Raw genomic sequence first — 226,269 nt, 5'->3', positions numbered from 1 at the left:
GAAAAAGGACGCAAACGAATCGTCCGCATTCCCCGAGTCGCCGAGCTTGGCGAAGCCGGGCGCGAGCGGCAGCGCGGCCCAGAGAGCCGCAGCCGCCAAAAGCAGCGCGACGCCCAGCCGGCCCATGCCGCCCGACGCGGAGAACGCATATCGTTGCGTCATGAGCGGAATCAGCCCGCTTCGAACGAAAGACGCGAAAAGCGCGCCCGCCGCTCGAGGTCGATCAGACGGATCGCGCCTCTCTTGTTGTTTCGCCATGCGGCTGTCCCGGGGATGATCGCGGCGAGCGTCGCCATCTCCGCCTCGCGGCTTTCGCGCGTCTTCAATTCCTCGAGAGCCTTGCTCGCGACGATGTTCTCCCGGCCGTTGGGCCGTCGCCTGTGGTTCATGAATCTTCTCCTGATCCGCCGTCTGACGCGGCGTTGCAATCGCCACGTCGCTCCCCCGCGGTTCGGGACGCGGTCAGGGACGACGCAGCAGCTCGATGTTGCGATGATCAGGAGAGGGAGGGCGGCGCGCGGGCCTGTCGGGAATGTTCGTGATGAGGCGTCGGCAGTGCGCCGTCTGCCAATGTCCAGTCGAGCGCGGTCCATTGGACCGGCGCCATGCCGGAAGACAGGAGTCGCGCTGCAAGCGGAGCCGAGCCGTCACAGAAGGCCTGACATAGCGCGCAGGCGTCCCGATGACTGTGGAGCTGGCCGGGGGTCTGCTGGCGATCGTCAGCGGAGCCCGCGGCCTTCAGGCACAGATCGATCGATTCGCTGGCTTCCCCGAACGCCTTCGCAACGGCGACATTGCCCGCGGCCGGCGCAAAGACCTGCACGGTCAGAGCCAGCGCGACAAGCAGAATGGTCAGCCAATTGCGGCGCATGAAAGGAAACCTGCGAACTGCGCGCGCAGCGCGCGCGAGAGCAATACAAGCAAAAACCGAGCGCCTCGGCAAGCGGCTCTGCTCGCCGAGGCGCATCAAAGCGTCAGAACTTGAACTTCACGCCGCCCTGGAAGAGACGCGGATTGCCGGCGTAGATCGAGCCGGTGCCGAATTGCGCCAGCTGGAAATAGCCGTTCTGGACAACCAGACCGTTAACCAGCGCGACCGTGTTCGAGATGTTGTTGGCCGACGCGACCCAGTTGTTGTCGAAGATGTTCCGCACCTCGAAATAGGCGGTGAAGTGCTTGAGCGGCCAGGAGTTGTCGATCTCCCGGTCGAAATGGACATTGGCGTTGACGAGGCCGTAGCCCGGGATCGTCAGCACGTTGCCATTGTCGATGAAATAGGAGCTCTGGTAGTTGTATTCGACGAAGGCGCCCAAGCCCTTGAAGTCGCCATGAGGGTGATCATAGGCGAGACGCGCCGTGGCGTTATGCGGCGCAACGCCCGGGATCTTGTAACCAGCGCGGTTGAAGTAGCCGGTTTGGGTCGCGGTGCCAAGCGTTTCCGTGAAATCCGTGAAGATCTGGTTGTTGTAAGTGTAATTCGCCAACACCCGCCAGCCGTCGAGCGGACGCCAGTCCGCCTGCGTCTCGACGCCGCGATGCACGGAGCCCGGGGCGTTGAAGGTATAGTTCAGCAGGCCTGCGCCCGGCGACTGGGTCAGTTGCTCGTCCTGATACCACTCGTGGAAGCCCGTAAGGCTGAAGGTCAGGGTTTCGTCCGGATTCCAGTCGAATCCGATGTCGATGCCCGTATTGCGCTGCGTCTTCAGATCGACGTTAGCCCCCGGACGCCCTTGCGAAGTCACGAACAACTGACCCGGATTGGGCGTGCCATAACCGCTCGAAGCGCGGAAACGCGTCCTCAACTCCGGCGTGGCCTGCCAGGTGACGGAGGCTTCCGGGCCGAAGTTCCAATAGGTCTTGTTCACCGGAATGCCGCGCCAGGTCGCGATCTGCCCCAGGGCCGGGCCGTTCGTCACATAGGTGAACTGGTCCTGCAGGGCAGCGATCTTCGTCATTTCTGCGGAGAGGCCGAGGACCATCGTCAGGTCCTTGGAAAGCGCGACCTCCTCGCGACCGCGCGCGCCGAGGTTTTGCATCATCGCATTCTGCTTCGACTGCAGGGCGCCCGTGGCGCCGTTGCCGACCGGCAGGGTGTTGTTGGTGTAGCTCGTATAGCGCGTGCGGTTGAAGTAGAGGCCGGCGAAATGCCGCGCCTCGTAGCCGCCGAGCGTTCCGATCTGCGTGATGTCCGTGCTGGCGTTTACAGCCGGCTCATCCTGCAGCGCGGCCGTGGCGCCGGTCGGCTGTATGATGTTCTTGTCGTCATAGATGACCTGCGTCCGCCATTTGGTGTTGGCGTCGAAATCATGCTCCCAGCGCAGGCCGAGCACGTCGCGGCGGTCGTTTCGGTTGAAGCCCGCGAGATAGGCGGTGGTCTGATAGCCTGCCCCGCCCGACCCGTTCAATCCATTGAGCGGGACGAACGCGCCGCCGCAATAGGAACGGGCCAGATAGCCGCCCGGCGTGGACGAGCCGAGCGGCGGAATGACGTAACAGCCGACCTGGAAGGGATTGTTGTAGTACTGGTTGAGCGACAGTCGGGACGAGAGGTCGCCATAGAGCTGGTTGTGGATGAATTTGAAGGTCAGAAGATCGTTCGGCGTCACCTGCCAGCGCGCCGTCGCATTGACGGTCTGCGTGTCGTAGCGGTTGTGGAGCGTCCAGCCGTCGCCGCGCACGTCGCTCGCGAAAATCGCGATGTCGACATTTTCGGTCTTCTTGCCGATCGCGGTGAAGTTGTTGAGATAACCGAAGGACCCGAATTCGCTGCCGATCTCGACGCCGTCGATTTCGGCGCCCGTGCGGGTGCGGAAGTTGATCGCGCCGCCATTGGCGAAGTTGCCGAACAGGGCCGACGAGGGGCCGCGATAGACGTCCACGCCGGCATAGGCGTGCGGATCGGTCAGGTCGGTGCGCGACAGGCCGTCCGGCTGCGTGACGGAGAAGCCGTCCTCGAGCATCACGATGTTGCGAACGCCGAAGCCGTTGCGCGCCGAAGAACCGCGAATCGAGATGACGACGTCACGAGGACCGTTGCCCATCTTGAAGGAGACGCCAGGGCTGTATTGCAACAACTCGCGAACGGTCACGAGCGGCTGATTGACGAAATTCTTGCCACTGACGGTCGTGAACGTTTGGCCGGTCGGGTCGCGGTAAACGGGAAGCTCCAGCTTGCGGGGGCTGAAGCCGGGAGGGGCCGACGGCGCCGAAACAGGCGCGGGGGCCGGGGTCGAGGCGGCGACGCGGGCCGGGCCCACCGGGCGAGGCGCAGACGGGCCCTGCCGCGCCGGGCCGCGGGCGCCGCCGACGTCGATGGTCGGCAAGGATTGTTGCGCGAGCGCCGACGAGGCGAGAAGCAGGCCGAGCGTGTTGGCGGACGCGGCGGCGAGTAAATGTAAACGACGGGTCATATGGGCGTTTCCTTGAGCACAGACGGCTCGCAACCCGAGCGGCGCCCGCCCCGACAAGGGCGAACGAGCCGACTCCACGGGCGGCGGAGCTGATATTTGGGACTGCGCGAGCATCGAGGCGGCGCTATACTGTCACGCTTGGGGAACAGGGTCGCGTCCGCGCCGGTCAGGGCGCATGAACAGACGCGAATACGTCACGCGGCCGCAGGGGGCGCCCGCGCCCGGCTGGTTTGCGCAGCGCGCGAAACGAGCCGCAGGATCTCCGACGAAGTGAATCCGATGACGGCGCAGCTGCGGCGCTCGAGGACAATGTCCGTGCGTTGATCGATTGATACCGTCGGCGGTCCGGCGCAGAGCAGGCATGACAGACACATGATGTGCCGTCCGTCATGGCTCCCCGCCTTCCCGGCGGGCTCGCCGTGATGCGGCCCGCGCATGAAATCGCAATGCCCGGAGACCGCTTGCGGCGACGCGCCCGTCGCGGCGTGCGCGACGCTCACGCCGCCGGCGATGGTCTGAAAGACCATTGCCAGCGCGAGCAGCAATGCGCGGAGAGCCGAAGGACGCATTCTCGATCCCGTTGAAAACGACTTGGTAATTATCCTTCAAGGCCAGGCGCAAACCAAGCCGGCGAGGGCCCCGCAGGCTTCAAATCCTTGCGTTGTGTCAAATTTGTCACTACCGCGACCTTGGCTATGTACATAAACGCGCCAGCGGGCGCCTGCACAAAGAGATTCCCCTTTGTAGAAAGCCGTTCTAAGTTTGCTGGATCATGTATATCGCCATCACCCGAGACATTCAGGTCACGGCCCTGCCCGACTTTCTGCCGGATCGCTCGGATCCTGCGGAGAACCGCTATTTCTGGTCCTACACGATCGAAATCGCCAATCTGGGGCGCGTGCGCGTGCGGCTCATTTCCCGCCACTGGATCATCATCGACGCGAATGGGCGCCGCGAAGAAGTGCGCGGTCCGGGCGTCGTCGGCGAGCAGCCGGTGCTGGAGCCCGGCGAGACCTTCCGCTACGCCTCGGGCTGTCCGCTCGCGACGCCGTCCGGCCTGATGCAGGGCGCCTACCGGATGGTCACCGATTCGGGCGAAGCCTTCGACGTCGAAATTCCCGCCTTCTCCCTCGACAGCCCGCTCTCGCGTCCGACGTTGAACTGATGGACGACCTCGAACGCGCAATCGAGATGACCGGCCGCCTGGTCGCCTTCGACACCGAGAGTTCGAAGTCGAATCTGCCGCTGATCGATTTCGTCGAATCCTATCTGCGTCAGCAGGGCGTCCCCTTCGTCCGCGCGCCGAACGCGAAGGGCGACAAGGCGGCGATCTTCGCCACCATCGGCCCCGACGAGCCGGGCGGCGTTCTGCTGTCGGGCCATACGGACGTCGTGCCGGTCGAGGGGCAGGACTGGAGCAGCGATCCCTTCACCATGCGGCGCGAGGCGGGCCGCCTCTACGGTCGTGGAACCGTGGACATGAAGGGCTTCGGCGCCGTCGCGCTCGCGATGATCCCGGTTTTCAGAAAGGCGGCGCTGGCGCGGCCGATCCATATTCTTCTGAGCTATGACGAGGAAACGACCTGCCTCGGTCCGCTCGACATGATCGCGCGGCTCGGCGTCGATCTTCCGAAGCCGGCCGCGGTGATCGTCGGCGAGCCGACGTCGATGCAGGTCGCCGACGCGCACAAGAGCGTCACGACGCATGGCACCCATGTGACCGGCTTCGAGATCCACTCCGCCAATCTGCATCGCGGCGTCAGCGCCGTCCACGTCGCCTGCCGGCTCGTGGTTGAGCTCGAGCGCATCGCCGCGGAGCTGCGCGCAGCCGGGGATCCCACCGGGCGCTTCGATCCGCCTTATTCCACAATTCACGTGGGCGTCATCCACGGCGGCACGGCGCGCAACATCGTCGCGAAGGACTGCACGTTCCAATGGGAATTCCGCGGGCTGCCGGGCGCGAGGCCGACGCTCGCGCTCGACCGTCTCGAAACCTATATCGACGGGCTGCGCGAGACGATCTTCGCCGGTTTTCCGCAGGCGGGCGTTGAAACCATCACGGAAAACGAGATTCCCGGCCTTGCGCCCCAGCCGGGGTCGGCCGCCGAGACGCTGGCGCTGCGGCTTGCGCGGCGCAACAGCACCATCGCCGTGCCCTACGCCACAGAGGCGGGGCATTTTCAGGAGGCGGGCGTTCCCACTGTCGTCTGCGGCCCCGGGCGCATCGACCAGGCGCACCAGCCCAACGAATATATCGACATCGCTGAACTGGCGGCCTGTGTCGATTTCATGCGCCGGCTGGCCAGCGAACTGGGGAATTGACGCCAACCGGCTCCTTCAGTTGGCGCCGCCGAGCGATCGAGCAATCGAGCTTCGGGCCTCCAGAGCGCGGCGGCGCTGAAATCCGTCAATAATGGTCGTAGCAGGAGCGGATGCCGCCCCGGATCGAGCAGCAGCGCTGGAAGGGCTCCCTGAAGCGGTTGGTCCAATTACGGCACCCGGTCCACCCCTCGCTGGCGGCGTAGGACGCCGGAGCTTGAGTAATTCGACCTGAACCGGGCCTGGGCACTTCCCAGTCCCGCAAGGGACGGCTGGGCCCTGTCCCGCCGCGGACGTAGGAATTGTGATAGCCGCCGCCATTGTAGCCGCCGCCATATGCGCCGTAACCACCGTGGTTGCGGTGGCCATATCCGCCCCCGCGGTAGCCGTCGCCACGGTAGCCATATTCTCCACCGCCCCGGTAGCCGTCGCCCCTGTGGCCGTCATGATGGCGATGACCGCCGCCGCCATTCAGTAGCGCCGCCCCGACAGCGAGTGCGCCGAGGCCAAGACCCACACCGGTGGCGACGTCATTGGCTGTGCTGTTCGACGTGTTGCCGGACCCGACCGGGCGGCCGCCGCCGCGATTACCTCGTTGCCAGTTCTGAGCGAAAGACTCGACTGGGGCCGCCGCGCATAATGCGAGCGCCATTCCGATACACAATACGCTTTTCATTATTCTACCCCCCTGCTGCCCGCCCTTTAAGGGCTTCGAACTCGCCGGGGCCGCGACATTGTCCCTGCGCCCGCTCGAGCGCATTGACTGTCAACGAATTGTCAACGAATGGTCAAGCTTAAACTTCGAAAAATTCATAAAATTTTAAATATTTATTCATCAGATCCTCTGTCAAATACATGCTTAAGAAAAATTACTGATGGGAAATAATAGTAAAAATTGCCAGCCCCAGCGATTAACTAAAATCGCTGGGGAGGGGAATACTCACTTCACGAAGACGAAGTGGCGAACCCTTTTGTGTAATCAGCAAACCCAAACCCACTGACCATACCACCAGCGCCAGCAGCCGCCGCGGTATCCGCCATAGGTCCCGCCCCAGCCCCAGCCGCCGCCGCGCCAGCCGGGGCGGCCCCAGCCCCAGCCGCCATGATGCCCCCAACCGCCGCCGTGCCAGCCGCCGTGACCACCGTGCCAACCACCGCCCCCATGCCAGCCGCCGCCATGCCAGCCGCCGGCGAACGCCGGCCCTGACGACATCAGGGCGCCGGCCACGAGAGCCGCGCAAGAAACCTTCTTAAGCAACATGTTACTCCTCCAGAAACTTGCTCACACGCACATCCGTGAGCACGCCACATCTACTCGGCCCGCACGCCCCTCCGCTGTGAGCGGGCGCACGCCCCGATCACGATTTGCGGCCAAAACGCTTCCGCCACGGCAACATGACAACTCTCCGCACGCGCTGGCGTTCCCCAAATACAAGCTAAAGCATTACCTTTCTTTTCCGTAACGATTAATTCTCATGCGCATCCATCCGCGACCGCGCCGCGCGCCATTCGCGGAACAGCGCCATCCGGCATTGCTTTCGGCAAGTGAGCGGCTATAGTCCGCGCCCGTTCCGACGCCTGCCCGACGCCCGCCGCGCGCGTCGCGCTCCGACCAAAAGAGACGCTGCGATGAAATTGATACCGGACGCCATGGCGCAAGCCGAACAGCCCGCCCCGACCGCCCCCGCCGCGCCGACGCCGCCGACGTCTCCGACCGCGAACACCCAAACTGGAACAGCGGTCCCGGGCCAGCCCGACCCGAACCAGCCGCCCTCGCTGCCCGACCTCATGGCTCAGCTCATCCCGATCTTCGTCGTGATGGGCATCGTCTACATCCTCGTCATCCGCCCCCGCGCGCGCCGCGAGAAAGAGCAGCTGGCCGCGCTGCGCAACGTCCGCCGCGGCGACACGATCGTCACGACCGGCGGCGTCGTCTGCAAGGTGACTCGCGCGATCGACGACGCCGAAGTCGAGGTCGAAATCGCTCCCAACGTCCGCGTCCGCCTCCTCCGCACGGCGATCGCCGAAGTGCGCGCCAAGGGCGAGCCCGTGAAGGAGGCTCCGGCGCCGGCGCCCAAGCCCGCCGCGGAGGCCAAGCCCGCGTCCGGCAAGGCCGCGAGGTCGTCGGACACGAAAGCCAAATCCTGATTTTTCGGGAAAATCCCGATCACTCTGACAGAATAGCGACACGATGCTGCGATTCTCGACCTGGAAATTCATTGCCATCGTGGCGATGACGCTCGCCGCCGTCCTCGTGGTGGCGCCGAGCATGCTGTCGCCATCGAATTACGAGGCCTTGAAGTCGCGGCTGCCGTCCTGGCTGGAGCCGCCGAAGATCGTCCTCGGCCTAGATTTGCAGGGCGGGTCGCATGTGATGCTCGAGGTCGACAGGCCGGACGTCATGAGCACGCTGGTCAGGAACCTGCGCGACGACGTCCGGCGCATTCTTCGCGAGGAGAAGGTGGCGATCACCGGCGGCATCGGCGCGACGGCGCGCGGCGTGCAGGTGCGCATCGCGGACGCCGCCGACCGCGAGAAGGTTCTTCCCAAATTCCGGCAGCTGAGGAACAGCTTCAGCTCGCGTCTCGTCGGCGGCCCGTCGCCGCTCGACGTTGAGGAATCGGCGGACGGCCTGATTCGCATCGCCGTCACCGACGTCGGCGTGACCGACAAGCTGCGCCGCGCGGTCGATCAGTCGATCGAGGTCATTCGCCGCCGCGTCGACGCGCTCGGCACGCGCGAGGCGTCGATCCAGCGCCAGGGCGACGACCGCATCCTCGTCCAGGTGCCCGGTCTTCAGGACCCCGAGCAGCTGAAGACGATCCTCGGCCAGACCGCGAAACTCGAATTCCGCCTCGTCGCCGAACCGGGGCAGAACCCGGCGGAGACCGAGGAGCTCGAGCAGACCGATCAGGAAGGCAAGATCGCGATCGAGAAGCAGGTCATGGTCCAGGGCGAGGACCTCACCGACGCCCAGCCGGGCTTCGACCAGCAACGTAGCGGCGAGCCGGTCGTGAATTTCCGCTTCAACATCCGCGGCGCGCAGAAGTTCGGCGAGGTCACTTCGAAGAACGTCGGCCGCCTCTTCGCCATCGTTCTCGACAACAAGGTGATTTCGGCGCCGCGCATCCTGACGCCGATCACCGGCGGCTCGGGCCAGATTTCCGGCCATTTCACGGTCGAACAGGCCAATAATCTCTCGATCCTGCTGCGCGCCGGCGCCCTGCCCGCGAAGCTCAACATCGTCGAGGAGCGCACGGTCGGCCCCGGCCTCGGCCAGGACTCGATCGACGCCGGCAAGCGCGCCGCCTATGTGGGCGCCGGCCTCGTGGTGGTCTACATGCTGATCACCTACGGCGTCTTCGGCGTCTTCGCCAATCTCGCGCTTTTCGTGCACATCGCCTTCATCTTCGCCGGCCTCGTGCTGCTCGGCTCGACGCTGACGCTGCCCGGCATCGCCGGCATCGTGCTCACGATCGGCATGGCGGTGGACTCGAACGTGCTGATCTACGAACGCATCCGCGAAGAGAATCACGCCGGGCGCTCGATCCTCGCCTCGCTCGACGCAGGCTTCAACCGGGCCTTCGCGACCATCGTGGACTCGAACGTCACCATGTTCGTCGCCGCGGCGATCCTCTACTTCCTAGGCTCCGGCCCGGTGCGCGGCTTCGCCGTGTCGCTTGCGCTCGGCATCCTCACCACCATCGTCACCGCCGTGACCATGACGCGCATGATGATCGCCGTCTGGTATCACTACGCGCGTCCGACCAAGCTGCCGATTTAAAAGGGCGAAACCACGATGAAACTCCTGCGCCTCGCCCCGGAGAACACCAAATTCCCCTTCATGCGCTTCCGGCGCGTGAGCTATCCCTTCTCGGCGGTGCTGTCGCTGATCGCCGTCGCGCTCTTCGTGTTCAAGGGCATGAACTTCGGCATCGACTTCGCCGGCGGCACGGTCATCGAGCTGCGCGCCAAGTCGGGCGCTGCGGAAGTCGGCACGTTGCGCACGCTCGGCGAGAGCCTGAAACTCGGAGACATCGAGGTGCAGGCCTTCGGCAACCCCGCCGACGCCACCCTGCGCTTCGGCCTGCAGGGACAGGGCGAACCCGCCAAACAGCAGGAAGCGGTGGAGCGCGTGCGCGCCGCCGTCGGCGCCGATTACGACCTGCGCCGCGTCGAGGTCGTTGGCCCGCGCGTCTCGAACGAACTCGTGCAGTCCGGCACGCTCGGCGTCGTCCTGTCGATCATCGCGGTGCTGACCTATCTCTGGTTCCGCTTCGAGTGGCAGTTCGCCATCGGCGCGGTCATCGCGACGATGCACGACCTGCTGCTGACGGTCGGCTTCTTCTCGATCACGCAACTCGAATTCAACACGACCTCGATCGCCGCGATTCTCACAATTGTCGGCTATTCGCTGAACGAGACCGTCGTCGTTCTCGACCGTATTCGCGAGAACATGCGCAAATACAAGAAGATGGCGACGGCGCAGATGATCGACATGTCGATCAACGCCGTTCTGCCGCGCACGATCATGACCGCGACGACAGTTATGCTCGCCCTTCTGTCGCTCGTCATCTTCGGCGGACAGGTGATCCGATCCTTCTCGCTCGCGATGATCTGGGGCATTTTCGTCGCGACCTATTCCTCGATCTTCATCTGCTCGCCGATGCTGATCTATCTCGGCCTGCGCAACGAGGACGCTGACAGGAAGCAGAAGCCGGAAGCCGAGCCGGAGCAGGAGATCGAGCTTCAGCCGGAATCCTTCGTGTCAATGTATGACGACGTCGGCGACGCGCCCGTCCCAGCCGCGCCGGCGCCCAGGCGCGCCGCGCCGAAATCCGCCGCGTCGAAGGGTGGATCGAAGTCCGGGCCGCGGCGCAACCGGCCGAAGCAGGGCTGATCGCCGCGAGACGCGCCATGACAGCCGCTCAGGGCTATGTCCCTGGCCGACACAGGATCGAGGATTACGGCAACGGCGGCTTTCGCTTCGCCGATATGTCGCATCGCGGCTCGATCCTCGCGCTGCCCACCGGCATAAGGGCGATTGCGGCGACGGACTGGAAAGACATAGACGCCGCGACGATCGACTTCGCCCTGTCCGATTCGGGGGGGCTCGACATTTTCATCGTCGGCACGGGCAAGGATCTGGCGCCGCTCGCCTCCGCACTCCGGGCCAGATTGCGCGACGCGGGCGTCGGCTGCGAGTCCATGGCGACAGGAGCGGCGGTCCGCACCTACAACATGCTGCTCGACGAAGGCCGCCGGGTCGGCGCGCTGCTGATCGCCGTCTGATGGCCGCCGCGCAGGAGCATTACGCCCAGTGTGAAGCGCTGCTGCGGGAGCGCGACAGGGATCTCTGGCTCGCCTGCCTTTTCGCGCCGCAGCCCGCGCGCCAGTATATTCACGCCATTTACGCCTTCGCGATCGAGGCGCGAGACGTGCGCGCCAAGGTCACACAGCCGCTGCTCGGCGAGATGCGGCTGCGCTGGTGGACGGACGCGCTGACGACCGAAGCGGCGACCGGCGAAGGCGCGCGCGCCCATCCGATCGCCGACGCGCTGCTCGACACGATTGCGCAATTCGCCCTGCCCCGCGAAGAATTCGTTGCGCTGGCCGACGCGCATGCTTTCGATCTCTACGACGACCCGATGCCCACGCTCGAGGCGCTCGAAGACTATTGTCGCGCGACGGTCGCCGGGCCGATGCGCTGGGCGGCGCGGATTCTCGGCGCGCCGGCGTCCCGCGCATTCGAGGAGGCAGGCGTCGCGCTCGGCCTTACGCGCGTTCTGCGCGCGCCGGCGGGCGCTTTTGTCCCTCTGGACGTTCTTGCGCGTCATCACGCCGATGTTCACGCCGATTCGCCCGGCCTGCGGGCTGCGCTCGCCGAGCTGCGGTCGACGGCGCGCGCGCATTACGACGAGGCGCGCCGCGAAGCCGCCACCCTCTCCGCTGGCCGCGAGGCCCTGCTGCCGGCCGCGACGGTTCCGCTTTTTCTGGAGCGGATGGCGCGAAAGGATTACGATCCGATGCGCACAGCGGCGGAGCCCTCGCCGTTGCGCCGGCAATGGCGGCTCTGGCGCGCCGCCCGCGGCGTCGGGCTTTGATGAGGCGCCTCGACTGACAGGATAAATGCGATGGCCCCCGCCCGTGACGCCTATGACGACGATGCGCGCCGCTTGCGCCTCGATACGCTGATATTCCTTCGCTGGATCGCGATCACCGGCCAGACCATTGCGCTCGTCACCGTCTATTACTTCCTGGGCTTCGATTTTCCGGTCGGTCTCTGCTTCGTCTTCATCGTCGCCTCGGCGACACTGAACTTCGGCCTGCGCTACGGCACGTCGCGCAGCTTTCGTCTGGGAGACCTCGAAGCGGCGGTGCTGCTGGGCTACGACATCATCCAGCTCGGCTTTCTGCTTTATCTGACCGGCGGCCTCACCAACGGCTTCGCGATGCTGTTCCTTGCGCCGGTGACGATTTCGGCCGTGTCTCTGCCGCGCAATCTGACGCTTCTCCTCGGCATCTCGATGCTCGCCGTCGCGACCTTTCTGACCGTCGAATACATGCCGCTGCCCTGGTACGAGAACGAGAAGCTGTCCTTCCCGATCCTTTATCGCGCGAGCATCTGGGCGGCGCTCGCGCTCAGCGCGGCGTTCATCGCCATCTATGCGCAGCGCGTCTCGGACGAATCGCGCCTGCTCGCCACCGCCCTCGCCGCCACCGAACTCGTGCTCGAGCGCGAGCAGCATCTCTCGCAGCTCGACGGGCTGGCGGCGGCGGCGGCGCATGAGCTCGGTACGCCGCTCGCCACCATCACGCTGATCGTCAAGGAGCTGCAAAAGAGCGCGACCGGCGCCGCGCCGGAATTGCGCGACGATCTCGCGCTGCTGGCCCAGGAAACCGCGCGTTGCCGCGAAATCCTCTCCAAACTGGCCTCTCTGGGCGCCGAGGACCAGGGCAGCATGATGAACGTGCAGTCGATCGATACGCTCATCGAGGAAGTGATTGAGCCGCAGCGCGAATTTGGCGTCAAGGTGGAGGTGTCGAAACGAGGCTCCTCGAGCCCTCCGGCCATCGCGCGAAATCCCGGAATCATCTACGGACTCGGAAATCTCGTCGAAAACGCCATCGACTTCGCGGACTCGCGCGTGCGGGTGGACGCCGCCTGGACGAAGGATCTGGTCGTCATAACGATCGAGGACGACGGACCCGGATTCTCGCCAGCGATCCTAGACCGGCTGGGCGACCCCTATCTGCGCGGACGGCCGACCGAACGGCGGACGAAGAATGAGGCGGAGTCTGGCCTTGGTCTTGGCCTCTTCATCGCCAAGACGCTGCTGGAGCGCTCCGGCGCGACGGTGGAGACCACAAATGTTTCACCGCCGCGAACGGGCGCCGTCGTCAGGGTCGTGTGGCCCCGGTCCGCGCTCGAAATCATTCCGGCCAAGGCAAAGTCAGGATCCGGTCAATCCAACGAAACCGCTATGATCGACACAGCGAAGCCGGTAAAGTAGATTTGATAATTATCAGGTTGGGAAAAATGTCAGAGACAGCCCGGGAAGACATGAGCGACCTCGACCACGACACGACGGATAATTCCGTCACCTCGGAAGAGCTGGCGACGCCGGCGTTGCCGGACGACCGCTCGCTGCTGATCCTCGACGACGACAAGCCGTTCCTGACGCGCCTGACACGCGCAATGGAGTCGCGCGGTTTTGTCGTGACGCCATGCGAAACGGTCGCCGAAGGGCTTGCGGCGCTCGAATCCTCGCCGCCCGCCTTCGCCATCATCGACATGCGCCTCGCCGACGGCAACGGCCTCGACGTGATTTCCAAACTGAAGGCGTCGCGTCCGGAGGCGCGCGGCATCATTCTGACAGGCTACGGCAACATCGCCACGGCCGTGACGGCCGTGAAGCTCGGCGCTTTCGACTATCTCGCGAAACCCGCCGACGCCGACGAAATCTATCATGCGCTGATGGCGACGCAGATCGACAAGCCGGACGCGCAGGAAAATCCGATGTCGGCGGATCGCGTGCGCTGGGAACACATCCAGCGCGTATTCGAGTCCTGCGACCGCAACGTCTCGGAGACGGCGCGTCGGCTCAACATGCATCGCCGCACGCTCCAGCGCATTCTGGCCAAGCGCGCGCCACGCTGACGCGAACCCGGATTTGCCGGGTTCGCATTCTTGCATGTGTTGTCGCGAGTGCGGACGGAATGCCGCGCGCGCTTTTCCTGATCGCGCTCCAGTCGATCAGAACTGTTCATCCCGAAAGGCGAGCGCGCAATAGCGCTCGGCTGCGTGCGCGCCGAAACGAACCAGCATGGCGCGACGACTCGCGGGCGCGAGCCGCAGGACCGGCGCCTCGCGCTCAAGCATTCCGCCATGCGCGTCGGCGACGATGAGGCCGGCGTCGGCCGGGAAAATCCCTGCGTCCAGCTCCATCGGAATCGCGAAATAGAATCGGTCGCAATAATCGCGGTAGCGGGTCCATTTCGAGTCGGCGCGAAAGTCGGCGTAGCTCGACTTGACCTCGACAATTCGCAACCCGCCATCCGGGGAAAGGGCGACGAGATCGGCGCGATGCCCGTTCGGCAGGGGCAATTCGGCGATCACCGCAAAGCCGCATGCGCGAAGATAGCGCCGCGCGCCGCGCGTGACGCAGCGCGTCATCTCGGGGCGTGAATTGAGGAGCTCGGAAGACTCCATCCCTTTCTCTCCATCTGCGAAGCGGTGAACGGCCAGCATGGCGCGTCGCCAAATCGCCGGCAAGCGTGGTAATCTTCGCCGGTTATCTCGCGGCGACCAGCCGCATTCCCGCAACTGGCCCGCCGCATGAAGAAACTGCTCGCCGTCCTGGTGTTCTCAATCGCTGGCGTCGCTATCCCCGCCTCCGGCGCGGAGCGCGTCGTCAATATTTTCAACTGGAGCGACTACATCGACCCGGGCGTGCTAGAGGATTTCACCCGGGAAACCGGCGTCAAGGTCATCTATGACACTTATGACTCCAACGAGATGCTCGAGGCTCGGCTCCTTGCCGGCGATACGGGCTATGACATCGTCGTGCCCTCGGCGACATTCCTGCAGCGCCAGATAAAGGCCGGCGTGTTGCAGCCGATCGATCGCAGGCGTCTGGCCAACGCAGCAAATATTTGGCCGGAGATCGACGGCAAGCTTTCGCGCTACGATCCGGGCAGCGCGCACGCCATCAACTACATGTGGTACACGACCGGCATTGCCTACAATGTCGCGAAAATTCAGCAGCGCATCGGCAAGCCGATCACGAGCTGGGAGCAGGTGCTGCGTCCTGAGGCGCTGAAAAAATTCGCCGACTGCGGCGTCTATGTGCTCGACAGTCCCGAGGACATGTTCTCGATCGCGCTCAACATGCTGAAGCTCGATCCGAACTCCAAAAATCCCGACGATCTGCGCCGCGCCGCGGATTTCCTCGCGCCATTGCGCAGATATGTGAAGAAATTTCACTCATCCGAATATATCAATGCGCTGGCGAATGGGGACATCTGTCTTGCCATCGGCTGGGCGGGCGACAGCCTGCAGGCGCGCAACCGCGCGCGCGAAGCCGGCGCCGACGTGGACATCGCCTATGTCGTGCCCGCCGAAGGCACGCTGATGTCGCTCGACAATCTCGCGATCCCGAAAGACGCGCCGCATCTCAACGAAGCCTATCTATTCATCGACTATCTGCTGCGTCCCGATGTCGCCGCGCGCAACACCAATGCGACGAATTTCGCCAATGGCGTCGGGCCATCGCGCGCGCTGATCGACAAATCGATCGCCGACGATCCGTCGATCTATCCCAATGAAGCGACGATGCGCCGTCTGTTCACCGTCACCGCCGCCGATCAGCCTGCACAGAAGCTGATGACGCGGCTATGGACAATGGTGAAGACGGGCAAGTAGCGAGCAGTTTACACCTGCTCGCTGAGGATCCGCTTGAGCAGCTCGATGACTTCGGCAAGGCTCTTGTCCTTGGACACAAGCTCCTCGATCTTTCTCACCGCATGCAGCACGGTCGTGTGATCGCGTCCGCCGAAGCGACGGCCGATCTCGGGCAGCGAACGCAAAGTCATCACCTTCGACAGATACATTGCGATCTGACGCGGACGCACGACATTGGCTGTCCGGCGCGACGACAAAATATCCGCGCGCGAGATATTGTAATGACTCGCGACGAGCTTCTGGATGTCGTCGATCTTGACCCGCCTGGGATCCTGCGAACGCACGAGATCGCGGATCGCCGTCTCGGCTGTTTCGATCGTCAGCGGCGCGCCGTTCAGGGTCACATGCGCAAGCAGTCGATTGACGGCGCCCTCGAGGTCGCGGCCGTTTGTGACGATCGTGCGCGCGACATAGGCGACAACCTCCGGCGGCACGTGAAATCCCGGCTGCGACTCCTGCGCGGCGGCGATGCGCGCGTTCAGCATTTTCATCCGCAGCGACTCGTCGAGCGGACCGATGTCCACGCACAGCCCGCCTTTGAATCGCGACAGCACGCGTTCGTCGAGCGTCTCGAGTTCGGACGGCGGACGATCAGCGGCGACGACAACCTGGCGGCCCGCGTCGATCAGCGCGTTGAGCGTGTGGCAAAACTCCTGCTGAATCGACTTGCCCTGCAAGAACTGCACATCGTCGATGATCAGCATGTCGATCGCCCGCAGACGCTCCTTGAATGCAATCGACGTCTGCGCGTTGAGCGAAGACACGAAGCCGCTCATGAAGCGCTCGGCGGTGAGATAGATCGCGCGACGACGATTGTCGTTCGACGCATGCGCGAGGGCCTGCAGAAGATGCGTCTTGCCGAGGCCGACCGCCGCATGGGCATAGAGAGGATTGAAGATCGGCGCATCGCCGGGACGCGCCTCCGCCACGCGACAGGCGGCGGCGTAAGCAAGCTGGTTCGACGGACCGACGAGGAATGTCGAGAATGACAGACGACGATCGAGCGGCGAACCGATGAAGGTTTCATTGTCCGTTCGCGGCGCAGAACGCGCAGCGCGTCGAACGGACGCGGCCCCGTCGATAGATTCCTGTGATGGCGCCGGCGACGCCTTGTCTGCGAAAAGCGACGCAGGCGCGTTGTTTTCGTGCTCCGCGGCGCCTTCGCGCACTTTCGCTTTGCGCGCTGACGAGCGCACGTCGATGACGACGCGCTCCACCGCCGCGAATTCATTCGCCACGCGCGCCTTGATGCGCGGCGCGTAATGCGACTGCACCCAGCTCTTGAGAAATTTCGTCGGCACGGTGAGATGCATCGACTTGTCGTCGACGCGCTCCAGTTCGAGCCGCGTGAACCAGGAGTTGTATACCGCGTCGCCGAGTTCTGCGCGCAGCCTTTGTCTCACGCGCTCCCAACGGGACTGGTCTTCGACCGAAATTCCGCCGCCAACCGAAACTTCGCGATGATCCGACATATGTGGCCTTCTCATGAAAAATTGCGACACGGAACGCGCGACGCACAACGCCCCTCGCACGTTCGTTCGAAGTTTTTGTTTCTCAGATGACGCCCTTACGGGCGTTTAACGCCGTCTTATTTTTGCGGCGGACCTAGTGGAAAACCGCCGGAATCGGCCGAAGCCATTCCGCTCGAGCAATTCAATTCCGAAGTCGGCGCGGTTGCATGCCCCACAGAGTTTGTACGCGATTCCAACGCTTCGCCCACGATCTTGGCTAGCAGTCGATCAGTCATGACAAACCCCCAGTTTCCGAAACCGTGAAGGTTCCGGAGCTCTGCGCTTCGCCAGGTTACGCACGCTTACTTACGCCCTTGCGAACAGATCACTTGAATTCAGATCGAACGGGTAGGAATGCGATTAGGCGTCAAGACCGAGAAATTTCGAAGCTGGATATCGACAAGTCGTCGCTCCATTTGCGCTCCGTCCCAGGTTTGTGTTTCGACGCCGACCGCTTTCGTTCGACGGATATGAAACTACACTCGCGACCCCATTCGCGCAACGACGCTCATCGACGATGCGACATTCTTTCATCGCGCTTCCGCTGACCGAAATTCAGATTTTTGCATCATTCGCATTGTAAGCTGATGATTCATCGCTCATTAAAAAATGCGCCTCGCGCGCATCTGAAATTGTATACGGCCAAGCTTCTGGATCAAGGACCAATGCTGACAAATCCTGTCAAGTGGGGCGAGGCGGACCGGTCCCGGCGGCTTGGTTACAAGAGCTTGAATCGGGGGCTTTTCGAGTGCGCGCGATTTCTGCGCGAAAAAAAATTAATCGCTGTGTCATCGATGTGCATCGCTTCAAATCGAGTGAACAGCGAATGCAAAAAGGCCCGGCGAAGCCGGGCCTTTTGAATATTACGAAGGTGACGCCGTTACGAGCGCCAAGATCATGACCCGCTTATGCAGGCGCTGATCTATGCCTTTGCGGACAGCGCCTTCACGCGGGCTGTCAGACGCGACACTTTGCGCGAGGCGGTGTTCTTGTGAATGACGCCCTTTTGAGCGGCGCGCATCATTTCCGGCACGGCGTTCTGCAGCGCGTCGGAGGCGAGCGTCGCGTCGCCGGCGGCGAGCGCCTCCTCCACCTTGCGCACGAAGGTGCGCATGCGGCTGCGACGAGCGCGGTTGACCGCCGTGCGGCGCTCGATCTTGCGAACGGCTTTTTTGGCCGAACTGGTATTGGCCATGTTCTATCTATCCTCGAGGGTGCGGGGGCGACCGATGGGCGCCGAAAACCGTTGCGGCCGCGAATTCGCGGCCAAGTCGGGCGGGTTATAAGCGTGGGTCAGGGCTCTCGTCAATGGCGTTCCCTAGCGGTTCTTGAACGCAGGCTTCCGCTTCTCCACGAAGGCGGCCATGCCTTCCTTCTGATCTTCTGTCGCGAAAAGCCCGTAGAACAGGCGGCGCTCGAATTTCACGCCCTCCGCGAGCGTCGTCTCGAAGGCCTTATTCACGGCTTCCTTGGCCGCAATCACGGCCGGAAGGGGCATGCCGGCGATCGCCGCGCCCGCCTTCAGCGCCTCGGCGACGAGGTCGGCGGCCGGCACGATTCGGGCGACGAGCCCCGCCCGCTCCGCTTCCTCGGCGCCCATCATCCGGCCGGTCAGCACCAGGTCCATCGCCTTGGCCTTGCCGATCGCCCGGGTGAGGCGCTGGGTGCCGCCGGCGCCGGGAATCACCCCGAGCTTGATCTCCGGCTGGCCGAAGGTCGCCGTGTCCGCCGCCAATATAAAGTCGCACATCATCGCCAGCTCGCAGCCGCCGCCCAGCGCAAATCCCGAGACGGCGGCGATGATCGGCTTGCGGGCCCGCGCGACGGCGTCCCAGCGGCCGATGAAGTCGCCGAGGAAAGCGTCGACGAAGGACTTGTCCTTCATCTCCTTGATGTCGGCGCCGGCGGCGAAGGCTTTCTCGGAGCCGGTCAGCACCACGCAGCCAATTCCGTCATCGGCGTCGAAGGCCATCAGCGCGGCGTCGAGCTCGGCGATGAGCTGCGCATTGAGCGCGTTGAGCGCCTGCGGGCGGTTGAGCCGCACCAGGGCGACGCGTCCATGCGTCTCGGTTTCTATTGTCTCGTAGCTCACGCCGGCCTCCTTGTTCACGAGCGCTTCGGGGCGCTTCATATATCGAAATCGCCGCGCGCGTCCCGCCTTTCGCCGAACCCCTGCGCAATGGCGCGCGCGTACAAATCCTCGAGCGTGATCTCGTCGAGTCGCGCCAGCGCGCTTTCCTCGGCCTGAGCGATCACAGGCTCCAGCACTGCGGCGAGCAGGGCCGGCGACTGGGTCTCATCCTCTTCCTCCGCGCGCAGGGCGACGCGCACGATTTCGCCGACGCAAAGTCGGCGCCGCTCGCGCGCCAGCTCATAACCGCCGGCCGGGCCGCGCACGCTCTTTAATATTCCGGCGCGAACGAGCGCCTGCAGCAGCGTCTCCAGCCGGCGCGGCGGCAGGTCGTGCCGCGCCGCAAGCTCTTTGGACGGGACCGGGCGTCCGCGCGCGTGCAGGGCGACGTCGAGCGCCGCCATCAGCGCGAAACGCGCGGGACGCGGCAGAAGCCTCATTCTTCGCCGGCTCCGCCGAATCCCGTGGAGCCGAAGCCGCCGGCGCCGCGCGCCGTCTCGTCGAGTTCCTCGGTCGTCTCGATGAGCGTGGCATGCGAGACGGGCGCGATGACGAGTTGCGCGATGCGCATGCCGCGCGTGATCTCGAATGGCTGACCGCCGTGATTGATCAGCAGCGCCTTGATCTCTCCGCGATAGTCGCTGTCGATCGTGCCCGGCGAATTGAGCACCGTGACGCCGAATTCGACGGCAAGCCCGGAGCGCGGGCGCAATTGCGCCTCATGGGCCGGCGGCAGGGCGATGGAGATCCCGGTCGGGATCAGATCGCGCGCGCCGGGCTCCAGCACCAGCTTCTGCCCCGCCGGAAGCGCGGCGTAGAGATCGAGCCCCGCGGCGCCGGCGCTGGCGTAGGCGGGCGTCGGCAGGCCTTCGCCATGGGTGAGCCGACGGATCGTTACTTTCATGACTTCGCCTCGCTTTGCGAAAGAATGTCGGCAAGGCGCGCGACGAGACGTTCCGCCACCGCCTCCTTGCCCATGCGCGGCCAGCTTTCGACGCCCTCGCGCGTCACGAGATGCGCTTCATTGGTCTCGCCGCCGAATGTGCCCGTCCCTTCGCCGACGTCATTGGCGACGATGAGATCGCAGCCCTTTCGCGCAAGCTTGTCGCGCGCATGGACGATCACGTCGCGCGTCTCGGCCGCAAACCCCACGACGAGGCGCGGACGGCTTTCCCCGCGCGCGACGCTTGCAAGAATGTCGGGATTTTCGACGAGCGTGAAAACCGGCGCCGCCGCCCCCTGCTCTTTCTTGATCTTATGCGCCGCCGCCTCCACGCGCCAGTCCGCGACCGCGGCCGCGCCGATGAAGACATCCGCCGGCATGGCCCTCCGCACGGCCTCGAACATTTCGCGCGCGCTCTCGACGTGAATGGTCTCGCAGCCCTGTGGATCCGGGATACGCACCGGACCGGAGACAAGCGTCACGCGCGCGCCCGCGGTCGCAGCCGCGGCGGCAATGGCGTGGCCCTGCTTGCCGGAGGAGCGATTGGCGATATAGCGCACGGGGTCTATCGCCTCATGCGTGGGGCCCGACGTGACGATCACATGGCGGCCCGCAAGCGGACCTTCCGCGCCGCGCCGGGTCACGCCCTCGGGCAAAGGCAGGCGCGTTTCCTGCGCCAAGGCCGCTTCAATCGCCGCGACGATTTCCAACGGCTCGCTCATGCGGCCGGGACCATATTCGCCGCAGGCCATCTCGCCCGCATTCGGCCCGACGAACCAGGCGCCGTCGGCGTGCAGCGCCGCGACGTTTCGCTGCGTCGCCGGATGCAGCCACATGCGCACATTCATCGCCGGCGCATAAAGCGCGCGCTTGTCGGTGGCGAGCAGCAGCGTCGTTGCGAGGTCGTCGCACAGGCCCCGCGCGGCGCGCGCGATGAGATGCGCGGTCGCAGGCGCGACGACGATCAGATCGGCCTCGCGCGAAAGCTGGATATGGCCCATCTCCTGCTCGTCGGTGGACGAAAAGAGATTGTCGTAAACCTTTTCGTTCGTGAGGCTGACGAAAGCGAGCGGCGTGACGAATTCTTTCGCGGCGGCGGTCATCACCACGCGGACGCGCGCGCCGCGCTCGCGCAGCCGCCGCACGAGATCGAGCGACTTGTACGCCGCGATCCCGCCGCCGACGATGAGCAAAATGCGCTTGCCGACAAGCCTATGTGTTGCACCGGAATCCGCCACGCGCCGCTCCCCCGCTCGCTGCGCGCGGGAGAATACAGATTTTACCGGCAAGGCCAAAGCGTCGCGCCGGTCCTATAGAACGGCAGCGCCAGCGTTCGGCCGCGCCATCTGGAGGATCGCGCGTCGCTCCGCCACGAGGTCGCGGGCGGCGTCCTCCGGCAGACCGACGCCGACGAGGACGGTCTCGCCGAGCTGAAGCGCCCCCTCCCGAGCCTCCAGGATCACCTCTTTCGCGCCGGCGTCGAGAAACGCATTCGCATGAACGGCGTCGCGCACGCGCGCATAGATCGGCAATTTGGGCCAATCTCGATGCGCCGAGATCACGGTCTGGAGCGCGGTCTTGGGATCGTCCATGGTGACGACCAGCGCGGCGGCGCTGCGCACGCCGAGGCGCTCCAGAATTTCATATTGTCGCGCGTCGCCGTGATAGATCGCCAGCCCCGCCTCGCGCAGCGCCGCGACCCGGAGCGCGTCCAGGTCGATAGCGACATGCGGGATCCTCTGGCTGTCGAGCAGCTGACCGATCTCCTGCCCCACGCGTCCATAGCCGACGACGATGACATGGCCGGAAATCTGGTCCGGGTAATCGGCGAATGTTTCTGTCGCCACTCCGGACGCGCCGAAATAGGCGGCGAGCCGCCGCGCGGCCATGGCCAGCAAGGGAGCCATCGCCATGGTGATGCTGACGATGATCAGCATGAACTGCGCCGTGTCCTCGTAGAAGACGCCGGTCGTCAAGGACATGTCGGCGACGACGAAAGCGAATTCGCCGCCCGGTCCGAGGAGCATCGCGATCTCCAGAGCGACGCCGGACTCTTTTCCCGCGAAGCGGGCGAGCGCATAAACGATGAGCGCCTTCACGAAGATCAGGCCGAAGGCCGCCGTCAATATCCGCGCCGGCTCCGCGACGATCTCCGCGAGGTCGATGCTCAGGCCGACGGAGACGAAGAACACGCCGAGCAGGAGTCCCTTGAACGGCTCGATGTCGATTGCGATGCGGTGGTGGTATTCGGTGTCCGCGAGAAGCAGCCCCGCCAGAAAAGCGCCGAGCGCCGCCGACAGCCCCGCGGCCTCCGTCGCCACCGCGGCGCCGATTATCGTGAGAAGGACGACGGCCAGAAAAAGCTCGCGGCTTCCCGTGCTCGCGACAGTCCTGAACAGGGGCCGCGCGACGAGTCGGCCGAGCCCGAGGATCAGGCAGATAACGAGGACAGCCTTGCCGACGGCGGAGACCATCTCGGCGACGACCGCGCCAGTGTCGAGAGCGAAGGCCCCCACCACGAACAGGATCGGCACCACGGCGAGATCCTGAAACAGCAGGATGCCGAAACTGGTCTGCCCGACGGATGTTCCCAGCCGGCCGCTTTCGGTCAGAAGATGCATGATGATGGCGGTCGAGGAAAGCGACAGGGCGCATCCGAAAACGACCGCGATGTCGAAGCGGAAACCGAAAAAGACCGCGATTGTCGCGATGACGACAGCCGAGATCAGCACCTGCGCGCCGCCGAGGAGAAAGACGAGGCGCCACATCGACCGCAACCGTTCGAGCGACAGTTCGAGACCGATCATGAACAGAAGAAAGACCACGCCAAAATCGGCGGCGAAGTGAACCGCCTTCTGGTCCTCGATCACCAGCGCCTCCAGCCAGGGATGCGTCTCCGCGAGGCGCCCCAGGCCATAGGGGCTGACGAGCAGCCCGATCAGGAGAAAGCCGAGTGGAGGGCTGACGTTCAAACGGTTGATCGCCGGCACCACCAGGCCCGCGGCGCCTAGGAAAACCACGGCTTCCCGAAATTCCGCGGTGGCGAACGACATTTCGTTTAGACCTTTCGCAACAAGGTGATAATGTTTGCGGGGTCGCCGTCCGGCGTCCATACGCCTTAGTTCAAAACAGACGGTGCGCGCAATGTCGGCGAGCCTATGGCTGCGAATTCTCGCGCTCGGCCTTGTCGCCGTCGCGCTCCCTGCGCCCGGCCCCGCGCAGGCGCGTCAGCCGGCGCCCCAGCCCGTCATCGTCAGTCCCGACGCCACGGCTCCCGCGCCGGCGCAGAAAATGGCCAGTCGCGGGCGCACCTTCGTGCCGCTGCACTCGACGCTCATCGGCCAGGGGGGCGTCACGCGCCTCAACTTCTCGGGGGCGTTGTCGATCCACAACACCTCGGCCACGAATGTCCTCGCGGTCGAGAAGATCGAATACCGCAACGGCTCGGGCGAACTGATCGAAAACTACCTGTCCGATCCGATCTATCTGAAGCCTTATGGCTCGCTACAGGTGGTCATCGCTCAGGACGACGTGCGCGGCGGAACGGGCGCAAGCTTCACCATCGACTGGTCCACGCCCGACGGCGCGGACGATCCCGTCATCGAGGCGGTCATGGCGTCCTTCGTCGGCACGCACAGTTTCAGCTTCCTCTCCGCCGGACGGAAGGTTTCGCGCCCCCAATGATCCGCTGGCCCCGGCCGGCCGGTCGTGGCAAAGCGGACGCAATGACCCGCGCCGCTCCCCCCGCGCCGCTCGTGCGGCGGCTGACGCTTTCCGACTTTCGCTCCTATGCGCAGGCGCGCTGCGACATCGAGGCGCGGCTGGTCGCGCTCTCGGGCGAGAACGGCGCCGGCAAGACCAATGTGCTCGAAGCGCTGTCGATGTTCTCTCCCGGCCGCGGCCTTCGCCGCGCCGAACTCGCCGAATGCGCGCGTCGGGACGGCGCAGGCGGTTTTGCGGTCTCGATCGAGATCGAAACGGGCGGCGTCACGACGCAGCTCGGCCATGGGCTGACGGAAGACGGCGAGAGACGTTTTCGCATCGACCGGGCGCCGATCGGCTCCGCGCGCGCCTTTGCGGACCATATCCGCGTGCTATGGCTCACGCCCGCGATGGACGGTCTTTTCGCCGGACCGGCGGGGGAACGGCGGCGCTTTCTCGACCGTCTCGCGCTCGGCGTCGACGCCGATCACGGCGCACGTGTCAACAGGCTCGAACGCGCGCTTCGCAACCGCAACCGGCTGCTGGAGGAAGGCGTCTCCGACCGCCGCTGGCTGGACGCCGCGGAACAGGAAATCGCCTCAATCGGCGTGGCGGCGGCGGCCGCGCGGCGCGAGACCGTCTCGCGACTCTCTGCTCTCATCGCGAGCGGGGGCGAAAGTCCCTTCCCATGGGCGGAAATCGCCATAGAGGGCGAGATAGAGACCATGCTGGCGGAAGCGCCCGCGCTCGCCGTCGAGGATCGCTTTCGTGAAATGCTGGCCGCGACGCGCCGTCGCGACGCCGCCGCCGGCCGCACGCTCACCGGCCCGCAGACCAGCGACCTCGCCGTGCGCCACGGCCCCAAGAACGAGGCGGCGCGCGACTGCTCCACCGGCGAACAGAAAGCACTGCTGATGGGCCTCACGCTCGCTCACGCCCGCCTCGTCACGGCCATGACGGGAAAGGCCCCGCTTCTGCTGCTCGACGAGGTCGCCGCGCATTTCGACGTGAAGCGGCGCGAGGCGCTGTTCGACGAGCTCGAATCGCTCGGCGGCCAGGTGTGGATGACGGGCGCGGACCCGCTGCTGTTTGCGTCGCTGCAAGGGCGCGCGGAGATGTTGCAGGTGACGCCGGGCCGAATCGAGCGGGTCTGATCACGGATTACGCAATAGCGGTTGCGTCATGATCGACGCGGTTCTGCGCGATATGATATGCGACCGGCAAAATCGGGGGCGTCGATGGGCTGGCACTGGATCGCGATTATCATTGGAATCATGGCCCCTTGGGTCATCCTTGGAAAATCCCTGCGCAACACCTTCAAGGAGGGCGGCGCCGTCACCGGATTTTCCGTCTGGGCGGGAATGGCCGTCTTCACGACGTCGATGGCGCTCCTCGCGGGCTGGATTATTCACAGGCTGCTTGGCTAGACGCCGGCCGCGCATTCGCCCTGGCGCCGCCGCCCATGCTATCGAGCGCCATGCCCTCCCTTCCCCCGCAGGCGCGCGCGCTGCTGAAATCCGTCTTCGGTTACGATGACTTCCGTCCCGGACAGGCCGAGATCATCGCCGCCGTGCTCGATGGCGGCCCCGTGCTCGCGATCATGCCGACGGGCAGCGGCAAGTCGATGTGCTATCAGCTTCCCGCGATCATCGAGCAGGGCCTGACCGTCGTGGTCTCACCGCTCATCGCGCTCATGCGCGATCAGGTGCGGCAGATGCGGGGGCTCGGCGTTTCGGCCGCGACGCTCAATTCCACGAACACAACGGAAGAAAACGACGAGGCGCGCCGCGCGATGCGCGAGGGCGATCTGCGGCTTTTGTTCGTCTCCCCCGAACGTCTGCTGATGGACGGGCTCATCGCCGAGCTTCGCCGCGCGGCGCCGCGCCGACTCGCCATCGACGAAGCGCATTGCGTCTCCGAATGGGGCCATGATTTCCGTCCCGAATATCGCGAGATCGGCCGCGCCGCGGAGGCGCTGGGAAATGTGCAGGTGATCGGCCTCACCGCCACCGCCGACGCCGCGACGCGCGACGATATCGCGCAGCGTCTGTTTCAGGCGAAGCCGCAGATATTTCTGCACAGCTTCGATCGGCCGAACATTGCTTTGAACTTCGCGCTGAAGGATCAGCCGCGACGGCAATTGTCGCGCTTTCTCGAGAGTCACAAGGGCGAGAGCGGCATCGTCTATTGCTCTTCGCGCCAGCGCACGGAGGACCTCGCCGCCTATTTCATCGATCAGGGGCACGACGCGCTCGCCTATCATGCGGGGCTCGATCAGGAGACGCGCAATCGCAATCAGGATCGCTTTCTGCAGGAAGACGGAATCATTGCGGTGGCGACGATCGCCTTCGGCATGGGCGTCAACAAGCCGGACGTCCGCTTCGTGGCGCACGCCGACATGCCGTCGTCAGTTGAATCCTACTATCAGGAAATCGGCCGCGCCGGCCGCGACGGACTGCCCGCCGATACGTTGACGCTCTACAGCCTCGACGACATGGCGTTTCGGCGCCGGCGCATCGACGAGAAGGAAATCGGCGAGGAGCGCCGCCGCATCGAGCACAACCGCTTTTCCGCGCTCGCCATGCTTTGCGAAACGCCGACATGCCGGCGCCAGACTCTCCTCGCCTATTTCGCGGAGGAAGCCGCACCTTGCGGACGCTGTGACGTGTGCCTCGGGAAAATCGCCGTTTTCGACGGCGTGATCCCCGCGCAAAAGGCGCTCTCCGCCGTCTATCGCACCGGACAGCGCTTCGGCGCCGGACATCTCGCGGATGTTCTGACGGGCGAAGCGACGGAAGCCGTGCGGCGTCACGGACATGATGCGATCAAGACCTTCGGCGTCGGCAAGGAACATTCGAAACAGGCGTGGGCCTCGATCCTGCGTCAGCTCTTCGCCGCCGGCGCCTTGCGCGCGGCGAGCGCGGAACATGGCGGCTTCGCGCTGACAGAAAAAGGCGAAGACATTCTTCTCGGTCGCGAGAAGATCATGCTGCGCAGCGATCCTCTCTCGCCGCGCGGACGCATGCGCAAGGAGGCCCCGCGCCTCGACGAGTCGAGCGACAAAATATTGGCCGCGCTGAAGCGCAAGCGGATGGAGCTCGCGCACGAGGAAGGCGTGCCCGCCTATGTCATCTTCGCAGACCGCACGCTGATCGACATGGCGGAGAAGCGCCCCGCGACGCTCGACGATCTGTTGTCGGTGCATGGCGTGGGCGAGCGCAAGCTTGCGCGCTATGGCGACGCTTTCCTCGAAGCGCTGGAGGAAGCGTTACGTTGAACGCCCTGGCGCCCCGGTTGCAACAGGCCCGCAACCGAAAGGCGCCGCAAATGAAATTCTACATGACGCCGGGCTCCTGCTCGACCGGCATCCATATCCTGCTCGAGGAGATCGGCCTCGTTTTCGAGGCCCATGTGCTCAATCTGCCGCGCGGCGATCATTTGACGCCGGAATATCTCGCGATCAATCCGAATGGAACCATTCCGACGCTGGTTTGCGACGACGGGCTGGTTCTGACCGATTTCGTCAGCATCGCGACATGGCTGGCGAAAAACCATCCGCGCCGCAAACTGCTCCCCGAAGATCCCTCGCTCGCGCAGGAAGCGCGGGCGATGCTGGAATTCTGCACGCGACATATCCACGGCGAAGGATTTCGCCGCGTCTTCACGCCCGAGCGCTATGGCGCCGCGCGCGAGGAAATCATCACGGAAGGGCGCGCGATAGCCGAGAGCGCATTCGAGGCCGTCAACGCCGAACTCGCGGGGCGCGCCTATGTCGCGGGCGACTTCTCCATCGCCGACGCGGCGCTTTTCTATGTCGAATTCTGGGCGGACAAGATCGGCATGACGTTGCAGCCCAATTGTCGCGCCCATTACCAGCGCATGAAAACGCGCCCCGCCGTAAGGCAGGTGCTCGCGGAGGAAGGCTATCGTTAGCGAAAATCAGGTCTTGCTTGCCAAAAGGGAAGAAAAGTCGCAACTTTTTCAGGGGCAGGTTCGTTAATTCGATTTTCTTCGCGGGGCTGAGATCATGAGAAAATCCACAGGCTATCGCGCATTGGCTTTTACCTGCGCTTCCTGTTTCGCCCTTCTGTTCGCCGCCGGTTCCCGCGCTGAAGTCGTCCCCCTGTGCGAGTCTTCGGCGCAATTCGGATCGCTCCTCGACTCCACCGAGTTCAATAAGGCCGTGCAGGCGCTGCCGCCGGCGGCTTTGCTCGATCCTCCGCTCGCGCCGATCCTTCCCGAGAAATCATTTCTCCGAAATCTGCCGGCCGTCGCCCAGCAGGGAACGCTGACGCAGCCCGGATCGCCCGGCAGCTGCGAGGCGCAATCATTCGGCTATGGCCTCGGCTCCTATACGGCGGCTCGCAACGCGAACGGCTCGCTGAAATGGGATCCGAAGTTCCCGCAGAATTCCGTCAGCGCGGCCTTTCTTTATGCGCTGGCGCACAAGCAGGAAGGCAGGAGCTGTCCCCAAGGCTCTCTGGCGCTCGGTTATCTCGCTCAGCTGGTTTCCAATGGCGCGCCCACGCGGCAGGGCGTGCCTTACAGGCCCTATTGCTCCTATCTGGACGCAATCCAGTATCAGGCGGATTTTCCGAATAGCTATCCCGACATGCGGCGCTTCCGAATTGGCAGCTACGCGACGATCAAGATAAAGGGCGACGCAAACGCGATAGAGCGGATCAAACAATATGTCGCGAACAGGCAAGCCGTTGCTTTTTCGGGCAGGGTCCTTTGCGGCTACGGCAAAAAGGTGAAGTTCAGGAACGGCGTGATCTACGAAACAAATATCGTGCCGAACTCCGGCCATGGGCAATTGGTCGTCGGCTATGACGACAAGGTCGGCGTCCCCGGTCGGACGGGAGCCCTCCTGATACAGAACAGTTTCGGCACGAGCTGGCCGCCGGCGTCGGCCGGCTCGATTGCGCCTCCGGGCATGGCGTATTGGTCATACAAGAGCTTCGCCACCACCCAGTCTCTCGCGGCGGTCGCCTATCCGCGCTCGGATATCCAGACAGGCGACAGGCTCCTCATCAAGAACAGCTATTTCGCGCCCCAGGGCGCCATACGGCGCGCCTATCAATGGGCGCCCGCCGCCGGCCAGGCGGATTATCTGATCCTCAGCCATGTTTTCAGCGACCCGATAATGCTCTCCAGCGTCGAGCTGACAGAGCCGGGAACCGGCCGAGTGACGGTCGCCGCAAATTACGGCCAATACATAAGCTCCGGCTACAGCTATTTGAAACGCGCCGACGGCAGCGCCTTTCTCGAAGGAACCTACCTCGTCACCCTGAGGGGCGCGACTCTGGGCGGACATGCGGTGGCGTATACCGGCGCGGTCGAGATTGGCCCGTCGCGCCCGGCCAGGCTGCCGGGGAGATCGATGACGGGAGCAATTGTGACCGGCTCGACCGGAACGCCGGCTATCATTTCCCTGTCGCATTGAGCGATCCGGAAAACAGCGTTCATCCGCTTTTCGCCCCCTGCGCCTGCGCGCGACGCTGACGGGCGCGGACGTTGCGCTGTCCCGGGACGGCGCGCGTGGGTGAAACCATCGTGACTCCGCCCCTCGCACGAGAGGGAGAACATTGTTCTTTCCGTGCAATCGCCGGGTGATCCGGGCTAGAATGGCCTTTACGAATCATGGGGCCGACGGCTCCCGGAAAACCGAGCGAAATGAGCGAGAACGAGAAGAACGTCGACCCCGCCGAATATGGCGCCGAATCCATCAAGGTGCTGCGGGGCCTCGACGCCGTCCGCAAGCGTCCGGGCATGTATATCGGCGACACCGATGACGGCACCGGCCTGCATCACATGGTCTATGAGGTCGTCGACAACGCCATCGACGAGGCGCTCGCCGGCCACGCCACGCGCGTCACGGTCACGCTCAACGCCGACGGCTCCTGCACCGTAACCGACAATGGCCGCGGCATTCCAACCGACATCCACCCCGAGGAGGGCGTGTCGGCGGCCGAAGTCATCATGACGCAGCTCCACGCCGGCGGTAAGTTCGACCAGAATTCCTACAAGGTTTCCGGCGGTCTGCACGGCGTCGGCGTCTCGGTCGTCAATGCGCTCTCCGTGTGGCTGAAGCTGCGCATCTGGCGCAACGGCAAAGAGCACGCGATGGAATTCGCCAATGGCGACGCCGTCACGAAGCTCGCCATCGTCGGCGACGCGCCGATCGAGGACGGGAAGCCCAAGCGCGGCACGGAAGTGACCTTCCTGCCCTCCACCGCGACCTTCACCATGGTCGAATTCGACTATGCGACGATCGAGCACCGTCTGCGCGAACTCGCCTTCCTCAATTCCGGCGTGCGCATCGTCCTCACCGACGCGCGCCACGCCGAAGTCAAGCGGGAGGAACTATTCTACGAAGGCGGTCTGGAAGCTTTCGTGCGCTGGCTCGACCGCGCCAAGTCGCCGCTGATTTCGGCGCCGATCCTCGTCAACGGCAAACGCGACCACATCAGCGTCGAAGTCGCGCTGTGGTGGAACGACAGCTACCACGAGAATGTGCTGGCCTTCACGAACAACATTCCGCAGCGGGACGGCGGCACCCATCTCGCGGGCTTCCGCGCCGCGCTGACGCGCCAGATTACGGGCTACGCCGACTCGTCGGGCCTGACCAAGCGCGAGAAGGTCGATCTCTCGGGCGACGACTGCCGCGAGGGCCTGACCTGCGTGCTGTCCGTGAAAGTGCCGGACCCGAAGTTCTCGTCGCAGACGAAGGACAAGCTCGTCTCGTCGGAGGTGCGTCCGGCCGTCGAGAATGTCATGAATGAAATTCTCGGCCAATGGCTCGAGGAGCATCCGGCCGAGGCGAAGAACATCGTCTCCAAGGTCGTCGAGGCGGCGGCCGCGCGCGAGGCGGCGCGCAAGGCGCGCGAACTCACGCGGCGCAAGGGCGCGCTCGACGTCGCGAACCTGCCCGGCAAGCTCGCCGACTGCCAGGAGCGCGATCCGGCGAAGTCCGAACTCTTCATCGTCGAGGGCGACTCGGCCGGCGGCACCGCGAAGCAGGGCCGCGACCGCGCCTTCCAGGCCGTGCTGCCCCTGCGCGGCAAGATCCTGAACGTCGAGCGCGCGCGTTTCGACAAGATGCTCTCGTCGGAGCAGATCGGCACGCTGATCACGGCGCTCGGCACGGGCGTCGGGCGCGACGAATTCAACGCCGACAAGCTGCGTTATCACAAGATCATCATCATGACCGACGCCGACGTCGACGGCGCCCATATCCGCACGCTGATCCTGACCTTCTTCTACCGGCAGATGCCGGAGCTGATCGAGCGCGGCCATGTGTTCATCGCGCAGGCGCCGCTCTACAAGGTCACCAAGGGCAAGTCGACGCAATATCTCAAGGACGAGCGCGCGCTGGAGGATTATCTCATCGACAGCCTGCTCGACGGCGCGGTGTTGCGCACAGGATCGGAAGATCGCGCCGGCGCCGATCTGCGCAAGGTGCTGGAGGACGCGCGCGCCTTCCGCACCGTGATGGCGAGCCTGCATTCGCGCTACGATCGCCATGTCGTGGAGCAGGCGGCGATGGCCGGCGCGCTGGCGCCGCATGGCGAGAACGGCGAGGCTGATCGCCTCGCTCAGGAAGTCGCGCGTCGGCTCGACGCCATCGCAGAGGAGACCGAGCGCGGCTGGACGGGCGAACCGCGCGAGGGCGGCTACGTCTTCAAGCGCACGCTGCGCGGCGTGACGCAGGCGGTGATCCTCGACGCGGCGATGCTGAATTCGAGCGAAGCGCGCAAGCTGCACGAACGCGCCGAAAGCCTGCGTGACGTTTTCTCCGCGCCCGCGACGCTGATCCGCCGCGGCGACGAGGCGCCGCTCTCGGGCCCCATCGCGCTTTACGAGGCGATGAACCAGATCGGCCGCAAGGGCCTCACCATCCAGCGTTACAAGGGTCTGGGCGAAATGAACGCCGAGCAGCTCTGGGAGACGACCCTCGACCGCGAGGCGCGCTCGCTGTTGCAGGTGAAGGTGAAGGAGGCCGCCGAGGCCGACGACATTTTCGTGAAGCTGATGGGCGACGTCGTGGAGCCACGCCGCGAGTTCATTCAGGAGAATGCGCTGAGCGTGGCGAATCTGGATGTGTGAGCGGCCAGCGACAGGGTATGATCGCCGCGGGTCTGGCGAGGAACGAAATATGACACACGCTCTCGGAGAACTCGAAGAAGCCGTCGAACGTTTGATCGCCTCGGGCCGTTACGCCTCGAAAGACGAAATCCTTCGCGAGGGCGTGCGTCTGCTCGAAGAGCGCGAGCGAAAGCTCGAGGGGCTCGACGCCGCAATTGAAAGGGGCTTGGCCGACACCGAAGCGGGGCGCGTTTCGCCGGCGTCCGACGTGTTCGACCGGCTCGAACGTAAGTATCGGACAACGAGCGTAGTGTGAAAGTCGTTTTCGCGCGGGAAGCCGAGACGGATCTGGAAGCGATCGGAGATTTCATTGCATCCGAATGTCCGGCGCAGGCGTTGGCCTTCGTCCAAGCTTTGCGGAGGCGGTGTGAACGGCTTGCCGACATGCCGAGGCGCTTCCCCCCTCGCGCCGAGCTATGAAGCGACGGGTGTGCGCCGGATGGTCCATGGCAATTTCCTCGTCTTCGATCGCGTGACTGCAAATACGGTCGAAATCCTCCAGATCCTGCATGGCGCGCGGGATTATGAAGCCCTTCTGTTTCCAACGGAATGAGTCCGGGGCCACAATCCGTCCGCCTCCTCGTCTGCGTCGGCCCCAACTGCGACGCGAAAGGTCGAGGGCGCGCCTTGCTGGCTGACGTGCAAGAAGCCGCTCGCGCCGCGTTCCCCGACGCGCTCGCAGAAGGCCGGCTGAAAATATCGACGCGCGAATGTCTGCGTCTCTGCACGCGCGATCCGGTCGTGCGCGTCGAGCCCTCGGGCGACGCCTTTTCCGGGCCGGACGTCGACGACCTGATGGAGACCATACGCGACACGCTGAGGTCCGCCCCGGGAAACGGGCTCGAGCCGGGCGGCGCATGATCCCCACGCTCCCGCGCGACTCCTGCGTTTTCCGCCATTTCATGCGATAAGGGAACATGGCGACGATTCGGAATGCTTTCGACCCTGGCTTCGGCGTTTACGTGCACTGGCCGTTCTGCCTGTCGAAATGCCCCTATTGCGATTTCAACAGCCACGTCCGCCGTGGCGACGTCGACGAAGACCGCTTCGTCGAAGCCTTCGCCGTGGAGCTCGCCCATCGCGCGAGTCTCGCGCCGGGGCGCGAGGTGCGCTCCGTGTTTTTCGGCGGCGGCACGCCCTCGCTGATGTCGCCCTCGACCGTCGAGGCGATTCTCTCGCAGATCGCCAGCCACTGGACCATGGCGAGAGACGTAGAGATCACGCTCGAAGCCAATCCGACCAGCGTGGAGGCGTCGCGTTTCAAGGGCTTCAAGGCGGCGGGAATCAATCGCGTCTCGCTGGGGATTCAGGCGCTCAACGACATCGACCTCAAGGGCCTCGGGCGCCAACATTCGGTCGCCGAGGCGTTGATGGCGCTCGACATCGCCAATTCGGTCTTCGACCGCACCTCCTTCGACCTCATATACGGCCGGACGGGCCAGACGCCCGCCGCCTGGCGCAAGGAGCTCGACCTTGCGCTCGCCCGCGCGCCGGAACATGTGTCGCTCTACCAGCTCACCATCGAGCCCGACACCCTGTTCGAACGCATGGTCAACACGGGCAAGATGACGGTCCCCGACGTCGACACACAGCGCGCTCTGTGGGACGTGACGCAGGAAGTCACCGCCCGCCATGGCCTGCCGTCCTATGAAGTGTCGAACCACGCGCGCCCCGGGGCGGAGTGCCGGCACAATCTCGTCTACTGGCGCTATGGCGAATACGCCGGCGTCGGCCCCGGCGCGCATGGGCGGATCGTGACCACGCGCGGCCGCCGCGCGCAGGCGACGGAGCGGCATCCCGAGATGTGGCTCACCTGCGTGGAGACGGAAGGCCACGGCCTCGTCGAGGACGAGTTGCTGAACGCCGAGCAGGAAGGCGACGAGTTCCTGCTGATGGGCCTGCGTCTGCGCGAAGGCATCGACCCGCAGCGCTATTTCCTGCTCACCGGTAAGAAACTCTCGCAGTCGCGCATCAGCGAACTGATCGGCGACGGGCTCGTGGAAGTTACGCGCGAGAACCGGCTGCGCGTGAGTTCGGAAGGCTTTCCGGTGCTCGACGCCGTGGTGGCGGATCTGGCCGCCTGACGGCCGGCGTTTGGCGGAGCCGCGATTTCAAGGCGATTCGCTGCGTATAACACGATAAATGTATAGATCGGCGGGAACCAAGTCGTAGCCAGAGCGCTTATCCAGATGCGGCCCCGGCCGCGCTTTCATATGGCTGCGCCAGCGCAGCAATTTTCTGGAGCGTTCAATATGTCCCTTCTGACGGATATTCTTGTTCAGGCGGTCGCCGGCGCAATGGGCGGCAAGGCTGCCGGCAAGCTGACGAAAACCGACGAGACCAATGCGCTCGGCAATCTGATCAGCGGCGCGCTTGGCGGCGGACTCGGCGGCCAGTTGTTGAGCGCCATCATTCCGTCGCTCGCGAGCGCGGCGTCCGGCGGCGGAGGTTTCGACATCGGCGTCATGCTCGGCCAGGCGGTCGGCGGCGGCGTCACCGGCGCCATCGTCACCCTGCTTTACAACGTCATCAAGAAGCGCTTCGTCGGATAGAGCCGACCGGCGACGATCTGCCGGGCCGGGAAATAAACAGGCGTGGAGGCGCCTCCCGGCTGAACGAGAAAAACAGCGCCCCCGCGCTTTGCGCGGCGGATGCAAATCCATTCCCCTCGCGCATGCGCGAGGGGAGCGATTCAGGCGTTCGCCTTCCGGCCGGACAGCGGCGAACGGGAATTGCCGCGTTTCATACCGTCGGCGTCGGAGGCGAGGTAGAGACCGGCGCTCTTGACGCTTCCGCCCTTGGCGAAGCGCACGGCTTCGTTCAGCCGGTCGATCGAGGAGCCAGAGGGTCTCGCGACCGGCGCCGGCGGCTCGAGGCTACGCTCGGGAGCCGCGATCTTCGCTGACGGGGCCTTGGCGACGGCGCGATAATCGTCGGTCGCCGAAAGGTCGCCGGTGACGACGGCGCCCTTCTCCAGCTCGATTTCGCCATACATGACGCGGCCCTCGACCCGGCCGGTCGCGCGAACGATCAGATGTTGCTTGATCTCGACATGGTCGGTGACCCAGCCGCTGATGTCAGCCTCGGTGGCGCTGATATTGCCCCGAACGACGCCGGACTGGCCGACGCAGACGACGCGGGCGGTAATGTCGCCCTCGACAGTGCCATCAATAACAATAAGATCAGGCACAGAGATTTCGCCCTTGAGCGTAACTCCGGCGCCAATATAGGCGACATTTTCCTGATCCGGCCTGAATCCGGAATTTGTGTTAATCGTCATTAGACGCCCCTATTCCCGTTACATAACGGATACAACCAGTTTAAAGACTATACTAGCATATTCATGGCAGCAATTAAAAAAATCAAAGGCCACGCTCAAGGTAAATTACGTAGACATTCCAGTGTATTAGACGGTGGAAAAAGCGGTGGAGGACGGAATACTCCCGCTATGCTTGTGTACTAAAATGAGCGCGCGCATCATGCCGGCATGAATGTATTTTTTTCAATTACTTAACCATATAGAGAGCGCGGATGGCGCGTGACGTCGCAGACGTTTGCCCGACCGGCTAACACGTTGGATTCAATTTTATACTTTGATAGTTCACCTAATGCTTGCACAGAGTCGACAAACACTTTCGACTCAAGATTCGTCGCCCGAATCTGACAGCGGGTGCAGGTCGCGCACCATCGCGCGCATGCGCTCATCGAGCACATGCGTGTAAATCTGGGTCGTCGAAATGTCGGCGTGGCCCAGAAGCTCCTGCACGACGCGCAGATCCGCCCCGTTTTGCAGGAGATGGCTCGCAAAGGCGTGACGCAGCGCATGGGGATGGACCTGCGCCGCCGAAAGACCGGCGGCGACGCCGAGCGTCTTCAGATCGCGCGCGAAGGCCTGACGGGTCAGATGGCCGCTGTCACTGTCGGCAGGGAAGAGGAAAGGTCCCTCCGCCAGCCCCGGCGCGATCGCCTCCAGCAATTTGCGATAGCCGGCGAGCGCGCCTTTGGCGCGGTCGGTCAGCGGCGCAAGTCGCTCGCGCCCGCCCTTTCCGCGAATCGTGATGAACGGATCGCGCGCCCGCGCGGCGCTTTTCGGGAGCGACACGAGTTCTGAAACGCGCAGCCCCGTCGCATAAAGCGTTTCGAGCAAAGCATAGAGCCGCGCCGCGCGCAGCCGCTCCCGCAGCGGGCGCTTCTCGTCGTCGAGCCCCTCGCGCGCGACGGAAAGCAGGCGGTCGACTTCCGCAACCGACATCACGCCCGGCGCGCCGCGGACACGGCGCGGGCCTTCCAGCGCGGCGGCGGGGTCGTCGCCGCGATGCCGGTCGACATAAAGGAATTTGTGAAACTGCCGGATCGCCGAAATCCGCCGCGCTACGGTCGCCGCCGACATGCCGCGCGGCTCCAGCGAGGCGAGATAGGCGCGCACGCCATCGCTGGTCACATCGCCGGGGTTGGTCCCCTGCCCGCGCAGGAAGTCGATGTAATCGGCAAGGTCGCGGCGATAGGCGTCCTGCGTGTTTTGCGCGGCGCCGCGCTCGGCAGCGAGCATGTCAAGAAAGGCGTCGAGCTGGCGCGCCGCGCGTCCGCTCATCGCCCTTCTCTCACTTGTTCAGGCGCTGCGCGGGTATCGTGTAGGTCATCTCACGCGGCTGCGGCGTCACGTAGGAAACGATCGCGACCATGGCGCCGTAAACGATCGCGACGATCGCGCCGACAATGACAAGAAAGCGGATGAGACTCGGCAATTCGACTCGCCCCGGTAAATCCAGTTCAAGCTATCGCCCGAAGCGGCGTCGATTGCAACCGCGAGCCCTACCGCACCACCACCCGCGTTCCGACGCCGACCCGGTTGTAGAGATCCACGACGTCGTCGTTCATCATGCGGATACAGCCCGACGACACGTTCTGGCCAATCGTGTGCGGCTCATTGGTGCCGTGGATGCGATAGAGCGAGGAGCCCAAATACAGCGCGCGGGCGCCGAGCGGATTGGCCGGACCGCCGTCCATGTGGCGCGGCAGATCGGGCCGGCGCGCCAGCATTTCGGCGGGCGGCGTCCAGTCCGGCCACTCGGCCTTGCGGCTGATCGTCTTGACGCCCGACCACTCGAAGCCCGGCCGGCCCACGCCAATCCCGTAGCGGATGGCGCGGCCGCGACCCTGCACGAGATAGAGATGCTTGCGCGGCGTGTCGACGACGATGGTGCCGGGCGATTCGGGGCCCTGGTAATCGACTTCGGCGCGCAGATAGTCGGGATCCATTTCACGCTGCATGTCCATCGGCTGCGGCGCATAGGCGGCGACGCGCGTCTGCGTGGCGTAAGGATGGGCGGCCGGCGGCGCGGCATAGCGCACATGCGGCCCGGAAGCCTCGCCGACCAGGGCCTCGATCAGCCCCCCGCCGAGCGCGCTTTGCGACTGCGGCGCATAATAATTCGACGGATAGGGCGGCGCGGCGGACAGGGCGTAGGGATTGGCCTGCGCCGCGGAGGAGAGCGCGAGCGACAGGGCCGTCGCGGAGAAGGCCGGAACGAGACGCAATAATATCGATTTGCGGGACATGACGCGAAACCGTTGAACGCGCGCCGGAAGCATGGAGCCCTCCGGCGCAAGGGACGATGGTTTACATGATAATTGATCGATTTTTACCGTAAATGCTAAGCATAAGCTGTGGTTATTGCTTCGCTAAAGCCTGCTTTTCCTGGTTATCGCCAGCCAAATATTCGTGGTCAACAAATCGTACGCGCGCCGCGAATGACCCGGCGGCGCAAGGCGCCGTCAGCGATACGCCATTGCGGCCAGCATGACGATCGACCAGACGCCCCAGGCGAAGATCGCAAAGGCCGCCGCCAGCGCGCCGACGGCGGATATGTCGCAAATCTCCGCAACGCCGAACCACGCTTTCTTTTGCGCCGCTTCCCGCCGGTACATGTTGCGCGCCGCGCGGTCGCATCCGCAGGAGAGCATGGCGATCACGACGCCGACGAGAAAGCAAAGAATGAGATTCGAGAGTGACGCGATCTGCTCGATATTGTTTTCGCGCCGCGTCACCGTCACGATCACCGTCACCGCCGCCGCCCATATGGCGGCGTTGATGTTGAGGATCAGCGCGACTTTGGGCCCCAGCGGAATGCGATAGCCTTCCTCCGGGGCGTCGTGTTCATCGTCCTGGTGGTGAGTATGGCTCGAAAAGAAAGTGTCGGACATCGGCCCCGCCCTGAATTCGCGCGCAGCTCCGCGCATCAACGAAATTCAGGCTACGTGATGAATAAATATAGTAAATTGTATACAACACGGCATAGTTGAAGCTTCACTAACTCGCGACGCTCTCGCTCTCCCCGGTCAGAAATGCGTCTCCGTATCCTCTTCCTCCGCGGGAATCTCGTGGCGCATGATGAGCGGCGCCTGCGCGATCGCGAACAGGATCGTGAGGGGCAGAATGCCGAAGACCTTGAAGTTCACCCAGTCGTCGGTCGACACCACGCGGCGCACGACTTCGTTGAGGCCGGCAAGAAAGAAGAAGAACAGGCCCCAGCGCCAGGTGAGCTTGCGCCAGCCCGCGTCGTCAATATGGATCGCAAGATCGAAGACGATCGGCAAGAGGAGTTTTCCGAAGTAAAGCGCGCCGATGAGGCCAGCGCCGAACAGCGAATAGAGGATCGTCACCTTCAGCTTGATGAAGGTTTCGTCGTGCAGGAAATAGGTCAGCGAGCCGAAGACCAGCACGAGAATCGCCGTCACCACCGGCATCGCCGGCAGATGCTTTGTCACCGCCCAGGACACGACGAGCGTGAGGACGACGCCGGCCATCAGCACGCCCGTCGCGGCGAAAATGCCGTATTTGCTGTTCGCGACGAAGAACAGCACGAGCGGCCCGAGCTCGAGCAGGAGCTTGGCCCATGGGCTCAAACGCTTCTTGGGGCCCGTGGACAGATCCGTCTTGGGCTTGGTCGCAGTGTCCTGAGTCATGTCGTTCAGCTTTCCGAAGCCGCCTCTGGCGTTTCGCTTTCCTCGAGGCCGGCGATGGCGCGCGCGAAATCGCGGGCCGTGAAGGGTTCGAGATCGTCCTGTCCCTCGCCTACGCCGATGAAGTGGATCGGGAGGCCATAAGCCTCCGCGATGGCGACGAGAATGCCGCCGCGCGCCGTGCCGTCGAGCTTGGTCATCACGAGGCCGGTGACGCCCGCCATGCGCTGAAAGACCTCGACCTGCTGCATCGCATTCTGGCCGACGGTGGCGTCGAGCACCAGCAGCACCGCATGGGGCGCCTCGGGCTCGGCCTTTTTCATCACCCGCACGATTTTTTCCAGCTCGGCCATCAGCTCGGCGCGGTTCTGAAGGCGCCCGGCGGTGTCCATCAGCATGATGTCGGCGCCGCTTTCACCCGCGCGCTTGATGGCGTCGAAGGCGAGTCCGGCGGCGTCCGCGCCTTCATTGCCCGCGACGACCTCCGCATCGAGCCGCGCGCCCCAGATCCGCAGCTGCTCGACGGCGGCGGCGCGGAAAGTGTCGCCGGCCGCGAGCACGACCTTCTTGCCCTCACCCGTCCACTTGGAGGCGAGCTTGGCGATGGTGGTGGTCTTGCCGGAACCATTGACGCCGACGACCAGCACGATGAAAGGCTTCTTGCTCTCGTCGATCTCGAAGGGAACAGCCACCGGCTCCAGCACGGCCTCGACCTCGCGGGCGAGGATGGCGCGCACCTCGTCGGGCTCGATGTCCTTTTCGTAGCGCGCCTTGCCGACGGCCTTGGTGATGCGCGTCGCCGCGCCGACGCCAAGGTCGGCGCGCAAAAGCACGTCCTCCAGCTCTTCGAGCGTCAGCGCGTCGAGCTTGCGCTTGGTGAAAATGTCGGCGACACCCTGGGAAATCGCCTGCGACGTGCGCGCCAGACCGCCCGTCAGTCGCGACCACCAGGAGCGCTTGGGCTCCTCCGGCGCCTCGGTAATTTGCGGCTCCGCCTGCGTCTTTTCGTTTTTTCCGAACAGGCGCGAGAACATGCCGCGCTTTTTCGACCCGTCTGCGTCCGTGCTCATGCGTCCCTCAATTGGCGGCAATGCCTACACTAATCATGGCCGAAGGGCCAGTGAAGTTGGAGAAAGTCAAATCATTCCGTCAGTCTTGAAAATGATTAGGAGTCCTACAAATATGCCGGTATGAGCACCGGACGCCCTCCCGCAGCCATCACGAAGCGACTGATCGACGGTCTCGAGCGCGTCTCGACGGCGCTGCGCGCCGATCGCTGGCGCGCGCTGGAGACCGCGGCGGTCAATCCGACGCAGGCGCAGATACTCGGCTATCTCGCCGGTCACGACGGCGCTCGCGTCGGCGCCATCGCCGCCCATCTCGGCGCAAGCCAGCCGACAGCGACGGACTCCATCGCCGCGTTGGAGAAGAAGGGGCTCGTTGAGCGCCGCCCGGATGCGCAGGACCGTCGCGCGACCACCGTAGCCGCGACCGAGCGCGGGCTGGCGCTGAGCGGAGCGATCGAGGCGCGCGCCGGCGCGACCGAGCGCGCATTGCAGGCGCTGGGCGCGCAGGAGCAATCGCAACTGCTCGGCCTCGTCATTCGGCTCATCCGTAATCTGCAAATAGAGGGCGCGATCCCGCCGCAACGCATGTGCGTCAGCTGCAAGTATTTTCGCCCCTACGCGCATGACGACGCGGAAGCCCCGCATCACTGCGCTCTCGTCGACGCCGCCTTCGGCGCGCCGGCGCTCAGGCTCGATTGCGCCGACCACGAAGCGGCGCCGGATCAGGAGGAGGTCTGGAACAAGTTTCTCGGCGTCGCCGAACGCGACGCCGCGAGACCGGCGGCGCCCTGAGCGCCCCGGAAAAAAGCGGCGGTTCGCCGGGTTGCAGCCGACGAACCGCCTTTCATCCCACTTCGCATCACGAAGAAGGAAACGCACTATGTCTCAAAAAGCCGTCTTCTACCACGCCGGATGCCCGGTCTGCGTCGACGCCGAACGTCAGCTGGCGGAAAGCCTCGATCCCAAGAAGTTCGAGGTAGAGATCGTGCATCTCGGGCAGGACAAGAGCCGGATCGGCGAGGCCGAGAAGGCCGGCGTGAAATCGGTGCCGGCGCTTGTGCTGGGCGGCAAGCCCTACCACATAAATTTTGGCGCGGACCTCGCCGCGCTGAAGTAACGCGCCACCTTACCAGTAAGCGGGAACCGTTCAGCACCGCGCAATGATCTGACGGTTCCTGTCGGGCGGGCCTCCCCCCGGGGTCCGCCCCTTCTTTTCCTGACGCTCCCCGCAAAAGTCCTTCGCCCGTGCGCTGACGCACGCCGCACTCAGCCGCTCCCGTGCCATTCCCTTCGCCCACGGAACGCAACCTGCGTTCGATGATCCGGAGAGGAAAACATGAGCGAAGATCGCATCGCCAATATCGTCATCGTCGTCGGCCCGGCGATCTGGTGCCTGAGCCTGATGATCGTGGGCTGGAGCTGGATGTTTCCGGCGACGACGAACTGATTTAGCAATCGCCGCCGAGCGATGCCGCCCGCGCCTCAGCCGCCGTCACCATCGCAGGACGGCGCCGCCCCACGTCATGCCGGCGCCGATGGCCATCATCGCGATCACGTCGCCCTTCTTCAGCCTTCCGGCGCGATTGGCCTCGTCGAGCGTGATGGGCATGGAGGCGCTCGACGTGTTTCCATAGCGGTCGATGTTGATCCAGCACTTCTCGACCGGCACGCCGAGATTGTCGAGCGCGGACTCGATGATGCGCTGATTGGCCTGATGGGCGATTACATGGGTGACGTCGCTGGCGGACAGTCCGGCCTTGGCGAGCGTGTCGGCGACGACCTCCGGCAGAAGCCGCGTCGCAACCTTGTAGACCTCGCGGCCGCGCATCTTGATCTTGTTGCCATTGTCGGCGAGCAGCTCCTCGGACAATGGGCGACGGCTGCCGCCGCCGAAAATGCCGAGAATGTCGGTCATCGAGCCGTCCGTGCGCAGAGTCGCGGCGAGAAGGCCGTGACCCTCCTCCTCCGTCGCGCCGAGCAGGATGGCCCCGGCGGCGTCGCCGAAAAGCACGCAGGTCTCGCGATTGGTCCAGTCGACGAACCGGCTCAGCGTCTCGGCGCCGATGACGAGCGCGCGCTTCACCATGCCGGAGCGAATGAACTGGTCGGCGATTGTGAGGCCGTAAAGCGACCCTGCGCAGGCTGCCGCCACGTCGAAACAGAACGCGTTCCTCGCGCCGAGCCTGGCCTGCACGAACGCGGCGCAGGAGGGCGTGGGCGTATCGCCCGTCACCGTGCCGACGACGATCATGTCGACATCCGCGGGATCGACGCCCGCAAAGGCCAGCGCCTCGCGCGCGGCGGCGGCGGCAAGATCGGAGGTCGCCTCACTGTCCGCGGCGACGCGCCGCTCCCTGATGCCCGTGCGGCTGACGATCCAGTCGCCGTTGGTGGCGACCATCTTCTCGAGATCGGCGTTGGTGACGACGCGACTAGGCGCGTAGGATCCGGTTCCGAGAACGATCGAATTCGGCAAGGGTCAAGTCTTCCTTTAGGACGGCGGCGCTGATGGAAATTAACGCGCATGGCGACTTAGCCCACGCGGGCGACTACGGCGCGGCTATTCATAGAGGCGTGGACGGCGAGCGCAAAACTGTTTTTGCGGCGCATCGCAAATTAATGAAAAAATTGAATTATGTCTCCCTCCCGCGCTCTTCCCCGCGCCAATTCCGCCACATTCCGGCAATCCGGATTCGCGTTGCGGAAACGGTTTGTTAAGAGGCGCAATCTATTAACGTGTTAGTCGTCGCCTCGTAACCGGCGGTCGACGCCGCTCTCAAAAAGTCCAATCGCTTTAGGCGCGCGCTCCGGCGCGCAAAGTGGAGTTTGCGTTCATGATTCACGCCCTCGTTCTTGCCGCCGTCGCTCTTTACGCCCTCGTCGGCGCCATGCTCGCCTGAGCCGCCGCCCCGCCGCGATTGCCATTCCCGCCGCGGCGTGGCAATCCGGCCTGATGCAGGAAGACTTGAAGCCTAATTCCGCCGCCCCGCGCGTTTCTTTTGTTTCGCTGGGTTGCCCCAAGGCGCTCGTGGACAGCGAGCGCATCGTCACCCGACTTCGCGCCGAGGGTTATGAACTCGCGCGGCGCCACGAGGGCGCCGATGTCGTCGTCGTCAACACCTGCGGCTTTCTCGACAGCGCCAAGGCGGAGTCGCTGGAGGCGATCGGCGCCGCGCTCAACGAAAACGGCAAGGTCATCGTCACCGGCTGCATGGGCGCCGAACCCGAGGCGATCGCCGAGCGTTTCCCCGAGGTGCTCGCGATCACGGGCCCCCAGCAATATGAGAGCGTCGTCGAGGCCGTCCATCGCGCCGTCGCGCCCGCGCATGATCCTTTCGTCGATCTCGTGCCCGAACAGGGCGTGAAGCTCACGCCGCGCCATTACGCCTATCTGAAGATTTCGGAAGGCTGCGACAACAGCTGCTCCTTCTGCATCATTCCGCACCTGCGCGGCCCTCTGGTCTCGCGCCCGGCGGCGGAGGTGCTCCGCGAAGCGGAGAAGCTCGCCCGCGCGGGCGTCAAGGAATTGCTGGTCATTTCGCAGGACACCAGCGCCTATGGCCGCGACCTTCGCTACGCGGAGAGCATGCTGGGCGATCGCGCGGTGCGCGCCCGCTTCCTCGATCTCGCCCGCGAGCTGGGCGAACTCGGCCTGTGGACGCGGCTCCATTACGTTTACCCCTATCCGCATGTCGACGAGGTGATCGGGCTGATGACGGAGGGGAAGATCCTTCCCTATCTCGACATTCCCTTCCAGCACGCCGCGCCCAATGTGCTGAAGGCGATGAAACGCCCGGCCAATGAGGAAAAGACGCTGGCGCGCATCAAGGCCTGGCGCGCGGCCTGTCCCGACCTCGCCCTTCGCTCGACCTTCATCGTCGGCTTCCCCGGCGAGACGGAGGAGGATTTCCAGCTGCTTCTCGACTGGCTGGACGAAGCCGAGATCGACCGCGCCGGCGCCTTCAAATATGAGCCGGTCTCCGGCGCGCCCGCAAATGAGCTGGGATTGGCGCCCGTGCCCGAGGAAGTGAAGGAGGCGCGCTGGAAGCGTTTCATGGAAAAGCAGCAGGCCGTCAGCGCCCGGCTGATGAAGCGCAAGGTCGGCAAGCGCCTGCAGGTCATCATCGACGAAGCGGGCGGCGGGCCGTCTGGCGCGCTCGCCAAAGGCCGCACCAAGGCCGACGCGCCGCAGATCGACGGCGCCGCCTTCGTCGAGTCGCGCCGGCCGCTGCGCCCGGGCGACATCGTGACCGTCAAGGTCGACCGCGCCGACGCCTATGACGTTTACGGCGCGGCGGTCTGACCCTGCGGATGCGTGGTCTCGCTGAAGACGTAGCGCGAGGCCGTCGCTGATATTGGCGGGCCCGCGTCGGCGGTCCCGCCGACGCCGTCACGCACCGCCGCCATGAAGCGCGGCAGGAGCGTGCGCGAGGCGTCGACATGGATGAAAAGCGTCACGGCGAGCAGCAGGGCCGTCGTCGCCGTCTGGCCCCTGCTCATCGGCGCGAGTTCATCATGCCCGTTAGCGCCGGCAAGGAGCGCGGAAGCCGCGGCGACGGCGACGAAAGCGATCGCCGCGCCAAAGTCATTCGCGCTCCCCGTCCCCGCGATGGCGTACGCCAGCGCCGCAAAAACGCCCGCCGTGAGAAGCGCGCGCGAAAGGCGCCCCCGCGCCAGCGCCGAGACGACCCTGCCCCCGTCGAGCGCGCCAATGGGCGTGAGGTTGTAGAGGTTGATGGGTATGGACATCGCAAGAAAGGCGACGACGCAAAGGCCCGCCCATGTCGCGGGCGCGCCGGGAGCCGTCCAGCTCAGCGCCTCGGGGTCCGTCCCCGCCTCGAAAAACCTCAGCCCCCAGGGCGCGAAAGGCGTGAGCGCCAGCACGATCACGCCCGAAAAGGCCGGCCCCATCAGCGCGATCATCGCCTCCTCGAAACGCGAGCGCGGCCGCCGTGTGTTCAGCGCGGCGCCGCCGAGAAAGGGAAGCATGAGGAGCGTCGCGTCGCGCTGGCCGAACCAGCGCATGGCGATCAGATGGCCGTATTCGTGCGTCCAGAGCGCCAGCTGAAGGAAAATCGCTATGAAGGCGACTATTTCCCAGATTTCCGGATTGGCGGCGCAAAAGAGCGCAACGACGGCGCCGAAAGCGAGGATAGCAAGCAGAAAACTCGCCGAACGGCTCACGATCGGCGCGGCGTTCATCGCCTCCAGCCCCTCGCAATGCGCGCGCAAATGGTCGAAACATCGGCGATTGGCCCGGGGCACATAGAGAAAGCCGAAGACGCCTCGCACGTGTCGCCTCGTCTCCTGTTCGACCAACGCCTCCCCGCCCCGCGGCGTGAGCCGAAGGCGCATGACGGCGGCTTCACGGGCGCCGACCGCCTTTCCGCCGATCGTTTCCTGTTCGGCTTCATACAGGGTGAAAGGCTCGAGCCTCAGGATGCGCCAGACCGTATCCCGGAAAGGGCCCATCCCGCCATGCCGCACGACGACCCTGTGTCGCGACGGCGGTTCTCCACGAAACTCCTGCCCCGAAATTTCAAGCGCGCCGCCCCAGCCGCCGGGCGGCGACGGCTCGAGCAGAAAGGCGGACCAGATCCTCTCGACCGGCGCCTTGATCGCAACGCTGGCCCTGAACGTCCGTCGACCGAATGGAGCCTGGAACATCATCCACCATGCGGCGAAGCCGATGGCGCACCAGATGAGCGAGACGAAGACGCCGTCGAGGAATTGCAGAAGGGAGAAATTCTCGCTGCCGGTCACGGCGCCGCTCCATATAAATGTATGCGCCAAAGTCGCGCGGGAGCGGTTCACGGACCGTTTAAGCTCGAACGGGACCGGATGTACGGTTATTATTTGCTTTGTACGCTATTTGGCGAAAAAGACGCCCTGCCCCCGGCTGTGGCAGGAGCTACGTTGCTAAAGGATTCAAATTCCGGTCCGCCCCCGCCGTCAGCGTTGCCGATGATAGTTGTGGCGGACCCGAGCGGCGCCGCCCATATTAGCGGTCGGATGGAAACACTTGCAGGAGAGCACCCATGTCCGAAGATCAGAAAAACTCGCCGGAAGAACAGAAGCCGCCGCAAAACGCCCGGCCAGTGATCCTCGTGCCCAAGAGCTTCTATTACATTGTGGGAGCGATCGTCGTCGGCTCCTTCGCGCTGACGCTGTTCGTGCGCAACCCCTACACACAGGCGGTGACGGAAGGCGGCGGCTATTACGAGCGCGGCGGCATGGATAGCTCCATGATGATGTGGCTTGCGATCTTCGTCGGCATCCCAGCGAGCTTCTGGGCCTACAAGCGCTGGATCATTCCGCTGTTCGACCGGAAATAGGACCGGTCAGGATAGCCTTGCGCCTCGGCGCAGCTCGGTCGACGAGACCGCGCTGCGCGGCCCGTGCAGATAAACGAAGGCGGGTGGAGCAGCGAACGCTATCCGCGCGGCCTCGCGCTCCGGAAGGCGAGACTGGGGAAAGCGCAGCGCCGCCTTTGCGTTCGCCGCTCGCAGCGTCGCGCCGGGCCTGTCGATCACGGCGACCGGCGCAAGGCGCATGATGTCTTCCCATCGTCGCCAGCGATCGAGTTGTAGCAGATTGTCCCCGCCGATGATCCAGACGAAGCGAACGCCCGGGCAACGGGCGCGCAGATAGCGCAGCGTATCGATCGTAAAGCGCGCGCCGACCTCCGCCTCCAGACCCGTGACCACGATCCGCGGATCGCGCGCAATGCGCCGCGCCGCCGCCATGCGCGCGGCCAGCGAGGGCAGTTCGCGCGTGTCCTTCAATGGATTGCCGGGTGAAACCAGCCACCAGAGCCTGTCGAGCCGCAGCCGCCGCAGCGCGATACGGGAGACCAGCAGATGCCCCTCATGCGGCGGATTGAAAGAGCCGCCGAAAAGCCCGATGCGCATGCCGGGCGCGTGAGGGGGGAGGCGGACGAAACCGCGCCTCACGCCCGACGATGGCGGTTCGAGCGACTGGAAATCCACGCGCCGCCCGTCACCCCCGCACCTGCCCGGCCCCATGCACCCGATATTTGAACGAGGTGAGTTGCTCCACGCCTACAGGCCCGCGCGCATGCATGCGGCCCGTGGCGATGCCGATCTCGGCCCCGAAGCCGAATTCGCCGCCGTCGGCGAACTGCGTCGAGGCGTTGTGCAGCACGATGGCGGAATCCACTTCATTCATGAATCGCTGCGCCGCCGCCTCGTCACGCGTGATGATGCAGTCGGTGTGATGCGAGCCATATTTCTCGATGTGGTCGATTGCGGCGTCGAGTCCGTCCACCACTTTCGCGGCGATGATCGCGTCGAGATATTCCGCGCTCCAGTCCTCCTCTGCGGCCGGCTTCACGCGCGCGTCGGCGGCCTGCGTCGCCGCGTCCCCGCGCACTTCACAGCCCGAGTCGATGAGCATGGAGACAAGCGGCGTGAGATGCGTCGACGCGCAGGCCGTGTCGACGAGCAATGTCTCCGCCGCGCCGCAAATGCCGGTGCGCCGCATCTTGGCGTTGAGCAGCACGCGCTTCGCCATGTCGAGATCGGCGTCCTTGTGCACGAAGACATGCACGATCCCTTCGAGATGCGCGAAGACCGGCACGCGCGCCTCATGCTGCACGCGCGCGACGAGGCTCTTGCCGCCGCGCGGCACGATGACGTCGATATTGCCGTCGAGCCCGGCAAGCATGGCGCCAACCGCCGCGCGGTCCGCGGTCTGCACAAGCGAGATCGCCGCCTTCGGCAATCCGGCCGCCTCGAGCCCCGCCACGAGGCAGGCGTGAATGGCGCCCGAGGAACGCAGGCTTTCCGAGCCGCCGCGCAAAATCACGGCGTTGCCGGCCTTGAGGCACAAGGCGCCGGCGTCGGCCGTCACATTGGGGCGACTCTCATAGATGACGCCGATGACGCCGAGCGGCGTCGACACGCGCTCGATGACAAGCCCGTTGGGCCGCTCGAATCGCGCGAGCACGCGACCGACCGGATCAGGCAGATCGGCGATCTCCTCGACGCCGCGCGCGATGGCCTCGACGCGCGAGGGATCGAGCGTTAGCCGGTCGATGAAGGAGCCCGCCGTGCCGCGCGCCCTGGCGTCGGAGACGTCGAGAGCGTTCGCGGCGAGGATCGCGCCGCTCCGCCGACGGATTTCTTCCGCCGCCATGCGCAACGCCCTGTTCTTGGCTTCTGCGCTCGCCAGCGCCACGGCGCGCGCAGCCTGCCGGGCGGCGCAGCCCAGTTCGGAAAGCGCGGCGGCGAGACCCGCAGCGTCGGCGTCGGGCGTTTCGTTTCTCAGGGGCTGCGTCATGTCGATGATCCGGTAAAGAACCCTGTTCCGCTATCACGATGCACAGAAGCGGAAAAGTCGGCGTCGAGCCTCTTGCCGAGCGGGAACGGGCAGTCTATAGAACGGCCTCCCCGCTCCCTTCGTCTAGCGGTCTAGGACGTCGCCCTCTCACGGCGAAAACAGGGGTTCGAGTCCCCTAGGGAGCGCCAGGAAAATCAAATATATCTTAATTGCGGCCGCCGTTCGGCGGGCGGAAATCGGAAGCTCACCCGCATGGGTGGAGCGAGCGCGACGACGCATCGACCTCCGTGTTCGCCAGCCAATCCCCTGACCGAGCCGCCTCAAGGCGACAGCTCCGCTTGGACGCTTCGAGGTTTCAGTAAGACGAGGGCGAGACTCGCCAACGAGCGCAGAATCTGCTCGCCTGGTCCGTGGAGCAGATTAGCGCGATCCGCCGGACGCGGCTTCAGGCGCTGGCGGTTGTCGCCGAGGCGGCGCTAACCGTCTTTTGTTGCCCGAGTATTTCTCCCCGACGCGTCCCGCTTGTTCATGCGGAAGACCGCGCCACCTGACTCGCATCACACGCGCCACCAAGGGAGCGTATGATGCGCATGCAAAGGGAATTGCTCCGACTGGCGGAAATCGCTGCGATAGCGCTGATGCTGATATCGGTGGATGTCGGCCTCTTCGAAGCCCTTTATCGAATGTTTCGATAAAGCCCGCGCCGATATGAAGGGCCGCCGCTACGCTGGGCCGCGCCGCGAGAAAACAGCTGCGCGGCTGTCGATACGCTCACCTGCTTCCCGCATCGCGCCGCGTCGCGAGCCATATGACATGCCGGGAGCCGGCGCGCGCCCGGTTGGCGCGCACCTTGACCTCTTCCATATCGAAGCCGGCCTTGCCGAGGCGCCGCGAAAAATTCTGATCCGGCCCCGATGACCAGACCGCCAGCACGCCGCCGGGGCGAAGCGCATCGCGGGCGGCGGTCAATCCCGCGATGCTGTAGAGACTGTCATTGGCCTCGCGGGTGAGCCCTTCGGGACCATTGTCGACATCGAGCAAAATCGCATCGAAAGCCGAACGACCGGAACGGATCACGCGCCCGACATCCGCTTCCTCGATGCGCACGCGCGGATCCGTCAGACTGTCGCCGAAGACCTCGGCCATTGGACCGCGCGCCCAGGCCACAACCGCCGGAACGAGTTCGGCGACGACGATCCGCGCCTGCGCGTCCAGGACGGAGAGGGCCGCGCGCAGCGTGAATCCCATCCCCAGCCCGCCGATGAGAATTCGCGGCTGCGGGCGGGCGCGAATTCTCTCGCAGGAAAGCGTGGCGAGCGCTTCCTCGGAGCCGCTGAGGCGGCTGTTCATCAATTCGTTGTTGCCCAACATGATCGAGAATTCGGCGCCGCGACGCATGAGCCGCAGCTCGCCCTCGCCGCCGGGAATCTGCGCCGTGTCGAGCAATATACGCGGAATCATCTGCGGCTTTCGGGTTCAGCGGGCGGCGTTTCGCGCATCGACATGCATTGGTTCAAAATCATGCGCTTGTCACCAGAAAACGGGTTCAAGGCGAGAGATCGGCCCGGCTCGACATATGCCCCCCGCGTCGGCCCGGACATGCGGGCTCATACGGACGCAGTCGCATTGCCGGCCCCCAGATGTCCAAGGTCGCGCCCGTCCGCCTCGCCTCCGTAGCCGCCAGTGGAGGCCTCGCCCGCTCCGGTCGATCACCGGGCAAGAAGCCTGTCGATCCTGCGTAAATCCGCGTGGTGCAGCAGCAGAACCTGATTGGAGGCCGCCAGCCTCTCGGCCGCCGGCGTGTAATCGCTGGTGGCGACGACGACGCCTCGCTGAGCGTCCTCGTGGGCGATCGCTGCGACAATTTCCTGAACCGCGCGATTGCCGACCGGCTTCGAATACTTCTTGCACTGGATTACGATGCGCATGCCGCGCTTGTCGGCCACGATGTCCACGCCCTGGTCGCCGCTGGCGCGAGTGACGCGGGCGTTCCATTTCATCTCCCGCAACACGGCGGCGCAATAGTGCTCGAACTCTTCCGGACTCATGTCCTCCTGAAACCTAGCCTGCGTGATCTCTTCATGAGCGAGAACCGCCAGATGGAGCAGGCCGAGAAATGCGAGACCCATGAAGACGACGCCAGCGGCGCGCGGCCAGAAGAGTCCGGCAAGGACGGTGAATACGACAATCCAGATCACGCAATTTGCCGTGCCGCGACTTTTCTCCTGGCAGCGCACGATCCTCCCCGTCATGGTCATTCGTTCTGGCGTCGAATCTATGAGATATGAAAGGCTGGAGATAAATTTTTTTCGATGTTGGCGCCAAGCGACAAGGCCGGGCTCGGCCGCTCCGCTCGCGCCGAGCATCGCATCGCGGTTTCGATGCTCCCCGCTGAATCGGCGTGATCACGCGCGCGGGGCGGGATCACTGACGCTCGATTTCAGTCGCCAGCCTACCACGGCCTCGTCGCCAGAGGCGTCAGCACATCGTTCAGCCGGCCCTCGAGCGCCGAGACGCGTCTCGACAAAACCTCGACGGCGCCCTGCAGCTCCGCAATTTGCCGGGCCAACTCCTCCACGCGCGCTGTCTGGTTCTGATCCGAGATCGTGGCGGCTCGCCGCAATTCTGCGAGTTGCTGGCCGAGACAATTGACGGCGGCGATGACGTCCTTTTGATCGGCGATGACGCCCGCCACGCCCGCCGCCTGCGGATAGCAGTTCACGGCGCCGGCGGCGGGGCCCGGCGCCAAGAGCAGGATCGGAAACATAGCGAGCGCGGCGACGACTGTTTTCACGATCCCCTCCCCTGCGTCCGCCGCGATCCGGCGCAGCTCCAGCCCGGCGCCACGGACTATGGCGCAGTTTATCTCGTTTCGCGCCACAGTCGATTGACAAAAGCATTGCCGCCACGAACGCAGCGGGCGCGCGGGGAAAAATTGATTTCCGCGTCCGCCCCCGTTACCAACGCTCAGCGTCCATCTTGTTGGGAAGCCCGCGAAATGTCGTCACGCCTGCAGGACAATCTCTTCACCGGCCCGATCGGCGCCGAATATGACATGCTGCGGCTGATGTGCCCGAACCACGCTTACCTCGCGAAACGCGTTGGCGAGACGGTCGGCGCGTGGCGCCCCGAGGCGGGCGCGCTGACCGGCTTCGAGATCGGCTGCGGCACGGGCGTCTGCACGCTGGCGCTGCTCGCCGGCCGCGATGATCTGAAGCTCATCGCCGTGGACAGCGCCGCCAGAATGCTGGAGCAGGCGCGCGAAAATCTCGCCGGTTACGTCGCCGCCGGCCGCGTCGAGTTCAAAGAAGCGGATGCGCTCTCCGCGCTCCAGGCCCTGCCCGACGCGAGCGTCGACGTTGTCGCCTCGAATTACGCGATCCACAATTTCCTCGACGACTATCGCGACGACGTTCTCGCCGAGATCTTTCGCGTGCTGAAATCCGGCGGGCTTTTCATCAACGGCGACCGTTACGCGATGGACGACCGCGCCGCGCATCTCGCCGACACGCAGACCATGGTCCGCCGCTGGTTCAAGATGTTCAGGGAGATGAACCGGCTCGATCTGCTCGAGGACTGGGTCGTCCATCTCTACAGCGACGAGTCGCCCGACCACATCATGTATTACGAGCCGTCGTTGAAGAAACTCGCCGCGCTCGGCTTCGCGCCCGTCACGGTGGATTTCCGCGACGGCGTCGACACGCTTTTGCGCGCGGTGAAACCCTAGTTGCAAATGAGTGCCGGCGCGGTATAGCGCGGCATGGATCTCGCGCTTCTCGCCCTCTTCGCCGCGCTCGTGACGGCGATCTGCCAATCTCTTACCGATCTCGGCACCAAGGCCGCGACTCGGGAGGCGGATGATCGCGCCATCCTCGCCGCGCAATGGGGCGTCGGCGCGCTGCTGCTGACCGCCTCCTGCCTCATCGCCCATCCGGGGCTGCTGAGCGCGCCGGGCGCGACGCTGGCGGAGGTGACGCGGCCGAATTTCTGGACGCTGCTCGCCTGGTCCGGCGCGCTCAACGTCGTCGCCTATGCCCTCTATATCCGGGCTTTTCGACTCTCCGACGCCTCGCTCGTCGCGCCGCTCGTCCTGCTGACCCCGGTCCTGATGCTCGTCACCTCGCCGGTCATGACGGGCGAGCAGGCGCCGCCCTTAGGCATGTTCGGCGTGCTGTTCACGGTGCTGGGCGTCGGGCTGCTCGACGCCAATCAGGCCAATGGCAAGCGGTTCAATTTCGCGATCTTCGCGCGCGACGCGGGCGCGCGCTCGATGATAGCGACGGCGGTGATATGGAGCGTCACCGCCAATATCGACAAGCTGGGCGTGCAGGCCTCGACGCCGCTGATCTGGATTACGGCGGTGACGATCGTGATCGCGCTATGCGCCTTCGCTTATTGGGCCGCCGGACGCCGCCCCGCCCCGCGCCTGCGGACGTTGCGCTACGCGCTCGGCGCCGGCTCGGCGATGGCGTTCGGAAATACGGTGCAGATGTGGGCGCTGACGGTGCTGTTCACACCCTATGTCATCGCCATCAAGCGGCTGTCTGCGCTGTTCACCGTGCTGGCGAGCGGGCGAGTGCTGAAAGAGGAGACCGGCGGCCGCCTGCTCGGCGCGGCGGTGATGCTCGCGGGCGCGGTGATGATTGCGCTGGCGAGGGGGTGAGCGTTTTCGAGAGGCTCCCTTCCTGCCTCGCGCCTCGACCGCCCTCGGTATAGAACCAATTAATAATGATACCTGCATTGCGCGATCAGCAGGCTCTCGCACTCCATGCGATACACGAACAAGTGTTCAAGCGTAATTCGTCGTGACCACCAATCGCGCAGATCGCCGCGCAAGGGTTCTGGCTTGTCCGATCCCGTGAAGGGCGTGCGCCGACATTTCTTCACGAGCGAATTGATCCGTTCCAGTAACTTCGCGTCCCGCGCCTCCCAATAAAGGTAATCTTCCCAGGCTTGCTCCGCGATAACGATCTTCATTCGGAGAGCTTGCGCTCTGCGCCTTTGCCTGCATCGAGCCGGTCGATCGCGGCGAGGAGCCGCCCGGCGTTGCGCAGGTTTTTCAGCAGATGCGCCGTCTCTTCAAATTATTTACGCTAGTCCGAAAATGCTCAAGCCCTCTCAATCCTCCATCTTCAGCGCCGCGATGAACGCCTCCTGCGGGATCTCCACGCGGCCGAACTGGCGCATCTTCTTCTTGCCTTCCTTCTGCTTTTCGAGAAGCTTGCGCTTGCGGGTCGCGTCGCCGCCATAGCATTTCGCCGTCACGTCCTTGCGGAAGGCGCGCACCGTTTCGCGTGCGATGATCTTGCCGCCGATGGCCGCCTGAATCGGCACCTGGAACATGTGCGGCGGGATCAGCTCCTTGAGTTTCTCGCACATGGCGCGGCCGCGCCCCTCGGCGCGGGTGCGATGCACCAGCATGGAGAGCGCGTCCACCGGCTCGGCGTTGACGAGAATGCTCATCTTGACGAGATCGCCGGCGCGATAGTCGGTGAGCTGGTAATCGAACGACGCATAGCCTTTCGAGATCGACTTCAGGCGATCGTAGAAGTCGAAGACGACCTCGTTGAGCGGCAGGTCATAGACCGCCATGGCGCGCTTGCCGACGTAATTGAGATCGACCTGCACGCCGCGCCGGTCCTGACAGAGTTTCAGCACCGAGCCGAGATAGTCGTCGGGCGTGAGGATCGTGGCGCGAATCCACGGCTCCTTGATCTCGTCGATCTTCACGACGTCCGGCATGTCGGCCGGGTTGTGCAGCTCGATCTCGTCGCCGTTCGTCAGGGTGATCTTGTAGACGACCGACGGCGCCGTCGCGATGAGGTCGAGATTGAATTCGCGCTGCAGGCGCTCCTGAATGATCTCGAGATGCAGCAGGCCGAGGAAGCCGCAGCGGAAACCGAAGCCGAGCGCCGCCGATGTCTCCATCTCATAGGAAAAACTCGCGTCGTTCAGGCGCAGCTTGCCGATGGCGGCGCGCAAATCCTCGAAGTCGGCGGCGTCGACCGGGAAGAGCCCGCAGAACACCACCGGCTGCGCCGGCTTGAAGCCCGGCAGCGCCTCGGCCGTGGGCCTGCGCTCGTCGGTGATCGTGTCGCCGACGCGCGTATCGGCCACCTGCTTGATCTGGGCGGTGATGAAGCCGACCTCGCCGGGGCCGAGTTGGGCCACGTCCTGCATCTTGGGACGGAAGACGCCGATCTTGTCCACCTCGTAATGGGCGCCTGCGCCCATCATCTGGATTTTCTGGCCCTTCTTCAGCGTGCCGTCGAAAATGCGCACCAGCACCACCACGCCCAGATAGGCGTCGTACCAGCTGTCGACCAGCAGCGCCTTCAGCGGCGCCTTCTCGTCGCCCGTAGGCGGCGGCAGGCGCGTGACGATGGCCTCCAGCACGTCCGGAATGCCGATTCCGGTCTTGGCGGAAATCAGCACGGCGTCCGAGGCGTCGAGGCCGATGACCTCCTCGATCTGCTCCTTGATGCGGTCGGGCTCGGCCGCCGGAAGGTCGATCTTGTTGAGGACCGGCACGATTTCGTGCCCCGCGTCGATCGCCTGATAGACGTTGGCCAGCGTCTGCGCCTCGACGCCCTGCGAGGCGTCGACCACCAGCAGCGATCCCTCGCAGGCCTTCAGCGAGCGCGAGACCTCATAGGCGAAGTCGACATGGCCGGGCGTGTCCATCAGATTGAGGACGTAATCCTGACCGTCCTTGGCGCGATAATTCAGGCGCACGGTCTGCGCCTTGATCGTGATGCCGCGCTCGCGCTCGATGTCCATCGAATCGAGCACCTGCTCGACCATCTCGCGGGCGGCGAGGGTCCCGGTCTCCTGAATCAGGCGGTCGGCGAGAGTCGATTTGCCGTGGTCGATGTGGGCGACGATCGAGAAATTGCGGATGTTGTCGATTTTGTGGGTGCTCATGGGCGTCGGATAGCAGCGCCCGGCCCCAAAGGAAAGGGCGCGGTTAACCGACCGCGCCCGCATTCCCCGCAACCTGCGCCCCGCGCCGCTTCAGGCGGCCGGGATACGGGCGAGAGCCTATTTCTTGGCCAGCATTTCCTCGACCTTGGCTATGCCCTGCTTCGACAGGTCGATGACCTTCGGCGTCGCCCATCGGACGAAGTCGACCGTGAGGGTCACGGCGATGCAGCCGACCTTGGTCACAGTCTCGACCGTCTTGTCGAACCAGGGCAGAAGCGGGCTGTCCGCCGGGATCTTGCCGCGGACCCAGGCGACGGCCGCCTTGGTCTTCTGGGAGAGGAGCGCCCAAAACACGGCGACGAGGTCGCTCGGCGGCGCGGCGTCGATGACGCCGCGCAGGCGCTGGATTTCGGCGGCGGCTTCATCGGCCCGTCGGGAGGCTTCCTCGGCGCGGCGCGTCGCATCCTGAAGGGACGCCGCGAGCGCCGCCTTTTCCATTGCGAGCCCATCGCGCTGGGAGGTGATGTCGGCGACAATCTTGTCGTGATCGGCGACGACATCGCCGATGATCTTGTCGCGCTCGGTAAGGACGGAGGCGAGCTGCTCCTTCAGATCGTCGCGCTCCTTCGAGCAGGCGTTTGCCTTCGCGACGATTTCCGATTTCTCGAATATCTGGCGGTCGCGCTCTGCTCTCGCTGTCTTCAGCTGTTCCTGCAGACTGGCGAATTCCGCGCGCGAAACTGTGTCTTCGGGCTGCGAAACGGTATCGTCGGACATGACCGCCTCCTGATGAAGAATGGATTTGCCGGGGCGCGCGCAACGGGCGCTGCGCGGATGTGCGTCGGTAGCGGTTCGGCCTCTAAACGCCTTCCAACCGTTTCCCTCAATAAAGTCAATTTTGCGATTCGGCAAAAAATCTGCGGCTTGCCCTTGCAAAACACGAAACTTCCCCGTGGATTGCCGCTTGCGACGACTCATCGCTCCCGCAGGGCCTGAAGGCGCTGCAGCGCGGCGGCGCATTCGCGCGGATTCGCCAGACATTTGTCGCGCGCCGTCGTCGCCAGCGCGTCCACGCCGGCCTGCACGAGAGAATGCGCGGCTTCGTCCAGTTGGGGACGCCGCGGCGGCTGCGGCGCGCCGGCGGGTCGCGCGCTATGCGCTGGCGTTGGCGCCGGCGCCGTCAATGGCCGCCACTGAAGCGCCGCCATGACCAGCGCGATGCAGATCAGGCATTTGGCGAGAAAAACCAAGGCGCGTCTCCCGACGTCGCAAGAACTGCGGACAACAGCGTTTTGTAACGATTGGGTTGACCCTTCGTAAATGTAAGCGGCGCTTTAACGCTCGAAACGCGGCAACCATCCAGAAACCATGAAGATGAAACGCCGCGCGCGATTTCAAAACAAGGCGCCTGCGCGGTCGCACGCTTAGCAGTCATTTAAGAACGGCTTGCGAGAGTAAACCAAATCAGGAGCGTATGATTTGCGTATTGTTGCCAATCATAACTGGCGCCCGTCTTGGGTTGAGCATCTCGTCCATGAGAGCGTCGCCGGCCGTCCACTCGAAGCCGCCCGCCATCGGTCATTCATCCTGGCCCGGCTCGTGGTCGCCGCCAGCGTTCTGTTGGGAACGCCCTTCTGGCTCTTCTTCTATGGCGTTCCGACGCCGTCGCAGAGCCTGATCTTCTTTCTCGCGCAGATACCGCTGATCTCGATCGTGGTTCTCGTGCGCACCGGCAGGTTGCGTCTCGCGCAGAGCCTCTCGATCTTCGGCTGGCTCGCGATGGCCGTGGCCGTGCACGGATTGACCGAAGGCTATGAGATCATCTCGATCGCGCTTCTGACGATTGCGCTTGTAGAGGCCGCGCTGACGCCGGAGATCGTCATGGTCTTCGTCATCGAGGCGGCGACCGTGGACGTCCTCGCGCTCACGGCCGGCTTGCGGTTTCCATCCCCGGAGCTGACATCGATCGAGCATTCGACCAGCATCGCCATGCTCGCGGCGCCGCTTCTGCTCTACATCGCCGTGGTCGCGATCTGCGCGATCCGCGCCGAGAACGTCCGCATGCGCTCCGACGCGCAGAACGCGCGCGACCTGCGGCTGCTTACGGACGCGATCGGCGACATCGTGCTGCATCTCGACCGCAACGGCACCGTCTCGACCATCGTCGGCGACACGCACAAGACCTATGGTCTCGACCGTCGCGATCTGATCGGACGCGGCTTCTTCCAGCGCGTCCATATCGCCGATCGTCCCGCCTTTCTGAAGCTCGTCTCCGACGCCTTCGACCGCGCCAGGCCGACGACGGCGGTGCTGCGCGTGCAGGTTGCGCTCGCGGCGACCGCCTCCGGCAAATATGTGGAGCCGGTGTTCAATTATTTCGACGCGCGCATGTGCCGCGCCGAACCGATCGCCGACGATCTCGAAACGGGAATTGAGGAAAATATCGAAACCGTCGTTCCCGTCGTCTGCATCCTGCGCGACGTGACCGCGGCGAAACGCGCCGAGGAAGCCATCGCGGCGGCGCGCGCCGAGAGCGAACGGGCCACGGCGAGCAAGACGCGCTTTCTCGCCAACGTCAGCCACGAGCTGCGCACGCCGCTCAACGCGATCATCGGCTTTTCGGAAATGCTCGCAAATCCGGAACTCGCGCCGACCGATCCGGGCAAGCAGCGCGAATATGCGGAAATCATCAGCAATTCGGGTCATCACCTGCTCGAAGTCGTGAATACGATCCTCGACATGTCGAAGATCGAGTCGGGTTCGATGCAGATTTTCCCGGAGCCCTTCTCGTTGCCGGCGCTGATCGATCAGTGCTGCGACATGGTGCAGCTGAAGGCCGACCAGTCCGCCGTGACGCTGTTGCGCGACTATCGCCGCGACATCGACGATCTCGTCGCCGACAAGCGCGCCTGCAAGCAGATCCTGCTCAATCTCCTCTCCAATGCGGTGAAGTTCACCCCCGCCAACGGCAAGGTGAAGATCCGTCTCGCTCCGGAGGGGAATCACCTCGGCATCTCCGTGATCGACAGCGGCATCGGCATCGCCCCCGCCGATCTCGCGCGGCTCGGCGATCCCTTCTTCCAGGCGAGCGCGTCGCATGACCGCACGCATGAAGGCACGGGTCTCGGCCTCTCGGTGGTGCGCGGCCTCGTGGGCCTGCATGGCGGCTCGATCACCGTGGAGAGCGCGCCGCGCAAGGGCACCTCCGTCACGGTGCGCCTGCCCCTCGACTGCCGCGCGCAGAACGGCGCCGGGGGCGCCTCGGCGAAAATCGAAACCATCGCCCGTCACGGCGCCTGTCACAACAGCGACGTGGGCTTCGAAAAGGAAACGGTGAAGAAAATTGCGTGACGCTTCGCTCAGCGCCTCAGGGCGCCAGTCCCTTCCCGAGGAACGCTCCGCCCCCAGGCGCCGCGCGAGCGCCAAGCGCGCCGACAAAAACCGCCCGTCGGTTCTGTCGCGCGTTTTCGGCCTCAAGCGGATGAGCGTTCTGCTGCTTCTCGGCATCGGCGGTCTTGCGGCCGTCGGCGTGCCGATGAACGCGCTCTTCTTCCAGGACGGACGCCATCCGGCCCCGCTTTTCTCGACGCATCTGCCCGTCGCGGAGAAGACAGAAACCGCCGCGGCGCCGAAGCCGCCGGTGCGGCCCACAGAAATCGCCGCGACGCGCGCCGAGGCCGAGGCCGCAAAGCCGGAGTCGCCGCGCCCGCCGGCGAAGGTCGAGCGAACCAGGACGGACGCCGCAAAGCCAGAGAAGGCCGAAGTCGCGAAAACCGAAGTCAGCAAAACGACCACCGAGAAAAAGCGCGATCCGATCAGCCAGCTGCTCGGCGGCGCGGCGGAAAAGGAGGCGGAGGCCGGTCCGGACAAGAACGTGCTTTATGCGCAGCGCGCGCTTCTCAAGCTCGGTTACGTGGTGCGCGCGGACGGCGTCTTCGGCGGCACGACCCGCCAGGCGATAGAAAAGTTCGAGCGCGACAGCGGCCTGCCGGTGAAGGGCCAGCTCAGCCCCAAGGTCATGCGCCAGCTCGCGACCCGCTCCGGCCTCGCGCATCAGTAAGCAAGGCGATCATTTGTAGCGCGGGCACGTCCGCGCTACATCGTCAGCCATGCGGCTCAGATCGGATATTTTCGCTTCCGCCCTCATCCGTCGCGCGGAAGCTCAAGGCGCCGTCGCCATGTTGCGCCGGCGCGGCGCGGCGGAAGCGGGCGCCCTTTTCATCAAGCTCGATCGACTCGACGGCCGCACGGCAATCTACGGACCTGCGCCACAGAGCGAGGAAACGCCCGCGGGCGTCGACCGGCTGTTCGCGCGCGCCCACTCCAGCGAATGGCTCGACCCCGCCGAGGCTGAAGCGCGGCTGAAGCGCGAAATCATGTTCGATCCCGATTTATGGATCGTCGAGATCGAGGACCGCGAGGGGCGCGTCTTCGTCGATCTCGCGGCGTGAGGGTCACGCGGATTGATCGAGTTTGCGCGCGGCGACGCCGTTCTGGCGCGGCAAACTCCGTCGCCAGCCGGGAGCCGTCACTGCTTCCTCGCGCGAACCATTCCGGCGCGCGGGCTCCTTCTCCGTCCGCGCCGCGCCGGTGATCGCCGTAACGATTTGCGCCGCCGCGCGTTGCGGCGTCGAGCGCATGAGCCGCAGGAGCGCGCGCACGCGATCGACGTCGTGAGCGATCGGCGCGTCGGCGCAAAGGAAGATGCGCGTCGCCGCCTCCGTATCGACGCCGAGCGCGACGAGCGTCAGGGCCAGCGCCTCGCCCAGCGAATCCGTCAGCGCCGCCAGCGCCCGATCCTTCCGGCAGTCGAGCGCATTCGCGACCAGCGCGGCCATTTCCTCGCGATCCCTGCGCAGGGCGGCGTCCTCCAGCCTCGCGACGAAGTCCGGATCGGCGCGGCGCGGCTCCGCATAGCCGCTGGCGAGAACCTTGCGGCAGGCGTTGAGGATGATCGCCGTGCGTTCGAGGCGCGTCGCGGCGAGAAATAGCGGTTCGGGATCGATTTCCAGATCGTCGCGATCGAGCAGCAGGCGCGCCAGCCTCACATCGTCGCGCGCGGCCTGCGCCAGAACGCGGCGCGCGGCGGATTCGAAATGCGCCGCGAGATTGCCGGCGAGCGAGCGCAACACCCGGGGTTCGTTGCGAGACATCAGCGCGGCGATGATTTCGCGGTCGAGATCGCGACGGCGCGAGAGGGCGAGGGCGAATCCCGTCGGGCACCGGGCGGCGAGGACCGCCGTTTCGGCGCGCGGCAGCGCCGGCGCATATTCCAGCGCAAGCTCGGCGCAAGGGCCGCCCTTGTCGAGAAGGCGCGCAAAAATCGAAGGGGGAGTCTCCGGATGGAAACACAACGGCCGCGCCACGCGGGCGACCGCGCCAGCGTCGACAATGTCGATCAGACCGAGCGCAAGCCGTTCAAATTGCTTGATATCGCTGAATGGATGGACTGGACGCTCGACGAACTGGTCGACGATCACCTGCAGGATCGACGCGTCGTCGGCTCGCCGCTGTCTCTTGTCGGAAAGCATAAGCTGTCCACTCACTTAAACTCTTACGCAGCACACACTGCTAAAATTAGCAGCTCTTCGTTGACGGAACATTAACCCTCACCATTCCCTAATTGCCAAGTAACGGTCGATTCACTTTTGGCCGCAGCAAGTGCGGAGAGGCTGAAATGGGGGAGGTCATCGCCTTCCGAACGCGCATCAAAGACGCGCCGAACCGCGCCGAGCCTTTCAATGGCGATGCGCAAATCCTGTTCTTTCTCGGCGTGCGCTACATGCGCATGGAAGAGACGCCCGACGCCGCGGGAGGCTGGTCGCCGCCCGATCTCGGCCACACGCCGAGAGGCGGCAAGAAGCGCAAGAGCCGCGCCCGCGCATGACGTCGGCAAAGACCTGCGCCTGCTGACCACGGTTGGATCGGCCGTTGTGGAACGCCGCAGGCCGTTCCTCGAAGATTTCCCGTAAGCTTTCGCTCCCCGCCCCCGCCGGAACCCGGCGGATAGAGAGCGCCGCCTGTGAACGCCTCGGGGCGAGGCGAGACAGGCGCGAGGAACCACGTTAAGCTCCAGCTTTACCTTTTGGCGATTTGGAGCGGGCGGTGAGAGAAGCCTCGCGCGTGGCGGAAGGGGAGCGTCGCGGCGGCGGCGCCGTCGCCCTTTGGCTCGCCCCGCGCGCGCATCGGATCGGCGAGGCGCTGCGCGCGGCGCTTGCGGAAGAGGCCGCGCTGCGACGGCCGTTCCTCTGGCTCGTCGTCGCCGCCGGCGCGGGCGTCGTGCTGTATTTCACCGCGGAGCGCGAACCGCCGCTGCCGCTTTGCTTCGCAGTCCTGGGCGCCGCCGCGGCGTTCGCTTTCATTGCTCGCCGCCATGCGCGGGCGCGCGCATTATTCGTGGCGCTCGCCTTCGTCGCCGCCGGCTTCACTTCCGCGGCGTGGCGGACCGCGCGCGTCGCCGCGCCGATCATCCCGCGCGTCGGGATCGGCGAACTCACCGGCTTCGTGGAAGAGCTCGACCCGCGGCGGTCCGGCGCCCGCTTCATTCTGCGCGTCGCGAGCGCGGAAGGTCTGCCGGGTGAAGTCGCGCCGGCGCGCGTGCGCCTCACCACACGCGGCGATCCGTCTTTCTCGGCGGGAGATTTCGTCGCGTTGAAAGCCCGGCTCATGCCCCCTGCCCGCGCGGCGCTGCCCGGCGGCTATGATTTCGCGCGCGACGCCTATTTCGCGCGGCTCGGCGGCGTCGGGAACGCGCTCGGCCGCATCGAGGTCATGCCGCCGCCCGATCCGGCGCCAATTTCGCTACGCTTTTTCGCCGCCATCGATCGCGCGCGAAATGCGCTCGCCCTGCGCGTCTATCGCACGATCGACGGCGACGCGGGCGCCATCGCGGCCGCCATGGTGACAGGCAAGCGCGATTTCCTTTCCGGTAACGCGAAAGACCTCATACGCCGGGCCGGCATCTTTCACATCATCACCATCTCTGGCATGCAGATGACGCTCGTCGCCGGCATTTTCTTCGTCGGTTTCCGGCGCCTCCTCGCAATGTCGCAGACGCTGGCGCTCAACTACCCGATCAAGAAATGGGCGGCCGGGCTCGCTATCCTCGGCGCCATTCTCTACGACATCGCGACGGGTTCGCGCGTCGGCACGGAGCGCGCGCTGGTCATGACGCTCATCATGCTCGTCGCCGTGTTGTTCGACCGCGCGTCGCTCTCCATGCGCAATCTTGCGCTCGCCGCCTTTTTCATCATCGCCTTCGAGCCGGAGGCGCTGCTCGGCGCGAGTTTTCAACTTTCCTTCGCCGCCGTCGCGGCGCTGATCGCGGTCTATGAATGGCGCGGCGATTATCTCGGACGAAGCCGCGCGCGCCCTGTCGGCCCGAGCATGCGCGGGCGACTTGCGGAACTGCGCGAAGCCCTGGTCGAGCGATTGCTGCACGGACCGGGCGCGGCGCTTCTCGCGACCCTTTGCGCCACCTCCGCCACCGCCTCCTTCATGGCCAATGATTTCCACGAGCTCAGTCCATATGTGCTGGTCGGAAATCCGCTGACCCTGGCGATCATCGAATTTTTCGCCGTGCCTTGCGCGCTGATCGGCGCGGTCCTCTATCCTTTCGGCCTCGACGGCTTCGTCTGGCGCTATCTGAAGATCGGGATCGATCTCGTCATCTATCTCGCGGGGCTGATCGCGAGCGCGCCGGGGGCGAGCCTGCATGTGAAGGCTTTTGCGCCCTGGGCGATCGTCTTTCTCGCGCTTGCCGTTCTGTCGGCGGTGCTATGGCGGACGTGGTCGCTCCGGGCGACCGCGATACCGCTGGCGCTCGTCGGCCTGCTCGGCGCGAAAAACGGGACGGGTTTCGATCTAGCCGTTCCGCCGGCGGGCGACTCGGCGGCCTTCCGTTCCGCCTCCGGCGAAATCGCCCTTCTGGGCAAAAGACCGAGCGTCTTCGCGTCCGAACAATGGTTGCGCGCCGACGCGGATTCCCGCGCGGCCGCAGACGCCGGAGCTGGCGTCGCCTGCGACGATCTGGGATGCGTCGGAAGACTGTTCGACGGGCGCATCGTCGCCCTTGTGAATGAGCGCGGCGCCTTTCTGGAAGACTGCGCGCGCGCGGCGATCATCGTCACGCCGCTTCATGCGCCCGAAGGTTGCGCCGCGCCGATCGTCATAGATCGTCGCAAGCTTGCGGAAGCGGGCGCGATTTCCCTGCGACTGAAGGGCGAGAAGATCGAATGGACGAGGGCGCGCGGCGTCGACGAGGATCGACCGTGGTCGCAGGCTCCGCAGGAAAGGCGCGGCCGGATCACCACGCCCGAGGCCTCTGAAATTGAAAGCGACAATGACGACGCTCAGGCGGCGGAGCCGCTGGACGACTGACCGCGGTTTTTTTTGCATCGCCCCTGCTTCAAGGCGCTGCGGACTGGAGGAAGCTTCGCTCCGGCCCCGGGACGCCCGCCGCGCCCCCATTCGCCATGCGCGGGCATGGGGCGAATGCGGGCCAATCAGTATTTCCTCAGGAGGCTCACGAGCTTCCCCTGAATACGCACGCGATCCGGCCCGAAGATGCGCGTTTCATAAGCCGGATTGGCCGCTTCGAGCGCAATCGAGGCGCCGCGTTTGCGCAGACGCTTCAACGTCGCCTCCTCGTCGTCGATGAGAGCCACCACGATGTCGCCGGTGTCGGCGTTGTCCTGCTTCTTGATGACGACCGTGTCGCCGTCGAGGATGCCGGCCTCGATCATGGAGTCGCCCCGCACTTCCAGCGCATAATGCTCGCCGCTGGTCAGAAGGTCGGGCGGCAGGCTGATGGTGTGGCTGCGGCTCTGGATCGCGGAGATCGGCGTGCCGGCGGCGATCCGGCCCATGACCGGAATCGCCACATTCTGCTCGGTCTCCTCCTCCCGCCGCTCGTGCAGCGGCCGCACACGGCCGAGATTGCCCTCGATTACAGCCGGCGAGAATTTTCCGCCCCGCGACCCTCCGCCGCCGCGCGGCGTCGCTGATTCAGGCAGGCGCAGCACCTCGAGCGCGCGGGCGCGATTGGGAAGACGGCGGATGAAGCCCCGCTCCTCTAGCGCGAGGATCAATCGGTGAATCCCCGACTTCGATCTCAGATCGAGCGCATCCTTCATCTCGTCGAAGGACGGCGGCACGCCGGACTCCTTCAGGCGTTCATGTATGAAGCGCAGAAGGTCGCTTTGCTTCTTTGTCAGCATCGAAAGTTGGCCCCTGAACTCGCGCCGTAGCGTCGACACAGACCCGCAGGGGAGCCTGGATCGCTCAAAAACAAATCATGAACGATTCATATGCGTTCCCGGTGCGTTCCGCAAGCCTAATGTCAGGGAGCTGTTAACTGGAGCTGGCGCGGAGGCGCCGCCGCTCTAATGGGCGGCGGCTTTGTTCTTTGTCGCCGGATCGGGGGCGCCGGGCTTCCGGGGAGCCGCTTTCTTGATCGAGCTCGTCGGGCTGTCGTCGCTGGCGAGCGCCTGCATCTCGCGGCGGTCGTCGGGCGCGAAGGCCTGCGCCACCGGATGCGGCGCCTCTGCCTCCCGGCTCTCGGCGGCGGCCTTGGCGGCAGCGACCGTCACGACGGGCGATTTGGCGGCGAGCTGCGTCGCGGCCTTGCCGGCGCCGCGGGCCGGTTTTTCCTCCAGCGCGATTTCGACTGGCGGGGCGATCGCCTCGGGGCGGCTCACCTCGGCGACGCGCGAGGCGAAGGCCGGGTTCTGACCGCCGTCCTGATAGACGACGCGAACCGGCTTCACGCCGCTTTCGGCGAGCTCGGCCACCTTGGCGTCATCCTTGGCAGCCTTTTCGGCGACCTGGGCCGCGATCTCCGGATTGTGCTTCAAGGGCGGACAGGCCGAGGCCGCGTCCATATGTCCCGCGGGCGTGGCGTTGAAGACATAATGACGGCCGCAGAAGGCGACCTGCGGCTCCTCTTTCGTCACCTCGAAGTGATCATTGCCTTCCTTCAGGTTCTTCCAGAAGCCGATGTTCGGGTCGAGCCGGTGCTTGGCCAGATTTTCGGCCGTCATCTTGAAGGGATAGGACTGCATCTGGATTGCGCGCTGGCCGCCGCCGAAGGAGGAGCGGGCAATCGCGTAGATTTCCGCGATCTGCTTGTCGGTCATGGAGAAGCAGCCGGCCGACGAGCAGGCGCCATGCACCATGATGGTCCCGCCGCTATGCCCCAGCGCGCGGTCGAGCTGGTTCGGGTAGCCGACGTTGAAGGACAGGTAATAGGCCGAATTCGGGTTCATCTGCGCCGGCGTGATCGAATAGAAGCCCTCCGGCACCTGGCGGTCGCCCTCGCGCGTCTTGGGGCCGAGCTGGCCCGACCAGCGGCACATGGGGAAGGTTTTGAGATGGACGTAGCGGCCGTCGGACCGCATCTTCCAGATCTCGAGCTCCGCCTCTTTCTTGTAGGCGCGGATGAGCATCGGCGCTTCCTTCGTCGTGCCGACCTTCTCCATCAGCGCGACCGTCTCCGGCGGAATGGGCGCGAGCGAGCGGTGCGAAAAGCCCCCGTCCTCGCAGGCCGCCAGCGTGAAGGCGGCGAAGGCCGCAACAACCGCAAACGGCTTGAAACCCTGGAAATTCATGCGACCCGCTCCCCTTTGCGCGACGCCCCCGCGTGTCCGAGAACCTTTACACGCCTGCGCGTAACGCAATCCTTACCCGGCGTGACGGCTGACCTTCCGCGCCGACCCGCATTTAGACCAAACATTGGGACGAGAAAGTGTCCGTGGCGCCATCCGGGATGGTGAAAACCGCAAATTTGCCGGATTTACCTTAACGCTTTTCCTCGATCTTTCGGCCCATGGCGAGGAACTTCTCGGCCCGGGCGTGGCGAAGCTGCTCGCGCGAAAGATTGGTAAGCCGCGACAATTCGAGGGAAACCGCGTCGCCCACGGCGGCGATGGCCGCCCTGGGGTCGCGATGAGCGCCGCCCGAGGGCTCGGTGACGATCACGTCGATGATGCCGAATTTGAGCAGATCCTGCGCCGTGATCTTCATGCTGGTCGCGGCGTCCTGCGCCTTGGCCGAATCACGCCACAGGATGGAGGCCGAGGCCTCCGGGGAGGCGACGGTGTAGACCGCGTGCTCCAGCATCAGCACCTTGTTGGCGGCGGCGATGGCGATGGCGCCGCCGGAGCCGCCCTCGCCCACCACGACCGCGACATTGGGCACGCCCAGCGACAGCGAGGCGTCGGTCGATCGGGCGATGGCTTCCGCCTGCCCACGCTCCTCGGCGTCGATGCCCGGAAAGGCGCCGGCCGTATCGACCAGCGAGACCACCGGCAGGCCGAAGCGGTCGGCGAGCTCCATGAGGCGCACCGCCTTGCGGTAGCCCTCGGGTCGCGCCATGCCGAAATTATGGTGCAGACGGCTCGCGGTGTCCGAGCCCTTCTCCTGCCCGATGATGCAGATGGGCTCGCCATTGAAGCGCCCGAAGCCGCCGACGATGGCGGCGTCCTCGCCGAAGAAGCGGTCGCCGGCGAGCGGCGTGAATTCCGTGACGAGCTGCTTCACATAGTCGGAGAAATGCGGGCGCTGCGGATGACGCGCGACCTGAATTTTCTGCCAGGGGGTGAGGCTCGCGTAGAGGTCGGCCAGCGCCTTGGACGCCTTGGCCTCCAGCTTCGTCAGCTCCTCCGAGATTGAGACGCCCTCGCCTTTCTCGGCCAGCGCGCGCAGTTCCTCGACCTTGGTTTCCAGTTCCGCGACGGGCTTTTCGAAGTCGAGATAAGAGCGCATGGGGGCGACGATGTTTCCTGCAAGATTCGACCAGCGCCCGGCGGCCTCTCGGGCGCGCGCAAACTCGCCGCAACCGGCGCCGAAGTCAAGGAAGACGGCAGGACCGCGCGGGGTGGATTTCGAGCGCCAAATGGCGCAATCGGGGGCATGGCGCAATTTTCTGCAAGAGGAGCGCGATTCGCTTGAACCCTCCGACCCTTCGTGCCCATGCCGACAGCCGCTTCGTTTCCGCGAGCGACGGGCTGCGCCTCCATTATCTCGATTACGCCTGTCCCTCGGCCGGGCGTCTGCCGCTCGTCTGCCTGCCGGGCCTCGCGCGCTCCTCCGACGACTTCTGGCGCGTCGCCGAGGCCGCGCAGGCGCAGGGACGGCGCGTGCTCGCGCTCGACTACCGCGGGCGCGGCCGATCGGACTGGGACAAGGACTGGACCCATTACGCGCTCGCGGTCGAACAGGACGACATTCTCGCCGTGCTGCGCGACGCAGGCGTTTCGTCGGCCGTCTTTCTCGGCACCTCGCGCGGCGGGCTGCACACGATGGATCTCGCCGCCGAAACGCCGGGCCTCGTGCGCGCGGCGATCTTCAACGACATCGGGCCGAAGATCGAACTCGAGGGTCTGCTGCGCATAAAGCGCTATGTCGGAAAATTGCCGCCCATCGCCTCGATGAACGACGCGATCGCGCTGATGCGCATGACCGCCGCGCCGCAATTTCCCGCCGTTAGCGCGGAGGACTGGGCCGTTTATGCGCGCCAGACCTTCGTCGAGAAGGACGGGAAGGTTGCGCTTCGCTACGACCCCGAACTGTCGCACACGCTCGACATCTTCACGCCGGACGCCGAGCCCGAAACCTTCTGGGACCGTTTCGAAACGATGTCGCAAACGCCGATGCTCGTCATTCGCGGCGAGACGTCGGACATCTTTTCGGCCGAGACGATGGAGGAAATGGCCCGGCGCGCGCCGCGGCTCGAAACATTCACCGTCGCCGGCCAGGGCCATGCGCCCCTGCTGCTCGATCAGCCGACGATCGGGCGGATAATGGAGTTCCTGAGCCGTTGTCCGTGATTATGGCGCGTATCCCAGCGCCTGATTCACGCGTGAAACCGCAACGCCGACATTGATCGCGGCGCCCGCCTGCATGCGTTGCGCCTCCAGCTGAATCTGGCGCACGCGATACAGATCGAAGGCGCTGATTTCGCCGAGCGCGAAGGACTTGCGCGACAGTTCGAACTGCTCATTGGCCACGGCGAGCCGCTTGTCGGCGAGGCCCGCCGCCTTTTGCGCCGCTGCGAGCGCCGTCCGCGCGGCCTTGATTTCCGCGACGACCATTCGCTTGGCGCGCTCATATTCGGCGCGCGCGCGCGTCACCTCCGCGGCCGCCTCGGCCTGGCGCGGCTCGTTGCGGCCCGGCGTCGGCAACGGAATGCGAAAGCGCACGCCCACCGTCGTCGCGTCGGTGCGCTGGTTGGTGACTTCCTGCGAGGGGTCCGTCGAATATTGGTCGTTGTGCTCCTGACGGCCGAAGACGCCGATCTCCGGATTGTCTATGGGCGTCGCGTCGATCAGCCGCGCCTGGGACTCAGCCCGCGCAAGCGCCGCCAGCGGCGCCCGCAGCGCCGGATGGTCTTCCAGATCGCCGTCGCGACGCACGGCTTCGAGCGTGCCGTCCGGCGGCGTCCCGCCGGTGAGCGCGGCGTAATTCACCCGCGCGACTTTCGCCGCGCCTTCCGCCTGTGCGAGTTCCGTCTCGGCGGCGAGCGTTTCGTTCCTCGCCAGCAAGGCGTCGGCTTCCGCAGCGTCTCCGAGTTCGACGCGACGGGTCATGTCGGCGCCGATCTCGCGGGCCGTCGCCACACGCGTGCGCGCCACGGACACGTCGCGCTCGGCGCGCTTCGCGTTCCACCATGCGTCGCGCAACAGTCCCGCGACCTCGAGCCGGCGCTGCGACAGCCTCTCCTCGACCTCCACGACCCCGCTCGACACCGTGGCCGCATAGGCGTCGCGCTGGCCGGGAAGCCACAGCGGCATGCCCGCCTCGATTTCGGTCTCGTTGTAGTGACGCAGATTGCCGGCGGCGGCGTTGCGCTGCGAGCCGCCGAAATAGGGCGAGCCCGGCGTTATCGAATTCGCGGTGGCGTAGCGCGCGGACACGGCGCCGAATTGCGCCTCCAGCGCCTTGCTCTGCGCGTCGATGGCGACGGCCATGTCGAGGTGACGCACGAGAACATGGCCGAGCGGCGTCTTCTTCGCGCGATTGACAGTGACTTTGGAGCTTTTTCCGGCCCGGGCCTTGGCGCCCTTGCCGCCGCTCGCAGCCGGGTCCTTGGCGGCCTTCACTGTCACTTCGCCGCTCGGCTGCTCATCAGGCCCGGCGCGCGAGGCGGTCGCGTAAAGCCCGATGAAGAGCAGTAACGGCAGAAAGGCCGACCGGATCGTCATGCGCGCGACTCCTCTCGCCGGAGGGATCGGATGCGCGTCCGCAGCTGCGCGCCCCAATTCGCCGAACGATCGTAAAGGATCGGCAGCAGGACGAGGGTGAGCACGGTCGCGGAAATCAGCCCGCCGATGACGACGATGGCGAGCGGGCGCTGGATCTCGGCGCCCGGCCCTGTCGCGAAAAGGAAGGGGATGAGGCCGAAGGCGGCGATCGTCGCCGTCAGCATGACGGGGCGCATGCGCCGGCGCGCGCCCTCGACCACCGCCTCGCGCGTCGTGCGCGTGCCTTCGGCCACGAGCTTGTTGATGTAGGAGATCAGAACCACGCCATTGAGCACCGCTATGCCGACGAGCGCGATGAAGCCGACCGAGGCCGGAACGGAGATGAATTCGCCCGACAGCCAAAGGCCGAGCACGCCGCCGATCGCCGCGAAGGGCACGTTGCAGAACACGAGCGTCGCCTGCAGCGCCGAATTGAACGTCAGATACAGCAGGAGGAAGATCAGGGCGAGCGCGATCGGGACGACGACCGCGAGCCGCGCCGAAGCGCGCTGCTGATTCTCGAACTGGCCGCCCCACTGGTAGGTGTAGCCCTTCGGCGTCTTCACATTTTGCGCGACAGCCTTCTTCGCCTCGTCGACGAAGCCGACGAGGTCCCGACCGGTGACATTGGCGAGCACGGTGGCGAAACGCCTGCCCTCCTCGCGAATGACCTGAATAGGCCCGTCCTCCGCCTTCACTTCCGCAAGCTGGGACAACTCCACGACTTTTCCGTCGTTGGACACCATCGGCAGGCGCGCGAAATCCACGGCGGAGCGGCGCGAGGTCTCGGCGCCGCGCACGACGAGCGGCGTGCGGATCGGCCCCTCCAGCACGATGCCGACCTGCTGACCGTCAACCCAGACGCGCAGGGCGTCCTGGATCTCGCCGGCGTTGAGGCCGAAGCGTCCGGCGGCGAGACGATCGACGCGTGCGGTGAGATAGCGCAGACCGTCGTTCTGCAGGCCGAAGACGTCCCGCGCGCCGGGAATCTTGCGCAGCGTTGCGGCCACTTCGCGGGTCAGCCGGTTGAGTTCCCCGATGTCGTCGCCGAAAATCTTGATCACGACGTCGCCGCGCGCGCCGATGATCATCTCCTGCACGCGCATGTCGATCGGCTGGGAAAAGGCGTAGGAAATCCCGGGTATCGAGTCGAGCACCTTGCGGATTTCGCCCATCAGCCAATCCATGCCATGGCTGCGCCATTCGCTCGTCGGCGCGAGCGTGAGGAAATTGTCGGTCTCGTTGAGGCCCACCGGATCGATGCCGAGTTCGTCGGCGCCCGCGCGCGCCATCATCCCCTTGACCTCGGGCACCTTCTCCATGATCTCGCGCTGGATGCGACGGTCGGTCTCGGCGGCGATGTTGACGCTGATCGTCGGATGCTTGCGCACAGTGATGACGGGCGTGCCCTCGTCCATCACGGGCATGAAGGTCTGGCCGATCCCGCTGTAGGCGAGAGCGGCGACGAGCAGGCCGCCGCCGGCGATCGCCGCAACGATCAGTGGGCGCGCCAGCGCGCGGTCGAGCAGCGGCTCGTAGATCGCCGCGATCCTGCGCACAAGCCAGGGCTCTTCGGAATGGCCAGGCTTCAGCAGCGTCGCGCTCAGCGCCGGCACGACCGTGAGCGACAGGATGAGGGCGGAGCCGAGCGCGAAGGCGATGGTCAGCGCCACCGGCGCGAAGAGACGCCCCTCGAGACCTTCCAGCGAAAGCAGCGGCAGGAACACGGTCACGATGATGACCACGCCGGAGGTCAGCGGCGCCGCGACTTCGCGCGTCGCCTCCAGCGTCATGAAGATACGGTCGGCGAGGCTCGCCTCATGGGCGCTCGCCATGCGATGCTCGACATTCTCCACCACGACGACGGCGCAGTCCACGAGCAGGCCGATGGCGATGGCCAGGCCGCCGAGCGACATGATGTTGGCGGAAAGCCCCCACCATCGCATGATCCCGAAGGTGGCGAGCGCCGCGAGCGGCAGGATGACCGAGACGACGAGCGCCGCGCGCAGGTCGCCCAGGAACAGCGCCAGCAGAATGACGACGAGAACGATCGCCTCGATCAGCACCTTCTGGACCGTCCACACCGCCTTGCCGATCAGCTCGCTGCGGTCGTAGAAAATCTCGATCTTCGCGCCCTTCGGCAGGCTCGCCTCGAGTTCGGCGAGACGGGCCTTCACGCCGGTGACCACCATGCGCGCGTCGGCGCCGCGCAGGCCGAGCACCAGTCCCCAGACAGCTTCGGCTTCGCCGTTGCGGCTCACGACGCCGTTACGCGGCAGGGAGCCGAAACGCACCTCGGCGACGTCGCCGACGCGCACGATGCCGGTGGCGCGCGCGGCGATGACCACCGAGCGGATATCTTCGAGCGACTGCAGCCGCCCCTCGGCGCGCACCAGCAGCGCCTCCTCGCCGTCGCGGACGCGGCCGGCGCCGTCGTTCTTATTGTTTTGCGAGAGCGCCGTTTCCAGCATCGCGACGGTGACGCCGCGCGCGGCCATGGCGGAGGGCGACGGCGCGACCTCGAAGGTGCGCACGAAGCCGCCCAGCACGTTGAGGTCGGCGACCCCGGGCAGGCCGCGGATGGCCGGACGTATCGTCCAGTCGAGCAGGCTGCGCTGCTCCGTCGGAGTCAGATCGCCGCCGACAATGGTGAACATGAGCATTTCGCCGAGCGGCGTGACGATCGGCGCAAGGCCGCCGGAAACGCCGCTCGGCAGCTGGTCCTGCACCTGAGCGAGCCGCTCGTTGACCTGCGCGCGCGCCCAGTAGATGTCCGTTCCTTCCTCGAACTCGAAGGTGAGCAGCGCGACCGAATAACGGGTCGTCGAGCGCATGCGGACGAGACGGGGAATGCCGCGCGCGGCGATTTCGATCGGGGCGGTGACGCGACTCTCCAACTCCTCGGGAGTAAGGCCCGGCGCGCGCATCGCGACGAGAACCTGAATCGGCGCCACGTCGGGAAAAGCGTCGATCGGCAATTTCGTGTAGCTGAACGCTCCCCACCCCGCGATGGCGATCGCGGCGAGGAATGTCAGGAGACGCTGTCGAAGCGCGAAGTGGATCAGCCGTTCAAGCATCGCGCTCTGTCATTTCTCCGCCTCGGCGAGTTCGGCGAGCAATGTGAGCAGACCATGGGTCGCCACCCGCTCGCCGGCCGCCAGGCCGCCCTGCACCGAGGCGAAATGCGGCGTCTCCGAGATCAGCGTGACCGGCGTCGCGCGGAATCCGTCCGGGACGCGGACGAAAACCCAGCTGTGGTTCTTGTGGCTGACGACGGCGTCCGCCGGAACGCGCCATTGCGAAGCGCCGCCGCCCGTCACCTTCAGGATCGCCTGCACGGCTTGCCCCGGCCGCAAGGGGCTTCTGCCGGAGCGAAACTCCGCCACCGCGGTGACGGACTGGGTCGCCATGTCGACGGTATGGCCGATTCGGATGAGCCGGCCGTCGAGACCCGCGCTGGGCAGATGGACGCGCTCGACGCTTTCGAGCGCGACGGCGCGACTGAGCGGCACCTGCAGATTGACCCAGATCGGATCGAGCCGCGCGATGGTGACGAGCGGCGCGGAGGCCTGAACGCGCTCGCCCGTGGTGCCGTGCCGCTGGAGGACCGTGCCGGAGAGCGGCGCGCGAACCAGGAGCGTGCTGGCGAGCTTGCGGTCACGCTGCAGGGCCGACACCTCGGCTTCGGTCATGCCGGCGAGCGTGAGAATCTGCCGTCGCTCCTCGAGCGACGAACGCGCCTGCCCCGCCTCGGCCCGAGTGACGATCAACCGGCGTTCGGCGATGATGCGCTCCTTGAAGAGCTGCTCGTCCCTGCGCAGTTTCTCGGAAGCGAGATTGGCGTCCGACAGGGCGTGCAAGAAGGCGCGCTGCGCCTCGACCAGCTCGGAGGATCTCAGTGTCGCGATCGCGTCGCCGTCCTTGACGTCCTCGTCAGGGGCGACGAGCAGGGTCTCGATAAGTCCGGCGGCGGGCGCGGCGACGATGCGCAACTGCTGCGGCGGGACGGTCACCACGCCGGGGACGACGATTTCGCCCATGCCCGTTTCCGGTTCGATGGGCTGCGTCTCGACCCCCGCGGCGCGCGCCTGATCGTCGGTCAGCGGGACAACAATCTCCCGACGGGGCGGCTGATTCCCCGCCGGAGCGCCGAGGGCCGCAGCCGCGCCGCAAACGAGAAGCACAAGAAGGGTGTGGAGGATCGTTCGCCGCATGTGAGAATCAGGAAAGCCCCGAGAGAGTGCGCCCCGCTTGCGCGCGCGGCAGTCATTGCGCGGAAAGGGCGCGTCTTTATGGCGCCGCCGCATTTCAGCTGCGCCGGGAGCGATCTTGCCCGTCGGAGGAGCCCGGCTCAAGCCATTTCGCCCCGCTGAAGGGGCTATCCAATGAAAAATCGGTAACAATCCCCTCCAACGCCGCTCTCGGCGCCGTCGCCAACGGCCGCGATCCGCCTATATTCCAGACAAGCTCAGCTGATTCTCCACTTTTCGAGGTATTCATGCGCCACCCATCCAATGTCGCCGTCCGCCTCGTCGATTATCGCCCCGCCGACTTTCTGATCGACGCCGTCGATCTGGACATTGCGCTGCATCGAACGGCCACGAAGGTCGTCGCGCGTCTGTCGCTGCGCCGCAACCCGAAAGGCGCCGCCGGCGCTCCGCTCACGCTCGACGGCGACGATCTGGCGCTGCTCGGCGTCAAGCTCGACGGCCACGCGCTGGGGCCGGCGGAATATACGGCGACGCCCGACAGCCTCACGGTGCTCAGCGTCCCCGAGGCGCCCTTCACCCTCGAAATCGAGACCGAGGTGAACCCGAGCGCCAATACGCAGCTTTCCGGGCTCTACCGTTCAGGCTCCGCCTATTGCACGCAATGCGAGGCCGAAGGTTTCCGCCGCATCTCCTACTTCCTCGACCGCCCCGACGTGCTGAGCGTCTATACGACCCGGATCGAGGCGGAGAAGACCGACGCGCCGATCCTCCTCTCCAACGGCAATCCGGCGGAGTCGGGAGATATTCCCGGCACGACGCGCCATTACGCCGTCTGGCGCGATCCCTTCCCGAAGCCCTCCTATCTCTTCGCGCTCGTCGGCGGCGACCTCGGCGTGGTGCGCGACACTTTCACCACGATGTCCGGCCGCAGGATCGACCTTGCAATCTATGTAGAGCACGGCAAGGAGGCGCGGGCCGACTACGCCATGGACGCGCTGAAGCGCTCCATGCGGTGGGACGAGGAGAAGTTCGGTCGCGAATATGATCTCGACGTGTTCAACATCGTCGCCGTCTCCGACTTCAACATGGGCGCGATGGAGAACAAGGGCCTCAACATCTTCAACGACAAATATGTGCTGGCCTCACCAGAGACGGCGACGGACTCCGATTACGCCGGCATCGAGGCCGTCATCGCGCATGAATATTTCCACAACTGGACGGGAAACCGCATCACCTGTCGCGACTGGTTCCAGCTGTGCCTGAAGGAAGGGCTCACCGTCTTTCGCGATCAGGAGTTTTCCGCCGACATGCGCTCGCGCGCGGTGGAGCGCATAAGCGACGTTCGCGGACTTCGGCTCGTGCAATTCCCCGAGGACGCGGGGCCGCTCGCGCATCCGGTGCGGCCCGAGGTCTATCACGAGATCAACAACTTCTACACGTCGACGGTCTATGAGAAAGGCGCCGAGATCATCCGCATGCTGCGTACGCTGATCGGCGACGCCGATTTCCGTCGCGGCATGGACATCTATTTCGAGCGCTTCGACGGCACGGCGGCGACGGTGGAGGACTTCCTCTCCTGTTTCGCCGAAGCCTCCGGCCGCGACCTGTCGCATTTCGCGCTGTGGTACAGCCAGGCCGGCACGCCGGCGCTGTCGAGCGAGGGCGCCTATGACCCCGACGCCCGGACCTTTGCGCTGACGCTGCGCCAGCAGACACGTCCCACGCCGGGGCAGGACACGAAGAAACCGGTGGTGATCCCCGTCGCTTTCGCGCTCTTCGGCGAGAACGGCGAGAAGCTCGATCTCGTGAGCGACGACGCGCGCGAGGACGAGTTGCGCCGCGGAGTGATCGAACTTTCGGAGCCCGCGCGCGTCATCACCTTTCGCGCCGTGCCTTCGCGCCCGGTGGCGTCGCTGCTGCGCGGATTCTCGGCGCCCGTGCGGCTCGAGCCCGCCCCGGCGAGCGCGGACCTGGAGCGGCTCCTCGCCTGCGACGACGATCCCTTCAATCGATGGCAGGCGGCGCAAAGCCTCGCGCTGCGCGCAATCTTCGCGCGTGTGGACGCTTCGCGGAACAACGCCCCCGCGCCAGATGCGCAGGGTTTCGTCGGCGCATTGCGCACGCTCCTCGCAAAGGCCGACGCCGATCCCGCCTTCGCCGCGCAGGCGCTGTCGCTCCCCTCGGAAATCGACCTCGCGCGCGAGGCGGGCGAGAATGTCGATCCCGACATCCTCTTTTCGGCGCGCATGGGGCTGCGCGAGGAAATCGGCCGCGCCCTTCTCCCGCAGCTCGACGCGCTCTATGCGCGAATGGCTGACAACGGCCCCTTCAAGCCCGACGCGGCCGGCGCCGGGCGGCGCTCGTTGCGCGCCGTCGCGCTCGATCTCATCGCCGCCGGCGATATAGAGAAGGGCCGCGCGCTCGCGCAGCGTCAGTTCGCCGCCGCCGGCAACATGACGGACCGTCTGGCGGCGGTGTCAGCGCTCGCGCTGATCGGCGGACAGGCGCGCGAAGACGCTTTCGCGGCTTTCTACAAGCAATTCGCGGGCGACGCGCTCGTGATCGACAAATGGTTCGCCTTGCAGGCGACAATTCCGGAAGAGGCCACGACGCAGCGCGTCCTCGATCTCATGGCGCATCCGGATTTCTCGCTCTCCAATCCGAACCGCGTGCGCTCGCTCATCGGCGCCTTCGCGAACGGCAATCTCACGCGCTTCCATGCGCTGGACGGTTCCGGCTACGATCTCCTGACGCGCATCGTTCTCGACCTCGATTCGAAGAATCCGCAGGTCGCGGCGCGGCTGCTCTCGGCGCTGCGTTCATGGCGCACGCTAGAGCCGCGCCGCCGCGCGCTCGTCGAAGCGAAGCTGCGGGAAGTGCTTGCGCGCGAGACGCTCTCCGCCGACGTGAAGGATATTGCGACACGCGCGCTGTCCTGAACGGAAGCCGGATAAAAAGCCCGTTCGGCAAAAACGCTCTTTGCCGAACGGGAGCCGCATCATCGCCCGTTATTGCGGCGACGCCTGCGATGACCGCATCTTCCATTTCCGCATGTCCCGAATGAAACCGTCGATCAATTTGTTGTGGACATGCGGCATGACGATGAAATGCGCGAGCTTGCCGAGCGTCGGGCTCTCCTCCGGCGCAAGATCATATTTCGCGAGGATCGTTTCGTCGGGCCGCTCGAAAAACACAGTGCTTGAGAAAGGATTACGCCAGCTCCTGACGCCCGCGGCCTTCAGCCCTTCGACGAGATAGTCCGTGTTGCGCATCATGCCATTGGCGGCGGCCCTGAATTTGTCCATCGGCGTCGAGCGTATCTTCCACCAGAATTTCAATGGCGCCAACGCGCTTCGCGAACAGGAGATCGTCGGGACGGCGTCGTTGAGATAGGCGACCCGAAACGGGTTCAGATTGTCGAACGCTTCCCTGGTGGAAATGAAAATGCCCATCGGTTCATCAGAGCCAAAGAACTTGTGCCCCGACACGGCGATGGAATCGAAATTCTGAAGCTGATGATTGACGAGGCTCGCCGCGTCACCGTCCACGTAAGGCAGGTAACCGCCGAAAAGCGCAGCATCCAGATGGATGTATTGCGGGCCCTTGTGCTTCGCTTTCAGTATATCCCTTATCGCCGCCTGATCGTCGATCGCGCCCTTGAATGTCGTGCCTAATGCGATGACCACCAGCACGGGACGGGACGGATCGAGCTTCGCCTCGAAATCCTTCAGATCCATCTCGCCCATCTCCTTCGCCTTTATCAGACGCAGTTCGAGATTCTGCACGTCGGCGAGTTTCTTGATCGAATAATGCGCCTCCTCCGAAACATAGACGATCGGCGGAGCCGATGATTTCGACAGAAGATATTTCCGGCCAAAATAGAGCCCGTGATTGTTGCCGTCCGTGCCGCTCGCGGTCACGAAGCCCCAGAACTTGTCGTCGGGAAAGCCATAGAGCTTTGCGAAATAGGACACGACCTCTGTTTCAAACGCGTGGGTGTTGAGGCTGTAGGGACTCGTCGACCACGGATTGCCTACATTGTTCAAAGACGCGCGATACAGCCTGTGCTTTGTGTACCAATTATAGAAGCCTTCCAGAGCGGTGTCCTGATTGACGGGATAGCCGCCAATGCGCCGGCTCTTTTCGAGCGCCATCCCGGCGAAGGCGTCGACGCGGCGACGCTCCTGTTTCGTGATCGCCAATGCGGGCGCGCAGAGCAGAAGGCCCGACAGGAAAACCGCGAGAATTCTGGTCATCATCTGGACGTCTCGAAATTCTGGCCGACGCCGCGTCGCACTTGATTTGACCGCCGTCGTCAACCGGACGTTGTGGGCGCCCCACTACACTCGCAGGGAGTGAAGGACGGAGGGGTGAGTGAGCGGCGCCGAGGGGCGTCTGACCATGCGACAAAACGACTCGCCGCCCAAAAGCCGGCTCGGGACTGTTTCGACGACCCCACATCTCGGGGCCGGCGGCCGGACAGCGCCGGAGCGACGCCGCGCGGAATGTGCGCGTTCGGGAAACTTCTGTTGCCCGGCAAAGCCTTACTCACGGACGCGCGCCGGGCGGCGGAGCCGGCCCTGTCGAGCCCCGGTCACAAGCCCCTATATATGGGTCAACACGCCATGGATTCCAGCGCCGAGACGCGCCGTTAACGCCGAATTAAGGTCTGGACAATCACGGCCTGAGAGATTCGAATGAAGGTGATTCGGGCGGCGTTCGGTTCGCTCGCGAGTTCGCCAAAATTTCGGAGATCTATTTGATGGCGCGCGCCTCCGCAGCTCGTGCGATGAGTCATGCCGAAACGGTGTGGGGCGCGTATCGCTTTGACGACAATGGCGAGAAGGATCCGAACGACGGCGCCTGGCTACGGCGCCTGGCCTTCGTCGCCTCATCTATCTGCCTGATGTCGTTGATGGCTTTTGTCGTCTCCATGGCGACGACGATGCAGGACCAGCTTGTCGACGACGCAACCGCCGACCTCGAGCTTTTCGCGCGCGTTGTTTCTCACGAACTGCACGAAAAGATCCGGGCGGACGCGCAGTCGCTCGGCCAGCCCCTCAACCAGATCGTTCCGCATCGCGCCTTCGCGCGGGGCCGCCGCGTTCTCGTCACGGACGGCCACGGCCGGGTCGCCGCCGCGTTTCCGCCGATCGAGTCAAAGAACGTCACGCTCGCCGACGTTCTCGGCGCCGGGCAGGTGCTCACCGAATTCGCCGACAAGGCGGGCGTGATGCGCGTGACGCTCGCCGACGGCACGCCGGCGCTCGCCACGGTGCATAAGCTGCCCACGCCCTTCGGGCAGGTGGCGATGATCTATCCGCTGGACAATGTGCTCGGAGAATGGCGCGCCATCGCGGCGCGTTATGCGCTGCTCTTCGCCTTCACGACGCTGATGCTGCTCGTCATCGTTTACGGCTATTTCCGGCAGACGCGGCGCCGGCAGGCGGTGGAGCATGTGAACGCGCTCATTCGCAAGCGGCTCGAGACGGCGCTGTCGCGCGGGCGCTGCGGATTATGGGACTGGGACATCGCGCGCGGGCGCATCTACTGGTCCGATTCAATGTACGAGATGCTCGGCCTTCCCGCCGAGCGGCGCTGTCTCTCCTTTGGCGAACTCAACGCGCTCATTCATCCTGAGGATGGCGACCTCACGGTGATCGCCGAAATGGTCTCGGCCTCCAGAACCAAAAGCGTCGATCACGAATTTCGCGCAAAGCACGCGGACGGCCGATGGATCTGGGTGCGCGCGCGCGCGCAACTCGTGGACGAGGCGAACGACCCGGGCAAGCATCTCGTCGGCATCGCCGTGGATGTCTCCGAACAGCGCGCCCTCGCCGAACATACGGCCACCGCCAACATGCGCCTGCGCGACGCCATCGACGCGATTTCGGAAGCCTTCGTGCTGTGGGACGCGCAGAACCGGCTCGTCACCTGCAATTCCAAGTTTCTCGATCTCCATGGCCTCTCCGCCGACGCGGCGATCGCCGGAGCGACCTATGCGCAGATCATGATGCGCGCCACGGCGCCGCTCATCCAGACCGAAATTTCATCCGCCGAGCAGCGCGCCGCCGACGCGCGCACATATGAAGCGCGGCTCGCCGACGGCCGCTGGCTGCAGATCAACGAGAGGCGTACGAAGGACGGCGGTTACGTCTCCGTCGGCGCCGACATCACCGCGCTGAAGCGCAACGAGGAGAAGCTGCTCGAGTCGGAGCGCCGCCTCACCGCGAGCGTCACGGACCTCACGCGCTCGCGTCAGACGCTCGAGATGCAGGCCCAGCAGCTTGCGACTCTCGCGGAGCAATATCACCACCAGAAAGCGGAGGCCGAAGCGGCCTATCTGGCCAAGTCCGAATTCCTCGCCAACATGAGCCACGAGCTGCGCACCCCGCTCAACGCGATCATCGGCTTTTCCGAAATGATGCAGGCGGAGCCCTTCGGCTCCCTCGGCTCGCCGAAATATGTCGAATATTGCAACAACATTCGTCAGGGCGGCGCTTACCTCAACGAGGTGCTGTCCGACATTCTCGACATGTCGCGACTGGAGGCGGGACTGGTGCGCCTGGCCGAACGCGAAGTGAATGTCGCCGACGCGACCCGCCGCGCCATCGCCTCCTGGCGTTCCCGCGCGGACGCCAAAAACATCCAGATCGTGGCCGAGGCGGATGACCGCCTGCGCTGCATCGGAGACGAATCGGCCATCGTCAAGGCGCTCGGCGTCCTGCTCTCCAACAGCATCAAATTCACGGATGCGGGCGGCTTCATACGCCTTCGCGCGCGCCGCCACGGCGCCGCGATCGCAATCTTTGTCGAGGACACCGGCCGCGGCATAGATCCGCGCGCAATTTCGAGACTCGGCCGGCCATTCGAGCAGAGCGCCGACCTCATGGAAAACGGCATGAAGGGCTCGGGACTCGGCCTCGCCATCGCCCGCGCGCTGGTCGATCTGCATGGCGGCGCGTTGCGCATTCGCTCGCGACTCGGGCTCGGCACCATCGCGATGATGCGCCTGCCCTGCGTCCGCGCCGACCGTGCGATGACGATCGGCGCTCCAAAGCAACGGCCGCTCGAACAGACCGCCCCGCGTCTCGCCAAGAACCAGCTCTATGCGCGCTCGCTGCGTGAGACCGCCGCGCGCATGGCCGGCAGTGACAGCACCACGCGCAATCCCGGCTCATTGTCCTCGATGCGCAATACGCCGTGATGCAGGCGGGCGACGGCCGAGGCCATCGACAGGCCAAGTCCCGAGCCCGGCCGCGAGCGTGAGTTTTCGAGCCGCACGAAACGCCCCACCACCCGCTCGCGATCGGCGGGCGCAATGCCCGGCCCATGATCCGCGACGATGATTTCGATGCGGTCGCCGACGCGCTTCGCGCTGACGTCGATGCCGGGCTTTTCGCCTCGCGAGCCGTATTTCAAGGCGTTGTCCACGAGATTGACGACCGCCTGTCCGAGCAGCTCGCGGCTTCCTGTCACAGTGAGGCCCGGCTGCGTCACGGCTTCCAGCCGCACGCCCTGCTCTTCCGCGACCGGCTCGTACATTTCGACGATATCGTTCACCACGGCGTCGGCGTCATAGGCGCCGAGATTGTCGCTCGAATAGCCGGCCTCGGCGCGCGCGATCATCAACAGCGCGTTGAAGACGCGAATGAGACTGTCCGACTCGTCGATCACCGCCGCCAGCGCCTCGCGATGCTCGCCGTTCTGCGCGCTCCCGCGCAGGGCGGCCTCGGCGCGATTGCGCAACCTCGTCAGCGGAGTCTTGAGGTCATGCGCGATATTGTCGGAGACTTCGCGAAGCCCCGTCATGAGTTCCGAGATGCGCTCCAGCATCGCGTTGAAATTCTCCGCGAGGCGATCGAGCTCATCGCCGGCGCCGCTGACCGCGAGCCGTTCGTTCATGTCGCCCGCCATGATGCGCCGCGCCGAGTCCGACATCACGTCGACGCGCTCCAGCATGCGATGCGCGACGAACAATCCGCCGAAAGCGCCGACGAGCACGAGCCAGAAAAGGGAAATGCCGAGCGCGCGGCGGAGAATGTCGCGCAGCACCTGATGGTCCTCGATGTCGTGGCCGATCAGCAGGCGAAAGCCGCCCGGAATGAGAAAGAGCCGCATCAGCGCGGGATGAACCTCGCCGGGTTCGCCGCGTCGTTGATAGGTCATCTCGACCAGCTCCCGGCCGCCGCCGGGCGCAATTTTCGGCGGCTCGATATTGCCGACGATGACGTCTCCGGCATGCGTCATCAGCAGATAGAGCGAGCCGCCCGGCGCGCGCACGCGCCGCTCCACGGCTGTCGTGAGCTGTCGCAACCCCCCTTGCGCGTATTGCTCGGAGAGCGCGCGGATCTCCGCTTCCACCGTCTGCTCGATCTGTTCGTCGAGCACTTCCTTCACCCGCGCGCCAACGCGCGTCAGCACGAGACCCGCGCCGATCGAGAACAGCAGCAGATAGGCGATCGACAGCTTGAACGCCGTTGTACGGAAGAGTTTGCCGACCTTGCCCATCACGTGCCGCCGCGCTCCCTGCTGATCCGGCCTTTCACCGACCGGAAGTGGTTACTGTCGAGATATGGGCGCTGTCGCGCCAACTGTCCCCACTCTTTTGCGACGGCCCCGCAGAGAAAGGGAACAATCGGGAGCCGATTGACGTTTTCTTCGCGTAAAACCCAGAAAAGGGTGAAATATCATGCGTAAGCGTATCAATTCCGTGATTGCCGGAACCCTTTGCGGCGCAACCGCCATCGGCGCCTTGCCGCTCGAAGCCCTCGCCGGCCCTTTGAGCGTCGCCCCGCCCTCGACCGTCTCCCTGTCGGCGCCAACGTCGACAGTGCACTACCGCCGATATCACCGCGGGTACCGCGTAGGTTATTACTATCCGCGCCGGCACTACTACCGCTACCGTTACCCGCGTTACTACCGCTATGGGTATGACCCCGCCGGCGCCATGTTCGCCGGAGCCGCGCTCGGCATCATGGGCGCGGGCATCGCCGCCGCCACCGCGCCCCGCTGGGGCTGGGGTTATGGCGGCTGGGGTTACGGCGGCTGGGGATGGGGACCCGGCTGGGGATGGGGAGGCGGTTGGGGCCCCGGCTGGGGCTGGGGATGGGGCGGTCCCGGCTGGTGGTGGTAAAGCCGCCAGACTATCTCGCCCCCTCGCGGATCATGTAACCGGCTCCGCGTATCGTGTGCAGCAAGGGATTTTCCCGTCCCTTGTCGATCTTTGCGCGCAGCCGGGAGATGTGCACGTCGATGACGTTGGTCTGCGGGTCGAAGTGATAATCCCAGACGTTTTCGAGCAGCATGGTGCGCGTCACAACCTGCCCGGCGTTTTTCATCAGATATTCCAGCAGCCGGAACTCGCGCGGCTGCAAGGCGATCTCCTGTCCGCCGACCGTCACCTTGTGCGAGAGGCGATCGAGCTCGAGATCGCCGACGCGATAATGGGTCTCCTCGCCGCGCGGCCCGACGCGGCGACGCGCCAGAGCTTCGACGCGGGCCAGCAGCTCCGAAAAGGAATAGGGTTTGGGCAGATAGTCGTCGCCGCCCGCGCGCAGGCCCTTCACGCGATCGTCCACCTGTCCCAGCGCCGAGAGAATGAGCGCCGGCGTCTCGACCTTCTGCTCGCGCAGGCTGGAAATGAGCGAGAGCCCGTCCATCTTGGGCAACATGCGGTCGACGATCAGCACGTCGTAGTCGCCTTCGCTCGCGCTCGCGTAGCCCGAGAGCCCGTCGGCCGCATGGTCGGCGACATGGCCCTGCTCGCGGAAAGCCTTGACGAGATAGTCGCTCGCCTCGCGGTCGTCTTCGATGATCAATATGCGCATGGCGGCCATGATAGCTGACCTTTGAAAAAAACGGCAGGCGGCGCATCGCGCCAGCCTGCCGCACGGACGGGGGCCAGGAGGGGGCTGGCCTATCCCGTCGCTCTTCTATGCGTGGACTGTCTGCGGGCGGGTGCAGTCTCCGGGTCCACGTCGCTAGAAGCTCTACTTGTCGTCAGCCCGCCTTCACGGGCACGGCAACAAATTTCATGCCATCCGCCGACTTCACCCGCAGCAGGACCGAGCGACGGCCCTCCTTGCGCGCGGCGTCGAAGGCGCTTGCAAGATCGGCGCGCGAATTCACGGTCTGGCCGCCCGCCTCGACGATCACGTCGCCGCGCCGCACGCCTTTCTGCGCGGCCGAACCGCTCGGATCGATGTCCGTGACGATCACGCCTTCCCGGCCGGCGCCGCGAACCTCGGAAGCCGGCGCAACCTCGATGCCGAGCCCGGTGATCTCCCCGCCGTCGCCGCCGCCGAAATCATTGTCGGCGCGCGCCTCCTTTTCCTCGGGCAACACGCCGAGGGTGAGTTTCACGGTCTTCTCTGCGCCGTTGCGCAGGAAGGTTATGTCTACCGACTTTTTCGGCCCCATGGCAGCGATCTTGCGCGCCAGCTCGCGCGGCGTCTCGATCTTCTCGCCATTGACGGCGATGATCACGTCTCCCGCCTTCAGGCCCGCCTCTTCCGCCGGAGCGCCCTTCTGCGGCTGCGCGATCAGAGCGCCCTTGGTGGATTTGAGGCCCATGCTGTCGGCGATTTCCTGCGTCACGTTCTGGATCTTCACGCCGATCCAGCCGCGCGAAACAGCGCCCTTCTCCTTGAGCGCGGCGACAACATCCTTCGCGACCTCCGCCGGAATGGCGAAGCCGATGCCGACCGAGCCGCCCGAAGGCGAATAGATCGCGGTGTTGACGCCGATGACGGCGCCGCGCGTGTCGAAGGCCGGGCCGCCGGAGTTGCCGCGGTTCACGGGCGCGTCGATCTGCAGGAAGTCGTCATAGGGACCGGCGCCGATGTCGCGGCCGCGCGCCGAGACGATGCCCGCCGTCACGCTGCCGCCGAGGCCGAAGGGATTGCCGACCGCAATCACCCAGTCGCCGACGCGCGGATTGGCGCTCGACCATTCCACATAAGGCAGCTTGTCGCCGTCGCTGATCTTGAGCAGCGCGAGATCCGTGCGCTTGTCCGTGCCGATGACCTTCGCCGGCAGGGTCTTGCCGCTGTCGAGCGCAACCTCGACTTCACTCGCATGCTCCACGACATGGTTGTTGGTCACGACATAGCCGTCGGGGCTGACGATGAAGCCCGAGCCCTGCGACATGGTCACGTGTTTCTGTCCACGGCCGCCATCCTCGCCGAAACGCTTGAAGAAGCGGTACATCGGGTCATCCGGCGAAAGCCCCGGCACGTCGAAGTGATCGTGGTCTTCCTCGGTCGCCTTCACCTTGATGGCCACCACGGCGGGCTTCACGCGATCCACGACATCGGCGAAGGAGGAGGGGCCGGTCACGGTCGCGAGCGTCTGCGGAGCCTCGGCATAGGCGGAGGGCGCTGGAACGCCCATCGCCACGCCGAAGGCGAGCGCCGCCGCGGCGCCCATCAAGGCGAAGCGCGACGCGCGCGGACGCCGGGAGGAGGCGGTCAACACACGGGAGTCGCGCTGGGAAATCTGAAGAACCATTGGAAAAACTCTCCATCTGTCGCGGCGAAGGCTGGGAGACCTCGTCGCCGCCTGCAGTCACAAGATGGAGTTGCGCCCCTTGCAGGCCAATGGCCGCGGAATGAAACTTTCGTAAGGGAAAGACTAGAGCCAGCCGGAGCGGCGGAAGCGCCAGTAGAGCACGACGCAAATTGCGATCGTGAAGCCGAGCACAGCGAAATAGCCATATTCCCACTTGAGCTCGGGCATGTGCTCGAAATTCATGCCATAGATGCCGGCGATGGCCGTCGGCACCGCGAGAATCGCCGCCCATGCGGCCAGACGGCGGGAGATGTTCGTCTGCTGCATCTGCGCGTTCATCAGGCTCGCCTCGAACGCGAATTCAAGCGTCTCGCGCATCGTGTCGATGCTTTCCTGCACACGGCGAAGATGGTCGCGCACGTCGCGGAAATGCGGGCGCATCACCTTGTCGATGATGACGATGTCCGTGTGCTCCAGACGCCGGCAGACGTCCGACAGCGGCACGGCGGCGTTGCGCAGACGCAGCAGGTCGCGGCGCAAGGTGTAAAGCTGCTCGATCTCCGCCGCGCCCATCGTCGTCGAAAGGACATGGTCCTCGATGTCCTCGACCTCGGAATTTATGGTTTCGAGGACAGGAAAGTAGTTATCGACGATGAAATCGAGGATCGCATAGGCGATGAAATCCTCGCCTTCCGACAGGCTTTGCGCGCGCGCCTCGGCGCGTTCGCGCACATGCGCATAGGTCTTCGACGCGCCGTGACGCACGCTGACGACATAGCCGCGCCCGACGAAAAGATGCGTTTCCCCGAAGGCCACACGGCCGTCCTCCATCTGCGAGGTGCGCGCGACGATGAAGATGCTGTCGTCGAACTCCTCGAGCTTTGGGAACTGATGCGCCTTGGCTGCGTCCTCGATCGCGAGAGGATGCAACGAAAACTGCCGTCCGACACGTTCGAGGAGATCGAGCGGCGGCTCGTAGAGCCCGATCCAGACGACATGGCCTTCGCGTTTCGACCACGCGCCGGCCTCGTCGATGTCGATGTCGGCGACCTTCACGCCGTCCCGGTAGACGGCGGCGTTGACGACGCCCGGCGCGTGCCTGGCGACGGCGGTCTTCGCCAAATCCTGCGCCAGATCGTCCATGGGCGCCGTCCCCATCAGGCCTTCGGGCCGCCGCGCGTCACGCCCACCTTGGCCGGGCGCAGCACGCGTTCGCCGATCATGTAACCCTGCTCGACGACCTGCGCGACCGTGCCGGCCGGCTGGCTCTCGTCGGGGATCTCGAAAAGCGCCTCATGCTGGTTTGGATCGAAACGCGCGCCCTGCGCCTCGATCTTCTTCACGCCGAAGCGGCCGAGACGCGAAAGGAAATCGCGCTCCATCAGTTCCACGCCTTCGAGCAGCGAGGCGGCTACGGGATCAAGCCCGCCGCGCTTGTCCTGCGGCACGCTTTCTACTGCGCGGCGGAGATTATCCACGAAGGACAGCATCTCCCGCGCGAAATTGGCGGCGCCGTAGAGCTTGGCGTCGGAAACTTCCTTCTCGGCGCGGCGGCGCACGTTCTCCGCGTCGGCGAGCGCGCGCAGCAGCTTGTCCTTGAGCCCGGCGTTCTCGGCGTAGAGATTCTCTAGTTCCGTGAAGGGCTCCGGCTCGTTGATATTCGATTCCGCCGAGGGCTGAGACAGCGATGATGCGCCCGCCTGCTCCGGCCGCGGCGTCCCGGCGTTCTTACCCTCGTTGCTCTGATCGCTCATGTTTTCATCCATCTTTTCCAGAAAGGCCGCGCTTCAAAGGCCCCGATATCTGCGCTGCGGCCGCCAAAATCAAGTCGCTCCGCCCCCCTGTCCCCTCGCCGGCCGCTTTTCGGCGGACGGCTGAAAGACCTCCAGCAGTTGCCGCTTGATCGTCGCCTGACGTTGCGGCGCGATGATTTTCGCCCCCGTGAGGTCAGTGACATAAAAGGCGTCGACCGCCCGCTCGCCGAAGGTGACGATATGCGCCGAGGCGATGTTGAGATTGAGCTTCGAGATCGCGTTGGTGAGGTCGAAAAGCAGCCCCTCCCGGTCGAGACCCGACACTTCGATCACCGTGTACACATTCGACAGGCTGTTATCCACCACGACCTCGGGCGCGATGGTGAAGGCTGCGATGGGCTTGATCGTTGTCGCCCGCGCCTTGACGGCGTCGGAGACGATGACCTCGCCGCGCAGCGCCCTGGCGATGAACTCCGCTATGCGGCGCGCGCGGCGAAGTTCGTCCTCGTCGTAATCGAACGCGCGCGAGAAGAAGATCGTGTCGAGCGCGAGCCCGTCCACGGTCGTGAAAATATGCGCGTCGACGATATTGGCGCCGCTCGCCGCGCAGCCGCCCGCGATGATCGACAGGAGCCGTGTGTTGTCCGGCGCAATGACTGTCAGTTCGACGGCGCCGCGCGTCCTGTCGAGATCGACCGCGGTCGCAAGCGGCGCCGTCGCGCCGTTGAGGGCGCGCAGCATCTCCGCGTGACGCGCCTTTCTCGCCACATCGACCTTGAGCCAATAGGCGGGATAGTGACGTTTCGCGTAAGCATCGAAATCCTCGTCGCTCCATTCCGGCAGCGCCGCGCGCAACTCGGCCACGGCCGCGGCGACGCGGCTCTTGCGGTCCACGGCGGAATGGCCGCCGCCGAGCACGACTTCGGTTTCCCAATAGAGAACGCGCAAAAGCTGCGATTTCCATGCGTCGAGAACATTCGGGCCAACCGCGCTGATGTCGCAGACCGTCAGCACGAAGAGCATCTTCAGCCGCTCCATCGTCTGCACGATCGCCGCGAAATTCTCGATCGTGACGCGGTCGGAAAGATCGCGGCTCTGCGCATAGCTCGACATTGTGAGATGGTGCTCGACCAGCCAGGCGACGCTTTCCGTTTCGCCGGGCGTGAAACCGAGGCGCGGACAGAGCGTGCGCGCCACCTCCATGCCGGCGATGGAGTGATCCTCCTTGCGGCCCTTGGCTATGTCGTGAAGGAATAGCCCGAGATAAAGCACCTTGCGATTGACGATCGTGGGCAGGATTTCGCCCACCAACGCCTGATGCTCCGGCCGGCGCCCGGCCTCGAGATCGGACAGCGCGCCGACGGCGCGCAACAGATGCTCGTCGACCGTATAGTGATGATACATGTTGAATTGCATCATCGCGACGACGCGCCCAAAATCGGGAATGAAGCGGCCGAGCACGCCTGTCTCGTTCATCCGCCGCAGCATGATCTCCGTCATGTTGCGCGACATCAGGATTTCGAGAAACAGCCGGTTCGCCTCCTTGTCGTTGCGCAGGTCGGCGTCGATCTCGCGCAGCGACAATGTCACCGCGCGCATCGCGTCCGGATGCAACGGCAAGCCGTGGTGGTCCGCCATCCAGAACAGACGGATGATGTTCACCGGATCCCTGTGGAAGACATTTTCATCCGCGATGCTGATGCGATCGTGATCGATGATGAAGTCGCCCTGCGGCGCCTTGCTGCGGCGGCGGCGGAAGGGCTGCAGGAAGCGATCGAAAATCGCGCGAGGCTTCGCCTGCTTCGCCTCCAGCGCCGCCCAGACGATGGCGGTGAGATCGCCGACTTCCTTCGCGACGAGGAAGTAATGTTTCATGAAGCGCTCGACGCGCGAAAGGCCCGCGCGGTCGTGATAACCGAGACGCGCCGCCATGGTCGGCTGGATGTCGAAAGTAAGGCGCTCCTCGGCGCGTCCGGTCGCGAAATGAAGATGACAGCGCACGCGCCACAGAAACTCCTCGCAGCGCTCGAAAAGGCTGAGCTCGGCGGAAGTAAACAGTCCTGCCGCGACGAGCTCCTTCGTCTCCCGCACGCGAAACACATATTTCGCGATCCAGAACAGCGTATTGAGATCGCGAAGGCCGCCCTTGCCTTCCTTCACGTTCGGCTCGACGAGATAACGCGAGGCGCCGGCGCGGCGCAGGCGCGCGTCGCGCTCGGCGATTTTCGCCGCCACGAATTCGCTCGTGTCCCAGCGCGCGATTTCGCGGTTGAAGGTCTCCTGCAGTTCGGTGAACAATTCGACATTGCCGAGAATGAAGCGCGCCTCGAGCAGCGTCGTGCGGATCGTCATGTCGTCGCGCGCCTGCCGCATGCACTCCGCGACGGAGCGCGAGGCGTGGCCGACCTTCTGGCGCAAATCCCACAGAATGTAGAGGATCGCCTCGATGACGCTCTCGCCCCAGGGCGTTTGCTTGTAAGGGAGCAGGAAGAGAAGATCGATGTCGGAGCCCGGCGCCAGCAGACCGCGCCCATAGCCGCCGACCGCGACAATCGTCAGGCGCTCGGCGAAGGTCGGATTGTCGACCGTATAGACGTAACGCACGACGTAATCGTAAATCGCGCCGATCAGCTCGTCTTCGAGCTGCGAAAGAAGCCGCCCGCATTCCATGCCCGAGCCGCGCGCTTCGAGACGGGCGCGGGCGCGGGCGCGTCCCTCGTCGAGCGCCGCGCGAAACAGCTCCACGACCGCGGTGCGGCGCGCATGACCGCGCTCGGTCCTGCAAAGTTCCGCGACGGGCGGCGCGAGCGCCGCGCGCAAACCTTGAAAACCGGTCGTCGGGTCGAGGCCGTCGAAGACGCTCGCGTGCGTCACACTCTGATCCATGGCGGTCATCCCGCGCGCAGCGCTTTGAGCCGCGCCTCGATTGCGTCGAAGAGCGGCACGGCAAGATCCGGCCCGCCCACCCGTTTTAGCGCGCGCAGACCTGTCGGCGAGGTGACGTTGATCTCTGTCAGGCGCCCATCGATCACGTCGATGCCGACGAAAAGCAGGCCGCGCCTTTTCAGCTCCGGCCCGAGCCGCGCGCAAATTTCCTGCTCGCGGGCGTCGAGTTCGGTCGCCGCCGCAGCGCCGCCGCGCACCATGTTTGAGCGGATGTCGTCCTGCGCCGGCACGCGGTTGATCGCGCCCATCGCCACGCCGTCGATGAGCAGGATGCGCTTGTCGCCCCTGGCGACCTCGGGCAGGAATTGCTGCACCACCCAGGGCTCGCGGAAGGTCGTGTGGAACATGTCGAAGAGCGAGCCGAAATTCGGGTCGCGCGGCGTGACCTTGAAGACGGCCGCGCCGCCATGGCCGTAGAGCGGCTTCATGACGATGTCGCCATATGTCGCGCGGAAACGTTCGATAGCGGCGCGGTCCCGGGTGATGACGGTCGGCGGCATCAGGTCCGCGAACTCCATCACGAAGACTTTTTCGGGCGCGTTGCGCACATGGGCCGGGTCGTTGACCACGAGCACGCGCGACTGGATGCGCTCGAGGAAATGCGTCGAGGTGATATAGGCGAGGTCGAAGGGCGGGTCCTGCCGCAGGAGCGCCACGTCCATCTCGATCAGGTCGATCTCGCGCGCCTCCCCCAGCGTGTAATAACGGTCGGGATCGTCGAAGACGTCGATGTGATGGGCGCGCGCGGTCAGCCGCCCGCCCTCCAGCGAGAGCTGGTCGGGGGTGTAGAACCACAGGCGATGGCCCCGGCGCTTCGCCTCCAGCATCAGGGCGAAGGTCGAATCGCCCGCGAAATTGATCCGCTCCAATGGGTCCATCTGGACCGCGACCTCTAACATTTCGCCTCCCGCCTTGATTCTACGTCGTTTCAGGCTCGAACGTGACTGTTAACCCGCCGTGAAAGGATGGCGACCTAGACTGTGCCGAATCCCAATAGCAGGACAATCGAGCACATGCGCAATCTATCCATCGGCGCCGGCCTCGTCTTTCGCCAATTCCTGTTTCTGACCCTGCTGCTCATGATGGGCGCCGCCGCTTATTTCGGCACGATGAACGTTCGCGACCTCACCGCCGCGGCCGCCGATCCCGCCAACGCCGCCCAGACCGCGAATCTGGCCCGGGCGGCCTATGAGGCGGCGAGTTCGCTCTCCATTGAGCTTTTCGTGGGCACACTGGTCGCGGGCTTTCTCGTCGTGGGCGTGTCGGTGCCGACAATGCACCAGACCATCGCCATCCCGATCAAGACCATCGCCAAGCAGATGACCGACCTCGCCGCCGGCGACACCCGCATCGAGGTCAAGGACACCGATCGCCAGGACGAGATCGGCGACATTTCCCGCGCCCTGGTCGTGCTGCGCGACGCTGTGCGGGCCAACAACGAAATGGCCGCCGAGATCAAGGCGCGCGACGACCGAGAGGAGAGGCTGCGCCGCGAGGCCGCCATCCGCGACAAGGTGGAGCATTACTCCGTGGAGCTCTCCGCCACCACAGCCAAGCTCGGCGACATGACCAAACGCATGGCCCAGTCCTCGGAGGAAATGATCGTGCAGGAGCGCCGCGCCCGCGCCGATAGCGATTTCGCCCGCACCGCGTCGACGCAGGCGGCCGCCGACGTGGCCTCCGTCGCCACGGCCTCCGAGCAGTTGCTCGCCGCAATCGGCGAGATCAGCCGTCAGGCCGTCGAATCGACCGCCGTCGTGCGTCAGGCCGTCGTCGAGACCAATGGCTCCGCCGCAGAAATGTTGCGGCTGGCCGCGGCCGCCAACCGGGTGGGCGACGTGGTGAATCTCATCTCCCGCATCGCCGCCCAGACCAATCTGCTGGCGCTCAACGCCACCATCGAGGCGGCGCGCGCGGGCGAGGCGGGCCGCGGCTTCGCGGTCGTGGCGCAGGAGGTGAAGAGCCTCGCCACCCAGACCGGCAAGGCGACGCAGGACATCGCCGACCAGATCGCGGAAATTCAGGCCGCGACGGACATGTCGGTGACCTCCATCGAGAAGATCAAGGCCAAGATTGCGGAGGTGGAGCACATCTCCGCGATCATCACGTCGGCCGTGCACGAACAGGACGCCGCCACCAAGGAAATCGCCCGCAGCGTGCGCTCGGCCGCGAATAGCGCCGGCGCCATGTCGGCCCACGCAGAGCAGGTGGCGAGCGCCATGGCGCAAACCGGCGCGGGGGTGGAAGCGATGGTTTCCATGGCCCGGGAGATCGACCAGATGGCCCGCCGCATGCACGCGCACACCGACGAGCTGGCCAAGAGCCTCGCGAGCTGACCGACGCTTCGCCTCCCCCTCGCGGGGGAGGAGGCGGGACGCGCGCCTTACCGCTCCGCGGACGCCTCGACCTCCATGCTCTCGATTATCTCTCCCGGCTTCCTCGTCAGCGCGTCGAGCGCATTGACGCCTCTCTCGGACGCGAGCCGCAGGTGGAGGCGTTTCGGCTTCTGGATATAGGCGGCGACCGCGTCGCCGATCCGCGTCGCTTTCTCCCCGCCCCCGGCAAGCTGGACGATCGCCATCGAGGCCGTTTTCGCGTAATCGGCCCGCGCCTTCTCGATCGAGGTCTTCTGCTCCTTCGCCTCCAGCGCCAGAACACGGTCGACGAGTCCCCCGCCCTCCACGGTGAAATCCACCGATTTCACCGAGGCCGCCAGCGCCGCCGCCCTAGAGACGATGGTCATCGACGAGAAAACGGCGCTCGAAACATCGCCGAAGGTCACCTTCAGCGTCGCTGCGCCCATCTCTTTGCCCTCCAGCCGGACGGGCGCGAAGATCGCCTCCTGCGACTTCTCGATCCACTCGCCGGCGACCGCCGCCGAGAGGTCGAGGTCACGATAGCCGAGCGCGACGAACTGGGCCGTCGAGAGCGCCTCGCCGCGCGCGGCGAGATCGATCACGAGCCGATCCATTCGGCCGGCGATTTTCGTGGGCGCGATCTCGCGAAAGTTCGTGAAATCCGCCGTGGCGCCTTCGAGACGGAATTTCATTCGGGAATTGTCGCCCGCCCTGGGATCGGGAAGATCCGCGTCGAGCCCCTTCGCCTCGATATGGGTGAAACCCGGATAAGGCCCCTGGATGAACGCGCCCACCCGCGCGTCGCGCATGAGGAAATGCTTTAGCGAGACCTTGCCGCCGTCCGAGGACGCGAGCGCGAAATCCTCGATCGTGAAATCGCCCACCGTGGCCGAGGCAATCCTGTTTGCGGAAACCCGGCCGATCTTCACCGTGTAAGGCTTCTCGGCCGGCTGGCCTTTGCCGGTCGCCACGATGTCGCGAGCCTCGAGCGAGGCGAGCTGGAAGGAGGCAAAGGCGTCGACCAGTTCGCGCAACAATGCGGCGTCGGTTCCCGCCTTTTCCGGATCGAACGCCTCCAGCCGCTCGAACAGCTGCGCGGGCGGCGTCGGCAGGGCCCGGCCTTTCACGCCCGCAAGCGTCAGTCGCCCCGTCTTCACCACGAGATTTTCGCGCTTGTCCTCGAACGTCGAGGATTCGACGGTCTCTTCGTCGACGAGCGGCTTCATTGCCTCGTTCGGATCGGTTCGGGTCGCGAGCGCGAGACGCGCCAGCTGCCGCAGATCCACACCCTTCGACGCGAGGACGCTCCAGACATAGCGCTCGGCCCCGCCATCCGGCTTTTCGACGGTCTGTTCGGCGCCCGCCGCCCGCGCGGCGCCGATTCGACCGGCGACGACATTTTCGAGCGTGACATCGCGATAGGCGCTGCGCTGGATCGTTCCGCCGCTGCGCGTTTCAGTCGCGAGCGATGGAATGACGATTTTTTTCGCCGAGAAATTGGCGAGGCGGGCGTCGATCGCCTTGTCGTCGCCATCGAAAAGATGCGTCAGCTCGGCCGCGGAGAGGGCCGCGCCCTGAATGTCGAGATGCGGGATGCGATAGGTCGTCGCTCCGACCGTGAACGCAAGATTGTCGACGCCAACCCCTTTCTCTGCAGCGTGAAGAACGGCGAGGGGAAAAAAAATCGCGGCCGCCCCGGCGGCCAGGCGCGCTTTCCGCTCCATAATGTGCAGCGACAAGACTGTCCCGGGGAATTTCCTGTGCATATGAGTTGTTCCAACAGGGCTTCGGCGGCGGCGCGGAGCTTGCACGGGCGCGCCGGCCGGGTAAAGACCCGTGTTGTTTAGTCGCAGCCAGATACCCCCTCCGGCCAGATGCGATTTTTCCATTTCACGTGCTAGAGAGAGCTCATGCGACGACTCCTTCTCCTTCGCCACGGCAAGGCCGACCGTCACTCCGCCGGCGGCGACCGTGAACGCCCGCTCACGAGGCGCGGCGAGGAAGACGCCCGCCGGATCGGCGAATTTCTGCACGACGAGGGCATGACTCCCGATCTCGCCGTCGCCTCCAACGCCCGGCGCGCGAAGCAGACGCTGGAGCGGGCGCTCGAGGCGTTTCCCGCTCACGTTACGCACTTGATTGAAAACACGATCTATCTCGCGACGGTCGACCATCTCGTGGAAGTGCTGCGACAGACGCCCGACAAGGTGAAGACGCTTCTCGCCGTCGGCCACAATCCGGGCTTCGCCGAACTCGCCTATTATCTGGCCGGAAGTGGAGAGCCCGCCGACATCGACCTGATGCGCTCCAAATATCCAACGGCCGCGCTGGCAATTCTCGACTTCGAGACCGATCATTGGTCCGAGGTCCGTCGCGGCGCGGCGCGGCTTCATCGATTCGTGACGCCCGCACGCCTGCGCGGCGACGAAGACGACGATCCGGACTGACGCCGGAAGGCGTTCAACGCAATGCTGGTTGAAGCGCTTGTGACAATGCTTGCGGCGGCGACGCCGCAAAAGCCGCCGACGGCCGTGATCGCTCCGGCGGCGCTGTTTTCATTCGCCTCCGCCCCGGCGTATCAGCCCGAGAAGCGCGCCGTGGATAATTGGCGCTTCGAAAGCGCGCTGTCGCTCGAGCTGTCTCCGCTCGCGGCGGCGCGGCGGGCGACCGGCGCCGAGGACAATGATCCCGCCCGTTGCGTGAAGCTCAACAATTACTGGTGCATCAAGCGCGCAGGCTGGACGGGCGAGATCGCCGCCGACGCCGACGGCCACGTCGCCTTCGCCACGGCCGAGGAAGGAGCCGCCGTCGCAGCGCTGCTTCTGCGCCGCTATTACGTCGATTACAAACGCCGCACCGCGCGGGCCATCGTCGAGCGCTGGGCGCCGGCGCAATGCACGCCGATGATCGGCCACGCCGTGCCGGGCCCGCCAGCCTCGCGCGCCGGCATGGCGCGGATGCTGCCGCAGCGCGTCGTGCCCATGGGCCTCGCCCCGCGCGGCATCCAGAACACGCTTCGCGCGCGCTGGCTCGCGGCGCATGGACGCGGCGGCGTTGGCGGCGGCGTGGCCAGCCGGCGCGGAAGCTCAGCCGCTCTCGACCTTCTGCCCGCCCCCTCGATCATGGAGGGCGTGTCGGAAATCCGCAGCCGGAAGCGCGAGCGGGCCGAACCCAAAACCATCACTCCCGACGTCGAAACCCCGAGCGCGCTGGCGACGGCGTCCCTGCCGCCCTTGCCGCCGATCCGCTCACTCGGCGACTGCTCCGGCGAGCTTGCGCGCATCGCAAATTACGCCGCCCATGTCGCCGAGGGGGTCGTCTCCGGCCCCAACGAGGATCTGATGCTGTTCACGGCCGCAGGCCAGCCGACCGGCAATCTCGCCAAGGTCATGGCAAATATGGCGGCGGTGGAAATCGGCCCGTCCCGCCCGCGCGCCGGCTTGATCGTCGCCGCCGTTGCGCAACTGCGCCGGATGCTCGAAAATCCGGCGACGCTTCAGCCAGCGCCGCCCGAATCGCCCGAGACGACCGCGCCTGCGGCGGCCGAAGCGTCCACGACGCCCGAGCTGCCTCCTGCGGCCGCCGCGCGCTGAGACGGATTTCGCTAGCCGCGGCCGCGGGATAGGAGCCCTCCGGCGCATGTGCTAGACGGTCCCCCGAGACGCCCCTCCCTCCCCTCGGGCGTCAGTAATTTTCCAGGTTCGTCAAAAAGATGAAAGACAACCGCAGCGACCTCGCGCCCATGTCGGCGGTCGAGACGCGCGACCCGCAGCCCGGACGCCCGGCCGACGCGGCGACGCCCCTCGCCGCGCTGCGCGGCCCGCATGCGCCGCATCTCCAGCGTGATGAGCTGCTGTGCGAGATCTTCGCTGCAACGGTTGCGGCGACCCCCAACGCGCTTTGCATGACGACGCTGGAACGCCGTTTCACTTACGCTGAAGTCGACGCGCGGGCGACGGCCATCGCGCGCGGCCTGCTGGCGCATGGCGCAGGCCCCGGCGACGTGATCGGCCTGTGGATGGCGCGCGGACCGGAGCTGCTGATCGCCCAGCTCGCCATAGCGAAGACCGGCGCCGCATGGCTGCCCTTCGACGCCGATGCGCCGGCGGACCGCATCGCGATTTGCCTGAAGGACGCGGAGTCGCGCCTTCTCGTGACCTCGGCCGCCTTCGCGCCGAAAGCGGCGCCGTCAGTCGAGGCGAAAACGCTCGTCGACGAAGAAATCGCGCTTCCCGGCGACGACCCTATCCCCACCGCGCGCGAACTCGGCGCGACGCCGGACCACCCGGCCTATCTCATCTACACTTCGGGCTCGACGGGAACGCCGAAGGGCATCGTCGTTTCGGGGCGCAACATCTGCCACTATCTGCGCTCGGCCAATGAAATCTACGGCGTGACGCAGTTGGACGTCGTGTTCCAGGGCGCCTCCGCCGCCTTCGATCTGTCGATGGAGGAAATCTGGATTCCCTATCTCGTCGGCGCGACGCTTTTCGTCGCGACGCCACAGATCATCGGCGAGACGGAGGCCCTGCCAGACCTTCTCGAGGAAGCCGGCGTCACCGTGCTGGACACGGTGCCGACCCTTCTCGGCGTCATGCCGCGCGACGTGAAGACGCTGCGCGTCATCATTCTCGGCGGCGAGGCCTGCCCGCCGGCCATAGCGGAACGGTGGTCGCGGCCGGGGCGGGTGATTTTCAACAGCTACGGCCCGACCGAGGCGACAGTCGTGGCGACGGTCGCGCAGGTGTGGCCGAACGAGCCCGTCACCATCGGCAAGCCGATCCCGAATTACACTTGCTACGTTGTCAATGACGCGATGGAGCTTTTGCCGCCCGGCGTCGAGGGCGAATTGCTGATTGGCGGGCCCGGCGTCGCGAACGGCTATCTCAAACGCGACGAGCTGACGGCGGAAAAATTCATCGCAAATCCGTTTTTGTCGGATGGCGGCGATCCGATCCTCTATCGCTCCGGCGACGCCGTTCTTCTCGACGAGAAAGGCGACATCGTCTTTCGCGGCCGTATCGACGATCAGATCAAGATCCGGGGCTTTCGCGTCGAACTCGGCGAAATCGAGTCCGTGCTGGGTCATCAACGCAACATCCGTCAGGCGGCCGTGGCGCTGCGTAACGAGACGGGCGTCGACGAACTCGTCGCCTTCGTCGTGACGAACAGCGAATTGCCCGATCCGCGCGAATTGCGCGGCAATCTGCGGGAGGTTCTCCCCTCCTACATGGTCCCGTCGCGTTTCGAGGTCGTCGAGGCTCTGCCGCGACTCTCCTCCGGCAAGGTCGATCGCAAGGCGCTGAAGCAGATCACTCTGACGCAGCCCGCCCCGAGCAACGAGGAACAGGAAGAGCCGCGCGACGAGACGGAGGCGGCGCTTCTCGCCGCCGCAAAACGCGTGCTTCCGCCGGGCGCCATTCCCTTCGACGCCGATTTCTTCACCGAGCTCGGCGGCCACTCGCTGCTTGCCGCGCGCTTCGTCTCCGTCGTGCGCGAAACGCCGCGACTCGCCTCGATCACATTGCAGGATCTTTATGCGCTGCGCACGCTGCGCGCGCTGGCCGGGCAGCTCGAAGGCAAGACTCACGCGCAAGCCCGGTCGCGCGATCTCTCCTTCAAACCCACGCCACTGCTCCGACGCTTCCTCTGCGGCCTTGCGCAGGCGGCGGCGCTGCCCTTCATTCTCGCCATCGTCACCGCGCAATGGCTCGGCGTCTTCGTTTCCTATCAGCTCATCACCACGCCCGACGCGACTCTGCTCGACGAACTGGTCGCGCTCCTCGGCGTCTACATGTGCGTCAATGTCGCGACGCTGCTCGTCTCGATCGGCGGCAAGTGGCTCGTCATCGGCCGCACGAAACCGGGGCGTTATCCCTTGTGGGGCGTCTATTATTACCGTTGGTGGCTGTCGCAGCGGCTGATCGGCCTCACCCACGCCAAGTGGTTCCAGGTGTCGCCGTTGATGCGCCTTTATCTCTCGGCCCTCGGCGCGAAGATCGGCGAGGACGCGCTGATCAGCGAACTCGACATGGGCGCTATCGATCTCGTCTCGATCGGAGCCGGCGCGTCGCTGGGCTCCAAGCTGAAACTCTCCAACGCGCGAGTCGAAGGCGACGAACTCGTCATCGGAACGATCGACATCGGCGCCGACGCCTATATCGGCACGTCATGCGTGATCGAGAACGACGTGGTGATTGGCGACGGCGCCGCGCTGGAGGATCTGACCTCCGTTCCCGCCGGCGCGCGGATCGGCGCGCATGAAATCTGGAACGGTTCGCCCGCGCGCCATAGCGGCATGGTGGATGAATCCGCGCTCGACGCGCCCGCCCGGGCGGAGCCGGGGCGGCGGCTCGTGATGACCTTCCTCTTCACTCTCCTCGTGCTTGCGATTCCGCCGCTCGGGCTTCTGCCGATTTTCCCCGCGTTCTGGGCCTTCGACAAGCTCGAAAGCATGCTGCAGCTCACAGAGTCGCAGCAGACGCTTTACCTTGCCCTGATCCCGGTCTTCGCCTGGCCGACGGCTTTCGTGCTCGTGCTGGTGACGGTCGCCTTCATCGTCGCCTTCCGCTGGATCGTGCTGCCGCGCGTGAGCGAAGGCCGTTATTCGGTCTGGTCCTGGTTTTACCTGCGCAAATGGGCGGTGGCGCTGGCGACGGAAGTGACGCTCGAAACGCTCTCTTCGCTTTTCGCCACGCTTTACATGCGCACATGGTACCGGCTGATGGGCGCGAAGATCGGCAAGGATTCCGAGATCTCGACCAATCTCTCCGGCCGCTACGACATCGTCGACATCGGCGAGAAATGCTTCATCGCCGACGAGGTGGTGCTCGGCGACGAGGACGTGCGCCGCGGCTGGATGTATCTGAGACATGTGAAGACCGGCGACCGCGTCTTCATCGGCAATGACGCGGTCGTGCCGCCCGGCGCGGAAATTCCCGCCAATGCGCTCATCGGCATAAAGTCGAAACCGCCAGAAAACCGGGAGATGTCGGAGGGAGACACGTGGTTCGGCTCGCCGCCGATCAAGCTCCCCGTCCGCCAGACGTTCGATGCGGGCGGCGCAAGCTGGACCTACCAGCCGCCTCTCTGGAAGAAGGCGCTGCGCGCAGTCTACGAAGCAGTAAATGTTTCGCTGCCGACCATGCTGTTCATGACCTTCGGCACATGGGCGGTGGAAAGTTTCGGCCAGAAGCTCGTGGACGGCGAATATGGGGCCGTCGCCGCGCTCTTCATCCTGGATTCGGTGCTGATCTCGATCGGCATGACGCTCGCCGTCGTCGCCGTGAAATGGGTCACTATGGGACGCTATGAGCCGCAGGTGAAGCCGATGTGGTCCTTCTGGGCGATGCGCACGGAAGCCTGCGCCGTCCTCTACTGGGGCCTCGCCGGCAAGGTGCTGCTCGAACATCTGCGCGGCACGCCGTTCCTGCCATGGATGCTGCGGCTGTTCGGCGCGAAATTCGGGCGCGGCGTCTTCATGGACATGACCGACATTACGGAGTTCGATTGCGTGAAGGTCGGCGACTATTGCGCACTCAACATGGTCGCGGCGCTGCAGACGCATCTTTACGAAGACCGCGTGATGAAGGTCGGCCGCGTCGAACTCGGCAAGGGCGTCACGGTCGGCGCCGGCTCCACCGTGCTCTACGACACCCATATCGGCGATTACGCGCGGCTCGGACCCCTCACTGTGGTGATGAAGGGCGAGAGCATTCCCGCGCACAGCGAGTGGATCGGCGCGCCGGCGGAACCGTCCGCATAGCCGATCGAACGACGCCGTTCACGCTTGCGCAACGCGACCGCGCTGGCGTTCACGCTTCGCGGAGCGACGCTCGAAAAAGACGGGCCGACATCCGCGCAAGTGAAGTAAATTCTTAATACTGCTAGATTTTTTGGAAAGCCTTGGCGTTCTTGAACTTGACAATAATCACCCCTCCCCGGAAGCTCTGATCGTCAATTCCCGTCGTGGAGCAATCATGAAAACGTCCAGCGCATTTCTCATCGCGGCTTTTATTTTTCTGCCCTCCGCCGCGCTTGCGGAGAGAATCGATCTCAACACGGTAAAGTGCAAGGAGTGGATGGAAAGCAGCGCCGAGGACATCGGGCTGACGGTGGCGTGGCTCGACGCCTATTACATGGGTGATGACGATCCGCCGGTCATGGACTTCGAAAAGATGAAAAAGAACGCCGGCAAGCTCGGCAAATTCTGCGCCGCCAACCCCGACCTCGGATTGGGCACCGCCGCCGAAAAGGTTCTGGGCGCGAAGAAGAAGGATTGAGCCTTCGCCCGAGATCGGGCGGCACGGCTTCAAACATGGGCGGACGCGAACCACGCATCCGCCTTCTTTCATTTCAGCAGGATCATTCTGTCGCGGGCCTCACCAGCCCCAGTGATGCCCACCCTGACCGCGCGGGCTGAAGTGCCCGTGATGCCCGCCGTGGCGGCCTCGCCAGTCGCTGCGGCCGTCGCCGACCCAGGCGCCGGTGCGGTTATGTCCGCTGCGGTGGTGATTGACGCCGCGACCATGCTCGAGGTCGAAGCGATCCCGCGCCGTCGCGGGCGCGCAAACCAGCACGGCCCCGAACGCCGCGATCATCATCGCTTTCTTCGACATGCAGCTCCTCGTTTCTCACTGAAGAATTTCGTCCCACTTTGTTACGACACTTCGAGCGCTGGCGAAAGCCGGACCCGTTTCTCGCCGCCAGACGGGAATCCGCCGGCCCGGCGCCCGCTCGACGCCGGTGTTTGACCCACATTCCCGCGCGCCCTACAAAAGCCGCGTCTCGAGCGCTGCGATCAGGAAACAATGTCCCACAACACATTCGGCCATCTCTTCCGCGTCACGACTTTCGGCGAAAGCCACGGCATTGCGCTCGGCGCGATCGTCGACGGCTGCCCGCCGCGCATCGAACTGACCGAGGCCGACATCCAGGGCTTCCTCGACAAGCGCAAACCCGGCCAGTCGCGCTTCACCACGCAACGGCGCGAAGCGGATGAGGTGCGGATTCTCTCCGGCGTCTTCACCGGCCCCGACGGCCGGCAGGTGACGACCGGCACGCCCGTCGCGCTGATGATCGAGAACACCGACCAGCGCTCGAAGGACTATGGCGAGATCGCCGGCAAATACCGGCCCGGCCACGCCGATTATGTCTACGACGCCAAATATGGCGTGCGCGACTATCGCGGCGGCGGACGCTCTTCGGCCCGCGAGACGGCCGCGCGCGTCGCCGCCGGCGCCGTCGCGCGTAAGGTCATCCCCGGCGTGACCATACGCGGCGCGCTGGTGCAGGTTGGTCCGCACAAGATCGACCGCGCGCGTTTCGATTGGGCGGAAGTCGATCGCAATCCGCTGTTTTGCCCCGACGCCGTCGCCGCCGCGCAATGGGCCGACTATCTCGACGAGGTGCGCAAGAATGGCTCCTCCATCGGCGCCGTCGTCGAAGTGGTCGCCGAGGGCGTTCCCGTCGGCTGGGGCGCGCCGCTATATGGCAAGCTCGACGCCGATCTGGCGAGCGCGATGATGTCGATCAACGCCGTAAAGGGCGTCGAGATCGGCGACGGTTTCGCAGCCGCTGCGCTGTCCGGCGAAGAAAACGCCGACGAGATGCGCTCTGGCCCGACGTTTCTGTCGAACCACGCCGGCGGCGTGCTCGGCGGTCTTTCGACGGGCCAGCCGATCGTGGTGCGTTTCGCCGTAAAGCCGACCTCGTCGATCCTCACGCCCCGCCGCACGATCGACCGCGACGGGAACGAGACCGAGATCGTCACCAAGGGCCGGCACGACCCCTGCGTCGGCATTCGCGCCGTGCCGGTCGGCGAGGCGATGATGGCCTGCGTGCTGGCGGATCATTTCCTGCGCCACAGGGGGCAGTGCGGCTGACAGGGGCCCCACGGCTCGCGATCTGCTTCCCACGCGCCCAGCGAGGCCAAACGCTTCAGACTATTTGATGAAGGTCATCGACTTGAACGACAGGGTATGCCCGACGACGTCGTAATTGCCATCGAACTGCTTGCCGACGCCAGTAGTGACCCTGATCCGCTTCCCGATGAATTTTTTGGGCATGCTCTGGTTCTCGAACCATGGGACGCATTGCTTCGCCTCGCACAGCCCGGTGGTTCGCGCGCCGCTGCTCGTCTCGATCGTCAGATAGCAGTTGTCGCCGCACTCGAATTTCCTGATCCTGCCCGTGATGGTTTCAGGCGCTTTTTTGGCCGCAGGCGCCGCGTCGATGTCGAGGCAACCTGCGAGAAGCGCCAATGAAGTCAGAAACAAGCGCTTGAGCATTTCGATCTTCCGGTTTCGTCCCTTGCCGGGAAACGCAAATTCGCCATTCGTTTCAACGAACGCGCCGCGCTGCTGACAATATATCGAGCATGGCCGAACGTCTCCCCTTTCCTCAACTGGTCGCGTTGCGCAATATGCGCCCCCTATCGCAGAGATCGAGTGGCGATGAGCGACGAAGCGGATTTTCTCTACGTCGGGGGTAGCAGCGACCGTCCGGCGGCGCGCGAACTGCGTCACGGCTCGTTCACCCGCCGCGCCGCCATTGCTGGCGCTGCAAGCCTCGTCGCCTTCGGCGCCCGCGCAGCGACGCCGAAAACGCTCTGTGTCTCCCACCCCGCAATGCTCGATCACGATCCCGGCCCCGGCCATCCGGATCGTCCGGCGCGGCTGCAGGCCGTGTCCTCTGCCTTGAGCGATGCGCGTTTCGCTTCGCTCGCGCGCGCCGAGGCGCCGATTGCTTCACGCGACGCGTTGCTGCGCGTTCACGCAGCCGCGCATCTCGCGCGCCTCGAACAATTGGCGCCGAAAGAGGGTCACACGCAAATCGACGCCGATGTTGTTATGAACGCAGCCACGCTCGACGCCGCGATGCGCGCGGCCGGCGGCGCTGTATTCGCTGTCGACGCAGTGATGGGCAACAGCGCGCGCAACGCGTTCGTCGCAACGCGCCCTCCGGGACATCATGCGCGCGAGAATGCGCCGATGGGCTTCTGCTTTTTCAACAACGCGGCGATCGCCGCGCGTTACGCCATCGCGGCGCATGGCGCCGGACGCGTCGCCATCGTCGATTTCGACGTGCATCACGGCAATGGCGTGCAGGAGATTTTCTGGAGCGAGAAAAACGTCCTTTACTGCTCGACGCACCAGACGCCGCATTATCCGGGCACGGGCTCAGTCAGCGAGACCGGCGCGCATGACAATATCGTCAATGCGCCATTGCGAAAGGGCGACGGCGGCGGAGAATTTCGCGAGGCGTTGAAAGCCCGCATCCTCCCCCGCCTAGACGCGTTTGCGCCTGACGTCGTCATTCTCTGCGCGGGCTTCGACGCCCATGTTCACGATCCGCTCGGCGGCCTGCGCTTCGTGCGGGAAGATTTTCGGGACGTGACGCTGCGCGTGATGGAGATTGCAGCGCGACGTTGCGGCGGCCGTATCGTATCGTTGCTGGAAGGCGGATATACGCCGATCGACCTTGCAAACAGCGTCGCGGCGCATGTCGGCGCGCTGATGGAGGCGTAGCGCGGTTATTTTCTCTCCACCACGCCCACCAGCGGCCCCATTGGGTGAAAACGGTCATGGCGCGAGAGGGACGGCGCGTAGATCGCGGACGCCGATCCGCCGTCCAGAAACAGCGCGTCGGAGCATTTCAACCTGTCGCGAAACAGCTTGGCAAACTGGTGAAAGGTCACCGGCTGGTTTGAAATCGCGAAGCGCGCGACATGTCCTTGCGAGACGCAAACGCCATTGCGCATTTTCTCGGACGTTCCGCTGTCGTGAATGTGCGGATTGACGCGCCCGTTGACCAGCAGCATCGGCCCCGACTGCGTGGCGTAGGCCGGCCGCGCGCGGGACTTCAGAAATCGGCCAGTTTCCGTCACGCCGACGCGGACGCCGTCGATCCAGAAGACGCCATTGGGCTTCATGTGGAAATTGCCGGCGCCGCCATTCGTATTGACGTCATGCAGCGTCTTGCCGCTTTCGACAAACAGGCCGACGGGCGAAAAATCCTCTCCATACATGCCGGCGTTCATGGCGAAGGCGAGCGTCTCGCGTTTCGCCGCCAGCGCATCCGCGAGGCGAGAGAAACCACCGTAGATTTCGCCCTTCTCATCGCGCAGGAACAGGCGAATCGACGTCTTGCGCGCATCGAAATCACAGACAGCGTAAGAGGCCCCCGCCTCCGTCAGCTCCGCGCAAGGCACGGCCGGCGCCGCGCGTACGGCGAGCGGCGTCACGGCAACCATTGCGAGCGCAGCGAGAGCGGGCATTATCTTTCTGTTAGTGTAACACATATAACTTGACCGTATCGCCGAGGCGCCCGCCGCGTCCGGCTCCATTCGACCCGGCTCCTGTCTCGTGCAGCGCGCTGAATTTTATCGGGCGATCGATAAAATTAAAACTAAATGGCGGTTCGAATTGGCAACATATTCGGCGTAATCCGTTGCAAAGGGGCGTCGTGCGGCGTCTTTTCGCAGGAGGCTAGGTTGCTCGGATTCGAAATCTGGAAGAACGGCAAGAAGCTCGCGGTGGCCGGGCTCACGGACCGTGGCGCTATGTCGTTCATGCTGACCTGGGTGGGCAAGGACGCGGGAGCGTCGTCGCGCGCCACGGGCGGCGCCGAGATCGACGGTCTCGATCTTCGCGTCGGCGGCATCGATTCGTCCGACCCTGCCGGCGAGCAGAGCGTCGAATGGATCGAGGACAACGCCTTGCGGCTCGGCGACGACATTCAGATCAGGCTCGTCTCGACGCAGGACGTCGACACGCCGATCCGCCGCGAGCCGACCAACGGGCTGATCAGCGCCGCGGCGGGCCTGCGTTTCGTGCCCTGCACGGTCTGCGGCTCGCCCCGCCTGCACGACACGACCCGCCGCCCCGAATAGGGCCGCCGCGCGCGGATTTGAAACCGCGCGGCCGGACAGCTAGATATGCAGGACGAGCGCCGTTCGGCGCCTCCTGGAGACGGGTTTGTCGCATTCCATCACAGAGGCCATCGAGGCCATCGCGCGCGGCGAAATCGTTGTTGTCACCGACGACGACGACCGCGAGAACGAAGGCGATCTCATCATCGCCGCTTCCCTCTGCACGCCGGAAAAAATGGCGTTCATCATCCGCCACTGTTGCGGCATCGTCTGCGCGCCGCTGACGCTGGAGGACGCCCGGCGCCTGCATCTCGCGCCCATGGTGGCGGAGAATGACGCGCCGCTCGGCACGGCCTTCACCGTTTCCGTCGACGTCAAGCACGGCCTCACCACCGGCATCTCCGCCGAGCAGCGCTGCAATACGGTGCGGGCGCTCGCCAACGGAAATATGGGCGCCGCCGATTTCGTGCGGCCCGGCCATGTCTTTCCGCTGATCGCGAAGGACGGCGGCGTGCTGATGCGCTCAGGCCATACGGAGGCGGCCGTCGATCTTTGCCGCCTCGCGGGGCTTCCGCCGGTCGGCGTCATCTGCGAACTGGCGAACGACGACGGCACGGTGATGACCGGCGCACAGATCGTGGAATTCGCGGAAAAGCACAATCTCAAGCTCGTTTCTGTCGCCGATCTCATCGCCTACCGCCAGGCGCGCGAGAAGCTCATCGAGCGCGTCGCGACCTTCCATGTCGAGACGGAAGCCGGCGACATGATCGGCCACGCCTATGTCACGCCCTTCGACAGCGTGCAGCATTTCGCCTTCGTGCACGGCTCGATCGGCGACGGCCGCGACGTGCCGACGCGTCTGCATCGCGCCGATATTCTCGCCGATGTGATGGGCGGCGCGCAGACGATCAAGAAGACGCTCGCGCGCTTCGCCCGCGAGGGACGCGGCGTGCTGGTCTATCTGCGCGACGGCGCGGCGGGCGTGCCGACCAATGTCGTGGGCAAGCAGGCGGAAAACGCCGAGGAGACGCGCAAGCGGCAATGGCTGGATGTGGGGCTTGGCGCGCAGATCCTGAAGGATCTCGGCGTCTCCTCGATCCGGCTGCGCTCGTCGTCCGCCAAGCCGCGGGCTTTCGTGGGGCTTTCGGGATTTGGAATCGAGATCACGGCGGTGGAGCCGGTGGAGTAGCGCCCCTGAAAATTGTGGGTGGATGCGTTCGATCTCGCATCGCCCCCGGCGCCAATTCTAATTCGCACTCACATCCGGCGGGGCGCTCCGGAGGTCGTCTTCGACATGCCGCGCCATATCGCGATGACAGCGCCGACGCAGGCCAATGAGAAGGCGCCCACCAGCAGCGGATGCGATTCCTCCGTCTGGATGACGAAGAAGGGATACTGCGCGCGATAGGCGTCGCCGGTTTCGTCCATGGCGTTGACCGCGACTATGTATTTCCCTTCGACTGCGAAATTGTAATCGAAGCTGAGCGGCCCGCCCTGCGGCGATGCGAATGTCGCGAGGACTTCCGGCGGGTCGAACTGGTTTTTCTCGCGCAGAAGCCGAACCTCGCCAGCCGGACTTTTTGCTTCCGAAGCGTCGGCAGGCTCAATCGTCAGAGTCGTCGGCCCGACGCCGGGGATTTCACGCCGGTATTTTTCCGCCGGCCGGTCGGAGCCCTTCTGAGTGGCCGAGAAGGCGAGGCGATAGGGGCCAAGGCTGAAAAGGCCCGGCGCGGCGGTCTCGGCAAGGGCGGCTCCCATGTAAACCGCAACGACTAGGATGGCGATCGACAATCTGCCCGGCATGCGCGTTCCCCGGCCTGAACTTGTCAGAGTCAAATAATCCTGTGGCCGAGAAGCTCAATCCGCGCGTGGATGGGCGGAGCGATAGGCGTCGAGCAGGCGCTGCTTGTCGACCGCCGTGTAAATCTGCGTCGTCGAGAGCGAGGCGTGGCCAAGCAGTTCCTGAATCGTGCGCAGATCGCCACCGCGCCCCAGAAGATGGGTCGCGAAGGAGTGGCGCAGGGCGTGCGGGGTCGCGCTGTCGGGCAGGCCGAGCGCGCCGCGCAGACGCTGAATGGCGAGTTGCACGATTCGCGGCGAAAGCGGCCCGCCCCTCGCGCCGACGAACAACGGCCCGCCCGCCAGATCATAGGGGCAGATTGCGAGATAGGCCTCGATCGCCCGACGCACCGGCTCGATGACGGGCAATGTGCGGGTCTTGCCGCCCTTGCCGGTGATCGTGACCCGGTCGGTGCGGCCAATTGGCGCATCCGCCCTCTGAATCGACAGCGCCTCCGAGATACGGAGTCCGACGCCATAGAGCAGCGCCATGACGGCGGCGTCGCGCGCCAGAACCCATGGCTCCCGCGCCTCCCCCGCCCGCTGCTCGGGATCGACCAGGTCGCGGGCGTCGCCGACAGTGAGCGCCTTGGGCAGGCTGTGCGGGCGCTTGGGCGCGCGAACGGCGCCGAAGACATCCGTTCTGGCCAGTCCTTTTTTCTCCAGAAATCGCAGGAAGTTGCGCACCGCCGCCAGCGCCCGGAGCAGCGAGCGGCTCTCGAGGCCGTCATTGCGCCGGCGGGCGAGAAAGGCGCGCAGATCGGCAGGCTGCATCGCAGACAAAGCGGCGGCGTCCGGCTTCGCGCCGAGATGCTCTGTGAGAAAGCGGAGAAAAACGCCAACGTCGCGCGCATAGGCGTCGATCGTGTGTCGCGAGGCGCGTCTTTCGCCAGAGAGCGCCTGCAGCCAAAGGGCGGCCTCTTCGGCGATCTGCGGCGCGGCGCTGAAAAACGCCGGGCCGGGAAGCGGCCGCGCTTCCGTCGCAGGCCGCGGCGCCTTGCGCCCGGTATGGAGATGCGAATCGCGCATGGAGCGGAGCTTTGCGCGGAAAGCGTAAAGAAAAAACCGCTTTCCGCCCCTGCCCCTGCCCCGTCCGGCGGTATTACTTGCCGGCCTTGATCTCGGCTTTCGCCTGGGCGAGGAACTCGTCCATCGTGCGGCGAATCTGGTGCTCGGACTGGTCGACGCCGGCGGCCTCGAAGTCCTTCTTCACCTGCGCGAGAACGCGCTCGTCGGCGTCAGCGGAGACTTCCGCCGCGACGAGCGTTTCGGCGTAGGCCTGCGCGTCGGCGCCGGATTTGCCGATTTTCTCCGCCGCCCACAGGCCGAGCAGCTTGTTGCGGCGCGCCTCGGCGCGAAACTGCAACTCTTCATCATGGACGAAGCGTTTCTCGAACGAATCCTCACGTTGGTCGAAAGTGCTCATGTCCATCCTCAGCCGGGTTGTTCTTCTTTCCGAAAATTCGTGCGGCCTCGCCGCCGGGCGGCGCGCGGTCATCGCCGCGACGCGCCGCACGCATATAGGCGTATTCGCGTGCAAAGCCAATGCCGGGCCGAACGCGCGGGCGGACCCTCGGAAGATTTCGTTCCGCCGGCGCGAACTTCGCCAGGACAGGACGGCGAAAGCGTCGGGAAGCCGACGCATTGTGCGACCCTGGCGATTCGGCTAGAGTGGCTCGTCGACTTGTCACTGGCCCCCAAAGACGCTAGGACCGATTCGATACGCGGCCGGGCGAAAGCCTTTTGCCGCTCCTTGAGGGCTACGCGCCCTTGACGAAGGCCCGGCCCGGGACCCATTTCGGAAGGAGCTTCGGCCGAATAAATGGACTTTCTCAAGCCCCGGTTGACCCCCATGAACCGCCGCCGCCGCATATATGAAGGCAAGGCCAAGGTCCTCTACGAGGGCCCTGAACCCGGCACGCTGATTCAGCACTTCAAAGACGACGCCACCGCCTTCAACGCTAAGAAACATGAAGTTATCGACGGCAAGGGCGTGCTGAACAACCGAATCTCGGAATATATCTTCCAGCACCTCAACAACATCGGCGTGCCGACGCATTTCATCCGTCGGCTGAACATGCGCGAGCAGCTGATTCGCGAGGTGGAGATCATTCCGCTCGAAGTCGTCGTGCGCAATGTCGCCGCGGGTTCGCTCGCCAAGCGCCTTGGGCTCGAGGAAGGCACGCAGCTGCCGCGCTCGATCATCGAGTTCTATTACAAGAACGACGCGCTCGACGACCCGATGGTGTCGGAAGAGCACATCACCGCCTTCGGCTGGGCCACGCCGCAGGAGATCGACGACATCATGGCGCTCGCCATCCGCGTCAACGACTTCCTGTCCGGCCTGTTCCTCGGCGTCGGCATTCGCCTGGTCGACTTCAAGATGGAGTGCGGACGTCTCTGGGAGGGCGACATGATGCGAATCGTCGTCGCCGACGAGATTTCGCCCGACAGCTGCCGTCTGTGGGACATCAAGTCCAACGACAAGCTCGACAAGGACCGGTTCCGCCGCGACATGGGCGGGCTTGTGGAGGCCTATACCGAGGTCGCCCGCCGGCTCGGCGTGATGCAGGAGGGCGAGACCGTCCGCGTCGGCGCCCCGAAGCTGGTGCAGTAAGGGACTTTTCCCGAAAGGAACGCCGGCCGGTTCATCTCGAACCGGCGGCGACTCGCCTCGACCGCCGCCGCCTCCGTCGGCGCTGGCGAGAGACGTTCGCCCTTTGGCGAAGCTGTTTCTTGCGGGATTGTGCCGGCTGCTCTCATCCTTCTCGAAAAGGAGATTGAGATGAGCATGCAGCACATCGTACCGCCCGCGGCAAAATCTCTCGGCTACGCCGGGGCCCTCCCCTTTTTGGCCGGAGCGTTGCTGGCCCTGCCCGTCTTCGGCGTATTGCGCCCCTTCGGCCTCACGCTCCTGCTGGGCTACGGCGCCATCATCCTTTCTTTCATGGGTGGGGTGCATTGGGGCGTCGCGATGGCAAGGGAGGATTATGATCTGGCGCGGCTCGCCCGCAGCGTCGCGCCCTCAATCGTCGCCCTGGCCGCGTTCGTGATCGGCGGCGCAGGAGGGCTCGTTCTTCTCGCGTCCGGCTTCGGCGGCCTGCTTCTTTATGACGAGGGAGAGACTCGCGCGGGACGCGCGCCGGGATGGTATCCGTATTTGCGACGTCCTCTCACGGCTACCGTCGCCGCTTGCCTGCTTGTTGGAGCCGGCGCGCAACTCTTCTGACGCTTGCCCTTTGAGCGCAAGGCGGCTAACCGTGTGGCCAATCCCACTACGGAAAAATCGCTCATGAAAGCACGTGTCGTCGTCACCCTGAAAAACGGCGTCCTCGATCCGCAAGGCAAAGCGATCGAAGGCGCGCTGAAGTCGCTCGGCGTCGAGGGCGTCGCGAGCGTGCGGCAGGGCAAGGTGTTCGACGTCGAAATGGCGGGCGACGACGCGACAGCCGCCAGGGCGCAATTGCAGGCGGCTTGCGAGAAGCTGCTCGCCAACACCGTCATCGAAAACTTCCAGATCGACATCTGAGAGACGCCCATGAAAGCCGCCGTCATCGTCTTTCCCGGGTCCAATCGCGAAGGCGACATGGCGCGCGCGCTCGAGCAGGCTACGGGCCATAAGCCCGCCATGCTCTGGCACGCCGACCATGAGCTTCCGGCGGGCACCGATCTCGTCGTGTTGCCGGGCGGCTTCTCCTATGGCGATTATCTGCGCTGCGGCGCCATCGCCGGCCGCGCCGCCATCATGGACGCGGTGCGGGCGCACGCCGCGCGCGGCGGCCTCGTTCTCGGCGTCTGCAACGGCTTCCAGATTCTCTGCGAGAGCGGTCTGCTGCCCGGCGTGCTGATGCGCAACGCCAATCTGCGCTTCATTTGCAAGATGCAGCATTTGCGCGTCGAACGGAACGACACGGCCTTTACGCGCCAATACGCCCGGAACCAGGTGATCGAGGTCGCCATCGCTCATGGCGAGGGCAATTACGAGGGCGACGACGCGACGATCGAGCGGCTTGAGGGCGAGGGGCTTGTCGCCTTCCGCTATTGCGACGCGGCCGGGAAGCTCGGCGGCGACGCCAACCCAAACGGCTCGCGCAACGACATAGCCGGGATTTATTCCGAGAAGCGAAATGTGCTCGGCCTGATGCCGCATCCCGAAAATCTCATCGACCCGCTGGTCGGCGGGATCGACGGCCGCGCCCTGTTCGAGAGTCTCGCCAGCGCGGCGTGACCTGCCGCCGTAAAGCAGTTTCCGAGACGCTGCTTTTTGATCCACTCAAAGAGATTTTTCCACCCCTGGCGCTAGGTCGCGCATGTCCCGATTCGACGCAGCAGCGCCGAAACAGGACAGTTTTTATGAGAAAAAACAGACACTCCACCACACAAAGGTGGTTCCCGCCCGTTCCAACCCCCCGGCCCGGTGACGCGCAAATCGCGCAAACGATAGCGAGATTAACGCGGCGCTGCGCCCGCGCCGCCACGTCCCGACGGGCCCGTAGCCAGTGGCACAGTTATTGTCACGCTCGCGCCAATCGCAAGGGGCGATCCTTCAGGGGCGTGCAAAACATGAATTGTTCCGCAAAGTTGGCGGCGGCGAGCGTCGCCGCCTTTTTCGCGTCGTTGGCCGGGGCGTCGCAATGCGCATCGGCTCCGCTTGCAGAGCCTTCGGTGTTCCGGAGCGCGGGCGGGGTTCTCGACCTCATGATCATTGCGGAGACGAAGCCGGTCACCGCTTTCAACTTTTCGGGACCAAATCCGACAGCGGGGGTCTATACGGTCTGCCCACGTCCGGCTGCCGGGACGGATTGCCCCGCAGGCGCCGGCACGGCCAGCTCCTACGGCGGCTTTCGCCTCGCCCTTCAGCCGGGCGATCGGCTCAAAATCCGCTTCGTCAACAAACTGCCCGCGCTGCCGCCCGAATGGCTGACGCGAATCGACGAAAATCCGCTGTTGGCGCTCGATCCCACCAACCTCCACACTCACGGGCTCGTCGTCGCCGCGCGGCCCAACTCCGTCGCGCCGCCCGGCGTTCCGGTCTACGGCGACTTCGTTTTCACCTCTGTTTTCAATCCCGCCAATGGCAATCCCGCGACCTATGACCCCGGCGCCTACAACAAGCTGCATGCGCATGGCGACGTAGTCTCGACGGGCGTGGTCGACTACGACATCCAGCTGCCGAAGAATCATCCGCTCGGCGCGGCCTGGCTGCACCCGCATGTGCATGGCATCGCGCTCAATCAGGTTTCGGCGGGTCTCGCCGGGATCATCAGCGTCGGCGATATCGCGTCATATGCCTGCGCCGACGAAGCCTGCGCCTATCCGGTTCCGGAGTCCTACGTCCGTCATCTGATCATGAAGGATTTTCAGGTTCTGGGCAGCGGCGTCGGCAATTATCAGCAGGATCCGACTTTCTGCGATCCGCAGAGGGGCGTCGGAAACGGCGTCTGTTCTGCAAACGAGGAGAGCTATCCCGGCGGAAAATGGTTTTTCACGCTCAATGGCCAGCAATATCCCTCAATTCCCGTTGGAACGCCCGAAGGCGAAATCTGGCGGCTGACCAATACGTCTGCGAGCGTTACCTACAACATGCAGCTCGTGAACGATCGGACCGGGAAACCCATGGCGGTGCAGGTCTTATCGCTCGACGGCGTGTCGGTCAGTTTCCCCGCGAGCGCGACCGCAGGGCAGGTCGTTCAGATCGGCAAGCATAAACTCAAGCTCGCCAAATGTGCCGCCCCCACGCCGACGACCGGCGACTGGTCGATAACTTCGGGACTGAAACAACTCTATTCCTCTGCGCCTGTCTGTGCGACGGAGCTGTTCATGATGCCGGCGGGCCGCGCGGAAATTCACGTCGCCTATCGAGACGCGGCGAACTCCATGAGCGGCGCGCCGCAGGGCGCGACGGCGACGCTGCGCTCGACCGGCGTGCAAACCGGTCCTGCGGGCGATCCCTGGCCGGCGGTCAATTTTGCGAGCGTCAGCTTCGCTCCGGGCAAGCCGTCGATCGTGAAGGAGGCGGTGCATGTGAAAAATGGCGGCGCCGCGTCAACGCTTTCCGTCGGCGGCATCTTCACGGGGCCGGTTCCCGGCGCCAAGGCGACGCCGCTGCCGAGCGGATGCGCGCCGCTCGCGCCGGGCCATCGCCGCAGAATCTACTTCGGCAATCCGAACATTCCCGGCGGGGCCGGTCCTGGCCTGGACGCGAAAGAAAATCCGATCTTCGGGCTCGGCTATGAGGAGATCGACGAATTCGGGAAGCCGGTTCCCAACACCTTCGTCGATATCCAGCAGTTCGACCCGAGCATGAAGGTCTGTGTGCCGCTCGCCGATTATCAGCGGCCGGCCAGCGAGATTTGGGAGCTCTACAACCTCTCCACCGAGCTGCACAACTTCCACATCCACCAGACAAAGTTCCGCAGGGTCGATCCGAACGCGCCAATCTGGAGCCCGCTCAATCCCAATTCGAAGCAGCCGGGCGCGATGGAAGACACGATGGCCCTTCCCTACGCTGAAGCGGGACCTGGATCGCAACCTGCGACGAATCCCGACGCCGCATCCTGCACGGTCGCGGATTTCAAGGCGGGCCGCTGCAAGGTGACGCCGGTCTATGTGAAAATTCCCTTCGCGCAGCTCGGGACCTTCGTCTTCCACTGCCACATCCTCGAACATGAGGACGGAGGAATGATGGCCGCGATCCGCGTGGTGCCATCGCCGAAGTGATCGAATGCCCAGCGGTCTGATACGCGCGCCCCTCCCGACATTGGGAAAGGGGCGCGCGCAGCAAATTCATGGAGAACTTCGATGGCGCGATTTTCTAAAGCGGCGGCGGTCGGCGCTATTGCGCTCGCAGGCGCGACGGTAATGTTCAAGGCCCCGGCGACAGGCGCCGCCACGGCGCCGACGATCGAGAACCTTCAGGCGGCGTATAACCGGGAGGCGAATGTCGCCGGCGGCCTCCATGATAAGGATCTCAGGATCGTGGGCCTGGAATGCGCCACCGTGGAAGGCGCCAGATTCGCCTGTCAGGTCGGTTTTGTTAAGGAGGAGGAAGGCGCCGACCGCGTCTATCTCGACGCCGCGCTGGTCGAGAGAAAAAGCGCAGAGGACTGGAAGCTTTTGCGAGGTCTGTGCCGCAGGCTTCTTTGATGTCCGTTTGCGCGACGGGCTTTATTCTTGACCGACCTTCGCCGGCAGCGGGAAAAGGGCGATGAGGAAAACCTTGCGGCCGTCGACGAACTTGTCGCAAAGGCGCAGCGCGCCGGAGGCAGGATCGACCCCTGCCCGGCCCAGGATTTCGGCTTCATGTATGGCCGCAGCTTCGAGGATCCTGACGGCCACATCTGGGAAATCATGTGGATGGACGTCGAGGCCGCCAAGGCCGGATGCCCGCAGCGGGAAGGAGCCTGCCAATGAGCTATATTGACGGATTCGTCATTCCCGTGCCCTCCGGAAACAGGGAGGCTTACAAGACAGCCGCCGCAAGCTTCTGGCCGCTTCTCAAGGAATATGGCGCATTGCGCGTGGTCGAATGCTGGGGCGATGACGTCCCGGACGGCAAGGTGACGGACTTCAGGCGCGCGGTCGCGGCGCAAGCTGGAGAGAACGTCGTTTTTTCCTGGGTCGTATGGCCGTCCAAAGAAGCGCGCGACGCCGCTGGCAAGAAGATGCGCGAGGACCCGCGCATGAAGGACATGCCAATGCCCTTCGACGGCAAGCGCATGATCTTCGGCGGCTTCAGCGTCTTGCTCGACTCCGGCGCCGAATAATCAACGTCGCGCCGCCTTCGCCACCTCCCATAGCGCCTTTTCAGCCTCCATCAGCGCGACGCCCGCATTGGCGCGGGCGCGCGTTTGCGCCACGCGCAGGGGCTCAACGAGCGCGCCGAGTCGCGCCGACGTCCAGCGCTTCAAATGCTCCTCCAGCAGCGCGCGATGCATGAAGCCGAAGCCCGCGCGCATCAAGACCGTCACGCCGGCGTCGGTGCGCCCGCCCTCGCGCTCCATGGCGAGGCGCGCGCGATGCAGCGCCACGGCGTAGCGCATGGCGCCAAACAGGATCGCACCCGGATCGCCACCCTGCGCGAAATAGGATTCGAGCGTCGCGCCGACTTCGCCGCCAAAAGCCGCCGTCACCACGCGGTCCGAGGCGACGCCGGACGCATGCGCCACAATGGCCTCCACATCCGCCGCCTCCACATGTTCGCGCCCGTGCATGTAAAGCGCGAGCTTCGTGAGTTCGCCGCGGCTCATCAGCCGGTCTTCGCCAAGCGCGGCGAGCAGAAGGCCGCGCGCCTCCGGACCAGCGACGAGCCCCGCCTCACGCAGCGTGCGGTCGATCAGCGCGTGGAGATCATGCTCGGTGTCGGGCTGACATTCGATCCCGGCGCCCTGTTTCGCGCCCTCGACAAGCTTGCGCAGCGGGGCGTCCCGCTTCAGCGCGCCGGCCGTCAGCACCACCGTGCAGGCGGCGGGCGGCGCGGAAATCAGCGAGGTGACGGCGGGAATGACCGACTTGGCGCCAGTCTCGACGAGGATGGCGCGACGTCCGCCGAACAGCGGCGTGGTGTTGGCTTCGTCGAGCAGCGCGAGCGGATCGGCGGACACGGCGTCGCCGCTCATCTCGACGAACTGGAACGGATCGCGCCGGTCGTCGACGCGCTTGCTCACGATCGTGAGCGCGCGCTCGCGCACCATGCCGGCGTCGGAGCCGAAGACCAGAAACAGAAAGACCCCGTCCGGCGGGGCGGAGACGAATTTTTCGGCGGCGCCGCTTTTTACCGCGACCACGGGCGGCTCTAGCGCCGCGTCGCCAACTCGGTCGAAACGCGCGTGCGGATCAGCTCGGCGATGACCTTGGCGTCGCGGATTTCAGCGTCGCGCGCAGCGCGGACGTTGGAGAAGCGGTTCGAGAAACGGTCGTAGCTCGCAACGCCGTTGGCGACCCCCTTGAGCACTTCGGCGCCGCCCGGCACGGTGACGAGACGATATTCGGCGACGACGATGACGGTCGCCGAGGTGGCGCGGCCGGTCACCGTGTCGAGAATCGGCGTCTGGACGCGCTCGCGCAGATTCACGCTGAGCCGATAGCGCGGCTGAACGGTCGAGCCCGTGCCGTTGAAACCGAAGATCAGCTCGTTGCGGACATAATGGCCCATGCGGTTCGGGATCTCGTCGACCTCGATCGCCTGAAGCTCGGCCGCGAGCGGCGAGGAATCGAAGCCGCCGGTCGCGCCATACATGGGCTCGATGCAGCCCGCGAGCGGCAGCGCGGCGGAGAGCGTCAAGGCCGCCGCCAAAAGTCGGCCGAAGGCTTTCTCACACGACCACATTGACGATCCTCTTCGGCACGAGAATGAACTTCCTGAGCGGCTTGCCTTCCATGGCGCGCAGAACGCCATCTTGCGACAAGGCCTCTTTGCGAATCGTTTCCTCGTCGGCGTCATGCGCGACGAGAATCTCGGCGCGCTTCTTGCCGTTCACCTGCACGGGCAGGCTTATCATCTCCTGCGCCACAAGGACAGGATCGGCCACGGGCCACGGCGCCTCGGAGACGAGGCCCTCGTGGCCGAGGTCGGTCCAGCATTCCTCCGCGACATGGGGCGTCATCGGCGCGACGAGCCGCACGAACGCGTCCGCCGCCTCGCGGAAGGCGTAAGCGAGATCGGCGCCGACGGGCGTTTCGGTCACGGCGTCGAGCGCGGCGGTGAGCTCATTGCCGAATTCGCGGATGCGGGCGATGGCGCTGTTGAAGCGCAGTCGCTCGATGTTCTCGCTGACCTGCGCGACGGTCTTGTGGGTAGCCTTGCGAAGCTTCAGCGCCTCGGGACCGAACTCGCCCGGAGCTGCGGCTCCGGCCGGCGCCGCGACCCGGCCAAGTTCGCCGACCGTGCGCCAGACGCGCTGCACGAAGCGCCACGCGCCCTGCGCGCCCTCGTCCGACCAGATCACGTCGCGATCGGGCGGACTGTCGGAGAGCACGAAGAGGCGCGCCGTGTCGGCGCCGTAGCTCGCGACGATGTCGTCCGGGTCGACGGTGTTCTTCTTGGACTTCGACATCTTCTCGATCGGGCCGATTTCGACCTCGGCGCCGCTGTCGAGCAGGAAGGCGCGGCGGCCCCCCTCGCCAGATTCGATCCGGATGGCGGCGGGCGAAACCCAGCCGTCCGGGCCCTTGTAGGTCTCATGCACGACCATGCCCTGCGTGAAGAGGCCGGCGAAGGGCTCGGCCGCCGCCGCGTGACCCGAGTCACGCATGGCGCGGGCGAAGAAGCGCGAATAGAGAAGATGCAGGATCGCGTGCTCGATGCCGCCGATATATTGATCGACCGGCAGCCAGCGCGCGAGGGCGTCGGCCGCGGCGGGCGCGTCGGCGTTGTGCGGGTCCGTGAAGCGCGCGTAATACCAGGACGAATCGACGAAAGTGTCCATCGTGTCGGTCTCGCGGCGCGCGGGCCTGCCGCAGGAGGGACAGGGGACGTTCTTCCATGTCGGATGGCGGTCGAGCGGATTGCCGGGCTGGTCGAAGGTGACGTCCTCGGGCAGTCTCACCGGCAGGTCCGCGTCCGGCACGGGCACGGGGCCGCAGGTCTCGCAATAGATGATGGGGATCGGGCAGCCCCAGTAGCGCTGGCGGGAGACGCCCCAGTCGCGCAGCTTGTAGTTCACCTTGCGGGCGCCCTGCGGGGCGTTGAACAGCGCCGTGGTCTCGAGACGGTTCGCGACGTGCTCCTTGGCCTCAGGCACGGTGAGGCCGTCGAGGAAGGACGAGTTCACGAGCTTCCCGTCGCCGTCGAAGGCTTCACCGCTCTTTGCGATCTGCGCTTCGAGCGTCGCGGGATCGGCGCCTTCCGGGCAAACGACGACCTTGAAGCCGAGCCCGTATTTCGTCGCGAAATCCAGATCGCGTTGATCATGCGCCGGGCAGCCGAAAATGGCGCCCGTGCCGTAATCCATCAGGATGAAGTTCGCGACATAGACCGGGAGCTTCCAGTCGGGATCGAAGGGATGCGCAACGCGCAGGCCCGTGTCGAAGCCCTGCTTCTCGGCGGTCTCGATCGCCTCGGCCGATGTGCCGCCGCGACGGCACTCCTCGCAGAAGGCGGCGAGTTCGGGGTTCTGCTCTGCCGCCGCCTTAGCCAGCGGATGGTCGGCGGCGAGCGCGACGAATTTGGCGCCGAAGAGCGTGTCGGCGCGGGTGGTGAAGACCTCGACCTCCTTCGCCTCGCCCGGCGGCTGATCGAGCGCGAAACGCACCAGCATGCCCTCTGAGCGGCCGATCCAGTTGCGCTGCATGAGGCGCACCTTGTCGGGCCAGCGGTCGAGGGTGTCGAGCGCCTCCAGAAGCTCCAGCGAGTAGCTCGTGATCTTCAGAAACCACTGGGTGAGTTCGCGCTGCTCGACCAGCGCGCCGGAGCGCCAGCCGCGCCCGTCGATCACCTGCTCGTTGGCGAGAACCGTATGGTCCACCGGGTCCCAGTTCACCTTGGATTTCTTGCGGTCGACGATGCCGGCCTTCAGGAAATCGAGAAACAGCTTCTGCTGATGCCTGTAATATTCCGGATCGCAGGTCGCGATCTCGCGCGACCAGTCGAGCGAAAGGCCCAGAGTCTTCAGTTGCGCGCGCATGGCGGCGATATTGGCGTAGGTCCATTTCGCCGGATGCGCGCCGGTCTGCGCCGCCGCGTTCTCCGCCGGCAGGCCGAAGGCGTCCCAGCCCATGGGATGCAGAACGTCATAGCCCTTCGCGCGCATGTAGCGGGCGATGACGTCGCCCATCGAATAATTGCGCACATGGCCCATGTGCAGGCGCCCCGACGGATACGGGAACATCTCCAGCACGTAATATTTCGGCGCCGAGGCGTTGACGCCCGCCTTAAAGACCTGTTTTTCTTCCCAAATCTTCTGCCAGCGCGGCTCGGCCTCGGCAAAATTGTAGCGTTCTGGTCTCATGGATGTCGGCGGTCCGGTCTGGAGGCGGGAAATTTGCTCCTAAATGCCGGTCGGGAGGGGGGATGTCAAAGCCCCTCTGTCCTTTCTTTTCGATGGTTGCGGGCGGCCCGATTGCGCCTTAACCAGACCCCATGACCATCATCGACCGTCTGAACGAAACCAAAGCGTCAATCGCCCGCGCCGCGACGGACTGCGGGCGCGACCCCGCTGAAGTCACCCTGGTCTGCGTCACCAAGACCTTTCCGGCCGAGGACGTGGTTCCGCTGCTCGACGCCGGCCATCGCGTCTTCGGCGAGAACCGCGTGCAGGAGGCCATGGGCAAATGGCCCGCGCTCCGCGAAAAATACCCGGACATCGAGCTGCATCTCATCGGCCCGCTGCAGTCCAACAAGACGCAGGAGGCTGTCGAGACCTTCGACGTGATCCAGAGCGTCGACCGCGAAAAGATCGCCAAAGCGCTCTCGGAAGAAATGGCGAAGACCGGCAGGCGCCCGCGCCTTTTCGTGCAGGTCAACACCGGCGCCGAGCCCCAAAAGGCGGGCGTGCTCCCCGAGGAGGCTGACGCCTTCATCGCCGCCTGCCGCGAAAAATACGGGCTCGAAATCGCCGGCCTGATGTGCGTGCCGCCAGTCGACGAACAGGCGTCGCCGCATTTCGCGCTTCTGGCTGACATCGCCGCGCGCAACGGGCTGCGCGAACTCTCCATGGGCATGAGTTCGGATTACGAACTCGCGATCCAGCTCGGCGCGACCTATGTGCGCGTCGGCTCGGCAATCATGGGCGCGCGGGATTATTCGACATAAATCGTCGCGCCCCGCGCCAGTCGCGGCAGCAGGCGGGCCATGTCGCGCGCGCGCAGCGCCACGCATCCCGCGGTAGGGCCGAGATCGTCCGTCGCTATATGAAAGAAGATCGCGCTGCCCCGTCCGCGCACGCGGCGAACGATATTGTAATCCATCACGCCGACGACGTGGTAGAGACCGTCCCCGCGCCAGATTTCCTCGTGCCCGAGGCGCGACGGCGCACGAAGCGGCCTGTTGTAGAGAAACGAGCGGGCGTCGTCGCACCAGATGTCATCGGGCCGCGCGCGTCGCCACGGCAGGCGCATGGGACAGGGACGACGCAAATAAAAATACAGGAGACGCCAGCGCCCCGCCGGAGTCGCCCCGTCGCCCTCGCGCTTGTCGCGCGTGACGCCCGAACGGCCGATGGCGCAAGGCAGCACGAGCGATCCCGCGGCAAGCCGCCCCTCATGCGGCTTGCCGCCGATGCGGCGGGCGACGCGCAAAAGCGTCACCCCTGTCGTTGCGCGCGCGATGGACATGATGGAAGATCGCCGGGGTTGCATCGTTCGGTCCGTAGCAAGGTTTTTACCGTCAAGTCGAAAGATCGCAAAAAACGCCCCGACATGACCTGCCCGCGCAAGATTCTGATCGCCGCCGACGCCCCTCTGAAGGCAAGCCTCGCAGAGCAATTCGAGACCTTGGTGGGCGTCGAGCTTTGCGAGGCGCCCGCCTGCCTTTCCGGGCTCGCGCCGCCGTGGCCGGACGTCCTGGTGCTGGACGACAAGGCTTGCGGAGACGACGCGGCCGCCTCGATCGCCCGGTTTCGTCAGGCGGGCTTTACCGGCGCCGCCATCGTCATTTCCAGTGACGACAGGCGTTGTCCGGGCGCCGCTGCGACTTTGAAGCGACCCTTCCGTTTCGCGGACCTCGCCGCCTGCATCGCGGCGGCGCATTCTCCAGCCGCAGCCCGCGCGGATCCCGCGCCAGCGGCTCGGCTGACGGAAAAGGAGGCGGCGATCTTCGCCCGGCTCATGCAGGCCGATGGCGCCGTCGTCTCCAAGGCTACGCTGCTCAGCGAGGTCTGGGGATATGGACCCAATGTTTCGACCCGGACGCTCGAAACGCACATTCACCGGCTGCGGCGCAAGATCGAGGCGGACCCCGCGCGCCCGCGCCGTCTTCTGACCGAATATGGCGGCTACCGTCTCGCCGCGCCTGTCGACAATAGCGAGAGCGGAGCAGTGGTTCCCTTGGCGTGAAAAATCTATAAGACTTTCTCGCAGGCCAGCGGAACGACCATGACGCTCGACGACGACATCAGCAATCTCACGCGTATTCCGCTTTTCGCGATCTTCGAGGCCGGCGCCCTGCGCATGCTCGCCTTCTCCTCCGAAACGCGGCTGATGCGCGCCGGGGACACGCTTTTTCGCCGGGGCGAACCGTCGGACGGCGGCTTTATCCTGACCATGGGCACGATCGCCCTGGATCCCTATGACGACGGCCGTCCGGCGGCGCGGTTCGTGCGGCCCTGGGCGCTGATCGGGGAGACCGCGCTCGTCGCCCCGTCGTTGCGGCCCGTCACCGCCGTCGCGCGCGAGCCGGCGACCGTGCTCAGGATCAGCCGCGCGCTTTTTCACCAGATTCTCGAACAGCATCCGGTGACGGCGGCGCGCACCCGGGATTTTTTCCGCGAGCGTCTCGTGGATTTCACGCGCAGCGTCGCGGCCAGCGTCGGCGCCAACGGCTGAGTCTCCGTTTACGTTACGGGGCGAAAAGACGCCCTATCGCCCCTCGACGGTGTTCAAAAGCGGTTTACATAGCGCATATTGGTGCGTGAGCTTGGCGAGGCGGGGGCGTCACCATGCTCTGTGGCCGCAAGATGGAGGCAGATTATGCGTAATGTTTTCAAGACCGCGCTCTCCGGCGCCCTGTGCGGCGCCGTGCTGGCGACCGCCGTTCCCGAGGAGGTTCTGGCGGGTCCCATGGGGGCGGCGCCTCCCTCGACCGTCTCGCTGTCGGCGCCTGTCGACAAGGTCTGGTATCGCCGTGGCTGGGGCGGAGGCTATTACCGCCGGGGCTATTATGGCGGCTACTACCGCCGCGGATACAACCCCGGCGCCGCCGTGGCGGCGGGCGTGGGCCTCGGCCTTCTCGGCGCTGGCCTCGCGGCTGCCTCGAGCAACAGCTATTATGGCGGCTACTACCCCTACTACGGCGGCGGATACTATTATCCGTCGTACGGCTATGGCTACGCCTATCCGGCCTATGGCGGATGGGGCGGATGGGGCGGCGGCTGGGGCTGGTAAGCTCCTCCCACGTCAGCGGTTCGAGACGGCGGCGCGGCGATGCGCCGCCGTTTCTGTTTGCTCGGTCGCGAATATAGACTGCGACGCTCCTGCCCGGCGCCGATTCGGCCGGGCTTCCGCTCTTAAGAGGCGCAAGGAATGGCGAAAGTGATCGCGACGACCCCCTACAAGGATCAGCGGCCCGGAACCTCGGGCCTGCGCAAGAAGGTCCCGGTCTTCCAGCAGCGCCATTACGTCGAGAATTTCGTGCAGTCGATCTTCGATTGCCTCGAGGGCTTCGAGGGCCAGACGCTCGTCGTGGGCGGGGACGGCCGCTACTACAATCGCGAGGCCATCCAGACCATTCTGAAGATCGCCGCCGCCAATGGCTTCGGCCGCGCAGTGGTCGGACGCGGCGGAATTCTCTCGACGCCCGCCGTATCGGCGCTCATCCGGTCGCTGAAGGCTTTCGGCGGCGTCGTGCTTTCCGCGAGCCACAACCCCGGCGGACCGGATGGCGATTTCGGCGTCAAATACAATGTGGCGAACGGCGGCCCGGCGCCGGAGAAGGTCACCGAAGCCATCTTCGCGCGCACGAAGGAGATAACTTCGTTCAGGATCATCGAGGCCCCCGACGTCGACCTCGACCGCCTCGGCGCGACGCAGCTTGGCGACATGCGCGTCGAAATCGTCGACAGCGTCGAAAACTACAGCGCGCTGATGCAGACGCTGTTCGATTTCGACCGGATTCGCGCGGCCTTCCGCTCCGGCTTCACCATCAGGTTCGACGCCATGTCGGCGGTGACCGGCCCCTATGCGCGCGCAATTCTCGAAGGCGCGCTCGGCGCGGCGGCCGGGAGCGTGCTGAACGGCGAGCCCCTCCCCGACTTCGGCGGCCACCACCCAGACCCCAATCTCGTTCACGCCAAACATCTTTACGATCTCGCCATGTCTGACGCTTCGCCCGACCTCTGCGCGGCGTCCGACGGCGACGGCGACCGCAATCTGATCATCGGCCGCTCCCGTTTCGTGACGCCCTCGGACAGCCTCGCCATTCTGGCGGCGAACGCCCATCTCGCGCCGGGCTACAAGAACGGGATCGCAGGCATCGCGCGCTCCATGCCGACAAGCGGCGCCGCCGACCGTGTCGCGGAGAAGCTGGGCGTGAACATCTACGAGACGCCGACCGGCTGGAAATTCTTCGGCAATCTGCTCGACGCCGGCCTCGTGACGATTTGCGGAGAGGAGAGCGCCGGCACGGGCTCCAGCCATGTGCGCGAAAAGGACGGGCTCTGGGCCGTCCTTCTCTGGCTCGACGTGCTTGCGGCGCGCAAGCAGAGCGTCGACGCCATCGTGCGCGAACATTGGGCGACCTATGGCCGCAACTATTATTCCCGTCACGACTACGAGGAGGTCGACAGCGACGGCGCCAATGCGCTGATCAAGACATTGCGCGACAGTCTGCCGACGCTGAAGGGCAGGAAGTTCGGCGCGCTGGAAGTGAGAGACGCCGACGATTTCGCCTATCACGATCCGGTCGACGGATCGGATTCGGCCAATCAGGGCCTGCGCGTGATGTTTACGGACGGTTCGCGCATCGTCTATCGCCTTTCCGGCACTGGCACGGCGGGGGCGACGCTGCGAGTCTATATCGAGCGCTATGAGCCCGATATGGCGCGGCAATTCATCGAAACCCAGGAGGCGCTCGGCGACCTCATCGCGCTCTCGCGGGAGATCGCGCAGATCGAGCGCTTCACGCAGCGCGAAACGCCGAGCGTGATCACCTGACGCCTGCGGCAAGCGACGCTTAAGGATAGTCTCAACTGCGGCCAGAGCTTTAGCCTGGCCGCAACACTTTGCGCGCGACGATGCTCCGAAATTTCGGGCAATGGATCATCGTCATGATTAACGGATTGCTGAATTACGGCGCAAATCGCGTGATGAGCTTCGGGCTCGTCGCTCTGGGCGTCGGCGGTTTCTACATTTACGACCGCTATGACAAGAACGCCAATTACCTGCCGGTCCAGGCGCGCGTCACCAATGTGCAGGAAGTCTGCTATCTTGAAAAGCGCGCCGGACGCACGAGGACGACGTCGGACACGCTCGCCTGCGACAAGGCGCAATATCTCGCGAAGAATCACCCGAGTTGGCAGGACTTCACGGTGAAATACAAGGTTACGGTCGATTACGACTATGTCTCGCCGGTCGACAACCGCACCCATTCCGGCAAGCAGACGCTGGCCGCCTACCCGGACGGCAAGAAGATATACCGTGGGGAGATCTTCAACATCCGCGCCTCGAAGACGGATCCGAACAAGTCCCGCGAGAGCTGATACCGCGGCTCAGCCCGCGCTCTTGCCGCCCTCGATCGAGCGCACGTCGGCCGTCGATGGCGCCCTGATGCTCGAATTGAGCTTGCGCAGCATCGTCAGGCAGAGCTCTTTGACGGCCTCGTCCTTGATCGTGTCCGTGAGTCTGGCGACATGATAGAAGGCCATGGCGCGCTGGGAAACGAGATCCTCGTAGCTGAAAGGATCAGCCAATCCGTTCATTTCGTCGCTGGTGTCGTCGGACATTACGATACGTCGCCTCAAGGTTGAGCATCTCATATATGCGCCGCGGACCTGGATTCAAAGCTCGCAGGGCTTCGGGGGTCGAATTTCGGGGGACGGCCCTCCTTCCGCCCGCTCCCCAGACTTCTTGCGGAGCGTTCTCGCCGCGAAACAGCGCCACGATCCGGGCGCCCTTTACACTCGCCATCCGGCGCGGCCCGCGGCTATAAGCTGAGCGGCGTTGGAGGGACAAATATGGTCGGAGCGGACGACGGCGCACAGTGGGTCGATCATGAGTGGCGCGACGCGGTGCTTGCGGAGCTGCATGCGCGCCCTTTCCTGCCGCTGAAGGTTCCGCGCCGCATTTATCATTTCGCCTTCGCGACCAACCACCAGGAGGCCGCCGCCGATCGCGCCGCGATCGAGCAGCTGGCGTGGAGCCAGGGCGCCAACGGGCCGGCGCCGGACGCGAAGTTTCATTATTTCATATTCGGCCAGTGGCGGCTGCGCTGGGAGCAGCACACCGAATTCACCACCTACACCTGGTCGACGGCCCTCGACGCGGCGGCGCCTTTCAGCCACCCCGATCCGCTCGCCACGGGCGAGATTTCGTTCCGCCCGCCGGGCCGAGTCATCGTCAAGTCGCATCTTTGCGTCGTCGATCGCGACCGGCCGCTCGAGGAGCTCGCGGGCGTCTTCAATTCACAGAGCCTCTGCGTCATCGGCGTCGGCAAGGAATGCGCCAATGTGCTGACCGATTTCGCGGTCGATCCTTATGGCTTCACACGCTTCGCGATCCGCACGCTGCACGCCTCGACGCTGGAGGCGGGCCGCCTTGCGCAGCGCGTGCTGGAGGTCGAGACCTATCGCACCATGGCGCTGCTCGGCCTGCCGCTCGCGCGGGAAGTGTCGCCGCAGTTGCGCGCCATGGAGCAGGACCTTTCCGCGATAACGCAGGCGCTCAGCGCGGGGCACGATCCGCGCGCCAATCAGGACCTGCTCAGGCGTCTGTCCGATCTTCTCGCCCGAAGCGAAGCGCTGTCGACGCGCACCGGTTTTCGCTTCGGGGCGAGCCGCGCCTACAACGCATTGGTGAAGAACCGGCTCGAGCTTCTTCAGGAGGCCAAGGAAGGCCAATATGTGACCTTCTCGAATTTCCTGAGCGCCCGCTTCGATCCGGCGATCGAAACCTGCAATGCGGTCGAGGCGCGGCAAATCCGCTTTTCCAGCGACGTCGGACGCGTGACCAATCTGATGCGCACCGGCGCGACGCTCGACATGGAGCGCCAGAACGGCGCGCTGCTCGACGACATGGTTCGCCGCACGCGTCTGCAAATGCGCCTGAACCGCATGGTGCAGGGCATATCCATGGCGGGCCTCGCCTATTATCTCGTCGGGCTTTTCGCCTATTTCGCCAAGGATTTGAAGGAATTGGGCCTGCTGCCCGCGGGAATGTCCGCCGAAAAAGCGGCGGCGCTGGCGCTGCCGGTGTCGCTGCTTATCGCCTGGGCCTATATGGCGCGCGTGCGGTTTCTGTCGAGCCGCGCGGCGAAGGAAGAACGGGTCGAATGACGCCAAACCTCAAGCTTTTGCTTGTTCTCGACAATTTTTTATGGGTACAGCTTTCATGTTAGCCATGCCTGGGCAGATTTTCGAGAGACGCTCTCATGTGGAGACTGGTCCGATCCATCGCTTTGCTGGTCGCCGCGCTTTCCATCTGCGGCTGCCAGTCCGTCTCTCCGGCGGCCAACGTCATTAATCCCGGCGCGTCCGGCGGCGGCGGCTCGGCGCTCGACATTTTCTATGTCACCAACCGCGCGTCGATCGCGCGGGAGGACGGGACCGTCTCCTACAACTCGGGGCGTTCACATGCGCTGGCGTTCGGCGAGGTGGCGGTGTCTGGCCGAGACGCCGACGCAGCGTTTGTCGCGCCGCCGGTCGAAATGGGCCGCTTCCCGGCGACGCCCTACGGGTTGGAGCGCGTGAAAGGCGGCATCCGGCGTGAGTCCGGGACCGTCGCGGCGCATGAACGCTCGGTGGCCGACATGCAGAGTGAGATCCAGCGCCGGCTCGCCGCGACGAGCCGCAAGGAGATCGTTGTCTTCGTCCATGGCTACAACAACAGTTTCGAGGACGCGGCGAAATCCGCCGCGCAGCTTTGCAACGATCTCGGGCCGCAGGATTTCGTCTGCATCGCGCTGACATGGCCGGCCGGCGGATCGAAGGGCATCCTCTTCGGCTACAATGTCGATCGCGAATCCGGCGAGTTCGCCGTGATCGACATCCGCAAGGCCATTCGCGTCATCGCCGGCACGCCGGGGCTGAAGCGACTGCATTTCCTCGCCCACAGCCGCGGCACGGACGTGCTGACGTCGGCCCTGCAGCATCTCGGGATCGAAGCCTATGTGACGCAGGGTTCCCTGTCATCGCGGTTCAAGATCGCCAACGTAATCCTGGCCGCGCCCGACATCGACATCGACGTGGCCGTCGCAAGATTGTTCGGCGTCCCGTCGGATCCGGACCTGTCCTATGGCCGCGCGCCCCGGCGAAGCGTCGTCTTCAATCCCGGCCAGTTGCACTTCACCGTCTACTCATCGACTGGCGACAGGGCGTTGAGCCTGTCGAAGTTCCTGTTCGGCAGCCAGTTGCGCCTCGGCCTCCTCGACGCGCATGCAGATCCGGGTGAAACGAAATTCATGACTAACGCGGCGGGCGTCGCCGATTTCATTTCCTCACAGGGCGGCGGCGGTCTCATCGGGCACAGCTATTTCCTGTCCGATCCGGCTGTTCGCGCGGATCTCGTCGCGCTCATTCGCGATGGCAAAAAGGCGGGCGATCCGGGACGGTCGCTGGTGGAAGTGGAAAGACCCTTCTGGTACCTGCCCGACCGCCCGGTGACCACGCAGTGACTTCAAACCTCGACCTGGCCTTTTGTCTGGACTATGCCCCCGCGATGCGCAACAGAGGGTAGAGATAACCAAGCGCGAGCAATTCGAGGCTGTAATGACAACAATGAATGAAGGGATTTCCGGTCGACGAATGCAAACTTGCCGGAGGCTGTCGCGCGGCGCGATTGCGGGGCTTCTCGCGCTCGGCGCCGTTGCTGCGGCAAGCGCAGAGGAACGGCCCACGACGCCGCCCTCGGGCAAGATCAGCATTCACCAGGTGCAGGTCGCCTTCCTCGCATCGGGCGCCGTCGGCGGCGGCAAGCTGACCTACAAGGGCCGCACTTACAATTTCAAGCTGGGAGGGCTGGGCGTCGGCGGCATCGGCGCTTCGCGTCTCAATGCGTCCGGCGAAGTTTATGGACTCGATAATATTTCCGACTTCCCCGGCCCCTATGCCGCAATTCGTAGCGGATGGGCGCTGGGCGACATGGGCAAAGGCAGAATGTGGCTGCGCAACGCCAAGGGCGTCATGCTGAGTCTCGCGGGAAAACGAGAAGGCCTGCAGACGGCGCTTGGCGCCGAAGGCGTCGTGATCGAACTCGAATAGTCGGCGGAATCGGCGACAGCGCCCTATTCCACATCGAGCGGCGCGACGCCCTTCGGCGCGCCGTTCTCGCCGAGCGTGATCTTTTCGACGCGCGCTTCGGCCTCGGCGAGCAGTTTCTCGCAGCGCTCCTGCAGCGCCTTGCCGCGCGCGTAGAGCGTAACGGAATCATCGAGCGAAACCGAACCTTTTTCCAGTTCGCCGACGATGCGCTCGAGTTCCTGCATGGCTTTCTCGAACGGCATTGCCGCAATGTCCGCGCTCGCGTCCGCTGCTTTGCTGGTCATGGCTCCTCCTTCGCGCAGACGCGCTTGAAGCAAATTCCCCGAATTTGCTTTCGCTTCATGTTGTGTGGCGCGTTCGGACAAAAAACCGCATACGCTTTTTCCTGAACACGCCTAGTGGTCGTAGGGCTCCGCATGGCCGACAATCCGCAGGATCGCCGGATATTCGTCGCGCATGCGTCGCTCGATTTCATCGACCGCCGTGTGAACCGTCTCGACAGATTCGGTCGGGTCGACGCGGCAATGATATTTGACGACCCATCCGCCGGAAGTGTCGCGCACACGCACGTCGTGCACGTCGGCGATATAGCCGACCGCCTCGCTGCTGCGCACAAGCGCGGCCTCGATTTCCGCGACGACGGATGGATCGACGTCGCGACCGATCAGCACATGCGGCGCGAGCGGATCGATGTGAGTCTCGATCTCGACGTCGGCGCCGAATTCGTCGCGGATCGCACGCTCGAAATCGGTGGCGATCGCGTGCGCGCGGCTGATCGGCATGGCGCCGTCGAGTTCGATGTCGAGGCCGATCGACAGTCGGTCGCCGATCTGTTGCGCGATGATGTGATGCGCGGAAAGATGCCGCCGCGCGGCGACGAGCATTGTGCGCTCCACAACCGTTTCGTCATCGAGCGCGCGCGCGTCGAGCGCAAGGGTGACCCGCGCCTGCGGCGCGACGGAAGCGATTGCTGCGCCGACCGCCTCCTTGATGCGCGCCGCCTGCTCGACGCGCAAGCCGCGCGCGACGCCGATCGTCGCTTCGCCGATCACATCGGCCCCGACGGTGCGCAGTCGCAGTTCGTCCAGAGATATGACGCCCGGCGCTTCGGAAATCGCCTTTTCGATCTCCGACGCAAGTTCGCCCGGCGCCGCGTCCAGTAGCGTGCTGATGGTGCGACGGCCAAGTCGATAACCGGCGACGGAAATGAAGGCCGCGACGCCGAAGGAGGCGATCGCGTCGCCCTGCATGAATCCGAAATGGGTGGCGACGATCCCGAGAAGCACGAGGATCGACGACAGCAGGTCGCTCGCGAAATGCAATGCATCGGCGGCGAGCGCGTCGCTGCGCTCCTCTTGCGCAATCGCGCCCAGTTGGCGCGAACGAACGAAATCGACGAGGATGGAAACGCCGAGCACGCCAAATACCGGCCAGCCGGCGTCGATCTCGACATGCGCTTCGCCCAGGCGGCGGATCGCCTCGCCGACGACGAGCAGGGCGAGGCCGAAGAGAAATCCGGTCTCGACGAGCGCGGCCAGCGCCTCGTATTTGCCATGTCCATAGTGATGCTCGGCGTCGGCGGGCTTCTCCGCCTCCCGCACCGCAAAATAGGTCAGCACGGTGGCGCCCGTGTCGACGAAGGCGTGGCCGGCCTCGGAGAGCAGCGCCAGCGAGCCCGACCACAGGCCGGCGGCAAGCTTGGCGGCGGCCAAAAGCGCGCTCGCCGCGATCGAGGCCTTGGCGGCGGCGACCTTGCGGCTCTGCCCGGCCGCCTCCGCTGTCGCGATATCTGTCATGGAATGGCCTCATCTGGCCGCAGGCTGGGGCTCATGCCGCATGACCTAGCAAGGCCGGCCCGCCGACGCAAACCGCGCGAACCCCGGCGCGGAGCGCTGCGAAAATGCTATGATGCGCCGCTTCAACCGGAGACCCATGATGAAGTTCCTGCATACGATGATACGGGTCGGCGATCTTGACCGTTCGCTGCATTTTTTCTGCGACATTCTCGGCCTGAAGGAAATCCGTCGCATGGAGAACGACAAGGGCCGCTACACTCTGGTCTATCTCGCGGCGCCCGCCGACGCCGACCACGCGCGCGAGACCGACGCGCCATTGATCGAACTGACCTATAACTGGGACGAGCACGAATATGGCGGCGGGCGCAATTTCGGCCATCTCGCTTTTGCCGTAGACGACATCTACGAAGTCTGCTCGAGACTGCAAGCGGCCGGCGTGACAATCAACCGGCCGCCGCGCGACGGGCACATGGCCTTTGTGCGCACGCCCGATAATATCTCCATCGAGCTTCTACAAAACGGAAAGTCGCTGTCGCCCGCCGAGCCCTGGGCCTCGGCGCCGAATATTGGCGTGTGGTGAGATTTGCGCGCGGCGCTGGCGCCGCGCTGCGCCATGCTATTGCGTCGCACAGGCATGTGAGCGGGCGCAGCAACGAATTTTTTGAAAGCGCGGAAACTTTTCTCGAAGCTGCGAGTTTACCCATGAGCGGCTCTGTAATCATGCGCGCGTTGAGTTCGAGGCGCATCGATACGGGAGTCAACGCTGGTCGTCTTTCTGTCACAGGCGAGACGTAAAGCGGGCCGTGATGATGCGCTCCTTGACGGCGCGTCAAGCCAAAGCCGCGGTGAAGAATTCTCGCGGCGAGTCGTTCACCATAATAGAAATTCGAGGGATCGTTGGCGGATCTGACGATCTCCATACATGCAAGGTTCATGTTGAAGTTTTACAATCCAGAATGGAATCGCCCTATGTCCGCCGGCGGCGGCGGGACGAAGAAAAAAAGCGAAGGGCTGGAACAACAAGGAAAGCGGAGGTCGCCATGGTGATCGCGGATCTGATCCATTCCTGTTCCAACGAAATGGTCGCCAAGGCGGCGCTTTCGTGCATCGGTGGCCGCTTCGCCGAACGGGTCCGCGTCGCTGCCCATGAGAAGGGTGTGGAAGTCGGCAGATTCGTCGTCATCGTCGTTCGCGAATTCGCGCGCCGAGCTGACGATTCGGCTTTTGAAGCCCTTCGCGAAAAAATCTCTGGCGCCGATCAGCCCCTGCTCCATGGGCTGCGCGCTGTTCTCGAACCGGCATTGGAAGATAGCGCGCTTTTTTTCGATGACGAGGCGTCCATGGGGCGCCCCTATGTCGTCGGCGTGAGCTGCAAAGGAATGCATCAGCTCCACTGAACGGGCGCGCAACCGCGAACCCAACAAAAGCGGCGTCGTCAACGATGTCGCTTTTTCCTTTTTTGGGCCTATATCTTCGCGATACGCTCCATCGACCCGGAAAACATGACGCATCTTCTCGATCAGGCGCAGATCGCCGCAATTCTCTCCACCTATGGCTATTGGGCGATTTTCGTCATCGTCGCGATGGAGAGCGCGGGCCTGCCGTTACCGGGCGAGACCATGCTCGTGGGCGCGGCGATCTATGCGCGCCTGTCGGGCGCCATGTCGATCGAGACGATCGTTTTCGCCGCCGCGGCGGGCGCCATCGTCGGAGACAACGTCGGTTACTGGATCGGGCGAAATTTCGGCGTGAAGATGCTGGAGCGCCATGGACGCCGCATCGGCCTCGGGCCGGAGAAGCTGCGGCTCGGCCAATATCTCTTCTACAAATGGGGCGGGGCAATCGTTTTCTTCGGCCGCTTCATCTCGATCCTGCGAATCCTCGCCGCGCTGCTGGCCGGCGCCAATCGCGTGCCGCCGGGACGCTTCATGTTCTACAATGCGACGGGCGGCGTCGTGTGGGCGGCGGTCTTCGGTTTCGGCGCCTTTTCTCTCACCGCCAGCTTCCAGAAGGTCGAAGGCTCGATCACGACGACGGCGGGCATTGCGCTTCTCGTCGGGCTTTTCCTGCTTTGGCGTTATTACAAGCAACATGAGCAGCGCCTGATGCGCCAGGCCGATGACGTGATGAGCCAGCGCGCCGAACCGTGACTATTCGAAGCGGGGTCCGCGTCTCGCGGTCGCCAGGGCGCGATCGAGATCGCGGGCGAGTTCGGCTTTCTGCTCAGGGCCGAGAAAGGCGCCGATTTCGACGATCTCCCCGCGCGAAACCAGCGCCACGCTCTGCGTGCCGAATTCCTCATGCACATCCTGCTGCAGCCGCACCCACGATGGGTTGAATCGCCACTCGCGCCGCCGCCCGCCGACGTCCACCTGCGCGAAAACCAGCTCCAGCGCTGTCAGGTCGAGCGTCTCATAGGCGCCGGCGGAGCGAAAGCTGATTCGGAAGGCGATATAGAGCGCCAGCGCGTCGAGCCCCATGAAGCCCGCGACCGGCCAGGCGCCCATGAAGAGAAAGGGCAGCGCGAAAACGAGTTGCGCGACGCAATAAACAACGATGAACAGATAGAAGGCGCGCGGCGTCATCGAGCGATGCGGCGAAAGCCGCGCCTCATAGATTTTTCGCTCGAACGGGTCGGACATCCCTGCTGCCCAGCGCTTTCGCCTCTGCGAAGACAAAGATATAACGCGTCAATGGCGGTAAAAACCACCCAAAAGCGAAAGCCTGCGGCGCGGCGGCGGCTACCGGCGGCCGAGGCCGCGCGCGTCGAGGCGATTTTTGCCCGGCTGCGCGAGGCCAATCCGGAGCCCAAGGGCGAGCTTTACTATACGAATCCGTTCACCCTGCTCGTCGCCGTCGTGCTCTCCGCGCAGGCGACGGACGCCGGCGTCAACAAGGCGACGCCCGCGCTTTTCGCCATGGCCGACACTGCGGAAAAAATGGTCGCGCTCGGCGAGGACCGGGTGCGCGAAGCGATCAAGACGATCGGGCTGTTTCGCTCCAAGGCGAAGAATGTCGGCGCCCTGTCGCAGCTGCTCATCGAGCGCCATGGCGGCGACGTGCCGCGCACGCGCGAGGAGCTGACGGCGCTTCCCGGCGTGGGCCGAAAGACGGCGAATGTCGTGCTCAACATCGCCTTTCACCAGCCGGTGATCGCGGTGGACACGCATATCTTTCGCGTCTCCAACCGCCTTCCGCTCGCGAAAGGCGCGACGCCCGAGGCGGTCGAGGCGGGCCTGGAGTCCATCGTGCCGGAGGAATATCTCCTGCACGCCCATCATTGGCTGATCCTGCACGGGCGCTATGTGTGCAAGGCGCGCAAGCCGGAATGTCCGCGTTGCCTGATCAACGATCTTTGCCGCTTCAAGGGGAAGACGGTCTGACCCACGCCATGTGACTTCCTCTCTTGCCGCGCTCCCGTGGCGAGATAAGCTCGACCGCAATGGGTAACGAACAAGGGAGCGCCCAATGCTGAAGAAATCCGCCATCGCCATCGCCTGCCTGTTTGCGGCGGGGGCCGCCCGCGCCGATGGCGTCGACCTCAAGGGCTTTCACGCCAAGGTGAAAGCGGAGCTTGCCGACCTCGGACATCTCTCCGAACTCAACGGCAAATATCGCATCCGGGTGACGGAAGTGAGCATGGACCCTGCGGGCTACATGCATGCGCATCATCACATCGGTCCGGGCCTGCGTTGCATCACCTCCGGCGAATTGACCTATGAGATCGGCGGCAAGACGACCGTCTACAAGCCCGGCGACTGCTTCACCGAGACGGGCGCCATGACACATGAATCGAGCAACGCGGGATCGGTCCCCGTCGTGCTCCTGAACTTCGAGCTGCTGCCCGCGTCGCTGCCCGAGGGCAAGGGATCGCTAATGCCCGTGCCGCCGCATGACGCGGACCATTCGCACCCGGCCCAATAAAGGGCGGGAACGGCGCGGCTCAGTCGGCCGATCGGATCGTCGCTGCGTCGGCGCCGTTCCAACGGCAGATCAGGCCGCCGCGTCGCGCCTCCAGAACCGACACGAGCGCGACGACGCCGCCCTGCGCGCCAACCTCTTCGACCCGCGTCGTCACGTCTGCGGGCGAGAAGCGCTCGGGGCGGCCCGCCGCCGCGGCGGCCTGATTGCAGGCCTCCAGCAGATCCCCGCGGGCGCGGCCCTCGATCGGCGCCAGGCGTTCTTTTTCGTCTTTCGGGACGAGTAGCCAGATGAGGAGAGTCGCGACGGCGGCCAAGGCCAGCAGAACGCCCCACCTGATCATTGCGCGCCTCCCTCTAAAGCGTCTTTCCCAATCGCCCGGCCAGATCGAGCACATATTGCCACGCCACGCGCCCCGAGCGGGCGCCGCGCGTCATGGACCATTCGAGCGCCTCGGCGCGGATGGTCGCCTCGGGAGCGTCCAGCCCGTAATGGCGGGCGTAGCCGAAGACCATGGCGAGATAATCGTCCTGACTGCAATTGTGGAAGCCGATCCAAAGGCCGAAACGATCGGAGAGCGAAACCTTCTCCTCGATGACCTCGCCGGGGTTGATCGCCGTCGCCGCCTCATTCTCCATCATGTCGCGCGGCATGAGGTGGCGGCGGTTGGAGGTGGCGAAGAAGAGCACGTTTTTCGGCCGCCCCTCCACGCCGCCCTCGAGCGCGGTTTTCAGCGCCTTGTAGCTCGTCTCCGGCCCGTCGAAGGAAAGATCGTCGCAAAAGACGATGAACTGGAACGGCGCGCCAGCCAAGGCGCCGAGGAGGTCCGGCAGCGCCTCGATGTCCTCGCGATGGATTTCGACGAGCTTGAGGCGCCCCTCCCCGGCCAGAGCGCCATGCACGGATTTCACCAGCGACGACTTGCCCATACCCCGCGCGCCCCACAGCAACGCATTGTTGGCGGGCAACCCTTTCGCGAAGCGGCTGGTGTTGGCGAAAAGAATGTCGCGCTGGAGGTCGATCCCCTCCAGAAGGTCAATGTCGACGCGATTGACACGCCGCACCGGATGAAACGCCCCGCCAGCCGCGCGCCAGACAAAAGCCTCCGCGGCGGAGAAATCCGGGGGCGGCGGCGCGGGCGGCGCGAGGCGCTCGAGGGCGTCGGCGATACGGGCGAGACAAGCGGCGACATCCTTCTTCGACATGAACGGTCCTTGACGTCTGGGGCTGATTTACCGGGCCAGCCGGATTATACCGTAGCGCAGCAGCCGCCTAGACGGCCAAGCAAGGAAACGCCTTTTGACGCCCGACGCCGCCTCCCTCATCGACCGCGCGAAAGTCATCATCGACCCCGCCGACCCCGAAAGGGCGCAGAAGGGGCTCGAACGGGCGCTGGAGAAGGACGCCGCCGCAGGGGGCGCGCTCTCGGCGGTCATGGCGGAGCGCCCGAAAGCGCGCGACCTGCTTTTCGGCGTGTTTGGCTCCTCGCCCTATCTCACCGATCTCGCAACGCGCGATCCGGCCCGCCTCGCCGCCGCGTTGACCTGCGATCCGGCGCAGCGCGTTGCGCAACTCATCGAGGCGACGCGGGCGATAGAGACCGACGATGAAGCGGCGTTGATGCGCGAATTGCGGCTCGTCAAGCAGGAGGCGGCGCTCGTCATCGCCATCGCCGATCTCTCCAAGGTCTGGGAGACGCTGCAGGCGACCGAGGCGCTCACCCGCATCGCCGACGCCACGCTTTCCGCCGCCGTCCGCTTCACGCTGCGCGCAGCCTCTCTCGCCGGCAAGATCGAACTCGCCGACATACGCGATCCGGAGCGCGGCTCCGGCTGGATCTTTCTGGGCATGGGCAAAGGCGGCGCCTACGAACTCAATTATTCCTCCGACATCGACCTCGTCGTCTTCTTCGACCGCTCGCGCGCGCGGCTCGCCGACCCCTCAGAGGACGTCGATTTCTTCGTGAAAATGACGAAGCGCATTGTCAAGATCATGAGCGAGCGCACGAGCGACGGCTACGTGTTCCGCACCGATCTGCGCCTGCGCCCCGATCCCGGCGCGACGCCAATCGCAATCCCGCTGGAGGCGGCGCTCAGTTACTACGAAAGCATGGGCCAGAACTGGGAGCGCGCGGCTTTCATCAAGGCGCGGCCCGTCGCGGGCGATATTTTCGCGGGCGAAGAGTTTCTAAAGGAGCTCGCGCCTTTCGTGTGGCGCAAATATTTCGACTTCGCGGCCATCGCCGACGTTCATTCGATCAAGCGGCAGATCCACACCCACAAGGGCCATGGGAAGATCGCCGTCGTCGGCCACAACATAAAACTCGGCCGCGGCGGCATTCGAGAGATCGAATTCTTTACGCAAACGCAGCAGCTCATCACCGGCGGGCGCGACAAGAGCCTGCGCGGGCGCGCGACGCTTCCCATGCTCGATCAGCTTGTCGACAGCGGCTGGGTGGAGGCGCGGGCGCGTGACGAATTGCGCGAGGCCTATCTTTTCCTGCGCGACGTCGAACATCGTATCCAGATGGTCGCGGACGAGCAGAAGCATACGCTTCCCGACACGGAAGAAGGCGTCGCCAACATCGGACGCATGATGGGATTCGCCGGCTACGCCGATTTCGCCGAGGCGTTGCTGAAGCGGCTGGACATCGTGCAGGGACACTATGCGCGCCTCTTCGAAAGCGCGCCGGAGCTTACTTCCGAGACCGGCAATCTCGTCTTCACGGGAGACGACGACGATCCGGGCACGATCGAGACGCTCGCCAATATGGGCTTCGCGAATCCGAAGACCGTCACCGCGACGATCCGCGGCTGGCACTTCGGCCGCTATGCCGCAACACGTTCGACGGTTGCGCGCGAGCGCCTCACCGAACTCACGCCCAAACTGCTCGAAGCGCTGGCGGCGACGGAGAACGCCGATCAGGCCTTTCTCGCTTTCGACAAGCTGATCTCGAAACTGCCGGCGGGCGTGCAGCTTTTTTCGCTGCTCGTCTCTCAGCCGCGGCTGCTCAATCTCCTCGCCGCGATAACCGGTTCGGCGCCGAAGCTTTCTCAGACCATTTCGCGCCGTCCGCGCGTGCTCGACGCGCTGATGGAGCCCGCCTTCTTCGAGACCGTGCCGACGCAGGCCGAACTGGAGCAGCGTCTCGCGGCGCAATTCGGCGAAGCCAGCTCTTACGAAGACGCGCTCGATCGCGCGCGCATTTTCGGACAGGAGCAAAAATTCCTCATCGGCGTCCGCGTGCTCACCGGCTCCGTGTCCGTCGCGGAGGCCGGCCAGGCCTACACGCGGCTCGCGGAAACGCTGATCTCGGGCCTTTTCCAGCGCGTCTGCGAGGAGTTCGAAAAGGCGCATGGCCGCATCGAGGGCGGCGCGGCGGCGGTCGTCGCCATGGGGAAACTCGGCGGCCGCGAGATGACCGCCGCATCCGACCTCGACCTCATGCTGCTTTACGATGCCGATCCGCTCGCGGAGTCCGTCGGCGGCGAGCGCTCGGTCTCCACGCCGCAATATTACGCCCGCCTCACCCAGCGCCTCATCACCGCGCTGTCGGCGCCGACCGCGGAGGGCCTGCTCTACGAAACCGACTTCCGCCTGCGCCCCTCGGGCAACAAGGGGCCGATCGCGGTCAGCCTCAGGGCTTTCGCCGATTATCAGGAGAACGAGGCCTGGACATGGGAGCACATGGCGCTCACCCGCGCCCGCGCTCTCTCGGGACCAGCGGATTTCTCCGTCCGCGTCGAAGAGGCGATCCGCACGGCGCTGACGCTTCCGCGCAGCCCGGAAAAACTCAAGTCCGACGTGCTCGCGATGCGCCGGCTGATCGAAAAGGAAAAGGGTTCGACGAGCCCCTGGGAGGTGAAGCAGGTTGCGGGCGGGCTCATCGACATCGAATTTCTGGCGCAATATCTGATGCTGCTGCACGGGCGCCAACACCCCGAAGTCTTTTCGACCACGACGCCCGACGCCCTGCAGAAGCTCCGCGACGCCGCCTTGCTCGACGCAGGCGCGGCCGAGGCGCTGATCGCCGCCTACCGCCTCTATCAGGGCCTCATGCAGCTGCTGCGCCTCGCCGTCGACGACGCCTTCCGCCCGGCGGACGCGCCGCGCGGCCTCGCCGAACTCCTGCTGCGCGTCGGGGACTCGCCCAACCTCTCGCATCTCGAGGCGCTGCTGGGCGAAACGGAAAAAAAGACGCGCGAGATATTTGTCAACATCGTCGGGCCGGTTCGGGGCGCGCAGCTTTCGGGCGGAAGGGAGTTGTCAGAGACGCCGCCTCGGGCATAGATACGCCAAATTCGTCACGCAGGAACCTTTCACGCCAACTGCGGCGCCCGCCTTTTTGGGGCTTTTCGCCCTGTTTTCTGGAGCAAATCATGTCACATGCCCGCAAGAATGCGCGTTTCACGACCCGCGCCGCCCTCGGGGCGTTCGGCCTCGCCGCCCTTCTGGCGGCCGGCGCGCCGGCGAACGCCAAGGTGCTCGCCAAGGTCAATGGCGTCGAAATTACCGACGATGACCTGAAGCTCGCGATGGAAGATCTCGGCCCGGGCATTCCACGCCAGCTCGAAGGCAAGGCGCGTGACGCCTATGTGCTCGACTTCCTCGTCGACGAGCAGCTCGTCGTTCAGAAAGCGCAGGCGGACAAGCTCGCTGAAACGCCGGAGTTCGCCAAGAAGCTCGCCTATCTGCGCGACAAGGCGCTGATGGAGACGCTGCTGGGCAATGTCGCGAAGCAGGCGGCGACCGAGGCCGCGATCAAGCAGACCTATGACGAGGCTGCGAAGAACCAGAAGCCGGAGACGGAATATCACGCTCACCATATCCTCGTCGGATCCGAGGAGGATGCGAAGAAGGCGCTGGCGCGCGTGAAGGGCGGCGAGGATTTCGCCAAGGTCGTCGCCGAGGTGTCGAAGGACAGCGGCCCGAAGAACGGCGACCTCGGCTGGTTCACCAAGGACCGCATGGTGCCCGAATTCGCGGACGCCACCGCCAAGCTCGAGCCAGGTCAGCTCTCCGATCCGGTGAAGACCCAGTTCGGCTGGCACATCATCAAGCTCGACGAAAAGCGCCCGAAGGCCTTCCCGCCGCTCGACCAGGTTAAGGATCAGGTCGCCCGCTATGTCGTGCAGAAGGCCCAGAGCGATCTCGTCGTGAAGCTGCGCGAGGCCGCCAAGATCGAGCGCACCGATCAGCCTCCGGCCGACGCCGCGAAGGACGCCAAGCCGGCCGCCGCCCCGGCGGCGAAGCCGGAAGAGAAGAAAAAGTAGTTTGAAAGCGCCGGCGCGCCTCGCGCGCGCCGGCTGATTTTTTTGGCCCATCGAAAGGCTTGACGCCATCGCGTCGCGCCGCCAAACCCCTGTGATGCACTGCACCACCAAGGGTGATTCCGATGGCCCATGACGCTCCCCTTTCGCCCCTCGCGCCGAAAACGACGCCGGAAATCGCGCCGCTCGACGGCGTGCGCTTTGCAGCCGGCGCCGCCGGCGTGCGCTACAAGGGCCGCACGGACGTCATGCTGGCGATCATGGACGAAGGCGCGACCGTCGCCGGCGTATTCACGAAATCCAAATGCTCCTCAGCGCCCGTCGACTGGTGCCGCGCGAAGCTGAAGGGCGGCAAGGCGCGGGCCTTGCTCGTCAATTCGGGCAACGCCAACGCCTTCACGGGCAAAACCGGCGCAGAGGCGGTGAAATTTTCCGCCAAACTCGCCGCCGCCGCGACCGGCGCGAGCGAGCGGCAGATTTTCCTTGCCTCTACGGGCGTTATTGGTGAGCCGCTCGACGCCTCGAAATTCGACGGCGTGCTCGACAAGCTCGCGCAGCAGGCGCGGCCCGACGCGTGGCTGGAGGCCGCGCGCGCGATCATGACGACCGACACCTTCCCCAAGCTCGCGACGCGCACGGCGACGATCGGCGGCGTGGAAGTGACGATCAGCGGCTTCGCCAAGGGCGCCGGCATGATCGCGCCGGACATGGCGACCATGCTCGCCTTCGTCTTCACCGACGCGCCGATCGCCGCCGACGCGCTGCAGACGATGCTGTCTAAATCGGTGCAGGGCTCCTTCAACTCGATCACCGTCGACAGCGACACCTCGACCTCCGACACGCTGCTGCTCTTCGCGACCGGCGCGGCGAAGAAGCGCGGGGCGCCGAAGATCGAGAAGGCGAACGACCGGCGCCTCGCCGATTTCAGGCGCGCGCTCGACGCCGTGCTGCTCGATCTCGCGCATCAGGTGGTGAAGGACGGCGAAGGCGCGCGCAAATTCGTCGAAGTGACGGTGACGGGCGCCGAGAGCGCCAAAGCCGCCAAGCGCATCGCGCTCTCCATCGCCAATTCGCCGCTGGTGAAAACGGCGATCGCCGGCGAGGACGCCAATTGGGGCCGCGTCGTCATGGCCGTCGGCAAGGCCGGCGAAAAGGCGGACCGCGACAGGCTCGCCATCTGGTTCGGCGGCGTGCGCGTCGCCTGCAAGGGCCTGCGCGATCCCAATTACAATGAAGAGGAGGTCTCCGAGATCATGAAGCGCCAGGAGATCGTGATCAATGTGGACATCGGCCTCGGCGCCGGGACCGCGACGGTCTGGACCTGCGATCTCACGAAGGAATATGTCGCCATCAACGGCGACTACCGTAGTTGAGCGCGATGAAACTTCTTCTCGTCGTCGCGGCGGCGCTCATCGACGCGGATAATCGCGTTCTCATCGCGCAGCGGCCCGAGGGAAAGCAGCTTGCCGGCCTGTGGGAGTTTCCCGGCGGCAAGCTCGACCCCGGCGAGCGGCCGGAGGACGCGCTGATCCGTGAGCTGGCGGAGGAGCTCGGCGTCGTCGTCAAGGCGCCCTGCCTCGCGCCGCTGACTTTCGCGAGCCACGCCTATGACGACTTCCATCTGCTGATGCCGCTCTACGTGTGCCGGAAATGGGAAGGCTTCGTCGCGCCTGCCGAAGGCCAGGCGATCAAATGGGTGCGCCCGCGCGATCTGCGCAATTACGACATGCCGCCCGCGGACGCGCCTCTGATCGCGCCGTTGATCGACCTGCTGGGCTGATCACGCCGACGTCTGTTCGACCTTCAACATCGCAAAGCTCGCAGGGATCGACAGCGTCCACACCAGCCCGTCGGGCGGAAAGTTCAGCGTCGCTGTTCCGTCGAGGGCCTGGGCGACAAGCCGCTTGACGACCTTGTGGCCAAAACCTTCGCGCGGCGGCGCCGTGACCGAAGGGCCGCCGCTCTCGCGCCATTCGATGTTCAGCCGCCCGTCCTCGAACCGCCAGCTCAGCGAAACCGCGCCGTCGGGGCGCGACAGCGCGCCATAGCTCAGCGCATTCGTCGCGAGCTCGTGAAGCGCGAGGCCGATGTTTTGCGCGGCCTCCGGCTTCAGCATGATCTTCGGGCCGTCGATGCGCGCATGCTCGCCGATGTCGTCCTTGGGCACGTCCATGCAATAGGAGAGCTGCGCGCGGACCAGCTCGCGCATCGAGGCGCCGCGCCAGTCCTGCGAGACGAGCAGGTCGTGCGCCATGGAGAGCGCCTGCAGCCGCGCGCTGAACTTGCGCTGGAAGTCCTCGACCGAGGGCGATCCGGCGGCGGTCTGACGCGACATCGCCTGCACGACGGCGAGCAGGTTTTTCGAGCGATGCACCAGCTCCCGCAGCAGCACGCGGACATGCTGCTCGCGCTGCTTGCGCCCTGTGATGTCGCGCGCCGTGCCGAGAATGCGCACGGCGCGGCCGTCCTCGAAATAGGTGCGGCCGCGGATCGACACCCAGCGCTCCACCTGATCCTTCAGACCGATGACGCGATATTCGATCTCGTAATCGCCGTCATGATTTGGGTCGAGCGCGACTTCGACCGCCTCCTTGGTGCGGCGTCGATCCTGCGGGTGCAGCGCGTTGCGAAAGATTTCGAAGTTCGCCTGCGTGTCCTCGGGAAGTCCCCACAGCTGGCGCACGCGGGCGTCGAGATGCACCTCGCCGGTGACGAGGTTCCAGTCCCATATGCCGGTGCGCCCGGCGTCGAGGGCGAGCTGCATGCGCTCCAGCGCGTCGGCCTGATCGCTGATGACGTCGCATCCCGAGTGCGGCTTTGTCGATGCGGCCGGGGGGTCGAGGCTTAAATCGGCGTCGGTCAAGTAGTGATCCTCAGATAGTCGGGTCATGACGTAACTGATCGAAAACAAGCATAGTACGGGATGCGTCGCGAGGCGAGAAAAACCGCAATCCGCCTTTTGCGCGACTGCGGGCTGTTTTTGCAAAGTTGAAGCTGTTCTTCCCGATCCCTTGCGCTATCTTGTTTGTCGACGCTTGCCCGTTCCGACGGGAAGTGCCTCGGAGAGGGGGATACTCCAATGATTACATTTCGTGCATTCGCATGCGCGGCGCTGGCCGCTGTCGGGGTTCTGGCCTGTTCGACCGGCGCAAGAGCGCAATCCGCGATGGGGGCGCCGCTGTTCGCGGTCCTCAACGGCGGCAATGAGTGCAACTCCGCCGCGCCGCCCGCAGGGCCGGTCTGCCGGAAGGGCGATCTCGACGCCATTGGCTCGGCGACGGTGCTGCTGGTCCCGCTGAACGCGACGACCACCACTATCTGTTTCGGCCTCACCGTGGACAATCTCGCCGGCGCGACCGCGGCCCACATCCACCGCGGGCCGTCTGGCGTCAACGGCGGCGTTGTCGTGAATCTCCTCCCGCCCAACGCGCCCGGCGGCGGCAATCCCGGCGCCTCGTCGGGCTGCACGAATGTGCCGGCGGCGACCGCCAACGCCATTCGCGCGGACCCGACGAGCTTCTACGTCAATGTTCACAACGGCGCTTTTCCGAACGGCGCGGTGCGGGGTCAGCTCCACTAAGTCGCCATTCGCCGCCGGCGCCGTTCCGACTCGCTTCGAGTCGGAACGGCGTCTCGGGTGCGTCACACGTCCAGAAGCTCGACAGCGAAGGCGGCCTTCTCCTGGATGAAGGCGAAGCGCGCCTCGGGCTTGTTTCCCATCAGCCGCTCGACGCAGTCGGCGGTCTCCTCGCGATCCTCGCCCTCGATGACGACCTTGAGCAGCGTTCGCTTCGTCGGGTCCATCGTCGTTTCCTTGAGCTGCGCGGCGCTCATTTCGCCGAGGCCCTTGAAGCGGCTCGTCTCGATCTTGCCCTTGCCCGTCAGCACAGTCCTGATGAGCTCGTCGCGATGGTCGTTGTCGCGGGCGTAGACCGTCTTGGGCCCTTGCGTGAGCTTGTAGAGCGGCGGCTGCGCCAGATAGAGGTGGCCCTTCTCGATGAGCTTGGGCATCTGGCGGTAAAAGAAGGTGATGAGCAGCGACGCGATATGGGCGCCGTCGACGTCGGCGTCCGTCATCACGATCACCTTGTCGTAGCGCAGCTCCTCCTCGCGATAATGCGCGCCGAGCCCGCAGCCGAGCGCCTGCGTGAGATCGGCGAGCTGCTGATTGGCGAGCAGCTTGTCCTTGGTCGCCGACGCGACGTTCAGAATCTTGCCGCGCAAGGGCAGCACGGCCTGCGTCGCGCGGTTGCGCGCCTCCTTGGCCGAGCCTCCGGCGGAATCGCCTTCGACGATGAACAGCTCGGAGCCTTGAGCCGAGTTATTGGTGCAGTCCACGAGCTTGCCCGGCAATCGCAACTTTCGCGTCGCGGTCTTGCGGGCGATGTCCTTCTCGGCTCGGCGGCGCAGGCGCTCCTCGGCGCGCTCCACCGCGAAATCCAGGAGTTTGTTGGCCTGCGTCGGCGCTGCGGCGAGCCAGTGGTCGAAGGCGTCGCGCACCGTGCTCTCGACTATGCGAGACGCCTCGACGCTCATCAGCCGGCTCTTGTTCTGGCCCTGAAACTCCGGCTCGCGGATGAAAACAGAAATCATCGCCGCCGACTGGCCCATCAGATCGTCGCCGGTGACGTCCTTGGCGCGCTTGGTCTGGCCCACGCGATCGGCATGGTCCTTCAGCGCCTTCAGCAGCGCGAGGCGGAAGCCCGCCTCATGCGTGCCGCCATCGGGCGTCGGCACGGTGTTGCAGTAGGAGTGAACGAAGCCGTCGTCCTCCGGGAGCCATGAGATCGCCCATTCGAGCGAGCCATGGCCGCCCTCGCGCGTCACCTTGCCGGTGAAGGGCTGGTCGGTGACGACCTCCTTGCCGTGGACTTCGCGCGCCAGATAATCCTTCAGGCCGCCCGGGAAGCGCAGCACCGCGTCGGCGGGCGTGTCCGAGCCGGGCTCGATCAGCGAGGGATCGCAGCGCCAGCGGATTTCGACGCCGCCGAAGAGATAGGCCTTGGAGCGCGACATGCGGAAGAGGCGCGCGGGCTTCCAATGCGCGCTCTCGCCGAAAATCTGCGCGTCGGGCTTGAAGCGCACTTTCGTGCCGCGGCGGTTGTGCACCTTGCCAAGCCGCTCCAGCTTGCCGAGAGGCAGGCCGCGCGAGAACTCCATGCGGTAGAGCTGCTGCTCGATCGCGACCTCGACCTCGACCTTCTCCGACAGGGCGTTCACCACCGAGACGCCGACGCCGTGCAGGCCGCCCGAGGTCTGATAGGCGCCCGAGTCGAACTTGCCGCCGGCGTGCAGCACGGTCATCACGACTTCCAGCGCCGACTTGTCCTTCATTTTTGGGTGCGGGCCGACGGGGATGCCGCGGCCGTTGTCGGTGACGGTCAGCCAGCCGCCGGGCTCCAGCGTCACCTCGATGAAGGTGGCGTGGCCGGCGACGGCCTCGTCCATGGCGTTGTCGAGCACCTCGGCGAAGAGATGGTGCATCGCCGTCTCGTCGGTGCCGCCGATATACATGCCGGGGCGCCGGCGCACGGGCTCCAGCCCCTCGAGAACCTCGATGGAGGCGGCGGAATATTCGACCGGGCCGCTTTTCGCGGCGGGTTTGGACGCGGGCGCCTTGCGCGGCGCGCCGCCGAAAAGATCGGGTTTAGTGGCCATGGCGGGATATTAACGCGATTCGAGACGGGATGCGCGCGGCGCGAACGGGTCCCCTGTTTACTCCACCGCAAGCTTGACCGGTATAGGCTGCGCCCTCCCCGCCCGCCGGAGCCGCCATGCCCCTCCCCACCGTCGTCATTTGCGTCGATCACGCCTTCGTCAGCGGGGGGCAGTCCAAGGTCGCCATCGAAAGCGCCCTCGGTCTCAGGGCGGCGGGGGCGCGCGTGATCTTCTTCGCGGCCTGCGGGCCAGCCGATCCCCGCCTTCAGGCGGCGGGGATCGAGACCCGCTGTCTCGACCAATACGACATTCTGGGCAACCCCTCGCGCCTCGCCGCCGCGCGGCAGGGCGTCTGGAACGCCGAGGCCGCCCGCGCCCTCGCTGAAGTCCTCGCGCCGCTTCCGCGCGAGACGATCGTCCATGTGCATGGCTGGGCGAAGGCGCTCTCGCCTTCCATCGCACAGCCGATCCGCGCCTCGGGACTTCCCGCAGCCTATACGATGCACGAATATTTCCTGCATTGCCCCAATGGCGGTTTCTACAACTATCAGGAAAACGCCGTCTGCCGCCTCGCGCCCATGTCCGCCGCCTGCTGGGCCACGAATTGCGACTCGCGCAACTATCCTTTCAAGCTGTGGCGCAACGCGCGCATGCTGGTCGCGCAGCATGTCGCGCATCTGGCCGACGCCTTCTCCGACATATTGCTGATCTCGCAATTGCAGGAGGAGGCGCTGGCGCCCTACCTCCCGCGCGCCGCGGCGATCCATCGCGTGACCAATCCAGTCGAGGCGGAGCCGCTGGGCCGGAAGGAAAATCCGGCGAGCGGGGATTTTCTTTTCGTCGGCCGGCTGTCGGCGGAGAAAGGCGCCTTTCTGTTCGCGGAGGCCGCGGAGCGCGCGGGCGTGACGCCGGTGATCGTCGGCGACGGCCATATCGCCGGGGAACTTCGCGCGCGCTTCCCGCAAGTACGGATGCTCGGCTGGAAGGCGCCGCAGGAGGTGCGAACCGCGATGCGCAATGCGCGCGCGCTGGTTTTTCCTTCTCTCTGGTATGAAGGCCAGCCGCTCACCGTGCTGGAGGCGAAGGCCATGGGAACGCCCGTCATCGTCTCCGACGCCTGCGCCGGCCGCGAGGCGGTGGAAGATGGCGTCACCGGCCTCTGGTTCGAGAGCGGCGACGCCGCGAGCCTCGCCGACGCAATGACGCGTCTGAAGGACGACGCGCTCGTCGCGCGTCTTTCGGCGCAGGCCTATGACGCCTATTGGCGCGCGCCGGCGACGCTCGACCGGCATATTGAGGAAACGCTGAAGGTCTATGACCGGATGCTGTCGCGAAAGGGATGACGATGTCTGAACCTCTGACGGTCGTCGTCTGCGTCGACCATGGCTCCATCACCGGCGGACAGGCCAAGGTCGCGATCGAAAGCGCAATCGGCATGAAGCGCGCAGGGCTGCGCGTGATCTTCTTCGCCGCGGCGGCGCCGGTTGACCCGCGTCTGCAGGAAGAAGGCGTCGAGGTCGCCTGTCTCGGACAGACCGATCTCCTCGGCAATCCCTCGCGCGCGGCGGCGATGATTCAGGGAACGTGGAACACGGACGCCGCCAAAGCGCTTCGCGAACTTCTCGCGAAGCTGCCGGCGGATCGCACGGTCGTTCATGTGCATGGATGGGCGCGCGCGCTGTCGCCGTCCATCGCGCCCGCAATCGCGCAATCGAAACTGCCGGCGCTCTATACGGTGCACGAATATTTCCTGTTCTGCCCCAACGGCGGTTTCTACAATTACCAGACCAATGTCGCCTGTTCGCTCGAGCCGCTGTCGCCCGCCTGTTTCGCGACGCATTGCGACCAGCGCAATTACGTCAGGAAGCTCTGGCGCGGCGGGCGGCTGCTGCTCGCCAATCATTTCGCGCGGCTGCCGCAGGTCTTTTCGGACTATGTCTGCATCTCCAATTTCCAGCGGGACGTCATCGCGCCCTTCATTCCGAAGAGCGCGCGGCTGCATCATGTCTCGAACCCGATCGACGCCGTCGATCGCGGGCCCAAGGAAAATCCGGCTTCCGGCGACTTCATCTTTCTCGGGCGCCTCTCGCCCGAGAAAGGCCCGCTGCTCTTCGCGGAGGCCGCCGCGCGGATCGGCCAGGTCGCGACTTTCGTGGGCGACGGGCCAATGACGGCGGAGATCGCGCAGCGCTTTCCCGACGCGCGCCTGCTGGGCTGGAAGTCGCCCGACGAAGCGGCGGAGGCGCTGCGCAACGCCCGCGCGCTCGTCTTCCCGTCGCTCTGGTATGAAGGCCAGCCGCTGACCGTGCTGGAAGCGAAGGCGATGGGGACGCCTGTGATCGTCTCCAATGGCTGCGCCGGCCGCGAGGAGGTCGCAGACGACGAGACGGGCCTCTGGTTCAACACCGGCGACGCCTTCGCGCTTGCCCGCGCCATCGGCCGGCTCAAGGACGACGCGACGGTCGCCCGCATGAGCCGCGCCGCCTACGACGATTTCTGGCGCGATCCGCCGACCCTCTCGCGGCATGTCGAGCGCATCGTCGCGATATATGAGGAGATGCTGAGTCGCCGCGCCGCGGCGGCCTGATCGACGCCGCAATCGTCCTGCGCTATGAGCTTCAACTCTCGCTTCGCAGGAAAAGATCATGAGACGCCCCTTCGCCCTCGCCGCCGTCGGCCTCGCCGTCACGATGTTCCTCGCGGTCCCGACGCAAGCCGCCGAGAAGCTTCGGCTCGCGCTGCAGAAGACCGGCACCACCGGCTGGGAGCTCGCCGTCGTCAAGGCCTTCGATCTCGACAAGGAGGCGGGGCTCGAACTCGACGTGACCGAACTCGCGGCGCCCGAAGCCGGCAAGATCGCGATTCAGGGCGGAAGCGCTGACGTCATCGTCTCCGACTGGCTGTGGGTGTCGCGCGAGCGCGCCCAGGGCGCGAAGCTGACCTTCTACCCCTATTCTTCCGCCATCGGCGCGGTGATGACGAAAGACGCCACGATCAGGAACGTGAAGGATCTCGTCGGAAAGAAGCTGGGCGTCGCGGGCGGACCGCTCGACAAAAGCTGGCTCTTGCTGAAGGCCTTCGCGCTCAAGAGAGGAGTCGATCTCGACAGGAGCGCGACCATTCTCTACGGGGCGCCGCCGCTCATCGCGGAGAAGGCGCAGCAAGGCGAAATCGACGCGGCGCTGGAGTTCTGGAATTTCGCCGCCGATCTCGAAGCGAAGGGCTTTACTCGCGCCATCGAACTTGCCGACGTCGAGAAAGCGCTCGGCGCCAAAGGCGACGTGGTCATCACCGGCTATGTGTTCGACGAGGCCTTCGCCGCGAAAAACAGGGACGCGCTGTCGCGCTTCTTTGCGATGACGAAGAAAGCCAAGGAGCTGATTTCAACGAACGACAAGGCCTGGGCCGTCGCCGCGCAACGCATCGGCCCCAGGGACGCCGCGACGCTCGAGGCGTATCGCAAGCGTTATGTCGCCGGCGTTCCGAAACGCGCCGTGAAAGACGAAGAGGCGGACGCGGCCGCGCTTTACAAGGCGCTCGCTGAAATCGGCGGCGAGAAGCTCGTCGGACCCGCCAGGACGCTCGACGCCGGCGTCTTCTACAAGGGCGGCGAGAGCGCGCATTGATCCGCATCGTTTCGCTGGCGCTGCTTCTCGGAGTCTGGCAGATCGGCGCCTGGATGTCCGATCCCCGCCGCCTGCCCGGGCCGTCGCTCGTTTTCGAGGCAATTTACGAAGAGGCGCGTTCCGGCGCGCTCTTATCCAATCTCGCCATTACGCTCGCGCGCGTCATCGCGTCATTTGCGCTCGCCATGAGTCTGGGCGCAGCGATTGGCTATCTCATGGGCCGCAACAGGCTCGCCGACCGGCTTCTCGATCCCTGGCTCGTCGCGCTGCTCAATCTTCCCGCGCTCGTCGTCATCGTGCTTGCCTATGTGTGGGCGGGGCTGACGGAGGTCGCGGCCATCGGCGCCGTCGCGCTCAACAAGCTGCCGAACGCCGTCGTCGTGGTGCGGGAAGGCGCCCGCGCGCTCGATCCGCAACTGGAGGAAATGGCGCAGGCCTTTCATTTCTCGCGCGCGACGCGATTTCGCCATCTCGTGTTGCCGCAGCTCGCGCCCTATCTCGCGGCGGCGACGCGCTCCGGCCTTTCGCTGGTGTGGAAGGTCGTGCTGGTCGTCGAGCTTCTCGGCCGCTCCAATGGCGTCGGTTTCGAGATCAACATGGCGTTCCAGCTTTTCGACATGAAGCTGCTGCTCGCTTACGCCCTACCTTTCGTGGCGCTGATGCTCGGCGTCGAAACATTACTGGTGCAGCCCCTTGAAAGACGCGTCACCCGATGGCGGCGCGGCGTCGCTCGACGTCGCTATCGCGCATAAGGATCATCACGCCGCAAATGGCCGGCCTGTGCGAGCGCTCGAAGACCTGCGGCTCAATCTGCCGATCGGTCAGGCGGGCGCGGTCGTTGGGCCCTCGGGCTGCGGCAAGACGACCCTGCTGCGCCTGATCGCGGGATTGGATCGCGATTTCACCGGACATATCGAACTCCCCGCGCATGGACGCCTCGGCATGGCGTTTCAGGAGCCGCGCCTCCTGCCCTGGCGCAGCGTCGCCGACAATCTTCGCATCGCCGCCCCGCAGGCGAGCGAGGAAGAGATTGCAACGCTGCTCGAAGAACTATCCCTGTCGGAACATGCGGCGCATTTTCCGGGCGAACTCTCGCTCGGTCTCGCGCGCCGCGTGGCGCTGGCGCGCGCGCTTGCCGTGAAGCCGGACCTTCTGTTGCTCGACGAGCCGCTCGTCTCGCTCGACGTCGCGCTCGCCCGCGAGCTGCGCGACAAGATCGCCGCGCTCGTAGACGAGAAACACATCACGACATTGATCGTCACGCACGACCTGCGCGAAGCGATCGCTCTCGCTGACCGGATTTTCCTGCTGTCGCCGCGCCCCGCGCATGTCGTCGCGACGCTCGACGTCGCCGCGCCGCGAAAGCGCCTCACGAAAGAGATTGCGGATTCTCTGGAGACGCAAGCCCATGCGGCGCTGATCGCGTCTCGTAAACGTCACGAAAGCCAGTGAAAATTATCGCGGCCGTTTATCCTGCCCGGACAGCCGCAGCTTTTCCGCGACGGCGACCTGCGGGCAGGAAAATTTCGCTCACCACTCGATTTCCTCGCCGCGATAATCGACGAAACGGCCCGTTTCCGCGAGCGTCAGCGCCGCCGCGACGCCAATGATCCCCTCCGCGCTTTCGGTCACGTCGAGCGGCGCGTCTGGACCGCCCATGTCCGTGCGCACCCAGCCTGGATGCATCGAGATGACGGCGATCCCCTCCGGCTTCAGATCCTCCGCGAGACATTGCGTTATCTTGTTCAGCCCGGCCTTCGACGCGCGATAGCCGATGTTGAACGTGCCCTGCAGGGCCATCGAGCCGAGCACGCTCGACATGATGACGATGCGCGGATGCTTGCTTCGTCGCAGGAGCGGAAGAAACGCCTGCGCGACGCGCAGCGGCCCGAGCGTATTGGTGGACAGAAGTTCGAGCACGCCGTCGAAATCCGTGTCGAGCGTCGACTGGCGTTGCGGCCCATAGGCGCCAGCGTTGGCGATCAGCACGTCGACTGGCTCGATGATCGACGCTGCGGCGGCGCACAACGCGGCTTCATCGCGCGTGTCGAAACTGACGATTTGCGCTTTGCCGGCCGGAGCGAGCGCGGCGGCGAGCGTCTCGCGCGCGGCCTCGCTGCGCAGACTCGCGGTCACATGTTCGCCGCGCTGCGCGAGCTGGCGCGCAAGCTCCAATCCGATGCCGCGGCTTGCGCCGGCGATGAGCCAATGGGACATTGCAATTTCTCCAGTGCCATCCTTCGCCATATAGCGCGGCGACTTGTGTTTGCCTTGTCCGATGATAGCGTGAGAAGCGCAAGCGGCGCCGCAGCCGCAATGGGGGAGCCGAATGTCGCCGCAGGATGCTCAACCGGCGAAAGCCTGTTATTTCGACGGCTATGTCGATAAGCGGCGCGCGGTCGCGCTCATCTTCGGCCCGGCGCTCGAGATCGTCGAAAATGGCGTCTTCATCGTCGCCTGGCCCTATGCAGACATAAGGCGCATTCCCTCGCCGGGCGGGCTCATGCGGCTGCGCGCGGTGGGCGCGCCGAGGGGCGCATGGCTCGAAACCGACGACGCCAGGACGCAAAGCGAGATCGCGAGGCGTTGCCTGCTGCTCGCTGGCGAACAGCCGCGCGTTTCCCGCGACGCCAGCAAACGTCTCGTTATTGCGCTTGCCGCGACGGCGCTGTTCGGCGCCTTCCTTTGGGGCGGCGTGCCGCGCATGGCGGGCGTCATCGCCCCGCTCATCCCGCTCGAATGGGAAAAGAAGATCGGCGAAGGCGCGGACGCGCAGGTCCGGGCGACATTTTCCGGCGAGACCTGCGCGGGGCCGAAAGGCGCTGCGGCGCTGAAGAAATTCTCGCAGCGTTTGCAGGAAGGCGCGCATCTGCGGCTGCCGGCGACGATCGAGGTGATCTCCTCGAAGATCCCCAACGCCTTCGCGCTGCCGGGCGGCAAGGTCTATCTGCTGTCGGGCCTGCTCTCGAAAGCGCGGTCACAGGACGAGGTTCTCGGCGTGCTCGCGCATGAGCTGGGCCATCTGGAGCACCGCGACCATCTGCGCCGAATCATCGCGACGGGCGGGACGGCGCTGCTCGTTGGCATGATCTTCGGCGACGTCACCGGCGGCGGAGCAATGATCGTCATCAGCAGGACGCTGCTCTACGCCGCCCATTCGCGCGAAACCGAGGCGCAGGCCGACGACTTCGCCGCACAGACGCTGGCGCGGCTCGGGCGGCCGACAAGGCCCATGGGCGAGTTGCTGCTACGCATCACCGGCAAGGAGAAAGACGATCTGCTCTCGGTCCTGAATGACCACCCGATGAGCGAGGACCGGCTCGCCAAGCTGGGCGCAGCGGATAAAGGCGCAAAGTCCCCGCCGCTCTTGAGCGACGAGGAGTGGAAGGCGCTTCAGTCCATCTGCGATTGACGCAGGCTCACGCCGCCGGCGCGTGATGCGCCGCCTCGATGCGGGCGACGCCGCTGCGCACCGCCGCCTGCACCTTCTCGAAGGCGCGGACCTCGATCTGCCGGACGCGCTCGCGCGAAACGCCAAACTCCTCCGAGAGCTGCTCCAGCGTCACGGGATCGTCAGCGAGGCGGCGCGCCTCGAAGATGCGGCGCTCGCGCGGGTTGAGGACGTCGAGGGCGCCGCGAAGAGCCTTCAGACGATTGCTGTTTTCCTCCTGCGCGACGAGAATCCGCTCCTGATCGTCGCTGTCGTCGACGAGCCAGTCCTGCCACTCGCCCTCGCCTTCCTCGCGCAGCGGCGCATTGAGCGAGGCGTCGCCGCCCATGCGGCGGTTCATCTCGATCACGTCCTGCTGCGAAACGCCGAGGCGGGTCGCGATCTTTTCGACATTCTCCGGCCGCATGTCGCCTTCCTCGAAGGCGGAGATGCGGCTCTTGGCCTTGCGCAGGTTGAAGAACAGCTTCTTCTGGCTCGCGGTGGTGCCCATTTTCACGAGCGACCAGGAGCGCAGGATATATTCTTGAATCGACGCGCGGATCCACCACATCGCATAGGTGGCGAGGCGAAAGCCGCGGTCCGGTTCGAAGCGCTTGACGGCCTGCATGAGGCCGACGTTGCCCTCGGAGATGATCTCGCCGATCGGCAGGCCGTAGCCGCGATAGCCCATGGCTATCTTGGCGACGAGGCGAAGATGCGACGTCACCAGCTCCTGCGCGGCCTTGGGGTCTTCGTGCTCGCGCCAGCGCTTGGCGAGCATATATTCCTGCTGGGGCTCCAGCATTGGGAAACGACGAATCTCGGCGAGGTAACGGGCCAGGCCGCCTTCCGCGATAACGGGCAAATTCGCCATATCTCGTCCCTCCTGACGGGCTCCCGGAGGCCGGCAAGCCCGCGATGGGCGGTCGCACGATCGCCGACCGCAACGAGTGTATTATAGGCCGACTGGGACTGGCGGGAAAATGACCATTGCGTGACGGGAGGCTAAAGTCTGGATTAAGATTCCGTAATAAAGAATAGCCTCGACAAGGCGCTGGAAACGTAAACTGAACCGCTGGCCGCCCTTTAAACGCCCCCTATTTGCTGATCCCTCCGAGAACGCCGCGCAGGATCTGCCTGGCGATCTGCGTTCCGGCCGAGCGCGCCGCCGACTGGATCGCGGCGCGGGCGGCGAGTTCCGCCGGAGACATGCGCTTCCTGTCCGCCTTGCCGAAGATGGTCCCAAGGACGCCGCCGATCGCGCCGATCAGTCCTCCGCCGCCTTCCGCCGCCCCGCCGCCGGCGGCGGCCGTTTCAGCGCGCGCCCGCAGCATCTCGAAGGCCGACTCGCGGTCGATCATCGTGTCATATTTGCCGGAGACCCAGCTCGTCGACATTACTGCGGCGCGCTCCTGCGGCGTGATCGGCCCGACGCGGGCGGCCGGAGGCGCGATCAGCACGCGGTCCACCACCTCGGGCGCGCCCTTGGCGCCGAGCATGGAAACCAGCGCCTCGCCGACGCCCAGATGCATGATGGCGTCCGCGGTGTCGAAAGCGGGATTCTGACGGAAAGTCTCCGCCGCTGCGCGCACCGCCTTCTGATCCCGGGGCGTGAAGGCGCGCAGCGCGTGCTGGATTCGATTGCCAAGCTGGCCGAGCACCGTATCCGGCACGTCGAGCGGATTCTGCGTGACGAAATAGACGCCGACGCCCTTGGAGCGGATGAGCCGCACGACCTGCTCGATCGCCGTCAGCAAGGCTTTCGGCGCGTCATCGAACAGGAGATGCGCCTCGTCGAAGAAAAAGGCGAGCTTCGGCTTGTCGAGATCGCCGACCTCGGGGAGCTTCTCGAACAGCTCCGACAACAGCCACAGCAGGAAGGTCGCGTATAACCTCGGCGACTGCATGAGCTTGTCGGCGGCGAGAATGTTGACCGCCCCGCGCCCGTCGCGATCGGCGCGGATGAAATCTTCGATCTCCAGCGCCGGCTCGCCGAAAAACTTGTCGCCGCCCTGCGTCTCCAGCACGAGAAGCTGGCGCTGGATGGCGCCGATCGTCGCCGGCGCGACATTGCCGTATTTCGTCTTTATCTCGGCGGCGTTGTCGCCGACATGAGTCAGGGCCGCGCGCAAATCCTTCAGATCGAGCAGCAGCAGCCCCTGCTCGTCCGCAACCTTGAAGACGATATTGAGCACGCCCTCTTGCGTATCGTTGAGATTGAGCAGGCGCGCGAGCAGCAGCGGCCCCATCTCCGAAATCGTGGCGCGCACGGTATGACCCTGCTCGCCGAAAATGTCCCAGAAGACGACGGGGAATCGGTCCGGCGCATAGGGAAGGCCGATCTCCTCCGCGCGCTTCACGAAGGCCGGCTTGCCGTCGCCGGGCTGAGAAAGGCCCGCGAGGTCGCCCTTTACGTCCGCGAGGAACACCGAGGTCCCCGCGTTGGAGAAACCTTCGGCGAGCAGTTGCAGCGAAACGGTCTTGCCGCCGCCGGTGGCGCCGGAAATCAGTCCGTGCCGGTTGCCGAGCGCGAGGGTGAGATAGCGGTAGGCGCGGCCCTTCGGCCCGTCTGCCGTGGCGCCGACGAGGATTTTTCCGGGAACGGCGTTGGGGCTGTCGCTCATGGCGTCGGCGCTTTCCTGAAAGGAATCACGGGAACGCGAAAAGCTACACTATTCGTGCGCGCGTCGCATCCATGCCGCCCGCCGGCGCGTCGCGCCGCGGCTTGGCGAACGCGCCGGGGCAGGCTAAGTTCGCCAGGAGAGGGAATGCAGTCATGAGTTTACGTTGGGCGGTCGTCGGAGCGGCCGGCGCTTTGGCCCTCGGCGGCGCGCCCGCCAGCGCGACGCCGAAACCGAAGCCGGCCGCCCCCAGGCCCGCCACATCGGTCAATCTGGAGAACAAGCGTCCCGTGTCGCTGCTGAATTTCGAGATCGTGATGCGCGCGGCGGACAAGACGCCCGAAACGATTGTCGGCAAGATCGACAAGCCGCTTGCCGCCGGCGCCAGCGCCACATTTCCGCTCAACGGAGCGAAAGGCTGCATGTTCGAGGCAAGATGGGCGTTCGAGGATCTGAAAGATTCCGGCGACATTGACCTATGCAACGACGCGCATATCGTCCTCGTCGACTGATCTCCTAACTACACGAAAACCAGCGAAGCGGCCCCAAGACGCCGCCGCCCGGAAACGCAGGAAACGCACGAATGTCCAAGGTCGGGTCGAAGAGCAACGGGAAAGCTGGCAAGCGCAACGGCAAGGGAGCGCCAAACGGTCCCAGCGTCTCGAAAAATCTGCTGATCGGCGCCGGCGCGGTCTTCGCGTTGATCTTCGCCGCCTTCGTGGCCTTCACGAGCAACAAGCCCGCCGCGCCGCCGCCTTCGTCCATCGGCGGACCCTTCCAGCTCACCGCGCACAACGGGCAGCAGGTGAGCGAACGTGACCTGCTCGGCCGGCCTTTCCTCGTGTTTTTCGGCTACACGCATTGTCCGGACATCTGCCACACCACGCTCTTCGAGATGTCCGAGATCCTGCGCGCGATGGGGCCGGACGCCAAGGTTGGCGCATTGTTCGTGACCGTCGATCCGGAACGCGACACGCCGGAGGTCCTCAAGGATTATCTGTCGAATTTCGATCCTCGCATCATCGGCCTCACCGGCCCGCACGCCCAGCTCGATCCGATGCTGCGCGAATATCGGATCTATTCCAAGCGCGCGCCCGGCAAGGACGAGGATTACTCCGTCGACCATACCACAGTTGTCTATCTGATGGACAAGGAAGGACGCTTCGTGAGCGCCTTCAACGTCGGGCGCAAGCCGGCGGACGCCGCGCGCGATCTGTCGAAATATCTATAGGCCGCGGTCAGAAGATTCTATGCGGTTTTGCGCCGGAACGCACGATGATATATCAAGGGAGATCGATCGCGGCCGACGCCGTTCCGCGAAACATGTTTTTCGGCGCCGTGTGGTTTTTACAACTCGCGACTCGCGACGGCTTTCGCTAGCATAGGAACATGCTTCGACTACTGCGTGACGGACCTGCGCGCGACGCTTCGTCCCTCATCACACTGACACACGACGGCGAGACGATCGTCGTGGCCCTGCGCCGGGCGCCGACGGCGCGGCGCTTTACCCTGCGCGTGCGATTCGCTGCTCGAGACGCCGTTCTCACCATGCCGCAACGCGCCTCGCTGCGCGACGCGCGCGCCTTCGCCGAACGTCACGCGGCATGGATCGCGGCGCGACTAAATCGCCTGCCGGCGCGGATTCCCTTCGCGCATGGCTCCATCATTCCGCTGCGCGGCGTCGACCACGCGCTTATTCATCTACCCGAACGGCGCGGCACAGTCTGGATCGAAGAACGCGACGACGTCGAGACGCGTTTCGCTCTCTGCGTCGCCGGCCGCGCCGAACACATGCATCGCCGCGTGCAGGATCATTTCAAGCGTGAGGCGCGCCGCGACCTCGAAGACGCCGTCGCCCGCCACACGCAATCTTTGGGCCTCGCGCCGCGAGGCGTTGGTTTGCGCGATCCCGTGAGCCGCTGGGGCTCCTGCTCGGCTGCGGGTTCGCTGAATTTTTCGTGGCGCCTGATCATGGCGCCGTCTTTCGTGCTGGATTATTTGGCGGCGCATGAGGTGGCGCATCTCGTCCATCTCGATCACTCGTCGCGCTTCTGGGCGCTGGCCCGCAAACTCTGCCCGGAGACTGATCGCGCCGAAGCATGGCTCTCCGCGCATGGCGCGCATCTCCACAAATACGGAGCGAAGGAATGACGCTCGATCGTCGCCAATTCATCGTGGGCGCAGCGCTGTTTCCCCTCGCGGCGCATGCGCAGACGGGACCGAAGACCGGCAAGCGCCTTCTCGTGCTCGACTTCGAGATCATCGACACATCGAACGAACCGATCGACCAGCGCGCCGACCATGCGCGGCGGCTGGCGAGCGTGCGCGATGAAATCGCCGCCGGCCTCGCCGCGCGCCAAACCTATGTCGTCGTCGATCGCGCGAGCATCGAGAAGGATCTCGCCGAAATACTCGGTCAGACCTACATCCGCACCTGCAACGGCTGCGAGCTGACGCTTGCGAAAAAGGCCGGCGCTGACCTCGTGCTAACGGGCGTCGTCAACAAGGTCAGCACGCTCATTCTCAGCATGGGCGTTTCGATCGCGCGCGTTTCGACGGGCGAGCTGATCTACCATCAGGGCTTCGATTTCCGCGGCGACACGGATCAGTCCTGGGCCCGCGCTTCGAAATTTTTCGTGGAGCGCATTGCGCGCGATCCCGCGATCTGAAACGGTGGCGTCCATGAGCGAGAAAGTCGGCTGCGATCCATTGGGAACGCCACACCCGCCGTGGAGCGGCGCGGCGCCGGCGCGGGAGCGCGGCGCGCTGCTGGAGCAGTTGATCCAGCGTGCGCAATCCATGCCCCCGATCCGCATGGGCGTCGTTCACCCGTGCGACCAGCCCTCGCTCGAAGGCGCGCTCGCCGCCCGGGACAAGGGGCTGATGGTTCCGACCCTCGTGGGTCCGCGCGCCAGGATCGAGGCGACGGCGCAGGCCGCCCGCCTCTCGCTCGAAGGAGTCGACATCGTCGAGGCGCCGCACAGCCACGCCGCCGCCGATCAGGCCGTGGAGCTCGTGCGCCGCGGCAAGCTGCATGCGCTGATGAAGGGCGCGCTGCATACGGACGAGCTTATGAGCGCCGTCGTGCGCGACGGCACGGGCCTGCGCACGGACCGGCGCATCAGCCATGTCTTCGTCATCGACGCGCCGACCTATCACAAGCTGCTGCTCGTCACCGACGCCGCGATCAACATTGCGCCGACGCTCGACATCAAGCGCGACATCGTGCGCAACGCCATCGACCTGGCCCGCGCCATCGGCATCGCCCGGCCCAAGGTGGCGCTGCTCTCGGCGGTGGAGACGGTGGAGGGCAAAATCCCTTCGACGATCGAAGCCGCCGCTTTATGCAAGATGGCCGACCGCGGCCAGATCGCCGGCGCCATTCTCGACGGGCCACTCGCCTTCGACAATGCGATCTCGCGCGCCGCCGCCGAACAGAAGCACATCGAGTCCGAGGTGGCCGGCGACCCCGACATTCTCGTCGCCCCTGACCTCGAGGCCGGGAACATTCTTGCGAAGCAGCTCGTGTTTCTCGCCGGCGCCGACACAGCCGGTCTCGTGCTCGGCGCCCGCGTGCCGATCGTCCTGACGAGCCGCGCCGACGACGTCGACTCGCGCGTGGCCTCGTCGGCGCTGGCGCAGCTTTTCACGCATCGCAAGCGCGAGCCGCTTTAACGACGATCGCCGTCCACTCCGCCCGCTAAACCTGACCTTAACGGCAATCTGTCGCAATGCCGCCGTCTACAGACAGGACGTGCGCGGCGTGCTCTTTCTCAAACCACTCAATGTCCTGCTCGCGCTCATCGCGCTGCAGCTTTTCCCTTACACGGGCGTTTTCCTTATGATAATCGGCGGCGGGCTGATTACCGGCGTCGTCGTCCACGTTGTCCTGGTCTTCATGGCGCTGGACGTGGCTCTGCGGCGCGCGACGCCCATGCTGCTGATCGTCCCCGCCCTCTTTTATGGCGGCTATTACCTTGCCTGTTTCATGCAACAGCGCGAAATCGCCCACGCGGCGACGGAGCTTGCGTCGACCAATCCCGGACGCGTCCTCACCTTCGATCCCGACGTCGACTCGCTCGTCATGACGGGCGCCGGCGCCTTCGTCAGCACGCATGAGATTCCAGTAGCCTATGAGGAGAGCAAATATCTCGAGCCGCAGGGCTATGCGGCGTCCCGCCTGATCCCGCGCGACCAATGCGACGCGGTGCGAAAAGACACGCGACGGCGAATTCAGACCTTGGGCGTTCAACCCTACAGGGTTTTCGTGAAAGACGCCTGCCAGCTCGTTCTACCCGAGGCGCCGCCGGGTCGCGTGATTTCCGTCACGGTTTCGCCCGAACCGAACGACGGGCGCATGAAGCCGGGAGTCAACATCCGCACGACGACCATCATGGCGGATGGGAAGACGCTCGGATCGTTCCGCACCGGATCAATCATGCGCCTTCCTGCCTTCCCGTGGATATACGCAGGTTGCGCGCTCAACTCGGCCGTCCCCAAGTGGCAATGCGATGCGGCGTTCATGAGCGCGCGTCTCGAGATCGACGGAACGCCCGAGGGCGTCGACCGAGCCGTTTACGACACGCCCGTCGCCGTCATGCTCGGGATCCGGAAATATCCGCCGGGGGCGCTGAAGGGTTTTCGGGGTTACCCGCAAAACGCCGATATATTGCAGGCGGTCGAGCGCGAGCGCGCCAGCGTCGAGAATCAGGACTTCGCCGAGCTGGAGACAATCCTTTCCGGCGGCAGGGTCGAACGGCCCGGCAATCTCGGCTGGGCGCTGGCGCAGAACCCGAAGCGGCTCGAACCCTACGCCGAGCGGATGGCGCAGCGTTTCGTCGAACTGGAGTCCGCCGCCGTCGAGCCGCCGCCGGGAAGCAGGGACCGGCGCCTCCGCCGCAGCCCTGAGGCGCGGCCGCTCGCGGCGGCGCTCGCGGCGCTTTCCCCCGAAAGCTTCGCCGCCGTCGCCGAGCGCATGTTCGCGCTTGCGCAGCGCCCGCGCTTCTGGGCCGATCACGCGGCGCTCTATCTTCGCGCCGCGGACGCCGGGCCGCAGACGCTGGCCTTTTACAAGGCCGAATTTCTGGAGCGGCGGGTCGAAGAACCATATGACGGCCTCCCCGTTCTCGCCCTGTGCCGGATCGGCTCGGCCGACGCAGACCTCGTCTCCGAGATGAAGGCGCGATACCCGCTGGACGGCAAGAAGCGAAGACGCGGCCAGCGGCAGGAGGCGCTTTTTCTGACGCTCCTGAAATTCGGCGAGGCGGATTTTTTACGCGCCAACGACCTGGCGGCCCCAGCACGGGACAAGACATGGCGCGAGGCCGTTCTCGCCGGCAAGGGCCGGACGGCGACCGGCCCGAACAATTGCATGACCGAGGCCTGGGCTGGCGACGGCAAACCGCCGAGGATCATGGCCGCGAGCCTCATTCGGACCCGCAACGGCTGGGAGGCCGCCGCGGAATAGCGCCCCGCGGCGGCGCTTCTCGACAGAAAGCCCCGCGCGTGGCAGAACCCCGGCCGACACCCCGAAAAAGCGGCCGGAAATGACGGACATCGCACAACTCGAACAGGATACGCTGCGCCAGATCAACGAGGCCGCCGACGAGGCCGCCCTCGAATCCGTGCGCCTCGCCGCGCTCGGCAAGAAGGGCGCAATCTCCGCGCTTCTCGCCACGCTGGGCAAAATGTCGCCCGAGGAGCGCAAGACCGAAGGCGCAAAGATCAACGCGCTGAAGGACAAGGCGACCGAGGCGCTCGCCGCAAGGCGCGAGGCGCTGGCGGAAGCGGCGCTGGAGGCGCGGCTGAAGGCCGAGACGCTCGACGTGACGCTCCCCGCGGCGGCCAGCCCGCAGGAGCGCGGCCGCATTCATCCGATTTCACAGGTGATGGACGAACTCTCCGTCATCTTCGCCGACATGGGCTTCGCCGTCGCCGAGGGGCCCGACATCGAGAGCGACGACTATAATTTCACCAGGCTGAACTTCCCCGAGGGCCATCCGGCCCGCGAGATGCAGGACACTTTCTTCCTCTCCCCCGAAGCGGGCGAGAAGAAGCTGTTGCGCACCCACACGAGCCCCGTGCAGGTGCGCACGATGCTCGGTCAGAAGCCGCCCATTCGCGTGATCTGCCCCGGTCGCGTCTATCGTTGCGACTTCGACCAGACCCATACGCCGATGTTCCATCAGATCGAGGGACTGGTCATCGACCAGTCGACGCATATGGGCCATCTGAAATGGGTGCTGGAGGAGTTTCTCAAGAGCTTCTTCGAGGTGAAGGGCGTCAAGCTGCGCATGCGCCCGTCCTTCTTTCCCTTCACCGAACCGTCGATGGAAGTCGACGTCCAGTGCCGGCGCCAGGGCGGCGAAATCCGCTTCGGCGAGGGCGAGGACTGGATGGAGATTCTCGGCTGCGGCATGGTGCATCCCAATGTGCTGCGCAATTGCGGGCATGATCCGGACGTCTATCAGGGCTTCGCCTTCGGCGTCGGCATCGACCGCCTCGCCATGCTGAAATACGGCATGTCGGATCTGCGCGCCTTTTTCGACGCCGACACGCGCTGGCTGGAGCATTATGGTTTCCGGCCGCTGGACTTCCCGACGCTGGCGGGCGGGTTGAGCGGTTGAAATGCCGACAGTGCTGAGATGGAAAGGATATCGCTTCTTTTTCTATTCGGCAGACGGTTGGGAGCCGGCGCATATCCATGTGACAAAGGACGGCCACGAAGCAAAAATCTGGCTCGCGGACGTCAGCCTGGCGATCAATATGGGTTTCTCCGCCAAAGAACTGAACGAGATCATCAGGAAAGCGCGCGACGAACGCGAAAACTTTCTGGAGGCGTGGCATGACCACTTTGAAGATTGAGGTCGAAGACAGCCGTCCGGTGGAAGCCTCCTGCGACGAATCCTTCCTGAATGTGACGCTGGCGGACGGACGAGTCCTGAGGGCGCCGTTGTGGTGGTATCCGCGCCTCGCAATGGCCTCCGAGGATAAGCGAAGCGTCGTCGAACTCACGCCGATGGGAATGCATTGGCCGGAAATTGACGAAGACATCAGCATCGCGAGCATGCTGCGCGGACAAAAAGCTCCCGGAGCCGTTCCGCCCGGACGAGCCGCCTGAGGTTTTTCACTACCCGTCGAGCACCAAAGACAAGAATGAAACTCACCCTCTCCTGGCTCAAAGAGCATCTCGATACATCCGCCACGCTCGCCGAGATCGTCGAGACGCTCACGCGCATCGGCCTCGAAGTCGAGCATGTGCACGATCCCGCCGCGCAGCTCAAAGACTTCAAGATCGCGCAGATCGTCGAAGCGACGCAGCACCCGAACGCCGATCGCCTTCGCGTCTGCAAGGTCGATACGGGCGCGGGCGACCTCGTGCAGGTCGTCTGCGGCGCGCCCAACGCGCGCACGGGTCTGAAAAGCGTGTTTTCCGCGCCGGGAACCTATATCCCCGGCAAGAAGATCACTCTCGGCAAGGGCGTCATCCGCGGCGTCGAGTCGCTGGGCATGATGTGCTCCTTCGAGGAGCTGGAGCTTGCGACGGAGAGCGACGGCATCATCGAGCTTCCCGAGGACACGCCCGTCGGCGAGACTTACGCGCAATGGGCGGGCCTCGACGATCCGGTGATCGAGATCAATCTCACGCCGAACCGTCCCGACGCCGCGGGCGTCTATGGCGTCGCGCGCGATCTCGCCGCGGCGGGTCTCGGCGTGCTGAAGCAGAGGGACATTCTTCCCGTCGAGGGCAAATTCCCCTGCCCTGTCGGCGTGACGCTCGATTTCGCGGCGGACGAAAAGCATCTCGCGCCCTTCTTCGGCCTGCGTCTCGTGCGCGGCGTCAAGAACGGCCCGAGCCCCGCCTGGCTGCAACGCCGCCTGCGCGAGATCGGGCTGCGCCCCATCAACGCCCTCGTGGACATCACCAATTTCCTCACTTTCGACCGCGCGCGTCCGCTGCATGTGTTCGACGCCGAGAAAGTGAAGGGCAATCTCGTCGTTCGCCGCGCGAGGAAGGGCGAAACGCTGCTCGCGCTCGACGGCAAGACGCATGAACTCGACGAAACAATGGTCGTCATCTGCGACGACAATGGCGTCGAATCCATCGCGGGCGTGATGGGCGGCGAGGTCTCGGGCTGTAACGACGACACGACCGACGTGCTGATCGAAACGGCGCTTTGGGACCCGCAGAACATCGCGCATACGGGCCGCAAGCTCGGGATCGTCACCGACGCGCGCTATCGCTTCGAACGCGGCGTCGATCCGGCCTTCGCGCTTCCGGGCGTAGAACTCGCGACGCAACTCGTGCTCGACATGTGCGGCGGCGAGCCGTCGGAACTCGTCATCGCCGGCGCCGTGCCGCGCGAAGCGCGCGTCGTGCAGTTTCCATGGAGCGAGACGCAACGGCTTGCTGGCGTCGACGTGACGCAGGCCGACGCGACCGCGATCCTCGAACGCCTGGGCTTCACGGTCGAAAAGACCGGAACCGAGAGCGCGAAAGTCACCGCGCCCACGTGGCGGCCCGACATCGAGGGCAAGGCCGACATCGTCGAGGAGATCGTCCGCATTCTCGGCGTCGACAATGTGCCATCGACGCCGCTCCCGCGCGCGGAAGGCGTCGCGCCCGCGGTTCTGACGCTGATGCAGAAGCGCGCCCGGAACGCCCGCCGCACGCTCGCCGCACAGGGTCTCGTCGAGGCCGTCACCTGGTCGTTCATCTCGAGTGAGCAGGCCGAGGCCTTCGGCGGCGGTTCGGCGGGACTGAAGCTCGCGAACCCCATCGCGAGCGACCTCTCCGACATGCGCCCGAGCCTGCTGCCGGGCCTCGTCGCCGCCGCCAATCGCAACGCCGCGCGCGGACTCGGCGACCAGAACCTCTTCGAAGTCGGTCAGATTTTCGTCGATGCGAGCGAGAAAGGCCAGCGACTCGCCGCCGCCGGCATTCGCCGCGGGCTATCCGGCGCCGGCCGTCACTGGTCGGGCGCGGCCCAGCGCGCCGGCGCTTTCGACGCCAAGGCTGACGTCATGGCGCTGCTGCAAACGCTCGGCGTGGTAACCGGCGGCTTGCAGGTCGTTCCCGGAGGTCCGGCCTGGTTTCATCCCGGCCGCTCGGCGACGCTGCAATTCGGGCCGAAGGCCGTCGTCGGCTACTTCGGCGAATTGCACCCGCGCGCGTTGAAGGCGCTCGATGTCGAGGGGCCGATCGCGGCCTTCGAGATCATTCTCGACATGCTGCCCGCGCCCAAGGCGAAGCCCACGAAGATCAAACCGAAGCTGGAGCTCTCCGACCTCCAGCCGCTCTCGCGCGACTTCGCCTTCATCGTCGATCGCGCGGCTCCGGCCGGCGATCTCGTCAAGGCCGTCGCGGGCGCCGACAAGGCGCTCATCACCAGCGTCAGCGTCTTCGACATTTACGAAGGCGTCGGGGTGCCGGAGGGCAAGAAATCAGTCGGCGTCGCCGTGACGCTTCAGCCCCGCGAGAAGACGCTGACCGACGCGGAGATCGAGGCCGTGGCTCAGAAGATCGTCGCCGAGGCCGGCAGGAAGACCGGCGCGACGCTGAGGTGAGGACATGCGCAGGCTTCTTCCGCTCCTCGCCGTCATACTCCTCACCGCGCCTGCGGGCGCGGCGCCGCGGACGATAGACGATTGCGAGGCGATCAAGGAGGCGGACGCCTACAACCTGTGTCTCGCCTCTTTCGGCCCGACGCGCGGCCAGCGCGGCAAAACCTATCCGGGCGTCGCCAGCGAGGGCCAGAAGGGCAAACGCAAAGCCGCCTCGGCCCATCGCGGCGGAGGTTTCGGCTATCGGTCCGCCGTCTCATACGGCCGCGGCGGCCGCGTGCGCATGGAGTTTACGCCGGGCCGGCGGTGAGTCCTGTCTACAACTCTTGCGCGCACTGCGTATTCTCGTGATAAGTCTGCCGCAAGATAATCGGTGAGCCGAGGGTGCTACCCCTCGCTCCTGTGCGCCCTGATGCGCATGACTCTCAAAACATTGCTTGGCGCAAGAGTTATGAAATGAAGATTGTGGTAATTGGCAATTGTCACGCAGTTGGAATGGTGTCGTGCCTCGGTCTGATGGCCAGCGATGAAATACTCATTGAGAACAGGAAGGCAGAAGATAATTTTGATGACCTGACAGAAGGCGACGTTGTTCTTTTACAGACGCCATTCAAAAGCCATTTGACGCAGTTTAGAGGGAGCCCAGCAAAAGTTATTATTTGGCCAATGATCATTTTTGGCGGCTTCCATCCAGATATCGTGATCTTGCCATCTCGACTCTTTTCTCCGATTGGGAATTGGCAATCTTCGATAGCTCTCGCCGCTTGGAAACTGGGCTTGTCTGTAGAAGACACGATTTCTTTATTTAGACCCGACGTATTTGAAAGCCTAGGTTTTTTCAACAAATACGAGCGGGACAGGAAAGCGCTCGCGACGATTCTCAACGAGACAGATTTTCCGGGAAACAAGCTCGTAGATGACTGGTGTCGCAGAGGATGCTTCATGTATGGCGTGAATCATCCAAAGCTTCATGTCATCGCGGACCTGGCTCATGTCGTAATGAACAAGCTTGGAATTACGCCTCGCATTCAAAATCCGGCCGTCCTACTCCACGATCCACTCCAGTATTCCAGCGTGTGGCCAGTCTATCCGGCGATCGTGGAGCGTCTCGGGTTGCAAGAATGCGAAATGGTTTTCAAGGCGACGCCTCCCTCGATCGGACGGCGTCCGTCGATCTTTAATCTGGAAGGTTTCGTCAAAGAAACATTCAATATCCTCGACCGGAGTTCTCCGGAAGCTCTCGGTATGCCATTTCTGGATAGACCGCATTATAAGGAACTCAACAAAAAGGTCCGGAGAGCTTCGAATGCCTCCGGGGGCATATCGTCAGATTCGCCTTACAGGAACCTGAATGACTTCCAATTCTGGAGGAGAGCGATCGAGCAGACCCCGCCAAGGGAAGTGGATCCTGTCGTTTCGGCGAAGTTCAAGCTATCTCCAAATCAGCGGGTCGCCACAGCGGGTAGTTGCTTCGCGCAACATATTTCGCGAACACTCAAAGCAAGCGGCTTCGATTTCTATGTCCCGGAACAGGCGCCTAGCGGGATGAGTCCGGACGAAGCTCACGCCAGAAATTACGGCGTTTTTTCAGCGCGTTACGGAAATATTTATACCGCCCGTCAGCTCCGGCAACTTTTCGACCGGGCTTTTGGCGCCTTTCGGCCAGTCGAGGACGCGTGGATCAGAAAGGACGGCTTCTTTGTAGATCCTTTCCGACCTGCGATAGAACCTAACGGCTTCAGCTCAGTCGAAGAGCTCGAAGAATCCGAAAATACGCACCTTACCTGCGTCAGAAAGATGTTTGAGGAGCTTGACGTTTTTGTCTTTACCTTGGGCCTGACGGAGGGTTGGCGCTCGAAAATCGACGGCGCTGTTTTCCCTCTGGCGCCGGGCGTCGCGGGTGGTCGAATGGATCACGAAAAACATGAGTTCGTGAATTTCAGCGCCCGGGAAATAATCGAGGACATGGATGTCTTCATCCAGAAGCTTCGAGGCGTCAATCCACGGGCGAAGATTATCCTGACGGTCTCCCCCGTCCCGCTGGTTGCAACCTATGAGCCCCGCCACGTGCTTTTGTCGACGACATATTCCAAGGCCGCGCTTCGTGTCGCGGCGGAGGAACTTTCCGCCTGCAAGGATTACGTCGCCTATTTCCCCTCCTACGAAATCATCACGGGTTCATTTACCCGTGGCGCCTATTTCGAAGACGACCTGCGCTCGGTCACAGAAGAGGGCGTGGGGCATGTCATGACGCTCTTCTTGCGGCATTACGCGAATGCAAAGACCGGAGAATATGCACTAGCCGACGATGTGAATTCCGAGACTGCCCAGGTAAAAAGCAATTCCGTTGAGGAGATGCGGAAACTCAGTGAGGTCATCTGCGAAGAGAAGCTTATCGAAGGCTGAGGACCTAAGCACCATCCGAGAGGGAACACGGGTTTTCAAAAATTTACCTCTTGGCAAACTGTTCCGAGCCAATTAAATAAGCCACTTCGGGGCTGGCCAAACTGATCCGCAGCCCCGTTTTCAGATTTGAGCTTCCGCCCGAACCTAATGCGCTGTCAAGGGCTTAGCGGGAAGGCGGTGGATAGGCCGGCGGACCCGGGGATTCCCCTCGTGTCCCGTCCGGCCATGTCCTGTCCGAGACTGCCGGCGCACGCGAGGGGTTTCACAGCCCTGTAGCGGCTCAATCGGCCCGAAGGCGGCGGAGAAATCCGTCGTTCGAAGGGCGGCCTGCACAGACGGGGAAACCGTAATTTTTAGGGCCGCGCGCGGGTTTCCCGCAAGCGTCCTTCGAATTTGGTTCGCGCCCCTTCAACCAAGGCGGCGATCGTCTTGGGGACAGGATCTACGGCGCCGCTTGCCCCGCTCCCGCGGAAAGCAGGCGGCATGTCGCAACCGGCGGGATTTCCCGCCCGTTAGAGAGAGCAACCGTGGACAGAGCGGAGAAAAAGGAAGCGGTCGCGGCGTTGCGCGAAGTCTTTACGAAGACAGGCGTTGTCGTCGTCGCCCACTACTCCGGCCTGACCGTGGCCCAGTTGCAGAACCTGCGCAAGCAGGCGCGCGACGCGGGCGCGACGGTCCAGGTCGCCAAGAACCGCCTTGCCAAGATCGCTCTTGATGGCGCCGACGTCGCCTCTATCGCGCCCCTTCTGAAGGGGCCGACCCTGATCGCCTATTCGGACGATCCGGTGGCGGCGCCGAAAGTCGCCGTGGCTTTCGCCAAGGACCATGACAAATTTGTCATCCTCGGCGGCGCCATGGGCAAGACTGCCCTGAACCCGGACAGCGTGAAGTCGCTCGCGACCATGCCGTCCCTCGACGAACTGCGCGCAAAGCTCGTGGGCCTCGTACAGGCGCCCGCGACGAAGATCGCGCAGCTCTCCACCGCGCCGGCCGCCAAGCTCGCGCGCGTGTTCGGGGCTTACGCCAAACAAGATGCGGCCTGACCAGGCGCGCCTACACAGACAGAACCAAATTCAAAGGACGTAACAAATGGCTAATCTCGAAAAGATCGTCGAAGACCTCTCGGCTCTCACCGTGCTCGAGGCGGCTGAACTTGCCAAGATGCTTGAAGAGAAGTGGGGCGTCTCCGCCGCCGCCGCGGTGGCTGTCGCCGCCGCTCCGGGCGCTGGCGGCGCCGCTGCTCCGGCCGCCGAAGAGAAGACCGAGTTCAACGTGATCCTGGCTTCGGCCGGCGACAAGAAGATCGAGGTCATCAAGGAGGTCCGCGCGATCACCGGCCTCGGCCTGAAGGAAGCCAAGGACCTCGTCGAAGGCGCTCCGAAGCCGCTGAAGGAAGGCGCTTCGAAGGAAGAGGCCGAGAAGATCAAGGCGACCCTCGAGAAGGTCGGCGCCAAGATCGAGCTCAAGTAATTCCGCCGGCCGCCTTTCTGGCGGCCGCGTGACGAGAATCGCGGTCCCGGCTCACGCCGGGGCCGCGCGCGGTTGAAGGGAGGCGCGACGGCGATGCCGCCGGATCGGCGCCTGACAGGGCGAGAGACGGCTCGCAGCGAGCCGACCGGCCCTTACGAGAAGAGGCTCGAAAAGCGACATGGCTCAGACGTCGGCCCGCAAGTTCACCGGTCGCAAACGCACCCGCAAGTTCTTCGGACATATTCGCGAAGCTGCGGCGATGCCCAATCTGATCGAGGTGCAGAAGGCCTCTTACGATCAATTTCTTCTTGTCGACGAGCCCAAGGGCGGACGCCCCGACGAAGGGCTCCAGTCCGTTTTCAAGTCCGTTTTCCCGATCTCCGACTTCTCGCAGGTCGCGCTGCTGGAATTCGTCCGCTACGAATTCGAGCAACCGAAATATGACGTTGACGAATGCCGCCAGCGCGGCATGACCTTCGCCGCGCCGCTGAAGGTGACGCTGCGCCTGATCGTGTTCGACGTCGATCCCGACACGCAGGCGAAGTCGGTAAAGGACATCAAGGAGCAGGACGTCTACATGGGCGACATGCCCTTCATGACGTCGAACGGCACCTTTATCGTCAACGGCACCGAGCGCGTCATCGTCTCGCAGATGCATCGCTCGCCGGGCGTGTTCTTCGATCACGACAAGGGCAAGAGCCATTCCTCCGGCAAGCTGCTCTTCGCCGCCCGCATCATTCCCTATCGCGGCTCCTGGCTCGACATCGAGTTCGACGCCAAGGACATCGTCTATGCGCGCATCGACCGCCGCCGCAAGATTCCGGTGACGTCGCTGCTCTTCGCGCTCGGCCTCGACGGCGAAGAAATCCTCACGACCTTTTACAAGACCATCACCTACACGGCCGACGGCGAGAACTGGCGCATGCCCTTCGACGCCGAGCGCCTTAAGGGCTTGAAGGCGGTCGCCGACATGATCGACGCCGATACGGGCGACGTCATCCTCGAAGCGGGCAAGAAGCTCGCCGTGCGCGCCGCGCGCCAACTCGCCGATAAGGGCGTGAAGGCGATCCGCGTCTCTGCGGAAGACCTCTACGGTCAGTATCTCGCGCAGGACCTCTATGACCCCAAAACCGGCGAAATCTTCGCCGAGGCGGGCGACGAGATCACCGCGAAGACGCTGCCGCTGCTGCTGGAAAAGGGCTTCGACGAGCTGCCGATCCTCGACATCGACCACATCAACGTCGGCCCCTATATCCGCAACACGCTCGCGGTGGACAAGAACTCGAACCGCGAGGAAGCGCTGTTCGACATCTATCGCGTGATGCGTCCGGGCGAGCCGCCGACGATGGACACGGCGGAAGCCATGTTCCATTCGCTGTTCTTCGACGCCGAACGCTATGACCTCTCGGCCGTCGGCCGCGTGAAGATGAACATGCGCCTCGATCTCGACGCGCCCGACACCACGCGCACGCTGCGCCGCGAGGATATTCTCGCGGTCGTGAAGGCGCTCGTCGATCTGCGCGATGGCCGCGGCGAAATCGACGACATCGACCATCTCGGCAACCGCCGCGTCCGCTCGGTCGGCGAGCTGATGGAAAATCAGTATCGCCTCGGCCTGTTGCGCATGGAGCGCGCCATCAAGGAGCGCATGTCCTCGGTCGACATCGACACGGTCATGCCGCAGGACCTCATCAACGCGAAACCCGCCGCCGCGGCGGTGCGGGAGTTCTTCGGCTCGTCGCAGCTCTCGCAGTTCATGGACCAGACCAATCCGCTGTCCGAGATCACGCACAAGCGTCGTCTCTCGGCGCTGGGTCCGGGCGGTCTGACGCGCGAGCGCGCCGGCTTCGAGGTGCGCGACGTGCACCCGACGCATTATGGCCGCATCTGCCCGATCGAGACGCCGGAAGGTCCGAACATCGGCCTGATCAACTCGCTCGCGACCTTCGCGCGCGTCAATAAATACGGCTTCATCGAAGCGCCCTACCGCCGCGTCCGCGACGGCAAGGTGACGAATGAAGTCGCCTATCTCTCCGCGATGGAAGAGGCGAAGTACCACGTCGCCCAGGCCAATGCGCCCATCGACGCCGACGGCAATCTGACGGAAGACCTCGTGCTCTGCCGTCACGCCGGCGACGTCATGCTTGTCCCGCGCGAAAAAGTCGACGCGATGGACGTGTCGCCCAAGCAGCTCGTCTCGGTCGCCGCGGCGCTCATCCCGTTCCTCGAGAACGACGACGCCAACCGCGCGCTCATGGGCTCGAACATGCAGCGTCAGGCCGTGCCGCTGGTGAAGGCGGACGCGCCGCTCGTCGGCACGGGCATGGAGGCTGTCGTCGCCGCCGACTCCGGCGCCGCCATCTCGGCGCGCCGCACCGGCGTCGTCGACCAGATCGACGCGACCCGTATCGTCATCCGCGCGACGGAAGAGCTCGATCCGGCCAAGCCCGGCGTCGACATCTACCGACTGATGAAGTTCCAGCGCTCGAACCAGTCGACCTGCATCAACCAGAAGCCGCTCGTTCGCGTCGGCGACATCGTCAAGAAGGGCGACATCATCGCCGACGGCCCGTCGACGGACCTCGGCGATCTGGCGCTCGGCCGCAACGTGCTCGTCGCCTTCATGCCCTGGAACGGCTACAACTTCGAGGACTCGATCCTTCTCAACGAGCGCATCGTGAAGGAGGACGTGTTCACGTCGATCCATATCGACGAATTCGAGGTGATGGCGCGCGACACGAAGCTCGGCCCGGAAGAAATCACGCGCGATATTCCGAACGTCTCGGAAGAGACGCTGAAGAATCTCGACGAGGCGGGCATCGTCTATATCGGCGCCGAAGTGCAGGCGGGCGACATTCTCGTCGGCAAGATCACGCCCAAGGGCGAAAGCCCGATGACACCGGAAGAAAAGCTTCTGCGCGCCATCTTCGGCGAGAAGGCCTCCGACGTGCGCGACACGTCGCTGCGCGTGCCGCCGGGCGTTCAGGGCACGATCGTCGAAGTGCGCGTCTTCAACCGCCACGGCGTGGAGAAGGACGAGCGCGCGCAGGCGATCGAGCGCGAGGAGATCGAGCGCCTCGCCAAGGACCGCGACGACGAACTCGCGATCCTCGACCGCAACGTCTATGCGCGTCTCTCCGAGACCCTCATCGGCAAGAAGGCCATCGCCGGCCCGAAGAGCTTCAAGAAGGAGCAGATGCTGACGCAGGCGATCCTCGACGAATATCCGCGCTCGCAGTGGTGGACCTTCGTCATCGAGGACGACGCGCTGATGTCCTCGATCGAGGCCGTGCGCAAGCAGTACGACGAGTCGAAGAAGGGGCTGGAAAACCGCTTCCTCGACAAGGTCGAGAAGCTGCAGCGCGGCGACGAGCTACCGCCCGGCGTGATGAAGATGGTCAAGGTCTTCGTCGCGGTGAAGCGCAAGATTCAGCCCGGCGACAAGATGGCCGGCCGTCACGGCAACAAGGGCGTCGTCTCCCGCATCGTTCCGCAGGAGGACATGCCCTTCCTCGAGGACGGCACGCCGGTCGACATCGTGCTGAACCCGCTCGGCGTGCCGAGCCGCATGAACGTCGGCCAGATTCTCGAGACGCATCTTGGCTGGGCCTGCGCGGGCCTCGGCAAGCAGGTCGGAAAGGCTGTCGACGCCTTTATGAAGTCAAGGGACACGACGCCGATCCGCGCCGCGCTGAAGGACGTCTACGGGCCCGACGAGGAAATCGACAAACTCGACGAGACAACGCTCGTGGAGATCGGCAAGGATCTCAAGCGCGGCGTTCCGATCGCCACGCCGGTCTTCGACGGCGCGCGCGAGAAGGACATTGTCGACATGCTGACCAAGGCGGGGCTCTCCTCGTCGGGTCAGGTGACGCTGTTCGACGGCCGCACGGGCGAGGCCTTCGACCGCAAGGTCACGGTGGGCTACATCTACATGCTGAAGCTTCACCATCTCGTCGACGACAAGATCCACGCCCGCTCGATCGGCCCCTACTCGCTCGTCACCCAGCAGCCGCTGGGCGGCAAGGCGCAGTTCGGCGGCCAGCGTTTCGGCGAAATGGAGGTCTGGGCGCTGGAAGCCTATGGCGCCGCCTATACGCTGCAGGAAATGCTGACCGTGAAGTCCGACGACGTCGCGGGCCGCACCAAGGTCTACGAGTCGATCGTGCGCGGCGACGACACCTTCGAGTCCGGCATTCCGGAGAGCTTCAACGTTCTCATCAAGGAAATGCGGTCCCTGGCGCTCAATGTGGAGCTGACCAACGCCGAACCGCCGGAAGGCCACGAGGAGATAGAGCCGTCGGCGCCGACCGCCGAGGCGGCGGAGTAGCGCCCCACCCCGCTCGACGCGATCGTCGAGCCTTCCCCTCCCGCAAGCGGGAGGGGGCCAAGCGGGAAAGAATTTTCGACCGGCGGGCGACGCAACGAGCGCGCCCCTCCGTGTCCAGGAGAAGACCATGAATCAGCAAGAGGTCATGAATCTCTTCAATCCGGTCGTGGCGACGCAGGCCTTCGACCAGATCCAGATTTCGATCGCGAGCCCGGAGAAAATCCTCTCCTGGTCCTACGGCGAGATCAAGAAGCCAGAAACGATCAACTATCGCACGTTCAAGCCGGAGCGCGACGGCCTGTTCTGCGCGCGCATCTTCGGCCCGATCAAGGACTACGAGTGCTTGTGCGGCAAGTACAAGCGCATGAAATACAAGGGCGTCATCTGCGAGAAGTGCGGCGTCGAAGTCACGCTTGCGCGCGTCCGCCGCGACCGCATGGGCCATATCTCGCTCGCGGCGCCCGTCGCGCATATCTGGTTTCTGAAGTCGCTGCCGTCGCGCATCGGCCTTCTGCTCGACATGACGCTGAAGGACCTAGAGCGCATCCTCTACTTCGAGTCCTATATCGTCATCGATCCGGGTCTGACGCCGCTCAAGGAGCGCCAGCTCCTGTCGGAGGAGGAATATCTTCACGCGCAGGACGAATATGGCCAGGACACCTTCACGGCCATGATCGGCGCCGAGGCGATCCGCCGCCTGCTCGAGTCCATGGACCTCGAGGGCATCGCCGCTTCGCTTCGCCAGGAGATCGCCGAGGCCAAGACGGAGCTCAAGCCCAAGAAGCTCGCCAAGCGCCTGAAGATCATCGAGGCCTTCATCCAGTCCGGCAACAAGCCGGAATGGATGATCCTGAAGGAGGTTCCGGTCATTCCGCCGGACCTGCGCCCGCTCGTGCCGCTCGACGGCGGCCGTTTCGCGACGTCTGACCTCAACGACCTCTACCGCCGCGTCATCAACCGCAACAATCGTCTCAAGCGGCTCATCGAACTGCGCGCGCCGGACATCATCATCCGCAACGAGAAGCGTATGCTTCAGGAGGCCGTCGACGCGCTGTTCGACAACGGGCGCCGCGGCCGCGTCATCACCGGCGCCAACAAGCGTCCGCTGAAATCGCTCGCCGACATGCTGAAGGGCAAACAGGGCCGCTTCCGCCAGAACCTGCTCGGCAAGCGCGTCGACTACTCCGGTCGTTCGGTCATCGTCGTCGGCCCGGAACTCAAGCTGCATCAGTGCGGCCTGCCGAAGAAGATGGCGCTGGAGCTTTTCAAGCCCTTCATCTATTCGCGCCTCGACGCGAAGGGCTATTCCGCGACCGTGAAGCAGGCGAAGAAGCTCGTCGAAAAGGAAAAGCCCGAGGTCTGGGACATCCTCGACGAGGTCATTCGCGAGCATCCGGTGCTGCTGAACCGCGCGCCGACGCTCCACCGTCTCGGCATTCAGGCCTTCGAGCCGGTGCTGATCGAGGGCAAGGCGATCCAGTTGCATCCGCTCGTCTGCGCGGCCTTCAACGCCGACTTCGACGGCGACCAGATGGCCGTGCACGTCCCGTTGTCGCTCGAAGCGCAGCTCGAAGCCCGCGTGCTGATGATGTCGACGAACAACATCCTGCATCCGGCCAATGGTCAGCCGATCATCGTGCCGTCGCAGGACATCGTTCTCGGCCTTTATTATCTCACCCTCGAGCGCGACGGCGAGCCCGGCCAGGGCATGTGCTTCGCCAATCAGGGCGAGATCGAGCATGCGCTCGCCGCCAAGGCGATCACGCTACACACCAAGATCAAGGGCCGCGGCTGGACCTGGGACGAGAACGGCAAACGCGTGTCGAAGATCTTCGACACCACGCCGGGCCGCATGGTGCTCGGACAATTGCTGCCCAAACACGTGAAGATTCCCTTCGACGTCGTCAACAAGCTGATGACCAAGAAGGAAATCTCCAACATGATCGACACCGTCTACCGCAACTGCGGTCAGAAGGAGACGGTCATCTTCTGCGACCGCATCATGGCGCTCGGCTTCCGCGAGGCCTTCAAGGCCGGCATCTCCTTCGGCAAGGACGACATGGTCGTGCCGGAAACGAAGGAGCGGATCGTCTCCGAGACGCGCGCCGCCGCGAAGGAATACGAGCAGCAGTACAACGACGGCCTCATCACCCAGGGTGAAAAATACAACAAGGTCGTCGACGCCTGGATGAAGTGCACGGACAAGCTCGCCGAGGAGATGATGATCCGCATCTCGTCGGTGAAGAAGGACGAGCACGGCCGCGACATGCCGATCAACTCGATCTACATGATGTCGCATTCCGGCGCTCGCGGTTCGCCGCAGCAGATGAAGCAGCTCGCCGCGATGCGCGGTCTGATGGCCAAGCCCTCAGGCGAGATCATCGAGAGCCCGATCATCTCGAACTTCAAGGAAGGTCTGACGGTTCTCGAATACTTCAACTCCACCCACGGCGCCCGCAAGGGCCTCGCGGACACGGCGTTGAAGACCGCGAACTCCGGCTACCTTACCCGCCGTCTCGTCGACGTCGCGCAGGATTCGATCATCTCGTCGACGGATTGCGGTTCCCAGAACGGCATCCGCATGCGCGCGATCATCGACGCCGGCCAGATCGTCGCCTCCCTCGCCTCGCGCATTCTCGGCCGCACCGCGGCCGAGGATCTCAAGGCGCAGGACGGCGGCGTGATCGTTCCGGCGGGCGAGATGATCCAGGAGTGGCACATCGAGCCGATCAACGCCGCCGGCATCCAGGAGGTGAAGATCCGCTCGGTCCTCACCTGCGAGGCCAAGAACGGCGTCTGCGCCAAGTGCTATGGCCGCGACCTCGCGCGCGGCACGCCCGTCAACATGGGCGAGGCCGTCGGCGTCATCGCGGCGCAGTCGATCGGAGAGCCCGGCACGCAGCTCACCATGCGCACGTTCCACATTGGTGGCGCCGCGCAGCTTGCGGACCAGTCCTTCATCGAGTCGAACTTCGAGGGCACGGTGCATGTTCGCAACCGCCATGTGGCCCGCAACTCGGACGGCGACCTGATCGTCATGGCGCGCAACGTCGCCATCGTGATCCTCGGCCCCGACGGAGCCGAGCGCGCGGTCAACCGTATCCAATACGGCGCCCGCCTGAAGGTCGATGAAGGCGACAAGGTCAAGCGCGGCCAGCGCATCGCCGAGTGGGACCCCTATACGCGTCCCATCATCAGCGAGATCGACGGCGTCATCGGCTTCGAGGATCTGGTCGAAGGCCAGTCGATGTCGGAGACGGTTGACGAGTCGACCGGCATCGCCAAGCGCATGGTCATGGACTACCGCCTCAACCTGCGCTCGGCGAGCCTCAAGCCCTCGATCGTCATCAAGGGGCCGGACGGCAAGGTCGGGAAACTCGCCCGCGGCGGCGACGCGCGTTACCTGCTGCCCGTCGACTCGATCATCGCGGTCGAGCCCGGCGGAACCGTGAAGGCGGGCGACATCGTCGCGCGTATTTCGGTGGAGAGCGCCAAGACCCGCGACATCACCGGCGGTCTGCCGCGAGTCGCGGAACTGTTCGAGGCGCGCCGTCCGAAGGATCACGCGATCATCGCGGAGATCTCCGGCACGGTGCAGTTCGGGCGCGACTACAAGAACAAGCAGCGCATCACCATCGTTCCTGCCGAGGAAGGCGCCGAGCCCGTCGAATATCTGATCCCGAAGGGCAAGCACATTCACCTTCAGGACGGCGACGTCGTCGAAAAGGGCGACTATATCGTCGACGGCAACCCGGCGCCGCACGACATTCTGGCGATCAAGGGCGTGGAGGAGCTTGCGGCCTACCTCGTCAACGAGATCCAGGAGGTCTACCGACTGCAGGGCGTCAACATCAACGACAAGCACATCGAAGTGATCGTGCGTCAGATGTTGCAGAAGGTCGATATCGTCGATCCGGGCGACACCGGCTTCCTCGAGGGCGAGCAGGTGGATCACGTCGAACTCGACGAAGCGAACGCCAAGGCGATCGAGAACGGCGGCAAGCCCGCCTCCGGCACGCCGGTGCTGCTCGGCATCACCAAGGCGTCGCTGCAGACGCGTTCGTTCTTCTCCGCCGCCTCCTTCCAGGAGACGACCCGCGTCCTCACCGAGGCTGCGGTCAACGGCAAGATCGATCCGCTGGTCGGCCTCAAGGAGAATGTCATCGTCGGCCGCCTCATCCCGGCTGGCACGGGCGCGGCGATGGCCAAGTTCCGCGGCATCGCCACGGGTCGCGACGATCTCATCATCGAGCAGCGCGCCGAGGCCGCCGAGCCGGCTCCGGCCCTGCCCCCGGCGGAATAATCCGCCGCGCATCGCGAGAATCGAAAGGGCCGCCCTTATCGGGGCGGCCTTTTTTCACGATATGAAGCCTGAGATGAAAGACCTCCCCGCTCGCGCCGCGCGCGCGCTGATCCTCGTCTACCGCGTCACCTTCTCGGCCTTCGCGGGGCGGACCTGCCGCTATGCGCCGACCTGCTCGGAATACGCGGATGAAGCCATCGCGAGACACGGCCTTTGGGCGGGCGGCTGGATGGGCTTCGCCCGCATCTGCCGTTGCCGGCCGGACGCGGGCGAGGGTTTCGATCCGGTGCCAGAGGAGTTGCGCGCGGACGCGAGCGCGCTCACGCCCTGGCGCTATGCCCGCTGGCGCGGCCCCTTCCGCTGCGAGGAAACTGAAGCCGACAAGGGCTGACCGGGGTCATTGTGAAGCGGCGAAGCCTATGACCACCGAAACTGTCAAACTGATTTGCGGGAAAATACGCGAAGACTGATCGTGACGCGGTTGAAGATGAAGCTGTCCTCACCGCCGAACCAGCGAAACGACAAACATCGCGGTTTCGGGAAGCGGCTCAAACATGCGATCCAGCCGCAGCGGAGCGAGTTCAAGCGATTCAATTGCGCCCCATGTCGAGGATCGCCGTCAAATAGACGAGGCTCGTGTAAAGCCCGTAGATCAGAGAAGCAACCTGCTGCGCGGCGAGCGGTCCGGAGAAAAATTCGAGGGCGCGCTTCAGTTCGCCGAGACCGAGCACGACGCCGACGCGGTCGGGGCTCAGCAAATGATTGACCATACAGAGCACGATCGGCGCCCGCATCCCGTAAAAGGAAAAGCGCTCCCACATTTCCGAACCGAAAAGGAAGCCAAGCCCCTCGGGATGTCCGAGGAATTCACGGCTCGAATTTGCTTGGGACAAAATCGACGCCGTATCGGGTTTCAGCTTTGGCGATCCGGTCAGAGGGTTGTGATGGCGCGAGCGCGCCCGGGTGAAGCGGAAACCCACAAAAAGCAACGCTCGGCGACACCCGACCGAGGGGTGCGCCGAGCGCCAGATTTGCTTATGCGCTAAGCGTCTCGCTTAGTTCGGCAGAGCGAAGACGGTCAGCACGCCGCCGAGGGCGGTGTAGTTGGCGAGCGAGGCGTAGTTGCCCACCGCGCCGAGACCTTCATTGCTCTTCGACAGACCAGCCGCAAGGCCGATGCCGGCCCAGCCGCCAACGCCCGAGAGGACCGCGACATACTGCTTGCCGCCTGACTCATAGGTGATGACGTTGCCGATGATTCCCGACGGAGTCTTGTACTTGTAGAGCTCCTTGCCGGTCTTCGTGTCGACGGCCTTCAGATAGCCCTCGAGCGTGCCGTAGAAGGTCACGCCGCCGTCGGTCGACACCGCGCCCGACCACACCGAGAACTGCTCCTTGTTCGACCAGACGATCTTGCCGACCTTGGCGTCCCAGGCGATGAAGTTGCCGGTGTTGTTGGTGCCGTCGCCGAGCACCTTGCCCGCAGGATACATTTCCAGCGTCGCGCCGACATAGGGCTGACCCGCGGTGTAGGACACGCGGAACGGCTCGTAGTCCATGCAGACGTGGTTCGTCGGCACCAGGAACAGACCCGTCGCCGGGTCATAAGAGACCGGCTGCTGGTCCTTCACGCCCAACGCCGCCGGGCAGACGCCCTGGGTGTTGGTGTCCTCGCCATTCTGCTCGGTCGAATATTTCGACACGACCAGCGGACGGCCATAGGTCTTGGAGTTCTTGTCCATGTCGACCTTGGTCGCCCAGTTCACGGCCGGGTCGAACTTCTCGGCGACGAGCAGCTCGCCCGTCACCCGGTCCAGCGTGTAGCCGAAGCCGTTGCGGTCGAAGTGGACGAGCGTCTTGCGGGTCGTTCCGCCGATGTTCTGGTCGGCGAGAACCATCTCGTTGATGCCGTCATAGTCCCACTCGTCGTGGGGGGTCATCTGGTAGACCCACTTGGCCTTGCCCGTGTCGAGGTCGCGCGCCCAGATGGTCATGGACCAGCGGTTGTCGCCCGGACGCTGCTTCGGGTTCCAGGTCGAGGGGTTGCCCGAGCCGTAATAGACGAGGTTCAGTTCCGGATCATAGCTGTACCAGCCCCAGGTGGTGCCGCCGCCGATCTGCCACTGGTCACCCTGCCAGGTCGAGATGCCCGAGTCCTTGCCGACCGGCTTGCCGAGATGGGTGGTCTTCTCCGGGTCCATCAGCGTGTCGCTGTCGGGGCCCATGGAGTAGCCGCGCCAGGCCAGCTTGCCGTCCTTGATGTCGTAAGCGGTGATGTGGCCGCGCACGCCGAACTCGCCGCCGGCGATGCCCACGAACACCTTGTCCTTGAAGACGTGCGGAGCGGCGGTGGAGGTCTGGCCCTTCGCCGGGTCGCCGTTCTTCACCGACCAGACCAGCTTGCCGGTCTTGGCGTCGAGCGCGACAAGCGTCGTGTCCGCCTGGGCGAGGAAGATCTTGCCGTCGCCATAGGCGAGGCCGCGGTTCACCGTGTCGCAGCACATGACCGGAACGACGGACGGATCCTGCTTCGGCTCATACTTCCAGAGGATCTTGTGATCCGGATCCTTCAGGTCGAGCGCGTAAACATTGTTCGGGAACGGCGTGTGGAGATACATCACGTCGCCGACGACGAGCGGGGCGCCTTCATGGCCACGCAGCACGCCGGTCGAAAACTGCCACGCCGGAGCAAGCTTGCCGACGTTCTCAGCCGTGATCTGCTTGAGAGCCGAATGACGCAGATTCGCGTAGTCGCCAGTCGGCGAGACCCACTGCTTCGGGTCCTTCTGAAGCGCCAGCAACTCGTCGGCAGACCCTGGCGCGGCGGCAGTGGGGATCGCGGCCTCGGCCACCGGAGCGGGCGCCGCCGGCGCAGCCGGAGCCGGCTCGGCGGCCGGGGCGGGCGTCGCTGGGGCGGCCGCCACGTCAGAGGGCTTGGACGGCGAAGATTCTCCAGCGCCAGCGTTTTCGTGAGTCGAGGGGCCCTTTGCGTCTTGCAAGGAGTTGCCCAGGAAATAAACGCCCCCGCCGGCAAGCCATATGACCGCAGTGGTGGCGAGAAGATTTCGCGTAGCCGTATTCATGCATTCCTCCCAGTGAATGAGGCGATTTTGTTCCCGCGCGCCCCAATTTTACCGCTCGCTTGGCGAAATGAAGGCGACGACACGTGCAAAGCGCTGTCGCCCTTCGTCCGGATTTTGTCAACGTCAACAAAATTGCCCTTGGCGACTTCTCGGGTTCGCCACAATGGGTCCAGCGGACAGGCTCCTATCCCTGGCTTCACATTCGCACGATTTCCGCGGCCCCGGCCCGGATTCGTCCGTGTCGTCTCCCCAGCGGTTGCTGCATCGCCCATTTGGCATGGATCGTGGGTGGGCGGCGCAGCAGTTGGCTCCCCTCGGGCCTGTTATACCCTGACTCATTGGAAATACGCAGAAATGAGTCGCCCGCAGGCCGATCATGGATTCGTCCATAGAGCTTGATTTGCGCTGGCTATCTTTCGCCCGAGGGCGAAAGATAGGGACGGGCCCGGACGTGCGGCTTGCGAAGCCCATCGCCAAAACATGAGGGCTGACCAACTCGGCCCTAAAAGCCAGCGCATAAAAAAGGCCGCTCCGAGAGTGTCGGGCGGCCTAAGTGCTCTCCAAAATGGACAAAGGAAACATTGGAGAGATCCTTAAGATATCGGACGCCGTTCTATCGGTTTCCATAAGTGAAAATACGGAGGCGAGTAGGCCGGGGATAGATTTTTGAGCAGGGACAGCGACGCCGGGATGGCCAGCAATAACCGGATCAGCGCGATCATCTCGCCAGCTCAACCGACTTCGTCGCCACATCAGCGCGGATGAGGTTTTCGACACACACAGGTCACTCGCGTGGGGCGTCGTCTTCCTCTTCCCACCCGCAGATTCGCATTAACTTGATAACATCCTGCTCGATGGTATCGGCCAAGGCATATTCGAGATGTTTTTGCCGCTCCTCGGCAGCCGATAGCGCTCGGCCTTCATAGGCAAGCGCAGCGCCTCTGTGGAATCGTAACAGTACGCGACGCATCGCCCAAGCGGTTTCCCTGTCCATTCGGAGTTCAATGCAACGCTTACGTTCCAGCGCCGTCATTTTCTGTTCCTCCTCCCCGCGAATGCCTGCTTGCCGCAGCGCAAGGCGTGCGCGGCTGGGCGGCGATAAACCGCATCCACTTCTCGACAGCGCCATGTTACGTAATCTTCGGGCGGAGGCCAGCGGCCAGAGGGGAAGACCATGAAAACAATGTGCAACTGGTTTTTCTGGGGTTTCCTAGCGCTAGCGTGCTTAAGTCATTCGGAATTGGCTCTTGCGGAGTTTTCACAGTGTGCATGGCCAATTGAGTTGTCGCCCGAAGGGTATGGCAATGTTGTAGCTCCAGACGACCAAGCGCGCTATTGGCTCATGCCCTTCGATAAGAATTATCGGACCATGAGAATCGAGGGCTCCTATCCTAATGCCCGCTATTTTTCTTTCGTCGTTTATAGTGGCAAAGAAAAGGGGGAGCCCGTTTCCGTCGCCGGGCATAAATACGACGACATACTAACGCCTGATGCTGGCAACGCCAGTACCTATACCCTCTGCGTTGCGCGCGGCAATGCAAAGTGCCCGAAAGGTGTCCCGAACACCATCACTCATGTCGACACAAACCCCGCGTGGGTCGCTCTACGAATATATGTGCCCAGCGCAGATAAAACTCTAAGCGGGCAGGCCCTGATGGGTGGACACCCGCTGCCGAAAATAACGCTTAATGAATCTCAAACCCTAGAAACATGTCCGCTGACGAAGGAAGCGCCCAAGCCCAATCCGCCGCCGCCAACATGGCCGTATTACTACGTTAAGTCGGTAAATAAACTCAACGATCTCCGCGCGTTTCTTGACTTGGTCTTCCCGCCGAAGTTAGACATCTATACACCGAGCGATTACTATGAGAGGGCGAGCAATCCACTTTGGTTCGCGGCGCCAAAGGAGCCGCCGATTCTGCTACTGCCGAATCCCGACAACAAATATATAGCCATGCAGCCGGGGCCGTACCAGCGAGGCCGCATTATCGTAATCCACGGCAAAGCTCCGAGTTTTCCCGACACATACTATGGCTCGCCGAAATCATCAGGGCGCTCACGAAACCCTGATGTGCGATATTGGTCGGTGTGCAATAATGATTTAGCTCTGCCAGTTCCGGCTGTCCGGTGCATGGACGATCAGGCGGCGGTTACTCAGGGCGGCTATTATACGGTCGTGATTTCAGATGATTTGCTTCGTCCGAACTGGCTAAAACCTGATGTTAATTGGCTGCCGTGGGGCGATGAACAATATCCCAAGCTTGTATTTTTTCGCAACCTCATTCCCAAGGTGGGAGAAGAGAATAAACCAGTCCCCTTCAAATTTGCGATCCAAAACGTTGTAGTCGGCTGTCCGAGTAACTGTGCGCATCCAGATGCCGTTATTGACTTTAATTTACCTTACGTTCCGCCCAGAGCAGCTTTCAATGCTGTGGGCCGCAACGTGCAGGCGATAATGGGTCATTATTACCCCGTCGCGGTTTGGTGCGACAAATCAACCTTTGAGCATGGAGGTTGGCAAGCTTGCATCAAGCGTCAATGAATCGAGCGTCAGAGAGTGTCGCGTCCTGGACGCCCGTCCTATCGCGCTCCGGATCGCCCGATAATATACCCTGACTCATTGGAAATGCGCAGAAATGAATTGCCTGCAGGCTGTGTGTGCCGAAAACTGAATCCGGACGTAATGTTGATGAAGTCCGCCGAGGACAGCGCATGATCTGATGACGCCAGTCCGGGAATGATCGTCGGGTGCGAAGTCCTTTGCTGAGATCTTCGACAAAGGATGTGGTTGGAAGGGAAGCGCCACAGAAGGCTTGGAGTCCCCGAACGATTTCACCCTTGGAAATCTGTAGTTGATCAAGCGCAAAAGGAATGGGTTTGAGCAACGTAAGATTTCGTTGCAGTGATGTACACGGAAGGGCGGGGAAGATGTGGCTTCGGATTTTAGCAATCTGCCTTCTGAGCTCGATGGCAATGTGTTTTTGGGCGATGGATTTAGCGGGAGCCGGCGAAAAACCGGAGAATAGTCCTGCTGGCGCACCTCAAGCATTCGTCGCCTGTACCGGATGGCATGCCCTATGTAGTGCATCGACCGACTGCAAAATGAGAGGAGACAAGGCATACTGCGACTGTTGGAGGGTCAATGAGACACACATCGTCGAAACAACTGAGATCCAGGATACCTCCGTCAAACGCCTGACCCAGGCCAGATGCACCGAAAAACATCCCTGTGATATAGGTGAAGCGCCCGTTTGTAAGACCATCAGCAATGGCCGGTATAAAGTCGGTAACGTCAATTACGAGTGGGTTTCTACCTTTTCTTATCGTGGTTGGTGTAGCCTTTTAAAGGTACAGCCAAAAGCGTGTGATCAACATGCCGAAGGATATAATGGGGACTTATATTGGGCGATTTGCGACGTTGCTCCGTGCATAAAGAAACGGAATCCCTCTGATCCAGATCGGCCCTTGAGCTGTCAATGTCGGGTTCAAAACACGCCGTTTTTGGGAACCAACGGCAGCTGCACGGGCGACAACGGTGGGATCATGTCAAGCTCTCCGCTTTCGTCATGGGATTTTAAGAACAATACCTACCGGATTCCTCTTCCCGGGATCGACTTTGTACAGAGCGCGTGTGCCCCGTTGCGGTCTGATCCATTTCCGCCGCGGTAGAACAATTAGATGCCGTAATGGCCTTGGCCTGAGCCTGATGGCGACGGACGGCGGCTTATCCCCCGTGTCATGTTGAACGGGTTTCTGGTTGAGGCCGGCCCCAAGCATATGGGTCGCAGGACAAGCCATGAAATATTATGCCGGAATCGATGTCTCTTTGGAACTATCGAGCGTCTGCGTCGTCGACGCAGCTGGGAAAATAATCACGGAGGCTAACGTCGAGAGCCGTCCCGAGGCCATCGTCGCCTTTTTACGCAAGCTGAGGCTTTCGATCGAGTGGATCGGTCTGGAGGCTGGGCCTCTTTCACAGTGGCTGCACGCCGGTCTGACCAAAGGCGGTTTCGAAGCGGTATTGCTCGATACCCGGCATGTGAAGGCGGCGCTTTCGGCGATGACGGTCAAAACGGATCGACGGGACGCGCGCGGCATCGCCCAGCTCCTTCGGATTGGCTGGTTTCGGCCAGTCCATTGCAAATCTCCAGGATCACAAGAAATCCGGGCTCTGCTCGTCGCGCGCAAACAATTGCTGGCAAAGCTGCTGGACGTGGAATTCAGCATACACGGCATTCTGCGCGGCTTCGGGCTGAAGATGGGCGTCGTGACGCGCAACGGTTTCGAGGCTCGCGTGCGCGAGCTGTGCGTCGGTCAAGCAATGTTGGAGCAGATCGTCGAGGCAATGCTCGCCGCGCGCGCCGCTATGTGGAAGGAGTATTCGAAGCTGCACAAGGCGATGCTGGTGATCGTGCGCCGGGACGAGATTTGCCGGCGGCTGATGAGCGTGCCTGGCGTTGGTCCGCTCGTGGCCATCACTTTCAAAACGGCGATCGACGACCCCGGGCGCATCCAAAAGTCCAAGGCAGTTGGGGCGTTGTTGGGGTTAACGCCGAGAAAATACCAGTCGGGAGAGACCGACGTGAAGGGCAGCGTCACTTGTGTCGGCGACGAGATGGCGCGGACCGCGCTCTATGAGGCGGCGAACGTCTTGTTGTCGCGGGTCACGCGTTTCTCGGCGCTGAAGCGCTGGGGAATGGATGTCGCCAAACGGCGCGGCATGAAGCGCGCCAAAGTCGCTCTGGCGCGCAAGCTCGGTATCGTCCTGCATCGGATATGGGTGGATGGGACGAGTTTCCGCTGGACCAAGGAGACGCCAACGGCGCCGCAACTCGCTCGCGCCTGACCAGAGCGGAGATTTGATGCGGGCTCGAACAATACGCCCGCTTCTTCCGAAGTTCCGTCGCCCGGACGATTGGAGCCGGTGAAGCCGCAGGATGGGCAGTGGCCAGATCTGATGGACCACGCTTCTTAGATAGGCTGACCGTCTTCTCTGATGGCATCATGTGGCGGCCAAGGCGTTGACCACGGACGGAAGCAAGACACCGGCGACGAAGACGAGGGAAACAGATCGCTGGCGCCGAGCGCCCGGGATTGGAGAAGTCGATACGAGGGACTTGACGCCGAACGGGCCACTACGGAAGCCTGTCCTATTCGCGCAGCCGACGAGCTTTGCTGAGTTTTTCCGCGGCATGATCGTGGACGCATAAGCGCTGTTACGGCCCCGCCTTCAAACGCGAGATGAAAGCGGCGAGTCTGATCTCCTGATTTGGAGATAAGGCTTGTGTCCAGACTTGATCCTTCGCTTGATCCGAACGGCTCCGGTTTACGGCGCATCGAGGTAATCACTGGAGCTGGCGGGCGGCGCCGGTGGTCTGAGGAAGAGAAGACGCTGGCGGTCCAAGAGTCGCAGGCTCCCGACGCGGTTGTCTCGCAGGTCGCGCGTCGACATGGCGCGACGCCACAGCAACTCTTCACCTGGCGAAGGGAGGTGCGCCGCAGGGCTGAGGCGGTGGGCGCGCCGGCATTTGTTCCGGCGATTGCCGAGAACAGCGCCGCCGCCGTGCGCGCGCCGACGCCTGCGCCGAAAGCGGCGGCCGCCGCGCCCGTCGTGGAGATCGAGATCGGCGAGACGCATGTGTGGATCTGGCGTGACGCGGACATCGGCATGGCGACGGCGATCCTGCGCGCGCTGCGAACCTAGCCGGGGGCGAAGTGATCGGCCCGACGGGCGCGGTGCGCGTGATGGTGGCGACAAAGCCGGTCGACTTCCGCAAGGGCGCGGAGGGTCTCGCGGCGCTGGTGCGCGAGACGATTCATTGCGATCCCTTCGACGGCGGGATCTACGTCTTTCGCGCCAGGCGCGCCGACCGCATCAAGCTGGTCTTCTGGGACGGCGCGGGCGTGCGCCTCTTCGCCAAGCGGCTGGAGGACGGCGAGTTCCGCTGGCCCAAGATCGAAGACGGAGTCATGCGTCTGTCGGCGGCGCAATTTTCGGTGCTGCTGGAGGGACTCGACTGGCGACGCGTCCTGTGCCTATCGGAAATCAAATCCGAGTGTAATGGTGATGAAATCCGCCGACCCTTTGTCTGAGCATGATGCGTCCGACTGCCTGAATGGCGCGCGGCATGGGTGCATCTTTGTTCAATGAGAGGTGAGTCCGCGCATCATTGTAATACTCCATGTAAGAAAGAAGCACGTGGCGCAGATGCCGCTCGCCGAACACGACGACATGATCAAAACATTCCCGTAGGATCGAGCCGATCAGCTGTTCCGCACAGCCCTTCTGCCAACGCGAGCGCGGCGCGGTTGGGCGGTCACGAATGCCCATCGCCCGAAGGCGGCGTTTGAAGATCTCGCCATAGGCGCCGTCGCGGTCGCGAATGAGATATCTCGGCGCGGGATCCCAGCCGCAGGCCTCAGTGAGTTGCCGGGCCAGCCATTCGGCGGTCGGATGCGCCGTCACGCCGAGCCATAGCAGCCGCCGTCGGCCGTGGCGTAAAATCAGCAGGCCATACAGTAACTTGAAGGAGACTGTCGGAACCACGAACAGGTCCATCGACGCAACGCCGTCGGCGTGGTTGCGGAGAAAGGTCTTCCAGCCTTGGGAAGGAGGCCTGCGGCGTTTCGCCATGTACTTGGCCACCGAAATTTGGCCAATATCGACGCCGAGCTTGAGCAATTCTCCATGGATCCTCGGCGCTCCCCACAGCGGGTTAGCCAGGCTCATGTCGCGGATCAGTTGCCGGATTTCCAGCGCCACTTTTCGCCTGCCGCTGCGAGGTCGCGACTTCCACCGCCAGAACAAACGAAAACCGGCGCGACGCTAACGAATAACCGTCTCGGGCTTTACGATCGCCAAGACGTCGACAATCCTCGGCGCATTTTGATACAGCCCAGCAAAAATCGACGATCGACGATGCTGAACGCCAGTCGCCTCGCCGATTTTCTGCGCAGGACGTTGAGTTGCTGGCGCAGCGCGACGATCTCCGCTTCGAGTGACGCTCTGGATCGGAACAGGTCGAGGATCGTCCACCAGACCAGCTTGAACACGTCCGCCATGAGACGAAGCATGCCCCAACTTTCAGCCGCATTTCAGTCGGATTGAATTTGCGGTAGGCACAGCCACGTGAAAAGCAAATTGGCGTTCAGGTCATAGCGCCGCGCCACCTCCGCTACCGACGCGCCATCTTTAAAGCTCTCCGCAACAATGCGGCGCTTCTCTTCCTTCTTCCAGTAACGCCGCCGCCGCTCACCGACCGCGGATCCGCAATAATTTTCTTCAGCCATTTGGGATAGCGTCCATCATCTATAGTGGACACGATCCGCGCGCCACCGCACGAGACTTTCGCTGACCCCAAACCCAGCCGCCAGACGGCCTACGGTGGAGCGTTACACTGTTGCCGCAGGCGTCGGCACAAAGAAAACGCCCTTGCCCGGCAAAGACCAAGGACGTTTCATGTCGTTCGGAGTAGAATTAGCGTTAGATATTAGAGCCGCGGGCCCAGCATCGCTCTGACTTGCGCGCTCCCGATCTCGATTGGCGGGATCGTCCTCCCAAGACAATTGCTCAGTGCGGACGCCGCGCCGCTCGTCAAAGTGAGCGAAACGTCGTCGATCGTCATCTGCAGGTCGTTGATCCGCGGCGCTTGCGTAAGCCTTAGATTGAACAACGGCACGCGGCCGACCAGGTTTGAATCGCAGGTCACGAGGCCGGATAGCTGGCCCGTTTTGCTGTCAATGATGAACGACGTGATCGACGCCCGATTCCTGACCGTTGCCAGAGACAGGCCGCCCGAGTGATCCAATACGGCAAATACGGGAGAGGGATCGACCGCTCCGGTCGTAATAGGAAATGCGGCCGTCAGCGCGCCTGATCGCGAAATGAGAGCGCCCGGACCAACCGCCGAAGGGAAAATGCGCAGGCTCCCCAGAGCGTTTATAAAGGCCGGAGCCAATTTCACAAAAGTCGCGCCTCCCAAAACGTAACGTGTCTCTTGAGTGCGGGCGTCAGTGCGGGCCTCCGGAGTCGCCGGTTCTTGCGCGAGTAGCTCGGCCGGCTGAAATGTTAGCGTTAGCGTCGCCGTCAGTAATACGGATCCCAAGATTTTTGAGACTTTCATCACTTATGTCCTCCTGCCTTGCGGACGAATTTGCCCATCGGTGTGCGCGGACGACATTTTAAATGGAGCGAAACGCGAAGCGAGGTGCCTCGCCCGCTCGCCAAAGAGCAGGCATTGGTCGCCAATCAGCGTCATGGAAGCGTCAAACACGCTTTCATCCCACATTCGCCGGATGGCCAGCGGTTTTGAACCTGTTCCGACCCGACTGACTGTTTCCGGCAAGCGATCTGTGTGCGCCGAAAATTACATCCGGGCGTAATCGTGATGAAGTCCGCCGAGGATCGCGCGAGATTTGACGGCTCCAATCCGCTGAACGGCGCGAGAGTGCGACCGAGACACCCAAGATCTCATCGCGGATTTTGCGCCTCAAAATCGAGTGGACTTCGGCGGCGTAGTACGCATTGCTGTCGACATCAGGCGGCCGAGCCAGAGCCGCCGATGACAGGGCTCGCCTCGCGGATTGCGGGGCTTTGGTCGGTGCGAGCGTCAATCATGGCGCCGCATCAACGGAGCCCAAGATCATGCCGACAGCCACCACAGCCACCATCGACCCCGCCACAACGGCCAAACGCAAGGCAGCAGCCCGAGGCGCGACCGGCGAGAAGCCGAAAGCGCCGCAACAAATGAGAGCGGCGGCCGCCGGCGAAGATCTGAAGCCGACCGAATCGCAACATGAGCAGCGCGTCACCAAGCGGGAACGGGTGCTCACGCTACTGAGCTGACCCGAGGGCGCCAGCATCGAAGAGATGATGCAGGCGACCAACTGGCAACAGCACAGCGTGCGCGGCTTCCTTGCCGGCACGGTGAAGAAAAAGCTCGGCTTCTCGCTGACCAGTTCGATAGCGGCCGGCGATGTCCGCCGCTACCGCATCAAGGCGCGCCGCGGACGCTGACATGAACAAGGCGTCGATCGATGTCGCAGCGGAGCTCGCCCGGCTCTCGGCGTTGACGATCTTCGAACTGCGCGGCGAGTGGCGCAGACTGCATCGAGCCTCGCCGCCGATGCGGCTGTCCCGCGATCTGTTGATGCGGGGAATCACCTACAAATTTCAGGAGAGGCCGCTCGGCGGCCTCTCCAGGTCGAACATCCGCCAGCTGCAACGCCTCAACATCGGGGACTCCCTCGCCGAGGCGCGAAAGGCCGCCCCGCCGATTTCCCTGAAACCCGGCACGCGGCTGGTGCGCGAATGGCGCGGCGTCACCCACAGCGTGCTGATCCATGCCGACGGCGTCGAATGGAACGGCAAGCGCTATTCCTCCCTCACAATTGTCGCCCGGGAGATCACCGGGGCCCATTGGTCGGGGCCCCGCTTCTTCGGCTTGCGGAAAAGCGCAGCCCGCTCTGTCGAGCGCACGGAGGATGGGAATGCGCAAGCCTGATCGTCCGAACTCCGGCGCGATTGTTCACTGCGCGATCTACACCCGCAAATCGTCCGACGAGGGTCTCGAGCAGGAGTTCAATTCTCTCGACGCCCAGCGCGAGGCTTGCGAAGCCTATATCGTCAGCCAGCGTCATGCCGGCTGGATGGCGCTGCCCGACATGTATGACGATGGCGGATTGTCCGGCGGCACGATGGAGCGGCCCGCCTTGCAGCGCCTGCTGGCCGACGTCAAAGCCGGCAAGGTCCAGATCATCGTCGTCTACAAGGTCGACCGGCTGACGCGATCGTTGGCGGACTTTGCCAAGATCGTCGACATTCTCGACGCCCACAGCGCCTCTTTCGTCTCGGTGACGCAGCAGTTCAACACCATCACCTCGATGGGAGGGCTGACGCTCAACATGCTGCTCTCCTTCGCCCAGTTCGAGCGCGAGATCGCCGGCGAGCGCATTCGCGACAAGATCGCCGCGTCGAAGGCCAAGGGCATGTGGATGGGCAGCAATGTCCCGCTCGGTTATGACGTCAGAGACCGCAAGCTGATGGTCAACACGGCCGAGGCGGCGACGGTGCGGATGATCTTCCAGCGCTGTGCCGAACTGGGGACAGTCGCGCTGCCGAAAGCGGAGCTCGACCGCGTCGGCATCGCGAGCAAGCGACGGGAGGGCGCCGCCGAGATGCGCAAGGCCGCGTAAGAGCGACTCGCACCTTCTCGAAGAGGGGCTGCCTCAAATCGTGGTCCGATCGCTGAAGTCGCTCTTTTGTTCTTTTCCATGTCGCGGTCATGTCGCGTGGAGTCGCCGCGATTTTTTGGAAGTCATTGGAAATCAATCGTTTGGATTGCAAGGAAATGCAACATGAAAAGGGCTCTTTTCGCCCCCTCCTAGGCCGGAAATGTCAATGAAATCAAGTGGCTGGGGGACCTGGATTCGAACCAAGATTAACGGAGTCAGAGTCCGCTGTTCTACCGTTGAACTATCCCCCAACGCGCGATGCTGGCGACGGGGCGCTGCTTCGCTCGTGAGCGAGAGGTGTCTAGTAAGCGCCGCGGGCGCTGTCAACCGTTTGACGCGCTTCTATCGACGACTTGTGCAGCCCGGCGAGGGGAGAGAGCGGACGAATCCCGTCCGTGGCGCGGAAAACGCCTTGCGGGACGGGCGGCGTTCCGGCATGAAAGAAAGTTAAAACGCGAACAGGGTCGCGGAAGCGGCGTGATGCGCGACTCAACGGATTACTGCGGGAGCATTGCCTTGGCAGGGACCGAACGGCCCACACATACAGGGCCGGGTCTGGATGCGAGAGACTGCGGCGGCGGTCCGGGGGCGATGACGCTCGCCGCGCCCACAATGGTCGCGCGCCCCCTCTCCTCCTGGAGCCAGCACACCTACGCCGCGCTCGATCTCGGCACCAACAATTGCCGCCTGCTGATCGCGCGGCCGGACAGGCGTCCCCGCCGGCGCAACGGCGATTTCCTGCGGGTCATCGACGCCTTCTCGCGCATCGTGCGTCTCGGCGAAGGGCTCGGCCGCGCCGGCCGGATCAGCGAGGAGGCCATCGAGCGCACCATCGCCGCGCTGGAAATCTGCCGCGACAAAATGGAGGCGCGCGGCGTCACCAGGGCTCGGCTCGTCGCGACCCAGGCCTGCCGCGGCGCCGAAAACGGCGATGAATTCGTCGAGCGCGTGCGCGAGCGGACGGGTCTCGAACTCGAAATCATCGACCGGGAAACCGAAGCGCGCTTCGCCGCGCGGGGCTGCGGGTCGCTTGCCGATCCCCACGCCGAGAGCGTGCTGCTGTTCGACATCGGCGGCGGCTCGACTGAACTCGTCTGGCTGACCCGCCCGCCGCACCGCCCCGACGCGCGCGGCCTGCACAGCTGGACGTCGCTCGAACTCGGCGTGGTGACGCTGGCCGAGCATTTCGGCGGCAAGAGCGTCGACGCCGCGACCTTCGCCGCCATGAAAAGTCACGCGCAGGAGGCTCTGGCGCATTTCGTCGAGGCGACCACTGGGGTGCGGCGCTGCTCGCGCTTCCACCTGCTCGGCACCTCCGGCACCGTCACGACCCTCGCGGGCGTCCATCTTGGTCTCGAGCGCTACGACCGCTGGCGCGTCGACGGTCTGTGGATGAGCGACGAGGACGCGACGCGGGCTATCGAGCGGCTGCGCGACATGGATTTCGAGCAGCGCGTGGCGAACGGCTGCATCGGCCCCCAGCGTGCGGACCTCGTTCTCGCCGGCTGCGCGATCTTCGAAGCGATCCGCGAGATGTTTCCGGCGAGTCGCACCCGCATCGCCGACCGCGGCCTGCGGGAAGGGATGCTGCTCGAACTGATGGAAGCTGACGGAGCGCTCGCCCGCGCCTGATCGACTGCTGCGCCCTCGACGTCGGGGCGCGCAGTCGGCAGAATGGCTACGCGCGCGATTCGGATTCCGGCTGCGCGCGCTTTCTCTTGCGACCGGCTCAATGACCGACGAACTGAACGCACCTCTCGGAAGCGGCGCTTCCCGACCGAAGCCGGCCGTCGCGAAACCGCGGCGCGCTTTTGGCGCGGCGGCGGGCGGCCTCGTCGCCATCGGGGCGCTCGCCCTTTATCTTGCGCCCCGCGACCCCTACGGCGGCGAACCCCACGCCGTCGCCCGCATCGAGCCTGCGAAGGCCCCGGAGCCCGCGCCGCCGCTCCCGCCCGTCGCCGCCGCCGTGGAGCCCGCCCCGCCGCCAGCCGGCCGCGAACAGATTTCCACCGTCAGTGAATTCGAGCAACTCTCGGGCGTGAAGGTGACGCGCAGCGGCGCCTCGGAGGGCGGAACCGCCCGCATCATCCGGATCGAGCCGCCGTCCGGCGTCAGGCTGACGCCGGCGCCGGACCGCCGCGTCGTCGAAAAGGGCCGTTACGGGCTGCTGCCGAAGATCGGCGCGGACGGCGCACGGCCTATGGACGTCTATGCGCGGCCCTTCGTCACGGCGCCGTCGCTGAAAGCCGATGCGCCGCGCATCGCGCTGGTCATCGGCGGCCTCGGGCTGAACGCCGCCACCTCGGCCGACGCGATCGACCAGTTGCCCGAGGGCGTCACCCTCGCCTTCGCGCCCTATGGGGCGGAGCTCGACCGTCTCGTCGCTTCCGCCCGCGCGCGCGGTCACGAGGCGCTGTTGCAGGCGCCGATGGAGCCCTTCGACTATCCGCAGAACAACCCCGGCCCGCATACGCTCGTCACCGGCGCGCCGGACGGCGGAGCCGACGATCTCCAGTGGCTGATGAGTCGCTTTTCGGGCTACGCCGGCGTCATGAACTATCTTGGCGGCCGCTATACGGCCGATGAGCAGGCGCTGTCCGGCGCCCTCGCGGAGATCGCGCAGCGCGGCCTTTTCTTTCTCGACGACGGCGCCGCGCCGCAGTCCCTCATAACGGCTCTCGCGCCGAAATTCTCGCTTCCGCACGCGAAGGTCGACGTGGTGATCGACGCGCGAAACACGCCGCAATCCATCGACGCGGCGTTGGCGCAACTCGAAACCCAGGCGCGCGACAAGGGCGTCGCCATCGGTTTCGCCAACGCCGTGCCCGCGACGATTTCCCGCGTCGCCCGCTTCGCCCGCGATCTCGAACGACGCGGCATTGCGCTCGCTCCTGTTTCGGCTGCGCTCGCGCCCAGGGGCGCCTCTGGCGGCACGGCTGCGGACGCCGGCCGGGGCGCACGCCGATGAGCGGACCGAAGCCCCATTACCGCCCCTGCGTCGGCGTGGCGCTGCTCAACGCGCAGGGCCTCGTCTTCATCGGCCGGCGGCGCGGCAAGGGAACGTTCGACGTCGTCGCCCCGCCCTTTCTGTGGCAGATGCCGCAGGGCGGCATCGACGAGGGCGAGACGCCCTATGAAGCTGCGCTGCGCGAACTCCATGAAGAGACCAATGTGTCGAGCGTGGAGCTGATCGCCGAGGCGCCGCGCTGGCTGAGCTATGACCTGCCGCCGGAGGCCAACAAGCGCTGGACCGGCAAATATCTCGGCCAGACGCAACGCTGGTTCGCGCTGCGCTTCACCGGCGACGAGAGCGAGATCGACATTCATTATCCCGGCGGAGGCAAACACAAGCCGGAATTCGACGAATGGCGCTGGGAGAAACTCTCGCGCCTGCCAGAACTGATCGTGCCGTTCAAGCGTCCCGTCTATATGGAAGTCCTGAGAGAGTTCGCGCGCTACGCCAAGGCATGACGTTTTTGCTCACGCGCGCAGCGCTGATTCCGGATCAGCGCAAAAGGCGGTGAAAAGCTCGACGAAGCGTCCGATGTGATAGCCGTCGACGAGCGCGTGATTGGACTGCAAGCCGAGCGGGACTTTCGCTTTCGACCCTTCCTCATAGACCTTTCCGACGCTGAAGATCGGAATGGACGCATTGTGTCGCGAATAGGGATGATGAATTGACGTAAAACTGAACCACGGCACGTTGGTGATGAAAATCTGACACTGCCGCTCCGGCGCGTCGCTCTGGTCCAGCCCCCTCTTCGCCCGCTCGATCCGATCGATATTGACCGCGTAATCCGTCGTGAAGCAGCCGCTGTAAACGCCCTTGGCGAAATTCAGGACGTTTTCATGGTCCAGCACCGTGAAAGAAGGCAGCACCTTGTCGAACTCCACCAGAATCTCGTCCTCGATCCTGTGCCTGAGTTCGGGAATCTCATTCGCCGCCCTGGTCAGCAGAAAGCTGAGGGTGACGAAGAAACGTAGTCCTTGCGCCGAGACATGGCGCCGGAGCCGCGTGATGTCGATCTGCACGGTTCTCGAGTTCACCGGCACATCGAAGGCGCGAAAGTAATCGTAATGCCTCCGGCGCGGATAGGTCGCAAGATCGATCGCTCTGCAAACCGGCGGCTCTTCATGTCGCCCCGACATGGTTCATTTCCTCTCGACCGTCGCGCCCCGGGAGCGAACGCAATTTACAAAACTCGAGCGCGTTCAGAAAAGCTTCGAAGACGGCGCGGCGCCTGTCCGCCTCCTGCGTGCTGGAGACCGCCACAAAATGGCGGTCTCCGTCTGCAATTCGAGAGAAGCTCACACTTGTTGAAGCTCGCCTCCCGCGCATGATGTAACGTGTTCGATCTACACCTTCTTGAGGTTGATGACATAGACCGACACATTGGCGTCCGGGAAAGGTGTAATGTCGACGAGGGTCATGTCGTTGCCGCTGACGCTCGAAGTGTATTGATACAGTCTGCCATTCGCCGTCAGTTTCCCGACGCATGTATTCGCGTTGAAGGCATTTTGCGCCGCTCCGAAGTTGACGTTCACGTTGAGCGGTCCGATCGTCGCTTCGCCGGACTGAGTGAAGTTTCCATTGCCGCCCGCGGCAATTGTAATCGTCTGGGTAAGCGCAAACTTGACCGTAGCCTTCGTCTGCGTGTTGTAAATTTCTCCAGCGACGGATCCGACGAACTTGCCGACGGGCTTGGTGCAAACCGCATAGGCGGAGCTCGACCAAAACATCAGTGCGCTCAGCGTCATGAGAAGCTTTTTCATTCCAATCTCCATGAATTGTCGACATTATCAATTGAATTATACTGGTCAGTATTTGATAAAGTCAAAAGATAAGCGAATGGATTGCCGTCAGCCATCATCGAGGATAGTTCAGTCGCCGGATCGATTTTGACGCTTCGGGAAATAGACGGAGAAACGCGCCGACGCCGCGTCGCAGCGCCGTTTCGAGCTTGCCGCACGAGCCGTTGACGGCCATTTGTTTAACTGCTCCGATCCGTGTCCATGGGCAGCGCTGTGGAACGCGGAGACAAAGCATTGCAAAAGGCGCCGACACTGTATGTTCACGTTTTCGCGCTCGCCCTCCTGTCGACGACCGTTTGCGCGAGGGAAAAGGGCGGCGTTCGATTCATGGAGCCCTATGCGGTCGAAGGGTTGGGCGTTGGAGCCCCTGTCGTCCCCGGCTCATGGCAGTACAGACGATATAAATGTCAGCCGAGCGAGCAATATCAGAGTTCGATCGTCTGCCGCTTCAAAGAAACGAAGGACGGCGCCAGCAATGCGATCACAATTCTGCATCTCTACAACAACATCGTCACATATATAAATAAATCGGTTTCGCCCGCCTTTTTCACCCGACAAGAAATCGAGCGCGAACTGGCGCGGCTGTCGACCCAGTTCGGGAACGCGCCGCAAATTCGCACGTCACGCGCCGGCGTGATCGCGACATGGGGCGACATCGAACTTCAGCCATTGCATCCGCGCGCTTTGTCCGCGCTGGCCGGCGGGGACAATCCGAAACTCGGATTCCTCGTCGATTACCTCATGAATTTTCATCAGTCCGCAAGGGAGGGCCTTCCCGTCTACAGGCTTGCAGGCGGCAAGGGCTTCGTCTGGGTCGCCAGATTCGCGAGGCCGGGGCAGAATGGAATGCTCCGTTTTCTCGCGGCGGACCCTTCCCGGATGGAACAGACCTCCGCGCAGTTTCATCCTGTAGGAGAGGAGCCGGCCGAACCACCGCCGCCAGCGCCGGGGGGTTCTCGTGTCCCGGAGCCGGAATCGAAGCAGGACGCCACGTCGTGGGGCTCGGGATTTTTCATTTCCGCTTCGGGGAGCGTCGTCACCAACGCCCATGTCGTCGAGGGCTGCGACAGGCCCTGGATCATTGCCGGATCGGGAGCGCCTGAACCCGCGCGCGTAATCGCCCGCGACAGCGCAAATGATCTCGCCCTGCTCAAAAGCGAAATAAAGCCTTCCTCGACGGCGTCGCTGCGCGCAGGCGTCAGGATCGGCGAGGAGATCGCCGTATTCGGCTATCCGCTGGTCGGCCTTCTCTCGACAAAAGGAAATTTCACGGTCGGAAATGTCTCCGCGCTCGCGGGCCTTAACGACGACACGCGATACATCCAGATTTCCGCGCCGGTGCAGCCGGGCAACAGCGGCGGCCCCGTGCTCGACCGGAATGGCGGCGTGATCGGCGTGGTCGTCAGCAAGCTCAATGTCCTCAAGATCGCGGCGACGACGCAGGACGTGGCCCAGAACGTCAATTTTGCGATCAAGGCGACGGTGCTGATGAATTTTCTCGACGTCAACGGCGTGCGCTACGCGACTTCGAACGCGACGCAGCCCATGGCCTCAGCCGATCTCGCCGAACACGCGAAAGCGATGTCGACGCTCGTCCGGTGCGACAGGTAGACGAATTGGAGCGCGCAGGCCTCACGCCCGCGGCCCCAGCCGAGATCTGAGAAATTTATCGGGAGAAGCGCATTCCTTTTTCATGATACGAGCACTTCCGGGTCAGCGTCGTCATCTGTTTGGATGACGCTGCTCACAGCGGATCGCGGTAGCGTGAATCACGATCATTCGTTTCAATTCACATTGGACGACGAGCCGTGTCATGCAGATGCTATCTCAAGAAGATCAGGATTTTCTCAATCTTGAAAATTCCGTGTCCGAATTTTGCGCGCGCTTTCAGCAAAACGATCCCCACACGACAATAAGCTCGATTCACAAACTTTGCAGATCACTTGGGGATTATCTGCAGCACCAACCTGAAGACGTCGGCGAAATTCTTCGCTCGGCATGGCGGCTGCACGGCGCGTCACCATTCATAAGGAGGCTGCAGAGGTGGCCGCGTGGTTATCCGGGCGACTTCGAAACGATCGAATGGTTGGCTGATGCAACGCCTCGCATCGACGCGAGCGATCCAGCCTACTGGCTGGAATGGTACGCCCTGAACTGTCCGATCGCCCAGCAGCACAGGAACAAACTCGTTTGGCAACGAGGGATTATTGAGCGGGCGGCGCGACGAGGCGGCAGGATTTTGAATCTCGGCTGCGGCGGATGCGCCGACCTCGCCGGCGATCCGCCATTCCTCGAGGATTGCGACTTCACCCTCATCGACATGGACAGCGACGCCCTCGCACTCTCGGCCGACAGGCTGCGAAAGGCCCGGTCGGTGGCTTCAATCAAACAGGATGCTTTAAGGGGCGCTCGCGACGCGGCGACGTTGGGTCCTTTCGACGCCATCGTTTGCGGCGGATTGTTCGACTATCTGCCATCGCGGCACGTCAGCCGACTTCTCAATCAGCTTTCGGCTTCGGTAGCCGCCGACGGCTGCATCGCGTTCACCAACATTTCCGACAGCAATCCATACAGGATCTGGATCGAGAACCTGGCCGACTGGAAACTGATTCACCGCAGCGAAGACGACATACGTCGCATTGTCGCCAAAGCAGACGCGCCGTCCGCGAAATTGAGAATAGAACGAGATGCGTCGAAGCTGGCGCTCCTTTGCACGCTGCATTTTTAGACCTATGCCTGCCGCGTCAGCCGGGCCGCGAAAAACCCGTCGATCCCCGCAAGCCTCGGGTCTTCGTTCGGCCAGAAGCACGGCAGGGTGCGCAGGTCGCCGTCGCGATTGATGAATTCCGCCGGCACGCCCTCCGCGGCCGTGATCGGCTCGCGTCGGAAATCCGGATTGCGTCGCAGGAAGGCCGCTATCTGCTGCTCGCCTTCTTCCGGCTCCAGCGAGCAAGTGCAGTAGACGATGCGTCCGCCCGCCTTCGTCAGCAAGGCGGCGCGCGCGAGCATCTTGGCCTGCAGCGCGGCGAGCGTGTCGATGTCGCCGGGTTTCTTGGTCCAGGGCACGTCGGGATGCCGCCTTATCGTGCCCGTCGCGGAACAGGGCGCGTCGACGAGTATGGCGTCGAAAGGCTGCGCCTGATAGCCCGTGGCGTCGCCCACGGCGATATCGGCGCGCAGGTCGAGCCGCGCGAGATTTGCGGCGAGCAGCTTCAGCCGCTCAGCCGAGCGGTCCAGCGCAACGACATGGGCGCGCGCATGAACGAGTTGCGCCGTCTTGCCGCCGGGCGCGGCGCACATGTCGAGCACGCGCTCGTCGGGCTTTGCGCCGAGGAGACGCGCCGGCAGCGCGGCGGCTGCGTCCTGCACCCACCATTCGCCGTCGGCGTAGCCGGGAAGCTCCGGGATCGCGGCGCGCGTCCGCAGCCGCACGGAGCCCGTCGGCAGCACGAGGCCGTCGAGCTGTCTCGCCCATTCTTCCGGATTCGACTTCACGGAGACGTCGAGCGGAGGCTCAAGCATGTGCATGGCGGAGATGGCGTGCGCCGCCTCGTCCCCGTAGTGCTTGCGCCAGCGCTGGGCGAGCCAGGGCGGCGTGTCGTATTCGCCGCTCGCGGCGAGTTCGAGAAATTCCTCGCGCCGACGAAGCAGATTGCGCAGGACGCCATTAACGAGGCCGGCGAAGGCGCCGGTCTTGGGCTCGAGCCGCGTCGCTCGCACGGCGAGGTCGACGGCCGCGTGGTCGGCGGCGTCGAGAAACAGGAGCTGCGCGGCGGCGGCGATCAGCGTGTATTCGAGGCGCCCGGCCTGCCGCGGCAGGCCCTTCTCCAGAAGCTCGGACAGGACGTGACGGATGACGCCGAGCCGGCGGAGCGAGACGGTCGCGATGGAGCGCGTGAGCGCGACGTCCCGCGGGTCGAGGCCGGTGAGGCGCGAGGGCACCGCATTGGCCGAAAAACATTCGTCGAGCCGGTGGCCGCCCTGCACCACGTCGCAGATGATGGCGGCGGCCGCGAGACGGGCGAGAAGGCCGGGCGTCTTGGCCGCTTCGGCCTCGCGAGCGGCTTCCGCCGGGACGAAGCCCTGTCGCGCGGACGGCCGCGCCGGTTTCGATCGCGAGGGGGTTGATCTACTATTGCTGCTCACGAAATAGCCGTCTCCACTGCCCCGACGCGTCGCGAATCATACCACAAGCGACGCCTCGCAGGGCGAGGAAAGCAGGGAAAGCAGCCATGTCCGACGCGCCTCGCGCAAGCGACGACGACAAGCTTCGCGAAACAAAGAACAATTTGCCCGCCGCCGCACAGCGAGCGCTGGCCGAGGCCGAAGCTCGCCGCCGCGACGCTGTGGACAAGACCAAGGCGACGGAGATCGGGGGCCGCGGCGGGCTCGATCCCGCGCGCTTCGGCGATTGGGAGGTGAAGGGCGTCGCCAGCGATTTCTGAACCGGCCTACCCCACCCCCCTCGCCCGCAGGAAGGCCAGCATCCGCCCCCAGGCGTCGACGGCCGCGGCGTCGCGATAGCTCTCGCGGTAATCTGCGTAGAAGGCGTGGGGGGCGTCGTCATAAACGACAATTTCCGCCGGCGCCCCGGCCGCGGAGAGCTTCGCCCGCATGGCGGCTACTAGATCGAGCGGAATGCTCGGATCGGCGCCCCCGTAAAGGCCGAGCGTCGGCACGCGCAAGTCGCCCGCGATGTCGATCGGCCAGCGCGGCTGTTGGGCCGTATGGGGGCCGTCGAGGCGGCCGTACCAGGGCGCGCAGGCTTTCAGCTTCGGATTATGCGCCGCATAAAGCCAGGCGATGCGCCCGCCCCAGCAAAAGCCGGTGACGGCCGCGCGCGACACATCGCCGCCATTCGCGCCGGCGTGCGCCAGCGCCGCGTCGAAGATGGCCATGGTCTCGGCGTCCGGGACTTTGGCGACGATGGCGCGGATGGCGTCGATATCCGGCGCCGCCATCGGGTCGCCGTATCGGATGAGATAATCGGGGGCGACCGCGAAATAGCCCAGCTTCGCGAAACGGCGGGCGATGTCGCGGATATGTTCGTGCAGGCCGAAAATCTCCTGACCGATCAATATTACGGGTAGGCCGCGTCGTCCCTCCGGCCGGGCGACATAGGCGGGCGCGCCGTCCGGCAATGTCGTCATTGCCGCTTCCAGCCCCGCCTCGTCCGTGACGATCGTCTGTGGCGCGGCTGCGCCGGCCGCCTTCGCATATCCCTTGCCGCCGTCTTGTTGCGTCATCGCGGACCTCCGGGACGACAAACTGCGCGCTCGCCGGCGCCGGCGCAAGCCGCGACCGCCATGCCTTCGCGGCGGCGGCGCCTTCTCTTTGCGGAGAAAAGCGCGTATATCGCCGCTCCGATCGCGGAGAGGGCTCTCCGCGCTGGAGAGGGTAAGCCCGTGTTCGCCCCGAGTTCCGTCGCAAAGGCGCCCTGTTCCAGACACGCGTCGCGCCGCGCTCCCGCCCGCAATTCCAGAAGGACCATTCAATGATGCAGCAGCCGGGCGCGGAACAGCCGCAGACGATCACGCCGGTTCCGGCCTCCGGCCCCGAACTCGAGCATGGGCATGAGCACGGCAAGGGCGGACTCATCGGCCTCGTGATCGGCTCGATCGGCGTCGTCTACGGCGACATCGGCACGAGCCCGCTCTATGCGCTGCGCGAGTCGCTCGCCCATCAGGTCGAGGCCGACTCGCTCACCGAGGAAGCCGTGATCGGCTCCATCTCGCTCCTCATCTTCGCGCTGATTTTCACGGTCACGATCAAATACATCTTCTTCGTGATGCGCGCCGACAACCGCGGCGAGGGCGGCATTCTCTCGCTGATGGCGCTGGCGCAGACGGCGATGGGTCGGCGCACGCAGGTCGCCTTCCTGCTCGGCGTCGGCGGCGCCGCGCTTTTTGCCGGCGAGGCGATGATCACCCCGGCCATCTCGGTGATGTCGGCGATCGAGGGTCTCGAACTCGTGACGCATCGCTTCAGCGAATTCGTCATACCCATCACCATTTTCATTCTGGTGACGCTGTTCTGGGTGCAGAGCCATGGCACGGCGCGGGTAGCGGCCTTCTTCGGCCCGATCATGATCACCTTCTTCCTCACCATCGGCGTGCTCGGCGCCTCGCATATTCCCGACGCGCCGCAGGTGCTCGCCGCATTCGATCCGCGGCGCGGCATCATGTTCCTTGTCACCCATGGCTGGCTCGGCTTCGTGGTGCTCGGCTCGGTGTTTCTGGCCGTGACCGGCGTCGAGGCGCTCTATGCCGACATGGGCCATTTCGGCCGCTTTCCGATCCAGATCGCCTGGCTCTGCTTCGTGCTGCCGGCGCTGCTGCTCAACTATCTCGGCCAGGGCGCGCTGATCCTGTCGAAGCCCGAGTCGGTCGGCAACCCGTTCTTTCTGCTTGCGCCGGACTGGGGGCTCCTGCCTCTCGTCATCCTCTCCACAATGGCGACGACCATCGCCGCGCAGGCGGTCATCACCGGCGCCTTCTCGCTCGCCCGGCAGGCCATCCAGCTCGGCCTTCTGCCGCGCCTCGAAATCACCCACACCTCAGCCATGCAGGAGGGGCAGATCTACATCGGCCGCGTCAATCGCCTGCTGCTGATCGGCGTGCTTCTGCTCGTCATCGCCTTCAAGAGCTCGTCCGCGCTCGCCTCCGCCTATGGCATCGCCGTGACGGGCACGATGGTGCTGTCGACCTCGCTCCTCTTCATCGTCGCCTGGCGCAAATGGGGCTGGCCGCTGGGGGCGGCGATCCTGTTCGCGGCGTCGTTCCTCATCGTCGAATTCGCCTTCCTCGCCGCCAATCTGATGAAGGTCGTGGACGGCGGCTGGGTGCCGCTGGTGCTCGGCGGCTGCGCGATGATCGTCATGTGGACATGGGTGCGGGGAACGCGGCTTCTCGCCGAAAAGACCCATCGCGACTCGCTTCCCATCATGGAGCTGATCGCCATGCTGGAGAAATCCCGTCCCACGCGCGTGCCGGGCATGGCGATCTTTCTCACGAGCGACCCCAATGTCGCGCCCACCGCGCTCATGCATAATCTCAAGCATAACAAGGTTTTGCATGAGCGTGTGCTGGTGATTTGCGTGAAGACCGAGGACCGGCCCCGCGTCGCGCCGGAGAAGCGTTTCGAAATCGAGAAGCTTGCCGAGAACTTCTACACCGCGAAGCTGCATTACGGCTTCATGGAAAGCCCGCGCGTGCCCGCCGCCCTCGCCGCCATGCGCAAGGCGGGGCTGAAATACGACATCATGACCACGAGCTTCTTCCTCGGCCGCCGCTCGATCAAGGAAAGCCCCGCCTCCGAAATGCCGGCCTGGCAGGACAAGCTCTATGTCGCGCTCACGAAACAGGCCGCGAACGCGACGGACTTCTTCTCGATTCCATCCGACCGCGTGGTGGAGCTGGGGGCGCAGGTGACGATCTGACGCGCGCCTTTTCGGACCGAGCGAAAAGGGTGGACGAGAGACGGGCCAGGGACTAAGCCATCGGTTGAAAAATGGCGGCATGACCCATCACGAAGACCGCTGAACCGGAAAGAACTCGAAGCCTTATGTCCACTCGCATCGACGACCGTTTCAACGCCCTGAAAGCCGAAGGGCGCGCCGCCCTCGTGACATTCGTGATGGCGGGCGATCCCGACCCCGCGACCTCTCTCGACATCGTCAAGGCGCTGCCAGCCGCCGGCGCCGACGTGATCGAACTGGGCATGCCCTTCACCGACCCCATGGCCGACGGACCGGCGATTCAGGCCGCGGGCCTGCGGGCGCTCAAGGCCGGGATGACGCTCAGGAAGACCCTGAAGCTCGTGACCGACTTCCGCGCGGGCGACAACGAAACGCCGATCGTGCTGATGGGCTACTACAACCCCATTTATGTCTATGGCGTGGACAAGTTCCTCGCCGACGCCAGGGCGGCGGGCGTGGACGGCCTGATCGTCGTCGATCTTCCCCCCGAAGAAGACCAGGAGCTGTGCATCCCCGCGCGCGACGCGGGGCTGAACTTCATCCGCCTCGCCACGCCGACGACGGACGACCGGCGCCTTCCCAAGGTTCTCGAAAATACGTCTGGCTTCGTCTATTATGTCTCGCTGACGGGCATCACTGGCGCGGCGCTCGCGGATTACGCCGGCGTGAGTCAGGCGGTGAAACGCATCAAGGGCCATACGGGATTGCCGATCGCAGTGGGCTTCGGCGTGAAAAACGCGGCGAACGCCGCGGAAATCGCGCGGACGGCGGACGGCGTGGTGGTGGGCTCGGCGCTGGTCGAGGCGCTGAAGGCGTCGCTCGACGCTGGTAACAAGGCGAGCCCGCAAAGCGTCGAGGCGGTGACGTCGCTCGTCGCGAGCATCGCCGGCGGCGTGCATGGCGCGAGAAGCCCGGCCCCCGCGAAAAGCGGCGCGTTTTCCTGGCTGACGAGGCTCTGGTCATGAACTGGTATTCCAACGTCGTCCCGCCCAAGATAAAGGCCCTCATCAAGCGCGAGGCGCCGGAGAATCTATGGGTGAAATGCCCGGAGAGCGGCCAGCTCGTGTTCCACAAGGACATCGAGGCCAATCTCTTCGTCGTGCCGGGCTCCGGCTATCACATGCGCTGTCCGGTCGAGGTGCGGCTGACGACGCTGTTCGACAATGGCGAGATGGAGTTACTGCCGACGCCCGAGGCGCCGGTCGATCCGCTGAAATTCCGCGACATCAAGCGCTATGTCGACAAGCTGAAGGAATATCGCGTCAAGACCGGCATGCAGGACGCGGTGACGCTCGCAAGCGGCAAGCTTGAAGGCTCGCAGGTCACGGTCGCCGTACAGGATTTCGACTTTCTCGGCGGCTCGCTCGGCATGGCGGCGGGCGAGGCCATCGTCGCCGGCGCCGAACATGCGCTCGCCAAGCGCACGCCTTTCATTATCTTCACCGCCTCCGGCGGCGCCCGCATGCAGGAGGGCATGTTCTCGCTGATGCAGATGCCGCGCACGACCATCGCCGTGCAGCGCCTGCGCGACGCGAAGCTCCCCTATATCGTCGTGCTGACGAATCCGACGACCGGCGGCGTCACAGCCTCTTATGCGATGCTCGGCGACGTGCAGATAGCGGAGCCCGGCGCGATCATCGGCTTCGCCGGCGCCCGCGTAATCGAGCAGACGATCCGCGAGAAACTGCCGGACGGCTTCCAGCGCGCTGAATATCTGCGCGACCATGGCATGGTCGACATGGTGGTGCCGCGTCAGGAGATGCGCGAGACTCTCGCGCGCCTGTGCGGCCTCCTGACCAAGTCGCCGCCGCGCCGCGCCGCGTAATCTCGAGAAAGGCGCGACCCGCAATGGATCAGCATGACGCGATCCTGTCGCGACTGCTCACGCTTCATCCCAAGCGCATCGATCTGTCGCTCGGCCGCACCGAGCGGCTGCTGGAGGCGCTCGGCCGTCCCGACCTGCGCCTGCCGCCGACGATCCATGTCGCCGGCACCAACGGCAAGGGCTCGACCATCGCCTTTCTGCGCGCGATGCTGGAGGCGGCGGGCAAGCGCGTGCATGTCTACACCTCGCCGCATCTGCTCCGTTTCAACGAGCGCATCCGGCTCGGCGCGGAGGGCGGCGGCAAGCTCGTCGACGACGACCGGCTGAATGCGGCGCTGGAGCGCTGCGAACAGGCGAATGGCGGCCAGCCGATCACCTTCTTCGAGGTGACGACGGCGGCGGCCTTCTCGCTTTTCGCCGAGACGCCCGCCGACTGGCTGCTACTGGAGACCGGCCTCGGAGGGCGCTACGACGCGACCAACGTCATCGCCAATCCGAAAGCGACGATCGTCACTTCCATCTCTCTCGACCACATGGAGTTCCTCGGCGATACGGTCGAGAAGATCGCCTATGAAAAGGCCGGCATCTTCAAGCGCGGCGCGGCAGCCATCGTCGGATTCCAGTCCGAGGCGGCGGAGAAAGTGCTGGAGCGCGAGGCCCGCCGCGCGGGCGCGCCGCTCGTCGTCGCGGGGCGCGACTTCCATGTTCGGGAAGAAAATGGGCGGCTCGTCTTCGAGGACGAGCGCGGACTCCTCGACCTGCCCCTGCCCCGCCTCGCGGGGCGTCACCAGCATGAGAACGCCGCCGGCGCCATCGCCGCGCTGCGCGCCGTCGTCCCGGACATTCCGACGGGCGCGATCGAGGCCGGGCTGACGCGCGCCGAGTGGCCCGCCCGGCTCCAGCGGCTGGTGCGCGGCCGGATCGTCGAGCTCGCTCCCGCAGGCGCCGAGATCTGGCTCGACGGCGGCCACAATGAAGACGGCGGCCGGGTGCTCGCCGAGGCGATGGCCGAATTCCACGACCGCGCGCCGCGCCCGCTGGCGCTGATCTGCGGCGCGCAGACGACCAAGGATGTGGGCGCGCTGCTGCGGCACTTCGCCGGTCTCGCCCGCGAAGTGGTGGCCGTGCCCGTCGAAGGCGAGCACAAGAGCTGGCCGCCGGAGGAAGTCGCCGCGCTGGCGAAGGCCGAGGGCATCCCGAGCGCCGCCGCCGCCAACAGCGTCGAGGAGGCGCTGTCGATCCTGCGGATGCGGAGCTTCGACCAGCCGCCCCGCGTGCTCATCGCCGGCTCCCTCTACCTCGCCGCGACGGTGCTGGGAGCGAACGGGTCGCAGATAGAGTAGGCCGCGCGCATCCCACACGAATGTAGTAAGAGCGGCAATCGACGGTTTTTCGGAGCGTAAGTAATGACCCTGATGTTGGCCAGCGTTCTGTCGCGCGAGGAGGCGGAGATCGCGCTCGCGCACGGCGCCGACATCATCGACTGCAAGGACCCCGCCCGCGGCGCGCTCGGCGCCCTGCCGCTCGCGCAGGTCTCCGAAATCGTCGCCGCGGTTAACGGCCGCCGGCCCGTGAGCGCCGTCGTCGAACTTCCGCACGACGTGGCGCACGCGCGCCGCGACTTCGAGGCCGCCATCGCGACTGGCGTCGAATATGTGAAATTCGCTTTGCCCGTCACGCCCGACGCCGACGAGATCATCGAGGCCTTGGCCCCCCTCGCGGCGCGCGTAAAACTCGTCGCGGTGATCTTCGCGGACCTCGGACCGGACTTCGACCTTCTTCCCGCCCTCGCCCGCGCCGGTTTCCACGGCGCGATGCTGGACACGGCGCACAAGGGCAAGGGCCGCCTCATCGACATGATGAACATCGGCGACCTTTCCGAATTCGTCGCCAAATGCCGCGCGTTGGGCCTCGCCTCGGGACTCGCCGGCGCGCTGGAGCCGCCCGACGTCCCGCGCCTTCTCGTCACGGGCGCGAGCGTCATCGGCTTTCGCGGCGCGCTTTGCGCCCACGGCGACCGGCGCGGCGCCATCGACGGCCGCGCGACGGCGCTGATCCGCGATCTCATCCCGCTCCAGCGCGGCGAGAGAGTGGCGCCCGTCGCCGACTGGTCGCATCTCGGCCGCGGCTATATCCAGCCGCCCAGCGCCAATGACACCGACTGCGTCTTCCTGCACGACTATGTCGTGCCGATGGAGGTCGGCGCCTATGCGCATGAATATGGCCATACGCAACGCGTGCGTTTCAACGTCGACGCCGACGTGGCGCGCGCCAATGGCGCCGACGACATGCGCTCGGTCTTCTCCTACGACGTCATCATGGACGCGATCAAAATGATCCTCGCCGGCGGCCACATCGCCATGGTCGAGACGATCGCGGAGCGGCTTGCGGAGAGCGTGCTGCTGCATGAGCGCGTGCGCTCGGTGACGGTGCAGGTCGAAAAGCTCGACGTTGCGCCCGGCGCCGTCGGCGTGAAGATCCGCCGCGAGCGCGTCCATGAGGACGCGCGCCGCCAGCCCTACGCGCCGAACTACGCCGATGCCGTCGAAGACTGAGGCGCGGCCGCTCGTTGTCGCGAAGATCGGCGGCAGCCTTCACGCCTCGCCCGATCTCGCGCGCTGGATCGCGGCGCTGAAAAACTATCCGCACAGGCTGACGCTGGTTTCAGGCGGCGGCCCCTTCGCAGACGCAGTGCGCGCCGCGCAGCCGAAGATCGGCTTTCCGGATACGGCAGCCCACGCCATGGCCGTGCTGGCGATGGAGCAATATGCGCTGGCGCTCGCGAGCCTTCACGATCTCGACCTCGCCGGAACGCGCGAGGAGATCGAGGCGATCCACGCCCGCGGCCGCGTCGCGCTCTGGCGCCCCTCTCCAATGGTCGGAGCGGCGCGCGACATTGCGCCGGGCTGGGACGTGACCTCGGACAGTCTTGCGGCCTGGCTGGCGAGAGAAACGAATGCGGCCGCGCTACTGATGATCAAGAGCGTCGATGTCGGCGTCGATCTTGCTTTGCGCGATCTCGTCTCGGCCGGCGTTGTCGACCCGGCCTTTCCAACCTATGTCGACGGAACGCCCGTCTTCGTCGCCGGTCCGCGGGCGCTCGCTGATGCAGCGCAGCTCTTGACCGGCGGCGCCCTGCCCGGCGTTCCTGTCGCGGCATCAACACAGAAGATCGCCTCATGACAAAAAAGAACGTTGTGACGCCGCGCTGGGGCTGGGCGCTCACCGGCTCGGGACATTTCTTTACCGAATGTCTCGAAATGATCCGCTCGCTCGATCACTGCGATCTCTTCGTCAGCAAGGCGGCGGCGGAAGTCGTGCGCATGTACAAGCACGACCTCGACCTGCCGGACACGATCCGCATCTTCAAGGACACGACAGCGAGCGCCGCGCCAGTCGGCGGCTTCTATTACAACGTCTATCACACGCTGGTCGTCGCGCCCGCGACCTCGAACACCGTGGCGAAAGCCGTCGTCGGAATTTCCGACAATCTCGCCACGAATGTCTTCGCGCAGGCCGGCAAGTGCCGCGTGCCGACCATCGTCTTCGCCTGCGACACGGCGCCGGAACTCGAAACGCGCGCGCCAAAGGGCATGGTGATGGTCTACCCGCGGCGCATCGACCTGGAGAACACCGACAAGCTCAAATCCTTCGAGGCGACGCAGGTCGTCGAGAGCCTCGCGGCCCTGAACGAGGCGGTCGAACGCCGCCGCCGCGAAGTCACGCCGCAAGGATAGGCGCGCCAGCGGGCGTGCTTCGAATGAAAGACATTGCATGAGCGAGCGCCTGCTGTTCCTCACCGGCCATCTGGCCTTTCCGCGGCTCGAGCGGATGGTGGCGGGCTTCGGCGAGACGGCGCGCGACTGGCGCATTCACGACATTGGCGTGAAGGTCGCGGCGTTGATGACGCAGGAGATCATCCAGCGTCGCCTGCCCCGGCCCGTGGAGGCGGATCGCGTGATCCTGCCCGGCCGCTGCCGCGCTGACCTCGACGCGCTCGCCAGGGAATTCGGCGTGCCCTTCGAGCGCGGGCCGGAGGAAATCGCGGACCTTCCCGCCTATCTCGGCCATGGCGGCCGCGCGCCCGATCTCTCGCGCCATGACATGCGCATTTTCGCGGAGATCGTCGACGCCTCGAAAATGACGGTCGACGAGGTGGTGGCGAAAGCGCTCGTCCTGCAACGCGGCGGCGCCGACGTCATCGACCTCGGCTGCCTGCCCGATACGCCGTTCGACCATATGGAAGAAACCATAGCGGCGCTGAAGGCGAACGGCCTCAAGGTGAGCGTCGATTCCGCCAATGTCTCCGAACTCGAGCGGGCGGCGAGAGCCGGCGTCGATCATCTGCTGAGTCTCGACGAAGAGACGCTGCGGATTCTTCCCGATAATTCATCCGTCGTTCCGATACTCGTGCCGCGCCCGCACGGCGATCTCGATTCGCTTCAGCGCGCGGCGCGGATCGCGCACAGACGCGGAATCAGCGCGATCCTCGATCCGATTCTCGATCCGATTCACTTCGGATTCGCGGCGTCCATCGCGCGCTATGTGGAGCTGCGCGCGCGCGAGCCCGAGGCCGAGATCATGATGGGCACGGGCAATCTCACCGAACTCACCGACGCGGACTCGGGCGGCGTCACGGCCGCGATGCTCGGCATATGTTCGGAGCTCAATATCCGCCATCTTCTCACCGTGCAGGTGAGCCCGCACACGCGTCGCACGCTGCAGGAGCATGACGCGGCGCGGCGTCTCATGTACGCGGCCCGCGCCGATCGCGCGTTGCCGAAGGGCTACAGCGACGCGCTTTTACAATTGCACGACCGTCGCCCCTACGCCGCGACGCCGCTCGAAATCGCCGAACTCGCGCGCGAATTGCGCGACAGCAATTTCCGAATCGATACGACGCAGGACGGCGTGCATATCTACGCCAAGCGCTTCCACCACGTCGCCGGCGACGCCATGTCGCTCTTTCCGCATCTGGGCGTCGAGCACGACGGCGCGCACGCCTTCTATCTCGGAACGGAGCTGATGAAGGCCGAGATCGCCTTCAAGCTGGGCAAGCGCTATCGCCAGGACGAGCCGCTGGACTTTGGCGCGGCCGTGGACATTAATGAAGAGGACGCCACGCGCTTCAAGGAAATGGGACACACCATGCGCAAGGCGGGCGAGGGACGCGCGGAAGATGCCTCTGATACATGAATGCGTCGTGACGACGCTCTCTCCCGTCGGCCGCCCGCATATCGCGCCTCTCGGACTGATCGAGGATGGACCTCACTGGATCATCGCCCCCTTTCGCCCCTCCGCAACGCTCTTCAATCTGAGCCAGACGCCGAAAGCCACCGCCAGCTTCACGGACGACGCGCGCGTCTTTGCGGGGCTCGTCGTCGGTCATCGCACCTTTCCGCTGACGGACATAGAGAACTGGCCGGCCCCGCGCCTCTCCTGCGCGCTGGCCCATGCGGAACTGGAAGTCGTGCGCGTCGAGGAGGATGAGATTCGCCCGCGTTTCATCTGTCGCGTGAAGCACACGGAAGCGCATCGCCCCTTTCTCGGCATGAATCGCGCCCGCGCCGCCGTGCTGGAAGCGGCGATTCTCGCCACGCGTCTCGGACGCCTGCCGCGCGAGAAGATCGAGAGCGAAATCGCCTATCTCAGGATCGCAATAGACAAGACGGCGGGAGAGGCCGAGCGCGAGGCTTGGGACATGGTGATGGAAAAGATCGCCGAGCATCTCTCGCGGGAAACCGCCTAGGCGCATTCTGCGAAAGCCGGCAGACTTTTGCAGCCAGAATGCGAGCCGGCTTCATGTTTTTGCGCGCTACTTCTCTTCCAGTAACGCGAGCGCCGCCGCTGGCGCGCAATCGGACGCCGCCGCGCACAAATCCTCCGGCGCGCAGATGAAGTCCGCGAAATCCTGATAGGGCCGCGCCATCATTTGCGCGAGACGCGCGACAAGCGCGCGGCCGACGCCGGCGCCGATGAAGGGCGCGTCAGGCGCGATCGCGTCGCGCGAGGCGAGGAGCGCGATCTGGTCCTCGATGGCGCGCATCTGCGCGCGCGCGAAATAATCGGCCAGCGCGCGCGCCTGCGAATCGGAAAGCTGCGCGGCGTCGCGGCCAATGAGGCGCGCAAGCCGCGCGCGCGAAGCGGGAATCGTTTTCGGGCGGCCGTCGGCGGTTGGCGAGAGATCGGCGCCGCTCTCGCCCTCCGGCAAATCGCCGAGCACGCGGCGCACGTCGGCCATGGAGGCGAAGGCCTCGTTGACGAGCGGCGTCCACGCCCCGTCGATTGGCGCGCGCGACGCATAGGCCTGCGGAGACCCGCGGCTGAAACCGGCATAAGCGAGTTCGCCGGAGGCAAGCCGCTCGGCGTCAGTCGCGCCCGAGGCGCTGACGCAGCCGTTGCGGATGGGGATCAAATCGCTCGTGGTCGAACCGATGTCGACGAACAACGCTTCGGCGCAATGCTGCGCGGCGAGTTCGGCGCTCGCGCGCCAATTGGCGGACGCCACCGACCCGGCGAATTCCGGCAGCGCCGCGCGCGAAACGAAACCATCCGCGCCGGCGTAGAAAAGAATATCGCCCGCGCCGATCTCCCGCGCGACGATCGCCGCAACCGAGATCACGCCGCGCGCGCGGTCCTCGAAAGCGTCGGACAATTCAGCCGTCATCGTGACGCGATGACGCTCGGCGGAGCCGAGTTCCGCGAGCGTTCCCCGAATCGGCTGCTCGAGATGCGCGAGGCCCATATGCGGCGCGCAGGCGCGCTGGGTGACGACGACAAGGCGACCATCTTCCGCCCGCGCGGCCTTCACATGCGCGCCGCCAATGTCCCAGCCGATGACGCTCGTCATGCTTCCTCGAAACGAAAAAGGGGAGCCCTGCGGCTCCCCTTCGATCTTACGCCGTCGCGCGAAATCAGTTCGCGGCGAAGGGGTGCTTGGCCTCGTTGCGCTTGGCGACGACTTCAGCGGCCTTCGGCTCGCCGCGAACGGCGCGGGCGATGGCTTCCTTCGTGGCCTGATAGTTGTAGTCCTGGATCTTCTTGTCGTCCGAAGCGTCCCAGTGAATGAACACGCCGACCGAGATGAACAGGTCGTCGGCTTCGGCAACCGGGATCACGCCCTCGGCGACCGAGTCGGCGACGGCCTTGGCGACGCCGTGCTGAGCCGGGCCGAACATCTGGACGGCCTGCTTGGCGCCCTTGATGGTGACCTTGTTGAACAGGATCGTGTTGGGCTTGCAGAGCAGGTTCGGAGCGACGACCGCGAGAAGCGTCGTGAAGCCGTCCTTGTTGTTGACGAGAGCGTTCGCGAAAGCGAGCTCGGCGGCCGAACCGCGCGGTCCCATGATCAGGTCGATGTGCGCGACTTCATTGCCTTCGCCAACCAGCGACTCGCCGACCAGCATCTTGTTGATAACTGCCATGTGCGTTCCCTTTCAAAGAAACATTGCATCCCGCCAGGGGCGGCGGGCGTTTTGCCAGGAGCCGGACACACGAAGGCGCCGGCCATGAGAAAGCGCTGCGGACAAACGACCGCGGCGCGGACTCAACCAGTTTTGCGCGCGCTTGCCAAGCTCCTCGCCCGGCAATTGCGCGCGCGTCTTACACGAGCTGACGCGCGAGGGCGAAAGCGTGACGGAAGTCGAGGCAGAGCGGCTTGTCGGAAGTGACCATCTGCTTGAAGAGGCCCGACTCCGCGCCGTATTTCACATTGCCGATGGCCAGCGCGCCGATGCCCAGCGCCCCATGCTCGGAAACGACGACGCCGTTGTCGTGCAGGCCGCAGCCTTCGACGCCGAGCGGCGGCACGGCGTTCACGTCGGCGGCGATCAGCAGGCTCTTCGCCGCGTTGAGGTCGTCCTTCGACAGGACCTGCACGCCGGCGCGGGCGGCGCAGAGCGCGATCTCATGCTCGACGAGCAGCGCGCGCACCATTTCCGGCGAGCTGCCGTCGGCCGGCTTCACCTTGATGTTGAAGCGCTTGCACATTTCGTCGGCCTGCTTGGCGACGCGGTCGAGGCCGCTGTAGCCGACGATCGTCACTTCGGCGCCTTCCAGCGCAGCGATGACAGCCGAGGAATAGCCGACGACGCCCGTGGCGCCGTAAATCACGATCCGGGAGCCCTTCAGCTCGCGCTGCTTCTTGTCTCGCAGCACCTTCTCGACGCAGGCGACCATCGCGCCGGCCGTGGTGAAGGAGCCGTAGGGGTCGGCGAAGAGCGAAACCTCGAAGGGCTTGAGCAGCGCCTTCTGGGCGGCTTCGAGCATGTCGAGGGCGAGCACGGCGTCGCGGCCCGCGAAGAAAATGCCGGTCTTCAGCGCCGCGGAGGGCGCGCGCGAGAACATCGCGTCCTGCACGAGCGCCGTGACTTCATCGAGAGTGACGTTGGTGTAGGGAATCGCCGCATCATAACCGGCGTCGAGGGCCATGTTCACGTCGAAGGGGCTCATATGCTTCAACGTGCTGAGCATGTGCAGAATTGCTTTGGCCATGGAATTTCCCCAACCTTTCTGTCGTTTAAGCGTCGCGCCGCCGCAAACCGGCGGGCGTGGCGGGAGGACAGGCTCCGGCCCTGTCGTTTTTCGAAGATTCCGGGCCAGAAAGAACGGCGCGGCGCGGCGCGCCTCGCCCCGCCCGGAGCGACGACAGGCTTAGAACCCAGAACGCCGCCGATGTCCAGAGGCGATTGCGGCTTCTCCGCAGGCTTTCCCGCTGTGGATTAACGAGGCATGACACAGATCAAGCCGCCCCGCCGGACCCGCCCGGTTGACGCTCGCGGCCCTTTGCTCTTATAAGGCTCGCGAACAGGGCTCGGCGCTTTGAGCGGCGAGCCTTTTGCGTCGTTTTCACCCATCGTCGGCGGCGCGGGCGCACTTTGGTCCCTGCCCGCCGCGTGGACGAAGCCAAAGCGGATTGAAAGGAAGTTCCATGTCCCGGCGTTGCGAGCTGACCGGCAAGGGCGTGCAGACGGGTAATCTCGTCAGCCACTCCAATCGCAAGACGCGCACGCGTTTCCTGCCCAACCTCGTCAATGTGACGCTCGCCTCCGAGGCGCTCGCGCGTTCGGTGCGCCTGCGCATCTCGGCGGCCGCCCTGCGCTCGGTCGAGCACCGCGGCGGTCTCGACGCCTTCCTCGTGAAGGCGCGCGACGAGGAGCTTTCGCAGAACGCCCGCGTGCTGAAGCGCGAGATCGAGAAGAAGCAGAGCGCGGCCACCGCGTAATTGCCTTCGATCATTCTGGTCCGACATGGCCCCGTCGCTGTCAAGGCGTCGGGGCTTTTGTCGTTTCGAGAGTTCTGCGCCTATATCGACGCCTATGAACGTGCCGGGATAGAGGCTGACGCCCTGCCGCCCGAAGACGTTGCGCGACTCGTCGGCGGAGCAGCGACTGTCCTTGCGAGCGACGCGCCGCGTGTTTCGGAAACCCTGGCGCGGCTTGGCGTTACAACCGATGTGAGCGAATCGGCCTTTCGGGAAGCTCCGCCGCTCACGCCGAATCTGCCGCTGAAACTTCCGGCGATCGCGTGGATGATCCTCGCGCGGGCGCGCGGAGAATTTTCCCCCGCGCTGGCCGGGGCGCGCGACGATCTGCGCAGCCGCGCCGGGCAATGCGCGGAACGACTGCTGGAAGCGTCGGCGCAGGGCGACGTCGCGCTCGTCGGCCATGGCTGGTTCAACCGCTATGTGGCGCGGACGCTGGCCGGTCGCGGCTGGCGGCAGACCGCAGGGCCGGGGTTTGACCGGCCGTGGGGGTATTTGATTTTCAGTCCCTAGAAAAGCTCACGAGCCAGCTTGCGCCGCCCACCCGCTGCAGGGAGACTCGCCCCGCAAAGCGCGGTCCGGAAGGGGCAAATGTTCGGCGTCGACGCAGCGCCCTGCCCGACGGTCTCCGACCGCCATACCTCCCTGCTTGCGGGGAGATATGGCGGCTCGAGACTCGAAGCCTAGGACCTCACGTCCGGCGGCGTCGCTTCCGCCGCCAGCTGCGCCAGCGCCTCGTCGATTCCCATCTGCGTCTGCTGCTGCGAGCCGAGACGGCGAATCGAGATCGTGCGCTCGGCCGCCTCCTTCTTGCCCGCGACGAGAAGCACCGGAACCTTGGCGAGCGAATGTTCGCGCACCTTGTAGGTGATCTTCTCGTTGCGCGCGTCGATGTCGATGTTGAGTCCGAGTTTTCGCGCGGCGGCGGCAACCTCATAGGCGTAGTCGTCGGCCTCCTGCGTGATCGTGCAGATGACGATCTGCAGCGGCGAGAGCCACAGCGGCAGATGGCCGGCGAAATGCTCGATCAGAATGCCGGTGAAGCGCTCGAGCGAGCCGAACATGGCGCGGTGGATCATCACCGGAATCTTCTTGTCGCTGTCGGCGCCGATGTAGAAGGCGCCGAATCGCACCGGGAGGTTGAAGTCCACCTGAGTCGTGCCGCATTGCCATTCGCGGCCGATGGCGTCGCGCAGCGTATATTCGAGCTTCGGCCCGTAGAAAGCGCCCTCGCCTTCCTGAATGCTCGTCTTCAGCCCGCGTCTGGCAAGTTCGTCGAGCACCTTGCCGAGGGCGGCTTCCGCCTTGTCCCACGCCTCGTCCGAGCCGACGCGCTTTTCCGGGCGCGTCGAGAGCTTCACCACGACATCGTCGAAGCCGAAGTCGCGGTAGATCGTCAGGATGAGGTCGTTGATCTTCAGCGCCTCGTCCATGATCTGGTCTTCGGAGCAGAAGATATGCGCGTCGTCCTGCGTAAAGGCGCGCACGCGCATCATGCCGTGCAGCGCGCCGGACGGCTCGTAGCGATGCACGACGCCGAATTCCGCGATCTTCACCGGCAGGTCGCGATAGGACTTCAGCCCGTTCTTGAAGATCTGCACATGGCCGGGGCAGTTCATCGGCTTCAGCGCGAAAATACGCTCGTCTTCCGTCTTGGTGACGAACATGTTCTCGCGATAGGTCTGCCAGTGGCCCGACGTCTCCCACAGCGCGCGGTCGAGCACCTGCGGCGTGTTCACTTCCGTGTAGCCCGCCGCCTTCTGTCGCCGACGCATATAGGAGACGAGCGTCTGGAAGAGCGTCCAGCCTTTCGGATGCCAGAAAATCGCGCCCGGCCCCTCCTCCTGGAAATGAAAGAGATCCATCTCGCGGCCGAGGCGGCGGTGGTCGCGGCGCTCGGCTTCCTCCAGCCGATGCAGATAGGCGTCGAGCTCCTCCTGCGTGGCCCAGGCCGTGCCGTAGATGCGGCTGAGCATCGGCTTCGTCGAATCGCCGCGCCAATAGGCGCCCGCGACCTTCATCAGCTTGAAGGCCGTGCCAATCTTGCCGACCGAGGGCAGATGCGGGCCGCGGCAGAGATCGAGCCAATGGCCCTGCTTGTAAACGCTCAGCGGCTCGTCGGACTTGATGCTGTCGATGAGTTCGCCCTTGAAGGTCTCGCCCTTGGCGATGAACCAGGTCCTGGCGTGGTCGCGGTCCCATTCCTCGCGCACGATGGGCGCGTCGCGCGCGACGATCTCCCGCATCTTCTTCTCGATCACCGGCAGGTCTTCGAGCGTGAAGGGCTCGGCGCGATGGAAGTCGTAATAAAAGCCGTTCTCGATCACCGGGCCGATCGTGACCTGCGTGCCGGGATAAAGCTCCTGCACCGCCTCCGCCAGCACATGGGCGGCGTCGTGGCGAATGAGCTCCAGCGCGCGCGGGTCCTCGCGCGAGACGAACTCGATCTTCGCGTCCTGTTTTACAGGCTTCATCAGGTCGACCAGTTCGCCGTCGAGCGTCATGGCCACCGTGCGCTTGGCGAGGGAGGGGGAGATGCTCTTCGCGATGTCGAAGCCCGTGACGCCGGCTTCGAACTGACGGGACGCCCCATCGGGGAATGTGACCGCAACCATATTTGCCTCCTGACGCGCTCAATCGCCGCTGCAAACCGGCGTAAGTCGCTGTGGATGGAAGGCCGCGTTTTTAGCGCCCCGCGAGCGAGGGCGCAATTGCCCGGCCCCATCGCGCGGGCGCTCGGAGGCGGAGGAGTCTCCCGAAAAAAAAGCCGCCGGCGAAACGCGGGCGGCTTTCATTTTGTCTGGCGAATCGCGCGACCCGGCGTCAGTGAGAGCCCTCGAGATGAACGCCGTGGTGGTGGTGCTTGCCCCAGTGATAATCATGATGGTGGCGCCAATGCCTGTCATGGTGGCGCCCGTAGCCGTTGTGGCCGTGATGCTCGCGCATGTGCCGCTCATGCGTCGAGTGCCAGGCGAGAGCCTGACCCGACAGGACGACGACGCTGGCGGCGGCGGCGACGATGAACAGTTTGCGCACCATATTTCCTTCTCCCGTTGAATGTCTGTTTCCGTCCGTTGCTGCAAAGATAACGGCCTACAAACCGATCTAGAGCGGCGCTCTGTCACAATCGAGTGAAGTCGCAGTTGCGCCATTTTTCCTGCGGGCGTGGCGAATTTTCGGCGTTTACGTAAAGAAGCCTGCGATCTCGCGCGACGGTTTCGCCTGTCGGGGAACTTCGCTGCGTCGATCGCGCCGAATCCGGGCGCGCGCAAGCGGCGGCGCCATCACCGCTGATCGCCAATCCGGCATGGGCCGGCGCGCGAAGGCACTACGTGAAAATACTGCGACATTTCTTGTCGCGCGGAGTCGCTTCCCGCTCGCCCTTGCCGCCATATTTAACATCCCGAGCGGCGAAAGACCCCGACCGGCCACGGCATGGCCGCAGGGGCGCACTTTCCCTACTGCAGTCGAGAAGAAGGCGTGATGCGGAAGAATGGCGCGCCCGAAAGGATTCGAACCTCTGACCCCCAGATTCGTAGTCTGGTGCTCTATCCAGCTGAGCTACGGGCGCCCTGTCGTCTCATGACCGCCCCGGAGGCGGCGACGACTTGCGCTCGTTTAACGGCAAGCGGCCCGATTGGCAATAGCGGTTTTGAATTTGGCCACACAACGCTTGCGCAGGGCGTTTTTGCGTTTAAGTAGAAGGGTCTAACCGGGATTCATGATGGAAACTTTCATCTCGAATGGCGTCGAGATTGCGTATTCGGATTTCGAGCCCCTGACAGAAGATCGGCGCGAGCCCATCGTTCTCATTCACGGCTTCGCCTCCACCCATGCGGTGAACTGGATGTTCACCCAATGGGTGAAGACGCTGACCGAGGACGGCCGGCGCGTGATCGCCTTCGACAACCGGGGTCACGGGAGATCGCAGAAACTCTACGATCCGGCGCAATATTCGCTCGATATCATGGCGCAGGACGTGATCAACCTGCTCGATCATCTCGCCATCGAGCGCGCCGATGTGATGGGCTACTCGCTGGGCGCGCGAATCGCCACGGTCATGAGTCTGGCGCATCCCGAGCGCGTGCGCGGGCTGGTTCTCGGCGGCATCGGCCAGTATCTCGTCGAGGACGCCGGCCTGCCGGGCGGTCTTGCGGAGGCCATGGAGGCCGAGCGCATCGAGGACATCGACAATTCGATGCTCAAGATATTCCGCGGCTTCGCCGAATCGACGCGCAGCGATCTCGCCGCGCTCGCCGCCTGCGTGCGTGGCGCGCGCAAGGCGATCGAGCCGTCGCTTCTCGCCCGGATCGAGAGCCCGGTGCTCATCTGCGTCGGAACGCGGGACGACGTGGCCGGCGATCCCGCGCCGTTGCAGCCCCTGTTCCGCAATGTGCGAATTTTCGACATTCCCGGCCGCGACCACAACCGCGCCGTCGGCGACCGCCTCTACAAGCAGGCGGTGCTGGAGTTCCTGTCGGCGCGCCCCTGAGGCCGGCGCGCCGGGCGGGATGATTTCGGGATAGAAAACCCCTATATAGCGGGCGCAAGAGGAGAGCCCGAATGGCCGTCGACACCCGCGAACAATCCGCGAAAGTCATCGACTTCACGCAAGGGGACCCGATGCTCGCGCGGATGCGGCTCGAAGCGGAAGACGTGCTGCGCCGCGAACCCGAGCTTGGCGGCTTCATCCATCCGGCCGTGCTGGCGCAGGATTCCGTTGCGGGCGTGGTCACGCATCGCGTCGCCCAGCGGCTGGATCGCCCCGAGGCCTCCTACGCCGCGATCCGCCAGGCCTATGAGGCCTGCCTCGCGCGCGACCCGTCGATCGCCGAGGCCTTTCGCGCTGATCTGCTCGCGGTGGTCGAGCGCGACCCCGCCTGCACGCGGCTGATCGAGCCGGCGCTCTATTTCAAGGGTTTCCACGCGCTTCAGACCTACCGGCTGGCGCATTGGCTGTGGAAGAACGGCCGCAGCGACTTTGCGCTGACCCTGCAGAGTCTCTCGTCGCAGATTTTTCAGACCGACATTCACCCCGCCGCCGTCATCGGCAAGGGCGTGTTCATCGACCATGCGACCGGCGTCGTCATCGGCGCGACCAGCGTGATAGAGGACGACGTCTCGATGCTGCATGGCGTGACGCTGGGCGGCACCGGAAAGGCGCGCGGCGACCGGCACCCGAAGGTGCGTCGCGGCGTGCTGATCGGCGCCGGCGCGAAAGTGCTGGGCAATATCGAGATCGGCCGCTGCGCCATGATCGCGGCGGGTTCGGTGGTCCTTGACTCCGTGCCCGCAAACAAGACTGTCGCAGGCGTGCCGGCGCGAATCGTCGGCGACTCGAAATGCGCCGAGCCGGCGCTGGCGATGGACCAGATGCTGGCGGTTCTGGACGCAGGGATGTGAGGGCGAGGGGTTAACGTGAGCAGACTTCTTTTCGGCGCGGCGCTTTTCATCCTTTCGGCCGCGACTCTTTCGTCGCAACCCGCCCGCGCCGCCGGCTGGCATTACTATGATCCCGACTGCCCCATCGCGCTGGGCGAAAAGTCGATGAAATTCGTCGCCATGCAGCCGAAGAAGAACATCGACCGCGAATGCGTCGCCCTGCCCGACACCGGCCCGAGCGTCATCGTCCTCGACGCCTCGGACAATGAGCTGCGCGACATGAACTGGGACATTCGCATCCTGCGCAGCAAGGGGCCAAACGGCGAGGCCGACCCCGAGGCCGATGTCGTCGGGCGCCTGCCCGTGCAGAAATTCCGCAACGGGATGGTGAATTTCGATCAGGACTTCAAACAGCCCGGCAATTACGTGCTCTACGCGAAGCTCGTCAGCGACAATGGCGCCAAAAGCTACGAGGGCCGTCACCCCTTCTCCGTCGGCCTCATGACCGACGAGGAGTTCTACCTCTATATCGGCTTCGGCGTATTCGCCGTCGTCGCGGGCGGCGTCGCGTTCACAATGTGGCGGCAGGGGAAGCTGTTTTTCAGGATCCCGGATTTCTCGAAGCCGTCGTGATTGCGTTCTGCCCCCGCGGGAAGAACGCGCGGGCGCCTGTCGGGCGCCTCACCCAAACCTGTTATTCCTCGGGAACCCCCGCGGCGGCAGCCTTCCGGCTTCGGCGCGGTGGCCGATCCACTCTTTCAGCTCCAGCTTCTCGACGGTAAAGACGCGGCCCGACGAATCCGTCCATGTCAGCCCGTCGGCGAGCGAGAACACCTTTGCGTCCGCGACGCCGCCGTCCTTGTAGCGCTGCATGCGCACGCCCTTTCCGCGCGCCATGCGCGGCGCCTCCTCCAGCGGGAAGACGAGGAGCTTGCGGTTCTCGCCGATGATCGCGACATGATCGCCCGCCGCCTCCGTGACGACCTTCAGACGCGCCGGCGGTTCGACATTGAGCACGGCGCGGCCCTTTTTCGTTGACGACAGCAGATCGTCCTGCGCGACGACGAAGCCGCGCCCGTCGTCGGCGACGAGCAGCAATGACGCTTGCGGCTCATGCGGCAAGACGCGCGCGACGCTCGCATCCTCGTCGATATCCGCGAAAAGACGGATCGGCTCGCCATGCCCGCGCCCGCCCGGCAGTTTCGAGGCGTCGAGCGTATAGGCCTTGCCATTGGTGGCGAGCACGAGGATCTTCGACGTCGTCTGAGCAAAGAAGCTCGTATCCAGTTCGTCGTCGCCCTTGAACTGCAGCGTCGACAGATCTTGCACATGGCCTTTCAGCGCGCGAATCCAGCCCTTCTTCGAAACGACGACGGTGATCGGCTCGCGCTCGATCATGGCCTCCGCGAGATCGAGATCGACCGCGGCCGGCGCGTCCTCGAAGGTCGTGCGACGCTTGCCGATTTCAGTCTGAGGCCCGTAAATCTTCTTCAGCTCGCGGACCTGGGCGGCGATCGTCTTCCATTGCCTGCCGTCGTCGGCCAGCAGCGCCTCGATGTCTGCGCGCTCGTCCGTGAGTTCTTTCAGCTCGCGGCGCAGCTCCATTTCCTCGAGCTTGCGCAACGACCGCAGGCGCGTGTCGAGAATATAATCGACCTGAAGGTCGGTGAGCTTGAACGCCTTCTTCAGCTCGCCCTTGGCGTCGTCCTCCTCGCGGATGATGCGGATCACCTCGTCGAGATTGAGGAAGACGATGATCATGCCTTCCAGTTGCTCGATGCGGCGCAGGATCGCGGCGAGCCTGTGGCGCGAGCGGCGTTGCAGCACTTCGCGCCGGTGATCGAGCCACTGCCGCAGCGCCTCGTCGAGCGAGACGACGCGCGGCGTCACGCCGTCGACGAGAACATTCATGTTCATGCCGAAGCGCGTTTCGAGTTCGGAGAGCTTGAACAGCGTCTCCATCATCAGCGCCGCGTCGATGTTGCGCGAGCGCGGTTCGAGGACGATGCGCACGTCCTCCGCAGACTCGTCGCGCACGTCGGCGACGAGCGGGAGCTTGCGCTCCGAGATCAGCTCCGCAAGTTTTTCGATGAGACGCGACTTCTGCACGCCATAGGGAATTTCCGTTACGACGGCGACCCAGCCGCCGCGCGGCAGCTCCTCTTTCGTCCAGCGCGCGCGCACGCGGAAGGAGCCGCGCCCCGTGCGATAGGCCTCGACGATCTCCTCGCGCCTGTCGACGATAATGCCGCCGGTCGGAAAATCCGGCCCCTGCACGAAAGTGAGCAGCTGCTCGCTCGTCGCATTTCGATGCGAAATGAGATAGAGCGCCGCGTCGCAGAGCTCGGCGAGATTGTGCGGCGGGATCGACGTCGCCATGCCGACCGCAATGCCCTGCGCGCCATTCGCCAACATGTTCGGCAGCGCCGAGGGGAGGACGATCGGCTCCTTCTCTTCGCCTGAATAATTCGGCTTGAAGTCGATCGCGTCTTCGTCGATGCCTTCGAGCAGCCCGCGCGCGACGGACGTCATGCGCGCTTCGGTGTAGCGATAGGCGGCGGCCGAGTCGCCGTCGATATTTCCGAAATTGCCCTGCCCGTCGACGAGCGGATAGCGCGAGGAGAAATCCTGCGCGAGACGCACCAGAGCGTCATAGATCGCCTGGTCGCCATGAGGATGGAACGAGCCCATCACGTCGCCGACGATCTTCGCGCATTTCTTGAACGGCGCGCCGGGATCGAGCCGCAGCACATGCATGCCGTAGAGAATGCGACGGTGAACGGGTTTCAGACCGTCGCGCGCGTCGGGCAGGGCGCGGTCGGTGATTGTCGACAGCGCATAACGCAGGTAGCGTTCTTCCAGCGCCTCGCGCAGATCGACCGGCGTCGGAGCCGTCTCCTCGCCGCCGCCCTTGCCCCTGCCCGCCGAACCGCCCTTTTGCGCCATTCACCTGATCCTGTTGTCGCGCGCCCGCGCCCGTCCTATGAGCCGCGAGCCGACGGCGCAAGCGCGCCGTCGTCAATCCACAAGTCTAACCGCCAGCCCTGACGGCATTTTTTCTTTTACCCGAAATAGTTGCATTTTAACGCTTGCCGCGCCGCGGCCGCCTCCTTTAGAAAAGTAGCCGCTTCGATGGCGCGGCGCTATGACGCGCGAATTTCAGTCATCCCTCCAGCAAGGCGAAAATGAAGAAAATCCTTACGCTTCTGGCCATGACGTCAATTTTTGCCGGCGCCGCGCAAGCTCTCGAATTCCCGTTCTTTTCCGTCGCTGATTCGGCTCACGCCGCGCGCCGCCGCGCCGCGCCCGCGCGCGAGGAAGCCCGCAACGACGAAGGGATGCAGGCGGTGTGTCGCGAGATCCTCGTCGACACCGACGAGGGATATGGCGTGACGAGCAAGGAATCGCGAATCATCTGCGACGAACTGCGCTGAGCCGGTTCTCACGCCGCGGCCCGCGCAAGGGCGTCGATATAAAGCGCGCGTGAAGCCGGCATCGCCACGCCGCGCGGCGCCAGCACGTCGCGGGTGAGAAAATAGCCGGTCAGCCGGAAGGCGGCGGCGACGTCATCGACAGCGGCCACATCACTCGCCTCTCGCAGGAACGCCGGATAGGGCAGCAGCCGCTCCCGCCAGGGCGCGCCCGCCTCACGGCTCACCGCGCGGCCGGATTTGGGCGACACATAGGCCAGATCATCGCGCGCGCCGGTGAGCGCGCAGGCGCCGAGATCAAGGCCGAAACCGAGCGCGCCCAGCAACGCCAGTTCAAATCGCGCCATCAATGGCGCGGCGAAGTCAGCCGCATCGAGCCGGCAGGCGATGGCGTCGGCCATTTCGAACAATTCCTCGTAAGGATCGCGTTCCGGAAGCAGGCGGAGCCACGCCGCCAGCGCCGCAACGCCGTGCAGCGCCGCGCCGCGATCCAGATAACGTGCAGCGCGGGAAGCGAGCGGTTCGATGGCGAAGGCGCCGAGATGGACCTCCAGCCGCGCTCGCCAGCTGGCGACCACGAGATTGCCGGGCTGCAGGACGGGCCGCATCGCCTGCGAGCGGCCTCCCCGCACGACGCCGAGGTGGCGGCCATGCTGGCGGGTCATCAGTTCGAGAATGACGGAAGTCTCGCCGTGCTTTCGCGCGCCGATCACGAGACCCTCGTCGCGCCATTCCATTTCGGGCTCAGACCTCGGAAAGTTTTATGTCCGGCTTGTATTCCAGGTCTTCGACATCCTTGGTCAAAGCCTGTCCGCAAATGACGCGGCCCTTTGCGGAATCGAAAGTAAGCGTGGGCGAGCCATAGAGCTGCCAGCCCATGCTCAGCGCCTGTGTGACGCGATGACAGAAGGAGACGTCGTCAGGGCCGGTCAGATATCGATAGACGGTCGTGACCTTGCGTTTCTCCGACATTTTCCCTCCCCGCAGAATCTGCTTCGATCGTCGATACTACCCGCCCTTTGGAAACTCCAGACGCATTTCGCGGTAGCGCTCCGGATCGTCCGCCCAGTTTTCCCGAACCTTAACGAAGAGGAAAAGGTGAACGGGCTGCTCGGCGGCCTCCGCGATCTCGCGCCGCGCCGCCTGGCCGATGGCCTTTATGGTCTTCCCGCCCTCGCCGATGACGATGCGTTTCTGCCCCTCGCGGGTGACATAGATCGTCTGCTCGATGCGCGCCGAGCCGTCCTTCTGGTTCGTCCACGAATCGGTTTCGACGGTCGACTGATAGGGCAGTTCGTCGTGCAGCCGCTCATAGATCTGCTCGCGCGTGATCTCGGCGGCGAGCAGCCGCAGCGGCGCGTCGGAGAGCTGGTCCTCTGGGTAGAGCCACGGCCCCGCCTTCATGCGCTTTCCGAGCGCATGGCGCAGATCCCCGACGCCGTCGCCGGTGAGCGCGGAGACCATGAAGGTCTCCTCGAACTTCCCGCGCTCATTCATTTTCGCGGCGAGCGCGAGCAGCTTTTCGCGGGCGATCACGTCGATCTTGTTCAGCACCAGAATCTTCGGCGCCTTCACTTCCGCAAGCTGCGTCAGGATCGACTCGACTTCCTCATCGAGCCCCCTTCGCGCATCGACCAGCAGAGCGACGACATCGGCGTCGGTCGCGCCGGAAAGCGCGCTCGCGACCATGGCGCGATCGAGCCGGCGCTTCGGCTTGAAGATGCCGGGCGTATCGACCAGTATGATCTGCGCCGGTCCGTCGATGGCGATGCCGCGCACGAGCGCCCGCGTCGTCTGCGCCTTGCGCGAGACGATCGACACTTTCGCGCCAACGAGCTGGTTCAATAGCGTCGACTTGCCGGCGTTGGGCGCGCCGACGAGCGCCGCGAAGCCGCAGCGCGTTTCCTGTCCAGCGGCGTTTTCTTCGGTCACGTCGATCCCTTTCCGTCCTCGACGCCCTCGCGCGCCATGAAAGCCGCCGCGGCCGCCTGTTCCGCGACACGCTTCGAGGCGCCGGCTCCCCCGGCCGATTCGAAGCCTTCTATGTCCACCGCCATCTCGAATGAGGGCGCGTGGTCCGGCCCGCTGCGCGCGATCAGCCGGTAACGCGGCGGCGGGAGCCGGCGAGCCTGCGCCCATTCCTGCAGCGCGGTCTTGGCGTCGCGCAGGTCGCGCCCCGCTTCCAGCATTTTCGGGCCAAAGCCCGCGCGCACCACACGCCCGGCGGCGTCAGCGCCGCCGTCCAGAAACACCGCGCCGATGATCGCCTCGCACACGTCGCCGAGAATCGCGCGCTTCTTGCGGCCGCCGGTCTGCGCCTCGCCCTCGCCCAGCCTCATATAGGGCCCGACGCCCCAGATCTCCGCGACTTCCGCGCAGGTCTCCTTGCGCACCAGCGCGGCGAGGCGGCGCGAGAGTTCGCCCTCGCTCTCGCCGGGAAAAGCCTCGTAAAGCATGTGCGCCACGGCGAGGCCGAGCACGCGGTCGCCGAGAAACTCCAGCCGTTCGTATGACTCGGGCCGTTGCGACGACGCGCTGACATGGGTCAGCGCCCATCGCAGCAGGGACTGGTCGGCGAACCTGTGTCCGACGCTCTCCTCGAGGGCGGCGAGATCGACTTTCGCCCGCGCCATCGCGCGCTCAATGGGCCGGCTTGAACAGGCGATCCCAGCGCACCGACCACGGCCAGCGCCAGAAGGCGAGCGCAGATTCGTCCTTCTTCACCGAGAAGAAGATGATCTCCGCGCGGCCGACGAGATTGATGAAGGGCACATAGCCCACCCCGCCCAGATCCGGCGCGATGCGCGAATCGGTGGAGTTGTCGCGATTGTCGCCCATCATGAAATATTGATCCGGCGGCACGACGAAGAGCTCGGTGTTGTCGTTGATGCCGTGGTCGCCCTCGATCTCGATGATCGTGTGCTCGACGCCCGGATAGCCGTCGCCCCCCGGCAGGGTTTCCTTGTAGGTCGGAACCGGAACCTCGCGGCCTTCGCGGCTTTCGGTGCGGGCCTTCTCGATCGGCTCGCGCGGCACGATCACGCCATTGATGTAGAGGCGGCCCTCGATGACCTGGATACGGTCGCCCGGCAGGCCGATCACGCGCTTGATGTAATCCGTCTCATTGTCGCGCGGCAGCTTGAAAACGACCACGTCGCCGCGCTTGGGCGGCGAGGAAAGGATGCGGCCCGGCAGGATGTTGGGGCCGAAGGGCATGGAGTAATTCGAATAGCCGTAGGCGTATTTCGACACGAAGACATAGTCGCCGATCAAAAGCGTCGGGATCATCGAGCCTGACGGGATGTTGAAGGGCTGAAACAGCAGCGTGCGAATGACGAGCGCGATGGCGAGCGCCTGGACGATCACCTTGATCGTTTCCAGCAGACCGCCTTCTTCGTGTTTGTCAGCCACCGGGACGTTCCTGCTCAAGCCGCCTCACTCCTTCGTCGTTGGGCGGCGTCGGCCTGCCCGGCTTGCCCCGCTTAGCACGCCACGGCCTCAATGAGAACCTGCGCTTGCGCGAGAGGATATTCGTCCGTGAGCGTCAGATGGATGACGGCGCGCATGCCCGGCGGGGTCATCTCCTCCAGCCGCGCGGCCGCGCCCCCGGTGAGCGCCATGGTCGGCCGGCCGGAGGGAAGGTTCACGACCCCCATGTCCCTCCAGAACACGCCCTGTCTTATGCCTGTGCCGAGCGCCTTGGCGCAGGCCTCCTTGGCGGCGAAGCGCTTGGCGTAGGTGGCGGCGCGCGCCGCGCGGCGATCCGACTTCGCGCGCTCTATGTCCGTGTAGATCCGGCGCGTGAAACGCTGCCCGTAACGCTCGAGCGCCCGCTCGATGCGGCGGATGTCGCAGAGATCATTGCCGAAGCCGAGAATCATCGAAGCTGCGCCTTTCCACGCGCATTACCCTTCGAGACGCGCGCCCGGCGCGCTCCTCGGGATGAGGAAGCCGGTTCTTGCCAGGCGGCGCGTCATGCGGCGCTCGCCCTGCCCTCGTCCATCGCGCGCCGCATCTGCCGGATGGCCTCGGCGAGACCGACGAAGACCGCTTCGCCGATGAGGAAATGGCCGATGTTCAGCTCGACGATCTGCGGCAGGGCCGAAACGCGGCGCGCGGTCTCATAGTCGAGCCCGTGCCCGGCGTGGACCTCGATGCCGCGCTCAGCGGCGTAGGCGGCGGCCTTTTCGAC

Annotated in this window: 218 protein-coding genes, 3 tRNA genes and 3 pseudogenes (2 of these 224 cut by a window edge); 128 read left to right on the top strand and 96 right to left on the bottom strand. The window is 64.7% G+C overall.

Annotated elements, in window-relative coordinates; translation table 11 throughout:
* From LG047_RS17375 to LG047_RS17355, 5 genes are all read right to left on the bottom strand, one after another.
* Positions 1-162 carry the beginning of a hypothetical protein gene (locus LG047_RS17375; protein WP_227967983.1) on the bottom strand. 258 nt of this gene lie to the left of the window's left edge, so 162 of the gene's 420 nt are visible here — the first part of the coding sequence; its start codon is at positions 160-162; the stop codon falls past the left edge of the window.
* An 8-nt stretch (positions 163-170) separates the two neighbouring features.
* The gene (locus LG047_RS17370) at positions 171-389 is read right to left on the bottom strand and encodes a hypothetical protein (RefSeq protein ID WP_227967982.1); all 219 of its coding nucleotides are present in this window, start codon (positions 387-389) and stop codon (positions 171-173) included.
* Between the two features lie 107 nt (positions 390-496).
* Entirely contained in the window at positions 497-871 is a 375-nt protein-coding gene (locus tag LG047_RS17365) for a DUF2946 family protein (protein WP_036286550.1), read from the bottom strand.
* A 103-nt stretch (positions 872-974) separates the two neighbouring features.
* Entirely contained in the window at positions 975-3,410 is a 2,436-nt protein-coding gene (locus LG047_RS17360; RefSeq protein ID WP_227967981.1) for a TonB-dependent receptor, read from the bottom strand.
* A gap of 194 nt (positions 3,411-3,604) precedes the next feature.
* Complete coding sequence (locus tag LG047_RS17355) at positions 3,605-3,979, bottom strand: hypothetical protein (protein WP_227967980.1); 375 nt, start codon at positions 3,977-3,979, stop codon at positions 3,605-3,607.
* Positions 3,980-4,182: 203 nt separating this feature from the next.
* Between LG047_RS17355 and apaG the strand changes: the two genes are divergently transcribed.
* Both apaG and argE read left to right on the top strand, forming a co-directional pair.
* Entirely contained in the window at positions 4,183-4,575 is a 393-nt protein-coding gene (gene apaG / locus LG047_RS17350; protein WP_036280203.1) for a Co2+/Mg2+ efflux protein ApaG, read from the top strand.
* On the top strand, positions 4,575-5,732 hold the full coding sequence (gene argE / locus LG047_RS17345; RefSeq protein WP_227967979.1) for an acetylornithine deacetylase: 1,158 nt from the start codon (positions 4,575-4,577) through the stop codon (positions 5,730-5,732). Before apaG ends, argE begins: the two co-directional genes overlap by 1 nt.
* Before the next feature lie 85 nt (positions 5,733-5,817).
* On the opposite strand, the gene LG047_RS17340 is transcribed toward argE, so the two are convergent.
* Both LG047_RS17340 and LG047_RS17335 read right to left on the bottom strand, forming a co-directional pair.
* Positions 5,818-6,405, bottom strand: a complete 588-nt coding sequence (locus LG047_RS17340) for a hypothetical protein (protein ID WP_227967978.1) — start codon at positions 6,403-6,405, stop codon at positions 5,818-5,820.
* A gap of 303 nt (positions 6,406-6,708) precedes the next feature.
* A complete protein-coding gene (locus tag LG047_RS17335; protein ID WP_227968539.1) occupies positions 6,709-6,990 on the bottom strand; it encodes a hypothetical protein in 282 nt (93 codons plus the stop codon).
* Between the two features lie 368 nt (positions 6,991-7,358).
* Here LG047_RS17335 and yajC point away from each other — a divergent pair, with 368 nt between their 5' ends.
* Genes yajC through LG047_RS17300 form a run of 7 tightly spaced genes read left to right on the top strand, consistent with a single transcriptional unit; the run spans position 7,359 to position 13,890 of the window.
* Positions 7,359-7,877: a preprotein translocase subunit YajC gene (gene yajC, locus LG047_RS17330; protein ID WP_227967977.1), complete on the top strand. Its 519-nt coding sequence runs from the start codon at positions 7,359-7,361 to the stop codon at positions 7,875-7,877.
* Positions 7,878-7,920: 43 nt separating this feature from the next.
* On the top strand, positions 7,921-9,513 hold the full coding sequence (secD, locus tag LG047_RS17325; protein WP_227967976.1) for a protein translocase subunit SecD: 1,593 nt from the start codon (positions 7,921-7,923) through the stop codon (positions 9,511-9,513).
* A 15-nt stretch (positions 9,514-9,528) separates the two neighbouring features.
* Positions 9,529-10,629 (top strand): protein translocase subunit SecF, encoded by a 1,101-nt coding sequence (gene secF, locus LG047_RS17320; RefSeq protein WP_227967975.1) that lies wholly within the window; start codon positions 9,529-9,531, stop codon positions 10,627-10,629.
* Between the two features lie 17 nt (positions 10,630-10,646).
* Positions 10,647-11,021, top strand: coding sequence for an Mth938-like domain-containing protein (locus LG047_RS17315; RefSeq protein ID WP_036280190.1), 375 nt, complete (start codon positions 10,647-10,649; stop codon positions 11,019-11,021).
* The gene (locus LG047_RS17310; protein ID WP_227967974.1) at positions 11,021-11,833 is read left to right on the top strand and encodes a squalene/phytoene synthase family protein; all 813 of its coding nucleotides are present in this window, start codon (positions 11,021-11,023) and stop codon (positions 11,831-11,833) included. Before LG047_RS17315 ends, LG047_RS17310 begins: the two co-directional genes overlap by 1 nt.
* Positions 11,834-11,863: 30 nt before the next feature.
* A complete protein-coding gene (locus LG047_RS17305) occupies positions 11,864-13,243 on the top strand; it encodes an ActS/PrrB/RegB family redox-sensitive histidine kinase (protein WP_227967973.1) in 1,380 nt (459 codons plus the stop codon).
* A gap of 50 nt (positions 13,244-13,293) precedes the next feature.
* The gene (locus LG047_RS17300) at positions 13,294-13,890 is read left to right on the top strand and encodes an ActR/PrrA/RegA family redox response regulator transcription factor (protein ID WP_227968524.1); all 597 of its coding nucleotides are present in this window, start codon (positions 13,294-13,296) and stop codon (positions 13,888-13,890) included.
* A gap of 96 nt (positions 13,891-13,986) precedes the next feature.
* Here the strand turns inward: LG047_RS17300 and LG047_RS17295 are convergent, their stop codons facing one another.
* Positions 13,987-14,442: an MmcB family DNA repair protein gene (locus LG047_RS17295; protein WP_227967972.1), complete on the bottom strand. Its 456-nt coding sequence runs from the start codon at positions 14,440-14,442 to the stop codon at positions 13,987-13,989.
* A 126-nt stretch (positions 14,443-14,568) separates the two neighbouring features.
* On the opposite strand from LG047_RS17295, the gene LG047_RS17290 reads away from it, so the two are divergent.
* Positions 14,569-15,654 carry a polyamine ABC transporter substrate-binding protein gene (locus LG047_RS17290; protein ID WP_227967971.1) on the top strand — a complete coding sequence of 362 codons (1,086 nt, stop codon included), beginning with the start codon at positions 14,569-14,571 and terminating at the stop codon, positions 15,652-15,654.
* 8 nt (positions 15,655-15,662) lie between these two features.
* On the opposite strand, the gene dnaA is transcribed toward LG047_RS17290, so the two are convergent.
* From dnaA to LG047_RS17255, 7 genes are all read right to left on the bottom strand, one after another.
* Positions 15,663-17,165, bottom strand: coding sequence for a chromosomal replication initiator protein DnaA (gene dnaA, locus LG047_RS17285; protein ID WP_227967970.1), 1,503 nt, complete (start codon positions 17,163-17,165; stop codon positions 15,663-15,665).
* A gap of 961 nt (positions 17,166-18,126) precedes the next feature.
* Entirely contained in the window at positions 18,127-18,399 is a 273-nt protein-coding gene (gene rpsT, locus LG047_RS17280; RefSeq protein ID WP_036286531.1) for a 30S ribosomal protein S20, read from the bottom strand.
* Between the two features lie 123 nt (positions 18,400-18,522).
* Positions 18,523-19,296: an enoyl-CoA hydratase gene (locus LG047_RS17275; RefSeq protein WP_227968523.1), complete on the bottom strand. Its 774-nt coding sequence runs from the start codon at positions 19,294-19,296 to the stop codon at positions 18,523-18,525.
* A 35-nt stretch (positions 19,297-19,331) separates the two neighbouring features.
* Positions 19,332-19,775 (bottom strand): Rrf2 family transcriptional regulator, encoded by a 444-nt coding sequence (locus tag LG047_RS17270; RefSeq protein WP_227967969.1) that lies wholly within the window; start codon positions 19,773-19,775, stop codon positions 19,332-19,334.
* Positions 19,772-20,239 (bottom strand): dUTP diphosphatase, encoded by a 468-nt coding sequence (dut, locus tag LG047_RS17265; RefSeq protein ID WP_036286527.1) that lies wholly within the window; start codon positions 20,237-20,239, stop codon positions 19,772-19,774. The genes LG047_RS17270 and dut overlap by 4 nt, the downstream gene beginning before the upstream one ends.
* The gene (coaBC, locus tag LG047_RS17260) at positions 20,236-21,516 is read right to left on the bottom strand and encodes a bifunctional phosphopantothenoylcysteine decarboxylase/phosphopantothenate--cysteine ligase CoaBC (protein WP_227967968.1); all 1,281 of its coding nucleotides are present in this window, start codon (positions 21,514-21,516) and stop codon (positions 20,236-20,238) included. Before coaBC ends, dut begins: the two co-directional genes overlap by 4 nt.
* A gap of 72 nt (positions 21,517-21,588) precedes the next feature.
* Positions 21,589-23,331, bottom strand: a complete 1,743-nt coding sequence (locus LG047_RS17255; protein ID WP_227967967.1) for a cation:proton antiporter — start codon at positions 23,329-23,331, stop codon at positions 21,589-21,591.
* A gap of 91 nt (positions 23,332-23,422) precedes the next feature.
* On the opposite strand from LG047_RS17255, the gene LG047_RS17250 reads away from it, so the two are divergent.
* The 13 genes from LG047_RS17250 to LG047_RS17195 all read left to right on the top strand — a co-directional run bounded on the left by LG047_RS17250 (position 23,423) and on the right by LG047_RS17195 (position 34,680).
* A complete protein-coding gene (locus LG047_RS17250) occupies positions 23,423-23,962 on the top strand; it encodes a DUF3124 domain-containing protein (protein ID WP_227967966.1) in 540 nt (179 codons plus the stop codon).
* Between the two features lie 41 nt (positions 23,963-24,003).
* Positions 24,004-25,134 (top strand): DNA replication/repair protein RecF, encoded by a 1,131-nt coding sequence (gene recF, locus LG047_RS17245; protein ID WP_227967965.1) that lies wholly within the window; start codon positions 24,004-24,006, stop codon positions 25,132-25,134.
* Positions 25,135-25,254: 120 nt separating this feature from the next.
* Positions 25,255-25,407 carry a hypothetical protein gene (locus LG047_RS17240; protein ID WP_227967964.1) on the top strand — a complete coding sequence of 51 codons (153 nt, stop codon included), beginning with the start codon at positions 25,255-25,257 and terminating at the stop codon, positions 25,405-25,407.
* A 50-nt stretch (positions 25,408-25,457) separates the two neighbouring features.
* Positions 25,458-27,257: a DNA helicase RecQ gene (gene recQ, locus LG047_RS17235; RefSeq protein WP_227967963.1), complete on the top strand. Its 1,800-nt coding sequence runs from the start codon at positions 25,458-25,460 to the stop codon at positions 27,255-27,257.
* Between the two features lie 50 nt (positions 27,258-27,307).
* Entirely contained in the window at positions 27,308-27,913 is a 606-nt protein-coding gene (locus tag LG047_RS17230; RefSeq protein ID WP_227967962.1) for a glutathione S-transferase family protein, read from the top strand.
* A 94-nt stretch (positions 27,914-28,007) separates the two neighbouring features.
* The gene (locus LG047_RS17225; protein ID WP_227967961.1) at positions 28,008-29,426 is read left to right on the top strand and encodes a hypothetical protein; all 1,419 of its coding nucleotides are present in this window, start codon (positions 28,008-28,010) and stop codon (positions 29,424-29,426) included.
* 230 nt (positions 29,427-29,656) lie between these two features.
* Positions 29,657-32,089 carry a DNA topoisomerase (ATP-hydrolyzing) subunit B gene (gene gyrB / locus LG047_RS17220; RefSeq protein WP_227967960.1) on the top strand — a complete coding sequence of 811 codons (2,433 nt, stop codon included), beginning with the start codon at positions 29,657-29,659 and terminating at the stop codon, positions 32,087-32,089.
* 49 nt (positions 32,090-32,138) lie between these two features.
* Positions 32,139-32,384, top strand: coding sequence for a type II toxin-antitoxin system ParD family antitoxin (locus LG047_RS17215; protein ID WP_227967959.1), 246 nt, complete (start codon positions 32,139-32,141; stop codon positions 32,382-32,384).
* A complete protein-coding gene (locus LG047_RS19825; protein ID WP_370635061.1) occupies positions 32,381-32,548 on the top strand; it encodes a type II toxin-antitoxin system RelE/ParE family toxin in 168 nt (55 codons plus the stop codon). The genes LG047_RS17215 and LG047_RS19825 overlap by 4 nt, the downstream gene beginning before the upstream one ends.
* Positions 32,496-32,681, top strand: coding sequence for a type II toxin-antitoxin system RelE/ParE family toxin (locus LG047_RS17210; RefSeq protein ID WP_370635080.1), 186 nt, complete (start codon positions 32,496-32,498; stop codon positions 32,679-32,681). Before LG047_RS19825 ends, LG047_RS17210 begins: the two co-directional genes overlap by 53 nt.
* Positions 32,682-32,755: 74 nt before the next feature.
* Positions 32,756-32,989 carry a (2Fe-2S) ferredoxin domain-containing protein gene (locus tag LG047_RS17205; protein ID WP_227967958.1) on the top strand — a complete coding sequence of 78 codons (234 nt, stop codon included), beginning with the start codon at positions 32,756-32,758 and terminating at the stop codon, positions 32,987-32,989.
* 56 nt (positions 32,990-33,045) lie between these two features.
* Complete coding sequence (gene hemW / locus LG047_RS17200; protein ID WP_036286486.1) at positions 33,046-34,212, top strand: radical SAM family heme chaperone HemW; 1,167 nt, start codon at positions 33,046-33,048, stop codon at positions 34,210-34,212.
* Between the two features lie 168 nt (positions 34,213-34,380).
* On the top strand, positions 34,381-34,680 hold the full coding sequence (locus LG047_RS17195) for a hypothetical protein (protein ID WP_227967957.1): 300 nt from the start codon (positions 34,381-34,383) through the stop codon (positions 34,678-34,680).
* A 140-nt stretch (positions 34,681-34,820) separates the two neighbouring features.
* Here LG047_RS17195 and LG047_RS17190 read toward each other — a convergent pair whose 3' ends face one another.
* The 7 genes from LG047_RS17190 to ftsY form a co-directional block, all read right to left on the bottom strand.
* Positions 34,821-35,408: a polymer-forming cytoskeletal protein gene (locus tag LG047_RS17190; protein WP_227967955.1), complete on the bottom strand. Its 588-nt coding sequence runs from the start codon at positions 35,406-35,408 to the stop codon at positions 34,821-34,823.
* 360 nt (positions 35,409-35,768) lie between these two features.
* Positions 35,769-36,719 carry a tyrosine recombinase gene (locus tag LG047_RS17185; protein WP_227967954.1) on the bottom strand — a complete coding sequence of 317 codons (951 nt, stop codon included), beginning with the start codon at positions 36,717-36,719 and terminating at the stop codon, positions 35,769-35,771.
* 10 nt (positions 36,720-36,729) lie between these two features.
* Positions 36,730-36,873 carry a hypothetical protein gene (locus LG047_RS17180; protein ID WP_036286478.1) on the bottom strand — a complete coding sequence of 48 codons (144 nt, stop codon included), beginning with the start codon at positions 36,871-36,873 and terminating at the stop codon, positions 36,730-36,732.
* Positions 36,874-36,940: 67 nt separating this feature from the next.
* Positions 36,941-37,720 (bottom strand): L,D-transpeptidase, encoded by a 780-nt coding sequence (locus LG047_RS17175; protein ID WP_227967953.1) that lies wholly within the window; start codon positions 37,718-37,720, stop codon positions 36,941-36,943.
* 183 nt (positions 37,721-37,903) lie between these two features.
* Positions 37,904-38,332, bottom strand: coding sequence for a hypothetical protein (locus LG047_RS17170; RefSeq protein ID WP_227967952.1), 429 nt, complete (start codon positions 38,330-38,332; stop codon positions 37,904-37,906).
* Positions 38,333-38,467: 135 nt separating this feature from the next.
* Positions 38,468-39,094 (bottom strand): septation protein A, encoded by a 627-nt coding sequence (locus tag LG047_RS17165; protein ID WP_036286474.1) that lies wholly within the window; start codon positions 39,092-39,094, stop codon positions 38,468-38,470.
* 5 nt (positions 39,095-39,099) lie between these two features.
* Positions 39,100-40,161 (bottom strand): signal recognition particle-docking protein FtsY, encoded by a 1,062-nt coding sequence (ftsY, locus tag LG047_RS17160; RefSeq protein WP_227967951.1) that lies wholly within the window; start codon positions 40,159-40,161, stop codon positions 39,100-39,102.
* Positions 40,162-40,281: 120 nt separating this feature from the next.
* Here ftsY and LG047_RS17155 point away from each other — a divergent pair, with 120 nt between their 5' ends.
* Both LG047_RS17155 and LG047_RS17150 read left to right on the top strand, forming a co-directional pair.
* Entirely contained in the window at positions 40,282-40,950 is a 669-nt protein-coding gene (locus LG047_RS17155) for a MarR family winged helix-turn-helix transcriptional regulator (RefSeq protein WP_227967950.1), read from the top strand.
* 88 nt (positions 40,951-41,038) lie between these two features.
* On the top strand, positions 41,039-41,275 hold the full coding sequence (locus tag LG047_RS17150; RefSeq protein ID WP_036286471.1) for a thioredoxin family protein: 237 nt from the start codon (positions 41,039-41,041) through the stop codon (positions 41,273-41,275).
* A gap of 375 nt (positions 41,276-41,650) precedes the next feature.
* Here the strand turns inward: LG047_RS17150 and LG047_RS17145 are convergent, their stop codons facing one another.
* Positions 41,651-42,634: a beta-ketoacyl-ACP synthase III gene (locus LG047_RS17145; protein WP_227967949.1), complete on the bottom strand. Its 984-nt coding sequence runs from the start codon at positions 42,632-42,634 to the stop codon at positions 41,651-41,653.
* A gap of 32 nt (positions 42,635-42,666) precedes the next feature.
* On the opposite strand from LG047_RS17145, the gene LG047_RS17140 reads away from it, so the two are divergent.
* The gene (locus LG047_RS17140) at positions 42,667-42,876 is read left to right on the top strand and encodes a hypothetical protein (RefSeq protein ID WP_227967948.1); all 210 of its coding nucleotides are present in this window, start codon (positions 42,667-42,669) and stop codon (positions 42,874-42,876) included.
* 235 nt (positions 42,877-43,111) lie between these two features.
* Positions 43,112-44,461: a 30S ribosomal protein S12 methylthiotransferase RimO gene (rimO, locus tag LG047_RS17135; RefSeq protein ID WP_227967947.1), complete on the top strand. Its 1,350-nt coding sequence runs from the start codon at positions 43,112-43,114 to the stop codon at positions 44,459-44,461.
* Here the strand turns inward: rimO and LG047_RS17130 are convergent.
* On the bottom strand, positions 44,443-45,921 hold the full coding sequence (locus LG047_RS17130) for an SRPBCC family protein (protein ID WP_227967946.1): 1,479 nt from the start codon (positions 45,919-45,921) through the stop codon (positions 44,443-44,445). The two genes, rimO and LG047_RS17130, sit on opposite strands and share 19 nt — an antisense overlap.
* Before the next feature lie 275 nt (positions 45,922-46,196).
* On the opposite strand from LG047_RS17130, the gene LG047_RS17125 reads away from it, so the two are divergent.
* Positions 46,197-46,493, top strand: coding sequence for a hypothetical protein (locus tag LG047_RS17125; RefSeq protein ID WP_036286459.1), 297 nt, complete (start codon positions 46,197-46,199; stop codon positions 46,491-46,493).
* A gap of 6 nt (positions 46,494-46,499) precedes the next feature.
* On the opposite strand, the gene LG047_RS17120 is transcribed toward LG047_RS17125, so the two are convergent.
* Entirely contained in the window at positions 46,500-47,069 is a 570-nt protein-coding gene (locus LG047_RS17120; protein WP_227968522.1) for a nicotinate-nucleotide adenylyltransferase, read from the bottom strand.
* A gap of 88 nt (positions 47,070-47,157) precedes the next feature.
* Positions 47,158-48,459, bottom strand: a complete 1,302-nt coding sequence (locus LG047_RS17115; protein WP_227967945.1) for a glutamate-5-semialdehyde dehydrogenase — start codon at positions 48,457-48,459, stop codon at positions 47,158-47,160.
* Positions 48,460-48,571: 112 nt separating this feature from the next.
* Here LG047_RS17115 and LG047_RS17110 point away from each other — a divergent pair.
* Positions 48,572-48,647 (top strand) — tRNA-Glu (locus LG047_RS17110).
* 583 nt (positions 48,648-49,230) lie between these two features.
* Here LG047_RS17110 and LG047_RS17105 read toward each other — a convergent pair.
* The 3 genes from LG047_RS17105 to LG047_RS17095 form a co-directional block, all read right to left on the bottom strand.
* The gene (locus LG047_RS17105) at positions 49,231-49,920 is read right to left on the bottom strand and encodes a spermidine synthase (RefSeq protein WP_227967944.1); all 690 of its coding nucleotides are present in this window, start codon (positions 49,918-49,920) and stop codon (positions 49,231-49,233) included.
* 248 nt (positions 49,921-50,168) lie between these two features.
* On the bottom strand, positions 50,169-50,711 hold the full coding sequence (locus LG047_RS17100) for a restriction endonuclease (RefSeq protein ID WP_227967943.1): 543 nt from the start codon (positions 50,709-50,711) through the stop codon (positions 50,169-50,171).
* A gap of 200 nt (positions 50,712-50,911) precedes the next feature.
* Complete coding sequence (locus LG047_RS17095; protein ID WP_227967942.1) at positions 50,912-51,253, bottom strand: hypothetical protein; 342 nt, start codon at positions 51,251-51,253, stop codon at positions 50,912-50,914.
* Positions 51,254-51,457: 204 nt separating this feature from the next.
* Between LG047_RS17095 and LG047_RS17090 the strand changes: the two genes are divergently transcribed.
* Together LG047_RS17090 and LG047_RS17085 are read left to right on the top strand one after the other, a co-directional pair.
* Positions 51,458-52,186, top strand: coding sequence for a class I SAM-dependent methyltransferase (locus LG047_RS17090; protein ID WP_036286443.1), 729 nt, complete (start codon positions 51,458-51,460; stop codon positions 52,184-52,186).
* 33 nt (positions 52,187-52,219) lie between these two features.
* A complete protein-coding gene (locus LG047_RS17085) occupies positions 52,220-53,122 on the top strand; it encodes an EamA family transporter (protein WP_227967941.1) in 903 nt (300 codons plus the stop codon).
* Positions 53,123-53,181: 59 nt separating this feature from the next.
* On the opposite strand, the gene LG047_RS17080 is transcribed toward LG047_RS17085, so the two are convergent.
* From LG047_RS17080 to LG047_RS17065, 4 genes are all read right to left on the bottom strand, one after another.
* Positions 53,182-53,436 carry a Txe/YoeB family addiction module toxin gene (locus tag LG047_RS17080; RefSeq protein WP_227967940.1) on the bottom strand — a complete coding sequence of 85 codons (255 nt, stop codon included), beginning with the start codon at positions 53,434-53,436 and terminating at the stop codon, positions 53,182-53,184.
* 141 nt (positions 53,437-53,577) lie between these two features.
* Complete coding sequence (lepA, locus tag LG047_RS17075) at positions 53,578-55,383, bottom strand: translation elongation factor 4 (RefSeq protein ID WP_227967939.1); 1,806 nt, start codon at positions 55,381-55,383, stop codon at positions 53,578-53,580.
* Between the two features lie 117 nt (positions 55,384-55,500).
* Positions 55,501-56,160: a hypothetical protein gene (locus LG047_RS17070; RefSeq protein ID WP_227967938.1), complete on the bottom strand. Its 660-nt coding sequence runs from the start codon at positions 56,158-56,160 to the stop codon at positions 55,501-55,503.
* A gap of 197 nt (positions 56,161-56,357) precedes the next feature.
* A complete protein-coding gene (locus LG047_RS17065; protein ID WP_227967937.1) occupies positions 56,358-56,633 on the bottom strand; it encodes a hypothetical protein in 276 nt (91 codons plus the stop codon).
* A gap of 229 nt (positions 56,634-56,862) precedes the next feature.
* Between LG047_RS17065 and LG047_RS17060 the strand changes: the two genes are divergently transcribed.
* Genes LG047_RS17060 through LG047_RS17050 form a run of 3 tightly spaced genes read left to right on the top strand, consistent with a single transcriptional unit; the run spans position 56,863 to position 59,834 of the window.
* On the top strand, positions 56,863-58,734 hold the full coding sequence (locus tag LG047_RS17060) for a PAS domain-containing sensor histidine kinase (RefSeq protein WP_227967936.1): 1,872 nt from the start codon (positions 56,863-56,865) through the stop codon (positions 58,732-58,734).
* Positions 58,727-59,443, top strand: a complete 717-nt coding sequence (locus LG047_RS17055; RefSeq protein WP_227967935.1) for a peptidoglycan-binding protein — start codon at positions 58,727-58,729, stop codon at positions 59,441-59,443. Before LG047_RS17060 ends, LG047_RS17055 begins: the two co-directional genes overlap by 8 nt.
* A 49-nt stretch (positions 59,444-59,492) precedes the next feature.
* A complete protein-coding gene (locus tag LG047_RS17050; RefSeq protein WP_227967934.1) occupies positions 59,493-59,834 on the top strand; it encodes a DUF1491 family protein in 342 nt (113 codons plus the stop codon).
* Between the two features lie 3 nt (positions 59,835-59,837).
* Here the strand turns inward: LG047_RS17050 and LG047_RS17045 are convergent, their stop codons facing one another.
* Positions 59,838-60,929: a DUF2336 domain-containing protein gene (locus LG047_RS17045; RefSeq protein WP_227967933.1), complete on the bottom strand. Its 1,092-nt coding sequence runs from the start codon at positions 60,927-60,929 to the stop codon at positions 59,838-59,840.
* A 131-nt stretch (positions 60,930-61,060) separates the two neighbouring features.
* Between LG047_RS17045 and LG047_RS17040 the strand changes: the two genes are divergently transcribed.
* Positions 61,061-61,270 carry a hypothetical protein gene (locus tag LG047_RS17040; protein WP_227967932.1) on the top strand — a complete coding sequence of 70 codons (210 nt, stop codon included), beginning with the start codon at positions 61,061-61,063 and terminating at the stop codon, positions 61,268-61,270.
* Between the two features lie 218 nt (positions 61,271-61,488).
* The gene (locus tag LG047_RS17035) at positions 61,489-63,762 is read left to right on the top strand and encodes a ComEC/Rec2 family competence protein (protein ID WP_227967931.1); all 2,274 of its coding nucleotides are present in this window, start codon (positions 61,489-61,491) and stop codon (positions 63,760-63,762) included.
* A gap of 125 nt (positions 63,763-63,887) precedes the next feature.
* Here LG047_RS17035 and lexA read toward each other — a convergent pair whose 3' ends face one another.
* The 3 genes from lexA to LG047_RS17020 all read right to left on the bottom strand — a co-directional run bounded on the left by lexA (position 63,888) and on the right by LG047_RS17020 (position 67,146).
* Positions 63,888-64,601, bottom strand: a complete 714-nt coding sequence (gene lexA / locus LG047_RS17030) for a transcriptional repressor LexA (RefSeq protein WP_227967930.1) — start codon at positions 64,599-64,601, stop codon at positions 63,888-63,890.
* Positions 64,602-64,766: 165 nt separating this feature from the next.
* Positions 64,767-65,990: a murein L,D-transpeptidase family protein gene (locus tag LG047_RS17025; protein WP_227967929.1), complete on the bottom strand. Its 1,224-nt coding sequence runs from the start codon at positions 65,988-65,990 to the stop codon at positions 64,767-64,769.
* A gap of 190 nt (positions 65,991-66,180) precedes the next feature.
* Positions 66,181-67,146: an acetyl-CoA carboxylase carboxyltransferase subunit alpha gene (locus LG047_RS17020; protein ID WP_227967928.1), complete on the bottom strand. Its 966-nt coding sequence runs from the start codon at positions 67,144-67,146 to the stop codon at positions 66,181-66,183.
* Positions 67,147-67,328: 182 nt separating this feature from the next.
* Between LG047_RS17020 and LG047_RS17015 the strand changes: the two genes are divergently transcribed.
* A complete protein-coding gene (locus tag LG047_RS17015) occupies positions 67,329-68,210 on the top strand; it encodes an alpha/beta fold hydrolase (RefSeq protein WP_227967927.1) in 882 nt (293 codons plus the stop codon).
* Here the strand turns inward: LG047_RS17015 and LG047_RS17010 are convergent, their stop codons facing one another.
* The 3 genes from LG047_RS17010 to LG047_RS17000 are packed head-to-tail and all read right to left on the bottom strand — an operon-like array spanning position 68,211 to position 73,837.
* Positions 68,211-69,584: a TolC family protein gene (locus tag LG047_RS17010; RefSeq protein ID WP_227967926.1), complete on the bottom strand. Its 1,374-nt coding sequence runs from the start codon at positions 69,582-69,584 to the stop codon at positions 68,211-68,213.
* The gene (locus tag LG047_RS17005; RefSeq protein WP_227967925.1) at positions 69,581-72,700 is read right to left on the bottom strand and encodes an efflux RND transporter permease subunit; all 3,120 of its coding nucleotides are present in this window, start codon (positions 72,698-72,700) and stop codon (positions 69,581-69,583) included. Before LG047_RS17005 ends, LG047_RS17010 begins: the two co-directional genes overlap by 4 nt.
* Before the next feature lie 9 nt (positions 72,701-72,709).
* Positions 72,710-73,837, bottom strand: a complete 1,128-nt coding sequence (locus tag LG047_RS17000; RefSeq protein WP_227967924.1) for an efflux RND transporter periplasmic adaptor subunit — start codon at positions 73,835-73,837, stop codon at positions 72,710-72,712.
* Positions 73,838-74,121: 284 nt separating this feature from the next.
* Here LG047_RS17000 and pepN point away from each other — a divergent pair, with 284 nt between their 5' ends.
* Positions 74,122-76,773 carry an aminopeptidase N gene (gene pepN, locus LG047_RS16995; protein ID WP_227967923.1) on the top strand — a complete coding sequence of 884 codons (2,652 nt, stop codon included), beginning with the start codon at positions 74,122-74,124 and terminating at the stop codon, positions 76,771-76,773.
* Positions 76,774-76,842: 69 nt separating this feature from the next.
* On the opposite strand, the gene LG047_RS16990 is transcribed toward pepN, so the two are convergent.
* Complete coding sequence (locus LG047_RS16990; RefSeq protein ID WP_227967922.1) at positions 76,843-78,093, bottom strand: aminotransferase class V-fold PLP-dependent enzyme; 1,251 nt, start codon at positions 78,091-78,093, stop codon at positions 76,843-76,845.
* A 503-nt stretch (positions 78,094-78,596) separates the two neighbouring features.
* Here LG047_RS16990 and LG047_RS16985 point away from each other — a divergent pair.
* Positions 78,597-81,041, top strand: a complete 2,445-nt coding sequence (locus tag LG047_RS16985; protein WP_227967921.1) for a PAS domain-containing sensor histidine kinase — start codon at positions 78,597-78,599, stop codon at positions 81,039-81,041.
* Here the strand turns inward: LG047_RS16985 and LG047_RS16980 are convergent.
* Positions 80,942-82,345 carry a HAMP domain-containing sensor histidine kinase gene (locus LG047_RS16980; protein ID WP_227968521.1) on the bottom strand — a complete coding sequence of 468 codons (1,404 nt, stop codon included), beginning with the start codon at positions 82,343-82,345 and terminating at the stop codon, positions 80,942-80,944. The genes LG047_RS16985 and LG047_RS16980 overlap by 100 nt on opposite strands.
* 181 nt (positions 82,346-82,526) lie before the next feature.
* On the opposite strand from LG047_RS16980, the gene LG047_RS16975 reads away from it, so the two are divergent.
* Positions 82,527-82,970, top strand: coding sequence for a hypothetical protein (locus tag LG047_RS16975; protein WP_227967920.1), 444 nt, complete (start codon positions 82,527-82,529; stop codon positions 82,968-82,970).
* Between the two features lie 10 nt (positions 82,971-82,980).
* Here LG047_RS16975 and LG047_RS16970 read toward each other — a convergent pair whose 3' ends face one another.
* The 6 genes from LG047_RS16970 to gshB all read right to left on the bottom strand — a co-directional run bounded on the left by LG047_RS16970 (position 82,981) and on the right by gshB (position 90,944).
* On the bottom strand, positions 82,981-83,664 hold the full coding sequence (locus LG047_RS16970; RefSeq protein WP_227968520.1) for a response regulator transcription factor: 684 nt from the start codon (positions 83,662-83,664) through the stop codon (positions 82,981-82,983).
* 172 nt (positions 83,665-83,836) lie between these two features.
* The gene (locus LG047_RS16965) at positions 83,837-85,345 is read right to left on the bottom strand and encodes a Do family serine endopeptidase (RefSeq protein ID WP_227967919.1); all 1,509 of its coding nucleotides are present in this window, start codon (positions 85,343-85,345) and stop codon (positions 83,837-83,839) included.
* Between the two features lie 123 nt (positions 85,346-85,468).
* Positions 85,469-86,488: a magnesium/cobalt transporter CorA gene (gene corA / locus LG047_RS16960; RefSeq protein ID WP_036289296.1), complete on the bottom strand. Its 1,020-nt coding sequence runs from the start codon at positions 86,486-86,488 to the stop codon at positions 85,469-85,471.
* A gap of 14 nt (positions 86,489-86,502) precedes the next feature.
* Positions 86,503-87,099 carry a nucleotide exchange factor GrpE gene (gene grpE, locus LG047_RS16955; RefSeq protein WP_036289293.1) on the bottom strand — a complete coding sequence of 199 codons (597 nt, stop codon included), beginning with the start codon at positions 87,097-87,099 and terminating at the stop codon, positions 86,503-86,505.
* A gap of 69 nt (positions 87,100-87,168) precedes the next feature.
* A complete protein-coding gene (locus LG047_RS16950; protein ID WP_227967918.1) occupies positions 87,169-89,985 on the bottom strand; it encodes a [protein-PII] uridylyltransferase in 2,817 nt (938 codons plus the stop codon).
* Between the two features lie 5 nt (positions 89,986-89,990).
* The gene (gene gshB / locus LG047_RS16945; RefSeq protein WP_227967917.1) at positions 89,991-90,944 is read right to left on the bottom strand and encodes a glutathione synthase; all 954 of its coding nucleotides are present in this window, start codon (positions 90,942-90,944) and stop codon (positions 89,991-89,993) included.
* A 114-nt stretch (positions 90,945-91,058) separates the two neighbouring features.
* Between gshB and LG047_RS16940 the strand changes: the two genes are divergently transcribed.
* On the top strand, positions 91,059-92,381 hold the full coding sequence (locus tag LG047_RS16940) for a methyl-accepting chemotaxis protein (RefSeq protein WP_036286388.1): 1,323 nt from the start codon (positions 91,059-91,061) through the stop codon (positions 92,379-92,381).
* Positions 92,382-92,428: 47 nt separating this feature from the next.
* Here LG047_RS16940 and LG047_RS16935 read toward each other — a convergent pair whose 3' ends face one another.
* Positions 92,429-94,141, bottom strand: a complete 1,713-nt coding sequence (locus tag LG047_RS16935; RefSeq protein ID WP_227967916.1) for a hypothetical protein — start codon at positions 94,139-94,141, stop codon at positions 92,429-92,431.
* 171 nt (positions 94,142-94,312) lie between these two features.
* Here LG047_RS16935 and LG047_RS16930 point away from each other — a divergent pair, with 171 nt between their 5' ends.
* The 4 genes from LG047_RS16930 (at position 94,313) to LG047_RS16915 (ending at position 100,684) form a co-directional block, all read left to right on the top strand.
* Positions 94,313-94,849: a histidine phosphatase family protein gene (locus LG047_RS16930; RefSeq protein ID WP_227967915.1), complete on the top strand. Its 537-nt coding sequence runs from the start codon at positions 94,313-94,315 to the stop codon at positions 94,847-94,849.
* A 21-nt stretch (positions 94,850-94,870) separates the two neighbouring features.
* Complete coding sequence (locus tag LG047_RS16925; RefSeq protein ID WP_227967914.1) at positions 94,871-95,995, top strand: hypothetical protein; 1,125 nt, start codon at positions 94,871-94,873, stop codon at positions 95,993-95,995.
* Between the two features lie 119 nt (positions 95,996-96,114).
* Complete coding sequence (locus LG047_RS16920) at positions 96,115-100,167, top strand: Pls/PosA family non-ribosomal peptide synthetase (protein ID WP_227967913.1); 4,053 nt, start codon at positions 96,115-96,117, stop codon at positions 100,165-100,167.
* A 214-nt stretch (positions 100,168-100,381) separates the two neighbouring features.
* Positions 100,382-100,684: an HdeA/HdeB family chaperone gene (locus tag LG047_RS16915; RefSeq protein ID WP_036286364.1), complete on the top strand. Its 303-nt coding sequence runs from the start codon at positions 100,382-100,384 to the stop codon at positions 100,682-100,684.
* 99 nt (positions 100,685-100,783) lie between these two features.
* On the opposite strand, the gene LG047_RS16910 is transcribed toward LG047_RS16915, so the two are convergent.
* Positions 100,784-101,020 carry a hypothetical protein gene (locus tag LG047_RS16910; RefSeq protein ID WP_227967912.1) on the bottom strand — a complete coding sequence of 79 codons (237 nt, stop codon included), beginning with the start codon at positions 101,018-101,020 and terminating at the stop codon, positions 100,784-100,786.
* A gap of 192 nt (positions 101,021-101,212) precedes the next feature.
* Here LG047_RS16910 and aroC point away from each other — a divergent pair, with 192 nt between their 5' ends.
* Entirely contained in the window at positions 101,213-102,286 is a 1,074-nt protein-coding gene (gene aroC, locus LG047_RS16905; RefSeq protein WP_227967911.1) for a chorismate synthase, read from the top strand.
* Positions 102,287-102,346: 60 nt separating this feature from the next.
* On the opposite strand, the gene LG047_RS16900 is transcribed toward aroC, so the two are convergent.
* The gene (locus LG047_RS16900) at positions 102,347-102,691 is read right to left on the bottom strand and encodes a hypothetical protein (RefSeq protein WP_051134428.1); all 345 of its coding nucleotides are present in this window, start codon (positions 102,689-102,691) and stop codon (positions 102,347-102,349) included.
* A gap of 165 nt (positions 102,692-102,856) precedes the next feature.
* Between LG047_RS16900 and LG047_RS16895 the strand changes: the two genes are divergently transcribed.
* A complete protein-coding gene (locus LG047_RS16895) occupies positions 102,857-103,930 on the top strand; it encodes a histone deacetylase family protein (protein ID WP_227967910.1) in 1,074 nt (357 codons plus the stop codon).
* A 5-nt stretch (positions 103,931-103,935) separates the two neighbouring features.
* Here the strand turns inward: LG047_RS16895 and LG047_RS16890 are convergent, their stop codons facing one another.
* Complete coding sequence (locus tag LG047_RS16890) at positions 103,936-104,679, bottom strand: phosphodiester glycosidase family protein (RefSeq protein ID WP_227967909.1); 744 nt, start codon at positions 104,677-104,679, stop codon at positions 103,936-103,938.
* Between the two features lie 216 nt (positions 104,680-104,895).
* Between LG047_RS16890 and LG047_RS16885 the strand changes: the two genes are divergently transcribed.
* The gene (locus tag LG047_RS16885; RefSeq protein WP_227967908.1) at positions 104,896-105,294 is read left to right on the top strand and encodes a hypothetical protein; all 399 of its coding nucleotides are present in this window, start codon (positions 104,896-104,898) and stop codon (positions 105,292-105,294) included.
* An 85-nt stretch (positions 105,295-105,379) separates the two neighbouring features.
* Positions 105,380-106,462: a 3,4-dihydroxy-2-butanone-4-phosphate synthase gene (ribB, locus tag LG047_RS16880; protein WP_036286349.1), complete on the top strand. Its 1,083-nt coding sequence runs from the start codon at positions 105,380-105,382 to the stop codon at positions 106,460-106,462.
* 68 nt (positions 106,463-106,530) lie between these two features.
* Here the strand turns inward: ribB and LG047_RS16875 are convergent, their stop codons facing one another.
* The 3 genes from LG047_RS16875 to LG047_RS16865 all read right to left on the bottom strand — a co-directional run bounded on the left by LG047_RS16875 (position 106,531) and on the right by LG047_RS16865 (position 108,538).
* Positions 106,531-107,076, bottom strand: coding sequence for a hypothetical protein (locus LG047_RS16875; RefSeq protein WP_227967907.1), 546 nt, complete (start codon positions 107,074-107,076; stop codon positions 106,531-106,533).
* 54 nt (positions 107,077-107,130) lie between these two features.
* Positions 107,131-108,141 (bottom strand): tyrosine recombinase XerC, encoded by a 1,011-nt coding sequence (locus tag LG047_RS16870; protein ID WP_227967906.1) that lies wholly within the window; start codon positions 108,139-108,141, stop codon positions 107,131-107,133.
* A gap of 73 nt (positions 108,142-108,214) precedes the next feature.
* The gene (locus tag LG047_RS16865; protein WP_036286339.1) at positions 108,215-108,538 is read right to left on the bottom strand and encodes a DUF1476 domain-containing protein; all 324 of its coding nucleotides are present in this window, start codon (positions 108,536-108,538) and stop codon (positions 108,215-108,217) included.
* Between the two features lie 396 nt (positions 108,539-108,934).
* Between LG047_RS16865 and purC the strand changes: the two genes are divergently transcribed.
* The 8 genes and pseudogenes from purC (at position 108,935) to LG047_RS16825 (ending at position 114,878) form a co-directional block, all read left to right on the top strand.
* Positions 108,935-109,729, top strand: coding sequence for a phosphoribosylaminoimidazolesuccinocarboxamide synthase (gene purC, locus LG047_RS16860; protein WP_036286333.1), 795 nt, complete (start codon positions 108,935-108,937; stop codon positions 109,727-109,729).
* A gap of 168 nt (positions 109,730-109,897) precedes the next feature.
* Positions 109,898-110,341, top strand: a complete 444-nt coding sequence (locus tag LG047_RS16855) for a DUF3429 domain-containing protein (RefSeq protein ID WP_227967905.1) — start codon at positions 109,898-109,900, stop codon at positions 110,339-110,341.
* Between the two features lie 63 nt (positions 110,342-110,404).
* On the top strand, positions 110,405-110,641 hold the full coding sequence (gene purS / locus LG047_RS16850) for a phosphoribosylformylglycinamidine synthase subunit PurS (RefSeq protein ID WP_036289283.1): 237 nt from the start codon (positions 110,405-110,407) through the stop codon (positions 110,639-110,641).
* Positions 110,642-110,650: 9 nt separating this feature from the next.
* Positions 110,651-111,340 carry a phosphoribosylformylglycinamidine synthase subunit PurQ gene (gene purQ / locus LG047_RS16845; protein ID WP_036286328.1) on the top strand — a complete coding sequence of 230 codons (690 nt, stop codon included), beginning with the start codon at positions 110,651-110,653 and terminating at the stop codon, positions 111,338-111,340.
* Positions 111,341-111,675: 335 nt separating this feature from the next.
* A complete protein-coding gene (locus tag LG047_RS16840) occupies positions 111,676-113,832 on the top strand; it encodes a multicopper oxidase domain-containing protein (RefSeq protein ID WP_227967904.1) in 2,157 nt (718 codons plus the stop codon).
* A gap of 81 nt (positions 113,833-113,913) precedes the next feature.
* The gene (locus LG047_RS16835) at positions 113,914-114,258 is read left to right on the top strand and encodes a hypothetical protein (protein WP_227967903.1); all 345 of its coding nucleotides are present in this window, start codon (positions 113,914-113,916) and stop codon (positions 114,256-114,258) included.
* Between the two features lie 66 nt (positions 114,259-114,324).
* Positions 114,325-114,525: pseudogene (locus tag LG047_RS16830) on the top strand (VOC family protein); the annotation flags it as partial.
* On the top strand, positions 114,522-114,878 hold the full coding sequence (locus tag LG047_RS16825) for a DUF1428 domain-containing protein (protein ID WP_227967902.1): 357 nt from the start codon (positions 114,522-114,524) through the stop codon (positions 114,876-114,878). The pseudogene LG047_RS16830 and the gene LG047_RS16825, both read left to right, overlap by 4 nt.
* On the opposite strand, the gene holA is transcribed toward LG047_RS16825, so the two are convergent.
* Genes holA through leuS form a run of 3 tightly spaced genes read right to left on the bottom strand, consistent with a single transcriptional unit; the run spans position 114,879 to position 119,060 of the window.
* Complete coding sequence (gene holA / locus LG047_RS16820) at positions 114,879-115,898, bottom strand: DNA polymerase III subunit delta (protein WP_227967901.1); 1,020 nt, start codon at positions 115,896-115,898, stop codon at positions 114,879-114,881.
* Positions 115,899-115,906: 8 nt separating this feature from the next.
* Entirely contained in the window at positions 115,907-116,395 is a 489-nt protein-coding gene (gene lptE / locus LG047_RS16815; RefSeq protein WP_227967900.1) for an LPS assembly lipoprotein LptE, read from the bottom strand.
* A gap of 31 nt (positions 116,396-116,426) precedes the next feature.
* Complete coding sequence (gene leuS / locus LG047_RS16810; protein ID WP_227967899.1) at positions 116,427-119,060, bottom strand: leucine--tRNA ligase; 2,634 nt, start codon at positions 119,058-119,060, stop codon at positions 116,427-116,429.
* A gap of 131 nt (positions 119,061-119,191) precedes the next feature.
* Here leuS and LG047_RS16805 point away from each other — a divergent pair, with 131 nt between their 5' ends.
* Positions 119,192-119,863, top strand: a complete 672-nt coding sequence (locus tag LG047_RS16805; RefSeq protein ID WP_227967898.1) for a YggS family pyridoxal phosphate-dependent enzyme — start codon at positions 119,192-119,194, stop codon at positions 119,861-119,863.
* Here the strand turns inward: LG047_RS16805 and LG047_RS16800 are convergent.
* Positions 119,851-120,384 (bottom strand): L,D-transpeptidase, encoded by a 534-nt coding sequence (locus LG047_RS16800; RefSeq protein ID WP_227967897.1) that lies wholly within the window; start codon positions 120,382-120,384, stop codon positions 119,851-119,853. The two genes, LG047_RS16805 and LG047_RS16800, sit on opposite strands and share 13 nt — an antisense overlap.
* Before the next feature lie 84 nt (positions 120,385-120,468).
* Between LG047_RS16800 and LG047_RS16795 the strand changes: the two genes are divergently transcribed.
* From LG047_RS16795 to LG047_RS16775, 5 genes are all read left to right on the top strand, one after another.
* On the top strand, positions 120,469-121,104 hold the full coding sequence (locus LG047_RS16795) for a helix-turn-helix domain-containing protein (RefSeq protein ID WP_227967896.1): 636 nt from the start codon (positions 120,469-120,471) through the stop codon (positions 121,102-121,104).
* A gap of 39 nt (positions 121,105-121,143) precedes the next feature.
* Positions 121,144-121,593 carry a cyclic nucleotide-binding domain-containing protein gene (locus tag LG047_RS16790; protein ID WP_227967895.1) on the top strand — a complete coding sequence of 150 codons (450 nt, stop codon included), beginning with the start codon at positions 121,144-121,146 and terminating at the stop codon, positions 121,591-121,593.
* Positions 121,594-121,737: 144 nt separating this feature from the next.
* A complete protein-coding gene (locus LG047_RS16785; RefSeq protein WP_036286302.1) occupies positions 121,738-122,151 on the top strand; it encodes a hypothetical protein in 414 nt (137 codons plus the stop codon).
* Between the two features lie 138 nt (positions 122,152-122,289).
* Complete coding sequence (locus tag LG047_RS16780) at positions 122,290-123,918, top strand: alpha-D-glucose phosphate-specific phosphoglucomutase (RefSeq protein ID WP_036289273.1); 1,629 nt, start codon at positions 122,290-122,292, stop codon at positions 123,916-123,918.
* Positions 123,919-123,998: 80 nt separating this feature from the next.
* Positions 123,999-124,463 (top strand): hypothetical protein, encoded by a 465-nt coding sequence (locus tag LG047_RS16775; RefSeq protein ID WP_158497357.1) that lies wholly within the window; start codon positions 123,999-124,001, stop codon positions 124,461-124,463.
* 9 nt (positions 124,464-124,472) lie between these two features.
* Here the strand turns inward: LG047_RS16775 and LG047_RS16770 are convergent, their stop codons facing one another.
* On the bottom strand, positions 124,473-124,706 hold the full coding sequence (locus LG047_RS16770; protein WP_036286301.1) for a hypothetical protein: 234 nt from the start codon (positions 124,704-124,706) through the stop codon (positions 124,473-124,475).
* 231 nt (positions 124,707-124,937) lie between these two features.
* Here LG047_RS16770 and LG047_RS16765 point away from each other — a divergent pair, with 231 nt between their 5' ends.
* The 3 genes from LG047_RS16765 to LG047_RS16755 all read left to right on the top strand — a co-directional run bounded on the left by LG047_RS16765 (position 124,938) and on the right by LG047_RS16755 (position 128,177).
* Positions 124,938-126,254 carry a DUF3422 family protein gene (locus LG047_RS16765; RefSeq protein WP_227967894.1) on the top strand — a complete coding sequence of 439 codons (1,317 nt, stop codon included), beginning with the start codon at positions 124,938-124,940 and terminating at the stop codon, positions 126,252-126,254.
* Positions 126,255-126,349: 95 nt separating this feature from the next.
* The gene (locus tag LG047_RS16760; protein WP_227967893.1) at positions 126,350-127,591 is read left to right on the top strand and encodes an alpha/beta hydrolase; all 1,242 of its coding nucleotides are present in this window, start codon (positions 126,350-126,352) and stop codon (positions 127,589-127,591) included.
* 94 nt (positions 127,592-127,685) lie between these two features.
* Entirely contained in the window at positions 127,686-128,177 is a 492-nt protein-coding gene (locus LG047_RS16755; RefSeq protein WP_144259774.1) for a hypothetical protein, read from the top strand.
* 23 nt (positions 128,178-128,200) lie between these two features.
* On the opposite strand, the gene LG047_RS16750 is transcribed toward LG047_RS16755, so the two are convergent.
* Together LG047_RS16750 and LG047_RS16745 are read right to left on the bottom strand one after the other, a co-directional pair.
* A complete protein-coding gene (locus LG047_RS16750) occupies positions 128,201-128,461 on the bottom strand; it encodes an exodeoxyribonuclease VII small subunit (RefSeq protein ID WP_036286296.1) in 261 nt (86 codons plus the stop codon).
* Positions 128,462-128,572: 111 nt separating this feature from the next.
* Positions 128,573-129,973: a cation diffusion facilitator family transporter gene (locus LG047_RS16745; protein WP_227967892.1), complete on the bottom strand. Its 1,401-nt coding sequence runs from the start codon at positions 129,971-129,973 to the stop codon at positions 128,573-128,575.
* Positions 129,974-130,112: 139 nt separating this feature from the next.
* Here LG047_RS16745 and gloA point away from each other — a divergent pair, with 139 nt between their 5' ends.
* From gloA to LG047_RS16730, 3 genes are all read left to right on the top strand, one after another.
* A complete protein-coding gene (gene gloA / locus LG047_RS16740; protein ID WP_227968519.1) occupies positions 130,113-130,553 on the top strand; it encodes a lactoylglutathione lyase in 441 nt (146 codons plus the stop codon).
* A 226-nt stretch (positions 130,554-130,779) separates the two neighbouring features.
* The gene (locus tag LG047_RS16735; RefSeq protein WP_227967891.1) at positions 130,780-131,370 is read left to right on the top strand and encodes a hypothetical protein; all 591 of its coding nucleotides are present in this window, start codon (positions 130,780-130,782) and stop codon (positions 131,368-131,370) included.
* 105 nt (positions 131,371-131,475) lie between these two features.
* Positions 131,476-132,123: a DedA family protein gene (locus LG047_RS16730; protein WP_036286292.1), complete on the top strand. Its 648-nt coding sequence runs from the start codon at positions 131,476-131,478 to the stop codon at positions 132,121-132,123.
* Here the strand turns inward: LG047_RS16730 and LG047_RS16725 are convergent, their stop codons facing one another.
* Positions 132,124-132,615 carry a DUF2244 domain-containing protein gene (locus LG047_RS16725; RefSeq protein ID WP_227967890.1) on the bottom strand — a complete coding sequence of 164 codons (492 nt, stop codon included), beginning with the start codon at positions 132,613-132,615 and terminating at the stop codon, positions 132,124-132,126.
* 51 nt (positions 132,616-132,666) lie between these two features.
* On the opposite strand from LG047_RS16725, the gene nth reads away from it, so the two are divergent.
* Positions 132,667-133,356 carry an endonuclease III gene (gene nth, locus LG047_RS16720; RefSeq protein WP_227967889.1) on the top strand — a complete coding sequence of 230 codons (690 nt, stop codon included), beginning with the start codon at positions 132,667-132,669 and terminating at the stop codon, positions 133,354-133,356.
* A gap of 85 nt (positions 133,357-133,441) precedes the next feature.
* The gene (locus LG047_RS16715) at positions 133,442-133,897 is read left to right on the top strand and encodes a cupin domain-containing protein (protein WP_051134422.1); all 456 of its coding nucleotides are present in this window, start codon (positions 133,442-133,444) and stop codon (positions 133,895-133,897) included.
* Between the two features lie 19 nt (positions 133,898-133,916).
* On the opposite strand, the gene LG047_RS16710 is transcribed toward LG047_RS16715, so the two are convergent.
* Together LG047_RS16710 and LG047_RS16705 are read right to left on the bottom strand one after the other, a co-directional pair.
* Positions 133,917-134,237: a hypothetical protein gene (locus LG047_RS16710; protein ID WP_036286285.1), complete on the bottom strand. Its 321-nt coding sequence runs from the start codon at positions 134,235-134,237 to the stop codon at positions 133,917-133,919.
* Between the two features lie 13 nt (positions 134,238-134,250).
* Positions 134,251-135,099: an ATP-binding protein gene (locus tag LG047_RS16705; protein WP_227967888.1), complete on the bottom strand. Its 849-nt coding sequence runs from the start codon at positions 135,097-135,099 to the stop codon at positions 134,251-134,253.
* A gap of 94 nt (positions 135,100-135,193) precedes the next feature.
* Between LG047_RS16705 and LG047_RS16700 the strand changes: the two genes are divergently transcribed.
* The 4 genes from LG047_RS16700 to mutT all read left to right on the top strand — a co-directional run bounded on the left by LG047_RS16700 (position 135,194) and on the right by mutT (position 140,944).
* Positions 135,194-138,184 carry a bifunctional [glutamine synthetase] adenylyltransferase/[glutamine synthetase]-adenylyl-L-tyrosine phosphorylase gene (locus tag LG047_RS16700; RefSeq protein ID WP_227967887.1) on the top strand — a complete coding sequence of 997 codons (2,991 nt, stop codon included), beginning with the start codon at positions 135,194-135,196 and terminating at the stop codon, positions 138,182-138,184.
* Between the two features lie 89 nt (positions 138,185-138,273).
* Positions 138,274-139,167, top strand: coding sequence for a peptidyl-prolyl cis-trans isomerase (locus tag LG047_RS16695; RefSeq protein ID WP_227967886.1), 894 nt, complete (start codon positions 138,274-138,276; stop codon positions 139,165-139,167).
* A 122-nt stretch (positions 139,168-139,289) separates the two neighbouring features.
* A complete protein-coding gene (argJ, locus tag LG047_RS16690; protein WP_227967885.1) occupies positions 139,290-140,537 on the top strand; it encodes a bifunctional glutamate N-acetyltransferase/amino-acid acetyltransferase ArgJ in 1,248 nt (415 codons plus the stop codon).
* Between the two features lie 5 nt (positions 140,538-140,542).
* Positions 140,543-140,944 (top strand): 8-oxo-dGTP diphosphatase MutT, encoded by a 402-nt coding sequence (gene mutT / locus LG047_RS16685; RefSeq protein WP_227967883.1) that lies wholly within the window; start codon positions 140,543-140,545, stop codon positions 140,942-140,944.
* Here the strand turns inward: mutT and LG047_RS16680 are convergent, their stop codons facing one another.
* The gene (locus LG047_RS16680; protein WP_084679349.1) at positions 140,945-142,054 is read right to left on the bottom strand and encodes a sensor histidine kinase; all 1,110 of its coding nucleotides are present in this window, start codon (positions 142,052-142,054) and stop codon (positions 140,945-140,947) included. It lies immediately after the preceding gene.
* 189 nt (positions 142,055-142,243) lie between these two features.
* Between LG047_RS16680 and LG047_RS16675 the strand changes: the two genes are divergently transcribed.
* Complete coding sequence (locus LG047_RS16675; RefSeq protein ID WP_227967881.1) at positions 142,244-142,744, top strand: CHRD domain-containing protein; 501 nt, start codon at positions 142,244-142,246, stop codon at positions 142,742-142,744.
* Between the two features lie 62 nt (positions 142,745-142,806).
* Here the strand turns inward: LG047_RS16675 and parE are convergent, their stop codons facing one another.
* Positions 142,807-144,822 carry a DNA topoisomerase IV subunit B gene (gene parE, locus LG047_RS16670; RefSeq protein ID WP_227967880.1) on the bottom strand — a complete coding sequence of 672 codons (2,016 nt, stop codon included), beginning with the start codon at positions 144,820-144,822 and terminating at the stop codon, positions 142,807-142,809.
* Between the two features lie 116 nt (positions 144,823-144,938).
* On the opposite strand from parE, the gene LG047_RS16665 reads away from it, so the two are divergent.
* From LG047_RS16665 to LG047_RS16645, 5 genes are read left to right on the top strand one after another with little or no spacing between them, the layout of a single operon-like run.
* Positions 144,939-146,165, top strand: a complete 1,227-nt coding sequence (locus LG047_RS16665; protein ID WP_227967879.1) for a glycosyltransferase family 4 protein — start codon at positions 144,939-144,941, stop codon at positions 146,163-146,165.
* A 2-nt stretch (positions 146,166-146,167) separates the two neighbouring features.
* Positions 146,168-147,409, top strand: a complete 1,242-nt coding sequence (locus tag LG047_RS16660) for a glycosyltransferase family 4 protein (protein ID WP_227967878.1) — start codon at positions 146,168-146,170, stop codon at positions 147,407-147,409.
* A 58-nt stretch (positions 147,410-147,467) separates the two neighbouring features.
* Positions 147,468-148,448, top strand: a complete 981-nt coding sequence (locus LG047_RS16655) for an ABC transporter substrate-binding protein (protein WP_227967877.1) — start codon at positions 147,468-147,470, stop codon at positions 148,446-148,448.
* A complete protein-coding gene (locus LG047_RS16650) occupies positions 148,445-149,200 on the top strand; it encodes an ABC transporter permease (RefSeq protein WP_227967876.1) in 756 nt (251 codons plus the stop codon). The genes LG047_RS16655 and LG047_RS16650 overlap by 4 nt, the downstream gene beginning before the upstream one ends.
* The gene (locus LG047_RS16645) at positions 149,142-149,900 is read left to right on the top strand and encodes an ABC transporter ATP-binding protein (RefSeq protein ID WP_227967875.1); all 759 of its coding nucleotides are present in this window, start codon (positions 149,142-149,144) and stop codon (positions 149,898-149,900) included. Before LG047_RS16650 ends, LG047_RS16645 begins: the two co-directional genes overlap by 59 nt.
* Before the next feature lie 78 nt (positions 149,901-149,978).
* On the opposite strand, the gene LG047_RS16640 is transcribed toward LG047_RS16645, so the two are convergent.
* The gene (locus tag LG047_RS16640) at positions 149,979-150,665 is read right to left on the bottom strand and encodes an SDR family oxidoreductase (RefSeq protein ID WP_227967874.1); all 687 of its coding nucleotides are present in this window, start codon (positions 150,663-150,665) and stop codon (positions 149,979-149,981) included.
* Between the two features lie 112 nt (positions 150,666-150,777).
* On the opposite strand from LG047_RS16640, the gene LG047_RS16635 reads away from it, so the two are divergent.
* Complete coding sequence (locus LG047_RS16635) at positions 150,778-151,860, top strand: M48 family metallopeptidase (protein ID WP_227967872.1); 1,083 nt, start codon at positions 150,778-150,780, stop codon at positions 151,858-151,860.
* A 7-nt stretch (positions 151,861-151,867) separates the two neighbouring features.
* Here the strand turns inward: LG047_RS16635 and rpoH are convergent, their stop codons facing one another.
* Positions 151,868-152,752 carry an RNA polymerase sigma factor RpoH gene (gene rpoH / locus LG047_RS16630; RefSeq protein WP_227967870.1) on the bottom strand — a complete coding sequence of 295 codons (885 nt, stop codon included), beginning with the start codon at positions 152,750-152,752 and terminating at the stop codon, positions 151,868-151,870.
* 223 nt (positions 152,753-152,975) lie between these two features.
* Positions 152,976-154,502 carry a helicase HerA-like domain-containing protein gene (locus LG047_RS16625; protein WP_227967868.1) on the bottom strand — a complete coding sequence of 509 codons (1,527 nt, stop codon included), beginning with the start codon at positions 154,500-154,502 and terminating at the stop codon, positions 152,976-152,978.
* A gap of 152 nt (positions 154,503-154,654) precedes the next feature.
* Here LG047_RS16625 and LG047_RS16620 point away from each other — a divergent pair, with 152 nt between their 5' ends.
* From LG047_RS16620 to yidD, 17 genes are all read left to right on the top strand, one after another.
* Positions 154,655-155,011: a hypothetical protein gene (locus tag LG047_RS16620; RefSeq protein WP_036289252.1), complete on the top strand. Its 357-nt coding sequence runs from the start codon at positions 154,655-154,657 to the stop codon at positions 155,009-155,011.
* 71 nt (positions 155,012-155,082) lie between these two features.
* Positions 155,083-155,730, top strand: coding sequence for an SCO family protein (locus LG047_RS16615; protein ID WP_036286223.1), 648 nt, complete (start codon positions 155,083-155,085; stop codon positions 155,728-155,730).
* Positions 155,731-155,888: 158 nt separating this feature from the next.
* Entirely contained in the window at positions 155,889-156,650 is a 762-nt protein-coding gene (locus LG047_RS16610; protein WP_036286221.1) for a M48 family metallopeptidase, read from the top strand.
* Positions 156,647-157,168 carry a DUF3280 domain-containing protein gene (locus LG047_RS16605; protein WP_227967866.1) on the top strand — a complete coding sequence of 174 codons (522 nt, stop codon included), beginning with the start codon at positions 156,647-156,649 and terminating at the stop codon, positions 157,166-157,168. Before LG047_RS16610 ends, LG047_RS16605 begins: the two co-directional genes overlap by 4 nt.
* A 13-nt stretch (positions 157,169-157,181) precedes the next feature.
* Positions 157,182-158,174 (top strand): bifunctional enoyl-CoA hydratase/phosphate acetyltransferase, encoded by a 993-nt coding sequence (locus tag LG047_RS16600; RefSeq protein ID WP_036286215.1) that lies wholly within the window; start codon positions 157,182-157,184, stop codon positions 158,172-158,174.
* Positions 158,175-158,262: 88 nt separating this feature from the next.
* A complete protein-coding gene (locus LG047_RS16595; RefSeq protein WP_227967865.1) occupies positions 158,263-159,966 on the top strand; it encodes a hypothetical protein in 1,704 nt (567 codons plus the stop codon).
* 79 nt (positions 159,967-160,045) lie between these two features.
* Positions 160,046-161,125 (top strand): phenylalanine--tRNA ligase subunit alpha, encoded by a 1,080-nt coding sequence (pheS, locus tag LG047_RS16590; RefSeq protein WP_227967862.1) that lies wholly within the window; start codon positions 160,046-160,048, stop codon positions 161,123-161,125.
* A gap of 79 nt (positions 161,126-161,204) precedes the next feature.
* Positions 161,205-161,363 (top strand): DUF4160 domain-containing protein, encoded by a 159-nt coding sequence (locus LG047_RS16585; protein ID WP_370635060.1) that lies wholly within the window; start codon positions 161,205-161,207, stop codon positions 161,361-161,363.
* Entirely contained in the window at positions 161,344-161,619 is a 276-nt protein-coding gene (locus LG047_RS16580; RefSeq protein WP_227967854.1) for a DUF2442 domain-containing protein, read from the top strand. The genes LG047_RS16585 and LG047_RS16580 overlap by 20 nt, the downstream gene beginning before the upstream one ends.
* Positions 161,620-161,654: 35 nt before the next feature.
* A complete protein-coding gene (gene pheT, locus LG047_RS16575; RefSeq protein WP_227967853.1) occupies positions 161,655-164,066 on the top strand; it encodes a phenylalanine--tRNA ligase subunit beta in 2,412 nt (803 codons plus the stop codon).
* A gap of 4 nt (positions 164,067-164,070) precedes the next feature.
* A complete protein-coding gene (locus tag LG047_RS16570) occupies positions 164,071-164,373 on the top strand; it encodes a hypothetical protein (RefSeq protein WP_227967852.1) in 303 nt (100 codons plus the stop codon).
* Between the two features lie 146 nt (positions 164,374-164,519).
* Positions 164,520-166,469 carry a GSCFA domain-containing protein gene (locus LG047_RS16565; protein WP_227967851.1) on the top strand — a complete coding sequence of 650 codons (1,950 nt, stop codon included), beginning with the start codon at positions 164,520-164,522 and terminating at the stop codon, positions 166,467-166,469.
* A 527-nt stretch (positions 166,470-166,996) separates the two neighbouring features.
* Complete coding sequence (gene rplJ, locus LG047_RS16560; protein ID WP_036286187.1) at positions 166,997-167,512, top strand: 50S ribosomal protein L10; 516 nt, start codon at positions 166,997-166,999, stop codon at positions 167,510-167,512.
* A 46-nt stretch (positions 167,513-167,558) separates the two neighbouring features.
* Positions 167,559-167,939: a 50S ribosomal protein L7/L12 gene (gene rplL, locus LG047_RS16555; RefSeq protein WP_036286184.1), complete on the top strand. Its 381-nt coding sequence runs from the start codon at positions 167,559-167,561 to the stop codon at positions 167,937-167,939.
* 178 nt (positions 167,940-168,117) lie between these two features.
* A complete protein-coding gene (rpoB, locus tag LG047_RS16550) occupies positions 168,118-172,269 on the top strand; it encodes a DNA-directed RNA polymerase subunit beta (protein ID WP_227967850.1) in 4,152 nt (1,383 codons plus the stop codon).
* Positions 172,270-172,396: 127 nt separating this feature from the next.
* Positions 172,397-176,572 carry a DNA-directed RNA polymerase subunit beta' gene (gene rpoC / locus LG047_RS16545; protein ID WP_227967849.1) on the top strand — a complete coding sequence of 1,392 codons (4,176 nt, stop codon included), beginning with the start codon at positions 172,397-172,399 and terminating at the stop codon, positions 176,570-176,572.
* 73 nt (positions 176,573-176,645) lie between these two features.
* Positions 176,646-176,963, top strand: coding sequence for a membrane protein insertion efficiency factor YidD (gene yidD / locus LG047_RS16540; RefSeq protein ID WP_227967847.1), 318 nt, complete (start codon positions 176,646-176,648; stop codon positions 176,961-176,963).
* Positions 176,964-177,162: 199 nt separating this feature from the next.
* Here yidD and LG047_RS16535 read toward each other — a convergent pair whose 3' ends face one another.
* The 3 genes from LG047_RS16535 to LG047_RS16525 all read right to left on the bottom strand — a co-directional run bounded on the left by LG047_RS16535 (position 177,163) and on the right by LG047_RS16525 (position 180,688).
* Complete coding sequence (locus LG047_RS16535) at positions 177,163-177,465, bottom strand: hypothetical protein (protein WP_227968538.1); 303 nt, start codon at positions 177,463-177,465, stop codon at positions 177,163-177,165.
* A gap of 162 nt (positions 177,466-177,627) precedes the next feature.
* Positions 177,628-179,655, bottom strand: coding sequence for a methanol/ethanol family PQQ-dependent dehydrogenase (locus LG047_RS16530; RefSeq protein WP_227967846.1), 2,028 nt, complete (start codon positions 179,653-179,655; stop codon positions 177,628-177,630).
* A 784-nt stretch (positions 179,656-180,439) separates the two neighbouring features.
* The gene (locus LG047_RS16525; protein ID WP_227967843.1) at positions 180,440-180,688 is read right to left on the bottom strand and encodes a hypothetical protein; all 249 of its coding nucleotides are present in this window, start codon (positions 180,686-180,688) and stop codon (positions 180,440-180,442) included.
* Positions 180,689-180,829: 141 nt separating this feature from the next.
* Here LG047_RS16525 and LG047_RS16520 point away from each other — a divergent pair, with 141 nt between their 5' ends.
* The 4 genes from LG047_RS16520 (at position 180,830) to tnpB (ending at position 185,748) form a co-directional block, all read left to right on the top strand.
* A complete protein-coding gene (locus LG047_RS16520; RefSeq protein WP_227967842.1) occupies positions 180,830-182,197 on the top strand; it encodes a hypothetical protein in 1,368 nt (455 codons plus the stop codon).
* A gap of 1,254 nt (positions 182,198-183,451) precedes the next feature.
* Positions 183,452-184,501: an IS110 family transposase gene (locus LG047_RS16515; protein ID WP_227967838.1), complete on the top strand. Its 1,050-nt coding sequence runs from the start codon at positions 183,452-183,454 to the stop codon at positions 184,499-184,501.
* A gap of 438 nt (positions 184,502-184,939) precedes the next feature.
* On the top strand, positions 184,940-185,359 hold the full coding sequence (locus LG047_RS16510) for a transposase (protein WP_227967837.1): 420 nt from the start codon (positions 184,940-184,942) through the stop codon (positions 185,357-185,359).
* Between the two features lie 11 nt (positions 185,360-185,370).
* A complete protein-coding gene (gene tnpB, locus LG047_RS16505; RefSeq protein WP_227967836.1) occupies positions 185,371-185,748 on the top strand; it encodes an IS66 family insertion sequence element accessory protein TnpB in 378 nt (125 codons plus the stop codon).
* Here tnpB and LG047_RS16500 read toward each other — a convergent pair.
* The 4 genes from LG047_RS16500 to LG047_RS16485 all read right to left on the bottom strand — a co-directional run bounded on the left by LG047_RS16500 (position 185,702) and on the right by LG047_RS16485 (position 187,778).
* Positions 185,702-186,418, bottom strand: coding sequence for an integrase core domain-containing protein (locus LG047_RS16500; protein WP_227967834.1), 717 nt, complete (start codon positions 186,416-186,418; stop codon positions 185,702-185,704). The genes tnpB and LG047_RS16500 overlap by 47 nt on opposite strands.
* An 86-nt stretch (positions 186,419-186,504) precedes the next feature.
* Positions 186,505-186,717 carry a hypothetical protein gene (locus tag LG047_RS16495; protein ID WP_227967833.1) on the bottom strand — a complete coding sequence of 71 codons (213 nt, stop codon included), beginning with the start codon at positions 186,715-186,717 and terminating at the stop codon, positions 186,505-186,507.
* Positions 186,718-186,750: 33 nt separating this feature from the next.
* Entirely contained in the window at positions 186,751-186,945 is a 195-nt protein-coding gene (locus LG047_RS16490) for a transposase (protein WP_227967831.1), read from the bottom strand.
* 200 nt (positions 186,946-187,145) lie between these two features.
* The gene (locus LG047_RS16485; RefSeq protein ID WP_227967829.1) at positions 187,146-187,778 is read right to left on the bottom strand and encodes a hypothetical protein; all 633 of its coding nucleotides are present in this window, start codon (positions 187,776-187,778) and stop codon (positions 187,146-187,148) included.
* A 521-nt stretch (positions 187,779-188,299) separates the two neighbouring features.
* On the opposite strand from LG047_RS16485, the gene LG047_RS16480 reads away from it, so the two are divergent.
* From LG047_RS16480 to LG047_RS16465, 4 genes and pseudogenes are all read left to right on the top strand, one after another.
* Positions 188,300-188,500 carry a hypothetical protein gene (locus LG047_RS16480; RefSeq protein WP_227967827.1) on the top strand — a complete coding sequence of 67 codons (201 nt, stop codon included), beginning with the start codon at positions 188,300-188,302 and terminating at the stop codon, positions 188,498-188,500.
* A 12-nt stretch (positions 188,501-188,512) separates the two neighbouring features.
* Positions 188,513-188,671, top strand: a pseudogene (locus tag LG047_RS16475) (DUF3489 domain-containing protein); the annotation flags it as partial.
* A 1-nt stretch (position 188,672) separates the two neighbouring features.
* The gene (locus LG047_RS16470; protein ID WP_227967825.1) at positions 188,673-189,158 is read left to right on the top strand and encodes a DUF2924 domain-containing protein; all 486 of its coding nucleotides are present in this window, start codon (positions 188,673-188,675) and stop codon (positions 189,156-189,158) included.
* Positions 189,145-189,822, top strand: a pseudogene (locus LG047_RS16465) (recombinase family protein); the annotation flags it as partial. The gene LG047_RS16470 and the pseudogene LG047_RS16465, both read left to right, overlap by 14 nt.
* Before the next feature lie 243 nt (positions 189,823-190,065).
* On the opposite strand, the gene LG047_RS16460 reads toward LG047_RS16465, so the two are convergent.
* Positions 190,066-190,139, bottom strand: a tRNA-Gln gene (locus LG047_RS16460).
* 340 nt (positions 190,140-190,479) lie between these two features.
* Here LG047_RS16460 and LG047_RS16455 point away from each other — a divergent pair.
* The 3 genes from LG047_RS16455 to LG047_RS16445 all read left to right on the top strand — a co-directional run bounded on the left by LG047_RS16455 (position 190,480) and on the right by LG047_RS16445 (position 193,359).
* Complete coding sequence (locus tag LG047_RS16455) at positions 190,480-191,520, top strand: Ppx/GppA phosphatase family protein (RefSeq protein WP_227967823.1); 1,041 nt, start codon at positions 190,480-190,482, stop codon at positions 191,518-191,520.
* Positions 191,521-191,620: 100 nt separating this feature from the next.
* Positions 191,621-192,856 (top strand): divergent polysaccharide deacetylase family protein, encoded by a 1,236-nt coding sequence (locus tag LG047_RS16450; RefSeq protein WP_227967822.1) that lies wholly within the window; start codon positions 191,621-191,623, stop codon positions 192,854-192,856.
* Entirely contained in the window at positions 192,853-193,359 is a 507-nt protein-coding gene (locus LG047_RS16445; protein ID WP_227967821.1) for an RNA pyrophosphohydrolase, read from the top strand. The genes LG047_RS16450 and LG047_RS16445 overlap by 4 nt, the downstream gene beginning before the upstream one ends.
* Positions 193,360-193,368: 9 nt before the next feature.
* Here LG047_RS16445 and LG047_RS16440 read toward each other — a convergent pair whose 3' ends face one another.
* Complete coding sequence (locus LG047_RS16440) at positions 193,369-194,037, bottom strand: CatA-like O-acetyltransferase (protein ID WP_227967820.1); 669 nt, start codon at positions 194,035-194,037, stop codon at positions 193,369-193,371.
* A 207-nt stretch (positions 194,038-194,244) separates the two neighbouring features.
* Positions 194,245-194,661 (bottom strand): hypothetical protein, encoded by a 417-nt coding sequence (locus LG047_RS16435; protein ID WP_227967819.1) that lies wholly within the window; start codon positions 194,659-194,661, stop codon positions 194,245-194,247.
* Between the two features lie 273 nt (positions 194,662-194,934).
* Here LG047_RS16435 and LG047_RS16430 point away from each other — a divergent pair, with 273 nt between their 5' ends.
* Entirely contained in the window at positions 194,935-196,311 is a 1,377-nt protein-coding gene (locus tag LG047_RS16430) for a S1C family serine protease (RefSeq protein WP_227967818.1), read from the top strand.
* Positions 196,312-196,513: 202 nt separating this feature from the next.
* Positions 196,514-197,428 (top strand): bifunctional 2-polyprenyl-6-hydroxyphenol methylase/3-demethylubiquinol 3-O-methyltransferase UbiG, encoded by a 915-nt coding sequence (locus LG047_RS16425; protein ID WP_227967817.1) that lies wholly within the window; start codon positions 196,514-196,516, stop codon positions 197,426-197,428.
* 2 nt (positions 197,429-197,430) lie between these two features.
* Here the strand turns inward: LG047_RS16425 and LG047_RS16420 are convergent, their stop codons facing one another.
* Positions 197,431-198,846, bottom strand: coding sequence for an RsmB/NOP family class I SAM-dependent RNA methyltransferase (locus LG047_RS16420; protein WP_036282857.1), 1,416 nt, complete (start codon positions 198,844-198,846; stop codon positions 197,431-197,433).
* Between the two features lie 86 nt (positions 198,847-198,932).
* Here LG047_RS16420 and LG047_RS16415 point away from each other — a divergent pair, with 86 nt between their 5' ends.
* Complete coding sequence (locus LG047_RS16415; protein ID WP_227967815.1) at positions 198,933-199,145, top strand: DUF1674 domain-containing protein; 213 nt, start codon at positions 198,933-198,935, stop codon at positions 199,143-199,145.
* A 6-nt stretch (positions 199,146-199,151) separates the two neighbouring features.
* Here the strand turns inward: LG047_RS16415 and LG047_RS16410 are convergent, their stop codons facing one another.
* Entirely contained in the window at positions 199,152-199,946 is a 795-nt protein-coding gene (locus tag LG047_RS16410; RefSeq protein ID WP_227967813.1) for a dienelactone hydrolase family protein, read from the bottom strand.
* Between the two features lie 248 nt (positions 199,947-200,194).
* Here LG047_RS16410 and LG047_RS16405 point away from each other — a divergent pair, with 248 nt between their 5' ends.
* From LG047_RS16405 to LG047_RS16365, 9 genes are all read left to right on the top strand, one after another.
* The gene (locus LG047_RS16405; protein WP_036282862.1) at positions 200,195-202,138 is read left to right on the top strand and encodes a potassium transporter Kup; all 1,944 of its coding nucleotides are present in this window, start codon (positions 200,195-200,197) and stop codon (positions 202,136-202,138) included.
* Positions 202,139-202,263: 125 nt separating this feature from the next.
* Positions 202,264-203,142, top strand: a complete 879-nt coding sequence (gene trpA / locus LG047_RS16400) for a tryptophan synthase subunit alpha (protein ID WP_227967812.1) — start codon at positions 202,264-202,266, stop codon at positions 203,140-203,142.
* Positions 203,139-204,002, top strand: a complete 864-nt coding sequence (accD, locus tag LG047_RS16395; protein ID WP_227967810.1) for an acetyl-CoA carboxylase, carboxyltransferase subunit beta — start codon at positions 203,139-203,141, stop codon at positions 204,000-204,002. The genes trpA and accD overlap by 4 nt, the downstream gene beginning before the upstream one ends.
* A gap of 23 nt (positions 204,003-204,025) precedes the next feature.
* A complete protein-coding gene (locus tag LG047_RS16390) occupies positions 204,026-205,345 on the top strand; it encodes a folylpolyglutamate synthase/dihydrofolate synthase family protein (protein WP_227967808.1) in 1,320 nt (439 codons plus the stop codon).
* Positions 205,346-205,408: 63 nt separating this feature from the next.
* Positions 205,409-206,557, top strand: coding sequence for a (5-formylfuran-3-yl)methyl phosphate synthase (locus LG047_RS16385; RefSeq protein WP_227967807.1), 1,149 nt, complete (start codon positions 205,409-205,411; stop codon positions 206,555-206,557).
* The gene (locus LG047_RS16380; protein WP_227967805.1) at positions 206,541-207,185 is read left to right on the top strand and encodes a uridylate kinase; all 645 of its coding nucleotides are present in this window, start codon (positions 206,541-206,543) and stop codon (positions 207,183-207,185) included. The genes LG047_RS16385 and LG047_RS16380 overlap by 17 nt, the downstream gene beginning before the upstream one ends.
* The gene (locus LG047_RS16375) at positions 207,182-207,739 is read left to right on the top strand and encodes a flavoprotein (RefSeq protein WP_036282872.1); all 558 of its coding nucleotides are present in this window, start codon (positions 207,182-207,184) and stop codon (positions 207,737-207,739) included. The genes LG047_RS16380 and LG047_RS16375 overlap by 4 nt, the downstream gene beginning before the upstream one ends.
* Positions 207,740-207,776: 37 nt before the next feature.
* Positions 207,777-209,198, top strand: a complete 1,422-nt coding sequence (locus LG047_RS16370; protein ID WP_227967804.1) for a DUF6513 domain-containing protein — start codon at positions 207,777-207,779, stop codon at positions 209,196-209,198.
* The gene (locus tag LG047_RS16365; RefSeq protein WP_227967802.1) at positions 209,182-209,751 is read left to right on the top strand and encodes a DUF447 domain-containing protein; all 570 of its coding nucleotides are present in this window, start codon (positions 209,182-209,184) and stop codon (positions 209,749-209,751) included. Before LG047_RS16370 ends, LG047_RS16365 begins: the two co-directional genes overlap by 17 nt.
* A 66-nt stretch (positions 209,752-209,817) precedes the next feature.
* Here the strand turns inward: LG047_RS16365 and LG047_RS16360 are convergent, their stop codons facing one another.
* The 3 genes from LG047_RS16360 to LG047_RS16350 all read right to left on the bottom strand — a co-directional run bounded on the left by LG047_RS16360 (position 209,818) and on the right by LG047_RS16350 (position 212,495).
* Positions 209,818-210,852: a hydantoinase/oxoprolinase family protein gene (locus LG047_RS16360; RefSeq protein ID WP_227967801.1), complete on the bottom strand. Its 1,035-nt coding sequence runs from the start codon at positions 210,850-210,852 to the stop codon at positions 209,818-209,820.
* Between the two features lie 64 nt (positions 210,853-210,916).
* Positions 210,917-211,426 (bottom strand): formaldehyde-activating enzyme, encoded by a 510-nt coding sequence (gene fae, locus LG047_RS16355; RefSeq protein WP_036282879.1) that lies wholly within the window; start codon positions 211,424-211,426, stop codon positions 210,917-210,919.
* Positions 211,427-211,604: 178 nt separating this feature from the next.
* Positions 211,605-212,495, bottom strand: coding sequence for an NAD(P)-dependent methylenetetrahydromethanopterin dehydrogenase (locus LG047_RS16350; RefSeq protein ID WP_227967800.1), 891 nt, complete (start codon positions 212,493-212,495; stop codon positions 211,605-211,607).
* A 436-nt stretch (positions 212,496-212,931) separates the two neighbouring features.
* Between LG047_RS16350 and rpmB the strand changes: the two genes are divergently transcribed.
* Both rpmB and LG047_RS16340 read left to right on the top strand, forming a co-directional pair.
* Positions 212,932-213,225, top strand: coding sequence for a 50S ribosomal protein L28 (gene rpmB / locus LG047_RS16345; RefSeq protein ID WP_036282883.1), 294 nt, complete (start codon positions 212,932-212,934; stop codon positions 213,223-213,225).
* A gap of 57 nt (positions 213,226-213,282) precedes the next feature.
* Entirely contained in the window at positions 213,283-213,777 is a 495-nt protein-coding gene (locus LG047_RS16340) for a hypothetical protein (protein ID WP_227967799.1), read from the top strand.
* A 170-nt stretch (positions 213,778-213,947) separates the two neighbouring features.
* Here LG047_RS16340 and thrS read toward each other — a convergent pair whose 3' ends face one another.
* From thrS to LG047_RS16325, 3 genes are all read right to left on the bottom strand, one after another.
* Positions 213,948-215,879, bottom strand: coding sequence for a threonine--tRNA ligase (gene thrS / locus LG047_RS16335; RefSeq protein ID WP_227967798.1), 1,932 nt, complete (start codon positions 215,877-215,879; stop codon positions 213,948-213,950).
* 208 nt (positions 215,880-216,087) lie between these two features.
* Entirely contained in the window at positions 216,088-216,303 is a 216-nt protein-coding gene (locus LG047_RS16330; protein WP_227967796.1) for a hypothetical protein, read from the bottom strand.
* 455 nt (positions 216,304-216,758) lie between these two features.
* A tRNA-Arg gene (locus tag LG047_RS16325) sits at positions 216,759-216,835 on the bottom strand.
* Positions 216,836-216,988: 153 nt separating this feature from the next.
* Here LG047_RS16325 and LG047_RS16320 point away from each other — a divergent pair.
* From LG047_RS16320 to LG047_RS16310, 3 genes are all read left to right on the top strand, one after another.
* On the top strand, positions 216,989-217,756 hold the full coding sequence (locus LG047_RS16320; protein WP_036287713.1) for an alpha/beta fold hydrolase: 768 nt from the start codon (positions 216,989-216,991) through the stop codon (positions 217,754-217,756).
* Positions 217,757-217,827: 71 nt separating this feature from the next.
* Positions 217,828-218,667: a serine O-acetyltransferase gene (gene cysE, locus LG047_RS16315; protein WP_036282889.1), complete on the top strand. Its 840-nt coding sequence runs from the start codon at positions 217,828-217,830 to the stop codon at positions 218,665-218,667.
* 15 nt (positions 218,668-218,682) lie between these two features.
* The gene (locus LG047_RS16310; RefSeq protein ID WP_036282891.1) at positions 218,683-219,279 is read left to right on the top strand and encodes a hypothetical protein; all 597 of its coding nucleotides are present in this window, start codon (positions 218,683-218,685) and stop codon (positions 219,277-219,279) included.
* Positions 219,280-219,327: 48 nt separating this feature from the next.
* Here the strand turns inward: LG047_RS16310 and parC are convergent, their stop codons facing one another.
* Entirely contained in the window at positions 219,328-221,592 is a 2,265-nt protein-coding gene (gene parC / locus LG047_RS16305; protein ID WP_036282893.1) for a DNA topoisomerase IV subunit A, read from the bottom strand.
* 239 nt (positions 221,593-221,831) lie between these two features.
* Here parC and LG047_RS16300 point away from each other — a divergent pair, with 239 nt between their 5' ends.
* Positions 221,832-222,080 carry a hypothetical protein gene (locus LG047_RS16300; protein WP_192815593.1) on the top strand — a complete coding sequence of 83 codons (249 nt, stop codon included), beginning with the start codon at positions 221,832-221,834 and terminating at the stop codon, positions 222,078-222,080.
* 8 nt (positions 222,081-222,088) lie between these two features.
* Here LG047_RS16300 and recO read toward each other — a convergent pair whose 3' ends face one another.
* The 7 genes from recO to LG047_RS16265 all read right to left on the bottom strand — a co-directional run.
* Positions 222,089-222,814 (bottom strand): DNA repair protein RecO, encoded by a 726-nt coding sequence (recO, locus tag LG047_RS16295; RefSeq protein WP_036282895.1) that lies wholly within the window; start codon positions 222,812-222,814, stop codon positions 222,089-222,091.
* 7 nt (positions 222,815-222,821) lie between these two features.
* Positions 222,822-223,049 (bottom strand): DUF1737 domain-containing protein, encoded by a 228-nt coding sequence (locus LG047_RS16290; protein WP_036282897.1) that lies wholly within the window; start codon positions 223,047-223,049, stop codon positions 222,822-222,824.
* Positions 223,050-223,085: 36 nt separating this feature from the next.
* Positions 223,086-224,009: a GTPase Era gene (gene era / locus LG047_RS16285; protein WP_227967795.1), complete on the bottom strand. Its 924-nt coding sequence runs from the start codon at positions 224,007-224,009 to the stop codon at positions 223,086-223,088.
* Positions 224,006-224,710: a ribonuclease III gene (gene rnc, locus LG047_RS16280; RefSeq protein ID WP_036282899.1), complete on the bottom strand. Its 705-nt coding sequence runs from the start codon at positions 224,708-224,710 to the stop codon at positions 224,006-224,008. Before rnc ends, era begins: the two co-directional genes overlap by 4 nt.
* 7 nt (positions 224,711-224,717) lie before the next feature.
* Positions 224,718-225,488, bottom strand: coding sequence for a signal peptidase I (gene lepB / locus LG047_RS16275; protein WP_227967794.1), 771 nt, complete (start codon positions 225,486-225,488; stop codon positions 224,718-224,720).
* A gap of 71 nt (positions 225,489-225,559) precedes the next feature.
* On the bottom strand, positions 225,560-225,958 hold the full coding sequence (gene acpS / locus LG047_RS16270) for a holo-ACP synthase (RefSeq protein ID WP_036282903.1): 399 nt from the start codon (positions 225,956-225,958) through the stop codon (positions 225,560-225,562).
* Between the two features lie 92 nt (positions 225,959-226,050).
* On the bottom strand, positions 226,051-226,269 hold the 3' end of the coding sequence (locus LG047_RS16265; RefSeq protein ID WP_227967793.1) for a pyridoxine 5'-phosphate synthase. Its footprint extends 537 nt past the window's final position; 219 of the gene's 756 nt are visible here — the last part of the coding sequence; its start codon lies off the right edge, out of view; its stop codon occupies positions 226,051-226,053.

It is taken from the genome of Methylocystis sp. WRRC1 (assembly GCF_020733155.1).
Lineage (GTDB): Bacteria > Pseudomonadota > Alphaproteobacteria > Rhizobiales > Beijerinckiaceae > Methylocystis.
This window is presented reverse-complemented; position numbering and strand designations above follow the sequence as displayed.

Excerpts from the sequence above, each read along its gene's own strand:
- LG047_RS17370 (WP_227967982.1), bottom strand. The coding sequence starts at position 389 with ATGAACCACAGGCGACGGCCCAACGGCCGGGAGAACATCGTCGCGAGC.
- LG047_RS17365 (WP_036286550.1), bottom strand. The coding sequence starts at position 871 with ATGCGCCGCAATTGGCTGACCATTCTGCTTGTCGCGCTGGCTCTGACC.
- LG047_RS17360 (WP_227967981.1), bottom strand. The coding sequence starts at position 3,410 with ATGACCCGTCGTTTACATTTACTCGCCGCCGCGTCCGCCAACACGCTC.
- LG047_RS17355 (WP_227967980.1), bottom strand. The coding sequence starts at position 3,979 with ATGCGTCCTTCGGCTCTCCGCGCATTGCTGCTCGCGCTGGCAATGGTC.
- apaG (WP_036280203.1), top strand. The coding sequence starts at position 4,183 with ATGTATATCGCCATCACCCGAGACATTCAGGTCACGGCCCTGCCCGAC.
- argE (WP_227967979.1), top strand. The coding sequence starts at position 4,575 with ATGGACGACCTCGAACGCGCAATCGAGATGACCGGCCGCCTGGTCGCC.
- LG047_RS17340 (WP_227967978.1), bottom strand. The coding sequence starts at position 6,405 with ATGAAAAGCGTATTGTGTATCGGAATGGCGCTCGCATTATGCGCGGCG.
- LG047_RS17335 (WP_227968539.1), bottom strand. The coding sequence starts at position 6,990 with ATGTTGCTTAAGAAGGTTTCTTGCGCGGCTCTCGTGGCCGGCGCCCTG.
- yajC (WP_227967977.1), top strand. The coding sequence starts at position 7,359 with ATGAAATTGATACCGGACGCCATGGCGCAAGCCGAACAGCCCGCCCCG.
- secD (WP_227967976.1), top strand. The coding sequence starts at position 7,921 with ATGCTGCGATTCTCGACCTGGAAATTCATTGCCATCGTGGCGATGACG.
- secF (WP_227967975.1), top strand. The coding sequence starts at position 9,529 with ATGAAACTCCTGCGCCTCGCCCCGGAGAACACCAAATTCCCCTTCATG.
- LG047_RS17315 (WP_036280190.1), top strand. The coding sequence starts at position 10,647 with ATGACAGCCGCTCAGGGCTATGTCCCTGGCCGACACAGGATCGAGGAT.
- LG047_RS17310 (WP_227967974.1), top strand. The coding sequence starts at position 11,021 with ATGGCCGCCGCGCAGGAGCATTACGCCCAGTGTGAAGCGCTGCTGCGG.
- LG047_RS17305 (WP_227967973.1), top strand. The coding sequence starts at position 11,864 with ATGGCCCCCGCCCGTGACGCCTATGACGACGATGCGCGCCGCTTGCGC.
- LG047_RS17300 (WP_227968524.1), top strand. The coding sequence starts at position 13,294 with ATGAGCGACCTCGACCACGACACGACGGATAATTCCGTCACCTCGGAA.
- LG047_RS17295 (WP_227967972.1), bottom strand. The coding sequence starts at position 14,442 with ATGGAGTCTTCCGAGCTCCTCAATTCACGCCCCGAGATGACGCGCTGC.
- LG047_RS17290 (WP_227967971.1), top strand. The coding sequence starts at position 14,569 with ATGAAGAAACTGCTCGCCGTCCTGGTGTTCTCAATCGCTGGCGTCGCT.
- dnaA (WP_227967970.1), bottom strand. The coding sequence starts at position 17,165 with ATGTCGGATCATCGCGAAGTTTCGGTTGGCGGCGGAATTTCGGTCGAA.
- rpsT (WP_036286531.1), bottom strand. The coding sequence starts at position 18,399 with ATGGCCAATACCAGTTCGGCCAAAAAAGCCGTTCGCAAGATCGAGCGC.
- LG047_RS17270 (WP_227967969.1), bottom strand. The coding sequence starts at position 19,775 with ATGAGGCTTCTGCCGCGTCCCGCGCGTTTCGCGCTGATGGCGGCGCTC.
- dut (WP_036286527.1), bottom strand. The coding sequence starts at position 20,239 with ATGAAAGTAACGATCCGTCGGCTCACCCATGGCGAAGGCCTGCCGACG.
- LG047_RS17255 (WP_227967967.1), bottom strand. The coding sequence starts at position 23,331 with ATGTCGTTCGCCACCGCGGAATTTCGGGAAGCCGTGGTTTTCCTAGGC.
- LG047_RS17250 (WP_227967966.1), top strand. The coding sequence starts at position 23,423 with ATGTCGGCGAGCCTATGGCTGCGAATTCTCGCGCTCGGCCTTGTCGCC.
- recF (WP_227967965.1), top strand. The coding sequence starts at position 24,004 with ATGACCCGCGCCGCTCCCCCCGCGCCGCTCGTGCGGCGGCTGACGCTT.
- LG047_RS17240 (WP_227967964.1), top strand. The coding sequence starts at position 25,255 with ATGGCCCCTTGGGTCATCCTTGGAAAATCCCTGCGCAACACCTTCAAG.
- recQ (WP_227967963.1), top strand. The coding sequence starts at position 25,458 with ATGCCCTCCCTTCCCCCGCAGGCGCGCGCGCTGCTGAAATCCGTCTTC.
- LG047_RS17230 (WP_227967962.1), top strand. The coding sequence starts at position 27,308 with ATGAAATTCTACATGACGCCGGGCTCCTGCTCGACCGGCATCCATATC.
- LG047_RS17225 (WP_227967961.1), top strand. The coding sequence starts at position 28,008 with ATGAGAAAATCCACAGGCTATCGCGCATTGGCTTTTACCTGCGCTTCC.
- gyrB (WP_227967960.1), top strand. The coding sequence starts at position 29,657 with ATGAGCGAGAACGAGAAGAACGTCGACCCCGCCGAATATGGCGCCGAA.
- LG047_RS17215 (WP_227967959.1), top strand. The coding sequence starts at position 32,139 with ATGACACACGCTCTCGGAGAACTCGAAGAAGCCGTCGAACGTTTGATC.
- hemW (WP_036286486.1), top strand. The coding sequence starts at position 33,046 with ATGGCGACGATTCGGAATGCTTTCGACCCTGGCTTCGGCGTTTACGTG.
- LG047_RS17195 (WP_227967957.1), top strand. The coding sequence starts at position 34,381 with ATGTCCCTTCTGACGGATATTCTTGTTCAGGCGGTCGCCGGCGCAATG.
- LG047_RS17190 (WP_227967955.1), bottom strand. The coding sequence starts at position 35,408 with ATGACGATTAACACAAATTCCGGATTCAGGCCGGATCAGGAAAATGTC.
- LG047_RS17185 (WP_227967954.1), bottom strand. The coding sequence starts at position 36,719 with ATGAGCGGACGCGCGGCGCGCCAGCTCGACGCCTTTCTTGACATGCTC.
- LG047_RS17175 (WP_227967953.1), bottom strand. The coding sequence starts at position 37,720 with ATGCTTCCGGCGCGCGTTCAACGGTTTCGCGTCATGTCCCGCAAATCG.
- LG047_RS17170 (WP_227967952.1), bottom strand. The coding sequence starts at position 38,332 with ATGTCCGACACTTTCTTTTCGAGCCATACTCACCACCAGGACGATGAA.
- LG047_RS17165 (WP_036286474.1), bottom strand. The coding sequence starts at position 39,094 with ATGACTCAGGACACTGCGACCAAGCCCAAGACGGATCTGTCCACGGGC.
- ftsY (WP_227967951.1), bottom strand. The coding sequence starts at position 40,161 with ATGAGCACGGACGCAGACGGGTCGAAAAAGCGCGGCATGTTCTCGCGC.
- LG047_RS17155 (WP_227967950.1), top strand. The coding sequence starts at position 40,282 with ATGAGCACCGGACGCCCTCCCGCAGCCATCACGAAGCGACTGATCGAC.
- LG047_RS17150 (WP_036286471.1), top strand. The coding sequence starts at position 41,039 with ATGTCTCAAAAAGCCGTCTTCTACCACGCCGGATGCCCGGTCTGCGTC.
- LG047_RS17140 (WP_227967948.1), top strand. The coding sequence starts at position 42,667 with ATGGAAATTAACGCGCATGGCGACTTAGCCCACGCGGGCGACTACGGC.
- rimO (WP_227967947.1), top strand. The coding sequence starts at position 43,112 with ATGCAGGAAGACTTGAAGCCTAATTCCGCCGCCCCGCGCGTTTCTTTT.
- LG047_RS17125 (WP_036286459.1), top strand. The coding sequence starts at position 46,197 with ATGTCCGAAGATCAGAAAAACTCGCCGGAAGAACAGAAGCCGCCGCAA.
- LG047_RS17120 (WP_227968522.1), bottom strand. The coding sequence starts at position 47,069 with ATGCGCATCGGGCTTTTCGGCGGCTCTTTCAATCCGCCGCATGAGGGG.
- LG047_RS17115 (WP_227967945.1), bottom strand. The coding sequence starts at position 48,459 with ATGACGCAGCCCCTGAGAAACGAAACGCCCGACGCCGACGCTGCGGGT.
- LG047_RS17105 (WP_227967944.1), bottom strand. The coding sequence starts at position 49,920 with ATGATTCCGCGTATATTGCTCGACACGGCGCAGATTCCCGGCGGCGAG.
- LG047_RS17100 (WP_227967943.1), bottom strand. The coding sequence starts at position 50,711 with ATGACGGGGAGGATCGTGCGCTGCCAGGAGAAAAGTCGCGGCACGGCA.
- LG047_RS17090 (WP_036286443.1), top strand. The coding sequence starts at position 51,458 with ATGTCGTCACGCCTGCAGGACAATCTCTTCACCGGCCCGATCGGCGCC.
- LG047_RS17085 (WP_227967941.1), top strand. The coding sequence starts at position 52,220 with ATGGATCTCGCGCTTCTCGCCCTCTTCGCCGCGCTCGTGACGGCGATC.
- LG047_RS17080 (WP_227967940.1), bottom strand. The coding sequence starts at position 53,436 with ATGAAGATCGTTATCGCGGAGCAAGCCTGGGAAGATTACCTTTATTGG.
- lepA (WP_227967939.1), bottom strand. The coding sequence starts at position 55,383 with ATGAGCACCCACAAAATCGACAACATCCGCAATTTCTCGATCGTCGCC.
- LG047_RS17070 (WP_227967938.1), bottom strand. The coding sequence starts at position 56,160 with ATGTCCGACGATACCGTTTCGCAGCCCGAAGACACAGTTTCGCGCGCG.
- LG047_RS17050 (WP_227967934.1), top strand. The coding sequence starts at position 59,493 with ATGCGGCTCAGATCGGATATTTTCGCTTCCGCCCTCATCCGTCGCGCG.
- LG047_RS17040 (WP_227967932.1), top strand. The coding sequence starts at position 61,061 with ATGGGGGAGGTCATCGCCTTCCGAACGCGCATCAAAGACGCGCCGAAC.
- lexA (WP_227967930.1), bottom strand. The coding sequence starts at position 64,601 with ATGCTGACAAAGAAGCAAAGCGACCTTCTGCGCTTCATACATGAACGC.
- LG047_RS17025 (WP_227967929.1), bottom strand. The coding sequence starts at position 65,990 with ATGAATTTCCAGGGTTTCAAGCCGTTTGCGGTTGTTGCGGCCTTCGCC.
- LG047_RS17020 (WP_227967928.1), bottom strand. The coding sequence starts at position 67,146 with ATGCGCTCTTATCTCGACTTCGAAAAGCCCGTCGCGGAACTGGAAACC.
- LG047_RS17010 (WP_227967926.1), bottom strand. The coding sequence starts at position 69,584 with ATGACGATCCGGTCGGCCTTTCTGCCGTTACTGCTCTTCATCGGGCTT.
- LG047_RS17005 (WP_227967925.1), bottom strand. The coding sequence starts at position 72,700 with ATGCTTGAACGGCTGATCCACTTCGCGCTTCGACAGCGTCTCCTGACA.
- LG047_RS17000 (WP_227967924.1), bottom strand. The coding sequence starts at position 73,837 with ATGCGGCGAACGATCCTCCACACCCTTCTTGTGCTTCTCGTTTGCGGC.
- pepN (WP_227967923.1), top strand. The coding sequence starts at position 74,122 with ATGCGCCACCCATCCAATGTCGCCGTCCGCCTCGTCGATTATCGCCCC.
- LG047_RS16990 (WP_227967922.1), bottom strand. The coding sequence starts at position 78,093 with ATGATGACCAGAATTCTCGCGGTTTTCCTGTCGGGCCTTCTGCTCTGC.
- LG047_RS16985 (WP_227967921.1), top strand. The coding sequence starts at position 78,597 with ATGGCGCGCGCCTCCGCAGCTCGTGCGATGAGTCATGCCGAAACGGTG.
- LG047_RS16980 (WP_227968521.1), bottom strand. The coding sequence starts at position 82,345 with ATGGGCAAGGTCGGCAAACTCTTCCGTACAACGGCGTTCAAGCTGTCG.
- LG047_RS16975 (WP_227967920.1), top strand. The coding sequence starts at position 82,527 with ATGCGTAAGCGTATCAATTCCGTGATTGCCGGAACCCTTTGCGGCGCA.
- LG047_RS16970 (WP_227968520.1), bottom strand. The coding sequence starts at position 83,664 with ATGCGCATATTGATCATCGAAGACGACCGCGAGGCGAGCGACTATCTC.
- LG047_RS16965 (WP_227967919.1), bottom strand. The coding sequence starts at position 85,345 with ATGGTTCTTCAGATTTCCCAGCGCGACTCCCGTGTGTTGACCGCCTCC.
- corA (WP_036289296.1), bottom strand. The coding sequence starts at position 86,488 with ATGGACGATCTGGCGCAGGATTTGGCGAAGACCGCCGTCGCCAGGCAC.
- grpE (WP_036289293.1), bottom strand. The coding sequence starts at position 87,099 with ATGAGCGATCAGAGCAACGAGGGTAAGAACGCCGGGACGCCGCGGCCG.
- LG047_RS16950 (WP_227967918.1), bottom strand. The coding sequence starts at position 89,985 with ATGGATCAGAGTGTGACGCACGCGAGCGTCTTCGACGGCCTCGACCCG.
- gshB (WP_227967917.1), bottom strand. The coding sequence starts at position 90,944 with ATGTTAGAGGTCGCGGTCCAGATGGACCCATTGGAGCGGATCAATTTC.
- LG047_RS16940 (WP_036286388.1), top strand. The coding sequence starts at position 91,059 with ATGCGCAATCTATCCATCGGCGCCGGCCTCGTCTTTCGCCAATTCCTG.
- LG047_RS16930 (WP_227967915.1), top strand. The coding sequence starts at position 94,313 with ATGCGACGACTCCTTCTCCTTCGCCACGGCAAGGCCGACCGTCACTCC.
- LG047_RS16925 (WP_227967914.1), top strand. The coding sequence starts at position 94,871 with ATGCTGGTTGAAGCGCTTGTGACAATGCTTGCGGCGGCGACGCCGCAA.
- LG047_RS16920 (WP_227967913.1), top strand. The coding sequence starts at position 96,115 with ATGAAAGACAACCGCAGCGACCTCGCGCCCATGTCGGCGGTCGAGACG.
- LG047_RS16915 (WP_036286364.1), top strand. The coding sequence starts at position 100,382 with ATGAAAACGTCCAGCGCATTTCTCATCGCGGCTTTTATTTTTCTGCCC.
- LG047_RS16910 (WP_227967912.1), bottom strand. The coding sequence starts at position 101,020 with ATGTCGAAGAAAGCGATGATGATCGCGGCGTTCGGGGCCGTGCTGGTT.
- aroC (WP_227967911.1), top strand. The coding sequence starts at position 101,213 with ATGTCCCACAACACATTCGGCCATCTCTTCCGCGTCACGACTTTCGGC.
- LG047_RS16900 (WP_051134428.1), bottom strand. The coding sequence starts at position 102,691 with ATGCTCAAGCGCTTGTTTCTGACTTCATTGGCGCTTCTCGCAGGTTGC.
- LG047_RS16895 (WP_227967910.1), top strand. The coding sequence starts at position 102,857 with ATGAGCGACGAAGCGGATTTTCTCTACGTCGGGGGTAGCAGCGACCGT.
- LG047_RS16890 (WP_227967909.1), bottom strand. The coding sequence starts at position 104,679 with ATGCCCGCTCTCGCTGCGCTCGCAATGGTTGCCGTGACGCCGCTCGCC.
- LG047_RS16875 (WP_227967907.1), bottom strand. The coding sequence starts at position 107,076 with ATGCCGGGCAGATTGTCGATCGCCATCCTAGTCGTTGCGGTTTACATG.
- LG047_RS16870 (WP_227967906.1), bottom strand. The coding sequence starts at position 108,141 with ATGCGCGATTCGCATCTCCATACCGGGCGCAAGGCGCCGCGGCCTGCG.
- LG047_RS16865 (WP_036286339.1), bottom strand. The coding sequence starts at position 108,538 with ATGAGCACTTTCGACCAACGTGAGGATTCGTTCGAGAAACGCTTCGTC.
- purC (WP_036286333.1), top strand. The coding sequence starts at position 108,935 with ATGGACTTTCTCAAGCCCCGGTTGACCCCCATGAACCGCCGCCGCCGC.
- LG047_RS16855 (WP_227967905.1), top strand. The coding sequence starts at position 109,898 with ATGAGCATGCAGCACATCGTACCGCCCGCGGCAAAATCTCTCGGCTAC.
- purS (WP_036289283.1), top strand. The coding sequence starts at position 110,405 with ATGAAAGCACGTGTCGTCGTCACCCTGAAAAACGGCGTCCTCGATCCG.
- purQ (WP_036286328.1), top strand. The coding sequence starts at position 110,651 with ATGAAAGCCGCCGTCATCGTCTTTCCCGGGTCCAATCGCGAAGGCGAC.
- LG047_RS16840 (WP_227967904.1), top strand. The coding sequence starts at position 111,676 with ATGAATTGTTCCGCAAAGTTGGCGGCGGCGAGCGTCGCCGCCTTTTTC.
- LG047_RS16835 (WP_227967903.1), top strand. The coding sequence starts at position 113,914 with ATGGCGCGATTTTCTAAAGCGGCGGCGGTCGGCGCTATTGCGCTCGCA.
- LG047_RS16825 (WP_227967902.1), top strand. The coding sequence starts at position 114,522 with ATGAGCTATATTGACGGATTCGTCATTCCCGTGCCCTCCGGAAACAGG.
- leuS (WP_227967899.1), bottom strand. The coding sequence starts at position 119,060 with ATGAGACCAGAACGCTACAATTTTGCCGAGGCCGAGCCGCGCTGGCAG.
- LG047_RS16805 (WP_227967898.1), top strand. The coding sequence starts at position 119,192 with ATGACCATCATCGACCGTCTGAACGAAACCAAAGCGTCAATCGCCCGC.
- LG047_RS16800 (WP_227967897.1), bottom strand. The coding sequence starts at position 120,384 with ATGTCCATCGCGCGCGCAACGACAGGGGTGACGCTTTTGCGCGTCGCC.
- LG047_RS16795 (WP_227967896.1), top strand. The coding sequence starts at position 120,469 with ATGACCTGCCCGCGCAAGATTCTGATCGCCGCCGACGCCCCTCTGAAG.
- LG047_RS16790 (WP_227967895.1), top strand. The coding sequence starts at position 121,144 with ATGACGCTCGACGACGACATCAGCAATCTCACGCGTATTCCGCTTTTC.
- LG047_RS16785 (WP_036286302.1), top strand. The coding sequence starts at position 121,738 with ATGCGTAATGTTTTCAAGACCGCGCTCTCCGGCGCCCTGTGCGGCGCC.
- LG047_RS16780 (WP_036289273.1), top strand. The coding sequence starts at position 122,290 with ATGGCGAAAGTGATCGCGACGACCCCCTACAAGGATCAGCGGCCCGGA.
- LG047_RS16775 (WP_158497357.1), top strand. The coding sequence starts at position 123,999 with ATGCTCCGAAATTTCGGGCAATGGATCATCGTCATGATTAACGGATTG.
- LG047_RS16770 (WP_036286301.1), bottom strand. The coding sequence starts at position 124,706 with ATGTCCGACGACACCAGCGACGAAATGAACGGATTGGCTGATCCTTTC.
- LG047_RS16765 (WP_227967894.1), top strand. The coding sequence starts at position 124,938 with ATGGTCGGAGCGGACGACGGCGCACAGTGGGTCGATCATGAGTGGCGC.
- LG047_RS16760 (WP_227967893.1), top strand. The coding sequence starts at position 126,350 with ATGTGGAGACTGGTCCGATCCATCGCTTTGCTGGTCGCCGCGCTTTCC.
- LG047_RS16755 (WP_144259774.1), top strand. The coding sequence starts at position 127,686 with ATGACAACAATGAATGAAGGGATTTCCGGTCGACGAATGCAAACTTGC.
- LG047_RS16750 (WP_036286296.1), bottom strand. The coding sequence starts at position 128,461 with ATGACCAGCAAAGCAGCGGACGCGAGCGCGGACATTGCGGCAATGCCG.
- LG047_RS16745 (WP_227967892.1), bottom strand. The coding sequence starts at position 129,973 with ATGACAGATATCGCGACAGCGGAGGCGGCCGGGCAGAGCCGCAAGGTC.
- gloA (WP_227968519.1), top strand. The coding sequence starts at position 130,113 with ATGAAGTTCCTGCATACGATGATACGGGTCGGCGATCTTGACCGTTCG.
- LG047_RS16735 (WP_227967891.1), top strand. The coding sequence starts at position 130,780 with ATGATGCGCTCCTTGACGGCGCGTCAAGCCAAAGCCGCGGTGAAGAAT.
- LG047_RS16730 (WP_036286292.1), top strand. The coding sequence starts at position 131,476 with ATGACGCATCTTCTCGATCAGGCGCAGATCGCCGCAATTCTCTCCACC.
- LG047_RS16725 (WP_227967890.1), bottom strand. The coding sequence starts at position 132,615 with ATGTCCGACCCGTTCGAGCGAAAAATCTATGAGGCGCGGCTTTCGCCG.
- nth (WP_227967889.1), top strand. The coding sequence starts at position 132,667 with ATGGCGGTAAAAACCACCCAAAAGCGAAAGCCTGCGGCGCGGCGGCGG.
- LG047_RS16715 (WP_051134422.1), top strand. The coding sequence starts at position 133,442 with ATGCTGAAGAAATCCGCCATCGCCATCGCCTGCCTGTTTGCGGCGGGG.
- LG047_RS16710 (WP_036286285.1), bottom strand. The coding sequence starts at position 134,237 with ATGATCAGGTGGGGCGTTCTGCTGGCCTTGGCCGCCGTCGCGACTCTC.
- LG047_RS16705 (WP_227967888.1), bottom strand. The coding sequence starts at position 135,099 with ATGTCGAAGAAGGATGTCGCCGCTTGTCTCGCCCGTATCGCCGACGCC.
- LG047_RS16695 (WP_227967886.1), top strand. The coding sequence starts at position 138,274 with ATGTCACATGCCCGCAAGAATGCGCGTTTCACGACCCGCGCCGCCCTC.
- argJ (WP_227967885.1), top strand. The coding sequence starts at position 139,290 with ATGGCCCATGACGCTCCCCTTTCGCCCCTCGCGCCGAAAACGACGCCG.
- mutT (WP_227967883.1), top strand. The coding sequence starts at position 140,543 with ATGAAACTTCTTCTCGTCGTCGCGGCGGCGCTCATCGACGCGGATAAT.
- LG047_RS16680 (WP_084679349.1), bottom strand. The coding sequence starts at position 142,054 with ATGACCCGACTATCTGAGGATCACTACTTGACCGACGCCGATTTAAGC.
- LG047_RS16675 (WP_227967881.1), top strand. The coding sequence starts at position 142,244 with ATGATTACATTTCGTGCATTCGCATGCGCGGCGCTGGCCGCTGTCGGG.
- parE (WP_227967880.1), bottom strand. The coding sequence starts at position 144,822 with ATGGCCACTAAACCCGATCTTTTCGGCGGCGCGCCGCGCAAGGCGCCC.
- LG047_RS16665 (WP_227967879.1), top strand. The coding sequence starts at position 144,939 with ATGCCCCTCCCCACCGTCGTCATTTGCGTCGATCACGCCTTCGTCAGC.
- LG047_RS16660 (WP_227967878.1), top strand. The coding sequence starts at position 146,168 with ATGTCTGAACCTCTGACGGTCGTCGTCTGCGTCGACCATGGCTCCATC.
- LG047_RS16655 (WP_227967877.1), top strand. The coding sequence starts at position 147,468 with ATGAGACGCCCCTTCGCCCTCGCCGCCGTCGGCCTCGCCGTCACGATG.
- LG047_RS16640 (WP_227967874.1), bottom strand. The coding sequence starts at position 150,665 with ATGTCCCATTGGCTCATCGCCGGCGCAAGCCGCGGCATCGGATTGGAG.
- LG047_RS16635 (WP_227967872.1), top strand. The coding sequence starts at position 150,778 with ATGTCGCCGCAGGATGCTCAACCGGCGAAAGCCTGTTATTTCGACGGC.
- rpoH (WP_227967870.1), bottom strand. The coding sequence starts at position 152,752 with ATGGCGAATTTGCCCGTTATCGCGGAAGGCGGCCTGGCCCGTTACCTC.
- LG047_RS16625 (WP_227967868.1), bottom strand. The coding sequence starts at position 154,502 with ATGAGCGACAGCCCCAACGCCGTTCCCGGAAAAATCCTCGTCGGCGCC.
- LG047_RS16620 (WP_036289252.1), top strand. The coding sequence starts at position 154,655 with ATGAGTTTACGTTGGGCGGTCGTCGGAGCGGCCGGCGCTTTGGCCCTC.
- LG047_RS16615 (WP_036286223.1), top strand. The coding sequence starts at position 155,083 with ATGTCCAAGGTCGGGTCGAAGAGCAACGGGAAAGCTGGCAAGCGCAAC.
- LG047_RS16610 (WP_036286221.1), top strand. The coding sequence starts at position 155,889 with ATGCTTCGACTACTGCGTGACGGACCTGCGCGCGACGCTTCGTCCCTC.
- LG047_RS16605 (WP_227967866.1), top strand. The coding sequence starts at position 156,647 with ATGACGCTCGATCGTCGCCAATTCATCGTGGGCGCAGCGCTGTTTCCC.
- LG047_RS16600 (WP_036286215.1), top strand. The coding sequence starts at position 157,182 with ATGAGCGAGAAAGTCGGCTGCGATCCATTGGGAACGCCACACCCGCCG.
- pheS (WP_227967862.1), top strand. The coding sequence starts at position 160,046 with ATGACGGACATCGCACAACTCGAACAGGATACGCTGCGCCAGATCAAC.
- LG047_RS16580 (WP_227967854.1), top strand. The coding sequence starts at position 161,344 with ATGACCACTTTGAAGATTGAGGTCGAAGACAGCCGTCCGGTGGAAGCC.
- pheT (WP_227967853.1), top strand. The coding sequence starts at position 161,655 with ATGAAACTCACCCTCTCCTGGCTCAAAGAGCATCTCGATACATCCGCC.
- LG047_RS16570 (WP_227967852.1), top strand. The coding sequence starts at position 164,071 with ATGCGCAGGCTTCTTCCGCTCCTCGCCGTCATACTCCTCACCGCGCCT.
- LG047_RS16565 (WP_227967851.1), top strand. The coding sequence starts at position 164,520 with ATGAAGATTGTGGTAATTGGCAATTGTCACGCAGTTGGAATGGTGTCG.
- rplL (WP_036286184.1), top strand. The coding sequence starts at position 167,559 with ATGGCTAATCTCGAAAAGATCGTCGAAGACCTCTCGGCTCTCACCGTG.
- rpoB (WP_227967850.1), top strand. The coding sequence starts at position 168,118 with ATGGCTCAGACGTCGGCCCGCAAGTTCACCGGTCGCAAACGCACCCGC.
- rpoC (WP_227967849.1), top strand. The coding sequence starts at position 172,397 with ATGAATCAGCAAGAGGTCATGAATCTCTTCAATCCGGTCGTGGCGACG.
- yidD (WP_227967847.1), top strand. The coding sequence starts at position 176,646 with ATGAAAGACCTCCCCGCTCGCGCCGCGCGCGCGCTGATCCTCGTCTAC.
- LG047_RS16530 (WP_227967846.1), bottom strand. The coding sequence starts at position 179,655 with ATGAATACGGCTACGCGAAATCTTCTCGCCACCACTGCGGTCATATGG.
- LG047_RS16525 (WP_227967843.1), bottom strand. The coding sequence starts at position 180,688 with ATGACGGCGCTGGAACGTAAGCGTTGCATTGAACTCCGAATGGACAGG.
- LG047_RS16520 (WP_227967842.1), top strand. The coding sequence starts at position 180,830 with ATGAAAACAATGTGCAACTGGTTTTTCTGGGGTTTCCTAGCGCTAGCG.
- LG047_RS16515 (WP_227967838.1), top strand. The coding sequence starts at position 183,452 with ATGAAATATTATGCCGGAATCGATGTCTCTTTGGAACTATCGAGCGTC.
- LG047_RS16495 (WP_227967833.1), bottom strand. The coding sequence starts at position 186,717 with ATGGCGGACGTGTTCAAGCTGGTCTGGTGGACGATCCTCGACCTGTTC.
- LG047_RS16490 (WP_227967831.1), bottom strand. The coding sequence starts at position 186,945 with ATGGCTGAAGAAAATTATTGCGGATCCGCGGTCGGTGAGCGGCGGCGG.
- LG047_RS16485 (WP_227967829.1), bottom strand. The coding sequence starts at position 187,778 with ATGAAAGTCTCAAAAATCTTGGGATCCGTATTACTGACGGCGACGCTA.
- LG047_RS16480 (WP_227967827.1), top strand. The coding sequence starts at position 188,300 with ATGCCGACAGCCACCACAGCCACCATCGACCCCGCCACAACGGCCAAA.
- LG047_RS16470 (WP_227967825.1), top strand. The coding sequence starts at position 188,673 with ATGAACAAGGCGTCGATCGATGTCGCAGCGGAGCTCGCCCGGCTCTCG.
- LG047_RS16455 (WP_227967823.1), top strand. The coding sequence starts at position 190,480 with ATGACGCTCGCCGCGCCCACAATGGTCGCGCGCCCCCTCTCCTCCTGG.
- LG047_RS16450 (WP_227967822.1), top strand. The coding sequence starts at position 191,621 with ATGACCGACGAACTGAACGCACCTCTCGGAAGCGGCGCTTCCCGACCG.
- LG047_RS16445 (WP_227967821.1), top strand. The coding sequence starts at position 192,853 with ATGAGCGGACCGAAGCCCCATTACCGCCCCTGCGTCGGCGTGGCGCTG.
- LG047_RS16440 (WP_227967820.1), bottom strand. The coding sequence starts at position 194,037 with ATGTCGGGGCGACATGAAGAGCCGCCGGTTTGCAGAGCGATCGATCTT.
- LG047_RS16435 (WP_227967819.1), bottom strand. The coding sequence starts at position 194,661 with ATGAAAAAGCTTCTCATGACGCTGAGCGCACTGATGTTTTGGTCGAGC.
- LG047_RS16425 (WP_227967817.1), top strand. The coding sequence starts at position 196,514 with ATGCAGATGCTATCTCAAGAAGATCAGGATTTTCTCAATCTTGAAAAT.
- LG047_RS16415 (WP_227967815.1), top strand. The coding sequence starts at position 198,933 with ATGTCCGACGCGCCTCGCGCAAGCGACGACGACAAGCTTCGCGAAACA.
- LG047_RS16410 (WP_227967813.1), bottom strand. The coding sequence starts at position 199,946 with ATGACGCAACAAGACGGCGGCAAGGGATATGCGAAGGCGGCCGGCGCA.
- LG047_RS16405 (WP_036282862.1), top strand. The coding sequence starts at position 200,195 with ATGATGCAGCAGCCGGGCGCGGAACAGCCGCAGACGATCACGCCGGTT.
- trpA (WP_227967812.1), top strand. The coding sequence starts at position 202,264 with ATGTCCACTCGCATCGACGACCGTTTCAACGCCCTGAAAGCCGAAGGG.
- accD (WP_227967810.1), top strand. The coding sequence starts at position 203,139 with ATGAACTGGTATTCCAACGTCGTCCCGCCCAAGATAAAGGCCCTCATC.
- LG047_RS16390 (WP_227967808.1), top strand. The coding sequence starts at position 204,026 with ATGGATCAGCATGACGCGATCCTGTCGCGACTGCTCACGCTTCATCCC.
- LG047_RS16385 (WP_227967807.1), top strand. The coding sequence starts at position 205,409 with ATGACCCTGATGTTGGCCAGCGTTCTGTCGCGCGAGGAGGCGGAGATC.
- LG047_RS16380 (WP_227967805.1), top strand. The coding sequence starts at position 206,541 with ATGCCGTCGAAGACTGAGGCGCGGCCGCTCGTTGTCGCGAAGATCGGC.
- LG047_RS16375 (WP_036282872.1), top strand. The coding sequence starts at position 207,182 with ATGACAAAAAAGAACGTTGTGACGCCGCGCTGGGGCTGGGCGCTCACC.
- LG047_RS16370 (WP_227967804.1), top strand. The coding sequence starts at position 207,777 with ATGAGCGAGCGCCTGCTGTTCCTCACCGGCCATCTGGCCTTTCCGCGG.
- LG047_RS16365 (WP_227967802.1), top strand. The coding sequence starts at position 209,182 with ATGCCTCTGATACATGAATGCGTCGTGACGACGCTCTCTCCCGTCGGC.
- LG047_RS16360 (WP_227967801.1), bottom strand. The coding sequence starts at position 210,852 with ATGACGAGCGTCATCGGCTGGGACATTGGCGGCGCGCATGTGAAGGCC.
- fae (WP_036282879.1), bottom strand. The coding sequence starts at position 211,426 with ATGGCAGTTATCAACAAGATGCTGGTCGGCGAGTCGCTGGTTGGCGAA.
- LG047_RS16350 (WP_227967800.1), bottom strand. The coding sequence starts at position 212,495 with ATGGCCAAAGCAATTCTGCACATGCTCAGCACGTTGAAGCATATGAGC.
- rpmB (WP_036282883.1), top strand. The coding sequence starts at position 212,932 with ATGTCCCGGCGTTGCGAGCTGACCGGCAAGGGCGTGCAGACGGGTAAT.
- thrS (WP_227967798.1), bottom strand. The coding sequence starts at position 215,879 with ATGGTTGCGGTCACATTCCCCGATGGGGCGTCCCGTCAGTTCGAAGCC.
- LG047_RS16330 (WP_227967796.1), bottom strand. The coding sequence starts at position 216,303 with ATGGTGCGCAAACTGTTCATCGTCGCCGCCGCCGCCAGCGTCGTCGTC.
- LG047_RS16320 (WP_036287713.1), top strand. The coding sequence starts at position 216,989 with ATGGAAACTTTCATCTCGAATGGCGTCGAGATTGCGTATTCGGATTTC.
- cysE (WP_036282889.1), top strand. The coding sequence starts at position 217,828 with ATGGCCGTCGACACCCGCGAACAATCCGCGAAAGTCATCGACTTCACG.
- parC (WP_036282893.1), bottom strand. The coding sequence starts at position 221,592 with ATGGCGCAAAAGGGCGGTTCGGCGGGCAGGGGCAAGGGCGGCGGCGAG.
- LG047_RS16300 (WP_192815593.1), top strand. The coding sequence starts at position 221,832 with ATGAAGAAAATCCTTACGCTTCTGGCCATGACGTCAATTTTTGCCGGC.
- recO (WP_036282895.1), bottom strand. The coding sequence starts at position 222,814 with ATGGAATGGCGCGACGAGGGTCTCGTGATCGGCGCGCGAAAGCACGGC.
- LG047_RS16290 (WP_036282897.1), bottom strand. The coding sequence starts at position 223,049 with ATGTCGGAGAAACGCAAGGTCACGACCGTCTATCGATATCTGACCGGC.
- rnc (WP_036282899.1), bottom strand. The coding sequence starts at position 224,710 with ATGGCGCGGGCGAAAGTCGATCTCGCCGCCCTCGAGGAGAGCGTCGGA.
- acpS (WP_036282903.1), bottom strand. The coding sequence starts at position 225,958 with ATGATTCTCGGCTTCGGCAATGATCTCTGCGACATCCGCCGCATCGAG.